Genomic DNA, 230,686 nt, shown 5'->3' with positions numbered 1-230,686 from the left:
CGACTGCCCTACTGCGACTTAGGGTGCTTCTTCTTATTGAGTGCCGACGGAGATACGCGAATACCGTCTCCTGTCTGACGCACATAGGCCTTATGAGCCGGCTTTGCGGTCCCAGAAGCCTTCTGAGCGTGCTTCTTGGGATCAACGGTAACAGCATTCGTGGGGTGCGGCTTAGTGGGCGCAGAGGGCGTCTGAGGCGTGCGGCCGAGCTTGCGCATCACGCGATCCCAGCGCGCATGGATGCTCTCGTTGTGGGCGCTCTTAAGTCCCAGCAGGGGCGCAGCCAAAATGGTAGGCGCAATAAACGTAATGAGACGCCACAGCAGATAGCCGGCGGTCGAAGCCGAACCGAAGAAATGACCCAAGAACAATGCAAAGCCGCCCTCAGCGCCACCAGTTCCACCGGGCAAGGGAACCGCAGAGCTTAACAGCTGGACAAAGGCGCTCGCGGCCATGACCGAGAAAAAGTCGACCTCGTGGTGGCCAAAGGCAAGCATCAGGAAATACGGAACCAGATAGAAAAACGCGAGTTGCAGCATGGTGATAAACACGGTGAGCAGCATGGAAGAAAAATGTCCGGCCGAAAGCTTGAACTTCTCGGAGAAGGAGTAGATCTCGCCATCGACAAACGTGCGCCATCCCTCGATCTTAGTGGCCGAGACACCTATGCGCTCCAGCCAATTGATGATGCAATGGGCGACGCGCGTGACGGTCTTAGGCATGAGCGCGACGGCGAAGATGCCAAGCAAGATGCAGCAGTGCCCACCAAAGCTAAAGACGCACAGCAGCGTCATGTCGCCATAGCGCTCGGCAAAAAACGGCATGCGAGCAAGCAGTAGGATAGCGCCCCAGGCAACGAGGCCAAACTGGTACACGATAAAACGCGTGAATTGCGTGGCGCCGGCCTCGCCCACGTTTTGGCCGGCCTTGGTCAGGCGATAGATTTGAGCCGGGGTGGAGCCCATCATCATGGGCGTCAGGTTACCAAAGAAGATGCCACTCGCCTCGACCGAGATCAGGTCGCGGATGCCGACGGGCGAATTGGGATCGAGCCAGACGGCGATCGCATAGGCCACAATGCCAAAGAACAGGTACATGAACATGCAAAGACACGCGACAACGAGCCATGACGCCTGGACGCTCGACATAGCGGCCCAGAACTGCCCCATCTGCCCGGTTACCACCAGATAGACGATATAACCTACCAGCACGACGCCGATAAAGATGGCGCCGCGGCGTGCGCTCTTATTGTCATCTCCGCCCGAGGCCTCAACCTCGACCTGGGGCTTAGACGTATGCTGAGAGGACTCCGTCATGAGACTCCTTCTAACAGTCAAAATATCTAGGATATTGTACCCGTAAGGGCCATAGGCAGAACGCAAAGCTCTGGTTCAAACGGGAATTGCAGACGGTTGTTTGAAAATAAAAAAACCCGGCCTTCCATAGGAAGACCGGGTATCAGATGCGTGGTAGCCCGTACCAGATTCGAACTGGTGATCTCCGCCTTGAGAGGGCGGCGTCCTAAACCGCTAGACGAACGGGCCATAAGCCTCAGCAGAAAAGAAGTGGTAGCCCGTACCAGATTCGAACTGGTGATCTCCGCCTTGAGAGGGCGGCGTCCTAAACCGCTAGACGAACGGGCCACATGACATCTGCACTGCCGTGCTGCGAGGAAATATATTACGGGACAAAAAACGTCAGCGCAAGAAGAAATTCCAAATTGCCGAAAAATTGTCGGCAGGTTATGGAATACGCAGGTAAACTTGGTAGCTAATTCAAGTTGAGATGAACCAAAAGAGCTTCGCGCTCGTTGGGAATATCGTCTTCGATCACGGCGTCGAGGGCGGAGTTGAGAAGCTGACCCAGTTCCGGCCCGGGCTTGACTCCGGCACGGATCAGGTCGCCGCCGTTGATGGCGAGCATCTTGAGCGTATAGGGCTCCCCTGCCTTCAGCAGCTCGTGCGCCAGCGCGCGCATCTCCTCAATCGTCTCAACATAATAGAAGCACGACGGGGCCTTGCCAAGTGTGTCGGCACGCTTAAGGTCCATGAGCTCGTCAATCAGGCGGGCCGTGTCGACGCCCTCACCCGAAAGCGCGCGCATCATATTGAGCAGGCAGGAGCGCTCGGGGCGCAGCGGCTTGTCGTGATATTTGATGAGCAGGCACACGTCGCGCACCAGGTCGTGCGAGAGCGCCAGGCGATCCATAATGACGCGCGCTTTCTTGGCGCCGAGCTCGGGATGACCGTAGAAGTGTCCGCTGCCGGCGTGATCGACCGTGAAACACTCGGGCTTGGACACATCGTGCAAAAACGCCGCCCACATAAGGCTCGACGAGGGCGCGACGCCGTCGCACAGCGCAAGCTCCCCTGCCACCGTCAGCACACGGGCGATATGCTCGTAAACGTTAAACGCATGATAGACACTTCGCTGATCAAAGCCGCGACCCGCTGCCAGCTCAGGCACAGAGGCACAGATGAGCTCGGGGTAGCGCAGCATCGCGTCTCCCCCATGACCGGTCGAAAGAATGCCCTCAAGCTCAATACCCACACGCTCGCGCGCCACGGCGTCGAGCAGCGGCGCGCACTCGGCAAGCGCGCGCTTAGTCTCGGGCTCAATCATAAAGTCCAGGCGGCAGGCAAAGCGCACCGCACGCAACATGCGCAGGGCGTCCTCGTTAAAGCGACGCTTGGGATCGCCGACAGCGCGAATCAGCTTGCGCTCCAAGTCACCCTGGCCGTCGTAGCGGTCGACAAGCCCGCGCTCGGGATGCCAGGCCATAGCGTTGACGGTAAAGTCGCGGCGCGCCAGATCGTCCTCAAGCGAGGCGGCACGTTCCACACTCTGGGGATGGCGACCATCGGTGTAAAAGCCATCCAGACGGTACGTGGTGACCTCGATACGCTCGCCATCGGAAATAGCCGTGATTCCGCCAAATTTAATGCCCGACTCCACGACCGCGATACCAGCGGCCTCGAGCGCCGCTTTGGACTCCTGCCACAGGCCGCTACAGCACATATCAACATCGTGGCTGGGGTACCCCATCAGGGCGTCGCGCACCCAACCGCCCACGTACCAAGCCTCAAGACCAGCCGCCTCAAGCGCACGCAGGACGCGCAGGGACGCATCGGACGGTTGAGTACCGTTGAGCGAAACATTGCACATGCCTATGGCCTCCTGCGACTATCAAATTGGCTATCGATTGCGTCTGCAAGAAGTCTAGCAAGAAACAGCCTCCACTGCACACGCAAGTCCGATAAACAAAAACGCATCCGTCCTAGTCTAAGACGGATGCGAAATAATCAAACTATTCAGACAAGGTGCCGGAACTAGCAGACCTGGCGAACCTCGATGTGCTTCTTATATTCGTCCACCTTGGCAAAATCACCCAGACCGGGGCACTCGACCACGTTGGCGCCAGTGGCCATCGAAAGGCGCAGGGCGTCCTCGACGCGCTCGGGGGCGTCGTGCCACACGGACAGGAAGGCAGCGAGCGAGGAATCGCCGGCGCACACAGTCGACAGCAGCTTGACGTCGAAGGTGCGGTTGGCAAACCAGATATGCTCGCCGTTGGAGAAGTACGCACCGGCGCCACCAAGGGTCAGCAGCACGTTCTTGGCGCCCTTGGCGTGCAGCTCGGCCATAGCGCCCTTGACGGACTCGTCGTCGCCACCGCTCACCTTGATGCCAAAGATGTCAAGCAGCTCGTCGTCATTGGGCTTGATCAGCAGTGGCTCCAGAGCAATGAGGTCTGCCAGCTGATGGCTCGAGATGTCGAGGACGAACTCGGCCCCCTTGGCCTTGACACGGCGCAGGACCTCGGCCAAGAAGCCCTCGGAAGTGTTGGGAGGCAGCGAGCCGCTGATGACCAGGCAGGTCATGTCATCGAGCGAATCGATAAGTTCAAACATCTCCTGCTCGTTGGCCTCATTGATGGCGGCACCGGCATTGACCATGTTGTACTCGGTGTCGGGACCGGCGTTGAGGAACACATTGACGCGCGTAATACCGTCGGTCCACACGGGCTTGACGGGCACGCCCAGGGCCTCGGCGCCCTTAACGATAAACTCACCCGAGAAGCCGGCGAAGAAACCCAGGATCGTGGTGTCGACACCATAGTGGTCAAGCGTAAACGAGACGTTGAGGCCTTTGCCGTTGGGCGTGTAGACGGCATTGCGGGTACGCGTGACGGTATTGGCAGTAAGGCCGTCGCAGGCGATGTTGTAATCAATGGCGGGATTAGCAGTGAGCGTGTAAATCATGAATGTTCCTTTCACGAAGCAACGTGTTAATGAAAGTATATTCCACGCATCGGTAAAAGGCTAGGACAACTCGGTGAACGGTGTGGAAGCGATGAAGTACGGCAGGACACCTCTCCCCCATGGCGGAACAAAAAAGGCGCCCCGGCCGAAACCGGGGCGCCGCATGCGCACGAATATGTCGCGTTTCGATTACTGACGATCGAGCTTGCGGACAGCAACGCGCTTGCTGTACTCGTCGACGTGACCGAAGTCACCAATGCCGACGGACTCGGCAACGTTGGCGCCGGTGGCCATAGCGAGCTTCATGGCCTCCTCGACGTTGTCGCGATCCCTGTACCACTTGTGCAGGAACGCAGCGAGGGTGCAGTCGCCGGCGCAGACGGAAGAGACCAGCTTGATGTTGAACTCACGCTTGGCGTACCAGATGTCCTCGCCGTTGGAGAAGTAAGCGTCGCCGCGGCTACCACGGGTGAGCAGCACGTTCTGAACGCCAGCGTCGTGAGCCATCTTCATGGCGACACGAACCTCGTCGTCGGTGTCGACCGGCACGCCGAAGATGGCCTTCATCTCGTGATGGTTCGGCTTGATGAGCAGCGGCTTCTTGTGAGCGAGCTCCTTGAGCTTGTCGGAGGACAGGTCCAGGACGACGTCAGCGCCACGAGCCTGAGCGTGCTCCATGACCTGAGCCAGGAAGTCGGGCGTAGCTTTGGGAGGCACGGAGCCGGAGACGATCAGGCACTCGAGATCGCCCGCGGTGTCCAGGATGTTGTAGAGCTCCTCCTGGTGCTGCGGCGTGATCGGGGCGCCGGGGTTCAGGATGCCGTACTCGTGCTGGCCATCGTTGACGTAGGTGTTAATGCGCGTGATACCGTCGGTCCAGACCGGGCGGCAGAGGCAACCCAGGTTCATGACCTCCTCGACGATGAACTTGCCCGTGAAGCCAGCGAAGAAGCCGAGCGCGACGGTGTCGACGCCCATCTTCTTAAAGGCGAAGGACACGTCGAGGCCCTTGCCGTTAGCCGTGTAGCTGGCCGAACCGGTGCGGACGTTCTCGTCGGGCTCGAGCGGAGAGCTCGAAACCGTCATGTCGACAGCCGGGTTAGCGGTTAGCGTGTAGAACATTTACAGTACCCCCTGTATATGTGAGGGCCGCGTGGCCGGCCCATTCCAACCACGCGGTTACCTCTGATACCAAATTAGCGAGCTGCGGACTCGAGCAGTGCCTTGACCTCGGCGGCGGTGTTGCAGGCGAGCGCCTTCTCGGTGAGCTCGTCGCACTCGGCCTTGGTCCACTGGCTGATGGTCTTACGGGCGCGCAGGATCGACGGAGCACTCATCGAGAACTCCTCCAGGCCCCAGCTGATCAGCAGCGGCTCGAGCAGCGGATCGGCAGCGGCCTCGCCGCACATACCGACCATGATGCCGGCCTTCACGCCGCTCTCGATGATGTTCTTGAGCGAGCGGAGCACGGCGGGATAGTAAACCTGGTACAGGTTGGAGATGGTGTCGTTGCCACGGTCGGCGCACATGGTGTAGCCGATCAGGTCGTTGGTGCCGATGGAGAAGAAGTCGGCGACCTCGGCAAGACGGTCTGCGAGCAGCGAAGCGGCGGGCGTCTCGACCATGATGCCGACCTCGATGTTCTCGTTGAACTTGCGCCCCTCTTCGGTCAGCTCGGCCTTGCACTGCTCGACGAGCTCCTTGACAGCCAAGACCTCCTCGACGCAGGTGACGAGCGGGATCATGATCTTGACGTCACCGAAGGCGCTAGCGCGCAGCAGAGCGCGGAGCTGGACCTTGTACTGGTCGGGATTGGCCAAGCAGTAACGCACGGCGCGGAAGCCCATGAAGGGGTTGTCTTCCTTGACCATATGCAGATACGGAATCTCCTTGTCGCCACCCACATCGAGCGTGCGGATGATGACCGGAGCACCCTTGAGCGCGCTGGCGACCTTACGGTAGGCGTTGAACTGCTCCTCCTCGGAAGGAAGCTCAGCAGAGTCCATGAACAGGAACTCGGAGCGGAACAGACCGATAGCCTCGGCGTCGTGATCGAGCGCGTTGGGCACGTCATCGGGGTTACCGATGTTGCAGGCGATGATCTTCTTGATGCCATCAGCAGTCACGGACGGCTTGCCACGGAAGGCCTCGAGGGCTGCCTTCTCGGCAGCGAAGGCCTCGGCCTTGGCGGTGTAGGCAGCGAGCGTCTCCTCGTCGGGATCGGCCTCGACGATACCCTTGCCGCCGTCGACGACAACGGTCATGCCGTTGCGCAGTGCGGTGCAGCTGTTGGAGACCGAAAGGACAGCCGGGATCTCGAGGGCGCGCGCAATGATCGCGGAGTGCGACGTGCGGCCACCGGTCTCGGTGACGATACCGGCAACGTGGGCCTTATCGATCGTGGCGGTCATGGACGGCGTGAGGTCGTGCACGACAACGACAGTGTTCTCGGGCAGGACGGAGAGGTCGACGACCTCCTTGCCCAGCAGCTCGGCCAGAATACCGGTGCGGATGTCGGCGATGTCAGCCGCGCGAAGACGGAACATCTCGTCGTCCATGGACAGGAACATGTTCTCGAACATGGTCGAGGTGTCCATGAGCGCCTGCTCGGCGCAGGTACCGCCGTCAATGGCGGCGTTGATGGCGTCGGTCATACCCGGATCCTGAGCCAGAACAATGTGTCCGCTCATGATCTCGGCCTCGGCCTCGCCCACCGTCTCCTTCATGTGGTCGGCCTGAGCCTGGGTCTTCTCGCAGAAGACCGAAAGAGCGGACTGATAGCGCTCCTTCTCTGCTGCCGAATCAGCAACCTCGTGCGGCTCAAACGTCAAGTCGGGATCGACGGCGACCATGACGGTGCCGATACCGATGCCCTCGGAAGCGTTGACTCCCTGATACATTCCCATTCCTCTCTCCGTGTCATGTGATAAAGCGTTTTGCCATATCCATGACAAAAGAGCGCAGTTACCTTACAACAGGTCACTGCGCCCCCAAATATGAACTTAGTTGTTCAACATGCGACCCGTTTGAGTTCTACTCGCCAAGACCGCTCTTGATGAGCTCGATGGCAGCAGCCAGAGCCTCGGCCTCGTCGGCGCCGTCGCACTTGACCTCGACCTCGGTACCGCAGGGGATACCAGCAGCCATGAGGGCCATCGGGGACTTGCCGTTGACCTCCTTCTCGGGGGTGACGACCGTCACGTCACAGGCGTACTTGCCCATGGTGGAGGCGAACAGACCAGCCGGACGCATGTGCAGACCCTGAGGATTAACGAGGGTAGCCTTCTCAGAAACCATAATTGACTCCTTTTTGTGTTTAACCCCTGTCATGCATGTGGCAGGAGTCAGATTCACGACGTTCTTTATATTAACTCACATCAAACGGTTTTTCATTATGTTTCAGACGAATTATTGGACAGATGTGTTTGTCGTCCGCTTGCTCGCCCACAGGGGCCCGTGCGCGGCCTGTGAGATTTCCTGCTCTACAGTCCTGCTCGCACGAAGAGCACATTAAGTGCTCTTCGGCTCGTGCGGAACTCGCGATAAATCTCACAGGCCGCGCACGGGCCCCTGTGGGCGAGCAAGCTGCGGAAACTCGGTCGGTCCAAAGTAATATCGTGCGAACGGAATTCTGGCTGATGAACTGTTCGCGATAAAGACTCGATAGGTAGCCCCCTCTATACCCTTTTATAAGTTGCGGTGAAATAGGGACTGAATTTGGGGTTGAATCGTTTAAACAGTCCCTATTTCACCGCAACTTATGGGAGGGATAGAAAAAGGGCGGAGGCCCTGGAGAGGGACTCCGCCTTTGTTACAGGGGCGATATTATTCGCTAACTGCTGGATTAGACCAGGCGGGCGTTGATCGTCTTGGCGATCTCGGCGGCGTCGGTGGAACCCTTGACGGTGGCACGGAAGTCCTCGTCCATGAGCGCCTCGGCGACCTTGGACAGGATCTTGAGGTGCGTGGTGCCAGCCTGGGCACCCGGGATGAGCAGGGCGATAGCCACGTTAACGGGAGCGCCGTCCATGGTGTCCCAACCGGTCACGCCGGACTCGTCCTTAACGACGATGACGGCAGCCTCGGTAATGGCGTCGGACTTGGCATGCGGGATGGCGAAGCCCTCCATCATGCCCGTGGTGCCCTCGGCCTCGCGAGCCAGGAAGGCGTTCATCACGGCGTCGGCGTCGCTGGCGATACCTGCCTTGACGGCCTGGTTGGAAACGAAGCTCAGAGCCTCGTCACGAGAAGCGAAGTCCTCGGCGACAAAGACATTCTCGACCTTCACGAAGTCGGCAGCCTCGGCCTTGGGGGCCTCGACGGCAGCGGCCTTGGGGGCCTCAACGGGCTTGGCTACAGGAGCGGCCTTCTGATTCTTCTCGAAGTCGTACTTCTTGAAGGCCACGAACAGGATGCCACCGACCACAGCGCCGATGAGGATCGCGAGGACCCACAGCGGACCGTTCTCGACAACAGGCAGGACCAGGAAGCCGCCGTGAGGCGCCGGATCGTGAACGTTGAAGAAGATGGTCAAGATGGAAGCGATGGAAGAACCGAGCATCATGATGGGCATGACGGGCCAGATGTTCTTGGTCATGAACGGAATGGCGCCCTCGGTGATGTGGGTGCAACCAAGGATGAGGTTGACGATACCGGCGTCATGATCCTCCTGGCTGAAGTACTTCTTACCGACAACGACGGCGAAGGTGGTGATCAGCGGCGGAACGATGCAAGCGGCGGAGACGGCAGCCATGAAGTTGGTGCCGAAGTTGTAGGTCTCGGTGCCGACGCCAGCTTCGAGAGCGGTACCGAGCAGGAAGGTGCCAGTAGCGTAAGCAGCCTTGTTGACCGGGCCGCCCATATCAAAGGCGCACATGCAGCCGATGGCCAGGCCAAGGATCACCGGACCGGAGTTACCGAGGCTCTGCAGGAAATCCATCATACCCTGGTTAATGGCAGCCATGGGGCCGGAAATACCGAGCATGACCAGGCCGACGATGGCGGTAGAGCACAGCGGATACAGGAAGATTGCCTTCAGGCCATTAAGGCTCGCGGGAATTTTAGAGAAAACCTTCTCGAGCAGCAGGATGACATAGCCAGCGAGGAAGCCGCCGACGATGCCGCCTAGGAAGCCAAAGCCCACACCTGCGCCACCGGCGTCGATCATGCCGGTATCGGCGTTAACAGGCAAGCCCTGGATGGCAATCATACCGGCAACAAAACCGGGGACGAGCGCTGGGCGCTTGCCGATGGACTCGGCGATGTAAGCGGAGAGCACCGGAACCATGAGGTTCATGGCGATACCGCCGATAATCTTGAGCATCGCGGCAAAGCTGTTGTAGTCGGCAGCCGTCGAATCAAAGGACGTGATGCCCCACAGGAACGAAATGGCGGTCAGAACACCACCGGCAACGACGAAGACCAGCATGTGGCTGACGCCGTTCATGAGGTGCTTGTAGATGACGTGACCGATGGACTCCTTCTCCTCGACCTCGTCCTCGACATCGGCGGCAGCGGCAACCGTGTCGTCGCCCTTGGCGGCGAGCGCGCGGTCGATCAGCTTACCAGCAGCCTCGACAGACAGGGCCTTGGAAACACCAACGGAAACCATGGGCTTACCGGCGAAACGCTCAGCCTGGACATCCTTATCGGCTGCGACGACGACGGCCTTGGCACCGGCGATCTCGCTCTTGGTGAGCTCGTTCTCGACGCCGACCTGGCCATGAGTCTCGACCTTAATGGTCAGACCTCGCTCGGCAGCAGCCTTCTCCAGCGCCTCCTTCGCCATGAAGGTGTGCGCAATGCCGGTCGGGCAACCGGTCGCGGCGATGATGTCAAACTTAGCCATGTGTCCCTCCTTCTTGAGTACAGCGCCCGCGGGCGCTCCCCTACACGCGCTTCGATGCGCGTTTTTCCACAACTGAAAGATACCAACCTACCGTCCGCGTGAGAAGAGCTAAGGTGCAAATCTCCGGTGAAAGGTTCTTTCATAACCGTAAACGGTAAGTGAAAGTTTACCATCAACACTTGAAACGGCAAGGTGTATCTTGTAATTGAAAATGCCCGTATACTATGGCATTGCAAATCAAGCTAGATTTTCATGCCAACCAGGAGCCATCCATGACCGATAGTAGCAAGAGCGCACTTTCCCTCATTAGCACCCATCAGGGATACAGCGAGTCCGAGCAGCGCATTGTCGACTATATATTGGAGCACCAGTCCGAGGCGCCGCGCCTCACGGCCGCTCAGCTCTCGCGCGCCGCTGCCACGTCCGAGGCGACCGTTTCGCGCTTCTGCCGCAAGCTTGGGTTTGGCAGCTTCCGCAGCTTTCAGTTTTCGTTGGCGAGGGATTTGGAAAGCCAGCGCAACGAGGGCCTGACCGACGAGGTCTCGCTCGACAATATGGAGCAGAGCCTCAAGAACATCCTGGCTGCCAAGGTGAGCGAGCTTAATGCGACCATCGACGGGATCGACCACGATACGCTGGCGGCTGTTGTGCATGCCCTTAAGCATGCAGGGGTTATTGAGTTTGCAGCTGTGGGCAATACGAACGCGGTCGCGCTCGATGCGACGTTTAAGTTTTCGCAGCTGGGCCTGCGCTGCATGGCGAGCACCATTAGCGAGACATCAATCGGCTTTGCGCTCACGTTACGCCCGGGTGACGTCATCGTGCTAATCTCAAACTCTGGCAAATCGCGCCGACTGAATCGCATGGCAAAAGCGGCTCGCAACTGCGGCGCAACCGTAGTCGTCATCAGCAGTGACAGCAAATCCCCACTTGCGCGCCTCGCCGACTACACCTTTAATACCGTCAATCACGAAGCGTTGCTGACAACGGGTGACTTCGCGTTCTCCAAGATCAGCGCCACGATGATCATCGAAGTCATCTACAACTTCCTGCTGCCCGAGATTAAAGACGCGCGTGAGCATATCAGCTACTACGAGGAGCTCATCCAGCCGGATAAGGTTGTGGAGTAAAACGCGTAGTGGGACAAAAATTTCAGTCTATTTTGTCCCACCAACACCGCTGATACGACCTAACCTCGAGCTTCTTCGAGCATCTGCTTTGCGTGGGCCAAGCTTGCCTCGGACTGATCGCCGCTCAACATGCGGGCGATCTCGGCGGTACGCGTTTCGCCGGTTACCTCGTCCAAATGCGTCTGGGGAACATCGCCCGGTTCCTTGCTGACGACATAATGCTTGTCAGCCATGACGGCGACCTGCGCCAAGTGGGTTACGACAATCACCTGATGCGTAGCGGCGAGATCTGCCAGCACGCCCGCGAGCGCACGCGCCGTGGAGCCACCGACACCAGCATCGACCTCGTCAAACACCAGCGTATCAACACCGTCCGCGTTACCGAGGACGACCTTGCTTGCCAGCATGACGCGGCTGAGCTCGCCGCCCGACGCAATGCGGCGCAGGGGACGTGGCGTCAAGCCGGCACCGCTGCGGTATAGCAGCTCGTAGCTCGAAGGACCAACGGGCGTCCACTCAGCACGGGGAAGATCGCGCGACTCCCAGACGAGCTCGGCACCGCCCATCTCCAAGCGAGCCATCTGGCGGCCGACCTCGTGGCAGAAGCGCGGGGCCGCCGTATTGCGAGCGCGCTTAAGTGCCCTGGCAGCAGCGAACAGCTCGCGCTCGGCGCTCCCGAGTGCCTCACGCGCCTTTTTGATCTGTTCATCGCCATCATCGACCAGGGACAGCAGTTCTTGCGAGCGATCGCGCGTGGCAAAAACATCGTCCATAGTGGGACCCCACTGACGCAATAGACCCTTGAGGTCGGAATACCGCTCACGCATGCGAGCGAGCTCGCGCGGGTCGAAGGCGACGCCATCGCGATAGGAACGAAGTTCGTTCGCGCAATCCTCAAGGGAGATACAGGCATCCGAAAGCGCATCGGCAATGTCGCCCAGCTTGCGATCGACGGCAGCCATACGGGAAAGCTCTGCCACGGCACTGTTCACGGCATCGAGCGCTCCCCCTTCGGCAGCAAGCGATGCATGGGCATCATTGGCCGTGGCAACCAGTACCTCGGCATGTTCGGAGCGCGGCAGCAGTTCCTCGAGTTCCTCATACTCGCCCGGTTTAGGGTCGACCTCGCCGATGCGCTCGAGCGCAAAGCGCGCCTCCTCGACGCGGCTCCCCTGCGCACGCGAGGCCTCTTCAACACGTCGAACCTCCTTGGCGGCAGCACGCGATGCCTTAAAGCAGGCGCGGTACGCATCCAGCGCCTCGAGCGCAGAGCGTCCCGCCCACGCATCGACCATCGCAACGTGATGTGCCGAATCGAGCAAGCGCTGGTGCTCGTGTTGGCCGCACAGATCCATCATCACACCAACGCGCTCCGAAAGCTCGCGCACACTGGCGATGCGCCCGTCAATCTTCACACGGCTGCGGCCCTCGGCGGAAAGGCTGCGCTGTACGGTGAACCCTTCCGTGTCGTGCGGCCCGTCGAAGAGTCGTGCCTCGACGCTCGCGAGCGCCTCGCCCTCGCGCACCGTCGACGAATCCGCGCGCTCGCCCAAAATAAGCTTAAGAGCCGAGAGCAGCGCGGTCTTGCCAGCGCCGGTCTCGCCGGTCAGGACAGTCAGGCCGGCACTCGGCACCAACGTCGCCTCGCGAATGAGTGCAATGTTAGAAACCTGCAGCTCATCGATCATGACGGACTCCGTAGAAAACGCGACTCACCGAGTTATAGAAGCTCTCGGGGCCGTAATCGAGGAGCAGCACATCTCCGGGCCCGCGGCGCACGGCCACGCTGTCAACAGTGCCATCGCAGGTAATAAACTGTCCGTCGATAGCGATCGCCGGAACACTCGGACGGTCATCAGACATAAAGATCTCGACGACATCACTCGGCGAAGTCAAGAAGGCACGGGCCTGAATGGTGTGCGGCGCAATGGGTACGCAGACCATGCCCGTATAGTCGGGGCTCACGATGGGGCCACCGGCACTGAGCGCGTAACCCGTAGAACCAGTCGCCGTGGACACGACCACGCCGTCGCCACGCAGTCGATCGATATGATGGCCGGACACCGTGATGTCGAACTCGACCATATCGGACAGCGGACCGCGGGTAAGCGCCATGTCGTTGAGTGCGAAGGTGCGCACGACATCCTTCGTACCGTCTTCGCGCACGGACACGATATCCGCGGCGATGGTGGCGCGACGGCTCACGTGCAGCTCGCCGGACAGGGCGTCGCTCACGACCTGCAGGATGTCGCGCTCCTCGGGGCTCGCAGCAGTTAAAAAGCCCAGGTGTCCATAGGAAAGACCGAGGATAGGAATCTCGCGATGGTTGAGGATGCGGGCAGCGCGCAGCAACGTACCGTCACCGCCGAGCGTAATGACCAGATCGGAGCCGTCAATATCAGGCGTGCTTTGAATCTTCGATCGCTGGTCGGCAGCCCATGCGACCTCATAGCCCTGGCGCGTCAGCCAAAGCTCGAGCATCAGACCGCTCTCGACCGCCTCTTGCTTGTAGTAATTGGGAACCAGAAAGACCTTCATAGCGCTGCAGCTTTCTCGCTCAAAACCGATACCTGGGATTGAAGCTCGTCGTCGGTGCGGTCGCCGGGGGCAAACCTCGTGCCGTACAGGAAAAACTCGACGTTGCCCTTGGCACCATGGATGGGTGAAACGCACACATCGACCGGGAACAGGCCCTTGGCTGCAAAGAGTTCAATCGCCGCCACAAGCGTATCACGGCGGACGGCGGGGTCGGTCACGATGCCGCCCTCGCCCACCAGCGCAGCAGGCGCCTCAAACTGGGGCTTTACGAGCGTGCAAAAAGAACCTGTAGGCGCCAGGCACGCCAGCACCGCATCGATAATGTTCGCGATGCTGGTAAACGAGACATCACACACAGCCAGGTCGATGGCACCGGCATAGCCAAGCTCGGGCAGCTGCGTCACGTTGGTGCGCTCATGCAGCGTCACGCGATCGTCCTGACGCAACGACCAATCGAATTGGGCGCGACCCACGTCCACCGAGACAACGGCCGCAGCTCCGCGCTTGAGCAGACAATCGGTAAAGCCGCCGGTAGAGCAGCCCACATCCAGACAGGCAAGGCCCGTCGGATTGATGCCAAAAGCATCAAGCGCACCTTCGAGCTTAAGACCGCCGCGGCCAACATAGGGAATGCGCCCCTTCACGTGCAGCGGCAGGCCTGGGATCACCTTAAGGCCCGGCGAAGTCAAGCGCTCGCCGCCACTCGAGACCAAGCCGGCCATAAGAGTGCGAAGGGCATCCGCGCGATCGGCGCAGATGCCCTGTGAAATCAGTTCGTCATCAAGACGCACGCGTTTCATGAATGCCATCAACCATTCGTATCCGGAAATGCGGCCTAGCTATCCTGGGATTCGTTTGCCGCATCCTCATCGTATTCCTGCTCGAGCTTGTCGGCCTCACGCGGCGTCAACTCAAACTTGTCGACCATATCGACCGCGCGGGAGCCCAGCTCAATCGCCTCGTCAAACAAATCGAGCGAACGCTCCAAGGAGGTATCCTTGGAGCGAACGGTAGCGATAATCTGGTCCAAGCGGTCCGAGATCTCGTCGAAGTTACGGACAGAACCCTCTGGCATGACTACTCCTCGACGGAGTCGATGTCAGCCCCGGCGGCATCCGCATCCTTGGCCAGCACGCCAGCCTCAGCCTGAGCAACCGCAACCTTTGCGGCAGCCTCGGCAGCCTGGGCCTCCTCGCGGGCGCGATCTTCGGCCAGCAGCTCCTGGTACAGGTCCTCACCCGGCAGCTCCTCGCTGCGAGCGATCTTGCCCAGCACGCCGTTGACGAACGACGCGGACTGGTCGGTGCCATAGGCCTTGGCAAGCTCGACAGCCTCGTTGATCACGATGGCGTCCGAGACCTCCTCGTCGGTGAGGAAACGCATCTCGTAAACGGCGATACGCAGCAGATTGCGGTCGGCGCCGGGCATGCGCATAAGATCCCAGTTCTTGGCAACGGAGCGCAGAGCGCAGTCGATGCGGTCGATATGCTCGTAGGCACCGCGGCAAAGCTCCAGCGCATAGGGGTCGAGGGGACCCTTCGAGATCAGGAAATCGCCCTCGAGGACGCGCTCGAGCGGACTGTCCGTGGCCTCGGCCTGGAACAGCAGCTGCAGCGCCTGACTGCGGGCAAGCGTGCGCCCGCGATAAACCTTAAGGCTCAAAGGTTACTCCTTGGGGAAAACGAGACCGTCGATGCAAACGTCAACGCGCTCGACCTCGACGCCCACCTGAGCATCGATGGCGGCGACCACGGCGGCGCGAACGGCCTCGGCGAGTTTCTTGAACGGATAGCCAAAGAACACCACGACACGCACGGTGAGTGCGAGCTTGTCGCCGACGACCTCGGCCTCGACCGCCGGCTCAGAAGCCGGGGCCTTGGACGAGAGCATCATGGAGACAAGGTTGGTGGCAAGGTCCTTGACGCCAACGGAGGCGATGCCCTCGACATCGGACACGGCGCGCGAGACGATGGCGGTCAGAACATCGGGCGAAATGCCGATGCCGTCAATCTTGATTTCCTGGGGCATGAGTCCTCCTAGAAGAGTTGGTTGCTAGACGCGGGAGACGAACTTGCCGTCGCGGGTGTCAACCTTGATGACCTCGCCCTCGTTGAGGTACATGGGGACCTGGATGACAGCGCCGGTGTCGATCGTGGCCGGCTTGGTGGAACCCTGGACGGTATCGCCCTTAAAGCCCGGGTCGGTCTGGACGATGGTGGTCTCGATGAACATCGGCGGAGTCACGCCCATGAGCTCATCGTCGGCGAAGAGCAGCTGGCAGATGTCGTTCTCGCGCAGCCACTTGGAGTTCTCGCCCACCATGTCCTCGGGAACGGGAACCTGCTCATAGGACTCGTTGTCCATGAAGATGTAGTCGGTGCCATCGTTGTAGAGGTACTGGAACTCACGGGTGGTGAGCATGACGCTCTCGAACTTGGTGCCGGCGTTGCAGGTGTTCTCGACGACGCGGCCGCTCTTGATGTCGCGGGTCTTGTAGCGCACAAACGCGCCGCCCTTGCCCGGCTTGACATGCTGGAACTCGACGATGGTGTAGACCTTGTCCTTAATGCGGAGACCGAGGCCGTTCTTGAAGTCGGCGGTAGAAATGGTAGGCATAGCGACCTTTCTTGTTATGGGCAGAACGCACAAGCGTCCAAATTACATACGACCGAAATTATACACTTGCAGACGGCTGCTGCAGCGAGCGCATAAAAAGAGAACGCGGGGCGTCCGAATCGATCCGGACGCCCCGCCCCAAAAATCTATCGAAATGGGCTAGCAATCGATGACGTGCAGGTCGTGCGGGGTCTTGGTGAAGGGCTCATATCCGTTCTCGGCGACGACGCCGTAGTCCTCAAGGCGCACGCCGCCCACACCGGGCAGGTAGACGCCGGGCTCCATGGTAATAACCGAGCCGACCTCAATGATGTTCTTGCTACGGTTGAAGTTGGGCAGCTCGTGGATGTCGATACCAACGCCGTGGCCCAGGCCATGGTTGTAGTAATCGCCATAACCGGCATCGCCGATGATCTTCTTGGAGAGCTTGAAGATGTCGTTGCCCTCGACGCCCGGATGGATGGCGGCGACGCATTCCTCGTGCGTGCGGCGCACGAGTGCGTACAGGTCGAGCTGCTCCTGCGTGGGCTCGCCCATCACGACAGTGCGCGTCATGTCGGAGCGGTAATCGCAATAGCCCGCGCCATAATCCATGAGAACGAAATCGCCCTTCTCGATCACGCGGTCGCTCGGCACGGCATGCGGGTTGGCGGTGTTGGGGCCGCTCGCCACAATGGAGCCGAAGGCAAGGCTATCGGCGCCGTTGGCGAACATAAAGTTCTCGAGCTCGTTGCGAACCTGCTTCTCGGTCATACCGGGCTTAATAAAGCCGAGCATATGCTGGAAGGCGGCGTCGGTGATCGACTGTGCGTGGCGCATAAGCTCGATCTCCTCGGCATCCTTGATGGCGCGCATCTTGCGGATGTCGTCGTGCATCAGCGGCAGCACGCAGGCGACGGAACGATCCTCCAGACCACGCTGAATACCCTGGTAGAAGTTGATCTGCATGTCGTCCTCGACAGCGCAGACGCGGCACTTGTTGGCCGAAATCTTACCGGCGACCCAACCGGGGATGGTGCCCTCGTCCATGTCGTAGACCCAGGGGCTGCCGGCGGGCGTGTTCTCCTCAAAGCTGTTGAGGTAGCGCGAGTCGGTATGGAACAGGCACTGGTCGGCCGTAATAAACGCCGCGTGCGGGAATTCAAAGGTGTAATCGAAAACGCCCTTCACGCCCGTAAGCCAACGAAGGTTGGCCTCGTCGCGCACCACGATGGCGTCGTAGCCACGCCCGGCCATCAGGGCACGGACACGCTCGATACGACCGGCAGGACCGGCAGCAAACTCAGACATGCAGATTCCTTTCTTGTTGTCTCTATAAAGACGGGACGGGTCTCAACCGAACGACGGAATCGCATGCGATCCGCAACCGATTGGAAACCCGTCCCTCAACATGATACGAAAGACGATGGATGTCAATAAAACTTAGAGAAGTTCTTTGCGAGAAGCCAAGTAGGCGTGAGCATGGCGCTCAAGAACCTCGTCCTCAACGCACGTTAGACGAATAGCGCCGAGTGCCGCGGGCAGCGGCAACATACTGCGGTTCGAGCGGACAAACTGCTGCCTGCGGAACTCCTCGATATATGCGGCAGGCTCCAGATCGAAGGCAAGCTCCTCGATACCAAAGTCCTCCAAGCAGTCATCGACCTCAAAGACGTAATCGATATCGAAGTCACAGGCATCATGTGCTAGGCGCGCCTCAAAGCGCATGCCCTCGGACAACAGCTGGTAGGCAGGGACCTGTGAAGCGGCATCGCCCAAGCAGGCGCGCAGGGTACGCCCCCCCGTCTTGCCAAAATCGAGCGCATGGCGAGCGCTCGGGTTCGTGGCCATCAGTACGTCCTTACGGGCAGTCTGAGACCATTGAACGGCATTGACGAGCGCAACCTCCTCGCCCGCGAGAATCTCGGGGACGGTCTCAGTAAACTGATTCCAGCGGGACTTACTGCTCGAAAGCATGGTGCCAACAAGTACCACAAAGCCGAGCTTGAGGTCCTCGGGGTCCGCCTCGCGAACAAGGTCGAGGTCACACACGACCAAGCCCGGTTCGGGACGGAACGCGATAGCGGGAAGTGCATTGGCCGACGAGGCGACGAGCGGCTTCATGGTCGTCGCGACCGTGAGCATGGCGTCGAAGGTCGTCGGCAACAGCGCGCACTCGGTTCGGCCGCACCACTGGTTTGCGCACCAGCTAACAACCGAGCAGGTTGCGGCATCGCCAACGGCGACAACCAGATCGTCGCAGGTAACGCCGTTGGCAGACAGGGCGCCAAAGATAGCATCAGCATCGGCCAGCGTGGCACCAGCAGGCGAAACCTCGAGGACAAACAGCGACACGGCAAAACCGGCGTCGACCAGCGCATGCCCGACGACCTCATCAAAACGCTCTGACGTGGCAGTGCTCCAAACGACCATCGCGCGCTTAGGCTTGCCCACAGCCGAGGCAAACATGCGCGACAGCTCATCGAACGCGCCCAATCCGACACGGACATCGACACTGCGGTTTTGGAAATTGATCAGTTGACGGCGAATCATAGCAGTCCACGCTCCAAAAGCATCTCGGCACAAAGGTAGGAAACGTCCTCGAAGGACTTGTTGCGAATATCAAGGGTAAGGTCGGCGGCCTGTCGATACAGCGGACGGCGATGCTCAAACAGGCGCGCGGCATGCTCGGGCGAGCGGAAATCGGGGCGCGTGTCGGACCGACGAATCTGGCGAATCGAATCCTCGAAGTCGCCCTCGAGGTACACGCACGTACCCATTTCGTGCATCAGCTCAATATTCACCGGCGTCTCGACGATACCGCCCCCGCACGAAACCAACAGGCTGCGCTCACTTTGGAGCGAACGGAGCGCCGAGGTCTCGAGCTCGCGAAAACGATCCTCGCCCTCGGTCTCAAAAATCTCGGTTACCGACTTGCCGCAACGGCGCACGACCAGGCGGTCGGTATCGATAAAACGCCGCTTGAACATGGTGCCGACGTTGCGCGCGAGCGTCGACTTGCCCGCGCCCAAAAAGCCGATAAAGAAGATATGGTCGCAGCCGTGTTTGGTGTGCTGGGACATAGCGAGACCTATTCCTCGCAGGGAAGGTCGCGCAGGGCCCGGCGCTCAAAGATACGGAAGATCTGCGTATACCACAGGTCCTGCGTCGCCTGCGGCTTTACCAGGATGGTATCGACGCCGGCGAAATTACCGCTCCACACGTCAGTGTAGAGCTGATCACCGATCAGCACCGCCTCTTCGGCCGTGGCGCCGAGGCGCTTAAGACCCGCCTTGAGGGCAAACGGCGCCGGCTTCATGGCGTGGCTGATGGCCTCGAGTCCCAGCTCACGTGCAGAGCTCATGACCTGGTCGCGATGCCAGTTGTTGGACACCATGCACAGCTTAAAGCCTTTGGCGCGGGCGGCGTCGAGCCAAGCGGAAACCCCGGCGGGAACCTGCTCGGTGTCGCGCGGCACCAAGGTGTTATCGCGATCGAGCAGAATGGCGCGCTTGCCGTCGGCCCACAGGGTATTAAGGTCGATGCGATCGACCGAGGCAACGTAACGTTTGGGGCTAAAAATCCTCATGCTAATTCCAAGACTGTTGATGCTCTTCGTAGGTTTGCGAGAAGTACTCCTCGTCCTGCGTAATGTAGAAATACAGGTCATCGGAGTCGGTCGGCTCAAGGGTGGCCTTGAGCGCCTCGAGCGACGGAGAGCAGATGGGCGTGGGCGGCAGGCCCTCATGCTTATAGGTGTTATACGGACTATCGCTCTGCAGGTCGTCGGCGGTAACCTCGCCACCGGTGACATACATCATAGTCGCATCGCTATTGAGATAGCGCAGGCCATCGAGCTTGCCGGCAAGGCGGTTGTAGAAAACCGAGGCCACATGCGCACGTTGATCGGCGTTGAGGCCCTCGCGCTCAACGATAGAGGCCAAGTTGACGATGTCGTAGTCGGACATCTCCACACCGTAGCGTTCCTTGATCTTGGCTTCGCAGCTCGCAAAGTCAAGCGACTTGTACTCGGTCTTAAACTGATCGAGCATAGCGCGAATCACGCCATCGGCCGTCGGCGAATCACCCAACGAATAGGTCTTGGGGAACAAGAAACCCTCGAGCGAGTCGTTAGCGGCGTCCTTAAGGAAGCTATAGTCGTCCACGTAGTTGGAGGCCTTGGCCTGGTTGAGGAAGTCTTCCTTAGAGATGCTGTCGTAGGCCTGGGCCACACGGTCGGCGACTTGATCGACCGTCAGGCCCTCAGGGATAGTCAGCGCATTGGAGCCCGCGTTGGGGCCTTCCATGAGCTGCTGAACAACCTTGGTCGCATCCATGAGTGTGGTGAACGAATAATCACCAGGCTTGAGCGACATATCGGCGTTGAGCTTTTTCACCGCCGCATAATAATCCTTGGGATTTTCGACGATATGGTTCTCGGAGAGAATCGAGGCGATAGTATCGCCCGAAGCACCATCGGGAATGGTCACCGTAACCTGCTGACCAGCCGTGACCTTCGTATCCTCACCGGCAAAGAAGCCCTTGACGGCCGGCACGACAAAGAAAGCGATCGCAGCAAGCGCGAGCACCGACACCACAACGCCGATGATCATGGGAACCGGAGAACTCTTCTTTTGAGCACCGCGACGAGCATGCGTGTTGTAGCTCGAGCGGGTCGCCGGAGCAACGCCATGCGAACCGCGAGCGTGATGCGAATGCGATTGAGGGGCCTGAGTTCGCTGGGTAGGTGCCTGCTGCTTAAAGCGGGTGCCGCCTGCAGTCTGGGCCGTACGAGCAGTGGGCTGTTGAGCCGCGTGAGAAGCCGAATGCTGAACCGAACGAGCGGAAGGCTGCTGACCCGTCCGTTGAACAGGTTGGGCCGAACTAGAGAAGGACTGCGCCGGGCGCGCGGCAGGCTGAGCTGCGCGCTGCGTCGGCTGTGCCGGACGCTGGCCAGGCTGGGCAGGGCGCGACGCCGGCTGCCGTGTACGATTCTGCTGGCGCGGATTGGAAGCGCTAGGCATGCGAAACCTCCTCGTTTTTACGATCGAGCCACGTCTGCAAAAACAGGCTGGCGGCAATCATGTCGATCTTGCCCCTCATCTGCTTTTCGTTGAGTCCCTGCTCGCGCAGGATACGCTTAGCCTCTTGCGAGGACAGACGCTCGTCCTCAAACTCCAACGGAAGATCGAGCTCGTCGGCAATCTTTTGCGCCACAGCGGCAACGCGCTCGGCCTGAGGGCCGGGCTCACCGGCCATGGTCAGGGGACGTCCGCTTACCAGGATGTCGGGCTCATAGTCCTCAACCAGGTAGCGGAACGTCTTGGCCATACCGGTGACCTCGGCAGCCGGAAGCACCTTGACAGGCATCGCCATCTTGCCATCACGGCTCGAGACGGCGATGCCAATCCTGGTCTCCCCTATGTCCAGCGCGAGCGCAACCACAGCGACTTCTTAGATTCTTAGGCGCCGAGCGCGGTCTTAGCGGCCGCGAGGGCATCGGCGATGCCGGCAGCATTCTTGCCACCGGCCTGGGCCATGTTGGGACGACCGCCACCGCGACCGTCGACCAGACCCGCGATCTGCTTGATCACGTTACCGGCGTGGAAACCGGCCTTGACGGCGTCATCGGAGCCGGCAGCGAGCAGGGCCGGAGTGCCCTTCTCAGTCACGCTGGCGACGACACAAGCGACAGGGCCGGCGACCTTCTGATGAACGGTATCCCATACGTTGCGCAGGTCGGCAGCCTCAAGGCCCTGGAGCTCAGCGACAACGAGCTTATAGCCGTCGAGCTCGACGGCGCCCTCGATGGCGCTGGAGATGGCGTCGGAGGAGCCACCGGTCAGAGCCTTCTTGAGCTTATTGGACGTCTCGCGCAGCTCGGCCTGCAGGTTCTCCATGCGAGCGGGAACCTCATCCACGCGGCACTTGAGCGCAGTAGCAGCGGCGTCAACGAGTGCCAGGCGGTCGGCCATATAGTCGAGGGCACCCTTAGAGGTCACGGCCTCGATACGGCGGACATTGGAGCCCGTGGAGGACTCGGAAATGATCTTGAACAGGCCGATCTCGGCGGTGTTGGCAGCGTGTGTGCCACCGCAGAGTTCGCGGGAGAACGGCTGGTCCTCAGCCCCCACGGAGACAACGCGGACGACGTCGCCATACTTCTCGCCAAACAGGGCGACAGCGCCGGCAGCCTTAGCCTCGTCGATGCCCATGACACGGGTCACGACCGGCTTGGAAGCGAAGATCTGCTGGTTGACCAGGTCCTCGACAGCCTTGAGCTGCTCGGAGGACAGGGCCTCGAAGTGCGTAAAGTCAAAGCGCAGGTGCTCGGGCGTCACCAGCGAGCCGGCCTGGGAGACGTGCTCGCCCAGGACCTGCTTAAGGGCGGCGTCGAGCAGGTGCGTGGCGGTGTGGTTGCGGCGCAGGAAGCCACGGCGCTCGGCGTCGAGCGCGGCGGTAACAGCGGCACCGACAGTCAGCGTGCCATCGGCAACGTGCGCGACGTGGGCATACAGGCCGTTGTGGTTCTTGGTGTCGGCAACGGTCAGAACAACGCCCTCGGCGGAAAGCTTGCCGGCATCGCCCTGCTGACCACCCATCTCGGCATAGAACGGGGTTCGGTCGAGCACAACCTCGACGTCCTCGCCGGCGGCAGCGGACTCGACGGACTCGCCGTTGCGCACGATGGCGACAACCTTGGCGCCCTCGATCACATCGTTGTCATAGCCGTCGAACTCGGACGCTGCGACCTTGTCGGAAAGCTCGACCCACACGTCGTTGAAGCTGCCCCAGGCGTCGCCCTTGGCATTGGCGCGGGCGCGGGCCTTCTGGTCCTCCATGCAGGCAGTGAAGCCGTCCATGTCGACGTCGTGACCAGCGGTGCCGGCGATCTCGACGGTTAGGTCGATGGGGAAACCAAAGGTGTCGTGCAGCTTAAAGGCAACATCGCCCGGAAGCGCAGCACCCTCGGCAAGCGCTGCCAGGGCCTCATCCAGGTAGACGCGACCGTTGTCGAGCGTCGTGGAGAAGCGCTCCTCCTCGGAGGCGACGATACCCTTGACGAGCGCGACGTTCTTGAGCAGCTCAGGATAGGCCTCGCCCATCTGAGCATTGACCTCGTCGATGAACTTGGTCAGGAAAGCACCCTCGATGCCCAGCAGGCGACCGTGGAACACGGCACGGCGGAGCAGACGGCGAAGGACGTACTCGCGACCCTCGTTACCGGGCAGGATGCCGTCCGAGATCATAAAGTCGACGGCACGGGAGTGATCGGCGATGATGCGCAGGGAGCGGCTGGCGCCGGAGTAATCGTCGGCGTCATAGGTCTTGCCGCTGATCTCCTCGCCCAGCTTGATGAGATGCTGCATCAAGTCGCCGTCGTAATTGGCGGTCTTGTGCTGCATGATGGCGGCCATGCGCTCAAGGCCCATACCCGTATCGAGGTTGCGGTGCGGCAGCTCCGGCATGGAGCCGTCCTCCTGGCGGTCATACTGGGTAAAGACGAGGTTCCAGAACTCCAGGAAGCGGTCGCAGTCGCAGCCGGGCTTGCAGTCGGGGCTGCCGCAGCCGACCTCCTCGCCCATGTCAAAGTAGATCTCTGAGCACGGACCGCAGGGACCGGTGGGGCCAGCAGCCCAGAAGTTGTCGTCCTCGCCCAGGCGGGAGATGTGGTCCTCAGCAACGCCCAGAGAACGCCACACGTCGTGGGTCTCATCGTCCTCGGTAAAGACGGTAAAGTACAGGCGGTCGAGCGGCAGCTTGAACTCCTTGGTGATGAGCTCAAAGGCCCAGGCGCAGGCCTGCTGCTTGGAGACGCCGCCAAAGGAGAAGTCGCCGAGCATCTCGAAGAAGGACAGGTGACGGCCATCCTCGCCGATGCAATCGATGTCGTTGGTGCGGACGCACTTCTGGCAGGAGATAGCGCCGATCTCCTTCATGGTCTTCTTGCCCTGGTAGTACTCCTTAAACTGGTTCATGCCAGCGTTGGCAAGCAGCAGCGAAGGATCGTCGGGGACGAGGGACGAAGAAGGATAGAGCTTAAGACCGCGCTCCTCAAAGAAGTTGAGGAACTTGGAGCGGATCTCGGCCGTAGTCATTGACGGGTAGTCAGCACTCATAGAGGGAATCTCCTCGGTTTCACATCGAAACAGTTCAAACGTAACGATATTACCATCCCACCGCGCAAGTGCAAAAAAGAGGGCCGGCACAATGCCGGCCCTTCAGCGAAATTGCATGTTAGCGCGTATGAATATTAATCCGAATTACCCCGCTAGTTGTCATCATCGTCCATGGAGCCGTCGATGCCGGTTTTGGTGTCGTCGTCTGAGTTGGAATCATCGTCTTTGGCGAAGGGGTTTTTGAAGAAACCCGTCGCATCGGGCTGCAGGCCCGAGAGCTTGATCCAGGGATTATCGAGCTCGGGCTTGGGCATGGCCTTGGCCTCGGGCGCAGTCTCGTTGCCGATGAGCTCGGACTCGTAGATGAAGGTATCGTCGCCGAGCGCATCGTAGGCGGCGACCGGGTTGCCATCGGCATCGCGGTACGGTGTGCCCTTAAACACGGCGCCGTCATAGGCCACAAGCTGGCGGCCGGTCTCATTCTCGAAGTAGTACACGAAGATACCTTTGAGGGCCGCACACAGCGGGATGGCAATAATCATGCCGATGGGGCCCATGAGTGCCGAGCCAATAACGAGCGCCGTGAGGCTCATGATGGGATGCACCTGCACCGAGCTCTGCATGACCTTAGGCGAAATCACATTGTCGGTGACGTTTTGCGCGATCATTGTCACGATGAGCGTCCATAACGCCAACATGGGACTGAACATGAAGCCGAGTACCGTGGCGATTGCTGCGCTCACCCAAGGACCGACGACCGGAACCAAATGCATGATACCGGTAAAGATAGCCATGAGCGCCGCATACGGATGACCGATAATCATAAAACCGATAAAGGCGAGGAAACCACCGCAGATGGACGTCACGACCATACCGCGCATGTAGCCGCCGACAGAGCGAGAAAGGATGGCGACCATAAAGCGGTACGAAGTCTCCTTCTCCTGACCGATGATGGTGCAAATCTCGTGATGCATGCGAGGGTAGTCGCAGGCCATCCAGTAGGCAAGCACCAGACCAAGGAAGATCACGAACAACTGCGAGGCCGTATTGGTGATGAGCGGGAACACACCGCGACCAAGCTCGGCAGCAATCTGAGACACATACTTCGATGCCACGGTAACCAGGGACGAAAGATTATCGTCCAAATACTCCTTGAGCGGCGTGTTGTTGAGCGTCTTGGCATGCGAGATCATCTCATTGAGATCGCCACCCGCAACACGAAGCTGCTCGGGAAGGCGGCTCAGGACTTCCATGATCTGACCAAAGAGAATCGGCGACAAGATGCAAACGACACCGACGAGCACGGCAACAACAACAATAAGCGCGACAAGCGAACCGATGCCGCGATTCACGCCATGGTGCTCGAGCCAGTTGGTGATCGGGGACATCACAAAAGCAATGATGGAACCGACGGCAAGAAACTCAATAACCGGTGCCAGGATGCCCATAAGGTTAAAGATGACAGCGGCGATGACAATGCAGCCGACAACAGCCCAAATGCGCAGCGTCAGAATGCGGGTGTCGCGCAGCACGCGATCGGTTTGTTGGGGGTGCTCACTCATGAACGAATCATCACTCCGTCGGGGTCGATCTTGTCCTGAATCTTCTTAAGCGTGCGGCGCAGCAGACGCGAAACCTGCACCTGAGAAATACCCAGCTTCTTGGCGATCTCGATCTGGGTCATGCCCTTCACAAAGCGCAGCTCGATCACCTCGCGCTCGCGCGGCGAGAAATCGCGGATGGCTTCCTCGATCACCAGGCGGTCATCGGTAAAGTCGAGCTCGTTGTCGTCGTCGGCGTAACGGTCAAGAATCGAAGGGGCATCGTCGGAATCGGACGCACCAGGAGCCTCGATGGGCACCGAGGTATAGGCCGAAGACGATTCCATAGCCTCGAGGACCTCATCGACAGTCACATCTAGATACTCAGCGATCTCCTCAACCTTGGGCGAACGCTGCAGCTCGTTGGTAAGTTTGTCGGTAGCTTGGTTGACCTTGGCCGAGAGCTCCTGCAGACGACGCGGTACGCGCACGCTCCAGCCCTTGTCGCGGAAATGGCGTTTGATCTCGCCCAGGATAGTGGGTGTTGCAAACGTTGTGAACTCGAGTCCGCGCTCGGGGTCAAAGCGGTCGATAGCCTTGAGCAAGCCCAGATAGCCGACCTGCATGAGGTCGTCGAGCGGCTCGCCGCGATTCTTAAATTTGTTGGCAAGAAACCTTACCAGGTTCATATGGGACATGACGAGCTGCTCACGGGCGTCCGGATCACCGGTCTCCTTGTAACGACGAAACAGCTCGCGGGTTTTCTCCTTGTCCCAAGCGGCCTTGCCGCTCCGGGAACGTTCGGTCATATTAGATATCCGCCTTGAGGTCGAGGGAAAGCGTCAGGGGCGCCGTAGTCTTTTCGTAGGAGTCGCACACGCTCGCGAGGATGAGCTCGGCATACACCGCAGCCTGGTCGTCTTCATCGACCGTAGCCTGGTCGCCAAAGGTAATAGTCATGCCAACGTGGGTCTCATCGACATCGAATTTGATGGTGATGTCATCGCAGTCGACCGCGGTGCAACCAAAGATGAAAGCCTCCTCAGCAGCCATGCGGATGTCCTCGATGCGATCGACAGACATAGAGCACAGGGCACCAACGTTGGCTGCCGTCATGCGCACAAGGCGAGCGAGACGCGGGTCACCGGCAACGGTCAGCGTGATAGGGCAGGTTGCTTCGCTACTCATCGCAGGACTCCTCAGAGGTCTCGGCGGGCGTATAGGTGTAATACTGAGCCGGCTTGGATACAGACTTCTGACCATCATCGTCGCCCGCGGCGGCCTCGTCCTCGCCAATTAGGACGCGCTCGGTAGGCTGCTCGGCCTCCGCAGCGGCAGCGGCGAGCTTGCGATCGGCATCGGCTGCAGGAGCCTTCACCTTATTGAAGAGCTTCTGCACAGCACCGGCAGCAGAGTCGGTCACGCTCGACACAGCATTGCTGGCCTCGGCCATGCTGCCCGTAACCTCGGAAATGTCGCGAACCACGGCTTCGACCTCTACGAGATTGGAGGTAAGGGCATCAACTGCCGTCTTGCTCGACTTAAGCAGCGGCTCCATCTGAGCAAGCGCCGGCGTAAGCTCATCGACAGCGCCATCGAGCTTTGCCACCACAGGCTGAGCCTCGGCGATGGTGTTGTTAAGGTCGTTGACGGTCTTATCGAGCGAGTCGACAACGGTGCGGGTCTTGCGCAGGGTAAGCGCGAGCTCAACGATGGCCCACACGCCGGCAACGGCGAGCAGCAGCAGGGCGATTTGAATGGGACTCATACAATCCTCCCAAAGGAATCGAAATACAGACGTTTTTCATGTTACCCCAAAGAAGGGGAAAGATACCCAAAGGGAATGTGCGAGGTGCCAATGACCTACTTGGGCGCGTTACCGCTGCGGTCGCGTTCGCTTTGCTCTACGCGCCACTCTTCCCAACCGCGGCCGGCAGGCTGCCAGAATGCGCCGCGCTCCAGTCCCTCGGGCAAATAGCGCTGATCGACCCAGCCTTCGGGATAATCATGTGGATACTTATACACACCGTATTCATCGCTGCCTGGGCGATGGCGATCGCGCAGATAACTCGGCACCTCGCGAAGCCCACTAGAATGGATGTCGGCCAGCGCCGCATCGATCGAAGCCTCGCACGCGTTGGATTTAGGCGCCAAGCACACATAGAGTGCAGCCTGAGCCAGGTTAATGCGGCACTCTGGATAGCCGATGACCTCGGCAGACTTAAACGCGGCATGTGCCACCAGAAGCGCCTGCGGATCGGCATTGCCAACATCCTCGGAAGCATGAATCATGATGCGGCGGGCGATAAACTTGGGATCCTCCCCCGCATCGATCATGCGCGCAAGCCAGTAGACCGTGGCATCGGGGTCGCTACCGCGCATGGACTTGATGAACGCACTGATGATGTCGTAGTGCATGTCGCCGTTTTTGTCATACGTAAAGCCGCGACGCGGGTTGGCAATCTTTACGTCATCCACGGTGATGGGATAGCGCTCCCCCGCCGCCGGCGCTGGCGTTCCCTCGGTATCGGGACGCGTGACGGCAATCTCGCTCGCCAGCTCAAGTGTCGTCAGGGCCGAGCGTGCATCACCCGCAGCCAGCGTACAAATGGTCTTGGCCGTATCCTCATCGGCCGAGAACTTACCGTTCAAGCCCTGCGGCGCCTCAAGCGCACGTTCAATAAGCGTGGCGATATCCTCATCCTTCAGATGCTCAAGCTCCACGACGCGACCACGTGAGAGCAGTGCCGAGTTGACCTCGAAGTACGGGTTCTCCGTCGTAGCGCCAATCATAATGACGGTACGGTTCTCAACTGCATGCAGCAGGGCATCCTGCTGCGACTTAGAGAAGCGGTGAATCTCATCGATGAATAGAATGGTGCGGCGGTCGTACGTATTCAGGCGCGTCTTGGCCTCATCAATCACGCGACGCAGGTCCTTCACGGTACCCGTGACGGCGCTGACCTCGACAAACTCGCTCTTGGTATGGTTGGCGATAATGTGGGCCAGCGTCGTCTTGCCCGTACCGGCAGGCCCGTACAGAATCACGCTCGAAAGCACGTCGTGCTCGATCGCGGCACGCAGCCATGAACCCTTACCGACGGCCTTTTGCTGGCCCACGTACTCGTCGAGCGAATTGGGTCGCATGCGCACCGCGAGCGGCGCATTTTTAAAGGAACGCTCGCGCGTCGAGGCAGAAAAAAGGTCGTCCATAGCCATCCCGTGCATCAATCAAAAACGTTTTCCACTAACAGTATACCGAATTAATACGAACTACCGTTCGTTAATATAGGTACGGTGCGGAAACTCCAGACCAGGGAACAGCCTGCTCGTCAGCTCGCAGAAATAACCGTCCGTCATGCTCGCGATATAATCCACTACGGCTTGATCCTTGTCGTCCCGCCAGGCATAGGTGCGGTCGTAGTAGGAAAGCTGCTGCTCAATGCGCGAAATATGGTGCTTAAAGATGTAAGAGGACTCGTCACCACTGTTTAGATCCCGCAGGCAACGGTCGTAGAGCTTTACGAACGCCTCGCGCAGCTCCGCCTCGGAATCGCCTTCGATACCGCCCTTGCTATAGATCTTCTCGTAGTTCTCGCGCTTGGCTCGGCGAATTTCCTCAAACAGGTCCTCGCTCATCTCGATGCGCGGCTTACCATAGCTGTGCTCAACGATATCGATGGAGGCATGCGTGAGGATCCAACTGTTGTAGGCACCGCCCCGGCCATCATCAAAAGCGTCGGGCGAAAGCAGGCCCGCCGCGATCGCATCCTGACGGTCACGACCGACGTAGGCAAGGATATCCGAGATGCGGACCACACAGCCTTCGAGCGTCATGGGACGCAGGTGCTCAATTGCGCTATAGCCCTTGGCAATACAGTCCTCAACCGTCTGATCGAACTGGTCAAAGGAACCCATGTCCGAAAGCTCAAACACGCGTTGCTCGTACTCGCCGTTATGGCACAGCACGCCATCAAGCGTCTGGAGCGACACGTTGCGGCCATACAGCGCATCGAGCACGCGGACAGACTGCACGTTATGGAAAAAGAAGCGCCCGGTGTGCTCGTGATAGATATCGTTGAGAAAGCGCTCACCGGCATGGCCGAAAGGCGTGTGTCCCAAGTCGTGGCCTAAGCCAATCGCCTCGATCAGATCGCAGTTGAGCCCCAGGGCGTGACCGATATCGCGCGCGATGCGCGAGACAAGCTGCACGTGCAGACCGCGGCGTGACAGGTCGTCGTTGCTGCGAAAACTGAAGACCTGCGTTTTGCCTGCATAGCGGGTGTATGCGGGCAGATGCAAAATCTTTTCGGTATCGCGCATAAAGGCCGGACGCATAAGCGTGCCTTTGTCGACAGCGCGATCAATACGACGAATGACCTGATCGTCGTTGCAACGATACGGGTTGACGGCACCCGAAGCACGATCGGCGGAAATGCGCTCGACCAGCTCGGGCGACAACGCCGAAGGAATACGGTCCATGCGCGCCTTAATGACGGCCGTTTCTTGATTAGTTGCCATGGCATGCTCCTTAAAAAGGATGCGCAATCAGTTACAATGTGCAGCCCACGACCTCGATTATGGCAAAAATCGGCACTAAAAACGGGAGCAATGGCAGGGAGCGCGATTTTGCGATGAGGCAAGCGACGGCAAGGGTCAGGAGCGCAACCGCAAACGCGACAACGCCGCCCAGGGGATCGAAGGTACAAAGGGCAAAGAGTGCCTTGACGTCCCCCATGCCAATGCCAGGAGCGTGGCGAACTCTACGCCAGAGCGACTCGGTAAGCACAAGGCCAAGGTAGACGATGACCGCAAGACCGGCGTGGTCAAGCGCTGTGTTCAAACCGAGGTCGAGCCAAACGCCCGCCAACGCCGTCACGGCACATGCGCCGGCAAGCCCATTGGGAAACCGTCGCTCTCGGGCATCAATTGCCACGCCGGCAAAGATGCAAATCCAAAACGGGATATAGACCATCGGACTCCTCCTCGAGCTGCATCGCAAAAGCAAAAACCACCACAAAGGTGCCTGTCCCCTTTGCGGTGGTTTTGGTGGTGGTTATTTGGCGCCTTGCATGACCTCGTCAAGGGTAACGTTGACGGCGTGCTGCGTCGGCACCCAGTCGACCTTCAGGAACAGCGCGGCCACCGTGATGGGGATATAGCTGAACATAAAGATCGGGAAGGTAAACAGGTTAGTCACCAGACGCCACTTTTGCGCGCAGTGAATGTGCTTGTACTCAAAGATAGTCGTGAGCAGCGCCAGGATAAAGAAGGTCTGATACATCATGGCGAAGGTCATAATGAGCGAAGCGGCGCACGCCTGCATCTCGACTTCGGTAGCCAAGAAACCATGCGAAAGGCCACCCACAATCAAGAACGTCGCATTAGCGAGCATCGAGATCAGCGATAGCAGCATACCCGGGGCGATCGTCATGAACATGTCGTAGGCGGCAAAGCGATGATAGCGGAACGTCGACTTGACCAGATGCTTACCGTAGGTAAAGAACACCTGGTAAAAGCCCTTGGTCCAGCGCATGCGCTGTTTCCAGGACGCCTTAAACGTCACGGGCTGTTCGTCAAAGAACTCCGCCGGCGCATAGCCAATGCGAATACCGTGAATAGCGCAGAACGTAGTGAACTGAATGTCCTCGGTCAGCGTGTGGAACTGCCAACCGTGCATGCCCTCGATAACGCTTGACGAGATAAGGTACCCCGAACCCGAAACAGCGCACGACGTCTTGCAGATATTACGCGCGTTGTTGAGGAAGCGCGCCTCGCGTAGATACCACGTGGCATTAGCTGCCGAGATCCACGAGCTGCCGAAGTTCTTGGAATTGCGATAGCTCGTGACCACATGGAAGCCCTGGTCAAAGGCATCATTCATCTTGGAAACGTAATCGCGGGAGATAACGTTATCGGCATCGAAGATAAAGTAGCCCTCAAACGTGTCGGGATACTCGTTGAGAATGCGGTCGAAGCCAAAGTCCATGACCCAGCTCTTGCCCTTGCGGGCCAGGTCATTGCGCTCGTAAACAATGGCACCGGCCTCGCGCGCGAGCTGCGCCGTGTTGTCGGTGCAGGCATCGGCGACCACGAAAACCTCGATGAGCTCGGACGGATAATCCTGGTCCTTGATGGAGCGAACGAGGTTGGCGATCACGGCCTCCTCATTATGCGCCGCAATAAAAAAGGCATAGCGATGGAGTTTTTTGGCCTTGGGAGGCGCGACCTCACCACGAAGAGCGCCAATGACAAAGAAGACCACCTGGTACAGAAAGCAGACCGTGAGCAGCGTGACGACAATCTGGTTGAAGATCACGATGGGTGTGTTGGTTTGTAAAAAGGCGAGCATGCAGGCTCCCAGCAACGCGTAACGTAAACAATCGTATATCTTACCGCAGGCTTACCGAGTTCAAGAAACCACCTAATACCGGCTAGGCTTCGAGCAGGCCGAGCTGCGGGACGATGTCGTCGCCGGCGGCAGTGCGACCGAGCGAGCGCGGAGCCAGATCGTCGAGAACCGCAGCGAGATCCCACGGCAACTCGTCGCGGCACTCAATGCGCTCCCCCGTCACGGGATGTTCGAACGCCACGCGCCAGGAATGCAGAAACTGCCTGGTCAGACCCTGGTCGGCGCGTGCATCGCACTTACCGTAAAGTGGATCGCCCACGCAGGCGTGGTTGATATGGCGCATATGCACGCGAATCTGATGTGTGCGGCCCGTAAACAGGTGGCACTCGACGAGCGTATAGCCGTCGTCAAAACGTGTGGAATCGAAGCGCTCGAGGACCTTAAAGGTCGTGATGGCTTGGCGCGCAAAGGGATCATCGGATACCGCCATCTTGACACGGTCACGCGTAGAACGGGCAATGCCGGTGTTAATGGTGCCCTCATCCATAGCGATATGACCGTGAACGAGCGTAATGTAACGACGGTCGAGCGTGCGTGTACGGATAAGATTTTGGAGCGCGCGCTGGGTGTCGTCGTCCTTTGCCGCAAGCATGAGACCCGAGGTATCGCGATCCAAACGATGCACAATCCCGGGGCGGTCCTCACCCTGCACGGTACCAAGATGGTCGATGCCACAGTGGTAGACCAGAGCGTTCGCAAGGGTGCCGCTCTCGTGGCCATGGGCGGGATGGCACACCAGGCCCCGCTGCTTGGAGAGCACGATAAGGTAGTCGTCCTCGTAGCGGATATCGAGGGGAATGGCCTCGGGAATCACGTCGGTCGGGTCGTGCGGCTCGGGCAAGTCGACCGAGATGCGGTCGCCGGCGCGTACGGCGTACTTTTTAGAGAGACAAGTCTCACCGTTGACGGCAACGGCGCCTCCCTCGATCAGATGCGCGCAGGCAGAGCGCGTGGGACAGCCATCGTTGGCGCCCAGATAGGCATCGAGACGCTGACCAGCGCAATCGTCGGCAACAAGAATATGGATGTCGGCCATTAGCGCTCATTCCTTTCGCGGATCTTGCGGGCACGCTCCCCACGCTGCTTGGCTTTGCGCTTGGCGCGTGCCTCATCACGGGCATTGAGCTCGGCAGTCGCATCAACTTCGCGGGCCGCAGGGCTCAAGAACATGTAGCCGATAAGGGCAAGCACGACGCCTACGGTGATGCCGATATCGGCCACGTTAAAGACGGGGAAGTCGATGAAGGTGGTGGCAATAAAATCGGTCACGAAGCCAAAGACAAGGCGATCGATCGCGTTGCCGATAGCGCCGCCAGCAACCATAGCCATGCCCACAACCTCAAGATGGGCGAGCTGGGATGCACGAACGAGGTACACGGCGATAGCGATAATGACCGCCAACGCCAGCACGGCAAACGCGATGCCATGCCCCTCGCCCATGCTAAAGGCAGCACCGATATTGCGGACAAATAAAAAGTCGATCACACCGGGGATAACAGTCACATGTAAAGCGTCGCCCACGGCACGAACCGCAAGCTTGGCCAGCTGGTCAACGAGCAGCACAACCAGTGCCACACCACCAGCAACACCCAGCCGCCAACCCAAAGGCGGCGTCATAACCCCAGTACGACCCAAAGAAATCCCCTACCCTCAAGAACATCGAATTCCGTTTAACACAAGTAAACATCTTATATTGCCACAAGCAGAGCGCACGACATATCCACCAACGCAAGCGAAATATCCAGCACAAAACAAAAGCGACATTCCGAATAACGGAATGTCGCTAAATAGCTTTCGACTAAGAGCACTGGTCGAAAGAGAAGGCTCTAGTTCCAACAATGGAAAAGCCGCGTTGCCGTCACCAACAGCGAAAACGTCCCTAAGCGAGCAAGGTGACGTGAAAGAGGAGGGAAGCGTACTTTGGTACGCGACCGACGATTGAACGTCAGATTGCCACTTAGGGGCGTTTGCAGCGTCGGTAGGTTATGGCGTTCTACGAACGCCATAACCTACAGCGCGTCAGCGCAGCGCTTACAGATATGTGCGTGGCCGTTGTACTCGCCGACGGTGGTGCGATAGTTCCAGCAACGGTCGCAGCACTCGCCCTCGGCAGCCTCAATGGCAACGGAGAGCTCCTCGCCCTGGGTCAGCTCAACATCGGAGACGATGTAGAACTCGGCCAGGTCGACGGCCTTATCACCGGTCAGCAGCGCGTACATCTCGGCGGGAACGACCGCCTTGACGCGGACCTGCTGGCTCTTAGTGAAGGTGCCGGCAGAACGGGCATCCTCAAGGGCCTTGGTCACGGCGCTACGGAGCTCGAGCGAAGCCTCGAGCACGCCCTCAAACTCATTGGCCTCGTCGACCGTGATGGGCGACTTGTACCAATCGAGCAGCGCGGCGTACTTCTGGTGATCGACGCAGCCGGCGGGCGCATATGCCATGGCCTCGTCGACGGTATAGGACAGGATCGGCTGCAGGTCGCGCATGAGCATCGAGAAGAGCTCGGCCAGCACGGTCTGGGCGCTGCGGCGCTCGAGCGAGCCGGGCTTGTCGCAGTACAGACGGTCCTTCAGGGCGTCGAGGTACACGTTGGAGAGCTCGGTAACCACGAAGTCATAAAGCGCACGGTAGGCGCGCGGGAACTCGTAGCTGGCGTAGGCGTCGTCGACCTCGGCCTGAACCTGAGTCAGGCGGGCAACCATGAGCTTGTCGAGCGGCAGCAGGTCGGCAAAGGCGACGCCGTCGGTCTCGGGCTCAAACTGACCCTCGAGCTCGGAGAGCAGGAAGCGCAGCGTGTTGCGGAAACGACGGTAGGCATCGGACGTACGAGCGAGAATCTCATGGTCGATGGAGACGTCGGAGCTGGTGTCGACGGAGGCAACCCACAGACGGATGATGTCAGCGCCCATCTCGTCGCAGACCTTATTGGGGTCAATAACATTGCCGAGCGACTTGGACATCTTGCGGCCCTGACCATCGAGTGTGAAGCCCTGCGAGACGACCGCCTTGTACGGAGCATGGCCGTTGGCACCCACCGAGGTGAGCAGCGAGCTCTGGAACCAACCGCGATGCTGGTCGGAGCCCTCGAGATACACGTCAGCCGGGTACTCAAGCTCGGGTCGATACTCGCAGACGGCCTTCCAGGACACGCCGGAGTCCCACCACACGTCGAGAATGTCCTTATCAGCCTTGAGGTGATGGCCGCCACACTTGGGGCAAACGCAAGCCTCGCCCAGGTAACTCTCGGGAGCGTCGGTGAACCAGGCGTCGGAGCCCTTCTCGTGGAAGAGCTTGATGACGGCGTCGAGCGTGGCGTCGTTCATGACCTTCTCGCCGCAGTCGGCGCAAGTGTAGCTGGGGATAGGCACGCCCCAGTTGCGCTGACGGCTGATGCACCAGTCGGGACGCTGCTCGACCATGGCGCCGATGCGGTTGGCGGCGTGAGCCGGATACCACTTGACGTTCTCGCGGACCTCTTTGCCAGCCTGCTCGCGCAGACCGGTCTTGTCCATCGAGACGAACCACTGGTCGGTAGCACGAAAGAGCACCGGGTGCTTGCAGCGCCAGCAGTGCGGATAGCTGTGCGTGATCTTCTTCTCGAGGACCAGGGTGCCGCGCTCGCGCAGGAACTCGATGATGTGCGGGTTGGCCTCGTCGGTATCCATGCCGCTGAAGGGGCCGCCGGTGCCAAACTCCTCGCCGGTGTAGAACTTGCCGTCGTCATCGACCGGCATGCAAATGTCGGTGATGCCCTCCTTGAGGCAGGCGAAGTAGTCGTCGACGCCGTGACCGGGCGAGTTGTGGACGATACCGGTACCGTCATCGACACCGACGTAATCGGCCAACAGTGCCGCGCCCTCAACACCGTCAAAGATCGGCTGCTTATAGTGAATGTGATGGAAGGTCTCGGCGGGAACCACATAGGGCTTGCCGTCGACCACAACCGGGGTGTACTCCCAGCCAAACTCCTCGCAGCACTTGGGAGCCAGGTCCTCGAGCATGACCTCGGCGCGGCCGTCGTGCTCAACGGCGACGTAGGCGGCACCGGGCTTGAGAGAAACTGCCTGGTCGGAGGGGATGGTCCACGGCGTGGTCGTCCAGATGATAAAGTCAACCGGGCCGTCGAAGTTCTCGAGGCCGACGGGCTTGGAGGTCATCTCAAAGCGCACGAAGATGGACGGGCTCGTCTCGTCGGAGTACTCAATCTCGGCCTCAGCAAGTGCGGTATGGCAGTGCTTGCACCAGTGGACGGGCTTGTGACCGCGATAGATCATGCCCTTATCGAACATGGCCTTGAAAACCTCGATGTCGGCGGCGTCATGCTGGTGATAGAGCGTCAGATAGGGGTTGTCCCAATCGCCGAGCACGCCCAGGCGACGGAAGCCGGCCTTCTGCAGCTCGATGTTCTCGACAGCGAACTTATTGCAAAGCTCACGGATCTTAGCCGTGGAGGTCTGGTTGAACTTCTCGGTGCCGAGCTTCTCCTCGACCTTATGCTCGATCGGCTGGCCATGGCAGTCCCAACCGGGAACATAGGGAACCTCATAGCCCTGCATCATCCAGTAACGGTTGATCATGTCCTTGGAGATCTTGTTCATGGCATGGCCGATGTGAATCGGGCCGTTGGCGTACGGAGGACCGTCGTGCAGCACGAACTTCTTGTGACCCTCGTTCTTCTTCAGAACCTGCTCGTAGACCTTGTTGTCCTGCCAGTCCTTGAGTCGCTTGGGCTCGGACTTGGAAAGACCGGCACGCATGGGAAAACCGGTCTTGGGCAGATTCATCGTCTGCTTGTACTCGTTTGCCACGGTACCCCTTTCATGTCATGGGCGCACACGCCCGTTGGGCACCAAAAAAGCGCCCGTCCCTACAAGCTGGGACGAAGCGCCACAAAACGGGCTGTACGCCCGCAAAAGCTCTTCGCTTAACCACCCAGCTTAGATGCCCTCGCCCGCGTATTCGCGCGCTCGCATCCGTTACTCGGCTGGCCTGTATCGACGACCATCTCGGCGATGTCTACTAAGACGTGCCTGTGCGGCATATCCGTTGGGACCGCAGCTCCGGGGTGATTTTCATCGGTCGCATGCACGGGTTCTCAGCACTCCCCGCTCTCTGTAGCATGCGGACGGCCGACTACTCGTCCCCATCAACGCTTATGCGGAGTATGCTAGCACGTTCCGCGCCGGCGAAAAACCCTCAACACTGGTTTTATACGTTCGAAATTTCTTGCGGCCGTGGATCTTCTCTTGGAGCAAAATACCTGTAAGCACTTTATCGAGCGAAAGAAGGTTGCTATGCGCACGATCGGAATGAGCGATTACACCGTCGGCGAGGATTGCTTTGCCGAGCTGCCCGCCGCACTGGCGGAGTACGGCGCGAAGAAGGTCGCCATCATCGGCGGCAAGCGAGCCCTGGCTGCAGCGCTGCCGGGCATCGAGGCGGCACTTGAAGGCACCGATGTCGAGGTTCTTGAGACGCGCGTCTACGGCACCAACAGCACACGCGCCAATATCGCCAAGGTCGTGAACTCCCCCGCTTGCCAACAGGCAGACGTGCTTATCGCCTGTGGCGGCGGCAAGGCACTCGACACCGTCAAGACGGCGGCCATCGAGCTCAAGAAGATCGTCTTTACCGTGCCGACGATTTGCTCTAACTGTTCCGCCGCGACCGCCATTGCCGTTGTCTACAACGACGATGGATCGCTCGAGGGCTATTCATACCCCAACCGACCGGCGCACATCTTCATCAATCCCAAGATCATCGCCGAGGCTCCGGCAGAGTACTTCTGGGCCGGCGTGGGCGACGCCCTGTCCAAGCAGCCCGAGGTCGAGTACGCCACGAGCGCCGGCGACCTGGAGCACACCGCCGGTCTTGGCCTGGCGCTCGCCCACACCTGTTCCGAGCCACTGTTTACCTATGGCGTCCAGGGTCTTGAGGACGTGCGCCAGAACCTGTCGAGCGAGGCCGTCAAGCAGATCGCGCTCGACATCGTGGTCAACACGGGCTACGTCTCCAACCTGACCAACCAGAACGATTACTACTACAACTCGAGCGTGGCGCACGCGTTCTACAACGCCACCTGCAGCATTCCGCGTGAGGGCACTTACCTGCACGGCGAGGTCGTGAGCCTGGGCGTGCTCGTGCTGTTTGCCTATACGGGCGACACCGAGAACCTTGAGCGCTATGCTGCCTTTAACAAGCAGATGGGGTTGCCCGTGACGCTTGAGCAGGTCGGGCTTTCCGAGTCCGATATCCCGGCCCTGTGCGGGTACGCGCACGCCACCAACGAGTGGAAGCAAGGCAACCCGGAGCCCTTCACCGACGAGAAGTTCGCCGCCGCCATCAAGGCCGCCAACGCCTACGGCAGCACGCTCTAGGCCTAACCCAAAACCACCACAAAGGGGACAAGCACCTTTGTGGTGGTTTTTTATTGCTCCAACATTCAGTTCGCACTCGAACCCGATTCTATACGAGAAAGGGTCCGGGTACGTTTTTTGTTTATCGGTAATTCTGCGGAAGGACCACTCGGAACGGTAAACAGAAACGAACAGAGGCAGAGTACCATCGTGGTGATGGTATCCTGCCTTTTGTTTTGCGGAACCAAGGTCGCTTTATGCGAACTTGATCGCCACTTATATGGCGCATTGATGGCAATTGCTGCGTACGTGCGTACCGGGAGCCTGTACACCTCTGGCAAGGCGTAACACGCTAGACTTTGTTCCAAAGTCCGTATGCTAAGGGGGCAGGGCCCTTAGAATTCCTGTGGAGTGTGTACGCACGTACGCAGGAAAACAGCAAATTACGCTATATCAGGGCGTTCTTTCATTGGTGAGTATGGTATACACGGCTTAGTTCAACAAATAAGAATTTATATACTAAGGAGAATATTGATGGAAATGTTTTTATGTTCGCACTTTTCAAGTGTAGGAAGTCTGATAAAGGAAGAAATTGAAAATAAAAAAGTCGCATTTATTCCAACAGCTTCGCTGCGTGAAGGCTACACCGGTTATGTCGGCTCGGCTCGAAAATTATTCAAAAAGTTGGGAGCAATCGTAACTGAAATTGATATTTCAACGGAGGCTTATTCAACGATACAGTCTCTTTTTGAAGATGCGGATGTGATCTATTTTACCGGCGGAAATTCTTTTTTCCTTATAGACCAGCTCCGTAAAACGGGAACGGATGAGCTGCTGAAGAAAGAATTGGCAAAGGGAAAACTGATGATTGGTGAATCGGCAGGTGCGATTGTATGCGCTCCAAGCATCCAATATATCGAGCAAATGGATGAAAAGCCGGAGGACTACTCACAAGAAGATGATGCAGGGCTTAATTTGATTGAATTCTATGTTCTTCCGCATTTTCTTACAGCACCATTTAAGAAAGTTACCGAGAAAATAATAACTGAGTTTTCGGATTTGAATCTATGCCCAATTAACAATCGTCAGGGAATTGTAATTGATGGTGAAGGTTCAAAGGTTATTTGCAAAGACTAATTTAAACTTCCAGTTTGCTGCACTCGCTCCTAGCAGGGTTTGGGGCAGGAGGGGCGCAAGAGACGGGAGGGCCGTGTACGCGTTCCTGCGCGAGGACCGCGGGGAGGGACTGCCTGGGTACGGCACCTGTCAACTCGGTCTACGTCTTTGATGACCGGGTCGTACTCAATATCAACTTCACGGATCATGCCAAAACGGTCACCCGTGAGGAAGTGTTGGATTCGAGTGCTGTGGACAATGTTCCAGCATGCTGGGATCGAACTCGCTAGCCGGAATCACACGGTATCCGTGGCGCAGGAGCAGGTCGACAAAAACGCCGTTACCCGGTGTGAGCGTACCGCTGAACGTTCCGTCGTAGATACGGCCTACACCACACGAGGGGCTACGGTCCTGCAAGACGCACGCAGCGATCTGGGACGGGCCGCCCGCCTGCTCGCACATGTCGAGCGCGCGCTCTGCACCCAGGCGAAACTCGCGATCGACCGAGATGCCCTCGCAGGTACGGACCTCGCCGTCCACGATCTCGGAGGGATTGCGCGGCGTGGGCAGACCGCCAAAAACCTCGGGGCACACCAACAGAACCTCGGTTCCCGTGCGTTCGCACGCTTCGACCAGCTCGCGATGGTAGTTATCGAGCCCGTTATACTTGCAGCTCTCGCCCATCAAACAGGCACTTACCACGATCTTCATATACAACTCTCCCCACGCAAAACGCCCCATTTGAGTTTGACACTCAAATGGGGCGATTGACACTGCGCAACTAGTATTACTGCTGCTTTGGCATCAGCGGATTCTCGCGCGTAAGGAGATTCATAAACTCCTCGCCCGTGATGGTCTCCTTCTTGTACAGATAACGAGCCAGCTCATGAAGCTTGAACTTGTTCTCCTTCAGGATCTGCAGGGCGCGGTCGTGCGCATCCTCGATCAGCTTGGCGACAATCGCGTCCACGCGCTCGGCCGTACCGGGGGCGCAGGTGAGCGACGTGTCCTGGTTGAGGTACGCATTCTGGACGGTACCGAGCGCCATCATGCCAAACTCATCGGACATACCAAAGCGCGTCACCATGTTACGGGCGAGCTTGGTGGCCTGCTCGATATCGTTGGCCGCGCCGGTCGTCATCTCACCAAAGATGAGCTCCTCGGCGGCACGTCCACCGCAGTAGACAGCGAGCTTGTCCAGGACCTCCTGGCGTGTGGTCAGGAAGCGCTCATCCTCCTCGACCTGCATGGTGTAGCCCAGAGCACCGCTCGTACGCGGCACGATGGTGATCTTCGTGACCGGCGCAGAGCCCTTCTGGCGAGCGGCAACGATGGCATGGCCGATCTCGTGGTAAGAAACGACCTGTTTCTCGTGGTCGGACAGCACCGTAGACTTACGCTGCTGACCGGCGATGACGACCTCCACCGACTCCTCAAAATCGTCCTGCGTGGCACGCTTGCGACCCTCACGGACGGCTCGCAGGGCGCCCTCGTTGATGATGTTGGCCAGGTCGGCGCCCGAGGCTCCGGGCGTGGCGCGGGCAATCGCGGTCAGGTCGATCGGCGGCTGCGTCTTCACGCTCTTGGCATGCAACTCAAGAATGTTCTTACGGCCGGTCAGGTCGGGCAGCTCAACGGGGATGCGGCGGTCAAAACGACCGGGGCGCAGCAAGGCCGGGTCAAGGCTGTCGGGACGGTTGGTGGCAGCGAGGACGACGATGCCCTTGTGGTTATCGAAGCCGTCCATCTCGGTCAGCAACTGGTTAAGCGTCTGCTCGCGCTCGTCGTTGCCGCTAAAGCCGCCGCCGTCACGCTTTTTGCCGATGGTATCGATCTCGTCGATAAACACGATGCACGGGGCCTTTTCCTTGGCCTGCTTAAACAGGTCGCGCACCTTGGCGGCGCCGCGGCCGACAAACATCTCGACGAACTCAGAACCCGAAATGCTAAAGAACGGAACGCCCGCCTCGCCGGCAACGGCCTTGGCGAGCAGGGTCTTACCGGTTCCCGGAGGGCCAACAAGGAGGGCACCTCGCGGCAGCTTGGCGCCGATCTCCTCGTAACGCTGCGGCTTCTCCAGAAAGTCGACGACCTCCTTAAGGGATTCCTTGGCCTCTTCCTGGCCTGCAACATCCTTAAAGGTCACGCCCACATCTTTGGAAGCGATAACGCGAGCGCCGGACTTACCCAGCCCGCCGCCGCCAAAGCCACCGCCGCCAAAGTTCATCGACGGACCGTCATCGCCCATGGCCTTCTTCATACGGCGGTTGAGCCACCAACCGATGAGGAAGAAAATCGCCATGGGAAGGATGAGCGTGAGCAGGTAGTAGGTCATCAGACCCGAGTTTTTATCGGGAACGACCGACTCCAGGGACGCACCGGATTCAAGCACGCGATCGGTAAAACCCGCATCATTCGGCACACCGGTCGTCTTGTAGGCGATGTTCTCGTCCTCGCCCTTCTTGGTGTAATAAATCGAGTAATCGTCCGTGTTGTACTCGACCTTGTCGACACTCTTCTTATCGAGCGCTTTGACAAACGTCGAGTAATCGGTCTTCGTAATCTGCTGCGTGTGACCGATGTTGGGGAACAAAACGGTCGAGAGCACGAGGTAGACGACGAAGGCGATGAGCACGTAGAGGATCATATTCCTTCTACGTTTGTTGTCATCCATCTCCATCTGCTTGAACTCCATCTACTGGGGTTGATAATGTTTTCTAGAATACCCAACCCGGACGGCGATAAACCGACGCCGGGCACGAAAGGACAGAGATGGCATCACTGGAAGTCGGCAAGGTTCAAATCTATACGGGCGACGGCAAGGGCAAGACGACGGCTGCGCTGGGGCTCGCGCTGCGCGCCACGGGCTATGGACTTAACGTGCTCATACTTCAGTTTGCCAAGAAGCTGCACTGCGCCGAGCACGACGCCGCGCCGCGCCTGGGACTGCGCATTGTACAGGCCGATCGCGACACACCCGAGGCCTGCGCCGAGCAGATCATGGAGCTCGCACGCGAGCAGATATCACAGGTCGACGTTCTCATTCTGGACGAACTCGGCGAAGCGATGCGCCGCGGATTCGTGACGCGCGAGGATGTGGAGGGACTGATCGCGCTGAAGCCTGCCACCACGGAGCTCGTGCTCACCGGCCGCGGGCTGCTGCCTCTCGCGGACCTCGCCGACCTAGTCACCGAAATGCGCCCCGTCAAACACTACTTTGACGAAGGCCTCCTAGCCCGTCAAGGCATCGAATACTAATTGATCCAAAGGGGACGGAGGAAAACGGATCATCGACATCACGACGGAGAGAAATGATCCGTTTTCCTCCGCCCCCAAGGGATCATTTGGCGGTGGCGCGGCCGAGCCAGTTGCCGCTGTGGTGGTAAATGGTGAACATCGTGGCCGTGATGAGCCAGGTTACGGGGTAAACCAGCAGCAGGTGCTCAAGCGACGGATCGAAAGGCATAATCGCAAACACCCAGATCACCCTGAGCACGACAGTGCCAAAAATCGTGAGCAGCATGGGCTGCAAGCTCACGCCGGCACCGCGAATGGAGCCCGACGCGTTTTCGATAATCGAGAAGATCGCGTAGAACGGCGCGATGAAATGAAGAATCGTCGTGGTGTACGCCGAAATCGAAGCATCGTCGACAAACAGACGCGACAACGGACCCGAGAACACCAGCAGCACGGCAGACAGGCCACCAATGAGCATAAACGACAGCACGAGCGACGTATGGTAGCCCTTGCGCATGCGCTCATAGTTGCGCGCGCCAAAGTTCTGTGCCGAGAACGTGGTGATCGACACGCCGAGCGCCTCGGTAACCATCCAGACAATGCCATCTAAGCGGCCCGAAAGACCCCACGCCGTGGTGACATCGGCACCAAACGAGTTGACCGACACCTGAATCAAAACGTTGGAAATCGAATACGCAGCAGACTGAAAGCCAAGCGGCAGACCACACGAGATCATGCTCTTACAAATGCCAGGATCAATGCCGAGTTTGGACAGCGAAAGCCGCCACGCACCCGGTGCGTGCATCATGCGAATCACGATCATCGTGGCGTTAGAGCAAATGGTCAGTGCCACCGCGATACCGCAGCCCAGAGCCTCCATATGAAGCACGGCAACGAAGATGACATCCAGCACCGCATTAACAAGGCAGCCGGAAGCGATAATCACAGCAGGCCCGCGCGTGTCGCCCACGGCGCGCAGCAGTGCGGTTCCCATATTTAGCAGCAGCGCCGCAACCATGGCGGCAAAATAGCAACGAGCATATGCCACGCCCTCGGCCAACAGTTCATGCGGCGTGTTCATAAGCACCAGCATGGGCTCAACGAACACTATGCCAAGAATCGAGAAAACGATACCGCCCACCAACGCGAGCGTCATGGCCGTATGGACCGAACGACTCAGCCGCTCATCATCGTGCTGGCCAAAATACTGACCGGTAATGACCGCGCAGCCGGCGCCAACGCCAACGCAAAAGCCAATGCAGAGCTCGGTAAGCACCATCGTGGCTTGAATGCCACCCAGTGCGAGTTTGCCGCCAAACTGGCCGACGATATACGTACCGATGAGCGTGTAGGCCTGCTGAAAAAACGAACTAAAAAAGATGGGAACGCACAGCGAAAGCAGCTGCTGCCAAATAACACCCTGCGTTACATCGATAGCCGTAGATTTCTTAGCCACACGCCCTCCCCAAAAGCGCACGTCAACCGACAAAACAGCAAATTAAGGCCAACGCCAATACCAGCTTAGCACCGACCGGCGTCGACCGAAACACCCCGAATAAGAGCCCGGTGCGAACTATCTGCCTAGTGATACAGCCCCGGCTGGTAGTGGTACTCATTACTCACGTGCGGGCACAGCTGCCAAAAGGCGACGGCACTCGCCGCTGCCACGTTAAGCGAATCGACCCCGTGCGCCATCGGAATGCGCACGGCCCGGTCGCAGCCCGCGATAGTCTTGGCACCCAGGCCGGCACCCTCGGTACCCATAAAGATTGCCAGGCGGTCAATCTCCTGCAGCACGGGATCGTCCAGCGATACGGAATCGTCCGTCAATGCCATGGCAGCACAGGAAAAACCGGCTTCGTGCAGTACCGCCAGGCCATCGTGCGGCCACACACGCGCCTCGCTGCCAATGCGCGTCCACGGCACCTGAAACACCGTGCCCATGCTCACGCGGGCCGAGCGACGGTACAGCGGGTCGCAGCACGTAGGGCTGACCAAAATACCGTCAACGTTCAATGCGGCCGCCGAACGGAAAATCGCGCCCACATTGGTATGGTCGACAATGCCCTCGAGCACGCACACACGCACCGGACGCTCCCCCGCCGCCTCGACGACGCCGTCGAGAAACTCATCAACCGGAATCTGCCGCGGGCGACGAAACGCCGCGAGCGCACCGCGCGTCACGTTAAAGCCCGTCAATTGCTCCATGAGCTCCATGGAGGCAACGAACACAGGAACCGGACCTGCGCCCTCGCGCACAACCAGGCGCTCAAACAGCGGCATCATCTGATCGAGCCAGCGTTCGCCCAAAAGAAAGCTCAACGGCTGGTATCCGGCACGCACCGCGCGCTCGATAACCTTGGCACTCTCAGCGATAAAGATACCCTTTTGGGGCTCCAGCACGCAGCGAAGCTCGCGCTCGGTCAGTCGCACGTAGGCGTCGAGCCGCTCATCCGTAAGCGAATCGATTCGCAGAACCTCAACGGCATCAGTCATAGCAGCCAGCCCGCACCCTTCTTAACAGCACATCTATACCAAACGAGGCGACGCTAAGCGCCGCCCCATGCATTCAATCAACCCGATGATACCGTTCACGCCAGACGATTTACGCCTCAACGCGATGATACGTCACGAACTCATAATCGACGCCCTCGTCACCCTCACCGGCAGCAATCGTCGCGACCCCGCTACGCTGCGCAATCTCCCACGCGGGATCGGCGTCCAAGTCGGGAAAGTACGTATCCACGACATGCACGCAATGGTTATGCGTAACCTCGGCCTCGACGCAATGCGGCAAAAATTGTCGATATACCTCGCCGCCGCCAATCACCCACGCAACGGGTTCATCGGCCACGGCGGCCAGGGCCTCGTCAATGCTATGCACCACGTCGACGCCCCCGGGCGCAAAATCATCATCGCGCGTGAGCACAATGTTGCGGCGGTTCTTAAGCGGACGTCCGCCGGGAAAACTCAGTAGCGTCTTGCGCCCCATAATGACCGGGCAACCCTTGGTGCAGGCCACAAAATGGCGCATGTCGGCGCGATTGGACACCACCATGTCGCCCTCGCACCCAATGCCCCAGTCGTCACACACGGCGACGATAGCAGATAGCTTACACGTCATGAGCGCCACCTACACTGCAATGGGAATGTTCTTGACCTGCGGGCCGTGCTCGTAGCCCTCGACGATCAGGTCGTCAGTCGTAAACGCGTAGAAATCGTGCACGTCGGGATTAAGCGTTACCTTGGGCGCAGCAAACTGCGGACGCTCGATAAGCTCGCGGACGATATCGACATGACGATCGTAAATGTGGGCATCGGCAATCACATGCAGCAGCTCGCCGGGAATCATATCGACCGACTGCGCGACCATCATCAGCAAGATGGCGTACTGGCACACGTTCCAGTTGTTCGCGGCCAAAATGTCCTGGCTGCGCTGGTTGAGAATCATGTTGAGTGTGGGCTTGTCGTCCTGCGGGCGCTGCGTGACGTTATAGGTCACGCTGTACGCGCACGGATACAGGTGCATCTCGGACAAGTCGCTAAACACGTACGTGTTGGTCATGATGCGGCGGCTGTACGGCGTGTGCTTAAGGTCGTACAGCACACGGTCCATCTGGTCAAAGTCGCCCTCGGCATAATGGCTCTTCTGGCCAATCTGGTACCCGTATGCCTTGCCGATGGAACCGGTCTCGTCGGCCCACTCATCCCAAATATGGCTGTTGAGGTCATGGACGTTATTGGACTTCTTTTGATAGATCCACAAGATCTCGTCCATGGCAGATTTAAGCGCCGTGCGACGCAGCGTGAGCGCGGGGAACTCCTCGCGCAGGTCGTAACGTGCCGTAACGCCAAAGTTTTTAATGGTATAGGCAGGGGTGCCATCCTCCCACACCGGTCGGACCTTTTGCCCCTCGGTGGTGGTGCCATGGTCCAAAATATCGCGGCACATGGCTACAAACTGTTGATCAGCCTTGCTCATTGACCCTCCTGTCAGTCGCCTATAAGCGAGATTCATTGTAGCCCAGGCGCACGCGGCCCCACAGCCCAAACATAAGCCCTCACTTTCTGACATATGCCAGAAATACCTTGTGCAAATCCGCACGTTCGCTATTCTATTGTTGACATATGTCAGATTTGGAGAGCGTATGGCAGGAAGACGCGAAAAATTGCGCCGCGTTGGGATCATTCCCGAATATCGCGGCTTTACCCCCGACGGCCTTGCCAGCGGAGACGCCATCGACATGACAATCGACGAGCTCGAAGTCCTGCGGTTATGCGACCTGGAAGGCCTCAATCAGGAGGCAGTCGCCCAGCACATGGGTATCGCTCGTGCCACCGTGGCGGCCATCTGCAGCCGCGCACATCGCAAGGTGGCAAACGCGCTGGTCAATGGACGGGCACTCAGCATCGAAGGCGGCAGCATCGCGTACTCCCCCATTACCACGACGACGGCCGCATGGCCAGCAAAGGAGGTCGACGCCATGAGGGTGGCAACGACGTACGACAACGGCAACATCTTTATGCACTTTGGCCGCAGCGAGCAGTTCAAGATCTACGACATCCAGGATGACAAGGTGCTCAACGAGCAGGTCGTAGGCACCGGCGGCACCGGTCACGGCGCCCTGGCGGGTCTGCTTGCCAACGGTGGCGTTGACACGCTCATCTGCGGCGGTATCGGCGGCGGCGCCATCAACGCGCTCACCCAGGCTGGCATCACGGTCTATGCGGGCGCCCAGGGCAACTGCGACGCCTGCGTCGAGGCACTCATTGCCGGCACGCTCGCGCAGACCGGCGAGGCCACCTGCGACTGCCACGGCCATGACCACGAGCACACCCACGAGCATGGCGAGTCCTGCGGCTGCCACGGCCATCACGGCCATGATGGGCACGAGGGCTGCGGCTGCCACTAGCGGCGCGGCACCGCAAGCTCGGGGCGCGACGCTAAACGCAACCCAACAATCAAAGCCAACAACAAAGGCCACCCGGTAGCTTCCGAGTGGCCTTTGCCATATCAAGCTGGAATTACAGCCCTATTTCTTATTGCGCATCTGCGCTTCCATCTGGCGCAGCAGATCCATATCAGACTTGGGGCCGCCCGTTCCCAAGCCGCCCATACCGCCCAGACCCATGGCGTCCAGACCGGGAATATTGGGCATGCGCATCTTCTTGCCCTTCTTACCCTTTTTGCCCTTCTTGCCGCCGGCCTGCGCCTGATTGGCCATCGTGCGCATGCGGCCCATCATCTTGTTCATCTCGCCCCACTGCTTCATAAGGCTGTTGACCTCGGTGGGGGTCACGCCGGCACCCTTGGCGATGCGGGCGCGACGCTGACCGTTGATGATGGAGGGGCGTAGGCGCTCCTCCTTGGTCATCGACATGATGATGGCCTCGTTCTTATCGAAGATGCCCTCGTCCAGATTGCCGCCCATCTGGTTGAGCGCACGCTGGCCACCGGGGAGCATGCCCAGGATGCCCTTCATACCGCCCATCTTCTTGACGGCCTTCATCTGGTCGAGCATGTCGTTCATGGTGAAGCCCTCGCGCAGCATGCGCTCGGCAGCCTCGAGCTGCTCGGCATCGGCGGCCTCCTGGGCCTTCTCGATGATGCCGACGACGTCGCCCATGCCCAGAATGCGCTTGGCCATACGATCGGGATAGAACGGCTCCAGCGAATCGGGTTTCTCGCCCATGCTCACGAACTTGATGGGCTTACCGGTCACCTGGCGCACGGAAAGCGCGCCGCCGCCACGGGCATCGCCGTCGAGCTTGGAGATGATCACGCCGTCAAAGTCGGTTCGCTCGGCAAAGGTCGAGACGACGTTGACGATATCCTGGCCGGTCATGGCATCGACGACCATCAGCACCTGATCGGGCTTGACGGCCTTCTTGATGTACACGGCTTCCTGCATCATCTGTTCGTCGATCTGCAGACGACCGGCGGTATCGACGATGACCACGTCGCGCAGGTGGTCGACGGCCTCCTGAATGGCGCCCTTGGCGATGTCGACCGGGTGTGCACCGTCGCCGCGGAAGACCGGTACGCCGATCTCTCCGCCAAGCGTGGCCAGCTGGTCGGCAGCGGCGGGACGGTAGACGTCGCACGCGACGAGCAGCGGCGAGCGGCCCTGCTTCTTGAGCAGGTAGGCAAGCTTTACGGCCGCTGTGGTCTTACCGGAGCCCTGCAGGCCCACGAGCATGATGACATTGGGAATGCGGTTGCTAAAGACGAGCTTGCTCTCGGTGGAGCCGAGCATCTCGGTGAGCTCGTCGAGCACGATCTTGACGACATTTTGTGCCGGCGACAGCGACTCCATGACCTCGGCGGTCATGCAGCGCTCCTTGGTCTTGGCGACAAACTCCTTGACGACCTTAAAGTTGACGTCGGCCTCGAGCAGCGCCATGCGGATGTCGCGCATGGCCGAGGTGATATCGGCCTCGGTCAGCTTGCCCTTGCCGCGCAGGCGGTCAAATGTGTCGTTGAGGCGATCGCTCAGGGAATCAAACACTAGTCACTCCTTAGTTGGACTCGCCCACCAGGGCGCGGCAGAAATCTTTGGCATTGAACTCCTGCAGGTCATCGACCTGCTCGCCCACGCCCACGCGCAGGATCGGGAGCTTGAGCTTCTCGGCCACGGCCATGGCGATACCGCCCTTTGCCGTGCCGTCGAGCTTCGTCATGATAATACCGTCCAGACCCAGTGCCTCGTTAAACTCGAGCGCCTGGTTCAGACCGTTCTGGCCGGTGGCGGCATCGATCACGAGCACGACCGAGACGGGCATGGGGCCGGCGGCCATATTGGCGGCGCGCTTACGCGTCACGTTGACCACCTTGGCGAGCTCGCGCATGAGCTCGGGGCTCGTGTGCAGGCGGCCGGCGGTGTCGATAAGCACCAGGTCGCTGCCGCGTTTATCGGCCTCGTCGAGCACGTCGTAGCAAACGCTTGCCGGATCGGAGCCGCGATCGCGCTTGATGACGGGGACGCCGGCACGCTGGCCCCACACATCGAGCTGCTCGATGGCGGCAGCGCGGAAGGTATCGGCCGAACCGATCACGACATTCTTGCCGCGGGCAGCCATGGCGCTCGCGATCTTACCGACCGTCGTGGTCTTGCCGGCACCGTTAATGCCTACAAACAGCACGCAGCTCGGCGTGTCGGAGAACGGATCGCGCTCGATGGGCACAAAGTGTTGCTCGAGCTGCTCGGCCAGGGCACGGCGAAGCTGCGGAGCGGTCTTGAGGTTCTTCTTGGCCGCGGCATCGCGCAGGTCATCGGAGACCTGAATGGCGACCTCAGCACCCATGTCACCCATAACGAGGGTGTCCTCAAGGTCCTCCCAAAAGTCCTCGTCGACCTCGCCGCCAAAGTAGAAGACCTCGTTGAGGGTCTCGCGGCTGCGCTCAAGTCCGCGCGAGAGAGCGTCAAAGAATCCCATTATGCATTCACGACCTTTCCGGTTTCGCGATCGAGTTTTTGCGAGACGACGCGGCTGACGCCGTCGGCTTGCATCGAGACGCCATAGAGAACGTCAGCGTCCTCCATAGTACGGCGCTGATGCGAAATGACCAAGAGCTGTGTATCGGAACGCAGCACATCGAGGGCTCCGATGAGCTTGGACAGGTTGGCATCATCAAGCGCCGCCTCGACCTCGTCCAGCACATAGAACGGCACCGTGCGCGTGCGGTACACGGCAAAGAGCAGGGCGAGCGCCGTCAGACTCTTCTCGCCACCCGACATGAGCATCATCTTGGTAATGCGCTTGCCGCGCGGCTGCGCCACAACCTCAATGCCCGTCTCGGCAGGATGCTCGGGATCGGTCATCTCAAGATGAGCCTGGCCACCCGGGAACAGCATGGCGAAGATCTCGCGGAAGTTCGCGTCGACCTTCTCAAACGTCACCAAAAACGCCTTGCGCATCTTGCGATCAATGGCCACCGTGATCTTGGTGAGCGCCTTGCGCGCGCTCTCCAGATCGGCTAGCTGTTCCTCGATGTAGTCGGCGCGGCGCTTGAGCTGCTCGTACTCCTCCATGGCAACCTGGTTCACGGGGCCCAGATTGTTGATCTGGCGCACAAGCTGGTTGAGTTCGCGCTCGGCGGCATCGCGGTCCATGGGCGCCGGAAGCATGAGCGCTTCCTCGAGCACCGTCGTGCCATCGGCGGTAATGGCCTTGATGGCAGCCTCGACCTGCACCTCGAGCTTGCCACGCGCGACCTTGAACTCGTTTTGCGTGGCGAAGGCGGTATCGACTCGCTCCTTAGCGCGGGCAACCTCTGCTTTGGCATCCTCGATGGTCTTCTTGAGCGAAGCGGAGTCCGCCTCTTCCAGAGAGGCCTGGTCACGCAGGCGCGCTGCCCAATCCGACGCGCGTTCCAACAGGGCAGAATAGCGTTCGTGCATGGGGTCGACGCGCAGGCGCAGCAGCTCGAGCGAACGCGAAGCCTGGCGTGTTCCGCGGATACGACGGTCGATACCCTCCAGACGATGCTCCAGATCGGGCACACGGCCCTTCAGCGAACGCAGGCGCTCACTCGTCTGGGCGAGACGCACCTTGGCATCGGCGAGCTTACCGGCGGCCTCGGAATCGTCACGGCGCACGCGATCGAGCTCGTCGTTGGCCTCGGCAATCTGGAGACCCAGGTCGCTTGCCTGAGCACGGGCCTCGTCGCGCGAACGGGTGAGCTCGTCAACGCGCGGGCGCGCAGCGCGAACGGCCTCGGCGGCCTGCTCGCGGCGCTTGGAGATGCGCACGCGCTCGACCTCGGCATTGTTGGTGCTTTGCTCCAAGCGGCCAATCTCGGAGAGCAGCGAGCGGCGCTCGCCCTCAAGACGGGCGATCTCGCCGGCGGCGTCACCCTCGGCGGCACGCGCCTCCTCGACGGCCGCATTGGCCTCGACGACCTGATCCGAAACATGCTCAAACACGGCAGCGAGATCGGGCTCCAGGCCTTCCAGCTCGCGGATACGACGCTTGCGCTCCAGAGCGCCCGAAGCCTCGCCGGCATCGAGTCCAACGCGCACCAGGCCGCCACAGCTCACGCGGGCGCCATCGGGAGTCACATAGGTCACGCCGTCAACGACAGGCGCAGCCAGCGCGGCAGCCAAGTCATCGACCACGTAATAGCCGCCGAGCAGGGCCTCGACAACCGGGCCATACCCGGAGCGCACGGACAGGCGGTCGACCAGACGCGAGCCGGCAGCGCCCTTGGGAGCAGCCCAGCCGCTCGCGCCGCGCGCCACCAGCAGCGCCTCGCCCGAGGCCTTCTTTTGGTCCAGAGCCGCACGACTGGCGCGCTCAAGCGTAGCGGCGTCATCAAATAGCAGGGCATCGATATCGCCGGCAAGCAGCTGCTCAACCAGACCCTCAAGCTCGCGAGGGGCCTCGAGCACGTCGCCCAGACGACCCGAGACATCATCGCCCAACGCGCCCATCAGACGGCTCACCAGCGGCGAACTGTCGGCCATGCGGGCATCGAGCTTCTTTTGGCTCGCGAGCTCAGAGCGAACCTCGGACAGTTTGTTGCGCGCCTCGCTCTCGCGATTACGCAAGTCCTTAAGGGCCGCACGAGCGACCTCAGTGGCCTCGCGCGCATCTATCTGGGCTTGGCGGGCCTGATCGAGTGCGCCTTCGAGCTCCTCAGCACGGTTGCGGCGGCTCTCAAGCGATGCCGTGACCTCCTCGAGCTGCTCATCGATCTGCTCCAGGCGCGAGGCATACATGTTGTCCTCGACCTCGGCGTTGCTCAGCGAGTCCTTCACCTTGGCGAGCTCAAGCGCAGCATTATCGGCAACGCGCTGCACATCGCGCTGCTCGCGCGTAAGCTGCGAAATCTGCACATCAAGCGCCACGCGGCGCTCGTGAAGCTCGGCGGCGGCAGGGCCGGCGGCGTCGACGTCGTCCTGGGCCTGCATGTGCGCACCGGTCACTTCCTCGAGCTGGGCACGCGCATCCTCGAGCTCCTCGACCACACGCCGGCGCTGATGCTCGGAGCTCGAGATCTGGCCGCGCATGTCTGACAGGCGCGACACCATGTTGTGGCCCTTTTCCTCGAGCAGGCGCATATCGGAGTTAATGCGACCGACCACGTCTTGCATATGGCGGCGCTGCTCGCCCAAGTCGCCCACAAACAGGCCCTTTTCCTCGAGCATGACCTGGAGCTTCTCGAGCTCGCGCTCTTTTTCACCCAAGCGGTATTGCGCGAGCTCAAGCTCGGCAGCGCCCTCCTTGGAGCGGCTCTCCAGGTCGTTCCACTGCGACTGCAGCGAACGAAGCTCGTCGACGGCCAGCATCTGTGTAAGCTCGTTCGCGCGCGAGGACAGCTCTTTGTACTTGCGCGCGCGATCGACCTGACGCTCCAGCGGCCGCAGCTGACGGGCGATCTCCTTGTTGATGTCGCGAGCACGAGTCAGGTGCTCGTCCATCGATTTAATCTTTTTAAGCGCACGCTCCTTGCGACGCTTGTGCTTGGAGATGCCGGCGGCCTCCTCAATGAGGGCACGGCGCTCCTCGGGGCGGCTCTGCAAAATGGCATCGAGCTTGCCCTGGCTGATGATGGAATGCGTATCCTTGCCCAGTCCCGAATCGTGCAGGATATCCTGGATGTCCATCAGGCGGCACGGGCTCGAATTGATGAGGTACTCACTCTCACCCGAACGATACATGCGGCGGGTGATAGCCACCTCGTCAAAGTCGACGGGAAGCATATGGTCCGAGTTATCGAGCACCAGCGTGACCTCGGCCACACCCACCGGCTTGCGCGCCGACGAGCCCGAGAAGATGACGTCTTCCATGGCCTGGCCGCGCAGCTGCTTGGCGCTCTGCTCGCCCAGGACCCACAGAATCGAGTCGGAGATGTTCGATTTTCCCGAGCCGTTGGGACCGACGATGACGGTTAGGCCCGGCTCAAACGTCATGTGGGCGCGGTCGGCAAACGACTTGAACCCCTTGAGCGTGAGGGACTTGAGATACACGGTTCCTCGCTTAAACAGGCTTCTTGTTCAGAATCACGCCGTTGGTGGTGTAACCCATGCGGTCGAGTGCCTCGAGTGCAGCGGCCCCCTCGGCTTCCTTCTTGGAGGAACCGGTGCCGCGGCCCTGGCGGATACCGTCGATGAGCACCACAGCGGTAAAGGTGGGCGCATGCGCGGGGCCCTCGGAGCCAACCAGCTTGTACGCCGGGGGCTCGTGACCGTCGGCTTGCACGCACTCCTGCAAAAACGACTTGGGGTTCGCAGGATGCTCGGCACGCTCAGAAGCCAAATGCGGCTTAAGCGTACGGTGAATGAACTCCGCCGCAACGTCCCAGCCGGCGTCCAGATACAGCGCGCCCACAAGCGACTCGTAGACGTTCTCGAGCGCCGAATGCAGGCCGCGCGCACCGGTACCGGTCTCAGAGGCACCAAAGATGATGATGTCGTCGATGCCCAGCTCATGAGAAACCTCGGACAGCGTAGCGCCCGAGACAAGCGACACCTTCAGGCGCGTGAGCTTGCCCTCGTCAAACTCCGGATAGGACTCAAACAGGGAGCGTGCGACCACAGCGCCCAAAATGGAATCGCCCAAGAACTCAAGGCGCTCATAGCTGGCAGAAACCGGCTGGCCCTCGACTGCCGAGGGATGCGTAAGCGCCGCGCGCAGCAGCACCTTATTGTTGAACTCGTGGCCCAAGATTTCCTGGGCGCGCGTAAGTCGGTCGGATAAAGCCAAGACTTAGGCCTCCTTGGCAGCTTCGATAGCGTCGACGGCGTCGGCGACAGAGTTGAGCGAGAGCAGGGTCTCGTCATCGATCTCGAGGTTGAACTCGTCCTCGATAGCCGTAACCAGCTGCAGGCGCTCGAGCGAGTTGGCATCGAGGTCGTCAAAGGTGGTCTCATCGCTAATTTCGGCAACATCGACGCCCAGAACGTCAGCAGCGACCTCGGCGATCTTGTCGAAGATTTCGGAGCGGTCCATAGCGCTTCCTCTCATAGTGCATGAATACCAAAAGAATGGTACCGCCCGGGCGGTACCAAGACACGGTTCTGATTCTACCCCACGACGTGCGCCGCGAAGCACATAACAGCGCTCTAACTCGCTCTTATAAAACGATACCGTCCATAGAGTTGGCGACATTCTCGACCAGCCCGGCGCGCACGGCTTCGGCCGCCGCGAGCGTACCGTTTTTGACAGCCTCGACCGAGGTGGCGCCATGGCCGATCAGGACCACGCCGCGCAGGCCCAAAAGAATCGCGCCGCCCTTGGCGTCGCCCGAAAGCTTGGCCTTTATCTCGCGCATCTGCTTTTTAATGAGCAGCGCGGCGATCTTGGTGCCGAGCGAAGACATAAAGACGCCCTTAAGCTCCTGCAGCAAAAACTTGGCAGCGCCCTCGGTGGCCTTGAGCGCAATATTGCCCGACATGCCATCGGCAACGACGACATCGAAGTTACCTGAGGTGATGTCCGTTCCCTCGCAGTTACCAACAAAGCCGGGAACGGCGGCTTTCATGGCCGGGAAGCAGGCCTTGGTAAAGTTGGAGCCCTTCTCATCCTCGGTGCCGTTGGCAAGCAGGCCCACGCGGGGATGCTCGATGCCCAGGACGACGCGCGCATAGGCACAACCCATCTGGGCAAAACGAACCATATCGTCGACCTCGACATCGGGGTTGGCGCCCATATCGCACAGCACCGTCAGGCCGCCGGCACGATTGGGCAGCGCATTGGTAAGGCACGGACGCACCGGCTGCTTCTTGCCCTCGGCCTGATACCTAAACGGCGTCACGTAGGCTGTGGCAGCGGCCGTCATGGCGCCGGTGGAGCCAGCAGAGAAGAACGCGTCCGCGTTGCCCTTCTTAATGGCACGGCAGGAAAGCACAATCGAAGACTTGCGCTTGGTCATCACGGCACGAATGGGATCGTCGTCCATGGCGATAACGTCGGGAGCCTCCAGGGCTTCGACGCGCGCATGGGAGGCGGCGAAGGGGTTGACGATTTCGGCGGGGCCGGCAGCCAGGACCTCGATATCGGGGTCGGCCGCAAGGGCGGCCTCGATACCATCGAGGACAACCTGGGGCTTCTCGTCTCCGCCCACAACGTCTACACAAACGCGAACGTTACTCATATACATGCTCCTTATACAAAAATGGCCGACTCATTGAGCCGGCCATTGTGGTTCCATTTGGAACGGCATCGTGTCCAGAGTATACCGTTACTCGGTAACGATAACCTCGCGGTCCTTGTAGAAACCGCAGCTGGGGCACACGTGGTGCGGGAGCTTGACAGCGCCGCAACGGGGGCACGTGGACTGAGCCGCAGCCGAGATCTTCATGTTGGCGGAACGACGGGTGTGAGTGCGGATACGACCCTGCTTTTGTTTAGGTACGGGCATAGTGACCTTCCTTATGAACTATCCAGTGTGGCGATTACGCGCAAGTAGCGATACTACCACAGTTTTACTCGTCAAGCTTGAGATTCTTTAATGCTGCAAATGGATTTTCCGTGGCTTCGGCCCATTCGGCCTCAGCCTGGGCAGCGCAATCGCATTGCTCGACGTTGAGATTACCACCGCAGACCGGGCAAAGACCACGGCAATCGGGCGTGCAGAGAACCACGAACGGCGTGTCCATGACGACCGCGTCGTTGATGGGCTCGCCCAGATCGACGATGCGATCCTCGCCCAGCAGCTCGTAGCCGTCCTCGTAGGACTCGGGATCCTCGGGCTCGTTAAAGAGGTAGAACTCCTCGATCTCGCCGGCAATGTCAAACGAAGCGGGCTCCAGGCAGCGATCGCACTCGCCGGTAGCGTGTGCGCGGACCATGCCCGTGAGCAAGACACCGGTGCCGGCATTGGTAAAGACCACGTCATAGTCAATACCATCCTGCAGCCGGTACTCCTTCTCGCCCACCGTGTAGGTGGCGACATCGACCTTACCGGTCAGCGGATACGAGTCTCCAGGAAACTCAAGCTGCTCGGAAAGGTCGACGGTAACGCCCGGGAACTCAGCCATTACCACTGACCATTCTGTTGAGCAGCACCCTCGTTGAGCTGCTGACGGCAACGGGTAACGGTGCCGGTCAGACTCTTGAGGTTTTCCTCCAGGTGCGTAAAGACCTGCTCGGCGTAGTCCTCTGCGGCATAGCGCGTCTCGCGCTCGTACTGCTGGGCACGGTCGCGGATATCGTCGGCCTGCTGCTGTGCCAAGCGAACGATCTCCTGCTCACCGGCGATGGTGAGGGCCTGCTGCTGAGCATCGGCGATGATGGAATCGGCCTGAGCGGCGGCGGAAGCCATAAGCTCCTCGCGCTCCTTGAGGATGCGGCGGGACTTCTGCCACTCCTCGGGATAGCTCATGCGGATCTCGTCGAGGATGTTGAAGAACACGTCGGCGTCGATGACCTTGAACTGAGCGTTCTTGCCGAAAGGCGGCTTGGCTTCCTCGATCAGCCCTTCGAGCTCATCGACCAAGCTGACGATCCTATCGCCAGGAAAATTCTCGCCCGGCATCCGGTCTCCTTTCATAGGTAACATATCATCGTGCTAGTTTACCACATGCCACCAGGCAATAAGAAACGTCACGAAAAGCGATGTTTGAGCGCTTCGACCACGTTGGGCGGCACAAACGTCGACACGTCGCTGCCGAGCGAAGCAATTTGGCGCACCACCGAGCTCGAAATATATCCGTACTGCGGCGCACTCATGACAAAGATGGACTCCAGCTCGTTGTCCAGGCGGTAATTGAGGTCGGCCTGCTGAAGCTCGTACTCAAAGTCGGTCATGGCGCGCAGGCCCTTAACGACGGCGCCAGCGCCCTGCTCGCGCGCAAAGTCGACCAACAGGCCGGTAAAGGGCAGAACCTCGACACCCTCAATACCACCGAGCGCCTCGCGGGCCAGCGCCACGCGCTCGTCGAGCATAAAGGTGGTGCCCACGCCGTTTTTACCCTGCGACTCGGCAACAGCGACGATAACGCTGGGGAAGATGCGGCGAGCGCGGCGGATGACATCGATATGGCCAAACGTGATGGGATCGAAGGTGCCCGGGACGATCACGCGGCTGATGGTGTCATTCATGGGCGTCCTCCTGAAACGTCGCGGCATCGTTGTTGTCGGCATCGGTGCCGGCGCTATCGCCCTCACCATCGTCATCGCCGACCCAACGAAGCAGGTCGACCGAGGTAATGCCGTAGCGCTTCTCGCGCACGGTTACAAAGCCGGCAGGATGTGCACCCGCGTCGGCGGCAGCATGCTCGAACAGAGCATAGGCGCCCGGGGCGAGCAGACCCTGCTGGGCCAGGTTCTGCAACAGCTCATCGACCGGCATAGCACCAAAAGCATAGGGCGGGTCGAGCAAGACAAGATCGAAGGGGCCGCCCGGCACGCGGCCACGCGAAGCGCTCGCAAGGACATCGCCCGTCACCACACGCCAACGCGCGCGATCGCGGCAGAGCGACTCGATATTCTTGGTAATGAGCCTCGCGGCATTGCGATCGATCTCAAACGTCGTGAGCGAACGGGCGCCCCGCGAGAGCATCTCGATGCCTAGGGCACCGGAGCCGCCAAAGGCATCTAGTACGCGAACCTCGTCCAAATCAAAGTCGAAGGCCGATAGGACCATGGATGCGCACGCCTCGCGCACGCGGTCGGTCGTCGGACGCGTAACATCGCGACCGCGCGGCTCTTCGATCTTGCGACCGCGCCATTCACCGCCGATGATTCTCATCCTCCGCTGACCTCCTTAAAAATATGTCGATAACGCGTGGCAACCGCATCGCGCAGGGGACGCGTCGCCACAGAGTCAAGATTACTAGCATACCGCAAGAGCTCGACTGCGTCCAAATGCGCCCACTCGATGAGCTCCTCGTCGGCATCAAGGTCGACAAAACGCAGGGTCACGCCACCATGCTGACGGTAACCCAAGATCTCGCCCTCGTGGCGAAGGCGTAGGTCCATCTGCGCGAGCGTAAAGCCATCTGCGGTCTTTTCGAGCGACTGCAGGCGATCTTGTGCCGCCGATGTGCCGCCGTTGCCCTTGGAGTGCGTCATGACCAGGCATGTGCCCGCCACGCCGCCACGGCCCACACGACCGCGAAGCTGATGCAGGGCGGCCAAACCAAAGCGCTCGCCGTTCTCGATGACCATGACGGTGGCATTGGGCACGTCGACGCCCACCTCGACCACGGTGGTCGAAACGAGCACGTCAATCTCACCGCGTTTAAAGGCGTCGATCACGCGATCCTTCTCCCCCGCCCGCATGCGGCCGTGGAGACGTTCGATCGTAAGGCCCGGCAGCGCCAGGCGCAGGCGGTCGAGCTCGGTCGCCGTATCGTGCAGCGGCACGGGGACGGTCACACGGCCCTCGTCGTCACGGGCTATACCGGGCACATCCTCGAGCTCGTCGGCCGAGTCACTCGGCTCCACAAGCGGACAGATCACGTAGGCCTGCTGACCCTTCTCGTGCGCCTCGCGGATGGCGCCATAGGCCAGGTCGCGGCTCGACTCGGTGAGGACGCGCGTCGTCACGCCGGCGCCCGGGACGGGACGATGGCGAATGATGCTCGTTTCCAGGTCGCCGTAGACCGACAGCGCCAGCGTGCGCGGGATGGGCGTCGCCGTCATGACGAGCAGGTCCGCGCCGGGACCCTTCGCGCGCAAGGCGTTGCGCTGGCCCACGCCAAAGCGGTGCTGTTCGTCGATGACCACGAGTGACAGGTGCTTAAAATTCACGTCTTCGGAAAGCACGGCATGCGTACCAAAGAGCACGTCAAGCTCGCCCGATTCCAGCTGCACATGGATGCGCTCACGCTCCGCCGCCGGCGTGGCGCCCGTCAGGAGTGCCCAGGATATGCCGGCCTGAGAGAGCAAAGGGCCGGTCTTATCGGCATACTGACGAGCCAGCACGCCCGTGGGCGCCATGACGCAGGCCTGGGTGCCGCTATCGACGGCTACGGCCAACGCACAGGCGGCAACGGCCGTCTTGCCGGTACCGACGTCGCCCAGCAGCAGACGGTTCATGACGCGCGCATCATCGCACATATCGTGCAAAATATCCTGGAATGCGGCCTCCTGCTCGTCGCTCAGCGAAAACGGCAGGGCCTGCTTGAGAGCAGCAAGGTGCTCGCCCGCGATGTGGGCGTAGGGAACCACCTCGACCAAGCCGCCGTCATTGCGCAGACGCAGCGCGAGCTGCAGGTACAGGCACTCCTCATAGGCCAAACGGCGGCGCGCAATGTCGCGCTCGGCCATACTCGAGGGAAAGTGGATTGAACGAAGCGCACGGGCAGTGCTCATGAGCTTGCGCTTTGCGCGCAGCGGTGCCGGGATGGGATCAAAGGGATTGCCGACGAGCTCAAGAGCACCGCTCACGATGCGGCGCATCCATGCCCGGCTCACCCCATCGCTCACATAATGGACCGGCAAAATGGTACCCGCGGCACGACCACCCTCAAGCTTTTCAAAGTGCGGCGAGGCCATCTGCTTAAAACCGTAGGCAAACTCAACCTTGCCCATCACGGCCAGGCGGTCGCCCTGCTTAAGCTGCTGGGCAATCCAGGGCTGGCGGAAAAAGGCGACCTGCAGCACGCCTGTCTCGTCAACGAGTGAGACCTCGGTAACCTGCATGCGCGGACGCGGCTGCTTTTGGACGATACGATCGACCGTGGCGATGATGGTGCACACGGTACCGATGGGCGCCATCTCGATGGACCAAGAGCGGGTGAAGTCCAGATATCGATGTGGGATATGGAGAAGGAGGTCCCCCACCGTCCGAATTCCCAGACGACGAAGGGCCTCCTCACGTTTACCCGAAACATATTTGAGTCGCGCGATATCCTCGCCGAGCGCATTGCTCTGGGCAAAGCGCTCCGAGACGCGCGGCACGGAGCATAGCTCGGACATGTTCAGATGCCTACTCGATCGAGAAGATCACGGGATAGAGCGGTTGCTCGCCACGGTGGGCATCAATCTCCAAGTCGGGCTGAGCTTCCTCGATGGCGTCGACAATCTCCTGGAAGGCCTCGTCGGACAGCTCCTCGCCGGCCAGAATCGTCAGCGCGTCGCCTTCCTCTTCCTCCTGCATACGGTTGATGCAGTCGAGGGTGACCTGTTTCACATCGGAGCCGACCACGTCGATGGAACCGGCGATGATGCCCATGACGTCACCGGAGTGAATCGGAGAGCCGTCCGAGGCGCTGGAATCGCGCACGGCGCGGGTGACCTCGCCATCACGGACCTCGCTGATGGCGTCGACCATAGCGGCGACGGCGTCCTCGAGCTCGGAATCGGGCAGGACGGCGAACAGCGCGGAGAACGCCTGGGGAACGGTCTTGGTGGGAACGACGGCGACCTTCTTATCGGTGCAGGCAGAGGCAGCAGCCTCGGCAGCCATGCGAATGTTGCCGTTATTGGGCAGGATGATGACCGAGGTCGCGTTGACCTGGTCCACCGCGCCCAGCAGGTCGGCGGTCGAGGGGTTCATGGTCTGGCCACCCGAGACGATCACGTCAACGCCGAGGGACTTGAGGATGTCGGCCTCACCGGAACCGGCGGCAACGGCGACAAAGCCCAGCGCCTTGGCGGGCTCGGCAGCCTTCTCCTGGTCCTCATGAATCTTGGCGGTACGGTCGTGGGCCTCCATCTCCATGTTGTGGATAAAGACCTCGTAGATCTGACCAAGCTGCAGCATGTGCTCGAGCACCAAGTTTGGGGTGTTGGAGTGTACGTGAATCTTGTAATCGGGGTAAGCGCCAACGAGCAGCTCGCAGTCGCCCATGGAGCCCAGGAACTTAAGGCACTCGTCCTCGTCAAACGGGGCGTCTGCCTTAAACAGGAACTCATTGCAGTAACGGAACTCCGAGCCCTCCCAGTCGTCATTGGCCTCGATCTCAACACGGCCAAGAGCGGCATCGCGGGCAGAGCCTGCGGAATCAAACGTAGCGGAGAAATCCTCGACAACGGTGCTGCGGCCAAGAGCGGCAGCCACAAAGTTCTCGAGGAAAATGGCAAATCCAAAGGCGCCGGAGTCGACCACGCCGTTCTCCTTCAGAACGGGCAGCAGGTCGGGCGTGCGGGCGACGGACTGGTACGCCTCGACGACGATGGCGTCGAGCGCATCCTCGGCCGAGAACTTCTTCTTCTCGCACTCATCGGCCTTGGTCGAAACATCGCGCAGGACCGTGAGAATCGTGCCCTCGATGGGCTTGCGGACAGCCTGGAAGGCGACCTTGACGGCGCGACGGAAGGCGAAGGCGATGTTGGCGGACGTAATGGGCTCGTCGGCAGAGACAAGGCCCTCGGCTACGCCGCGCAGAATCTGCGACGTGATGACGCCGGAGTTACCGCGGGCGCCCATGAGGGAGCCGTGGGTGATGGCGCCGGCAATGGCTTCCATGTCAGCGTCGGCAGGAAGAGCAGAAAGCTCCTTGGTCACCGAGGCGAGCGTGAGAGACATGTTGGTGCCGGTATCGCCATCGGGTACGGGGAAGACGTTGAGCTTGTTGATCTCCTCGGCCTTGTCGGAAACGGCAGCCGCAGCGATCGGAAAACAGGTGCGAATGGTCTTTGCAATCATGGGTGTTAGAATCTCCGTTTTCGGATGCTAGTTCAGACGGCTCTTGAGCGCGTCGATGTGAATGCCGATCTTAAGGCTGGCGGGATCGATCTGGGCGATCTCCTGCAGGGTGAAGGCAACGGAGCTCGAAAGATTGTGGCAGACGGACTTCATGTTGACGCCGTTCTCGAGCACGACGTGAAGGTCGACCGTGAGGCCGTTCTCATCGGCGGAGACAAGCACGCCCTTGCGGAGGCGCTGACCGGCAAGCAGGCGCACGCTCTCGGCACCCTGGAGCTGCTCGGCCATACCGACGACGCCGTAGCACGTCATCGCGGCATAACCGGCAATATCGGCAATAACGTCATTCGAGACGCTCAAGCTGCCGTTAATGGTCTCAGACACAAGAATCTCCTTTTCTGGTGCTCGCGGCACCATGTCGTGGGAGCAATCATTGCAATATTCTACAACGACCACGCCATGTTAGGGCGGCGGGGTTCACGATTACATCCTCGACACGAAATGTTGATAAGGTAACGTTCGTGACAGCCGATCGCGGCATGAAAAAACCCGCCGCATAAGCGACGGGTTTTACAACCTGGCTCCCCGGGTAGGACTCGAACCTACAACAGCGCGGTTAACAGCCGCGTGCTCTACCATTGAGCTACCGAGGAATTTAAAAGCCCAGCGGAATGGGCTGAGAAATTCTGGCTCCCCGGGTAGGACTCGAACCTACAACAGCGCGGTTAACAGCCGCGTGCTCTACCATTGAGCTACCGAGGAATAGGTGCGTGCTCTCAAGCAACGAAGTTTATTATACGGACGAATCAGCTCAGGGCAAGAACTTTTTTGAGATTTTTTCCGACCTAGTCATTGGGGACGTCCCCAATGACCACATGAAAGCGCCCCCAAGCGGATGTGCTTGAGGGCGCTTCTTGCTTGCGAGGTTATGACTCGATGTAGTCCTTCAGCTTGCTGCTGCGGCTCGGGTGACGAAGCTTGGCCAGGGTCTTGGACTCGATCTGGCGGATACGCTCGCGCGTGACACCAAACTCGCGACCGACCTCCTCGAGCGTGCGGGGATGCCCGTCGACAAGGCCAAAGCGCAGCTCGATAACCTTGCGCTCACGATCGGCAAGCGAGTCGAGCACCTGAGTGAGCTGCTCCTGTAGCATGGAGAAGCTGGCGGCATCGGGCGGAACGATTGCCTGGGAGTCCTCGATGAAGTCGCCCAGCTGGGAATCCTCTTCCTCGCCGATGGGGGTCTCAAGCGACACGGGCTCCTGCGAGATCTTCTGGATCTCGCGGACGCGGTCGGCGCTCATGTCCATCTCGGCACCGATCTCTTCGGGGGTCGGGTCGCGGCCCAGGTCCTGAAGGAGCTGACGCTGCACGCGGACGAGTTTGTTGATAGTCTCGACCATGTGCACGGGAATACGGATGGTACGGGCCTGGTCGGCGATAGCGCGCGTAATGGCCTGACGGATCCACCACGTGGCGTACGTGGAGAACTTAAAGCCCTTCTGGTAGTCGAACTTCTCGACGGCGCGGATCAGACCGAGGTTGCCCTCCTGAATCAGGTCCAGGAACAGCATGCCGCGACCGACATAGCGCTTGGCGATGGAGACGACCAGACGAAGGTTTGCGCTGATGAGCGCCTGCTTGGCTTCGAGGCCCACGTTCTCAATGCGCGTAAGACGACGTATCTCGGCACGCGTGAGTTCGAGCTCACCAGCATCGGCAGCCTCGAGCTTCTCGGTAGCCTCGAGACCGGCCTCGATCTTCATAGCCAGATCGACCTCTTCGGAGGCGGTCAACAGGTCGACCTTGCCGATCTCCTTGAGGTACATACGGACCGGGTCGCCGGTCAGCATCACCGTGGAGGCATCGATGCCACGCACGCGGGAGCGTGAACGGGACGTGCGCACGGTGCGCTTCTTCTTGTTCTTGGAAGAACCCATCTCAGCGTCGGCCTGACGGGCCATCTTAAGCTCGTGATCGTCAAGCGAGCCGGAATCGTGCTCGTCGTCGTCATCGAAATCGTCGGTATCGGTATCGGTATCGTCATCGTCGACACCCATGGGGGCGTCGTCGTTACCGCTCGCGGAGATAATCTGGATGCCGCTGTTGCGCAGCGCGGAATACACCGCGGTGAGCTGCTCGTCAGAAACATCGATATCCTTCAGGGCGACCTGAATCTCGTCCTCGGTTACCGAAGTCCTGTTTGAGCCGTTGCCCATGAGCTTTGCAACGTAGGATTCCAGCCCAGTACCCGTGCTCTCAGTCTTTTTTGGCACAGATTCTCCCTTCATAGTCCACAGGACTCAATACTTTAGCACACACATTGACGTCTATACCCAAAAAGAAGACTGGATATAGGCGAGAATACGCTGGTTGACCACAACATCTAGGCTTGTTCGGTGCCCGCGGCCTCCAGGCCGATCAAACGGAACGGGTCCGCCACGCCGCCGATCGACTTTTGCAGTTCGCGTTGACGTTGCGAATCCTGCGCGGCCTGCACGGTCAGCGCGCGACGGGCCTCATCATCGAGTGATCGGTCTTGGCGCAGTTTAGCCTGCGCGGCGCGCATGCGACGCTTGATGGTATAGAGCTCGAGCGTATCGAGCATAAAGACGATATTCGTCTCGGTGGGGTGCTTGCTCGTCGCCGAGATGCGCCCGGCGCTCACAAGCGTTGCCGCCTCGGGGCACACCGAACGCGCCGCATCCATGCAAGCGGCAGGGTCGGTACCCGGCGGCGTTGCCAGCACGGCCCACGCAATGGACTCGTGACGTGGGTCGACCCACTCGATGGAGCAGATGCGATCGGCATACGTGCGGAACAGGTCGGGGTAGCTAGTGAGCATCGTCAGCAGCTCGCGCTCCCCCGCCAGGGACTTGCGTTCAAGATCGGTAAGAACCATCGGCGCCGCCGCAGCCGGTGCGCCCAAACCGTCAGCCGCAGGCACAGCGCCCATACCATCAGGCACATCGATCGGCGGCAGGTCGTCGACGACCTCCACGGGCGCGGCACCGTAGGCATCGAGCGGGACGTAGTCGTACGGCTCTTCTTCGACCGGCGCGGACACCGGCGGCGTCACGCCCGATGCCCAAGCACCACGACCGGCATCACGAGAACCCGATGCCCGACCGCCCGCGCTACCGGACCGCTCAGCCTGTGCTCGCTGGCGCTCATAGTTTTGCTCGCGACGCCGCTCCGCATCTTCGCGCTTGGCGACATCGCGAAACACGCGACCCGAACTCGCGCGCACCGTCTCCAAATCTAAACCCAGCAGATCGGCAATCTGGATAAAGTACGTGTCAATCATATAGCTATCGCGCAGCGGATAGATAAGCGTCAGCGCATCCTCCAGCGCCTTGGCGCGACCGCCTGGCGTAGTGATGTCGCTCGACTCCTGCAGCGAACGGTAGACAAAGTCCATAAGCGGCTCGGCAGCGTCGATGCGCGCCTGCAGCTCCTCTCCGCCGTGCGCCGTGATGAACTCCATGGGATCGTTGCCGTCAGGCAGTACCACGCAGCGCAGGTCCATCGAATCCTGCTCGATAAACTGAATCGCGCGACGGGCGGCCTTTTGACCGGCGGCATCGCCGTCGAACATATACACGATGCGCTTGGCAAAGCGGGTGAGCGTCTTGACGTGATGCTCCGTGAGCGCGGTGCCCAGCGTGGCGACAACGTTTTTAATCCCCGCCTCCCAGCAGGCGATGCAGTCGGTATATCCCTCCACAACGATGGCGGTATCCTGCGCGACGATAAACTCCTTGGCCCAATTAAAGCCGTAGAGGTTTCGCTTTTTATGAAACACGCTCGTCTCGGCGGTGTTGAGGTACTTGGGTTGGCCGTCACCCATGATGCGCCCGCCAAAGGCAATGTTGTGACCCTGCTCGTCAAAGATGGGAAACATCACGCGGTCGTAGAAGCGGTCGGCAAGCTGCCCGCGCCCGCGGCTCACGGCAACATTGGCGTCGATCATCTCCTGCGGGGTAAAACCCGCCTGGGACAGGTGCGACACCAGCGCGTTGCGCCCCGGAGCAAAGCCCAGGCAGTAGCGGCGGCAGACGTCGCCACCCATGCCGCGGCTGGCAAAGTACTCACGCGGACGACCGTCCTTACCACGCATAAGCATGGTGTGGTAGAACTGAGCAGTCTCGGCGCACAGATCGTAGATTCTCGCACGTTTGGTACCGCGCTCGCGGCGATCTCCGGTGTCGTGCAGCTCAATACCCGCGCGATCGGCCAAATAACGGATTGACTCGGGAAAGCTCAGGTTCTCGCGCTTCATGATATAGGTGAAGACGTCGCCACCCTCGCCGCAGCCAAAGCAATGCCACACCTGCGTGGCGGGAATAATGTGGAAGGACGGCGTCTTTTCGCCATGAAAGGGACAGCATCCCCAAAACTCATGGCCGCGGGGCTTGAGCTCAACCGTTTCCTGCACGATGGCGACTAGGTCGGACGCAGCGCGTACCTGGTCTTTTTCCTCATCGCTAATCACGGATGCTCACCCCCTGCTCGCCCAAGTTGTGACGAATATCTTCGATATTACCCTCGACGGTCGCGATCAACTCATCCAGCGAATCGAACAGACGCGAGGGACGCAGCCAGCGCGTAAACGCCAGCGAAACGGAAGAGCCGTACAGGTCGCCCGTATAACCAATTAAATTAGCCTCGAGATGCGCAGATGCTGCATCGTCAGCATACGTTGGCGGCAGGCCGACGTTCACGGCAGCGGGCCACACGGTGTCATCGACCAGCACCAGACCCTCATACACGCCGTCCGCAGGCACCTGAATACCATCGGGAACTTGTAGGTTTGCCGTGGGAAAGCCCATGCCAGAACCCTCGTGACGGCCGCGAATAACACCGCCACGCACCATATACGGACGGCCGAGTAACTCAGCAGCCAGCTCCACATGGCCCTGTCCCAGCTCATGACGGATACGGGTGGCGCAAATGGCCTCGCCGCCCTCGCAAAGTAGGTCGTGACCATACACATCAACGCCATGCACGGCACCCCAGGCGCGCATCTCGGCAACACCAGATGCACCGCCGCGACCCAGCCTAAAGTCGCTGCCAACGCGAATCGAGCGAATGTCAACCACGCGCGACAGCAGCGCAAGAAAACCAACATGGTCGAGTACCGCAACCTCTGGCGTAAAGGGAACGGCCACCACCACATCGACCCCGGTCTGAGCCAAGGCATGCAGACGGTCGGCCGTCGTCATCAATTTTTGAGCGGGCGAAGAGCTCACCACAACGTCCGGGTCGGGATCGAAAGTGACCACGACTGCCTTGCAGCCATGGGCACGGGCATCACGGACAAGCGCCGCAATGAGCTCCTGGTGTCCACGGTGCACGCCATCGAACACGCCAATGGCGATTGATGCGGCACCCAGGTGCTCGCACTCATCAAACGCATCGGCAGCAACGATGCGAGCCTCGTCCGACTCGCCCGCGAAAAAGACACGCGCGAGCTCGCGAGCGGACAACATCATCGAACACCGCCGATTGCCTGCGGAAATACGTGCTCCATGACAAAGCGGCCACCCTCAATGCGGGCGAGCGCCTTGAGTCCCCCATCGAGCACCAACGCAAACGGCGCCTTCAAGGCATCGAAATCGGCAAGCGCACGCTCAACGGGAATGCGTCGGCCGCAGAGCAGGTCGTCGGCAAGATTGCCCGGCAAGTCAACACGCGTGGCGCCCAGAGCCGCAATGGGGTCCAGGGCAAAGCCAGCCGCGGACTCGGGAGAAAGCTCCTCGACCGCATGACAAGCGCCGATGGAAACAACACCGGAGGCCGTACGGCGCAGCGCGGAAATGTGCGCGGCGCTCTCGCAGGCGCGGCCCAGGTCGCGAGCGAGCGCTCGGATATAGGTTCCCTTGCTCACCGAGAACGCCACGGTCCACACGCACGTATCACCTTCGCCGCCCACGGCGATCAGGTCGGCGGCATAGACCTCGACGGGGCGCGGAGGTAGGTCCACCGCATTGCCCTCGCGAGCAGACTTATAAGCGCGAACGCCATTGACCGAGATAGCCGAAAACGCCGGCGGCACCTGCATCTGCGGACCCAGCATGGCGGCCAAGTGCTCACGGGCATAGGCAGGATCGCGGAGCTCGTTGGCAACAGCCACCGTGCGGACCGCCTCGCCCTCCGCATCATCGGTATTGGTCTCGGCGCCAAACGAGATGTCGGCGACATAGCTTTTGGTATCAAGGGTTAGCATGCCCAGCAGGCGAGTGGCCTGGCCCACGCCCACCACCATGACACCCGATGCCATGGGGTCGAGCGTGCCGGCATGGCCGACGCGCCGCTCATGGAGGGCGCGTCGGCATTGCGAGACCACATCGTGGGACGTGCAGCCCACCGGCTTATCGACGGCGAGCAGCATATTCAGTTGTGAAGGCATACGACGAGCCATGTACCATCCAAAAAGTTAAAGCTCGACGGTCACCGAAGCGGGATCCTCCCCTACCAGCTCGGCCAGCATGGGAAGTGCCACGGTGAGCGTCTCGAGAATCGTTCCGTTGTTGGAGAAACCGGCGGCAGCGGAATGTCCACCTCCGCCAAAGGCAGCAGCGATCTCAGACACATTGAGGTCGCCCTTGGAGCGCAGGTTGCCGCGCACCTTGGTATCGCCCTCAATGCCCTTCAGGAACAGGCAGACCTCCACGCCCATCACCGAGCGCACCACGTCAACCAGGCCGTCGCACTCATCCGAGGTGACACCGCAAGCCTCAAGGTCACTCTGGTACGCGTAGCTATACGCCACGCGCCCGTGGGCCACCGTCTTGATGCGGCCCATAACGATGGACTTGAGGTGCAAAAACTCAACGCGCATGCTCTGATATACCTCGAGTGCCACACGCGCCGGATCGGCACCGTGGGCAACCAGTCGCGAGGCCGCATGGAACGCAGCAGCATCGGCGTTTTGGTACTGAAAACGGCCGGTGTCGGTCACCAAGCCGCACAGCAAGCAAGTCGCGACGCCATCACGGGCGACAATGCCACAATTGTCCAAGAAACGGTCGATGATCATGGCGCAGGCTGCAGCTTCGACGCGCCTCAGGCTGAGCTCGGCAAACTCCTCGCGAGCCGGATGGTGATCGAAGCACACCACATGCTTGGAGCGACGAAGCACCTCGGCGGAATTGTTGAGGCGCTCGACGACCGGCACGTCCACCGAGATGAACAGGTCGGGATTGCCGGTGTACGCAGATGCCGGCACCAGGCGATCGGAGCCTTCCATAAAGCGGTAGATGCGAGGAACCGGGTCATCGTCTGCCAGCAGCAGCGCAATGTCCTTGTTGGGGAAAAACTTCATGAGCGAAAGGCCCAGACCCAATACGGAGCCCAAGGCATCGCCATCGGGAGAAGTATGTCCCGAAATCGCAATGGAGGACGCACCCTCGATGAGCTCGAGGATGCGTCGCTGAATATCTGCAGACTCGCACGAGGCGAGGTCGGCGGAATTAGTCATCTAAAGCTGCCTCCTGGGCGGCATCCGCTATCGGATAGCCGTCCTCGTCCTTTTCGATCGCAAGCGTGGCGGGAACGTTTTCCAGCGCACGCGTGATGCGCTCGGCCTCATCGGTCGAGCGATCGATGCGAAAATCGAGCTCGGGCGTGACACGCCAATCGAGCGAGCGAGCCAACAGGCTGCGAATACGGCCCTTGGCACTTGCGAGCGCCTCCATGACCTCGTCGTAGCGGCTCGCATCGCACGACACGTACACACGCGCGAACGAACGGTCCACCGCGACCTCGACCGCGGTCAAAGTAACTAGGTCGAGACGCGGATCGGAAACCTCAAAGAGCAGGATATAACCAAGCTTCTCGCGAAGCTGCTCGCCCAGACGGCGGGTTGCCTGCGTTTGCTTCATAGCGCTACCCCCTACTCGGTACGGGCAACCTGGTCGATGCGGTAACCCTCGATCTGGTCGCCGGGCTTGATGTCCTGGAAGTTCTCCAGGCCAATGCCGCCCTCGGAACCGCTCTTGAGGCTCTTGGCCTCGTCCTTGTAGTGGCGCATCGAGGCGATCTTGCCGTTGAAGACCACGATACCGTCGCGCACCAGGCGCACGGAATCGGTCGCGGCGATCTCGCCCTCTTCGACGCGGACACCGGCGGCGATACCGACTTTGGGCACCTTGAAAGTGTCCAGGACAGTCGCGGTACCCGTGGCGACCTCGACCTCGGTGGGCTTGAGCATGCCGATACGGGCGGCGTCGAGCTCCTCGAGGCACTTGTAGATGACGTCGTAGCAACGGATCTCGACGCCCTCGCGCTCGGCGGCGGAGCGGGCCTTACCGTCGGGACGGACGCCAAAGCCGATGATGATGGCGTTGGAGGCGTCGGCCAGGACAACGTCGGTCTCGTTAATGGCGCCGACGGCGGAGTGGATCGTGTTGATGCGAACCTCGGACTGATCCATCTTGTCGAGCGAGTCCTGAAGGGCCTCGATGGAACCCTGGACGTCGGCCTTGATGATCAGGTTGAGCTCCTTGACCTCGGCGTCGGCAATGGTCTCGAAGAGGTTCTCGAGCGTGACGTGCTTGACGCGGCTCTGCTCCTCGATACGAGCCTTGAGCGAACGCTCGTCGGCAAGGGCGCGAGCCTCGCGCTCGTCCTCAAACACGCGGAACTCGTCGCCGGCGTTGGGCACAGACTGCAGGCCCAGGATCTCGACGGCGTCGGAGGGACCGGCCTCGGTGACGGCGCGACCCTTGGGGTCGAGCATGGCGCGGACGCGACCGTAGGTAAGGCCGGCGACCAGCGTATCACCCACGTGCAGGGTACCGCGGGTCACGAGCACGGTAGCAACCGAACCGCGGCCCTTGTCGAGCTTGGCCTCGAGGACATTGCCGGAGGCAAAGGTGTCCGGGTTGGCCTTAAGCTCGAGCACGTCGGCCTGGAGCAGCACGGTCTCCAGAAGATCGTCGATACCGATCTTCTGCTTGGCCGAGATGTTGACGAACATGTTCTGCCCGCCCCACTCCTCGGGGATGACGCCGTACTCGGTGAGCTCCTGACGCACACGGTCGGGGTTGGCGCCCGGCTTATCGATCTTGTTGACGGCAACGACGATGGGAACGCCGGCGGCCTTGGCGTGGTTGATCGACTCGACCGTCTGGGGCATGACGCCGTCGTCGGCGGCGACGATCAGGATGACGATGTCGGTCACCTTGGCGCCACGGGCACGCATGGCCGTAAAGGTAGCGTGACCCGGGGTATCGATGAAGGTGATCTTGCGGTCGTTGATCATGACCTGCGAAGCGCCGATGGCCTGCGTAATGCCGCCCGCCTCGCCGGCAGCAACGCCGGTGTGACGGATGGCGTCGAGCAGCGACGTCTTGCCGTGGTCGACGTGACCCATGACGGTGACGACCGGGGCGCGCGGCTTAAGGTCGGCGGGATCGTCGTAGAACGAGAAGGTGTTCTCCTCCTCGGGGGTGATGATCTTGATCTGACGGCCCAGGTCGTCGGCGACGAGCTCGACGAGGTCGTCGGACATGGACTGCGTCATGGTAAGCGGCGTACCCAGCAGGAACAGGCGCTTGATGATGTCGTTGGCCGGAACGTCGAGCGCCTCGGCAAGCTCCTGGACGGTAACGCCCTGGGAGACCTTGATGGCGTCGAGGTCCTCAGGGTTCACGCCCTGGGCCAGCGCCTCCTCTATCTTGCGCTCCTCCTGAGCCTTGGCAGCCTCACGCTCGCGCTTCTCCTTGCGCTTCTTGCGGCGACCGGTGGACTCGCGAGAGGCCTCCTCGACGGCGGCACGAGCCTCCTCGAGCACCTTCTCGCGGCTGTACTCCTCGGCCTCGCGAGCCATGCGGCTGTAGTGGTCCTCTTCGTTGTTGTGACCGCCCTTGCGCTTCTTGCCCTTGCCCTGCTTATCGGGGTTGGGGAAGTCCATGCCGGCAGCGACGTTGTTGCTGGCGTTAGTGCGATGGCTGTGCGGACGGCTCTCGGAGGCGTTGCGCTCGGAGTTGTTGTCGGAAGCGTTACGATCGTTACGACGGCCACCGCGGCGGTCGTTGTTGCCGCCACGACGGTTACCGCGCTCTGCGGCGCGCTCGGCCTTGGCCTTGTCCTCGGCGTCCTTCTTCTCCTTGAGCACGGTCTCCTGTGCGGCGATCTGGTCGAGCAGCGAACGGAAGCGCGAACCGGAGTCGGAAGCGGGAACGGCGCGGCGCTGGGCCTCGCGGGCAGCCTCCTCCTTCTCGCGGGCAAGGCGCTCCTGTTCGGCCTTCTTCTTGGCCTCGGCCTCGGCGCGGGCGGCCTCCTCGGCAGCCTGGGCTGCGGCAAACTGGCGGCGTTCCTCCTCGCGGGCCTTCTCGGCGGCGATGCGCTCGCGCTCGGCCTCGGCGGCGCGTGCGGCCTCCTCGGCGGCAGCTGCCTGCTCCTCGGCCTGCTTGGCGGCCTCGACTTCCTGAGCGCGGGCCTCGATCACCGAGGCGAGCTGCTTGCGGACCATAGCGACATAGGCGTCCTCCAAGGTGGAGGAAGCGGACTTAGCGGGAATCTTCATATCGGCGAGATGACCCATCAGTTCCTTGGAGGTCATGCCGAACTCTTTGGCCAGGGTGGACACACGGACTTTTGCCATATGACTTCACCTACCCTTTCTGGCACCTTGGGTGCCTAGAGACTGAACGAGCGTAGGGCATGCGCTGGGACCTGCCCGGCGCGACCGCGCGCTAGATCAGGTCCTCCGCATCATCGAAGGCGTCGGTGTCGTGGACACCGCAGAAACGGGAGCCGGGACGAGCCTGGTTGCGGCACTGGATGCCGTCCTCGGACACATACTCGCAGCGGCGGACGTCCTCGTCCTCCTCGTCACCGATCAGGTCGGCGGCGGGCTCCTCGTGAACGGGAACGTTCTTGAGGATGTCGGCGGCAAGCGTCTCGGACTTGATGTCGATGTGCCAGCCGGTCAGGCGCGCGGCGAGGCGGGCATTCTGGCCCTCCTTGCCGATGGCGAGGGACAGCTGGTCGTCGGGAACGATGACGCCGGCGTAGGCCTTCTCCTCGTCGATGAGGACGCGGGTGACCTTAGCGGGCGACAGGGCGTTGGCGACGTAGACGGCAGGATCGGCATCCCACAGGATGACGTCGACGCGCTCGCCGCGGAGCTCGCCCACGACAGCGCGAACGCGGCTGCCCTTAGGGCCGACGCAGGCGCCCACGGGATCCAGACGGTCGTCGAGCGAGTGGACGGCGACTTTGGAGCGCTGGCCGGGCTCGCGGGCGATCGACTTGATCTGGACGGTGCCCTCATAGATCTCGGGCACCTCCTGCTCAAACAGACGACGCATGAGCTCGGGGTGGGTACGGGAGATGACAATCGGCGGACGGCTGTGCTCGCCGCGAACCGGCTGCAGGTTGGAGTTAGGGTCGCGAACGTCGATGATCACGGCCTTGATGTGCTGGTTGTGCAGGTAGCGCTCGCCCATCGGACGCTCGTTGCGCTCATTCTCGTAACGGCGCTGATCGAAGTGCGGAAGCTCGGCCTCGACGCCCTCGCGGATCTTGACGATCGTGAAGTCGGGCGTGGACTGCAGCACGGTACCGCTGATGAGGTCACCGATGCGGCCGGAGAACTCCTCGTAGATCTGCTCGCGGGCGGAGTTGCGCACAATGGCGTTAATCTCGGCCTTGGCGTGCTGGGCGGCGATGCGGCTCGTGTTCTTGGGGGTGACGTCGATCTCCTCGAACTCGGTGAAGTTGCCCTCCTCGTCCATGGAATCGTCGATCGGCTCCAAGCGGTAGACGTAGATCTTGCCGGTGGTGCGGTCGATGGTCACCTTGGCGCCCCACTCAAGATGCAGGATCTCGGCATAGCTCTTGGCGAGCGACTGCTCCAGGCGGTCGATCAGGTAGAGCTGGTCGATGTGCTTCTCCTGGCAAAGCTCCATCAGGGCGGACATCATGTCGGATGCTGCCATCTTACTTTCCTTCCTTCGCGGGCTTGAAGTCGTAGGTGGGCTTCAGCTTGCACTTTTTAACATCAGAGAAATCGAGGGTAACGGACTCGCCGTCCTCGAGCTCGAGGGTCACGCTCGTCTCGGTGGCGGAGGCAATCTTGCCGGCGTACTTGCGACGGCCCTCGGTGGCGGTGGAGGTGAGCTCGCAGTTCTCGCCCACAAAGCGGGCAAAGTCACTCGGACGGCGCAGCGGGCGCGCCATGCCCGGGCTCGACACCTCAAGCGTATAGCTCGAAGAGATGGGGTCGAGCTCCTCAATCACATCGCCGACCCACTTGGTGTTGGCCGTGACGTCGTTGAGCGACAGGCTCTGACCCTCGGCACCCTCGATACGCACGCGCACGCAGGGGGCCTTGGTGGCACCCACGAGCTCGACGTCGACGATGTCGATATCGTGCTGGGGAGCGACGGCCTCGAGCGCGTCGATGATCGCCTGCTCGGTCTTGGTCTTGACCATTGCGGCACCTCCATCCATACAAAAAAGAAGCGGGGCCGAAACCCCACTTCTTTCAATTACAACTTCATTTGCAAACAAACTATACCAATACCTGCGCAAACGTGCAACCACAACACAAACCCGCAGGTCAGCGTGAGCACAGGTTCTCCACAAGAAATGGATAATTGGGTGTTGTCGCAAGCATCCATAACCAAAAAGAGGGGTGACTCCCTGCGGAATCGCCCCTCGCTTTTACATGTCAGCTATGCACGCAGAGCTTACTTGACCACCAGGTTAACCAGCTTGCCGGGCACGCAGATGGCCTTGACGACCGTCTTGCCCTCAAGCCACTTGGCAACGGCTTCCTCGGCGGCAGCCTGCATCTCCTCGTTGGAGGCGTCGCGGGCGACGTCGATGCGGCCGCGAACCTTGCCGAGCACCTGCACGACGATCTGCACCGTGTCCTCGATGGACTCGGCCAAGTCGAACTCGGGCCAGGCGGCGGTGTAGGCGTTGCCCTCGCAGCCGAGTGCCTCGTGCCACAGCTCGTCGGCCCAGAACGGGCAGATGGGGGCAAGGACACTCACGATGTCCTTGGCCACGCCGTAGCACAGAGCCTTATCGCGGTCAGCACCCTCGGTGGCGTTGAGGTAGGCGCTCGCCGCGTTGACGAGCTCCATGACGGCCGAGATCGCGGTGTTGAACTGGCCGCGATCGAAGTCCTCGGTGCACTTGGCGATGGTGCGGTGACGCTCGCGATAGAGCTTCATCGCGACCTCGTCGAGCGCGGACTTGTCGAAGGCCACGTTGGCGTCGCTGGACTGGACGAGCTGCCAAACGATACGCCAGGCGCGCTTGATGAAGCGGTTGGCGCCCTCAACGGCCTTGGGATCCCAGTCGAAGTCCTTCTCGGGCGGGGCGATAAACAGGATCGCCAAACGCATGGTGTCGGCGCCGTAGGGTTCGATGACCGAGCTCGGGGGCACGACGTTGCCCTTGGACTTGGACATGGTGTCGCCGTTCTCGTCCTTGACCATGCCCTGGCACAGCAGGTTGGTGAAGGGCTCGTCCACGCTCAGCAGGCCCAGGTCGCGCAGCGCCTTGGTAAAGAAGCGGCTGTAGAGCAGGTGCAGAATGGCGTGCTCAATGCCGCCGATGTAGTTATCGACGGGCATCCAACGGTCGGCGGCCTCGCGGGAGAAGGGCAGCTCGGTGTTGTGCGGATCGGTATAGCGCAGGTAATACCAGCTGGAGCAGGTGAAGGTGTCCATGGTATCGGTCTCGCGTTTGGCCGGGCGACCGCAGACCGGGCAGGTGGTCTCGTAGAACTCCTTGCACTCGGCGAGGGTTTCGCCGGCGCCCAGGTCCAGGTTCTCGGGCAGCGTCACCGGCAGCTGATCCTCGGGCACGGGCACGATGCCGCAGTGCTCGCAGTGGATGGCCGGGATGGGGTTGCCCCAATAACGCTGACGGCTGATGAGCCAGTCGCGCAGGCGGAACTCGACCTTGCGACGACCGCAGCCCATGGCCTCGAGGTCGGCCACGATGGCAGCCTCGCCCTCGGAGTGCTTACCGCCGCGCATGCCGGTGTACTTGCCGGACTGGACCAACGTGCCCTCGGCAGCGTGGGCGCAATCCCAGTCGACGGTCTCGGCATGGAAGGTATCGATGGTCTCGCCGCTGGCCTCGACGGCAGCGCGATCGTCATCGTCCAGGATGATCGGCACGATCGGCAGGTCGTACTTGCGGGCAAACTCAAAGTCGCGCTGGTCGCCGCAGGGAACGGCCATGACGGCACCGGTGCCGTAGTCGGCAACGACATAATCGGCAACCCACACGGGGACTTTCTCGCCGTTGACGGGGTTTACCACATAGCGGCCCGTGAAGGCACCGTGCTTCTCGAGGGTGCCTTGGGCACGCTCGACGGCAGAGATATGCTTGGAGTCCTCGACGATCTTGGTGACGGCCTCCTCGTACTCCGTACCCTCGACGAGCTCGTGCAGGCCGGCGTACTCGGGAGCCAGGACAAAGAAGGAGACGCCAAAAAGGGTATCGGCACGCGTGGTGAAGACGGTGATCTTGCCCTCATCGCCCTCGATGGGCTCGCCATCCTGGTCGCACAGGGTAAAGTCGACCTCGGCGCCCTCGGAGCGACCGATCCAGTTGGCCTGCATCTGCTTGACGCGCTCGGGCCAGCCGGGGAGCTTCTCCAGGTCGTCGAGCAGCTCCTGGGAGTACTCGGTGATCTTGAAGTACCACTGCTCCAGGTCGCGCTTCTCGGGCTCGGTGCCGCAGCGCCAGCACTTACCCTCGGTGACCTGCTCGTTGGCCAGAACGGTCTTGCAGTTAGGACACCAGTTGACCGGGTTCTTCTTGCGGTAGACCAGGCCCTTTTCCCACAGCTTCTCAAAGATCCACTGACCCCAGCGGTAGTAGTCGGGGCTGCAGGTCTTGACCATGCGATCCAGATCGTAGGAGAAGCCCATGCGCTTCATCGTAGCGAGCGCCTGGTCCATGTTCTTATACGTCCAGGCAGCAGCCTGCGTGTTGTGCTTGATAGCGGCGTTCTCGGCAGGCAGGCCAAAGGCGTCAAAGCCGATGGGGTGCAGCACGTCGTAACCGCGCATGCGGGCCTGACGGGCCATGGCATCGCCGATGGTATAGTTGCGCGCGTGGCCCATATGCAGGTCGCCCGACGGATACGGGAACATCTCGAGCACGTACTTCTTGGGCTTACTGTCGTCGGTGTCGACAGCAAAGAGGTTGGAGTCCTCCCAGGCCTTCATCCACTTGGACTCAATGGCCTGCGCGTCGTAGGCAGGGATCTCATCCTTATGATCTGTGCAATCGCACATATCAGCTCCTTTGTTAGCTGGGTTGGGGCGGGGCGTTCTTACCTTTGCTCGCTGCTGCGGACAGTCCTGCTCGCACGAAGAGCACATTAAGTGCTCTTCGGCTCGTGCGGAACTTGCAGCGAGCAAAGGTAAGAACGCCCCGCCACATCGTTAACTCGCATGATGATAGCAAATACAACAAGCGAGATGCCTGCAACTTGCAGGCATCTCGCTTTATCTTAATAACGTGGTTGTGAATCAACCGCTAATTGTTACCAGCCCAAGCATGGTCGGGTTTTCCAAGTGCCGCAGATTGCCGTGAAAGAGGAGCGACGCGTACTTTGGTATGCGAGCGACGGTTTGAACGGCAAGGTGCGGTGCCTGGGAAAGCCGCTTAGCGGTAGCTGACGCTTTGCTGGGAGTCCTTGACGACTACGTCGTGGGCGCCGCCTTCGACGATGGAGGTGGAGCTTACCAGGGTCAGGCGTGCCTTTTCCTGGAGCTCGGGGATCGAGAGGGCACCGCAGTTGCACATCGTGGACTTGACCTTGTAAAGCGTGCCGCCCACGCCGTCCTTGAGGGAGCCGGCGTACGGGACGTAGGAGTCGACGCCCTCGACGAAGCTGAGCTTCGCGGCGCCGCCCAGGTCGTAGCGCTGCCAGTTGCGGGCACGCGCAGAACCCTCGCCCCAGTACTCCTTCATGTACTGACCGTTCACGTTGACGCGCTCGGTCGGGCTCTCGTCAAAGCGGGCGAAGTAACGACCCAGCATCATAAAGTCTGCACCCATGGCCAGGGCGAGCGTCATGTGGTAGTCGTAGACGATACCGCCGTCGGAGCACACGGGCACGTAGACGCCGGTCTCCTCGTAGTACTCGTCGCGAGCGCGGCAGACATCGATCAGCGCGGTGGCCTGGCCACGGCCGATGCCCTTGGTCTCGCGGGTGATGCAGATGGAACCGCCGCCGATACCGACCTTGATGAAGTCGGCACCGCAGTCGGCAAGGAAGCGGAAGCCCTCGGCGTCGACGACGTTGCCGGCACCGACCTTGACGTCCTCGCCGTAGTTGGCGCGGATCCACTCGATGGTGCGCTTCTGCCACTCGCTGAAGCCCTCGGAAGAGTCGATGCACAGGACATCGGCACCGGCCTCGATGAGCAGCGGCACGCGCTCGGCATAGTCGCGGGTGTTGATACCGGCACCAACCATGTAGCGCTTGTCGTTATCGAGCAGCTCGTTGGGGTTGGTCTTGTGGCTGTCGTAGTCCTTGCGGAAGACAATGCCCATGAGGTGATCGTTGTCGTCAACGATGGGCAGGGCGTTGAGCTTGTTGTCCCAGATGACGTCGTTGGCAACCTTGAGGCTGATGTTCTTGTCACCCACGATGAGCTGCTCACGCGGGGTCATGAACTCGGAGACCTTCGTCTGGTGGTCATCGCGACTGGGGCGATAGTCACGGCTGGTGACGATGCCCAGGAGCTTACCCTTGGGAGTGCCGTCGTCGGTGACCGGCATGGTGGAGTGACCGGTCTTCTCCTTGAGCTCGATGACCTGCTCCATGGTCATGTCGGGGGTCAGCGTGGAATCGGACTGAACGAAGCCGGCCTTGTGATCCTTGACGGCCTTGACCATAGCGGCCTCGGACTCGGCACTCTGAGAACCGTAAATGAAGGACAGGCCACCCTCGGTAGCGAGCGCGACACCCATATCGACGCCCGAGACGGACTGCATGATGGCGGAAACCATGGGGATGTTCAGGGTGATTGCCGGCTTCTCACCGCGCTTAAAGCGGGTTAGCGGCGTCTTAAGAGAGACGTTGTTGGGGATGCACTGCGAGGACGAGTAACCAGGGACCAGCAGATACTCCGAAAACGTGTGGGACTCACCGGGAAAGAACGTAGCCATGTTTCTCCTTTTTCCATGCGACCGGTCGGCTGCAGGCCTCGTAGGACCCAGCCCAACCTTGGGCGCCCAATACTGGGGAAGTATCTTAACGCACTTTGACTGCTACAATGCATGATTTAAGAAGAGCACACGAGGGTTTGACGCAGGCTTTGCGTTTACCCAGCAAACACTTTAGCGGAGAGACGTGGAGCGCATGGAGTACAAGACGACGGCAAAACTGGTCATTCAGTCGTGCGACAAAGATCTGCCGGGCGTGTTCGGCCACGGCTGCGTCTTGCTGCTGCAGGGTATCGCCCGCGAGCACTCGCTCAACCGCGCCGCCAAGAGCATGGGCATGGCGTATTCCAAGGCCTGGCGCATTGTGAACGAGGCAGAAGGACAGCTGGGCTGCAAGCTCATCGAGCGCGACGGCGCCCGCGGGTCCACCCTGACCCCCGCCGGCGAGCGAGCCATAGCGGTCTACGAGGAGCTGCAGGCCGACATCAACAACGTCATTGCCACCAAAGCAAACGACCTCATCGCAAGTATTAAAAAGTAGCTAATTTGGGACGGGGCCTTATAGCCACACAACCCCTTCTCATAAGTTGCGGTGAAATAGGGACTGTTTATGCGGTTAAAGCCGTAAATCAATCCCTATTTCACCGCAACTTATGGAGTCGAGGATGATTTAGCTACTTGCGGAGGGCATTATCTAGGGTGGCGGCCACGATCAAGGGGTCATCGCTTCCGGCGAAGAGGCGGATGGTGCTCCCCTGCTTGCCGTGTGGAGCCGAAAGGCGCGTCGTTGCGCCGCCGGCGGGCAATGTACGAAACTCCCCCGGCAAAGCATCGAAGAGATCACCCGCACTGCGCTCGATAAGATCAAACTCAACTGCCGGACCAAAGCCGTGCTCGAGGATTCCTGTCGCGATGGCATGGTCGGGATGCGAGCTCAGCCCGGGATAGCGCACGTCGCGCACCATCTCATTGGCGACCAAATACTCGGCCAGTGCACGGGCGCGGTCGAAGTGTGCCTGCATGCGGACATCGAGCGAGTCCAGCCCGCGCTCCAGCACACCGGCCTCGTCAGCAGGCAAATCAAGCTTGGCCAAGCCACGGCCATCAAGCAGGGCATGTGCGCACTCAGCCGCAGCATCCACGCGATGGCGCTTGAGCTGCGAGCGCGCGACCGATACGGCAACCAACTTGCGCGGAGCCTTGCCGGCGCACACGCGGTCGAGCGCCTCGAGCGACAGCACGGCACCCAAACGCAGCGGATCGCAGCCAAAAGCCGACGCCACCGTGTTATCCACCACAAACAGCGCATGGGCCTCACGAGCAGCGCGGCCCAGAGCGCGCAGATCGGGCACACGCAGACCAAACCCGCCGATGGAGTTGACGAACCACCACAGGTGCGGACCCTCGGCATCAAACAAAGCATCAATGCCCTCGGACGCAGCGGCAAACGCCTCGGCGGACGGCGAGCCCACCAGCGCGACATCGCAGCAATCAAAGCCGCTCGCAAACGCATCGGCAAAGTCGTCCGCAAAGGCCACCAGGCGGTCACCGGGACGCACAATCCCCAACAGAGACAGCGCCGCCGGAACATGCGAGGCCGCAAGCAACCGCGCCTCACGCGCGCCGGCCCTTGCAGCCCAGGCCTCTTCTAACTGCTGTACGCCCATACGGCACCTTCCCTCCAAAACAAAAACCCACGATGCGGATGTTACCCGCATCGTGGGCTACGGCTGCAGTATAGCGCCGATATGCGACGAATCGCCTAGATGTTGAGCGCGTGGTAGGTCACATTCGCGCCCAGAGCGTCAACGGTCACGCCATAGGCCTCAGGATAGATGCGCGTCGAGAACACGAGCGCGCCATCATTCACAAACACCTCGACCGACGAGACATCGCCAACAATGCGCACGTTACGAACCTCGTCGACGGGCTCCCAGCGCACGGTACGACCGCAGCCGGCAGAAGCGCGACCCTCATCGGTAAATCGCATCTCAAAGCGCGAGGGCAGTTCGCCCTCGGCGGGCACAAACGCCAGCTTCAGCTCGCCGTCAACGGTCGCGGTGAACGCGCCGTCGACACCGTCGACAACAACGTCAAAGCAGGCGTCGCCGGCGACCTCCAACGAGCCCGCCCCCACACGCACCGAGGCATAATGGCGCTCGATCTCGCGCGCCGGCTGTTGCAGCACCACGCCGCCAGCACCGGCTGTAAGCTCACGCGGCACCGTCATACAGTGCTGCCAGCCGCACGCCACGGTGGGCGCGTTGCCATAGGTCGGCTCATCGGGCATGCCCATCCAGCCGATCAGAATGTGGCGACCGTCCTCGGCCGTGAACTCCTGCGGAGCATAGAAGTCAAAGCCGGCGTCCCACAGGCGGAACTCGCCCAGCTCATAAGCGTCCTTGCCACCCGTAATGTTACCCGTAACGGGCATGTAGCCCGCTGCATACACATTGCCGCGGTCCCAACGGTCGCCCTCGAGCCCCTGGGGAGAGAAAGACAGAAACCTTGCCGGCACGCCGCCATCCGCCTCAAGCTCCAGATACCCCGGGCACTCCCACATAAAGCCAAAGCGCTCGGGGGTAGACACGCGGCTCTCGAGCTCCCAACTCAGCATATCGGCCGAGCCATACACCAGGATCTCGCCCACATCGCGCCCGGCACCCTCGCCGTGCATGGCGCAAAATCGACTATCGACATGCGGCCCATCCACGCGACGACGCGCGCCCAGCACCATGTGGTAACGCCCATTATCATCGCGCCACACCTTGGGATCGCGCACATGGCAGGTCAAATCCTCGGGATAATCCTCGGACGCCAGCACCACACGCTTTTGGCTGAACTCCCGACCGGCAAGGCCATCAACGCTCTCGACATAAACAGTATCGGCGCGGCGGCCGGTATTGACGTAGTCGTACGTGCCGTCTGCATCGGAGAGTTTAACGTTGCCTGTGTACAGTACGCGAATGCGGCCGTCCTCGGCAAGCGCGGAGCCCGAATACACGCCATGGCAATCAAACGGCTCGTCGGGCAACAGCGGGGCGCCAACATATTCCCAGTTCATAAGGTCGCGGCTTGTGGCATGACCCCAGGCCTTAACGCCGCCCTCGACATCAAACGGCGCATATTGAAAATAAGCGTGGAACACGCCGCCCGCTTGGCAAAGACCGTTGGGGTCGTTGAGCCAACCCGCCGGCGGCATAATATGGAAGCGCTGGCCATACGCGCCATGACCGCACTCAGTGGCGGCGGCGTCAACAGCGGCAACCAGCTTTGCAAGATCGCGACCAAGTGCATTAGACATATCAAAGTCCTAACAGATCGAAAGTTACAAGGCACCAGAGATCGGCGCCCGATGCTGGAAACGCCCGCGAGCATACAACCCGCGGGCGCCCCTCAATCAAAAGCTCTTAGGCCTGCTCGGAAGCCTTGGGCTCGTCCTTGTACAGGACAAACGAGACGGCAAAGGAAACCAGCGCGGCGACCGCAAACATGATCGCGTACTGCACGGGCTGGGCCAGGCACAGCAGGATACCGAAGATGCCGGTAACGCCGGTGCCGGAAGCAGCAAGCGAGGTGAGTGCGCAGACCAGGGCACCGCAACCGCCGCCGATGCAGCCGGCGATGAAGGGCTTAAAGAAGCGCAGGTTCACACCAAAGATGGCAGGCTCGGTAATACCCATGAAGGCGGACAGGGCCGAAGGAAGCGCCAGGCCCTTGATCTTGGCATCGCGGGTCTTAAAGGCAACGGCGAGTGCGGCGCCACCCTGGGCGATGTTGGCGGCACTGGCGATGGGCAGCCAATAGGTCACACCGTACTGGGCAAGCTGACCCAGGTCGATGGCGGTGTACATCTGGTGGATACCGGTAACGACCGTGGGGGCATAGAACAGGCCGACGATAAAGGAACCGATGCCGAAGGGCAGGGTCAGCAGGGCCTGGATCAGACCGAGGATGGCGTTCTCGGCCCAGACAAAGATGGGGCCGACGGCAACGAGCGTCACGAGCACGGTCACGAACACCGAGACGAGCGGAGTCACAAAGAGGTCGAACATCTCGGGAACGATCTTGTGCAGGCGCTTCTCGAGGAAGGCCAGAATGGCGCAGGCGATAACGATGGGGATCACATGGCCCTGATAGCCGACCCACTCAAAGCTGTACACACCGGGAATAACGGTAACCATGGTCTGAACGCCCTCGGAAGCAACCGTGTAGGCGCTCTGCAGCGAGGAGTTGATGAATGCACCACCGACGACAGCGCCCAGATACGGGTTGGCGCCAAAGGCCTTAGCGGCGGAGTAACCGATCAGGATCTGCAGAATGCCAAAGGACGTGCCCGAGACCAAGTCGGCGATCTTATAAATAAAGTTATTGGTGTCGAGCGCGATAAAGCCGTTGGAGGCCATGAAGTTGAGGGCGCTCATAATGCCCAGCAGCAGGCCCGAAGCCACGATGGCGGGGATGATGGGGACAAAGACGTCGCCGAGCACCTTAATGGCACGCATAAAGATGTTCTGCTGCTGCGCCGCGGCCTCCTTGACCTCGGCCTTGGTGGCAGCCTCGACGCCACTGAGCGCGATGAACTCCTCGTAGACCTTGTTGACGGTGCCGGTGCCAAAAATAATCTGCAGCTGGCCCTGGGCCTCAAAGACGCCCTTGGCGCCATCGACATTCTCGATGGCCTCCTTGTTAACCTTGGAATTATCGGCAATCACCAGGCGCAGACGCGTGGCGCAGTGTGCGGCCGAAACAACGTTGTCGGCGCCGCCAACATTGTCGAGCACCTCTTGGGCTGATTTGCGGTAGTCCATGACTTCCCTTTCCTCCAACGGGCGCATCAGCACCCGGCCATCTTTGACACTTACACTGTAATCGTTTTCAGTTTGATATGACTGTAATCGTTTTCAGTTTGATATGACTGTAATCGTTTTCATAGTAGGGTGAACGGTAGGAAAAAGCCGGCGAAAGGTAGTTTTGAAGCAAAAACAGGGGTCTCAGAGGCAGGCAGACGTGCCCAAGGCCTAGACATTCATAAGCTGATGGCCGAGCTTGAGCGTCTTGAGACCGCTCTCCCCCTCCTCGCCATCGAGCGCGTTGAGCAACATATTGGTCGCCTCAACGCCACTGGTCAGGTAGCCATAATGCACGGTGGGAATGCCGCCCGTCAGCGCGCGCAAAAACGCGTTGTCGCCAAAACCGCTCACGCGACGCACGCCCTCGCCCACGCCGCGCAGCTCGTCAAAAGCGCGCAGGGCGCCGGCCGCCATAGTGTCGGTCGCGCACGCGATAAACGAAACATCGGGATCGACGGAGAGCAGTTCGCGCGCAGCGCGATAGCCCGAGTCGAGCGTAAATGACCCCTGGCGAATCAGGCTCGGATCAAGCACCGCGCCCGCGGCGCGCAAGCCGGCCTCAAAACCGCGACGACGGTCGAAACCGGCCGCGCGGTCCTCTTCGGAAACTCCAATGTAGGCGATCTTGCCGTCCACGCGACCCGCAAGCGCACGGCCCAGCTCAAAGGCAGCCTCGTAATCGTCGTGATAGACACACGCCGCGCCCTCGACATGCTGACCGATCAGCACAATGGGCACGCGGCACGAGTCAATCGCCCGACGGTGCTCGTCGGTGATCATGGTTGCCACCAGCACAATGCCATCAACCGGATGGTTTTGGAATAAATCGAGGTATTCGAGCTCGCGATCGGGCGCATTGTCGGTGTTGGCAAGCAGCATCTGGTAGCCACGGCGACCGAGCACCTGGCCAATGCCAGCGGTAATGCGGCTCACGGATTCCGAGTTGATCTTAGGCACGATGACGCCGATGAGCTTGGTGGAACCGGTGCGCAGCGCGCGAGCCTGGCTGGATCGCACGTATCCGGTCAACTCGATTGCCTGCTTAATGCGCTCGGCCTTGTCCGCCGAGATATATCCACCGTTGAGGTAGCGCGAGACGGCGGCGCTCGAAACGCCCGCAAGCTCGGCCACATCTTTCATCTTTACCACGAGCACCCCTGTCATTGAAATCGCTTTCACCATAATACCCGCGAACGCGCTCAATGAATCAACTCGCCCATCCAGGTCGAGCAAACGTCAGCGAGCGGGCAGCTGCCGTGGCGAGGTGCCGCGAAAGAGGAGCGAAGCGTACTTTATGTACGCGAGCGACGGTTTGAGCGGCAGATCGCCTGGCAGATGCCCGCGCAGCGTCGACCGGTCCGGCGTTCGGCAGAACGCCGGAATATAAGAGCCCGGCAGATGCCCGCGCAGCGTCGAGCGGTCCGGCGTTTGTTAAAACGCCGGAACAAAGTTAGCCGTGGTACTCGCCGTTGTACTGGATGAGCGTCAGGTCCTCCACGCCATCGAGCGCGCGAATGGCGTCCGCATAGGGCATGTCAACGCCGTCCGAGAACACCTCGACGGTCATCTCGACCTTGTCGCCGCGCATGGTCTTGGACTTCACCGTAAACTTGGTGCGGCCAAACGCGCGCACGATATCGTCGCCCGTGGTCTGGCCCGTGTAGTGGATGACCATCATGTACACGCGCGCCTTGTCCTGATGACTCGCAAAGCCGGCGATCATCACCACGATGACCACGGCCGTTAGCCCCACGAGCGCATACATGCCGGCACCGGCCGTAATGCCCGTGGTAATGGCCCAAAACAGATACAGCAGGTCGAGCGGGTCCTTGACCGCTGTACGGTAGCGGACGATAGACAGAGCACCGACCATACCGAGCGAGATGACCACGTTCGTCGAGATCGCGAGCGTGACCATGCAGGTAAGCACGCACATGCCCACGAGTGTCACGGCAAAGCTGCGCGAATACACCACGCCGGTAAAAAAAGCGCTTGTACACGTAATAGATCAGGATGCCCATGCCGAGCGCCACGAGCAGCGACAGGCCAATCTTGGCAGGGTCGACCTGGCCAAACGCCTCCAAGACGGAGTTCTTAAAAAAGTCCCTGGTGCTCATGGTCTAAATATCCCCTCGGTTCTCAAAATCCGATTCCCAGTAATTAAATCCGCGCAGGTAGGCGGTCTTGTCATAACACAGGCAGTACTTAGAGACCGCCGTGAGTTCGGCCGCGCCCGGCGGCACCATATCGCGCACCAGCTGCGGACAAAACTCCGTAAACTTGACCTCCATCACCAGCTTGCCGGGCTCCAGGACCGGCAACGCGGGCAGCGTCGCGACAAAGATATCGAAGCTTCCCACCGCGGCACGCACGTTCATGTCAAACGTAATGCGCACGGTGCCCTCATCCATCACCCACGGCTCGCGCTCGTAGTCCACGATGGTCCGCGGGCGCATCATGTTGCAGATGCACTCGATGTAGAACTCGCGACAGAGCGGATAAGGACTCCTCAGCAAAAAGTCGTAGTCGCCAGCCAGAATCTGCTCAAACTCGCCGCGCGTAAGCGGCGCGTCCTCCTTGTAGATCCAGCTGCCGTACTTCTTTTTGCGCTCAAGCTTAATCACCTTGTCGCTGCCGTTATAGATGCGCACGCGATACTTTTTGCGCATGAGAATGCCGGCGTCTTTTTCCTCGTAGGCCGAGTTGCAGTAGTCGTCAAAATACAGGCTGCGAATGGTGTAACCACCCGCCCGCGCATGCTTGTCCAGTTTAAAAACCGGCGCCATGCGACAGGCAAGCGCGGAGTGCTCGCCCTCGTTAATGAGATATTTGAGCTCGTGGCGGTAACGCTCCTGCGTGGTACGTACAGGCGGAGCCGCCAAGCGCTCAAGCAGCGCGCTAGCCCTCCTCATACGTGTCCTCCACGACCTTACCGCCGTCTTGCACGTAAAAACACTTCATGCCGTAGTGCTTGCCGTCGTCAGTCACATAGTAGTCAAACGCATCTTGCCTATAACCGTCGGAGTTGGTGGCACGCACGCGCACAAAATACTGGCCGGCATCGGGCGCATCGCAGGTCACCTCGGGAAGCAGCACGTCCTCGGCCTTAAAGACCACGTCGCTTATGGCATAGTCGCGCGCAAGCTCTACGGTGTAGCGAATGTCGCGCGCCTCAAAGTCGTAGGACGCATCCCAGTTAATGCGCAGCTTACCGTTATCGATCTGCGGCACGCCGATGTAGAACGGCATGGGCTTTTTAAAACTCTCGCGAAAGCTCTTGTAGTTCTCCTCGATCTCGGAGGGAATCGCCACGGCGATCTGCTCGTATTGGTCCTTGGTGACAGGCAGATGGTCGATATCGGGCGAAGCAAAGACCAGGGATTCAGTCACCTCGCGGTAGTGCTTGATCATCTTGCTCAGGCGTGCCTCGGTCATATACGAGCGCAGGTCCTTGACGGCGCGGTCGAGCTCGCTGCGAAACGATTTGCTGCGCAGCGCACGATTGAACAGTACGTTGCCCCAGTAGTTGCTTGCGCCGCGCTCCCAGCTCGCATAGTCCGAGAACCCCGTAAGAGACAGCTCCAGCTTGCGCAGCATGCCGTCGTTGTCCCAATCTAAAAAGTACCAGGTATTTGAGTTGAGCGAGCTGTACAGATAGCAGTTACGGTTCTGCGTATCGCAGTTGCCCGTCAGAATCTGAAACGCCAGCCAATAGACCAGATTCTCAGTATCAAAGTAGGTGCCGAGCACGTCGTCGATCTTTTGCGATTCGTCGTTGAGCGCATCGAGCATCTCGATGAGCTTGGTGTGGTCCGAATCGCCCTTAATCTCGAGCATGCCCTCAAAGTTTGCCTGGTTGTAGTCGGGGTCGTCAGCAAGCTTAATGGTGTCCTCGCAGCGATGGAAATCGAAGCTGTTCACCTTGTACAGATGCCCGTTCTTATCCAGGCCATGTGCCTTAAGCGCCGTCTTGTTGAGCTGCTCCACCTGCGTAAACAAGCCATAGTCCTCAAAGGTGTCGTTGGACTTTTCGGTCTGGTCGCACACCCACAGATGCACAAACTGCGTGCGCAGGCCCATCATCTGGGGAATCCCGCGAATAAGGTCGTAGGCCATCTTGTTGCGAAAACGCATACCCTCGCCCATGTGCTTGTTGAGCGCAATCGCGCGCTGTTGGCGCCAGGTACCCTTGCCCTTTTTGAGCTCCACCTTGTAATTCTTTTGCGAGTTGTTGCTCGATGTCTGACCGCGCACCTGCACGGTGGCATTGGGCGCTTCCTCGCCATAGCCAACCTCGCCGGCCACCGGGCCGTCTTCGTCGCCCAGCTGCAGCAGGCCCATAACCTGATAGCGCGTCACGCCCATGTCGGCATAGTCATACACCGAGTACGTGTTGATCTCGGCCCAGCTGTGGTCGGTGTTCTCGGAGCTGTTGCCGCGTGAGACCGTCAGGTACATGGTCACAATACCCGAGTCGTCGTAGACCTCGTACAGCTCATCTTTATCGCGAAGATGCTTGGACTGATCGGAGGCCTCGGCCTTTTTAATCTTGTCCTGCTTTTTGACCTTTTTGGTCGAGGAGTCTTCCTGCACCGAGCAGCCCGAAAGCAACAGCGCACCGGCAGCCGCCTCAAACAGGCGACGGCGGGACATCATTCTATCGGTCATCAGAACCTCCCCAATGGTTGCGATACACGTGAACTACTGCGCGCTCAAACGCACCATGCGGCTCACCCTTATGGCGACCTTCCTCATAGCGCTGCTCGGCACGGTCGAGCAAGCGGCCCAGGTGTGTAAAGCAACCCGTTTTGTCGGTCGCCACAATGGGCTGCTGGCTCAGGATACGATACGGCAAGTTAGCGGTATAGGTATCGAGCCGCAGCAGCGCCACGATAAAAAACACCGCCGCACCCAACAAAAAGCCAAAGCCGTAAAACTGCTGCGGCAAAAGCAACGACACAGCAGTCGCCAGCCCGGCCACACCGGCAAACAGGCCCGAAGCCAGCACGGCCCCCTTATAGTCGGTAAAGTACAGCAAGATGAGCATCACCGTATTACCCACGGCATACAGGCCATAGCCCACGCACAGCGCGCGAAAATACCCGTGCATCAGGTTGTTAAAGCCCAACGGTAGGGCCGACAGCACCGTGGTCTCGAGCGAAATGACCGCCGCGGTCACAAACAGCTGCTTGAGCGCACAAAAGCGCAGTTCGCTGTTAAGCGTGGAGAGCATCTCCTCCTCGGCCACCACAATGTCGCCCACCACGCCGCCGTCGTTGAACAGGCTGTAGTAGTCGCGATAGCGCGGATAGAAGTTGACCTCGACCGAGACCACAAAGTTGACGGTCGTGACCAGGATGGTCAAAAACGCGATGAGCGCCGGCACATCGTAGTAGGGCGCACCATAAAAGAAGCCCTTGACCTGCACGCCAATGGGACCGGCCCAAATAATCACCAGGTGCGCAAAGAGCCCCAGATTGGTTAACAGGCCCGTGAGCGCCAGCGGCATAAACTGATCGAGCCACTGCAAAAAGAGCCAGGGGCTGCGGTCGCTCTGAGGAAAATACCGGTATAGCAGAACCACGTCCCAGGCAAGCATGACGCCGTAGCCCAGAGCAATTGATGCCAACAGGCCCTCGACCGGCGGCAGCCCCAGTGCCAGCGCGGCCAGGGCGCATAGGCACGCGACGCCAATGGCAGCCGCAAAGCTGCACAGGATACCGCGGTAATCCTTGATGGCGGTGAGGTAGCTCATGCCGTTCCAGTTGACGATCATAATGTTGAACAGCCACAGGCACAGCAGTCCCTGCAGCAGTGTGGCGCCCGAGAACAGCAAAAAGGCGCCGTAGAGCACGGTGCCAGCAACGAGCATGATGGCATTAGATCCCCAAAACGAAGGCAAGATCTCATCCTCGCGCTCGGCAAAGAGCATGTCAGCCAAAAAGCGTGTGACCGGCATGGAGAAAAAGCTCGTGAGCGTAAGCGACGCCAGCAGCGTGTAGGTCACCATGCACACCAGCAGATCCTGGTTGGCACGGCCCACGCCCCACAGACCACACAGCACCAAGATGCCCACCTGGAGCAGCACGCCCAACAGCATCGGGCCCGTGCACACAATGCCGGCGTAGCCGTAAGCGCGCATCGTGGCAAACAGGCCCTTGCGCCTAAACAGGCGCTTGAGCTCAAAACCGATTCCGGCCACCGGCTACTCCCCCTCTCTGGGCAGGTTAAACGCACACGCCGTCTCGTCGTACAGCGCGCGATAGTTGGCGAGCATCTGCTCGTGCAAATAGTACGTGGCAACGCGACGCTGCCCGCGCTCCCCCATCTCAATGCGACGGGCGCGGCTCACGCACATGCGCTCCATGGCATCGGCCAAGCCCTTGCGATACATGGGCGGCGTCACAAATCCCGCCACGCCAAAGTCGTCACCCGGAGCGCCTTCGAGCAGCTCACGGCAGCAGCCCACCTCGGTCGTCACGCAGGGACGGCGCGCGGCAAGCGACTCCAGCACGCTGAGCGGCTGGCCCTCGGAGATGCTCGTTAAAATAGTAAAGTCGAGCTTTTCCATGTACTCGACCACGTTGACGCGACCGGTAAAGATCAGGTCGCGCACGCCCAGGGTATCGACCAGCGCGTGGCACTCGGCGCCGTACTCTTCGTCGTCCACGCCGCCCATGATGTGCAGGCGCACCTTGGGCAGTCGCTCGTGCAGCTCAAAGAAGGCATAGATCATAGTCTTGACGTCCTTGATGGGCGCCAGGCGCACCACCGCGCCAATGTCCACCCAGCCGTCATCGGGCTTTAAGGGAATGTCCTTAAAGCGGTCGAACTGAATGCCGTTGGGGATGACCAGGCATTTGTCCGCATCGCAGCCCATATCAATCTGCGTCTTGCGGGCGTTATGGAACAAACTCGTCACGCGGAAGACGCGGCGGTAGATCTCCTCCGAAAGCAGGTAGAAAAAGCGAATCCAGCGGTCCTTAAACGACGGCACCACCCAATCGGCGCGAATGATCTCTTCCTCGCGCTCGCGGGTATAGATGCCATGCTCGGTCAGCAGCACCGGCGCATGGTGAACGCTTGAGCCCAGGCAGGCGAGCAGGCCACCGTAGCCGGTCGAGATGGCATGGTACACATCTGCCACCGGCACCTCGCTGCCCAACAGGTAGAGCACGGGCAGCAACATGGAGCGCATGGTGTGGAATGCATCGGCAAAGGGCGTGTAGGGATACTCGGCCAGGCACACGTCGCGAAAGATATCCATAAACGTGCGGCTCTGCAAAAACGAGAGCGGATGCACGCGACGGCGCTGGAAAATGTCGAACAGCACGTCCCAATCCGGATTGGAGAGCGACACCAGGCGGCGTAGCGCCTCGCGCTCACGGTCGTTAAAACTGGCTTCGTGCTGCTCGCCCGAAAGCCGCAGGGCATCGTCCAGGAACACCTCGTGCACCTCGACCACGTTGCCGGGCAGCTCGTAGACAAACTTGCCGCGGTCGGCAGCATGCGCGCCAATCACCCACAGCACGAACTCGTGCTCGGGCATGGCCGTAATGTAGCCGTGCATCCAGGTGGATACGCCGCCGTGTACATAGGGGTAGCAACCCTCGAGTACCAAGCAGATTCTCATTTGTCGCTACCCTCCTTGCGCGCAATGGTCACCGTCTTGTCCGTGGCCTTGATCAGGTACAGGTCGCCCGTCAGATGCGTAATCTCGCCACCCGTGACTGCGCCCGGCTCGCCGTCGTTGGCGCGGAACATGAGCCAAGCCTCGTCGTGGAAATTGCCCAGGCTGAGCGTCCAGGCATCCGCACTGGTATCCAAGCTCACCGTAACCGACGAAAAGCGCTGAATGGCGCCCGAGCAATCCGAGCCGGTCTGGCGGCGCAGGTCGGGCGCAGACTTGGTAAGCCAGTCCAGGTAGTCGGTCAGGCCGCCCTTGTAGACTTCCCAGCCATCCTTGGCGCCGCGATCGGGATCGAGCAGGTCGTCCGGGTGCATAAAGTGCGTGCTCACGTAGTGCATGTTGAGCTCGGACACGGCTGCCAGGCGCATATAGGAATCGTCGACCATGCCGCCCGAAACAATACGTGGCTGCTCCACAATGCCATCGCTCGCCACGCCAAACTCCTGCACGTACGGCAGGTCGGTGCCATCCTCAAAATACGTACTGGCAATGGTCTTAATGCGCGGAACGTCGGTGCCGATGAGCTTGCGCGCGCGGGCCGAAAGGATATTCGACGGCGGCACGTAAACCGAGCCATGAGCGTTGGGCAGGACCTCGTCCTGAAACGCGATAAGTTCGTTGAGCGAAGCGACGAGCGTCTCTTTGTTCTTCCACGTCTTGTAGTCGTACAAAGTGCCGTAGTCGATGTCCCAGAGCGCGAGCGGTTGATGGTTGTAGCCGTGAAAGCCCAGCTCTCCGCCCATCTGCAGCAGCATGCCGCCAAAATAGAGGAACTGCGTGGTATCGGGTTGGCGCGTGGGCTCGGTCTGGTTGACCGCGTCCTCGTAGTTTTCGATCATCACGCCGGTATAGCGAATGCCGTATTTTTGCGCGAGCTTTTGCAGATCGGGCCACCAGACCTTGGTGTAAAAATCCGCAATGGAAAGGCCGTAGTCACGCTTGATATAAGTACCATCGCCCGAGGGCACGGGGCTAGGAAAGTCGTCCAAATAGAACACGGCGCTGTTGATGACCGGATAGGCAGTGGCATCACCCAGCAAGCTTATGGCCGAAGCATAGAACCCACGCATGACCTTGTCGTAAATGCCAATGTTGCACACCACGGTGTGACCACTGCCGCAATCGTTAGACCAAATGAGCGGCGTGCCCGCGTCACCGGTCCTTGCCCAGACGTGCGCCGTTTCGCGCAATGAAACCGAAAGCGAAGAATCGAAGGGGTCTGAGAACTCGTAGCGCTCTCCCCCGCCCAGCATAAAGTCCTCGCTCGGAACGATACTTTCGGCTGTCGCATAGTCATATCCGGCCGATTCGATCCCAAGCTTGGAAGCAATAGCCTGCAGGCAGTTCGAGTTATCTGGCGTCATGCCCAGCATGAGTGAGCCGCCCGCACTCACCCAACTCATCAGATCGGTCAGATGCGTACCCAGTCCGTCAAGCGAGGGCATAAGCACAATCACGCGATCGAAGGAGGTCAGCGAGGGAATGGCATCCGCACCATCCAGGGCAAGGTCCACGTCGCGGTGCGCGATCTTCATGTCCAGCAAAATCTGGTCGAACTGTTCCTTTACGTCCTCGACGCCAGCTTGATCGGAATCGGTAATGACCAGGCATGTGGGCTTTTGGCCAAAGATTGCCGAGGAGGCAGGCACCGCATCGTTGGCGGCAAGCATTCCCAGCTTATGCTGGCCCGCACTGTACTGCACGCCGGCACGCTCCACCAGCAGCACGGCGGCCATGGCAATAAAGACCGCCCACACTACAAGCAGTCCCATCCAACGAAAGCGGCCCGCACGGTCGCGGATATGTTGCACCACGCTCATCTGGCTTCCTCCCCGTCGCGCCAAAACGCCAACTTTTCGCGGTTGTCGGCGCTCAAATACACATGTTGCTTGTGAATCGCATCGGTCACACGGTGAACCTCGTCACCGTCGCGGCGCATCACGGCCAGGCGCAGGCAAAGCATCCAAACCTCCTGCTCCTCGGGCACGTCGAACACCAGCTGGTCGATCACGGCCTGCGCCTCGTCGATCTGTCCGACATCGGCCAGCGCCGTCGCATATCGAATGCGCAGCTCAAAGGTGTCCTCGCGCTCGCAGCGACGCGCAAGCAGGCGCGCGTACTGTTGGCGCTGAATCTGAGCCACGCGCCCCTCAGCCAAACCCGAGCCCAAGTATTCACCAAGAAAATCGCAGTATTCGTTGAGGTTTTGCGCGCTCGGGTCCGTCTTGAAGGCACGCTCCAGCTGCTGCAGTTTAAGGTCGGACTCCTTGGAGATCTGCGCCACCGCCGTCGCGGCATAGTGCGCCACCTCAACGTCGTCGTTAAGCTTAGCCGCCTGTAGCTGCGCCAGGTACGCGTCGGGCTCCTCGGTGAGCATGGAAAGCATTAGACGGCGCCGGTATGCCGGGTCGTTGACGATGAGCGCCTCCTCGAGCGGGACCACGCCTGCATCGGCGTCACGGTCGTGCACCAAGATGCTGCGATGCAGGTCGTCGTTGAAGCGCAGCGACTCCAGCGCAGACTCTTTCAGCCCCTCGCAAAACACCGCGCTGCGGACCGATAGCAGAACCACCAGCAACGGGCCCCACAGCGGCACCAGCACTATCACAGCCAGCATGTGTCCGCGCACCGGCAGCAGGCCCAGCTTCATGAGCGTCCACAGCATCAGGCAAACCAGCGCATGAATCAGCAGCAAGACGGCAGCAACGACAAGCGAGATCAAGCGCCATCCCCCTCACCGTCACCGGTGTAAGAGATGTGCTGCAGCAGCGCCACGATGTCCTCGCCGTCGACGGGCTCCACCGCAATCCGCTTTGCGCTCAGGCGCTCGCGGATAATGGGCAGATCGCACGCCTTTGCCTGGCGCATAAGCAGATAGAGCACGTCGCCGTCGACCAAGCCCGCCGCGTCGCTCTCGCGGATTGCCGACCCAATTGCGCCTACCAGCTCGCCGACAGGCTCCACGCCCGGTACCACGCGCAGGAGCAAAAAACTCCCCATCTTGTTATCTGCCAGCGCTTGCTCCGCCGCGAGCTCTTGGCCAAAGGCAGCCTGCTTGAGCACGCAAGTGCCGCCAACGCAGCGTTTATCCTGCGCCACCGCCTCATAGTCAAAAGCACGGCCCAGCGCGCTTTCGACCAGCCCGCACAAGATGCGGAACAGATTTTGATAATAGAGGGTCATTTGGTTTTCGGCCGCACTACGCACAAAGATCAACACGGCGGGTGCCCCGTCGCGCTCGATCGTGTATCCAAACATGGGAAGTCCCGGCGTCAGCTCGCGGTTCACCCACAGGTTCGAACGACCCCCGTCGCCCAAAAGAGGTGCAAGCTGCTCAAGCGTGAGCGAGCGTGCGGCATCTTCGGCAATCGCGGGACTTGCTGCCACCAGGCGTGCAAATGCCCCGCCCGAAACATGGTAGATCGCCACCGAATCGTTCTCGAGGATCTCACCCAGAAGCTCGCAGCACTTGCGATAGATGTCGCGAGGGTTGAGCACATCGAGCTCCTGCGTCACGGCAAAGATCTTGCCAAAGCTGTCGTGGCGACCCACGATCTGGCGCCTGTACGCGCGCTTGTCCTCGATCGCGTCGTGGTAGAGCTGCGTAAGGAACGTATTGCGGTTGCGCACGAGCTCGTTTTGATCGCGCTCCGCCCTAATGGCTTCGCTGTTGCGCAGCTGGACATAGCCGCACACGGCACCCACAACAAAGTACGCAATAAACGGCAGCCAGTTGGACGGCTCGTAGAACAGGCCCTGGAAGGTATAGCCGTACTGAGTAAAGTAGCTCGCGGCCAAACCCACCGACGCCAGCAGCGCCGCAACCAGGCCAAAGTCCAAGCCATACAGCGTGCCGATCAACACCACGTAGAGCAGGCGATAATCGAGCACGTTGAGCTGGGCCGATTGTGAGAACAGATGCTCCAGCACCTCGAACAGAACCCAGGCAACCCCCGTCTCCAGGCATTTGATGGGCAGCGAGCGCATCTGGATGCGGTCGATGGCGGCACGCAAGGGGTTGACCTTCTTCGCGCGACCGGCATCCCAACGCGCCTGAATGGTCGAAAGATCGCGCATCAGGTCGTAGCGCTGAAACCAACCATAACGAACGCGAACGATGTCGCTGACGGGCATGGCGTAGCCGGCAGAATCGCCATAGGCAACCGAGAGCCCTAGGAACAGCGCCTTGAGAGCCTCGCCCACCTCACCCGCCGTGTGATGGAAGGTATCGGCAACGTCGAGCGTCTCGAAGTTACCATCCCAGCTATCGAAGATGCGGCGCACCAGCACCGCAAGCTCCTCGGCACACAGCAGGGGAAACGCCGCATCCTGCGCGCCCTGCAGAGCGACCGATCCAGTTGAGCACGCGTCGAACAGCGGCACCAAAAACGGGTCCTCCAGCGTGGCAGACGCGGTATACAGGAACGGCACGCGCAGGATCTTGGTCTGAACGCCCTCGCGAGCAGCGTAGTAGCGGCACAGGTCGTTGGCTGCGTGCGCGATAATGCCCTTGCCCGTTCGCCCCGCGGCATCGGCGGCACCCTCGGCACCCGCGGGCCCCGCTACATACAGCAGTTGGACCCGGCGACCCGCGCACGCACGAAAGACCGAGCGCAGCAGCTCGATATCGCCCACGATATCGGTATGCGGGGTAAGGTAATTAGACAGGTAGACCACGCGTTCGAACTCGTAGGCCTGATCCAGGTGTTGCAGAAGCTCTTTCCACGAGGCATGGGGTGATGACTCATCGCGGCGCGCTTCCGCGGCAGCGACGACCTGGACATGGTCCCCGGGGAACGCCTTGGCACAAAAGTCATCGTCAACATATGCGGTGTTGCCAACAACCAGCACCTCCATGGCGCACCCCTCCCCTAAAATCCACTTCGTTCATAGTCAAACATGCGTATTTTACGCTGTCAACGCGAGCTGGAACGCCTTTAAGGCTGTTTTAAGAACTTTTTTAGAGGATGTGGGGACATCAAGAGCTAGATAGTGAATCCAATCTGTGGCAGATAAAGTGAGCCCCATACTCCACCAGCGGCGACATTTTCAATAATGCCCCTTGCATAGGAATACAGGTCCTGCATTCCTGTGCTAAGTGCCTCCCTGTCAAAAGCGTCGTCATCTAAATCCGCAGGAGCGCGATATATGCCAGAAACGGATATTTCGGAACGGTAATAATGGCCCTCATCGCCAGGTAAAAGCTCAATAACTAAGTTGAGCTGACGAAACCTGACTCCGTTTTCGTCCGAAAATGCACTGGTAATAGCATTTCGGACGTTGCATTCAACGTCAGACTTATTGACGCCCTCTTTCGGAATCATCCCGCCATCAAATGATAAACTGTCCACTTTTCTGGTCACGCATGTAATCAACGGAGATTCAATGCGTTGCTTCTGAAGCGATTCCATTTACATCTCCAATCGAAAGGCATTCTCATCTGCCAAAGGAGCCGAGTCCCTATAAGCCGGGGCTTCTCCTCCCAGTATCACCGAAAATCGTGACGCATTAAGTCTTGAGGCCATCTCACCAGAAGAAAGTCCCAGATAAGTGCGCACCTCAGGAACATCTCGAATGAGCTTCATAAGGTTATTTGCGGTAATAGATTGCTGCGATGCCCCGTTCTCCCAACGAGACGCCGTGGGTTTTGAAACCCCTAATAGCGACTCAAACTCATGCTGAGTCAAACCAAGATCGGAGCGCAAATCCTTTATATCCGAGGGAGATAAAAGTTCATGAGCCTTAGCATATTGGGAAGCCAGTGCATGGGCAAGCTTAGTCGCCTCTGTAGTAGTCATTTCATCGTTACCGCACTCGCAAACATAATGCTCAATTCCTTTTACGGTAATTTTCTCGCCACGGTAAATTTCAGTCATTGGCGCCGTGGTAAATTGCATTTCTTTGCCGCATTCCATGCAACGCATGACTCCTCCTTTAATGAATGTATCCATCGATGTTCGCAGACAAAACGTTTAAATGCGCATTGCCTTCGGAATCAATTGAAAACTTAACGTACCAATCCTCGCATTCAAAATCTCGGCACACGTAGACATCTGCGTAAACATCATGCAGAGGTCCATCCATATCGAGCGCGATGGATTTTCTAAAATCATCAGGCTTCAGATAATCAAATAGGTCAGCAAGGAAATGATCGATGTCCAAATAACCAAACTGATTCATCAGGTGTCTGCGCACCCTACCATTTACAATCATCTTTCCCGAGCAAGCCAAAGACTTCGCTTCGTCAAGTGAATATGTCGGTCGGAGCTTGGTTCGATTCATAACCACCCCTTAGTTAGCATAATGCTAACTATATTCGACTTGTTGCCAATTGGCAACTCAATATGACATTCCAAGCCAGGCGCATTAACGCCTCCCCTTTACATACAATCACCCGAAGCCGCCCTACTAGATAAATTGCAGGCAGAATATGATGTTCTGTTTGTCGTTGCCGGCACAAACAATCACGATGGCTCAACAGACCGAATAGGGTCTCCAGCGGACTCCGTCAACGCTCTCGTAGTCAACTCGGTAAGGCGTGATAAAAGTCCCGCTTCATATACTCGGAGAGGTCCTGTGCTCCATTTTCAGCATAAGCCCGATGTTTCATACTATGGTGGAGACATAGACGAACCGCTCAACTGCTATGGAAGCGACAGGCCAAAAACGGATATGGGCACATCCCTCGCAGCGCCCCTTGTCGCAAGAAAAGCAGCTTATCTAATCTACAAAATGCACCTTAGCTGCGAGTCAGCGAAGGCGCTCTTGATCGATTCATCAATATCATGGAATCAGCATTCGGATATGAACACTCTTGGCTATGGTGTAGTACCGATTCATATTAACGATGTAATTAAAAGCAGAAACGATGAAATTAAGTTCCTCATTACGGGGACCGTCACCGATTACGAAACATACAACTACAAGATACCGATTCCAGCCGTCAGAAACACTCATCCTTCTGTCGCACGGGCAACCCTTTGCTACTTTCCAAAATGCAATCGCGATCAAGGGGTTGACTAGGTGACGCATAATTTCTTTCGCAAATTGACAACCGCATAGCGGAACACGGCCCGCGCCCCGTCATATGATTTCTAGCGACTAAACAACAAATCACCGACGAAGGGGGCACGGGCCGTGTCTGCGAACATCGTATCAGTCGACGAGGAGTCGCTGCGCAACGACATAAAGAATCTGGTGAGGAAGACCGTCGAGGAGACGCTCAACGCACTGCTCGACGAGGAGGCGTCCGAGCTCGTCGGGGCCGAGCGCTACGAGAGGACGGCGGGCCGGGAGGCCTACCGCAGCGGCCACTACACGAGGAGGCTCGTCACGGGCGCCGGGGAAGTCGAGCTCAGCGTGCCGAAGCTCCGCGGGGCGACCTTCCAGACGGCCGTCATCGAGCGCTACCGCAGGCGCGAGACCTCGGTCGAGGAGGCCATCGTCGAGATGTACCTGGCGGGCGTCTCCACCAGGAGGATCGAGGACGTCTCCGAGCTCCTGTGGGGAGCGCCGGTGTCCTCCGGCACCGTCTCCAACCTCAACGAGAGGGCCTTCGCGTCCATCGAGACATGGCGGCAGAGGCCGCTCGAGGGCGGCTACCCCTACGTCTTCGTCGACGGTATCTACCTCAAGCGCAGCTGGGGAGGGTCCTACGAGAACGTGGCCGTGCTGGTCGCCATCGGCGTCAACTCCGCCGGCGACCGGGAGGTCATCGGCTGCTCCGAGGGGTACACCGAGTCCGCGGAGTCCTGGCGCGAATTCTTCTCCTGGCTCAAGGGACGCGGGCTCTCCGGCGTACGGCTCGTCACCGGCGACAAGTGCGCGGGGATGCTCGGTGCGCTCGAGGAGGTGTTCCCCGGGGCCCGCTACCAGCGCTGCACGGTGCATTTCTACCGCAACGTGCTGGGAAGGGTTCCCGTGACCAGGCGGAAGGCCGCGGCGCGCATGCTGAAGGCGATCCACGCGCAGGAATCGCGCGAGGCATGCGCCAGAAAAGCCGAGGAGGTGGCGGAGGAGCTGGAATCGATGAGGCTCGGGGCGGCCGCGAGGACGGTGCGCGACGGGTTCGCCGAGACGCTTGCCTACACGGAATTCCCACCGGAGCACTGGCGCCGGATCAGGACGAACAACGGGATCGAGCGCATCAACCGCGAGATCAGGAGGAGGACGAGGGTCGTCGGGACCTTCCCAGACGGCAATTCGGCTCTGATGTTGGTGACGGCGAGGCTGAAGTACATAGTGGAGCACGAGTGGGGCAAGAGGAGGTACTTGGACATGTCGAAGCTGGAGGAGATGGACGAGCTGAGGGGAAAGGCGGAGGGCTAGAAGAGGACGGGGCCGGAGACGGCTAAATCAATTTGCGAAAGAATCTTGACGGTACCTTAGGACGAAGGCCGTTCTTCGTTGAACGGGCGCTGGGAAGCCATGTTAGCGTCGGAATAATTTAGCCAAATATAGTCGGCCGAGATTGACCAATCCCGGCCGACCCATTTTAGCCAACACGCCCGCATCTATGACTTTCCTATCGCATTCCTACATCCCCTCGGGCTGGATCCCCCTCACCTTCACCGCCTGGGGGACGGCCTCCACCGAGTAGGTGTCAAGCCCCCTGCCGCGGTAGCTCGGGCCCCGCATCACGAACACCGACGCCTTGTCGAACAGCCTGTCGAGGGCGCAGAGGAGCGTGTCGTCGCCCGTGAAGAACTCATCCCACCCGCTCGGGGCGATGTTGCTCGTGAGGACCATCGCGTTCGGCCCCTCCTTCTCGTAGCGCCTGTCGACGACATCGAAGAACAGGTCGGTGCACGGCCTGTCGTAGACGCATCTCCCCACCTCGTCAACGATGAGGCACGACGGCTTGACGAGCGAGGAGACGACCCGCGAGGTGTTTCCCCGCTGGACGGCCTTCTGGAACCTGTCCCTGAGCTCGGTCGCCTTTATGTAGTAGGTCTTGAGCCCCCGCATGCAGCACTCGCGCCCGTAGGCCTGCGCGAGGTGCGTCTTCCCTATGCCGCCGGGCCCGACGAAGGCGACGTTGCGGTGCGCGTAGAGGTCGGCCAGCGACGGGAGCTTGCCCAGCGCGGCCGCGTCCCGGCCCTGGATCCTGGAGAAGTCGAAGCCCTCGAAGGTCTTGGGCTCGCGCCTGGGCAGCCTGCTCAGCCTCAGCAGCGTCTCGATGGAGGCGAGCCTCCTCTTCTCCGCAAGGTAGGAGAAGGTGGCTGCCACGGCGGCCATCTCCCCGTCGCCGAGGTCGAGGTCCGAGGCGAGGGTCGCGAGCTCCTCCGCCCCGACGGCGATCCCGAGCCTCGACGCGGCGTCGCTCGCGAGCTCGTAGGGGCTCGCCCCCGCGCCCGCCATCATTCGGCCCTCCCGAAGTCGAACCTCTCGAAACCGGGTTTCGTCCTGGGCGGGGCGATTTGCTCGACCACGGTCCCCACCGGCTGGGTCGGCAGCTCCTCGGGCTGCGCCGGCGATGTCTCCCACTGCCCCTCGCACCAGCTGTCGGCGCCGGTGCCGACGGCGTGGGCGACGAGCTCGCGGGAGAGGTCGTCGCTGTATATGTGCACCACGCGCCCCTCCCGGTTCACCCTGCACTCGCGGCGGACGTACCAGTAGGGCACGCCGTAGCGGTGCCCCTCGAAGCTCACGAAGCCGTCGAAGGAGATCTTCCGGCGCGGGCACAGGTACCGCTCGACCTCGGCCGTGACCTCGAGCGGCCTGGTGTTCGCCGAGCACGCCGCCTCGTGCTCGCGCATCGGGACGCATGCCGCCGCGCGCCGCCAGCGGCCTCCCTGCTCGGCGCACCAGAGGGCGGCCTCCCGGTTGAGGGCGTCAAGGTCGGTAAAGGACCTTCCCGCGAGGAAGTTCCCCTTCACGAAGCGGACGAGCCTCTCCACCTTGCCCTTCGTATAGGGGTGGCGCGGCCTGCACAGCCTGGTGCGGAAGCCGACGACGCCCATGAACTCGGCGTAGTCGGCCTGCCAGACGGGCCGGCCGTCGGCATCGCGGCGGACGACCACGCTCTTCATGTTGTCGGTGAGCACGGTCGCGGGCACGCCCAGCGCCGAGAACGCGTGCAGCATCCCGATGAGGAGGTTCTCCTGGCGCGCGTTCGGGAAGAACTCGACGTGGGCGCCCCCGCAATGGTGGCAGACCATGGCGAAGCAGGCGATCCGCGCCCGCTCCCCGCCGGGGCGCTCGACCGCGACGAAGCCCCAGTCCATCTGGTAGGCCTCTCCGGGCGCCGTCCTGAAGCGCTGGCCGCGGCAGCCCTGCGGGGCCGCCTGCCGCCTCTTCGCGGGCACGAGGTCCCGGTGCGCGGCGATATAGGTCTTCACCGTGGTGAGGCCGCCGGCGTAGCCCTGGCCGAGCAGCCGCTCGAATATCACCTGCGAGTTGGTGACGCCCTTCCGCAGGAGGTCGTCCACCAGGCCGGTGTGGCCGGCGAGCACGCCCGGCGCGGCCCTCCTCCCGCTGTTCCCGTGGGGCAGGGCCCTGAACCCGTGTGCCCTGACCGTCCTCGCGCGGGAGCGGGTGAGCCCCGTCCTCCTGCAGAACTCCGCGAGGTTGCATGCCTGCGGGTCGAACCCGTCGCCCTCCTCCGCGGCCATCTCCCGGAGCGCCGCGTCTATAATCTCCTGTAGGTCATCGTGTCTCTCGTTCACCTCAATGGTCCTCCTAACGCCGGCGTGTTGGCACCACCAGCGTAGTGGCGGCGGGGAGGCACGGTGGCCATTATTCGGTGACCGGGATTGGTCAAAATAGTTTGACTATTAGCGGCTAAAATCGCCCGGCGCTAACAGCCATCCTTACACCAACTTTTTCGACGCGATCTGGTCAATCGGACACGTACTCTGTTCTGTCGATTAAATTCGTTGTTAAATTTAAACGACTGAAAAAAGGGGTATCAATCGCCACTGATACCCCTAATGTAAACGCGCAATTATTCCTATATACCTCGCTTTATTACTTTCATTACCCTCTTTTTAACAGGGGATAGAGTGCGTCTAATCCTCTCCCCAAATCCCATGGAAGCATATTTCTTTCGACAATAGTCGAGCCCATGCTGCTCCCAATCGGCCCTAAAGGAATCAAAATCATCTGGTTTAGGGGACGGAGCTTGAAGGTTGCGCTGCGTGCACTCATCCAAGCTAACTTCAAAATACTCAAAAGAAGTCAAAATTTCAGTAATCAGATCTTGCCCCTTTTCGGTATTAACTATGATTGAAGAAACGCCAAGCTTGTCTTCGAAATCCGGCTTCACGTTATTTATGTTCCAAAAATCGCCAATTGTGATATCTCCCGGGCGGTTCATACTGGCGAAGGGACACGAATAGCATGAATCTCTCAATAGGTAATTTCCAGTAAAGAGGCGATAGTATTCATCTTCCCAAATGGGATTATGGTAAATTTCACCATTATTGAACTTTATCCAAAGTTCTTGGTTTCTCCAGCCGTATTGTTTATTTCTAAAGCTAATCTTGGAAATCTTTGAGGAATATTTCTTCTCCAAAGCTCGAATATGGTCATCAAAAGAACCGGGGCTTGGAGTGCCATGGCAAATAATATCCACCGTCACGAGATTGTCGTAAGGAACTCCAAGAAAGCGCTTCAATCCAGCGACTTCGCAAGGTGTTCCCGTAAACAAAACTGTATTGCCGGCTTTCAAATCGCGCTTAATCTCTTGGAAGATACTCCCCTTATAACTCTGCACGTATTTTGAGCCCTGAAACTTCCTAGCAGACTCAATTGAGCTAGCTCTGTCGTGCATCGCACGGTGCACATCATCAAGCCTAACGCCATACACAACGCCGTCAGACCCAAGCACAGCTTTAGCAACTTCGATAAATACCGCACCAGAACTGCTTTGCGCACGTTCAGTATTGTCTTTATTTTTGACCGCGTAGGCAATTTTTGAAAACTTACCGCCCGCTAATCCATCAACCTTAAAAGGACAGACCTTTTGACATAGACCGCACTCTACACACTTTGAACCATCAATCTTGGGATAGAGGAAGCCTTTCTGGTCCTCCAGCATGGAGATCGCCTGCTTCGGACATATGTTTAGACATGCCGTACACCCACAGCACTGTTCAGCCTTTTCAAATAGTTCAACCATTACCTTATTTACCTCCCCAATAGCGAATTTAGCCTATCAATGATGATATGAAAGCTCTTGTGCTCAAATACGGCATGGAAACCGAGAACGATCGCTAGGCCCAAAACGAGATTGCAGGCTCCATACAAGAGCCATGTCAGAAGACTTCCCGGCCAGGTGCTAAAAATAAAATGCGACACGATAGCTATTGCCGCCACCATAAACAACATCTCTATCATATTTTTAAAAGTTGGTCCGAGCGAAAGATGCGTTACCGTTTTTGGAATGAAGAAAAGCAAATCGATACAACGGTAGAGGTTAGACAAACAAGAGGCCGCCATTACGCCGATTAAACCGAATTTGAACCCAAGAATTACACCTCCCACAAGTAAAATAGCCGCTTGAATGGTGCTTTGAATCCTTGTTTCTTTATATAGGCCCGCCGCAATAACCAGCATGCCCTGCGGAGTCTTGAGGTTGTAAAATACGCCGTTCAAAACAAACAACAAGGCGAAGTATAGATTCGTGTATTCAACATCCGTTACGCCATGAGTGTATACGTGAACAAACGGCAGGATTGTAGCAAGCGTTACGCCATAAACCACGCTTGCCATTACGTAGTAGAGATATTCAAAATCCCTATACGCCTTCGTAAAGGCCCGCCTGTCATCCTTGACCAGCAGCTCTCCGAAACCAGCAGACACACCCGTAGAGAAAACTGACATTATTCCGTTAATACCTGACATGACCATGTTATATACAGAATAAACGCTCACCATTTTAAGGGTCGAGAATAAGGTGATTAATACAGCGGGCGATGCATTTTGCACGGTCTGCACAATTTGGAGGTATAAAGCACTCCAACGCTTATCCATTGCTGCATAGTCCGGATCAGCGTCATAGCGAATGAATTTATAGTTTAACTTGATGTAAACGAACAAGATCATGCTACGCGCAAATATTGAAAGCAATGCAACGACGCGTAAAGTTAAAATATTAACCCTAAGCATCGACATTACGACAACGATTACAGTGTTTAGAATCGTATATACGATCGATGCAAAAGAAATTACGTAAGTTTTTTGGTCTGCGGTCAGCAAAGCTCTATATTTTGCAAGAGTAAAAAACTCCAAAGCTCCGTTTACGCCAAGAACCAACACAAGAAGAAAAATAGTCTGATGATCCAAGACCTCAGTATGGGTAATCCACGGATAGACTATTGCCAGAACAAAAACTAGGCCAACAAAAATGAAGCCTGATTTTATATAGAAATTACGAGCCGCGGTTACGATGCGATTTATCTTGCCATGATCATTTTCAGCGATTGGCTTATAAAGCGAATATACGGCCGCGCTCGAGAGCCCCGCTTCGACCAGATTAAAGTAAGTAATAAACTGGTTGATGGAGGAAATAAGACCGTTAACATCGGATCCGTATGCCATCAGTAAAAAGCGGGGAGTGATGAACCCGGCCACCATCGTCACTACTTGCAACAAAGCCGTCGAAGCGGAATTTAATACAAATTTACTCGTTCTTCCCATTCATCTCACTTCTTTAAAGATAAACCCATCGCCGTAGCGCATGCATACGCACAGTCCTTAAGCGAAGCAGCTTTTAACCGAATCAATCTAGCAAAACAATCACGCGCTTTAACAACGTCGCAATGCTGATTTGCTATTCGTAGATACAGCCGCGCAAAATGGACAGCAACCAACTTTTGATAGATTGCGTTATCGCCCTCGGAACAGATGGATGCAATCAAACGTTTCAATAAGCGCTCATGCTCCTCAAACCGTCTCAATTGCATATTTTCATTTTGGAGACCGTCGTTTGAATGACTAGAGGGATGCAGAACATATTTGTACAGAACTTTGTCAATGTATCCATATTGATATCCATAGGCCATAGGCAAGAGCAGTTGATAGTTCTGCCCAGCACGGCTTTCATCAATCGCCAGAGCGGGATAAGATTCAACAAATGCCGAAGTTTTCATTATGTAAATACCAGGGCAAAAATATACATTTTTACTAATCAACAAGTCCCGAAATAGATTATCGTTCTTATCAGGAACCCGCTTTAAGAGCCCAAGGCTATTCCCAGCTTCATCAATATATTCAGCCCACGAAATACCCAAAGCATAATCGGGATGGGCGGTCATGAACTTGACCTTTGCTGAGATGTTATCTGGGCAGAGAACATCATCGGAATCAGGCCAGATGAAATATTCGCCACGAATATGCGGAAATGCCAAGTTCAGCGCTTTCGCCTGTCCACCGTTTTCTTGATTCAAGTAAACGAATCGTATGCCCCGACGATCGAACAGTTTTTTATATGAGAGGATCTTATTCTCTGTATCATCAGTTGATCCATCATTAACGATAATCATCTCGTAATTATCGTAATCTTGCTCTAAGACAGATAGGAAGAAAGAATCCAGATAGCCCCCCGCGTTATAAGCAGGGGTAATTATGCTAACTAACGGATTCATTTAGAATAACCCTCCCTAGGACTTATATATTTCAAATAAATGTTGACTACTACAGCAAATACCATCAACTGACAGGCATAGTAAATTGTGTTGCCCGTCATGCTATATATCGCGATAAGAACAGCCCAGTAAAATGCCGTTAGATTGAATATATTTGGATCCTTCTTTGCAGAACGGCCAAAACCAAATATCAAAATGGCCAACATGCTGACAAACAACAAAAGCCCAACGATTCCAAGCTCAGCAAGCAGTTGCAAGTAAACGTTATGCGCCTGAAATTGCCAAGGTTCACCGTAGTATAAGAAGCCCCTGCTGTTCACATATGCATTGAATGACAGAAAACCCTCTCCCAATAACGGAGAACTTCTAAACATTTCCATTGCATATGTCCAAAAAACTTCTCTACCGCTTAATGGATCTCCGTTGTCAGCTAAAAAACGCTCAAACACAAGCGAAACTTGAGGAACAAACGTATACGTAACAGCCAGACACACAAACACCGCAAGTAGGACCGCCATAGCTTTTGCCACTCTATGACTTCGAGAGAAAAACAAAGCGAAGGCGACGATGCTGACTAAGGGAATCAGAAATAAGGTGCGTTTGCCGGTCATCATCAACGCGCCGAATACAATACCCAACTGAAAGAGTTGACTCAGGTTAAGTCCACGATTAAAAATTTTCGCAAAAAGAACTCCGAGCCCTAAGTTGCAGAGAAATGCCGCATCTGCCTTTTCGAATGCTAGTCCAGCAATTGCTACACCATCAGTCGATCTTACAACTAAATTTTTCCCCAAAGACAAAAATGAAAATACTGACCTGAACAAGCCTGGATTTAGTAACTCTAAATACATCGACGCAATAAAAATCCAGAAAAACAAATTAAATAATTTGTAGAAAATAGAATAAAAATAGTCATCGTATTCAAATAGAACAATGACAAGAGCGGCAAGTATATAAGGAATGTAATTCTTAAAAGCAGAACGATCTCCTGTATAAGTAAAACTGAATCCAATTAGAAACACAAACGCGCAGAACAGGTATTTCAAAGGTGCCCCCTTGCTAAACCTCCTTTTCGAAGCTAGCGAGAGAAATAGCGACACAGAGATCATGAGTAAAGCGACAGGTTTCATGATCAAGATAAGACGGTTGTTGGTAGAAAAAACTAATATCAGCAACAGAAACGGTATAAAGAAATCTTCAATTGGAACAGATGAGATTAATTGTCGTGCTCTATTCATTGGTGCAAATACCGTTCAGATAAGAAAGAGCACGAACCTTTTCCTCAGCAATTACCTTGCGGGCCGTACAAAAATCGCGGGATATATCTAATTCACAGTCATCCAAGGATTCAATAATGGAGTCAGTAAGACCAGTCAACTTCAACAGATTCTCAGCACGATCGTTCTTCTTGAAATCTTTTTGCTTAGTTTCTACGTAAAACTGACGCTCAAAGATAATGGAAAAAGCAGTTCCGTGGAAAGAATTAGTTACAACATAGTCAGCATTCTTGAACAGGCCAAGGAATTCCTGTACCGAAGTGTCCATTCCACCGTAAAAATCGCGGTTCTTCAACCTGTCAATATAATCTTGACCTATGTTTACAATCTTCTTACCGGTCTTTTTAGCTAACAACCTTGCAAAATCATTAATGACATTCGACTTGTTGAGGCGATAGATGAGGATATAGTTGTCGAAGTCAGGGTCTTTAGCGAGCCGCGACCACTCTGCCGCATCAAGCAAAAATACAGGATCGACGTGCAGTTCACTATCTTTGCCCGCAAGCTCGCGGACCATTTTTTTACCAGACTCCTCACGAACCGAAATATGATTAAACCGAGATAACAGTCGAGCATATTCCGCCCGATACTCAACCGGAATATCGCTAATACCGAACGATGCAGCATACGAATTAATCTTCTGTTTGTCATCGACAAATGATAGGAAGTAATTCTTATCAAAATCAGAACAGGCATAATTAAACACCTGGTCACTACCAGTAATGAACACGTCGTATCGCTCGTTCGACTGATTGATGGTTGTAGAGTCATACATGGGGCTTAACTTCATATTTTCATTTATCATCGAACGAAAGCTCTTCATTTTTCTCTTTGCGGGAAAATAATTCATGAAGCTACGAATGTTTTGTTTAACAGATTTCGTCGAAAAGCCGCCGACTAGTTTATACAACTCTTCCATATGATCGCAACGATAATCAATAACTTCGGAATCGAAACCCAGCCCTGCCAAGGCTTTTTGCAAAGCATAGGTCTGCAAAGCGGCTCCATAGTTAATGGCACGATGAAATGTAATGACTCCGACTTTCATAATTATCCTTTCAGGGCAATTAGATTGAATACAGCTGAAATTAATCGAGGTTTTCTTGTTAACAGCAATTTATAAATTGCTGCATTAATTAAGCTCGACGACTGATAGGCTGACAAACAGTTGTATAGCTTTTCATCATTTACAAGGGCATCGAAAAAAGCCGTACGACCAGCACCGCAAGGAACGCGCCTCAAAGAAAATCTAAGCGACGCAAAAGCCCTGCCTGCATTTCTCTTACGGAAATCGAATCTATCCAGTCTCCGATCAAACTCATCCGCAAGAACTTGGCTTAGAGCATTTATCCTTTTAAGAACATCGTCATTCACGCATTTTGAATAAGACTTGCCACTAACGTGGTATTCGTACAAACAATTGGGAACGACGCTGACACTCGAAGAAGAAGCGAGAGCTCTAAGCTTAAAAACTAGATCCTCTGAGTAGACATCTCTTTCTGACGGAAACTGAACCCCATTCTCTTCAATCAGCAGTCGACGGTAAACAGAGTCCCAAACAGCGATACAGCCCGCACTATCATCATGGCCTGGCGTGGATACCAAATCCGCCATGTACCTATCAATTTCGTCTTTACTGCGCAGTTCCATTGACCCAGCTGGATGACTCTCAACAACCGCGCCATTCAATAAATCACAGTAACCGCCAACGACGACATCGCTACCGGAATCTCTTGCCCTGCTCAGCAACGTTTCATACATTGCCTTCGTACAGGTATCGTCTGAATCGACAAAAGCAATGAATTCCCCAGTCGCTAAATCTAAACCATAATTACGCGCAATTCCCTGGCCCGCATTTTCTTTTGTGAAAACCCTGATGCGATTGTCCTTGGATGCAAGCTTTTTGCACTTCTCAAGACTATCGTCTGTAGACCCGTCATCGATGAGTAAAATCTCCAGGTCATTAATGGTTTGCGAAACAAGAGAAGCGACACATTCCTCAATCGTCTCGGATGAGTTGTAAATGGGAACCACTATGCTTAAAAGGGGATTAGCCACAATGCCCTCCTCACTAACCTAGCGACAGTCGCCACAAACCAGAGCGCCATAAAAAGATTCAATTCCATTGGATTGGCTCGGATAATCTTGCTTCCATGAAAGCTTGAACAACCTTGTGTCAGAGGTGAGTCCGTCCCAGACGTGCCGGTCAAAGGGTTCGTCCAGCAGCGAGATGAGATCGTCGCAACGGGGGTTGTTGGACCCAATCGACGTGAACGCCGCGGCGATCGAGGGGTCACGGCGCTGAGCCAGGACGATGAGATAGTCGGTGAGCAGATAATCCACAAGTTCATTACTCTGGGCCCAATACTCAAGGTAAAAGTCCCTAAGCGTTGCGAACACCCGACGGTTAGACGAATCGCAACCAAGCGAGTAGTTGGCAAACATGCCACAGGCAACGGATGCGTGGAGATAATCGGGTCGCTTGATGGACCAAATCGGAAGGTCCATGTACTCATCGAGCGAGCCGGTACAGAAGAACGTCGCGTCGAGCCACAGGCCGCCGTGCTCCGCGAGCAGGGACAGCCTTAAAAGGTCAGAAAGATGGGTGCGCGACATGACACCCGCGCGCACCTTGTCGAAAACCCAATCGGGGATATGAGCGTAGTCGGAGAGATTCTCTTCCGTTATGACGATGACCTCGTGCCCGCCGGCGTTGCGGCGCACGGAGTCGATGCACGCCCTCACGATCTCGGGCGCGTTCTCCTCGCCCTGCCACCAGCACATCCAGATCTTCCCCTCGAGGGCGGGATCGGACGGCGGCAGCGGCGCATCGTAGTCGTATGACTCGAAGAAATCGCCGAAGCGGTTCTCGAGATATTTGAGCACGGTCTCGTGCTTGCGCAGCAACCGCCCCCTTACCGCAGGCGGTTCCTTGTACCCGTTGCGGCTCATGACCTGGATGTCGAGCTTCGCCCGAAACGTGTTGATCGCCTCGGGCCACGACGTGGCCCTGGCGATTCGGAACGTGGCGCCGATCTCCTCGCAGGAGCGGTGCACGATCCTCTTGATGCTGTTATGGCCGTTAGCCATCGATTGACTCCTTATACAGGTTCACGAGGTCGTTCATGAACTTCTCGCGCGAGCAGTTTTCCATGACGTAGGAGCGGCAGTTGCGCTGAAGCATCGAGTAAGCGGACCGGTCCAAGAACGCACTCGTGCCGCGCAAGATGGCATCCGCCATCGACGGGACATCCCCGGGCTCGCAAATGAACCCCGTTTTCCCTTCGTCGACCAACTCAGGGATTCCGCCAATATTTGTGCCAACGACGGGCGTGCCGGCAGCGAAAGCCTCCACGATCGAGTACGGCATGTTCTCTCGCCATCTCGAACTCGCGATGGCGAGAGACGCTCTCTCCACATACGCTTGCAGTGCCCCACCGGTCTGATAACCGGCGAACTCGATGCGAGACGCACAGCCCAACGAAGACGCGAGCGTTTTGAATTCGGCGGCATCCGGGCCGTCGCCGACGACAACCAGGCGCATGCCCTGCGGAAGGTTCGGCAAGGCGGCATCGAAGGCCCTCAGCAGCGTGTCGACGCCCTTCTCGGCAGAGAGCCGCCCGAAGAACAGGAGGTAGGGGTTCTCCCTGTCGGTCGCATCCGCCCCGGCATTCGCCGCGCGGTCGAGGATCGCGTCGTCGGCGAAGTTCTGCAGGAAGACGACCTTGTCCTCGGGCCAACCGCCCTCGATGAGCTTGGAGCGCATGAACCTGGAGGGGGCGATTACCCTGTCGATCCTTCGGTTTGACTTATGGGCCCTGTTGAAGGACGCCTCCATCGCCGCCAGCGCGCTCTTCGCGCGCGAGCCCTTCACGCAGCGGCGCTCGATACAGTGGCGGTAGCGCCCGTCCTCGAGGCACGCGTCGCAGACGCGCCCGTCGCCGTCGAGCATGAGATAGCCGGGGCAGACGGTCACGTAATCGTGGGCCGTGTAGAAGACCGGAACCTTGTTCTCCCTCAGGTAGGGGGCGTCGAGAATGGATAGCGTGATCTGCCTGTGCACGTTGTTGAGGTGGACGACATCGGGGCGGAACTCCTCGCAGAGGGCCTGGAAGTTGCGCTTCGCCTCTGGCGAATAAATCAGCGCCATGCCGTCGCGCGCCGCCTTGAGCGGATTCTTGACGTTGTTGTACTCGCGCTGCGTCACGAAATACTTATCCCACCCGCAGGGCAGGTTGTCAGGGTGCCTCATCGAGAAATAGGCCACCTCATGCCCCATGCGCTCAAGCTCGGATCCGACGGTGAGGTAATAGGTCTCCGCACCGCCCTTGCGGTAGTGGAACTTGTTTACGAGAAGGATCCTCATAGGCCTTCACCCCCGTAGACGGCAAGGGTCCGCTCGATGACGGAATCCCAGTTGCAGGTTTTCTCGACATGCGCCTTGGCGGCCCCGCCAAGGACTCTCCCGCGGTCGCCTTCAGCAAGTAGGCCTTGCAGCGCGGCCTGCAGGGAATCGGCACTGCCCTTCTCGAACGTCACGCCGTTGCCGGCGAGGACGTCCGCGCACTCGGGGATGTCGCTCGTCACGCAGCAGCGGCCGTATGCCATGGCCTCCAGCAGGCTCATGGGCATGCCCTCCACGTCGGAGGGCAGCACGTAGGCGTAGCAGTTGGAGTACAGCTCCTCCAGGGGCTCGCCGTTGACGAACCCGGTGAAGAGGACGCGGGGGTCGCCCTGGGCGGCCTCGCGAAGGGACGCCTCGTACTCGGAGGTGTCCGATCCGCCGCCGGCGATGACGAGCCTCTTGTCCGTGTCGAACTTCTCGAAGGCCTCGATCAGGAGCTCGGGCCGCTTCTCGGGGACGAGCCTGCCCAGGTACAGCAGGTAGGAGCCCGCATCGAGCCCCCACTTCTCCTTTATCCGGTTGGCCGGCCTCGGCTGCTTCGGCTCGATACCGTTGGGGATGAACGTCGCCGTGCGGCCGTAGACGTCCTGAAAGTAGGACTGGACCGATTTGGACAAGACGATAAGGCCGTCGGCCTTGGTGGCGGCGGTCTTCTCCCCCATCTTGATGTAGGTGCTGGCGAGCCTGCCCCACTTGGCACGCTGCCAATCCAGGCCGTGGATGGTCGCCACGGTGCGAATGCCAGCGTGCTTGGCCAGCGCGAGCGGCACGCAAGGGCCCTCGGCGTGATAATGGATCACGTCGGGGCGGTCCTTGATAGCCGCCTTGGTAGCAAAATATGAGGACGAGAGGGCGGCGAGGCCCTTCCTGTCGATTGTCTTAACCGGCACGACGCGCACGCCGTCGACGACGCGCTCGCGGCAGTCCGCGGCGTCGCCGGTCATGACGTCCGCGCCGGAGCGGTCGTAGCAGGTGACCTCGTGGCCTAGCGCCGCCATGCGGCGGGCGAGCTCGGTCACGACGACCTCCACGCCTCCCTCGCGGGAGCCGTATCTCTTGTGTCCGATCATCGCGATGCGCATCTAGCACGCACCCTTGCCGGTGAAGACCTCGATCACCGTGAGGACGACGATCTTGAGGTCCGTTATGGGGCCGCGCTTGGCGATGTACTCCAGGTCCCGGCGGACCATGCCGTCGAGCCCGGTCAAGTTGCGCTCCGTGACCTGCCACCAGCCGGTGATCCCGGGCTTCACGGCCAGACGCTGCAGGTCGTACTCGGTGTACTGTGCCACCTCATTCGGCAGCGGCGGCCTGGGCCCAACCACGGACATCTGCCCCAGGAACACGTTCAGGAACTGCGGGAACTCGTCGATGGAATGCTTGCGGATGAACCTGCCGATCCTGGTGACGCGGGGATCCTCCTTCATCTTGAACATGGCGCCGGCGATCTCGTTCTGATCCTTGAGCTCGGCGAGGCGCTCGTCGGCGTCCTTGTACATGCTGCGGAACTTCCACATGCGGAAGGTGGTCAGGCTGCCGTCGGGGCGGGTCTGGCCCACGCGGATCTGGCTGTAGAAGGGGTTGCCCTCGCTCTCGATGCGGATGGCCGCTGCTAAAACCAGGCTGGGGATGGCGATGACGGCCAGCACGGCACCGCTGAAAACGATGTCGAACGTGCGCTTCACGGCCCTATAGGCCAGTCGCGAGCGGTCCCATTCCATGATGGATTGCATGGCCTTGTAGCGGCCGGCGCCTTCGCGCCGGTCCATGGCCTGAGCGATAAGCGCCGCCCCCGCAGGCACACAGCTCTCTGTTACTTCTTTAGCAGCCAAAATCCAACGTACGGCCCTGTCCTCCAGGACCCCCCCCCAATCGGTAAATTCAAAAATGCGAACGAACAGCCGGTGCAACGTCTCCCTTACGTCTTGATGGGAACGTCGAGCGGAAGCACTTCCCTAAAGCTGGAATCGCCTTCGCCTACGTCCACCAGGCACCAGCGCTTGCGACGGTCGATCTTGTGCACGCGGGCCTCTTGCCCCACAAGTGGGCCCTGTTCTATGTGCAGCACGCCGTCTTCGATGCGCGCAACGCTGTTGCGCACCACGCCGTCTTCGTCCAGCACGCTGCGGTACCAGTCCTGTGCATCGTCCGGCATGGGCATGTACGCCCGCTCCCTACTGCCGGCGATGCGGCATCCAAAGCTCAGCTGGGCCAAAGCCCTATCGAGCGCAGCGGCATCGTGCGTGGCGACGAAGAAGTATTCCTTGTACATGGGTTTGGTTTGGAGCGACCAGGCGCCGTCCCGCTTAAACCAGAACTCCTTTTGCATCACAAAAGCGTCCTGCATCAAATTGTGCGGGATAATGCAGCGGACCTTTTCGCAGGTCTCACGCTCTTTTCCATTGGGGGTGTGGACCAGATACCAGCGGACGCGACCGTGCTGGCTGTTGGTGGTGACGCCGTTAAATGCGCCCGGCAGCTGCTCTTGGCGCCGTGCCGTCTGTTCCATGTTCTCGCCCCCTCTTTTGGCTTTGCGATGCACGCAAATGCAGGGGCGTTTAGAACAGGCTTCTCGCTCGCAGCTAGGCGCAGTCGCAAAAGTACAGGTTTTTGTATCTTTCGACGAAGCTTATTATACGAATAAATCCAGACCGTTTTCCCAGATTGCGTAAATTGCGGCGCGAGCGGACACATCTCCATACCCCACTACAAAAACCTGTACATTTTTGCGCAACAAAAAAGCCGCTCTACCAGCGGCTTTTCTTATATATGGGCAATATTGGATTGTTACGGGGACATTTCTGCTTTACCAAACGGTTACGGGGGTTGTTGGCATCTTGTGAGCGTTGCGCAACTGCAACTAATCCTTCCCAGCCCCTTGCTCGGCATAAAAAAGCGACTGCCCCGTGCATGGGACAGCCGCGTATACATGCGGTTTATAAACCTTTGGCGTCACCTTAGGCGCGAGTCTTGATCTCCTCGAGCACCTTGGCCACAAACTCGTCAACGCTCATCTGAACGGTCTCGTTAGAGCGGTCGCGGACGGAGATGTTGCCGGCCTCGACCTCCTTCTCGCCCAGGATGAGCATGTAGGGCACGCGATCGATGCTGCGGGCCTCGCGGATCTTGTAGCCGATCTTCTCGTCGCGATCGTCGCAGACCACGCGGATGCCGGCCTCCTCCAGCTTGGCGCACACCTCGTGAGCGTAGTCGCGACTCTTCTCGGAGACGGGAAGCGCCTTGACCTGCACGGGAGCCAGCCAGGTGGGGAACTTGCCCGCAAAGTGCTCAATCAGAATACCGATGAAACGCTCGATGGAGCCAAAGCACACGCGATGCAGCATGATGGGGCGCTTCTTGGTGCCGTCGGCGTCCACGTACTCCAGATCAAAGTTGAGCGGCATCTGGAAGTCGAGCTGGACGGTGCCGCACTGCCAGGTACGACCGAGCGAGTCCTCCAGGTGGAAGTCGATCTTGGGGCCGTAGAAGGCGCCGTCGCCCTCGTTGACCTCGTAGTCCATGTGCAGCTGCTCCAGAGCGGTGCGCAGGCCCTCCTCGGCACGAGCCCAGTCCTCGTCCGAACCCATGGAGTCCTCGGGACGGGTAGAAAGCTCAACGTGGTACTTAAAGCCAAACTTTTGGTACACGGAGTCGATGAGGTTGACCACGCCCACGATCTCGTCGGTCAGCTGGTCGGGACGCACAAACAGGTGGGCGTCGTCCTGGTTAAAGCAGCGCACGCGGAACAGGCCGTGCAGGGCACCGCGCAGCTCGTGGCGGTGCACCAGGCCAATCTCGCCGGCGCGAATGGGCAGCTCGCGGTAGGAGTGCGGCTTGGAGGCGTACACCAGCACGCCGCCCGGGCAGTTCATGGGCTTAATGCAGTACTCTTCGTCGTCGATGACGGTGGAGTACATGTTGTCCTTGTAGTGGTCCCAGTGGCCCGAGGTCTTCCACAGCTGCTTGTTCATGATAAGCGGCGTGGAAATCTCCACGTAGCCGGCCTTGTGGTGAATCTCGCGCCAGTAGTCCAGCAGCGTGTTCTTAAGAATCATGCCGTTGGGCAGGAAGAACGGGAAGCCGGGGGCCTCGTCGCGCATCATAAAGAGGTCCATCTCGCGGCCGATCTTGCGGTGGTCGCGCTTCTTGGCCTCCTCCAGCATGTGCATGTGCTCGTCGAGCTCTTCCTTGGTGGCAAAGGCGACGCCGTTGATGCGGGTGAGCATCTTGTTGTCCTTGTCGCCCTTCCAGTAGGCGCCCGAAACGCCGGTGAGCTTAAAGGCCTTGAGGGCCTTGGTGTAGCAGATGTGGGGGCCGACGCACATGTCGATGTAGTCGCCCTGCTGATAGAAGGTGATGCGGGCGTCGTCGTCCAGGTCGCCGATGTGCTCGACCTTGTACTTCTCGCCGCGCTCCTCCATAAGGGCGATGGCCTCGGCGCGAGGCTTCTCATACACGGAGAACTTGAGGTTCTCCTTAACGATCTTCTTCATCTCGGCCTCGATCGCGGGGAAGTCGTCCTCGCTGATCTTAACGCCCTCGGGCAGGTCGACGTCGTAGTAGAAGCCGTTGTCGGTCGCGGGGCCGTAGGCAAAGTCGGCCTGGGGGTACAGGCGCTTGATGGCCTGCGCCATGATGTGCGCGGCAGAGTGACGGATGACGTGCGTGACCTCGTCCTGCGGGAGCTCGGCCACCGAACCGTCATTGTAGAGTGCCTTCATGGGTATGTTTTCTCCTCTCGGATGCCTGATGCAAGTGCGTGCGATGCGCTCGGCGTTTTTGACTTGCATCATTATAGGCAGGTTGCCTTGGTATACAAGCGCCCGCCGCACCTTAATGGCACGGCGGGCGATTTTCTACGCATGCTTCATCGTGTGGGGCGGGGCTGCGGGGCGCGCGTGGGCTGCACGTGCGGCTTGCGCGTGGCGCGCGGTGCCCGTGGCTTGCAGCCGGCCCGGCGATGGATGCGTTACTGGATGCGAGTTCGGCAGTAGGGGCAAACCTTCCAGTGCGCATCGAGCGGGCGATGGCAGCTGGGGCACACGTTGCGAACCTGGGTGTCGCACACGGGGCAGACGACAAAGTCCTTCTCGATGGGCGCGCCGCACTGCGGGCAGGTGCCGTACTGGGCAAGTTGGCGCTCGCGCAGGGCCATGTCCAGCTCCTGCTCCTCGCGGTCGGCCGCGTAGGAGTGCGGACGCAGGACCAGGTAGGCGATGAGGCCCACAAACGGGATGAGGGCGATGATGCCCCATGCCACGTAGGCGCTGGCGCCGCGGCGGCGAGCGTCGATAAACACATAGACGACCGACAGCACATACAGGGCGATGATAAAGCCAACGAAGGCATAGATGACGCCCATAAGCTGCGGCGACATGAGCTCGGAGATGTACTTGGACATTAGGGGTACCTTTCGGAATATTAACAGTCCGGTAAAGTTTACCACGGGGTTTGTTTATATGGGACCACGGCTAGGGGCGGGGCTGGCGCAGACACAAACATCTCAATCTGTAACAGGTGGGAGCGGAATCCGGGTCTAGATGTTACAGATCGAGACAAACGGAGGACCCGCATGGCAAATGTCTCAATCAGTAACAACTGGGACCCAAATCCTCGTCTAAATGTTACAGATCGAGACGAACGGTTGCCGTAGTTGTCTGCAGACGAGCTTGTCGACGTTGCCGGGTCTCCCCTCGCCTGCCGTTGGCGGGTGTTGCGGGGCTGTTCGCCGCATTGCCGCCGCGCTGGGGGTGCGCAGACCGTAGGATAGTCTTATTGACAGCCTGTCAACTCGTCTGGGAGGCATTGTGACAGAAACGTTTGATATCGCGATTGTGGGCGCGGGCATCACCGGATGCGCTATCGCGCGGCAGCTCGCGCGATACGACCTTTCCATTTGCGTGGTCGAGGCGGCCAACGATATTTCGCTGGGCGCGTCGAAGGCCAACGGCGGCTTGGTGCACGCCGGCTATGATCCGGCGCCGGGCACGGTAAAGGCGCAGGTCAATGCCCGTGGCTGCGAGTTGTACGGTACATGGGCGCAGGAGCTGGGCTTCTTGTTCCGCCGAACCGGATCGATGGTGCTGGGCTTTAACAGCGAGGACCGTGCGCACCTGGAGCAGTTGCGGTGCAACGGCCATGTCAACGGTGTGCCCGAGCTGTCGATCGTTGGACCCGATCGCATCCACGAATTAGAGCCGCGCGCCAGTGCCGATGCAACGTGCGCGTTGTGGTGCCCCTCGACTGGGTTTGTCGATCCGTTCGAGGTCGCCATCGCCGCGCTGGAGAACGCCGTCGCCAACGGGGTGACGTTTATGCGATCCGCGCCGGTGGAGGCGATTGAGGTTGCCAACCAAGGCGCTGAGGCCGTGCGCTTTACGCTGACGACGCCCGCCGGCGATGTGCGCTGCCGCTACCTCATTAACGCCGCGGGCAACGGCGCCGCAGACATCTCGCATATGGCGGGCGCCGAGGAGTTCCAGATGGTCTGGCGCCAGGGCAACATCGTGGTGCTGGACAAGGAGCCGCGCACACTCATGCCGCTCTACCCCGTGCCGACGCCGGTGTCGAAGGGCGTCATCGTCACGGGCACCGTGCACGGAAACACAGTGATCACCGCGACGGCCGCCATTCGCGAGCCGGGCGACACGCAGACCTACGCGGGCGATGTGAACGCACTGCTAACCGGCGCGCGCAAGCTGGTGCCCGATCTGGACACGCGCCGCGTGGTGCGCGCATTTGCCGGCGGGCGTCCGGTCATTAAGGGGACGAACGAGTTCTTTATTGGGCAGTCGACCGTAGTGCCGGGGCTGTTCCAAGCGGTAGGCATTCAGTCGCCGGGCGTGGCGAGTGCACCGGCCATTGCCGAGCACATGGAGCAGGTGATGCGCGAGGCTGGTGTGGAGCTGCGCGAACGGGCCGACTGGAATCCGATTCGCCGCGCACCGGACGACTTTGACCGTGCGCCGCTTGCGCGCAAGGAAGAACTAATCGAGTCCGACCCCGCGTGGGGACAAATCGTCTGCCGCTGCGAGACGGTGCCCGAGGCCGAGATTGTCGCCGCCATTCGACGCCACCCAGGCGCAGTTTCGGTCGAGGGCGTCAAACGCCGCTGCCGTGCGGGTATGGGTCGATGCCAGAGCGGTTTTTGCCAGAGCCGCGTGGTGGCGATTATGGCGCGCGAGCTGGACTGCGAGCCCAGCGAGGTATTGCTGGAGGATGCCGGTTCTTGGCTGGTCGAGGGACCTTTGAAGGGGGTGCGCTAGGATGGCGACGGATATCGAGATGGACGCTGAACGCGACGCCGAGATTGCTGCCGCGGGCGCCGTGCCGACGCAGGCCTTCGACGTGGTCGTTATCGGCGGCGGACCTGCCGGTATGGCAGCCGCGCTTGCCGCTCACAAGGCCGGCGCGCGGGTGGCCATTGTGGAGCGCGAGCGGCACATGGGCGGAATCCTCCGCCAGTGCATTCACCCGGGCTTTGGTCTGTCGCACTTTAAGCAGGAACTCACCGGCCCCGAATACGCGCAGCGGTTTATCGACCAGGTGCGCGAAGCCGACATTGCGCTGTTCTTGGACAGCATGGTGATTGGGGTTGACGGGGGTTCAGGCGCAGCGGACGCAGGCAACGCCGCGATCCACACCGTCATGCTCATGAGCGCCACCGGCATGTTGCAACTCACCGGGCGCGCGGTCGTCCTTGCCATGGGTTGCCGTGAGCGCACCCGCAGCGAGATCAAGATTCCCGGCAGCCGGCCCGCCGGCGTGTTTACGGCAGGCTTGGCGCAGCGATACATCAATATCGAAAACCTCAAACCCGGCTCGCGCGCCGTCATTTTGGGCTCGGGTGACATCGGGCTGATCATGGCACGCCGCTGCACGCTCGAGGGGATTTCGGTCGAAGGCGTGTACGAGCTCATGCCGTACGCCAACGGCCTGCGTCGCAACGTGAAGAACTGCCTGGACGATTTTGGCATTCCGCTGCATCTGTCGACCACCGTCACGCGCGTGATCGGGCACGACCGCGTGGAGGCCGTCGAGGTAAGCCAAGTCGACGAGCACCAGGCGCCCATTCCGGGGACCGAGCGCGTCGTCCCGTGTGACACGCTGCTGCTTTCGGTGGGGTTGATTCCCGAGAACGAGCTTTCGGTGGGCGCCGGCGTTGAGTTGGATCCCCGCACGCGCGGTGCCGTGGTGGACCAGAGCCTGCAGACGGGCGTGCCGGGCATCTTTGCCTGCGGCAACGTGCTGCACGTGCACGACCTGGCAGACAATGTGACGACCGAGTCCGAGCGCGCCGGCGCGGCTGCGGCGGCATGGGCGTTGAGTAGCGGCACGGGCGCTGGGACGGACGCCGTGAGCGCGAGCTGCGAGCTCGCGGTCTCCCCCGCCGGCATTGCCGGCTACGCACTGCCGGGACGCATCACGGCCGCGGCGCTCACCAAGGTCAACTTCCGCGTGCGCCGGCCAGTCGATGCCGCCCGAGTGCGCCTCCTGGTTAACGGCGAAGAATTATTTGCCGGCAAAGTCCGTCCGTTTAAGCCAAGCGTAATGGAAAGCTTCCCGCTGACGGCAAAGGTGATTCAACGCGCACTCGACCTGGGTGCCAGCGAGATTGTCCTGTCCGTCGATCCCATCGAGGAGGCATAGCTCATGAGCAATAACGCAATCGATACGCTGCAGTTCAACTGCACCACCTGCCCATCCGAGTGCCTCCTAACCGTGGAGGTCAAGCGTGATGCCAATGGCTCCGTGGTAGAGGTCCGCTCCGTGACCGGCAACAGCTGCCCGCGCAGTGATAAGTTCGCACACCAGGAACTCACCTGCCCCATGCGCGTGCTCACCACAACTGTGGCCGTATCCGGCGGCGACGAGGCGCTGCTGCCCGTGCGCACGGCCGAAGCCATCCCGCTGGCACTCCACGCCCAGGCCATAAACCTCATCCGAGGCCTAGTCGTCAACGCCCCCATCCGCATGGGCGACGTCGTGCTAGAGAACCTCCTAGACACCGACATCGACCTCATCGCCAGCATGGACATCGACCGAGTCTAAGTAGCTAATTAGGGACGGGGCTCTTTTAGCTACCCCGCCATCCACCCTGCCCTCCTCAGTTGCGGTGAAATAGTTCCTGATTTCCGCCAAAACCCCGGTATCCAGGAACTATTCCACCGCAACTTTTTTTGGAATCGTTATTTAGCTTGTGCCTACTTTAGTGCCATTTCAAAACTATGCCGGATTACGGGGCTGGCTCGGAGACCTCCATCCATACCGGCCATTTTCAAGTTTTGATAAGCCTTCTACCTGCGGTTTTAATTTCGCGATTTTTTCCCATGGTCAAGTAATACAGGTCCAGCCCCGTAATCCGCCATACTTTTGAAACCAGCCCATTTGGAACGGCCCTCTTATGACTACTTTTGCCCGATCATTCTGCATGTTGGACACAGCTAAAATAGCCCCGTCGCAAATTGACTACCCTGGCATTGGGGATACCATGGTGGCACCCTAGCGAAAGGATGTTTCATGGCACATGTCGATGACAAGCGTGTGGCGCGCGTGCTCGATGCGCTCGAGGCTCAGCACCCCGGCGCACAGCTGCTCGTAAACGACCCGTGGTCGATCTACTACCTGACCGGCTTTTATGCCGATATGTTCGAGCGTTTTTGCGGCGTGTTGCTCGCGCGTGGTGCCGAGCCGGTGATCTTGGTTAACGCGCTGCATCAGCTGCCCGAGTACGACAATGCCCGCGTTGCCTACCACACCGATACCGATATCGTGGCCGACGCCATCGCTCGCGAGGTCGATCCGACCAAGCCGCTCGGCATCGACACCGTCATGCGCTCAGGCTTTTTGATGCCGCTCATGGAACGTCATGCCGCCAGCGAGTTTTTCCTAGGCGATTTTGCCGTCACCGCCGCGCGCACCCACAAGGATGCCGCCGAGCAGGAGCTCATGCGCGCGTCCTCGGCCGCTAACGACGCCGTGATGGCCGACGCCATCAAGCTCGTCCACGAAGGCGTGACGGAGCGCGAGATTGCCGACCAGATGCTCGGCCTGTATCGCAAGCATGACTGCGAGGGATTTAGCTTTCCGCCCATCGTAAGCTTTGGCGCAAACGCCGGCGACCCGCACCACGAGCCCGACGATACGGTACTCAAGCGCGGCGACGTGGTGCTGTTCGACATTGGCGGGCGCCATCGCAACTACTGCTCGGACATGACACGCACGTTCTTTTGGGGCGAGCCGGACGAGGAGACCGCGCGCATCTACGACATCGTGCGCCGCGCCAACGAGGCCGCCGAAGCACTCATCGCCCCGGGCGTGCGCATGTGCGACCTGGACCGTGCCGCGCGCAACGTGATTGAGGATGCAGGCTATGGGCAGTACTTTACGCACCGCCTGGGGCACTCGATCGGCCTGCAAGACCACGAGCCGGGGGATGTCTCGCTCGTCAACGAGCAGGTCGTAGAGCCAGGCATGACCTTCTCCATCGAACCGGGCATCTACCTCCCCGGCCACACCGGCGTCCGCATCGAGGACCTAGCCCTGGTGAACGAGAACGGCGTCGAGATTCTCAACGCCTACCCCCACGATCCGCTCCGCCTAGACTAGCCTGGTACCGTCAAGATTCTTTCGCAAATTGATTTAGCCGTCTCCGGCCCCGTCCTCTTCTAGCCCTCCGCCTTTCCCCTCAGCTCGTCCATCTCCTCCAGCTTCGACATGTCCAAGTACCTCCTCTTGCCCCACTCGTGCTCCACTATGTACTTCAGCCTCGCCGTCACCAACATCAGAGCCGAATTGCCGTCTGGGAAGGTCCCGACGACCCTCGTCCTCCTCCTGATCTCGCGGTTGATGCGCTCGATCCCGTTGTTCGTCCTGATCCGGCGCCAGTGCTCCGGTGGGAATTCCGTGTAGGCAAGCGTCTCGGCGAACCCGTCGCGCACCGTCCTCGCGGCCGCCCCGAGCCTCATCGATTCCAGCTCCTCCGCCACCTCCTCGGCTTTTCTGGCGCATGCCTCGCGCGATTCCTGCGCGTGGATCGCCTTCAGCATGCGCGCCGCGGCCTTCCGCCTGGTCACGGGAACCCTTCCCAGCACGTTGCGGTAGAAATGCACCGTGCAGCGCTGGTAGCGGGCCCCGGGGAACACCTCCTCGAGCGCACCGAGCATCCCCGCGCACTTGTCGCCGGTGACGAGCCGTACGCCGGAGAGCCCGCGTCCCTTGAGCCAGGAGAAGAATTCGCGCCAGGACTCCGCGGACTCGGTGTACCCCTCGGAGCAGCCGATGACCTCCCGGTCGCCGGCGGAGTTGACGCCGATGGCGACCAGCACGGCCACGTTCTCGTAGGACCCTCCCCAGCTGCGCTTGAGGTAGATACCGTCGACGAAGACGTAGGGGTAGCCGCCCTCGAGCGGCCTCTGCCGCCATGTCTCGATGGACGCGAAGGCCCTCTCGTTGAGGTTGGAGACGGTGCCGGAGGACACCGGCGCTCCCCACAGGAGCTCGGAGACGTCCTCGATCCTCCTGGTGGAGACGCCCGCCAGGTACATCTCGACGATGGCCTCCTCGACCGAGGTCTCGCGCCTGCGGTAGCGCTCGATGACGGCCGTCTGGAAGGTCGCCCCGCGGAGCTTCGGCACGCTGAGCTCGACTTCCCCGGCGCCCGTGACGAGCCTCCTCGTGTAGTGGCCGCTGCGGTAGGCCTCCCGGCCCGCCGTCCTCTCGTAGCGCTCGGCCCCGACGAGCTCGGACGCCTCCTCGTCGAGCAGTGCGTTGAGCGTCTCCTCGACGGTCTTCCTCACCAGATTCTTTATGTCGTTGCGCAGCGACTCCTCGTCGACTGATACGATGTTCGCAGACACGGCCCGTGCCCCCTTCGTCGGTGATTTGTTGTTTAGTCGCTAGAAATCATATGACGGGGCGCGGGCCGTGTTCCGCTATGCGGTTGTCAATTTGCGAAAGAAATTATGCGTCACCACTAGCCTCGTCCCCAAGCCCCCAAACTAAGTTGCGGTGAGATACGGACTGTTTAAGGCTTCTAGCCCATAAAACAGTCCCTATTTCACCGCAACTGCCAAGGGGACCAGAGCAGCAAAAGAAAGGCCTCCCGGCTCTCGTGGTTCGCGAGTACCGGGAGGCCTTCCTATGTCCTAGAGCCCTAACGCTCTAAGCTCGTAGCCTTACTCCGCGCGATGACGCAGCTTTTCGATCGCTGCGGCGATAAGAGCCAGCAGGCCGGTTCCGCCAAGCGCCGCGACGGTCACAGCAGTATTGTCGCCCGTCTCGGCCAGGCTTCCCTTAGCGGCCTTCTTGCCATTCTTCTTGCCCGAAGGATCCTTAGCATCGGGCTTGGCACCGTTATCCTTGCCGCCCGTCGGCTTCTGCACGACAGCAGGCTCAACAACCTCGACGGTAACCGAAGCGGTGAGCTGTTGAGGCGCTGGCGTCTCCGTAGCGCCATCCTCGGCAAGCGTCGCAATCGCCGCGGCATCGCCGTCAACGGGCATCGTCGCGGTAATGACGACGGTTCCGTTCTTGAGGGCCTTGACCTTACCGTTCTCGACCGTAGCGATCGTCGGGTCGGACGAGGTCCACGTCACGGTTCCACGCAGCAGCGCGCCATCGGCAGCATTGCGCGCCGCGGCAGCAAGGTCAATCTCCTTGCCGCGCTCTACCTTGAGCATGGTCTCGGCAGTCGTAGCCTTGCCGTTTTGGTCAACGATAACAAGCCCGCTGGCTGCCGGGCGCGGCTTAACGCGTACCATACAGCTGACCGTAAGCTCCGTACCGCGAACCTTACCGCCCACGGTCACATCATCGGCACCCCAATCCAGTGCGGGAACATTCTCCCAATCGACGTCGTAGTCCTCCTGGCTGCCGTCCTTCATCATCACGGAGACCTTCTTGGGCAGCGCCTTGAGCACATCGTCGGCAGAGCTTGCCTCAAACACCTCAACGGGAGCGAACGTCGCAGGCCTCACGGGAATCTCGCTTGCCGGCGTCTCGACGACCAGCTTACAGGCCGCCTTGAGCGTCGTGCCCTCAACTGACCCCTCGATCGTGTGTTCGCCGACAGCGGCAAGCTGCTTGTCCAGGCCATCCGTATTCCATGTGACCGCCGCCTCATCCGTGTGGCCATCGGAGTACGTCACGGCAACCTTCTTGGGCAGCTGTCCCGTCACGGTGTCGGCCTTGGCATCGCGCTCGACCGTAATCTGCGGTACCTCGGCTACCTTATTGATCGTCGTCGTGGAGGTGACGACAACTTCGACAGACAGGTTGCCGTTCACCGTCACGCCCTTGGCGACGACGCTGTTGCCGTACGTGTCGGCCGCGGCAGGAACCTCAGTCCAAGTGATCTCGGACTCCGCCGTCGTCTTGCCGTCCTTCATGCGAACGGTCGCCTTCACGCCCTTGAGCGCATCTCGCACGGCATCGGCCGATGCGCCCTCGGGAACGCTAACGCCCTCGACAGGCTCAACGGACGCCGGAATCTCGGCATCGCTCTTAACAACCATCACCGTGCACTTGGCCTTGACCGAAGAGCCCTCGACCGCGCCTTCAAGTGCGATGTCACCCAGCTTGCCCAAGGCATCTGCCGTGAGCGGGGTCTTATCCCACGTGACGGCAGCGGCCTTCGTCGAGCCATCAGACATGTTAAGCGTCACCTGGGTGGGCAAGGCAATGTCGTCGGCGGCAGTGTTGCGAGCAACCGAAAGCTTGATGTCAGCGACGCTCTCAACGACCGGCACCAGGTTGACCGTAGCCTTTACCTCAAAGCCGCCAACTGAGGTTTTGCCCGTAACGACAAAGCTTGTACCGTCATTCTTAATGGTGACGGCGTCCTTGGGAGCAGTCCAATCGATCTTCGAATCGACCTCGGATCCGTCTTTCATGGCGACCTTCACGGTCTTGGGCAGGGCGGCCACAACAGCCTCGGGCTTCGCCCCGTCGTCGAGCGTCACAGCGTCAACCGTACCAGCCAGGTGATCAGGAATCTCACGAAGCGGTTTGACGACCTTGATGGTGCACTCCGCCTTCTGATCCGTGCCGGCAACCGTGCCCTTAACCGTAACTTCACCTTCCTTGGCAAAGTCCTTGTCGGAGAGACCCTTGGTATCCCACGCTACCTTGGCTTCGGAATCGGTATCGTCAGAGTAGAACGCCGTGACCGTGGCGGGCAGCTTGGCCAACGCATCAGCCGCCTTGGTATCGCGCTCGACCTCAATCTCGTCAACGGTATCAAAATCCACGATATGCGCCGTCACCTTGACCTGAGCCTTTACGGTCATGCCGTTGTCCGTTAGACCCGTGACCTCAAACTCGGTGCCGGCACGGCCCAGGCTGTCGACCTGAGACCACTTAACGGGCGTCTCTTTCTTGGTCTTGCCGTCCTTCATGACAACCGTCACCTTGGACGGCAGCTTATCCATAAGGTCGCTGACCTTGGCATTGTCCGCAATCTCAATAACATCGATCGGCTCAACGTAGTCGGGCGTCTGGGCCTCCTGATCCACCACGGTCACATTGCAGGTCACCTTAGCGCCGTTGAGCTTAACCGTGCCCGTGATCTCCACGGTGCCGGTTTCGTTGAGCAGCTTGTCCGTGACGTTAGAAAGATCCCAAACGTCAATGTCAAGCAGATCGGTCGAGCCATCGGAATAGGTCGCAACAACCTGCTTGGGCATCTGGGCGTACAGTTCCTGTTTGGACGTACCACTGGCAACGCTAAACGACTTGGCCTCGAGCTTGGTGATGGTTCGCGGCGCCTCGGAGACGTTGACGTACACGATAGCGTTGACATTGTCGACATCCTTGAGCTTGCCGACGAGTTTATACGTACCTTTCTTGGCGAGCGGCTTGGAGAGGTCGATGCCGTCGGTGTCGGTCCACTTTTCGATCTCGATGCCGCCCAAACTGCCCCGAGTATCCCGCGCTGAGCCATCCGAGAAATATACGGACACGGCATCTGGCAGCTCCAGCATCGATCCGACCGTGGTGTTGACCACGACTGCCTCGGGCTGCAACGCAACCTTCTTCGCCTTCTTGTCGGCAACCGTCACCTTGGCGGTCACGTTGCCGTTCTCATCCACGCCGACCTTTTGGCCGTCATCGTCAAGCAGCGCCATAACAGCAGCGGCATCAAAGCCGACCACATGGCCCGTCACATAGAACGTGCCAGGCCGCTCGTACTTCTCGGGCGCGATCGGATCCCAATCAATAGCCGCCGTCGAAACGGAGCCGTCGCTCATCTCGACCGCAATCTTGGACGGCATAGCAGGCGCAGTGCCCGCCTTGGTGGTCACTGCGGTCTCGCCGTTATCGATTGCCTTCTCAACGCCTTGGATAACGATCTTGGTCTGAACAGTGAGACCGGTGTTAGTGCCGTCACTGTATCCGTCGAGGCCGCTTGCAAACAGCGTGCCAGACACTGTCGTGACCTGACCCGGCTCTCCGGTATAAACCGAGGGACGAACGTAATCCCATTGAACCTGGGCATTATGAGTTTTGCCGTCACTCGTGGCAACCGAGACATTCCACGGCAGCTCGGGGAAAACACCGCTGGCCGTATTAATGCGCTCAGGAACGGCAACGGAGATGACGGAACAGACGTCAACAGTGATTGTCGCCTCGGCACCACCTTGGAGCTTGCCCTTCACCTTAAACGAACCGTCCTTGGCATAAGCGTCTTCGGCGACACGGTCCCATGTGACCTTTTCGCGCTGGGGCTCAGAAGACACATCGTTGTCGTATCGAACCTCAAGGTATTCCGGCAGCATCGGCTTGGTGCCGGGGACGGTCCATATGGTTCCGCCCTGAACCGAGGTTGCCTTACTCGCGATCTTAACGGTGGCAGTAATCGGAACGTCGACAGTCTGCATGCCGTACCCTGCATTAAAGCTAATTGTTGCAGTGCCGCGTACCACGCCGCCCTGGGTCCAATCGAAGCCCTTCGTGTTCCACTTGGTCTCGGCGTATTTGTGCGAATAGTCCGGATGTTCTGCCGCATCGGGGCTGATAAGTTCGACATAGCCGGGAAGCATGGCGGTGCCGTCGCTGCCCTTGAGCACTGTAATGGTTTGTGGCTGAGCCTCCCAGTTTTTAGTCACGATGACGTGCACTTTCACGGGGATATTCGTTCCGGCGACCGTTCCGGTAATCGTGCAGTCCTTCTGGGGGCACCTATCGTAGGTATCCCAGTTGACGCCGAGACTGTCAAAAGTCGTTCCATCCTGCAATACGCCGGACACGTAGAAGTAGTCCAGATTGACTTCCTCACCGGGGTAAATAACGCGCCAGTCCTCGTACGACTGCCCAAGCGTCACGCCATTCTCGCTATAGTTATTGACGCCCTTGACCTCACTGCACACCGCGATCGCGTTGACCTTCGCCAGCGAGCCAGTGATAGTACCGGTAATTTCGTACTCGCCAGGCTTGCCGTCCAGCAGTTCTTGAGGAAACTCATCCCAGCTATAAGGCTGCCCCGACGAATACTGGGGATAGAACGAGCTGCCATCCGACAAATACAGCGTGGATGTGTAGCGCGGAGCCAGAAGTCCGGCGCCGGGAACATAAGCAATCTTGCCGATGTTGCTGTCCTCGAGATCGCAGACGTTGACCGTCGCCGTAGCCGGAATGTTAGAGCCGGTAAAATATCCGCTAACCGTAATCTGGCCAAGGTTCTTTAGGGCGTCCTGACTAATCGTCGACCACTGAACGGGGAAATTGCCTCGCGAGCCATTCCACATCGTGGCCTCGATTGAACCCGGCATATTAGGCTGGCAACCGATAAGCGTGCTTGTCGATGTCGAGGAAGGCATCTGCAGGGCGCGGACGGAGATGGTCGCCGTGACTCGGTTGCTGTCACCCAGCTCCACCTGAGTAGACGATGAAGATGAGGTATTGGTCCAATACGACAGCGAACCGGAAAGCTTAAACGATCCCTCACTTGCCACCTGCGTGTCCAAAATAGGGTCCCACGCAATGTTGCACTGCTTCTTTGTACCGTCGGTGAATGCAACCTCAACGCTGTAGGGAAGACCGCCGCCCGTTGTAGGACGTACGCCGACGGGCGTGTTAACGGGAGCAAGAGCGTCGATAGAGGCAACTTCTTTGACCTCGACCTGAGCAGTTACCTTTAGGCCATTAGCGGCTGAAGATTCGTTATATGTCACAAGCGTGCCCGTGACCGTATAGGTGCCTGCCTTTTGGAATTGAGACACGTCGGCGTTGTCCCAGTTAACCTGATAACCTTGGGTGTATGTAGTGTTATTTGACTGCGTAAACGGGAAATAGACATACGTGCTAAGAGGAGAAATGTCGCCGACCACGCGCTCGAACCTCAGAGAATTAAGATCGAGTACGTCCTTAGGATCTTTGACGGTAACGGTGCAGGTAACCTCACGGTAATCAAAACCGTTTAGTTTACCTTTAACCGTAAACGAGCCCACCTTAGAGTAAAGCGACGCGTCGAAAGAATCCCAAGACACCGGGATCTGCTCGGTGGCCCCGCTATCAAAGACAACCGAAGCAGAATACGGCAGAGACGGGACCTCACCAGTTAGGGTCGTACACGTCAACTCGGTCTGGACGCTCTTAACAGAGCGGACTGCGACCGTGCACTGTGCGAGCATAGAGGGATAGCTCTTCAAATGTCCCTCGACAACAAAGGTTCCTTCCTTTTGGTACTGATCAGCCGAGATCTCATTCCACTCAACAGGGCATGTATAAGATTGACCATTTGAATAATTGACCGAAATGCTGGACGGAAGCGCGGGAGCAATACTAGCTGCAGTCCATACCCATGAGCCATTACTGGTTGAACGGGGAACGTACACCTTAAGTACACCGCTCACTTCGTACGGCTCCGCGAGCGTGATCCAGTTGTTGTTCACGCTAACGCCGGTAATCTGTCCGGTAATGGGGACTTCGGATTCCTCCGTCGCCGTATCAAATGCCGTCTGCGACTTTTCGTCCCAATCAACATACGCCGAGGTCTCGGTGCCATCCGACAGCTTTACCTTAACGCTCGAAGATTGGATCTGGCCGTAGTAATCGGCACCGACATATTTTTCCAGAATCGGGTTGGCGTCGATCGACTCGACCGTAATGCCACTTTCGTTGCTCGTCTCTGTGACATCAGGGGCGTTTACTGCCGCCGGATCTACCACTGCCGGGTCCGCCGTAACAGCTTCGACAACCACGCGCTGCTTGACCGTCTGCGTGGTGCCGTCGACGGTACCCTCAAACTCATACGAGCCGGCAGGCAGCTGCGCCAAGGTTGCCGGAGCATCGGCGCCGTTCAGCTTCCAGATGACGTTTTCCTGCTTGGTGGTACCGCTCTCGTAGGTTGCCGTTACAGTTTGGGTCAGCGTGGCGTCGGATCCCTCGGCAACATGTAGCTCGTTCAGGCTGGCAAAAGAGGCGATCTTGTCTTCACTCTGGTCTTGCGAGGTTGCCTGACCGGTGTCCGCAGACGTGGCAGCCGCACCCGTCGCATCGCTTTGCTCGGCAACGACTTGGGTAGTATCACCCTGCATCATCTCGGCGAACGCCTGCGGCGGCACCGAGCCGACCGTCATCGTCAGAGCCAAACCCGCGGTAATGGCCACGTTGACATGCCTTCTGTTCATGTTTCCTCCCGACACGCTCAACGGACCAAACAGCACTGGTCCGATTGGCAAGTTAAGTTGAGCGTATCCTTCGCCGATGGAGGTTTGCAATATGCTACAGGTTAAGCGGCATAAATGGCTTCGTAAACGGGAGAAATCAGGTGACGTATCTATGTGACAACGGGGCGGTCCCTTTGTCACATTGCTATTACGTCGCGCCACGAAAACGGGCTATCTACTACGTTTAACCCGCATGGGTCGACCATAACCGAGTTTTCGCAAAAAACGCAAGCCGTCTACCTGCGGTTTTAATTTCGCGATGTTCCGTATGGTCGGGGGTAACCGGTCAAACGTAGTAGATAGGCCCACTTCGTGGCAAGCGAGTCAACTCGGAGCACAGGGCAGCTAAAAAAGCCCCGTCCCAAATAGACTGCTTTTGAGTTGCGGTGATATACGGACTGTTTGAGGCTTCTGGCTTGTAAAACAGTCCGTATTTCACCGCAACTGCTGAGGGGATGGGTTAGCGGAGCAGGCCGGCTACTTCGCCGGCTAGGGTGATGGTGCCGGCTGCTACGAAGGGCTCGCCCGCAGCCTCGAAAGCTGCGAGGGCCTCGGAAACGCTGGGGTATACGCCCGCGAGCTTATCGGCATCAACGAGGGCGGCGAGCTCCTCTGCCGGCAGGGCGCGATCGGAATCGGTCTGCGTCACGACCACGCGCGGGAAAGCCGGGATCAGCACGTCAACGATACCCGCCACGTCCTTGTCTGCCAGCGCGGCGCACAGCAGCGTGGGGCGATTTTCAACACACGGATCGATCTCGTCCAGCGCGCTCACAAAGTTCTCGCAGCTCTGGGGGTTATGGCAGGCGTCGATCAGCTTAAGCGGATCGGTCCCCAGCACATCAAATCGGCCCGGCGTGGGGCAGCCCATAAGCGACGCATCGAGCTTGTCATGATCGAGTTCGCGACCCAGATACCCCTCGCAGAGCATAATCGCGCACGCAGCATTCTGCGGCTGATAGGCCGGCTTGACCATGCTCGACGTATAGATCGCACGTGGCGTGGTGCAGCTAAACTCAACCGTGTCGCCCACATGCACCGGCACCTTAGTCGTGGCATGACTCACCACGAGCGGCACAATGCCGCACTCTCGACAACGGGCATCCATCACGCGCTGAACGCTCGGCTCATGCGTGCCCTCGCCCAGCACAACCAAGCGTCCGGGCTTGATGACCGCGGCCTTCTCCCCCGCAATGGCCTCGAGCGTATCGCCCAAAATACGTGTGTGGTCGAGCCCAATGCCGGTAATGGCAACGGCGACGGGATCGGTCGCACTCGTAGCATCCCAGCGTCCGCCCATGCCAACCTCAAGCACGGCAACATCCACGCGAGCCTCGGCAAACACCACAAGTGCAGCAGCCGTCAACAGGTCAAACGGCGTAATGGTGTACGCGCGCTCCCCCGCCGCAATACGACGCGCATTCACTCGATGTCCCGCCTCAACAGCGGCAGAAACACCACGGGCAAAGGCCTCGTCGCTCACAACACGCCCGTCAACCTCCATGCGCTCGGGATAGCGCACCAGTTGCGGCGACGTATACAGCGCGGTCTTGAGCCCCTCGCCGCAAAGGACAGCAGCCGAAAAACGTGTGGTCGAAGTCTTGCCATTGGTACCGGCGACCTGAATGCAATCAAAGTACTCGTCCGGGCGCCCCAACTCATCGAGCATATCGACAACCGTCTCAAGCAGAGGCCCAGCATCCCCAGAAATCCGCCCCGTATCAGCAGCAAGCCCAACAGACTCACCAAACGAAAGCAACTCAAACGAGAAAGGAACGACATACGACCCCGAACGCTTAGCCATAACCCAAAGTCCCCCATAACAGAAAAAGAGGCCCATCAAAAATAATGAGCCCCTCGCGTTGACAAAATCAGCCAAACACCGCTTGCAGCAAGATCAAGGCCACAACCAAGTGGCCCTAACACGCCAGATGCAAACAACCACGTAAACGAACTAGGAGCGGCCCGACGCTTTGCTCGATACAAGTTCCGCACGCAAAGGACAGCACTTAATGTGCTGTCCGTCTTGCGCAGGACTGTCCGCAGTAGCGAGCAAAGCGTCGGGACGCGCCCCTCAGTAAGAACTACGAGAAGTCTGCAACCTGAGCAGTCAGCGCCGCCAAGATCTCCTTGAGCTCAGCTGCACGGTCCCTCTTCTTCTGGACCACCGCGGGCGCGGCCTTAGCCACAAAGCCCTCGTTGGCGAGTGTCTTCTCGCAGCCGGCGAGCTCCTTCTGGGCCGCGGCGATCTCCTTCTCCAGGCGCGCCTTCTCGGCCGAAAGGTCAACCTTGCCCTCGAGCACCACAAAGACCTCGACGCCGCTGTCGACCACGGCGATGCTCGCAGCCGGCTTCTCAACGTCGGTGCCCATGACCAGAGAAGCAGTGTTCGCCAGCGGCTCAATCGTCGAGCGCAGGCTCTCGAGCTTCTCGATGTCCTCGGCACCGGCGCGCACGACCACGTCGAGCTCGGCCTTGGGGCTCAAGCGGTAACGCGAACGCGTGGCGCGGGCGGCGGAAACGACGGCGCGGCACAGCTCAAACGCGCGCTCGGCGTCCTCGTCAACATACTTAGCGTAGTCGGCGGGCTCGGGCCACTTGGCGATCATGAGCGCCTCGGCGCGGTCCACGTTGCCCTCGGCATCCAGGTCGAGCACGCTCGCCGGCATGTTGTCCCAGATCTCCTCGGTGACAAACGGCATGAGCGGGTGCATCAGGCGAATGGAGGTGTCGAGCACAAAAATCAGGTTGCGCTGCGCCTGCAGACGGCCCTCGCCCTTCAAGCGGGCCTTGGTGACCTCGACGTACCAGTCGCAGACCTCGTTCCAGAAGAACTGCTGCACGCCGCGGGCCATGTCGCCAAAGGTGTAGTTCTCGATACCCTCGGTGACCATCTTCACGGCCTTGGCCAGGCGGCTGAACATCCAAGCGTCTGCCGGCGTCTCCACGACGGGCTCGCCGGGCGTGTAGCCCTCCATGTTCATGAGCAGGAAGCGGCTCGCGTTCCAGATCTTGGTCACAAACGACTTGGCCTGCTCGGTACGCGGACTGTCGATAAGCTTCTTAGTCTTCTTGTCGATGTTCGCGTCGAACTTGACGTCCTGATTGTTGGTGCACAGCGTGAGCAGGTTGTAGCGCATGGCGTCGGCGCCGTACATGCCAATGAGGTCCATGGGGTCAACGCCGTTGCCCTTGGACTTGGACATACGGCTTCCGTCCTTGGCAAGAATCGTCGGGTAGATGACGACGTCCTTAAACGGCACCTCGTCCAGGAAGTACAGCGAGCTCATGACCATGCGGGCGACCCACAGCGCGATGATGTCGCGGGCGGTGACGAGCGCCGTCGTGGGGTGATGTCCCTCGAGCAGCTCCGGCTTTTGCGGCCAGCCCTGCGTGGCGAAGGTCCACAGCTGCGAGCTGAACCAGGTGTCCAGCACGTTCTCGTCCTGATGCACATGATGGCCGCCGCACTTGGGGCACACATCGGTGTCCTCGGTAAGAGCGTCCTCCCAGCCGCAGTCCTCGCAGTAGAACACGGGGATGCGGTGGCCCCACCACAGCTGGCGGCTGATGCACCAGTCCTTAAGGTTCTCCATCCAGGTGGTGTAGGTCTGCGTCCAACGCGCGGGGTGGAAGGTGACCTTGCCAGAGTTGACGGCGTCGAGCGCCGGCCCTTTGAGCTTATCGACGGCGACGAACCACTGCTCGGACAGCCACGGCTCCAGTGCGGCGTCGCAACGGTAGCAGTGCATGACGGAGTGATCGAGGTCCTCGACGTGATCGAGCAGGTCGTGCTCCTCGAACCACTTGATGACGGCCTCGCGGCACTCCTCACGAGTCATACCGGTGAACTCGCCATAGCCCTCGACGACCACCGCGTGCTCGTCGAAGATATTGATCTGCGGCAGGTCGTGGGCCTGACCCATGGCGTAGTCGTTGGGGTCGTGGGCCGGGGTGACCTTGACGAAGCCGGAACCAAAGTTAGCGTCGACATGCCAATCCTCAAAGATGGGAATCTCGCGGTCGACGATGGGGAGCTTGACGGTCTTACCCACAAAGGCGGCCTTCTCGGGGTCCTTCGGGGAAACGGCGACGCCCGTGTCGCCGAGCATGGTCTCGGGACGCGTGGTGGCGACGACGATGTAGTCCTGGCCGTTGACCGGCTCGGTCAGCGGGTAGCGCAGGTGCCACAGGTGGCCCTTCTCGTCCTTGTACTCGGCCTCGTCGTCCGAGATGGCGGTGGTGCAGTTGGGGCACCAGTTGACGATGCGCTTGCCGCGATAGATCAAGCCGTCGTGGTACCAGTCGCAGAAGACCTTGCGCACGGCCTGGGCGTAATCCTCGTCCATGGTAAAGCGCTCGTTGTCGAAGTCGACGGAGCAGCCCATGCGCTTGATCTGCTCGACGATGATGCCGCCGTACTCGTGGGTCCAATCCCAGCAGGCGTCGACAAACTTGTCGCGGCCAATCTCCAGGCGGCTGATGCCCTCGCTCTTGAGCTTCTTGTCGACCTTGGTCTGCGTGGCGATACCGGCGTGGTCGGTGCCGAGCACCCAGCGCGTGGACTTGCCGCGCATGCGGGCCATGCGGATGATGGCGTCCTGGATGGAGTCATCGGTGGCGTGGCCCATGTGGAGCTTGCCGGTCACATTGGGAGGCGGAATGGTGACGGTGCAGTCGCCCACGCCCTCACGGCGCTTGTAGTAGCCGCCGTCGAGCCACTTCTGCAGGATCGCCGGCTCGTTGGTCGACGGATCGTAGTTCTTGGGCATCTCTTCCATATATCTCTCCCTGTCCCGCCGGGGAGGAATGTAGGCCCGATTTTCGCTCGGTCAAGTCCTGACTCGCTCGAAGACCACATTAAGTGGTCTTCGGCTCGTGCGGAATCTACGAAAATCGGGCCTACATTCCTCCCCTTAGGTATCGATTACTTCAGTCTGATATGACTTCGCTGAGGCTTAAACAAACACACAGAATAACACAGGTAGTTGGGGTTATTGCGTATATATAAAATAGCCTCCGACCGCATGTGATCGGAGGCTATCGACAAAAACGTTTTGACAGGTTTTAGCCGTAGATGCGCTGGGGCTGCTCTTCGCCCTTTACGGAGGCTTCGGTCACGATGACCTTGGAAACACCCTCCTCGCTGGGCAGGTCGAACATCGTCTGCTGCAGCACGTCCTCGCAGATGGAGCGCAGGCCGCGGGCGCCGGTCTTGCGGGCGAGCGCCATGCGGGCGATCTCGTGCAGGGCCGCGTCCTCAAACTCAAGCTCAACGTCCTCAAGCTGGAACATCTTACGGTACTGGCGCACCACGGCGTTCTTGGGCTCGGTCAGAATCGACACCAGGTCGTCCTCGTCGAGCGCCTGCGTCTGGGTTACGACAGGCGTGCGGCCAACGAACTCGGGAATCATGCCAAAGGCGTTGAGGTCCTGCGGGAGCACCTGGCGCAGCAGGTCGTTCTCGTCGACCGAGGTGGGGCCGGCGATCTCGGAGTTAAATCCCACGCCCTTGTTGCCCACGCGATCGGCGATGATCTTGTCCAGACCCACAAAGGCACCGCCGCAGATAAACAGAATGTTGGTCGTGTCGATCTGCAGCAGCTCCTGCTGGGGATGCTTGCGGCCGCCAGTGGGCGGAACGCTGGCCACCGTGCCCTCAAGAATCTTAAGCAGCGCCTGCTGAACGCCCTCACCCGAGACATCGCGGGTAATGGAGAGGTTCTCGGCCTTGCGGGCGATCTTGTCGATCTCGTCCACGTAGATAATGCCCACCTGAGCGCGCTCAATATCGCCATCGGCAGCATTGATGAGCTTGAGCAGGATGTTCTCCACGTCCTCGCCAACGTAGCCGGCCTCGGTAAGCGCAGTGGCGTCGGCGATGGCAAACGGCACCTCGAGGATGCGCGCGAGCGTCTGGGCCAGCAGGGTCTTACCGGTACCGGTGGGACCGAGCAGCAAGATGTTGGACTTGGCGAGCTCTACCTTGTCCATATCGTCGTCGAACTGCGAGCCCATGTCGTCGTCAAAGGCAGACACCGCGGCGCCGCCCTCGATCACGCGACGATAGTGGTTGTACACGGCCACCGACATGGCGCGCTTGGCGTCCTCCTGGCCCATAACATAGGCCGAAAGCTCGTCATAGATCTCGTGCGGCGTCGGCACATGCGTAATGACCTGGCGGGCATCGTCCTCGAGCTCAAAGCCCTCGGCCTCGGGATCCACGGCAGGCTGCCCGGCAGCCTGGCCGTGATCGTTGAGGAAGCCCGGCAGCTTGCCGTTGCGGGCGGCGTCCATAAAGTCCGAAGCCAGCGACTCCTCAAGGATCTCGGAGCAGGCGGCGACGCACTCGTCACAGATAAAGATGTTGGTCGGGCCCTTTACGAGACGACGGACCTGGCCCTGCTCTTTTCCGCAGAAGGAGCAGCGGATGGGGTTGCCGTTCTCGTCGAAGCCGTCCTGCATGTTACCGGCCATCCTAGGCGTCCTTCGCGGCGAGGTCGCGCGAGGTGACAATACGGTCGATTAGGCCGTAGTCGAGGGCCTCGACAGCCGTGAGGTAGTTGTCACGCTCGGTATCGGCCTGAACCTTCTCGATGGGCTGGCCCGAGGCGTCGGACAGGATCTGGTTGAGCTCACGGCGGGTCTTCTTGATCTCCTCGGCCACGATCTCGATCTCGGTCTGCTGGCCCTGCGCACCGCCGCTGGGCTGGTGAATCATGACCTTGGAGTGCGGCAGGCAGAAGCGCTTGCCCTTGGCGCCGGCCGAAAGCAGCACGGCGGCCATGGACGCGGCCATACCGACGCAGATGGTGGAGACCTGCGGCTTAATGAAGTTCATGGTGTCCAGAATCGCCAAGCCGGAGTAGACCTCGCCGCCGGGCGAATTGATGTAGAGCGAGATATCCTTCTCGGCATCCTGGCTTTCAAGATGCAGCAGCTGGGCAACGACCAGGTTGGCGCTGACGGAGTTGATCTCCTCGCCCAAGAAGATGATGCGGTCGTTGAGCAGGCGCGAATAGATATCGTAGCTGCGCTCGCCGCGCGGCGTCTGCTCGATAACGTATGGCACGAGGGCGGAATCGAACTTAGCGATCATACGCATCTCCATTTCTCTTACGGACCAATAGTGGTTCTAGATAAACGTACGGTGCCCGCATGCTATGCATTGGCTGGCACCGTACGAAGCAACCGGATAACCGGTGTATAACTTTACCCCATCACGGGCGCACGCATGCGCTCGCGGGCAAGGTGGCGAGAATTACTCGGCGTCCTTGGCGGTCTCGTCGACCTCGGTCACCTTGGCGTTCTCGACCAGGTGGTCGACGGCCTTGGAGCGACGGATGGACTCGCGGACGGCAGGCATGCGGCCATCGGCGATGAACTCGGCCTTGGAAGCCTCGACGTCCTTGACGCCGGCCTTCTCGAACTCGGCGTTGATGTCATCCTCGGTGACCTCGATCTTGAGCTCGCGGGCGAGGGCGTCCAGAGCCAGGGACTCACGGGCAACGTCGTTGGCCTGCTTGTGCAGGTCGCCGATGAACTGCTCCATGGTCAGACCGGAAGCGGGCAGCCAGGTGTCCAGCGTCATGCCACGGGCAGCGAGGTTGGACAGGAAGTTCTGGCCGAGCTCCTCAAAGACGGACTGCTCGTAGTCGGCGTCCATCTCGTCGAGCTGCAGACGCTCGGCGAGAGCGGAGACGCAACGGCTCTCCTTCTCGGCCGGCAGGCGAGAAGCCTTGTCCTGCTCGATCTCGATCTTGATGGCGTCGCGCATAGCGTCGATGCTGTCAAAGCCAAAGTCGGACTTGACGAGCTCGTCGGTGAGCTCGGGGGTGTTGCGGACCTTGATGCCCTTGACGGTGACCTCGACGGTGTGGGTCTCGGCCTCCTCGCCCTCCTCGGCCTCGTCGGTCCAGGTGACGGTCTTGACGTCGTCAACGTTGGCGCCGATCAGGGCCTCGTTGAACTCGGCGGGGTTGCTGTCGCTACCGGCGATGAGCATGCGGCCCTCGGCGGCAAAGTTGTCGGCGTTCTCGACGGCCTTGAGGTCGACGGTGACGTAGTCCTCGGCCTCGACGGCACGACCCTCGACGTCCTCGAAGGTGGCACGGTAGTTGAGGAGCATCTCGACCTGGTTGTTGATCTCGGACTCGGTGACCTCCGCAGGGGGCATCTCGATCTCGACAGCGTCGAAGGAAGAGAGCTCGGCAGCAGGACGCAGGGAGAACTCGACGGTGTAGGTGTAGTCCTCGTGATCCTTGGCGAGGTCGAGCTCCTTGTAGTCACCGTTCTTGGTGGGGACGATGTCCAGCTCGTTGAGGACGGCGGGCTCGTTGGCGGCGATCAGGTCGTTGGTGGCCTGAGCGAGGGTAGCCTCGGCGCCAAGAGCGGAGTCGATGACCGGACGGGGGGCCTTACCGGCGCGGAAGCCCGGGAAGCGGTACTTCTTGGCGGTGTCCTTGTAGGCCTTCTTGATCGCGGCGTCGACGTCGGCGGCCGGGATGGTGACCGTAGCGGTGAGCTTGGCGTCCTTGACGTCAGAAGCGGTGATGTTCAACACGTTCCTCCTCATACTGCCCAGCTTATCTGAGGTGCTGGTACCTTTATGCAACAAGCGTCGCGAGGGCATAAGCCGACGCGGGTGCGTTGGTGCGGGCGAAAGGACTCGAACCTTCACGGGAATCCCACCAGAACCTAAATCTGGCGCGTCTACCAATTCCGCCACGCCCGCATGAGCGCACAGACTAGGAATGATAGCAGATACGAGCGGCAAGCGCACGCACACCTTTTACAGGCTCACGACCTCACCACGAGTACAAAAGGCGGGGCGAATTACCCCGCCCCGCCAATTACGACTTGCTCGCTGATCCACTACTCCCCCAGCAGGGCCTTCTCGGGCGTGATCGGCAGCGATCGAACCTGGTGGCCGGTGGCGTGCGCCACGGCCGAGGCAACGGCGGCGAGCGGCGTATTGATGACGACCTCGCCGATCGACTTGGCGCCAAACGGACCCGTCGGCTCGTAACTCGGCTCAAAGGCCACGCGAATGCTGCCGATATCCAGGCGCGTGGGCAACTTATAGCTCATAAAGTTACCGGTGCGCAGGCGGCCGCGCTCATCGTGCTCGACGATCTCGTAGAGCGCGTGGCCGATACCCTGGGCAATGCCGCCCTCGGCCTGGACGCGCGCGAGCGCCTCGTTGATCACGGTGCCGCAGTCAACGGCAGCGACGTAATCCACCACGGTCACCTTGCCGGTGGCCTTGTCGACCTCGACCTCGGCAATGCCGGCCATAAACGGCGGAGGCGAAACGGGCAGGCAGGCAGAGGCATGCGAGGTGAGCGCGTCGCCGCCCGTGATGTTCTTGACGCACAGGTTGGCAAAGTCGCGCAGCGTGAGGTAGCGGTTCTGCTCGCGCGCGGCACGCTCGTCGGACAGGCGCACGTACTGACCATCAAAGACCACATCGGCGGCGTCCACGTCCCACATCTGGGCAGCCTTGGCACAAATCTTCTCGCGCAGCTCGGCCGCGGCGTTCTTGGCTGCCAGGCCCGTCACGTACGTGCCCGAGCTCGCGTACGAGCCGGCATCGAACGGCGACACGTCGGTGTCCACGCCGCGCACCACAATGAGCGAGCTCTCAACGCCCAGCTCCTCGGCGGCAATCTGCGCCAGGATCGTGTCGACGCCCATGCCGTTATCGGTGGCGCCGGTGCCGATGGTAATGAAGCCGTCCTCTTCCAGGCGCATGTCGATGCCGGCGATGTCCACGTTGGAGATGCCCGAGCCCTGCATGGTGAGCGCACAGCCCAGAGCACGCACACGGTCGCCCAGGTCGACGGCTAGCGGCTTGTCGCGCCAACCGATCATGTCCATCGCGCGCAGCAGGCAGCGGTCGAGCGCGCAGGCGTTGAGCTTCTCGTTGTAGTACTGCGGCATGATCTCGCCCTCGCGCACGATGTTCTTAAGGCGCAGGTCGGCGGGGTCCATGTGCAACATGTCGGCGAGCTCGTTGACGGCACTCTCCACGGCAAACTGGCCCTGGGTGGCACCGTAGCCGCGATACGCGCCGCCGCGGTTGGTATTGGTGTAGACGGCGTCCCAGCTAAAGCGGCTCGCCTTCACGTGGTTGTAGATGGGCAGGCTCTTGTGACCCGAAAGGCCGATCGTCGTGGTGGCGTGCTCGCCGTACGCGCCGGCGTTGGACAGCGTGTGCAAATCGATGGCCGTGATGGTGCCGTCGTTCATGGCGCCCAGCTTAACGGTCATCTGCATCTGGTGGCGCGAGTTGCCCGCGGTGATGGTCTCCTCACGGGTGTAGCAGCAGTAACTCGGACGGCCGGTCTGCTGGGTCACAAACGCAACAAAGATCTCGCAGCAGCCCGTCTGCTTGGAGCCAAAGCCGCCGCCGATACGCGGCTTAATGACCTGCACCTGCGACTGCGGGATATCGAGCGACTGCGCGACCATGCGGCGCACGTGGAAGGGCACCTGCGTAGAGGTGGTCACCGAGATACGCCCGAACGCGTCGGTTGTCGCGAAGGCGCAGAAGGTTTCCATGGGTGCGGTCTGCGTGGCCTGGCTGGTGTAGGTGCGCTCAAAGACGATGTCGCTCTGGGCGAAGGCCTCGTCAAGGTCGCCAAAGTCGCTCGTGCCGCTGCACACCAGGTTGCGCGGAACGTCGCCGCCCTGCGGGAACATAAAGGTCACGTCGCCCTCGGGGTGAACCACGATGTCGTTATCGAGTGCCTTGGTAAAGTCGAGCAGCGGCTCAAGCACCTCATAGTCGACCTTAATGAGTTTGAGCGCCTTGTCGGCAGCCTCCTCAGTCTCGGCGGCGACGATCGCCACCTCCTCGTTTTGGTAACGGACGAGGTTCTCGAGAATCAGGCGGTCGTAGGGACTCGGCTGCGGATAGCTCTGGCCGGCGATGGTAAAGCGGCGCTTGGGCACGTCCTCGTAGGTGTAGACGCCCACGACGCCGGGCACCTTCAGCGCGCGCGACGTATCGATGGAGCGGATCTTGGCGCGGGCATAGGGGCTGCGCTTGAGTTTGACGATGAGCGCACCGGCGGGCACCATATCGCCCGTGTAGACGGGACGCCCCTCGAGCAGGGCCTTCGAGTCCTTCTTGGGCTGCTTGTGAGTGATCTGCTTATACGAGACGCCATCGCAGCTGGTGTTATTGACCGGCAGCTCGGGCATCTCAAAGCCCACCTGCACGCCAGACTCGTTGAGGAAGCGAACGATGGCGCGCAGCTGGCTCTCGTAGCCGCTGCAACGGCAGAGGTTACCGGCGAGCTGGCGCGAGAGCTCCTCGCGCGTGGCGACGAGGCTCGGGTCCTCCTTGGCAGCGCGGGCGAGCGCCAGCACGTTCATGATAAGGCCGGGGGCGCAAAAACCGCACTGCTCGGCGCCTTCGGCAGCCATCGCACGGGCGAGCGCCTCAGACTCGGCCTTGAGGCCCTCGAGCGTAGTGATGGAGCGACCCTCGACGCGCGCGGCGGGAACCGAGCAGCTCAGCACCGGGTCGCCGTCGAGCCACACCGTGCACAGGCCGCAGTTGGTGGTTTCGCAGGCACAGCGCACCGACGCGCAACCCTGCTCGCGCAAAAGCGCAAAGAGCATGGTGTCGGGGGCAATCTGGACCTTGACCTTGCGGCCGTTGAGCGTAAAGGAAAGATCGATGAGTTTGGCAGCCATTAGCGCACCTCACTAGAATCGACGCCGGGCACGCGGCGGCAGGAATACTCGTCCGTGGCGAACTTAGGCACTTGCACGGTCTCGAGCTCGCGGGCAAGCGCGGCCGAAAGCTCGATGCCGGCGGCGCGACGCACAGCCTGGATGGCGAGCGGGGCCGAGATGCGGCGGCGGTAGTCGGCCGAGCCCCACAGGTTGGTGCCATAGCTCAGCGCGCGTACGGACGCGGCCAGGGCGCGTAGCTCGTCCTCGGAAGGCTGCTCGGCGGTAAGGCCGCATGCCTCACCCTGCAGCAGGGTCGCGCGCAGCGGGCGGGCGCCCACGGTGACATGCCAGCTGTTGTCCCACCAGGCGGCGGTGACGTTGAGCGAGGGGAAGTCGGTCGCGGCCTTGCGCACAGCCTCGTAGCTTGCACGATAGTCGTGCTTAACGACCACGATGTGCTCGATCACGTCGCGCACGTAACCCATGTCGACGAACTCGGCGAGCGGCACGCGGCCGGCGCCCGTCAGCTCAACATACGAATCGAGCGCCAAAAAGGCCGAGAGCACGTCCGAAAAACCAAAGCGGCCGTAGATGCTGCCGCCCACCGTGGCGGTATTGCGCAGCTGCACGCCCACGATGTCGTGGACGGCGAACTCAAAGACATTGTTGACAAGCGCGTTGAGCCCAGCATGACGCTCGAGCTGGCGCAGGGTGCACATGGCACCGATGCGAAACTCGGTCTCGGTCTCCTCGATCTGATCGAGTCCGCAGGCCGAAAGGTCAATCGCCGTCGCCACGCGACGCGAACCCAGGCGCATCCAGATGCCGCCGCCCACAATCTTGTTGTTGCGGTTCTTCTGTAAGAGCTCATAGGCTTCGGCCGCGTTTCCAACACGGACGTAGGTACCGAACTTGAGCACGTTCTCCCCCATCTCTTCACTTGTCCAGTACTTTTAAGTGTACCAAACGAGGGGCCGCACACCGTTTTAGGACAAAATCCTCCCACCCATCCATAACTTGCGGTGATATACGGACTGATTAGTCGTTCTGGAACGCAAAACAGTCCGTATATCACCGCAAGTTATGAGGAGTCCTCCGGGATAGAAAAGGCTCCCAGCCAAGATGACTGGAAGCCTTCCTCGATGCTATGTCGAGCGAAGAATTAGCAGACGCCCTGAGCGAGCATGGCGTCGGCGACCTTCAGGAAGCCGGCGATGTTGGCGCCCATGACAAAGTTGCCCTCCTGGCCGTACTCCTTGGCAGTGTCGTCCACGTTGTGGAACATGCCGCGCATGAGCTGCTCGAGCTTGCCGTCGACCTCCTCGAAGGTCCAGGACAGGTGCTCGGCGTTCTGGCTCATCTCCAAGCCGGACACGAGCACGCCGCCGGCGTTGGCAGCCTTACCGGGCATAAAGGCGACGCCGTGCTCCTGGAAGTAGGTCGTGGCCTCGATGGTCGTGGGCATGTTCGCGCCCTCGCCGACCACCTTGCAGCCGTTGGCGACGAGCGCCTGGGCGTCCTCGAGCAGCAGCGTGTTCTCGCGAGCGCAGGGCAGCGCGATGTCGCAGGGCAGCTGCCACACGCCGCGGCCGTCACCCTCGTGCCACGTGGCATTGGGCTTCTCGTCGACGTACATGGCGAGCGTAACGCCCTTGTCGTGGCCGGAGCGCTTCTTGTTGTAGACATGCTCGAGCACGGTGTAGTCGATGCCGTCGGGATCCTCGACCCAGCCATGGGTGTCGGAGCAGGCCAGCACCTTGCCGCCGAGCTGGGAGACCTTCTGGACCGCGTAGATGGCGACGTTACCGGAGCCGTGAACGACGACGTTCTTGCCCTCGAAGGAGTCGCCGCGGCTCTTGAGGTACTCGTCCACAAAGTAGGCCAGGCCGTAGCCGGTGGCCTCGGTACGGGCGAGCGAGCCGCCAAAAGAGAGGCCCTTGCCGGTAAGGACGCCGGTCCACTCATTGGTCAGGCGCTTGTACTGACCGAACAGGTAGGCAACCTCGCGGCCGCCAACGCCCAGGTCGCCGGCGGGAACGTCGGTGTTGGGGCCGATGTGGCGATAGAGCTCGGTCATGAAGGACTGGCAGAAGTGCATGATCTCGTTGTTGGACTTGCCCTTGGGGTCAAAGTCGGAACCGCCCTTGCCGCCGCCCATGGGAAGGGTGGTCAGGCTGTTCTTGAGGATCTGCTCCAGGCCCAGGAACTTGAGCATGCCCAGGGTGACCGTCGGGTTAAAGCGCAGGCCGCCCTTGTAGGGTCCAATGGCAGAGTTGAACTCGACGCGGTAGCCGCGGTTGACCTGAACCTTGCCCTGGTCGTCGACCCAGGGAACACGGAACATGACGATGCGCTCGGGCTCGACGAGGCGCTCAAGCAGGGCGGCCTCCTCGTACTCGGGATGGGCGTCGAGCGCCGGCTGGATGGTGCCGAGAATCTCGGTCGCGGCCTGGATGAACTCAGGCTGCTCGGGATAGCGGGCCTTGAGCTCGTCGAGAACTTTCTGCGTGTAGCTCATGCTTCCTCCAATTGATGGAAAAGAAAAGTGTCGTTCGAGGCGCCCCATGCGCCGCGAGCTTTATCGAGTATGGATAATATCGCACTGTTGCAGCAAAGTTTCGCATAAGCCGACGAGCAGATGTTTCGTTTTGATTACGATGCAGGTAGAAGCGTTTTTGAGTGCCCAACGCGCAAATCGCGTGTTTCGAAGCTGTTTCGTCCACATGTTCCAAACCACCACATTGGGGACAGGCACCTTTGTGGTGGTGTGGTGGCTAGAGGACGAGCTGATGGTAGTCGGCAGGGGCTATGCGGCCCTCGGTGGCGGCTCGGAAGGCGGCGAGCGCATCGCCCGAGAATGGCATGGCCCAGCACAGCCCGCAGCCTGCGGTAATGGAGCCGGGCAGTGGCATGATGCGCCCGGGCACACCGGCGGCAAGACACAGCTGTTCGCATTCCATCACATCGAAGGTGCTATCGAACGACACGATAATCTTGCGCTCGTGGTCGAGGGCATCACCGGATGGGCCTTCGCGGTGTGCCTCACGATACGCCGCGGCGGCCGCTTCCTCTTCCGCAGTATGTCCACAGCCACCGCAGCCGCAGGTACAGGGCTCGGAACCATCGCAAGTGCAAGGCTCTCCCGTGTCGGGACAAATATCGTGAGACATGGCAACTCCAATCGTCTAGGCGAGTAACTCGGCCGCCGCAAACTCCTCGGGCGTATTGACGTTTTCGAAGCAGAGCGTCGAGCCCGCGGCCTTAACAATCTGCGGCTCATCCATATAACCGGCCTGAACGCGATTGATCAGGCAGCGAATGCGCTGGCGGTCGCAGGCAAGCAGCTCTTGGGCAACCGGCGCACAAGCGTCACGGCGCCAGACGGCGCAAAGCGGCTCAATCCCTTGCTCCTCGCGTGGCACGCACACGTCGATCGCCTCGGCCTCAAAACGATCGGCAAGCGCGCCGATGAGTTCCGGCGAGACAAACGGCATATCGCAGGCGACGATCGCCACGAGCGGCAATCGGGCCGCAGCCAACGAGCTCGCGATGCCGCGCATGGCACCCGCCGACCCCTCAAGGTCCGGCACTATTCGCGGCACCAGGCCGCCAAACGCGTGCTCCTCAAGATAGGCAAGCTCGCTGGGACGCGAAGTCGTCACGACTAACTCGCCGGCAACTGGAGCCAGCCGACCCAGCACGCGCTCGATGAGCGGCTCGCCGCAAAACGACATCCGTGCCTTATCGCAGCCCATGCGCGACGACAACCCGCCCGCCTGGACGACACAAGAAAGATCGGACCGTCTTACGGTAGTCATACGGCAAACCACCCCCATCGGCATGCTCAAAACCCAGCACACGAAGCCAAATACCGTCGCCGATAAAGCGGGCGGCACGGCAAACCCATGCAAAAACAAAACAGCGCCTTTGCGGCACGCAGCAAGACCGCGAGCACAAAAGCGCTGGTAGCGTATGGCGGGAACGTATGTGAATCGAACACATCCAAGACGTTTTGCACGCCTCGCAACGGTTTTGAGGACCGCGGAGCCCACCGGAGCCCATCCGTTCCCAAGTGCGGCGGTATTTTACCAAACCGAGCAGCCAATCTAGCGCAGGGACCTCAGGCCGCCGGCTTCTTTGTCGAGTACCGTAAAGCGCACGGCATCCAGGTGCTCAAGGATGCTGATGGCGCGTTTGCGCGACACACCAAGGGCCTCGCGCAGAGCGCTCGTGGTGGCAGCACCGCCGGCTGCCTCAATGGCGGCGGCGACGAGCTCACGCGCATGGGCCTCGGCAGCAGCAGACAGGGCAACGTCGCGCTCGACCTTAACGATCGCGCGGTTGAGCGAAAGCTCGCGCAGGGCTCGCGTCATGGTGCCGCGATCGAGCTGCAGTTGCTCGCCTACCTCTGGCAGCGTCGGCGCATCGAGGCCAGCTTCGTCCAGCAAGGCAACGATGCGCTCGCAAGCCTCGTGCACCACGCGCGCCGCGGCGGCAGCGGAGTGCGGGTCGAACACCTCGGCCCCCTCGGCGGCGCACACGCCGCGCGAGCAGCCCTCGGAAATCAGGGCTGCGGCAACTGCATCGTCAGCGGCAGGCCACGCAGCATGGGCAACGGCGCCGGGCGTAAAGCCCGTCTCCTTGGGGGCAGCCGCGTGCATAGCGGTCAGGGTCGCCGCCAGCACGTCCATGGCGGCATCGAGCGCGGCGGCATTCACATACAGCGCATCGCCCGAGCCGGCAAGCTCGCAAACAGCACCTCGCGCCACCAACTCTTTCAGCGCGGCATCGGCCTCACCGGAAAGAAGATCTAGCGCCGCGGCAACGTCGGCTACCACGACTGGCAACATCTGCAGCGCCAGCCACGCGTCCACACCAGCGACGGCATCGCCGGCCTCAAGCGCTGCAAGCAGCGCGCGCTCCCCCTCAGTAAGTTCGCGCGAACGACGGCAGCGCGAAAGCAGCACGCGCCCGCCGCCGATGAGCATAACGGGCGAATACGACAGCACCACGGCATGGTCTCCGGCGCGCAGTGGCAGCGATTCCTCCAAGCGTACCTGCACCACTCGCGTCTCTCCCACCGCCATGGGGGCCTCGCCCTCCATGAGCATGATACGGCCGACGACCTCGGCTGTGCCGGCCATCACATGCACGCGCGCACCCGACTCGAGCACACGCGGCTTGGCGCCCTCGCGGCCCAGGTAGGTGAACGTCATCATAAAGCGCAACGTCTGGCCAAAGCGGTCCGCCACGCCCAGCATCTCGCCACGGTCAAGCGCCGCGACACCGTCACCAACTAGGTTGAGCGCCACACGCTGACCAGGCAGCGCGCGCGGCGTATCGCCATGCACCTGAATCCCGCGCACGCGACAGACCGTACGCGACGGCAAAGCCATCAGCTCGTCGCCCACCGCAACCGGCGCATCGTGCAGCGTTCCCGTTACGACAGTGCCGACGCCCTTAATCGTAAAGCAGCGGTCAATCGGCAGGCGCGGCGCGGCATCGGTGCGCTCGGCACGGTCGCGGCAGGCATCCCAGCAGGCGCTTACCTGCTCGTCGAGCACCGCAAGCAGCCCGTCGATCCCCTCGCCCGTCTTAGACGACACGGGCACAATCGGCGCGCCCGCAAACACGGTACCCGACAAAAAATCATCGACATCGAGCTCGGCAAGCTCGGTCATCTCGGCATCGGCCAGGTCACACATCGTCAGCGCCACCACCATATGCGTGACGCCCAGCAGCTCCAGCACGTGCACGTGCTCGCGCGTCTGCGGCATTACACCCTCAACGGCAGAGACCACCAGCACGGCCACGTCGATGCCCGTGGCGCCCTGCACCATGGCGCGCAGGTAATGCGAGTGGCCCGGCACGTCGACCAGGCCGACGATCTTGCCACTCGGCAGCGCCAGCTCGCCAAAGCCCAGCTCCACGGTCATACCGCGACGGCGCTCAACCTCCAGACGATCGGGATTCTTGCCAGTCAGTGCCTCGATCAGTGCCGACTTACCATGGTCAACGTGACCCGCCGTGCCAACGATAACGGGGCACTCCACCAGCGCCTGAACCTCACTCATCGAGCAATCGCCTTCTCAACGCACGCGACGAGCGTCGACGCCGCCGTCTCGATATCGCGGTCGCCCACGAGCGTACGGACGTCAAACAAAATGCGATCGTGCGAGGTTCGCGTGACGACCGGCGTGTCGAAGTCCTGGACAAGCGAGCGCTTGAGCGCATCGACCGTCAAGCGCGCGTCAACAAGACGCACGGCAACGCACATCGTGGGCAGCTCCACGGTAGGCAGCGAGCCGCCACCGGGGGTCGACGACTCCTCGACGATCTCCACCTGAACGGCGCACGGGCAACCGGCCTTATCGAGCCCGGCGACCATCCGATCGCGCAGCTTGCGGGCACGACGCTCCAGATGAGCCTGCGGGAGCGTGAGCATGTTGAGCACCGGCACCTCGCGATGGGCCACATCCGCCCCATCCAAGTAGATGCGCAGTGTAGCCTCGAGCGCCGCCAGTGCGAGCTTACCCGGACGCAAGGCGCGCATAAGCGGATGTGACCCACAGGCCTGGACCAGATCGCGACGACCCATGATAATGCCCGCCTGCGCGGCACCCAGCAGCTTATCGCCCGAGCACGACACGATATCGAGCCCCGCCGAAACCGAAGCCGGCGTGGTTTCTTCGCCGCCGCGCACCAAGATGTCGTCGGGCAACAGCGCGCCCGAGCCCTGGTCCTCGTAGAACAGCAGGCCATGCTTGTGGGCCAGGGCGGCAAGCTCCCGAGAGCCCACCTCTTCGTGAAAACCCTCGATGCGATAGTTGGAAGGATGGACCTTGAGGATCATTGCCGTATCGAGCGTAATGGCGCGCTCGTAGTCGCTCAAATGCGTGCGGTTGGTGGCCCCGACCTCAACGAGCTTGGCACCCGAGGCCTCCATAACATCGGGGATACGGAAGCTGCCGCCGATCTCGACAAGCTCGCCGCGGCTGACGATGACCTCCTTGCCTGCGGCATGGGTCGCCAGCACCAGCAGTACCGCGGCGGCGTTGTTGTTGACCACGAGCGCGTCCTCGGCACCGGTGAGCGAGCGGATCAGCTGCGCGGCGTGCTCCTTGCGCGACCCGCGCGAACAAGTGTCCACACTGTACTCGAGCGTGCTGTACCCGCGCGCAACCTCGGCCACGGCCTTGGCGACCGACTCCGCGAGCGGGGCGCGGCCCAAGTTGGTATGGATGACCACACCCGTGGCATTAACTGCTGGGCGCAGGCTCGGCAGCGCGGAGCGGTGCGCACGCCACTCGATGGCCGAAGCCAGATCGCGTTTAGAGCGCGGGGCGGCGCCGGCGCGAATGGCGGCGCGCTCCTCGTCGAGCTCTGCCGTCACGGCGGCATGCACCACCGCGTCGCAGGTCTCCCCCACAGCCTTCACAACTGGCCACTCTGCGAGCAGCTCGTTGACGGAGGGAATGGCGCGCAGTCGGGCGCGTACCTCATCGGACATGTTCTGGCTATCGCTCATGTGCGGCCTTTCAAAAGAAACGTGGATCAGTCAAATACATTAGCTGAGTCAATTACTCGTTATTATCCTCGCGCGCCGCGATCTTTTCCACGCGAACGGCGTTTTCCTGGGTGAGCGCGGCGCCCGTCAACGGGTCCCAACGCAACGGCGTATGGTCGAGCGGGCCCACGCCCAAGCCTTGAGCGCCACCGGCATCGGAGCCAAGCGAACGCCCACCGGGAGCAGCCGACGTAAAGATGCACGCCGGATGCAGATAGGGCGTCGTCTCCACGCGTACGCGATCGCGGCCCATATCGCTCACGAGTTCGACGATCTCGCCGTCGGCAATGCCCATGTGCGCAGCAGCATCGACATTCATCTGCACGGCATCCAGGTCCGATCCAGCCTCGGCGGCACCTTGGGCCGCAAGCCTTCGCGAGGTATGCGACTCAAAGGGACGGTTGCCGCTAATGAGGCGAAACATCCCCGGACCGGGCTCCACCATGGGAGCGATCCAGTTGGGTACACGACCCAGACCGGCTCGTTCCCATACGTCGCTTGCCAGCGCAATTTTGCCGCCATCCAAGGGAATCGCCGGCTCGCCCGTACGCGACGGCAACGCAACACCCGTGTCGGCCCAGCCGCGCTCCTTGAGCTCGTCCAGATTGATCCCAAAAGGCGCCACCTGGGCAGCCGCCAGATCGTCAGACGTAAACTGGAAGTACTCGCCCACGCCACACGCCTGCGCCAGACCGGCAAAAATCTCCCGACCGGGACGTGTGTCGTCATGCTGCACGGGCAGCACGGCGTTGCGGTAGAACACGCGCGCATCGTTGGCGCCCACGACCGTACCCACACCGCGGTCGGCCTCCAGATACGTCACGTCGGGCAGCACGAAGTCAGAAACACGCGCCGTCTCGGACCAGAGAATATCAATCGTCACGAGCAAGTCGAGCTGCTGCAAAATACTCAACCAAGCCTGTACATTGCCATAGCCCGCACCGGGGTTACTGGCATAGACGATGAGTCCACGCAAATCACCGGCAAGAATCGACTGACCGATGGTCGTGCACAGACCGCGCACCGGATCGACCAGTGGATAGCGCTCGGACCCCAGCTTGGGCCCGCGCGGCACCGGCGGCGTCGCAAAGCGTGCGGGATCGAGGTCGCCCAACGCAAGCGGCGTGGGCGGGTTGAGGGCACCGCCCGCGTGTCCGATGCAGCCCAGCAGCACATCGACCAGACAAATCGCGCGCGCGGTCTGGGTACTGTTGGCATACGCGATACCGATGCCGCCATGAAAGCCCGCATCCACCACAGCGGCAGGCGCGGCGGCAGCGAGATCGCGCGCCGTGGCGACAATCTCTGCGGCCGGCACGTCGCACATCGATTCGGCCCACTCGGGTGTCCAAGCACTGGCCGCCTGCGCCAGCTCGTCAAAACCCGTGGTATAGCGGGTCACGAACTCGTGGTCATACAGATCCTCGGCAATCAAGACATGGGCAATACCCAACAGCAGCGCCAAGTCGCAGCCCGGGCGCACGCGCAACCAGCGGTCGGCAAGCGCAGCCGAGCCGCTGCGCCGGGGGTCGACCACGATGATCTTCGCCCCGCGCCGGCGCGCATCGTTGAGTGCATCAACGGCCCCCATCGTCGACGAATCGACAATGGAACGCCCCAGATACATAATGCAATCGGTATGCGCCAGGTCGGAGGCGGGGCTATAGCCCAAGCTATGCTCCCAACCAGTGAGACGGCTTACCTCGCAGGCGCCATCGGCACCGTACACGTTGGGCGAACCCAGCGCATGCATAAGACGATAGCCCCAGTAGCGGTCGAACGAGGGCACGCCGAGCGTCATACCCAGCGCACGAGCGCCATGTTCGTCAACAATCCCCCCAAGGCGCGCCGCGATCTCCGAAAACGCCTCGTCCCACGAAATCGCATCGAACCCCGAGCCATCAGCTCGGCGACGCATGGGGTGCACGATGCGGTCGCGCTCGTCAAACGGCATTGCCAGGCGATGCCGTCCGCGGGCGCACAGGGCACGCGTCACGCACGGATGTCCCACAACCGGCAACTCAGCCACCACGCGACCGTCCTCAACGCGTGCCGCAAAGGCGCAATCGGCATAGCATCCCCCGCATGTGGTCACCACGGCGCGACCGTCACGCTTCACAGCAGATGCCATCTCGATTACCCCTTTCATCAGCCAAACACAGCAGGCCAAAGGCCCGGCAACGGGCCCCAGACCCAAAAAGCCTCCCGCACGGCAACGCCCCGCGGGAGGCCAAAGTCAAACAGACGATACCTTACGCCTCGGACTTCTTGGCGTAGATAAACCAGTAGCCGAGCGCGACCAGAACCGCGCCGCCCACGATGTTGCCCAGCGTGGCGGCGGACAAGTTAAACGCAATGCCCGCGGCGTTGAGCGCATCGGCGCCGGCGACCTTGGCACCGTAGCCGCATGCATGCATCACGGCGCCCATGGGCAAAAAGTACATGTTGGCGACGCAGTGCTCAAAACCGCAGGCCACAAAGGCGGCGATGGGCAGCAGAATGCCCACAACCTTATCGACCACAGTCTTGCCGGCGGTACCGATCCACACGGCCAGGCACACAAAGATGTTGCACAGGATGCCGCGGAAGAAGATCGTCACCCAGTCGATCGTCACCTTGCCGGCGGCGACGCTCACCATGGAATTGGCGACCGCCTCGCCGTTGAGCTTGTAAATGCCGGCCATGTACACCAAAAAGACGATGAACAAGGCACCGACAAAATTGCCGACCCACACGACGACCCAGGCCTTAAGCATCTGGACAAGGGTGATCTTTTTGCTCTTGAGTGCGCAGACCATAAGCGAATTGCCGGTAAACAGCTCGGCGCCGCACACCAGCACCAACACCAGGCCCAGGCAAAAGCACAGGCCGCCCACGACGCGCTGGGCACCCCAGCCCAGCGTGCTGTCGCTCAAAAACACCGTAAAGAACAGGCCGCCGAAGGCGATAAACGCGCCGGCGAACATTGCCAACAGAAAGGCCTTAGCGACCGGCAGGTTAGCCTTGGTCACGCCGGCGGCCTCGGTCTTAGCCTCGATCGCGGCGGGCGCCAGGCAATCGGGAGCGGGGTACTCCACCTTGGAATCTGCCATGTCAATCACTTCTTTCCTATTCAGCAGAGGCAAGCGCCGCTATAGCTCCTGCCCCAAGCGGACAAAGTGGGAAAAGTCGTTGGCGGCCACGGCGTCGTACACGGCGTCGACGGCCTCAAAGACCTCCGGGGACATGGGGTTGTAGAACTCCGTATCGCCCGGCTGAATCCCTATGAAGACGATATCTTCGCACGATTGCTCAATCTCTTCGATCAGAATCGACAAGGGAAGCGAATGCGTGGTGAACATCGACTTGCGGGCCACGTCACGTTTGTCGAGCAAGCGGATGGAGCCGACGGGCAGCGCCATGTCGGCGGCATCGACCAAAACCAAACGCGGCGGACGCTCGCGCTTGACTTCGATGATGTCGTCTTCAGGCGTCTGGCCGCCGTCGATGGTGTACCAACCGGCGAGCGGCGCGTCCTCCATCTTTTTGGAGAGCACGGGGCCGGCGGCATCGTCGGCACGCAGCACGCTTCCCGCCGTGAGCACGATACCCGCAAACGGGGCGCCGTTCACGTGACCATCCACAACGCGACCCATTACTGCAACCTCCCCGTCAGATACACGCCCGACACATCGCGCACGCGCTCAACCAGATCGCGAAACTTCATTAAGAACGCAACCTGCTGGGCATGCAGGCCAAAGTCGTCATCGAACACAGAGATGCCGGCCTTGGCCGACCCGCGAAAACCGCGCTCGTCGAGCAGCGCATCGCAGACCTCGAGCAGCGACGGCACCGCCGCCTTGTCGAGCTGGCACTCGCCAAAGGAACGGATGGCCTCGAACTTGGTCTTGGCCTCCCCCTCCGGCAACGCGTCGACGAGCGAATAGAACACATCCACCGGCACCGACAGGCGCGGTTCAAAGCAATCGAGAACGCCGGTGTGGTGGCCCACGGCGAGCGTGTAGTACAGCACGTCGCAGGCCTCCTGGGGAACGTCTTCCTCGGTCTCCACAAACTTACGCGTGAGCTCGTAAAAGACCACCTGGTCGGGCGCATGGCCCAGACAGGGGTCGGCGACGCCCTCGGCGGCCTCGTCGCTTGCGCGCGAGGCATCGCCAAAGGAGCCGCCGAGCATACCGGGGCCCGCAAAGTAACCAGAGCGGTCCGTGAGCTCCATCTAGCGACCTCCGGCCAGCACCAGATCCTGCAGCGCCGAGTAGACCTCAACGCGGCGCGGATCGTCCTGCTTGTCAATGAGCAGCGCCATGGCACCGCGGATATCGCCCTTGGGCGCACCCTCGAGCGTGTCCATAAACTCGTTGGCCAGGTCGCGGCCGTAACGGTAGCCGCTCATGGCGCGAGCCTCGCGCTCGATGGCAACGCGCAGTTTGTACGGCACGCCGGGGTGCAGGATATCGGCCTGCTCGCCGGCGGCCTCCACCGTGGTCTCGGCATGGAGCTTTTGGTCCAGCAGACCGAGCGCCATGGCAAAGCCGTAGACGGTCTGCGCGGGGCTGGGCGGGCAGCCGGGGATGTAGACATCGACCGGCAGAATCTTATCCGTGCCGCCCCAGACGCAGTAGTTGTCGTAGAAGATGCCGCCGGTGCAGCCGCACGCGCCATAGGACACCACGATCTTTGGATCGGGTGCGGCCTCAAACGCGCGCAGGGCCGGCATGCGCATGGCACGCGTCACGGCGCCGGTGTACAGCAGTACGTCGGCGTGACGGGGCGAGGGCACGACCTTGATGCCAAAGCGCTCGACGTCAAAGACGGGCGTGATGGAACCGAAGATCTCGATCTCGCAGCCGTTGCAGCCGCCGCAGTCGACACGGTAGACGTACACCGAGCGCTTGATCTTCTTAAGAAGGGTCGCCTTGGCCTTCTCGATGCTCTCGTCGAGCTCGATCTTGGTCGGGCGGTACTGAAGCCGCTCGGGCAAAAGCGTGGGTTCGGCCATGGTTACTCCTCCTTCGTTTCAAAATCCATGATGATGCCCTCGACCGGCGCCGGACCGGCGGGAATCTCGGGCGCATCGGGATTGAGCTCGCGGTCGATATACTCCGGGTTCACGCCGTGGCCGCCCAGATACTCCATGCCGGGGCCCTGGGGCTCACCGGACGCGAGCGTCTCGTTGGCAGCCATGCCGGCAGCGTTGCCGGTCTTTACGGCCGAGGCGGCGCGCAGGGCATCGAGCTCGCGCTTGCACTCCTGGCACATACCGACGGTACGGGCGGCCTGGATGGCCTCCATGCCGCCGGTCTTTTGCAGCAGGAGCTTGGCGTAGTCGATCTCCTTGTGCGGGGCAAACGGCTTGCCGCAGCGCGAGCAGTGCTCGAGCGTGTAGACGCTCTTGCTGGTGAGGTCATCCTTGCTCATGACGGCCAGCTCAAACTCCTCGGTGAGCTTGATGGCCTCCATGGGGCAGGCTTCCTCGCAGCGGCCGCAGAAGATGCAGCGACCGTAGTCGATCGACCAGGTGATGGTATCGGCCGCAAGGTCGGTGTCCATGCGAATGGCATCGGCCGGGCACGCCACGCCGCAGGCACCACAGGCGATGCAGAGCTCGGCATTGTGCTCGGGCTTGCCGCGCATGTCCTTGTTAGTGGGGAACGGCGCAAACGGGTACTTGACCGTCGCGTCGCCGGCCTTGGCGTTAACCTTCCAAAGCTTCAGCATATTAGAGCGCCTCCTCATCGAGCGGAGCGGCTATGGTTCCCTCGCCCGCAAGCGGCGACTTGTCGCGCCAGACGTTCTCGAACTGCTCCTTGTCGAGCACGTGGTCGCGCTTGGCGGCGACATCGGTCACCGTCACGCGATCGGTGCAGGAGTAGCACGGGTCGAGCGAACCGACGATCAGCGCCGCGTCGCCCACGGTGTTGCCGCGGAACATGTAGCGCAGGACCGGCCAGTTGCTGTACGTGGCGGCCTTGGCGCGCCAGCGGTAGCACTTCTGGTTATTGCCGAGCATGGCCCAGTGCACGTCCTCGCCGCGCGGCGCCTCGGTGGCGCCGATGGCGTACTTGTGCGGGGTGTACTCCCAATCCGTGGTGAGGATGGGGCCCGACGGGCAGTTCTCGAGCATGGTCTCGATCATGTCGATCGAATCGTAGACCTCCTGGATGCGAACGGCGGTGCGGCCGAAGGCATCGCAGGTGTCGGCCGTGGCGGCGTGCATCTTTTGGACGTCCGGATCGGCGTAGCCGTCGAAGGGATGGTCAAAGCGCACGTCGCGGGCATAGCCCGAGCCACGCATGAGCGGGCCGACCGGCGAGAAGTCACGTGCGATCTTGCGGTCCAAGATGCCGATGCCGCTCGTACGCTCAATGAAGTTGGGCGTGGAGAGCAGCACGTCGACGAGCTCTTGAACCTCGGAGCGCAGCTGGTGGATGGTCGTGAGCGTGGAGAGCTTCTGCTCGGCCAAAATGTCGCGACGCACGCCGCCGATCACGTTGAGGCCGTAGGTCTTGCGGTGACCGGAGAGCTTCTCGGCCAGGTCCATGGACTTCTCGCGGACGCGGAAGAACTGTTGGAAGCCGGAGTCGAAGCCCGTGTAGTGCGACGCCAGGCCAATGTTGAGCAGATGCGAGTGCAGGCGCTCGACCTCGAGCATGATGGCACGGATGTACTGGGCGCGCGGCGGGACATGAATGCCCTGGGCGCGCTCGACGGCCTCGGCATAGGCCACCGAGTGAGCGCAGCCGCAGATGCCGCAGATACGGTCGGCGAGGAACGTCACGGCGTCATAGTTCAGGCGCGTCTCGGCGACCTTCTCCATGCCGCGGTGCACGTAGAACAGACGGTAGTCGGCATCGACGATCGTCTCGCCCTCGACGAACAGGCGGAAGTGGCCAGGCTCGTCGGAGGTAATGTGCAGCGGGCCCATGGGGACGAGCGTGGTCTCCTTGCCCTTGGTGTCGGCCAAGAACTCGTAGTTTTCCATGTCGCTCGCGGGAGCGGGACGGAAGCGGTAGTCCATGGAGTCCTTGCGCAGCGGGTACAGGCCGCTGGGCCAGTCATCGGGCAGTACCAGGCGGCGACGGTCGGGCAGACCCTCGGGGATCAGGCCGAACATGTCGCGCAGCTCGCGCTCGCCCCACACGCAGGCGGGGACGAACGGCGTCACGGACGGGAACGTCATCTTGGCGGGATCGACCTCGGTGCGCACGGTCACCCAGCCGGGGTCCTCCCCCTCCATGGAGATGACGTAATACACGGCGTAGCGGCCGCACAGGCTGCGCTCATCGTTGCCGATGATCACGGGAATCCAGCCGTAGCGCTCGTAGTACAGGTAGTGGACGGCCTCGGGCAGCTTGTCCTGCTTGACGGTAATCGTCAGCTGGTCCTCGCACTGCCACTCGACCTTCTCGATAGCGCCCGGCACTGCAGCGCGCAGGGCCTCGACGTGGCTTTCGCAGCGACGAGCGTAGTCCTTCTTTTCAGGTTCTGCCATGGTGCTAATTCACCTCACTTGTCTTGGTCTGGGAACTGAACACCATGCGGTAGAGAGGGGCCTCGTGGAGCTCTTCGACGCTCTGGTTCAAAACGACGGACGTTGCATCCTCGACGCCGCTCGTGATGGCGACCGGGGTGGCGATACCGAACCACATGACCACGATCGCGAGGGCGATCTCGGGGATGATCATGAGGGCGGGCACCTCGTGGCGCTTCATGCCCTCGGGCGCCTTGCCGAAGATGGACTTGAGCGCGATGCCGGTAAGGGCAAAGTACACGCCGGTGAGGCCAATGGCCACGAGCACGACCACCCAGATGGGACCGGACTGGATGCCGGCCACGAAGGTGAGGAACTCGGAGATGAACAGGGCGAACGGCGGGAAGGCGGCGAGCGCGAGCAGGGCGATGATGGTGAGCGCTGCCGTGACGGGAGCGATCTCGACGACGCCCTTGATCTTGTTCAGGTCGCGGGTGTGGTAGATGTGCTGGATGTTACCGGCCATGCAGAAGGCGAGCGCCTTCGTGAAACCGTGGAAGATGCAGTGCAGCAGGCAGGCGGCGATACCGAGCGGACCACCGATACCCAGGCACAGCGCGACCACGCCGACGTTGTCGACGGAGGAGTACGCGAAGCGGCGCTTGATATCGTCCTGCTTGAAGATGCACAGGGCGGCCACCAGGATGGACAGCGTGCCCAGGATGAGCAGGAGCGTACGCGGATAGGTGTCGCCCACCGTGATGATGGACAGGGAGTAGAAGCGGATGATCACCAGCATGGCGCACTTGAGCAGCACGCCCGAGAGCAGCGCGGAGACCGGGCTCGGAGCCTGGGAGTGCGCGTCGGGCAGCCAAGTGTGCATGGGGAACAGGCCCGCCTTGGTGCCGAAGCCGATGACGATGAACGCGAACGCGAGGCGCACGAGCATCGGGTCGAACTGGTCGGCGTAGGGCATGATGGAGGTGAGGAAGGCTGCCTCATGCGCGTTGGGCATGATATCGGCGGCGTTCGCGTAGATGAGCAGCGTGCCGAACAGGCCGAAGGCCACGCCGGCGGTGCAGACCATCGCGTACTTCCAAGACGCCTCGAGCGCCTGCTTGTTCTTGTAGATGCCCACGAGGAACACGGTCGACAGCGTGGTGGCCTCGACCGCCGCCCAGGTGAGGATGATGTTGTTGGACAGGCAGGCGAGCAGCATCGTGAAAACGAACAGGCTAAACAGCGCGTAGTACTGCTTGGTGCGCTCGGCCGGCATGGTCTTCTCCTTGATATCGATCTTGATATAGGAGATGGAGTACACGCCGGTGATGAACCCGATGATGCCTACCAGAAGGACGAAGATCGACGAGAGCGAATCGAGATGGAGCCACAGGCCCAAAGCGTCGATATTCTGCCCGCTCGAGAGCATGGTTCCCGCGGTGACGACCGAAAGGACGAGGGTCGCCGCGACGGAGATGGTGTTGAGCCCCGCAAAGACGCTGTAGGACGTCGTCTTGGGGAGCGCAGCCATAATCAGGGAGAACACGAGGGGACAAGCGAGCAGGGCGACCGTCAGCATTGAAACATCCATGGCCTACCCCTTCAATTCGGTCAGGTCGTGGGAGTCGAGCGACTTGGTGTCGTTCCAGATCCTCACGACGACGGCGGACATGATGATGACGGCGAAAATGGCGTCGGTGGCGATGCCGATCTCGATGATCTCGGGGGCCGTGGGCGCGAGCAGGGCGAGCGTCACGTGGCTACCGTTCTCCATAAGGCAGTACCCGAAGATTTGCTTGAGGATGTTGCGCTGGGAGATGATGCACGTGAGGCCGACGAAGAAGTGCGCGAAGCTGATGGCGAGGGCCGGAGTAGCCACCTCAGCGGTGGGCAGGCTCAGGCGCGTGACCACCGCGAAGCAGATGGCCACCTCCAGACCGGTGAGGATGATGGTCCAGGCCGGCTTGACGGAGGAGGTCAACGTGCTATCGGCAGGCGAACCCATCTTTTTGTAGGCACGGTTGAGAATGAACGGAACGAGGATCACCTTGGTGACGAAGGCCGACGCGGCCCACATGAGAAGCTCGGTGGCACCGGTGGTGAGGCCCAGGGTGAGCAGCACGCCCACCAGGACAACCGACTGGATCGCGTACCACTTGATGGCGGACGGGATGGTCTTCGAGACGACCACCATGGTGGAGGTCACGATCAGAAGACCGCCCAGGATATTGACTAACGAATAACCCATGTCCTACCTCCTAACCCATCCAACTAGAGGACAGAGGACCGGCGACGACGACCATGATCATGAGGACGACGAACACGAACGCCATGGCGCGCGGAAGGGGCTGGCCGGCGGCCACGGTCTCGCTCGGCTCACCGGGCAGGACCTTACCCATCCAACGCAGGAACCATGCGAAGGTGGCGACGGTCTCGACGACCATGACGCACACGAGGACAAAGATGACCGTGTTGGTAGCACCAACCGCGAAGCCACCGGAAATGATCTGGAACTTGGAAAAGAACGTGCTCATGGGGGGCACGCCGGCGATAGCGGTCGCGGCGACCGCAAAGCCCACGCCCGTGACCGGGTACTTCTTCATGAGGCCCTGGATCTTGGGCAGCATACGGGTTCCCAGCGTGAAGCTGAGAGAGCCAGCGATGAGGAAGAACAGGGTCTTGGTGAACGCGTGGTTGAAGATGTGCTCGACGGCGCCGTTAAACGCCATCTGGCTTCCGAACACGGAGAGGCCCAGGCCAAAGAACACGTAGGCGAGCTGCGCGATCGTCGAGAAGGCGAGCAGGCGCTTCATATCCTTCTGGGGCAGGTACATGAGGAAGCCGAAGAGCATGGTCACGACGGCGTCGATGATGGCGACCCAACCGACGATCTCGGGGATATCGCCGGCGCTCGCAAGAGCGCGGGCGAACACGCACACGCCGACCTTAACCATGGACGCGCCATGAAGGTAGGCGGAAACGGGCGTGGGGGCCTCCATTGCGGAGGGCAGCCACATGTAGAGCGGGAACTGGGCGGACTTGGCCCAAGCAGCGAACAGGATGAGCAGCAGCACGACGGTCTTCATACCGGAATCGAGCTGGGAGATCGCGCTCAGCGCGAACGTGCCGGTTCCGGCGAACAGGAAGGCCGCGCCGATGTAGAGTCCCAGAGCGCCGATATGGGTGATGATGAGCGCCTTCATACCGGCCTTCTTGGCCGTGGGCGTCATGTAGTAGCTGATGAGGCCCCAGGAGCACACACCGGTGATCTCGAAGAAAACGAGCTGGCCGACGATGGTGGAGCTGTAGGCGAGACCGGCCATGGCGCCGATGAACGTGGAGAAGTACACGTAGAAGCGACGACGGGGCGCGTCGGGATGCTCCTTATTCTTATCGCTCATGTACGGGAACGAATAGATGACGACGAGCAGGCCGATAGCGACGAACGCGGGTGCGAGCAGCGTGCTCATCCGGTCGAATATGAAGCCCATGACCAAGGTCTGGCCCATACTCGCCCAGGTTACATCGACCGCGTTCATGCCGTTTCCGGCAAACGTCGCGGCCAAGCCAACGGAAGCGACCGTGGCGATGCCGCCGGCAAAGGCGCAGATCCATTTAGCGTAGGGACGCGGCAGCATGACGATGAGCAGGGAGCCCAGCATGGGGACGGCGATCGCCACCATGGCAAAGAGGGACAAGCTCGATTCGATTGACATAGTTTCTCCCTTCTCCCTACACGCCTACGACGACGAAGACGAACGCGAGGACCGCGATGCCGACGACGGCCCAGGTCTGGTTACCGAGCACCTTGAAGCGCGAACGGGAAACGGAGTTCTCGAGCACGCCGCAGACGACGAAATCGACCAGGCACTTGACGAGGAAGACGACGGCGCCCACGAGAGCGGTGACGCCGATGGTCGCGGGCTCTCCCCAGGGGATGAAGATGGAGGTGAACCAAGCGACGACCACGACCTGCTTCATGCCCATGGCGAGCTTCATCATGGCCAGGGACGGGCCGGAGAGCTCGGCGAGCGGGCCCTCCTGGAGCTCCTGCTCGGCTTCGGCCTGATCGAACGGAAGCTTGCCGAGCTCCATGTAACAGGCGGCCGCGAAGGCGACGCCGGCGAGGATAACGGCGACGACGCTCGAGACGTTGCCCGTAACGATGTGCTGACCCATGGTCGCAATGTCCGTGGAGCCGCACACGATGGCGACGGTGAACAGCGCGATGAGCATGGACGGCTCGATGAGCACGCTCATGAGGAGCTCGCGGATACCGCCGAAGCCCGCGTAGGCGTTGGAGGAATCCACGCCGGACAGCGCGAAGAAGAAGCGGGACAGCGCGAGCGCGTACATGATGGTGATGGCGTCACCAAAGACGGGCATGGGGCTCTGGAGCGTGAACATGGGCAGGCCCATGGCGAGCATAAACGACACCGCGAGGAACAGCGGCGGCATGATGCGCAGCACGAAGCTCGAGTCGGAACTCACGGACTCGGGACGCGCCATGAGCTTCGCGAGGTCCCGGTAATCCTGAAGGATGGACGGACCGCGGCGATTGTGCATCTTCGCGCGAATCACACGGGCGAGGCCGGAGAAGAAGGGCGCGACCAGCATGACCACGAGGCCCTGCGCCATCGCAAGAACGATGTTCATAATATCCTCTCCCCTCTCTAGACCATGACCACGGCGAGCACGAGGAAGACCACGAGCGCCGCGACGATGTAGCAGATGTATACGGAGTAGTTGCCGCCCTCGATCTTGGAGGCGAGGCCGGCCAGCTTGTCGGCACCCTCGCTCGGTGCATCGACCAGGAAACGGTCGGGCAGGGGCTCGACGCCCTGGGCGACACCGGTGAGCTTCTGGAACACGTGCGCGATGGACCAGCAGATCTTGGTGCATACCTCGCGCAGGGTGTAGAGCGGGCCCATGAAGAGTTCGACGTCGGACGCGAAGCTCGTGGCGACGACGGGCATGTGCTCGTTGGGCTCGTAGCCGCACGCCCAAGGGTCGGTCTTCTTAGCGGGGGCCTTGGCGCCGAGGCAGGACCTCAACGCGAACGCGAGGCCGGTGAGGACCACGAGCGCGATGGCGATCGCGGGGGTGGAGGTGGCGGCACCGGAAATCTCGTTCACCAGAGACACGCCCGAGGTGGCCGTGACGGCGGAGCCGGCAAGCACGCTCTGGGCGACGTCGCCCAGAACCGGGGCGATGACGGGAGAGCCGATTCCCAGCACCACGCAGATGGCCGCGAGGAGCATCTGCGAGAACAACATCGGAGCCGGGGACTCCTTGGCGTTCGCAGCCTCCTGGGAACGCGGGCTGCTCGCGAACGAGACGCCGTAGGCCTTCACGAAGCACGTAACGGCCAGGGCACCGGTGATGGCGAGCGCGGCCGCGGAGGCGACGGCGAACACCATGACGACCGGGTCGGAGAGCGTCGAGATGTTGAACAGGGACTGGTAGGTGAACCACTCGGAAACGAAGCCGTTGAGCGGCGGGATGGCCGAGATGGCAAGAGCGCCGATGAGGAAGCAGACGGCCGTGACCGGCATGCGGCGGAACAGACCGCCCATCTTCTCCATGTTGCGCGTACCCGTGGCATAGAGCAGGGAGCCCGCGCCGAGGAACAGCTCGCCCTTGAACATGGCGTGGTTGAGCGTGTGGTAGAGGGCGGCCATGAGCGCGATCGTCGCGATGACGTCGTTGCCCAGGGCGTGCGCCGTCATGGACGCGCCGACACCGAGCAAGATGATGCCAATGTTCTCGACGGAGTGATAGGCCAGCAGGCGCTTGATGTCGTGCTCGTGGAGGGCGTAGACGACGCCCAGGACCGAGGAGATGGATCCAAAGACCAGGACCATGAGGCCCCACCAGAGCTGGACGCCCGAACCCGCGAGCAGGTCGAGACCGACCTTGAGGATTCCCAGGATGCCGATCTTGATCATGCCGCCGGACATGAGGGCGGACACGTTGGACGGCGCCTCGGGGTGCGCCTGGGGCAGCCAGGAGTGCAGCGGGATGATACCGGCCTTTGCGCCAAATCCGAAGAACGCGAGGACGAAGCACACGGAGGAGATGGCGGGTCCAAAGTCATGCGTACGGAAATCACTGAAGCTGAAGGAACCGCCCACGCCGTTGGTCATGAGCAGGAAGCTCGCCATGATGAGGACGAAGCCCACGTGCGCGATGACGAAGTAGAGCCAACCGCCCTTGATGGAGTTCTTGTTTTCCTCAATGACGACAAGGAAGTAGCTCGTAAGGGACATGAGCTCAAAGGCGACCAGGAACCAGAACACGTTGTCGGCGGTGATGACGAGCATCATCGAGGCGACGAAGGTGTTCATGAAGAAGCCGGCGCGCCCGACCTTGCCCGGGTACTCGTCGAAGTAGGACAGACCGTAGATGAAGCCCGCAAAGGCGAGGATCGAGATGAGGACCACGATCAGGCCCGCAAGGCCGTTAAGCAAGAGCTCGAGACGGGCGAACGGGAAGAAGAAGACCGTGTTGAGGGACGAAACGTCGCCAAGCACGGCCTCGAGGCCCGCGATGAACGACAGCACGGCCGCGACGGCGCCGATAAGGCAGCCGGCGGTCTTGGCGGCGTTATCGGCCTTGATCAGCAGAACCGAGGCGAGCGCACCGATGCACGAGACGGCAAGCGATGCGATAAACAGCGTCATGCTATCCATTGTTTACGCTCCCTTCTGCTTTCTCGGACAGGCCCTGGGCCACAGCGGTAGCGTCGACGACCGGACCGTTTTCGATCGAGCGCAGGCGCTTGGCCTCGTCGAGCTCGCGATCGGCCGCGCCGCCCATGACGGTAAGCGCCTTGGTGGGGCACGCCGCCACACAATGCGGGCCGTCCGGATCGAATGCGCACAGGTCGCACTTGACAGCGCAGGTGTACTGGCCAGGAGCCCACGTAAGCAGGCTGCTCAGGGACTTAGGATACGAAGGCGTCGGGTCGCACATGCCTGCGACACCGGCGATAGACGTGCCATCGGGATGGATGGCTCCGAAGGGGCACGCGATGGCGCACAGCCTGCACCCGATGCACTCCTGCTCCTTGACGTGGATGCGGTCGCCATCGTGCTCGATGGCATTCACCGGGCAAACCTCGGCGCAGGGGGCACCCTCGCAATGGTGGCAGGCAAGGGCGGCCGAAATACCGCCGGTCTTCACGAGCGCCAGGCGCGGCGTATCCTGAAGACCCTGCATCCGGTGGGCGTCGGCACAGGCGGACTGGCATGTTCCGCAGCCGATGCACCTCTCCGGGTTGATGTCGATGAAGCGGTTCATCCCCACTTCCTTTCAAAATAACGGGCCGGGCTCCCGAACGTACGGGACGCCCGGCCCAAAAAGCCAACGAGAACGGGACTACACGATTTGATTCACGTGCGTCTCGTCGTCGAACTTGGCGGCGCCGGGCTCAACATCCTGGGGAGCGGCGGCGTCCACCAGAGCCTGCTTGAGCTCGGTGTACTGACGCTCGACCTCGCCCTCTGCCCAGACCTGGTCGGCAATGGCGTCGACCTGGCAGGCGGAGAACTTGTCCTCGGGCGTATGCGAGACCGGGTCGACCTTGTGCATGGTCAGCTCGTTGCACTTGCCGATCCACCACTGGTAGGTCATGTAGACCGTGCCCTTGTTGATACGGTCGCTCACGTCGGCGCGGCTGTATACCTGGCCACGGCGGCTGTGAATCGAGACGATGTCGCCGTTCTTGATGCCGCGCGCCTGGGCGTCCGCGGGATTCATGCGGACAAAGCCGGGCTCGTCGGCAAGCAGCGCCAGCGTCTTGCAGTTGCCGGTCATCGAACGACAGCTGTAGTGGCCGACCTCGCGGACGGTGCACAGGATGAGCGGGTACTCATCGTCGGGAAGCTCGGAGGGCGCCTCCCAGTCGTGCGCCATCAGGTTGGCGCGACCGTCCTTGGTGGTGAACTTACCACCAGCGAACATGTCGGGCGTACCGTGGTCGTTCACATCGGTGCTCTTGACCGGCCACTGGGCGTAGCCGCCCTCGGGAGCCATCTTCTCGTAGGTCGCGCCCACAAAGTTGGGGCACAGGCTAATGCACTCGTTCCAGATCTGCTCGGTGTTGTCGTAGTGCATGGGATAGCCCATGCGCGTGGACAGGTCCGCGAAGATCTCCCAGTCGTGACGGCACTCGCCCTTGGGCGGAACGGCCGCGTCAAAGTGCTGGAAGCTACGGTCGGATGCGGTAAAGACACCCTCGTGCTCGCCCCAAGAGGTGGCAGGCAGGATGACGTCGGCGAGCATGGTCGTCTGCGTCATAAAGATGTCCTGGCAAATGAACAGATCCAGCTCGGAGAGCGTCTTGCGCATGCCGGCCGAATCGGGCTCGGTCTGCACCGGGTCCTCGCCGTAGTTGTAGAAGCAGTGCACCTTGCCCTCGTCGACCAGGTGACCCAGGTCGGTGAGCTTGTAGCCCTCCTCGAGCGGGAGCTTTTCCTCGGGCACGCCCCAAGCCTTGGCAAACTTGGCACGCACTGCGGGGTCGGTGACCTTTTGGTAGCCAGGGTACAGGTTGGGCAGCATGCCCATATCGCAGGAGCCCTGGACGTTGTTCTGACCGCGCACGGGCGCGAGGCCGGAATTGGGTTTGCCGATCTGGCCGGCAACGCAGGCGATGGAGGCGATGGTGTGCACCGTCTTCAGGTTCTGCTTCTGCTGGCATACGCCCATGCCCCAGCCAATGATGGCAGAGGGCTTCGCCGTGGCGTACATCTCGGCAGCTTGGTGGATCAGCGCGGGCTCGACACCCGTGATGTCCTGTACGGATTCGGGAGTGTAGTTCTTGATGGTCTCCCACCACTCGTCAAAGCCGTTCGTGTGCTCGGCGACGAATTCCTTGTCGTAGAGGCCATCGTTGACCAGACAGTTGGCAAAGGCGTTGAGGAACGCAACATTGCAACCGTTCTTGATCGGAAGGTAGAGATCGGCGATACGCGCGGTTTCGATATGGCGCGGATCGGCGACGATGATCTTGCAACCCTTTTCTTTGGCTCGCACGATACGCCTTGCGACGATGGGGTGCGAATCGGCAGGGTTATAGCCGAAGAGGAAAATGCAGCCCGCATCCTCCATACCGGGGATGGAGCATGACATGCAACCTGAACCAACCGTGTCCATCAGACCGAGGACAGTAGGGCCGTGTCAAGTACGGGCGCAGTTGTCCACGCTGTGGGTGCCGATGCACGCACGCGTAAACTTCTGCATGACGTAGTTCGCCTCATTGCCGCCGCCTCGCGAAGAGCCGGTGGTCATGACAGCGTTAGGACCATATTCGTCAATTATGGCCTGCATCTTAGATGCGGTGAAATCCAGTGCCTCGTCCCAGCTTACGCGCTCAAGATCCGCGCCCTTAGTGCGGCGAATCATCGGGTGCAGTACGCGAGGAGTCAAGATCTTGGTGTCGTTGATGAAGTCGTAGCCACTCATGCCCTTAAGGCACAGCTCGCTCTGGTTGGTGATGCCGTTGAGCGGTTCGGTACCCACGACCTGGCCGTTTTGGACCAAGAGGTTAAACTGGCAACCGGCGCCGCAGTACGGGCAAATCACTTTATGCTTCTCCATGACACCCTCCTTCCTTTCTCTGCTACCGAATACTCGGTACTTATTTGACAATCATTGGGCCTGTCGCCCGACGTTTACGCCTCGTTTTCGATGGTGGCGCGGGCACGCTCGGCAGTCAGTTCTGCCAGACGCTCCTCGTCTACCAGGGTGAGGCCCTTGGTCGGGCACGCCTCGGCACACGCCGGACCGCCGGGACGGTCCACGCACAGGTCGCACTTGAGCACGAAGCTCTTAGTCTGCGAACCCACGCGAACGTCACCCATCAAGACGGGGACCTGCGTGGTCGCCACGCTCACGGCGCCAAAGGGGCATGCCATGACGCAGCTCTTGCAGCCGATGCAGTTGTCCTCGTTGACGCCGATACGATGGTTCTTTGGATCAAAGAACAAGGCGCCCGTAGGACAGGCCTTCGCGCACGGAGCGTCCTCGCAGTGGTGACATGCCACCGGCGCGGAGATCTCGTAGGTGCGCGTTACGCGCAAGCGAGGTGCGGCGATGTTGCCGGGAATATCGTGTGCCTCGATGCACGCCGCCATACAGGTTTGGCACCCAATGCAGCGTGAAGAATCAGCCACGACTCGTTTATTGCCCATGTTGTTCACTCCCTCCTGAATCCCATGCCGGAGAGACCCTGCCGACGTTGCCCCGGACCGCCCGTGGTCCGGCATCGGCGTATCGAGCGCATGCGGCGAAACAGGCACTTCGATAGAATTCCTCCAACGATATACATGTTAAATATACGCAGTTGCAGGGGGCAAACTTGAGCATAGGCCCTGCAATACGGGTGTATTGCAGGGGTTTTGGCAGGTTGGAACTATTCTCGGATAGCTATAAAGGTGAGTGTATTACATGCGTAAATCCAGGGGAGATTTCACGCTCGTTTATAAAGGATGTAATACGTTTGATATATATTTCGCGCTCATTAACTTGAGTGCAATAAAGCAGTGGTTATAAGATTGGCTATTATTAGCCAATGTTGTATTTGACCATTCATATTGCACGCTCATTAAGGGGGCCAGTGATGTCATCGACGCAAAAACGAGCCATCCTGCAGGTGCGCATTCGCGAAGAGGACAAACAGCATGCCGAGCGCCTCTACGACGCCATGGGCACATCGCTTGCCGAGGCCGTTCGCCTTTTTGTCGCGCAGAGCATTTTGATGCGCAAGCTTCCCTTTCAGCCGGTCGCCGTGCGCTCAAAGGACGGCACCGCCGCCTATGGATCGCTCAAAGCATATGGGGACCCCAATCGCCGCTCCGAGGAGCGCAATGCCTGGATTGAGTACCTTGCTACAGAATGCGACGATTCGATTTTGGGTCCCGAGGAAGTAGATATCCATGAGTAGCACCATCATCGACGAGACCGTCATCCTACGCTACCTGCTTGACGACGACGAAGTTCTGTCACCGCGCGCCGCCAAGGTCATCGCCACGCGCACTGCTCGTGTTTACCCCGAAATCATCACGCGCGTCGTGGTCACGCTGCGCGACGTCTATAAGGTTCCCCGCGTTGAGATTGCTGCGGCCATGAAGAGGCTGCTCGATGACGTCATGGTCGACGAGCCCACCGTTGTCGCCCTTGCCGTCAAACTCTTTGGCAAGACCCATATGGACTTTTCCGACTGCCTCCTCGCAGCCCGAACCGCCATCTACAACGATGATGTCGTGAGCTTTGGAAAGCCCATCATCCAAGGCATGATCGATTACCGCCGCAAGCGCCAAACCGCTGCCGACGCTCGCGACCTCGCCGCCGAAGCCCGCAGCCGAAGCACCGACTCCACCATCGACAAACTCCGCCACCGCCCCCGCAGCTAACCCCATCCCCTCCTAAGTTGCGGTGAAATAGTTCCTGGATTTAGGCTTATTCGAGCCTTTCAGGAACTATTTCACCGCAACTTTCTGTAAGGGTGGTTTTTAGTGCCGCCGAGGGGCACTAATCAACCGTTTGCCGATATGTTTGGCTCCGACTCATGACTCTGACCTGCCCCGTCAAGCTTTTGGTCAGTTCATGGCAAGGTCTGGCGGACCAAATATGGGATAGCGTAGTGCCATTCACTCCCCCTCGAGACCATGGGGTCGAAAATGAGTCATGATAAACGCTGTTCCAAATCGCAAGCAGAGCTATTCTTCCGGTTATTCGAGGCCCATCATGGCGGGCATCTGTTTGTAGCTACCAAAAAATGGGATGAACGCTGTGCCTACGCGCTCATGCAAAAAGAGATGATTATTCGACTCTACAACCATGTCTACGCTGATCCCGCGTATTGGAATGGCCTCGGCGTCGAAGATCGCATCTTTCAATTGGCATCCGCTATTGCAGTCGTTGAACCGGATGCCGTGTTTTGTGGAGCAACGGCGGCACTGCTCTATGGCATCGGTTCTGCATATTCGCTTCTCGACAGGGTGCAAGTGCTGCTACCGCGTTCCACCAGACGCGATATGTACGAATTCGTTGAATACCGACGCTGGCGGCCGGGCGACGTATGGCAGCTCGGCCCGTTTACGTTAACGGATCCATATCGCACGGTGGTCGACATCGCCCGAACGAGCGCTTTTCGATATGCACTAGGCTATGTCGACGGGTTGGCTCGTGAGTACGGTGTCGAGCGTGAAGAATTGCGTGCATATGCACAAGCGAACTGTCGCGGACTGCACGGCATTGCGCGCGCATTTGACGTTTTTGAACACATGGATGGCAGATCGGATAACGGTGGAGAATCCGAGGCACGGGCGGCAATGATTCTGGCGGGAGTTGCCGCTCCCGAACTTCAGGTTGAAATCACTCGACCGGGAAACGCCGGCTATTATTTGGCAGATTACGGCTGGCAGATGCCAGACGGCTCTTGGATGCTGGCTGAGCTGCATGGACTAGGCAAGTTTGAGGACGATGCCCAAAATGATCCGGAACATACTGCGGCAAAAACCTATCGAGCTGCCCTCGTGCGCGACGCGAACCTGCGTGCCATGGGCCACAACGTCATTCATTTCAAGCTCTCAGACACCTACGATGTCAAAGCGTTCGGCTCCATGATGCGCGGCTACGGCATACCAACCACAAAGCCCTACGCAGACTCCTGACCGGCTGCCCTCATCTTCTCGACAACAGAACCCATCATCGACCCAGCCCGCTCGGTCTCAATAAGTTGCGGTGAAATAGTTCCTGAATAACAGCTTTTGCGGCTAATCCAGGAACTATTTCACCGCAACTTAGGAGGGGATGTGGGGTCCCGGCATGTATATGAAAATGGCTCTGGTCCCAAAAGGAATCAGAGCCATTCATCTATCTTATGGAGCGGGCGACGGGAATCGAACCCGCGTCATCAGCTTGGAAGGCTGGGGTTCTACCATTGAACTACGCCCGCAAGATATGGTCGGGACGACAGGATTTGAACCTGCGACATCCTGCTCCCAAAGCAGGCGCGCTACCAAACTGCGCCACGTCCCGAAGGTGTTGAGCAGCTAAGGTCTAAACCTTGCGTGTCCCAAAGCGAAGGAAATTATAGGGGAGACTCCCCGCCTGTGCAAGCATTGATGCCTTAGCTCCTCGAATGTGCGACAAAACGACTATGGAGCAGGCCGATCACAAATGCCACCACGGCAACCGGCGCCCACGCGGCACCGATATCCGCCAACGGCAGCGCATCAAACGGCAGCCACGTGCCCCCAAAGAACGCATCGCGGACCGAGGTGATCACGCTCTGCACGGCAACCACACCGCCAACCCAGACCCACACCTGCGGATGAGCGTCGCAAAAGCCGTGTACCAAACCCATGAGAACCAGCACGATGGAGACGGGATACAAGGCGTTAAGCATGGGCACCGAGAACATAAGGATCACGTCGAGGCCCACGTTGGAGAGCACGCACGAAAACGCCGCGAACACAAAGGCAAGGATCGCGAAGGGGCGGCGCATGGCCTCCTCGGAGGCCTCCGCTCCCCCTTCAACTACGTACGTCTCACAGAAATAGCGCGAGCAGCAGCTAATAAGACCGATGCACACGTTCATGCAGGCGAGGAAAAAGATCGCGAAGACCACGACCGTGCCGGCAAGGCCAAAGTGCATGGAGGCAGAGCGGGCAAGGATGGCGGCGCCGTTGGTAGCGTCGGGCATCACGGTGCCGAGCTGCATACCGGCAAGGGCCAAACCGCAGTAGATGACGGCCATGAGCACGCCTGCAATCACACCAGAACGCGAAATCTCGAAGGCCACGCGCTTGTCATCGGTAACGCCCAACTCATGGATGGTCTCGGCGATGATGATGCCAAAGGCGAGCGACGCGAGCAGGTCCATGGTCTGATAGCCAGTCAGAAAGCCCTGCACGGCGGCGCCCGCATCGTAGGGAGCCTGAGGCGCGGCAGCCGGCCCCAGCGGCGAGATCACGGCAGCACCCACGACCAGCACGATGAGCGCAATAAGCGCGGGGCCCGTTATGCGACCGAGCACGCGCGTGATGACACCCGGACGCAGCGTGAGCGCAAACGCGACGATAAAGAAACCAACGGCAAACACCAGGCGAGCCGTGCCGAGCGAAACACCCTCGGGCAGCAGCGGCACCAGCATTTCGAACGCCGTAGAGCTTGTGCGAGGAATGGCCAGGCACGGACCGATGGCCAGATAGACCGCCGCAACGAAGAATTCACCAAACTTGGGATGCACGCGGCCGGCCAGCTCGCGGGCCGTGCCGGCGAGCGCGACGGCGATAAATCCCATGACGGGCAAACCGATAGCGGCAATCAGAAAGCCGAACATGGCGACCGGCGTGGCTGAACCTGCTTGCAGCGCCAGCAGCGGCGGAATGATAAGGTTGCCGGCGCCAAAGAGCATCGAGAACAGGGCGATGCCGACGGTAACGACATGGTCGGAGCGCAGACCGCGCGGGGCGGATGAGGCCATAGGCACACCTTTCGGGTCGAAACAAAAACGGGACGGGCAAAAGACCCGTCCCGCAAGTATATACGCTCTAGCAGGCTAAATCGCGCAAAGCGTCAATCGCGGTGTCGACTTCCTCGTCCGTGTTGAAATACCCAAACGAGAAACGGACAATACCCTGGCGCTCGGTCCCGAGCGCGCGGTGCATGAGCGGAGCGCAATGGGCGCCAGGGCGCGTCGCAATCCCCCACCCCTGCATGAGCGCGTCCGAGATCTCGGCGGAGTCGATATCGCCCACGTTGAGTGAGACGATCGCCGAGCGCACGGGCTGGTCAAACGCGCCGTAGAGCTTAACCCCCGGAATCTCGCGCACACCGGCAAGGAAGCGATCAGCGAGCGAGCGCTCATGCGCCGCAATCGCCTCAACCCCGCCTTGGGCCTCGATAAAGTCAAGGCCGGCGGAAAGGCCCGCGATGCCATGGCCGTTGAGCGTGCCCGCCTCAAGGCGCGTGGGCCACTCGAGCGGCTGCAGCGCATCGAAGCTGTGCACGCCGGTGCCGCCCATGGCCCACGGAGCCACGTCAATGCCCTCCGCCACGGCCAGACCACCGGTGCCCTGTGGACCCATGAGCCCCTTATGGCCGGTAAAGCACACAACATCGAGCCCCATGGCATCCATGTCAATCTTCGCCGTGCCGGCAGACTGCGAGGCATCGACAATCACGAGCGCACCGGCCGCATGGGCCATGGCAGCTACGCGTGCAATGTCGACCGCGTTGCCGGTCACATTGGAGGCGTGCGTCACCACCACGGCACGCGTACCGGGCGTGACTAGCCGCTCGAGCTCGTCGTAGTCGAGCACGCCGTTGGTATCACAGCCCGCATGCTCAACAGTCACGCCCCGCTCGGCCGCCAGGCGGTTGAGCGGACGCAGCACGGAGTTGTGCTCAAGCACCGTCGTGACCACGCGGTCGCTGGGGCGCACCACGCCACAGATGGCGGTGTTGAGCGCCGCGGTAGAGTTGGGCGTAAAGCACACATGGTCCGCCCTCGGGCAACCTAAAAGGCGCGCGAGCTTGGCACGGCAACCGTGAATCGTACGAGCGGCATCGAGGGCACCCGACGTGGCGCCGCGCCCGGCATTGCCGAGCGAGCACATCGCCTGCGTCACGGCATCGATGACCGTCTGCGGCTTGTGCATGGTCGTCGCCGCGTTATCCAGGTAGATCATCGCACGACCTCCCACATATCAATCACGGTATAGCCCTCGGTGGGAACGCCCGCCGCGGCGAGTTCGCCGCGCAGCAGCTCCCCATCGGCAGGCAGCGCCTTCCACGCCAAGCCGCAGCCGGCGGCAACCTCCCCGGGCACGGGAATCGTGCGCCCGGGAAGGCCGCGCTCGATGCACAGGGACTCGCACCCCATGGCGGCCGCCGTGGTGGGAAACGTGATGACAAGCGCCGGGCGCTTCTCCCTCATGGCAACTCCAACCAATACGCTACGGGCGCACGACGCGCACGGCCTGCTCCATCTTCTCCACGATCACGTACATATTCGTGACCTCGCCCACCGCAAGCTGGTCTTTAATGCCATAGTGGTCGAGGCAGGTACCGCAGGTGAGAATCTCGACACCCTGCTCGGCCAGGCCCTTCAGGTCATCGAGCACCGGCGAGCCCTCGACGGTGAGCTTGGCACCGCCGTTGTAGAACAGCATGGTCGCGGGCAGTTCCTCCTGCTGCGTCACGGCAAAGACAAACGCCTTCATAAGCTTGTGGCCCAGCTCGTCGTCGCCACGGCCCATGCAATCGGTGTAGACGGAAATGACGAGTTTGCCCTTGCCGGCGCTGGCGTCGCAGAAGGCAGCGCCATCCTGCTCAGGATCGGCCACGGCAACGGCGCCAGAGGTCGCCACGGTCACGTGCCACTCGGCGTCAGAAACCTTCTCGACCGAGGCCGTGCAGCCCTTCTCCTGCGCCATCTTGGAGATGTTCTTGACGGCAGTCTCGTTATCGACCGAGGTCACCACGGCGCCCTCGCCATCGAGCTGCTTCAGGGCTTTGAGCGTCTTGACGACGGGCAGCGGGCAGGCATCGCCCATGGCATTGACTTCAATTTTGGTAGACATAGTTTTTCCTTTCGAAAGAACCGTTCTAGAGAACGGCAAACAGTTACATAAACGTGCGGGCTAGCGAACAACGCGGACGGCAGGACCGCCCGGCTCCGCCTCGCACACGCGACCAACGACAGCGGCGATGCGCCCCTCGGCATCCAGGCGACGCGCAAGCTCATCCACATCCCTCGCGGGCGCCGCAATAAGCAAACCACCAGACGTCTGCGGATCGTACAGCGCATCCAGCATGCCCGGCTCCAGGTCTTCGTCGGCAGCCACGCGCGGGCCAAAGAAGTCCTGGTTGCGGTAGGAGCCCGCGGGGATAATGCCCAGACGCGCCATGTCGAGCACCTGGTCAAAGAGCGGCACCGCCCCCGACGCAAGCTCAACCTGCACGCCCGAGCCCTCGGCCATCTCGCACGCATGCCCGATCAGACCAAAGCCCGTAATGTCAGTACAGCCGTGAAGCTCGAGTCCCTCGGCCAGACGAATCGGGGCCTCGTTGAGGGTACGCATCGAGTCAAACACGGCTGCGGCCTCGTCCTGCTCGATGAGCTCGCCCTTAATGGCCGTGGTGATGATGCCCGAGCCAACCGCCTTGGTCAGCAGCAACGCATCGCCCACGCGCGCGCCGCTGTTGGCGAGCATACGGTCAAGCGCGACAAACCCGCTCACGGACAGGCCGTACTTGGGCTCGTCGTCGTTGATGGTGTGGCCGCCCGCGATGGAGCAGCCGGCCTCGACGCACTTGTCGGCGCCGCCCGCCAGAATCTGACCGGCAACCTCGATGCCCAGACAACTGGGTATGCAGAGTAGGTTCATGGCATGGCTCGGCCGCCCGCCCATGGCGTAGATGTCCGACAGCGAATTTGCCGCGGCAATCTGGCCAAACAGGAACGGATCGTCGACCATCGGTGGAAAGAAGTCGATGGACTGCACAAGCCCCAGGTTCTCCCCTACGCGGAAGACGCTCGCATCGTCGGAGGTATCGAACCCCACGAGCAAGTTGTCGTTATGCACATTTGGCAAGTCGCCCAGGACCTGGGCGAGGGCTCCAGGAGCCAACTTAGCGGCTCAACCGCTCGCGGCCGTCATAGACGTGAGCTTAATCTGATCGTCAGCCATCGATACCTCCTCTCATCGGTCAATCATTTTCTCCCAGTATACGCATGAATGCGAGCCTGCGGCGGATGCATTAATTGAGCGCCTGTGCGCGAATCGCCGCACCGATCGCTCCGGCAAAGCGAGCCTGGGGCGAGGTGGTCACCGGCGACCTCAGTAGCTCGCCCAACCGCTCCACCACGAAGGCGTTCTCGCACAGGCCTCCCGTCAGGTAGTACGGGGCGCCCGCGGCCTGCCCGGCCATGGTCGCCACGCGCGAGACCACGCTGTCGATCACGCCACGCGCAATGTTCTCGCGCGGCTCACCGCGGCCGATCAGGCTGATAACCTCGCTTTCGGCAAACACCGTGCACATGCTGCTGATCTTGGTGGGCTCACCGGAACGCGCAAGGTCGGCCATCTGCTGTTGGGAAATACCCAGACGGTCGGCCATGATCTCCAAAAAGCGCCCCGTACCGGCAGCGCACTTGTCGTTCATGGCGAACTTGGCCACGCGGCCACTTTTAAGCTGAATGACCTTGGTGTCCTGGCCGCCCACGTCAATCACCGTGCCGTGATCGCCAAACAGGCGCACGGCACCGGTGCCGTGGCAGGTGATCTCGGTCACGACCTTGTGCGCATAGAGCACGGCAACACGGCCGTAGCCAGTCGCGACCACGCGCACGTCGTCGGCAGCCACGTCATAACCCGCCGCTGCCAGTGCCTCGCGCAGCCGCTCGGAAGCATCGACCGAGGAGAACCCGGTTGGCTGCACGCACGTCCACGCCACCGAACCCCCTCCATCGACCACAGCAGCCTTAGCCGCCGTAGACCCGATATCGATCCCGATCCCTATCATGGCTCTCTCCCAATCTAAACATCAAAGGTAGCGGCGCGTTCAGGCGCCTTAGCTCTAGGTTTCTCAGGTGCCGGAGATTGCCCCGAAAGAGGAGCGCAGCGTACATTGGGTACGCAAGCGACGGTTTGAGGAGCAAGATCCGGTGCCTGAGGAAGCTAGAGGGTTTCGATGAAGGCGGCGATGCGGGTCTCGATCTGGCCCATGTCACCGTTGCTGTAGTCGGTCTCGATCTTCATATACGGAATACCCGCACCCTCGACAGCCTCCTGCATGCGCGCACTCTCCACGTTAAAGGTGTGGCACGCCTGGAGCACGCTCTCCACTACGCCATCGACGTGATACTTCTCGCACATGGCCAGCGTGTTTTCCATACGACCGTCGTTGGGCGTCATGACCGAGCAGTTGATATCCAGGTAACGGTCGGCGATGGCGCGAAGGATGTCGGGAGCCTCCGGGTCGATCATCATGGCCGCCGTGCGCTCGCCCGAGCAGTCGTCCATGCACACGACCACACCACCGTTGGACTCGATGGTGCGACCGATCTTGTTGATCACGCCGCCCACCGGGCAGCCGGTGATCAGAATGCGCTTGGCATCCGCCGCAACCGGGCGCTCGCTCGCGTCGTAGGCCTCGCGCAGCTTGACAACCTTTTGCTCCAGCTGCTGCGTATAGGCCTCGATATCAAAGCTAAACGTACCGGCAAACATGGTGCTCATCAGGTCGACGCCGCTCATGGCCGCCGGCTGGTTGGCCTGCAGCGCAAACATCTCGAGCTGGGCCGCACGCAAGCGGTTGCGACGACGGACGGCAGCGCGCAGATCATCGTCGGTAATCGCGATGCCGTAGAAGTTCTCGAGCTCCTCCTTGAGCAGGCGGCACTCCTCGTACCAGCCCTCACGCTCGTAGGCGCGATCGCGACCCTGCGGAAGATGCAGAATGTGCGTGCGCTTGAGTTCGTTGAGCAGCTCGTACATCTTCTTCTTGCCGTCGCAGGTGGTCTCGCCGATGATCATGTCGCTAAAGTACGTAAACGGGCACTTTTGCGAATAGGCAAAACCGTACGTCGACTTGATGAGCGGGCAGAGGTTTGCCGGCAGCACCTTCTCGGCCTCAGGAATCACCTCGTCAGACGTACCACACAGAGCGACACTTGCGGCCCCCGCAGCATCGATAATCTCGAGCGGCGTATAGCTGCACAAAAAGCCGACCAGGCGATTACCCGCCTGCTTATAATCCTTGACGCGAATAAACGCCGCCTTGCGTTGCTCGTTGAACTCCTCAAACGTGGACGGCAACGGCTGCTCAATATTTTCCGACATATAACTCCTTAACAAACCTTTTAACCAACCAAGGAAACGGCTTTCCCAGGTGCCCGAGGTTGCCGTGAAAGAGGAGCGCCGCGTACTTTGGTATGCAAGCGATGGTTTGAACGGCAAGATCGGGTGCTTGGGGAAGCCGCTGGACCGGATAGCCCTAAATGGTTTCCAAGAAAGCCTCAATCCTGGTTTGCAGTTGGCCTGCATCCTCGCCGGCGTAGTCGGTCGTGATGTGCATAAACGGGATGCCGGCCTCTTCGGCGGCCTTCTCCACGGCAAACGACTCCATCTCGTAGAGCGTGCAGAACTGCAAGGCCACGTCGACGATGCCGTCGGCATGCAGGTCCTTGGCCATCTGGACAATGTCCTTCATACGCTGGTGGTTGGGCGTAAAGACGGCGCAGTTGATCTTAAAGTAGCGCTCGGCGATGGCGTCGAGCATCTCGTCAACCGTCTCACCGGACTCGTCGACCAGGTCCTTGTAGTAGCGCGAGCCCGTGCAGGACTCCTCGCCCACCACGACGCCGCCGGCCTTCTCGATGAGGTTGAACAGCTTCCAGTTGGGCACGGCCATGGGCGTACCGGTGTACAGGATGCGCTTGGTGCCCTTGGGCGCCACACCCTCGCCGGCCTCAACGCGCTGCTCGCACTCAGCCGCCATTTCGTTGATGGCGCCGGTCAGACGCGGCGTGTCATCCATAAAGGCGGCCTGAACGGTCAGCAGGCTGTCGAGACCGCTGATGGGCGCCGGATCGGCAGCGCGGGTCGCAGCCAGACGCTGCAGGGCGCGACGCTTCCCGTTGACGGCGTGGATGGCAGCCTTCAGGCGCTCAGGCGTAATCGTGACGCCGCACTCTTCCTCGATCTTGGCGGCAAGCTTTTTAACCTCGGCCTTCCAGGTCACGAGCGTCGACTCGTCGTGCACGTTGGGAATATCCATGACGTACATGTTCTTTTGCGTGGCAAAGAACTCGTAGGCCTTCTTCTTGCCATCGCAGGTGTTCTCGCCTACCACCAGGTCACTCGACTCAATGTAGGGGCAGACCTCGCCCAGCTTAAAGCCGGCAAAGCTCTTGATAAGCGGACAGGTGTTGCGCGGCAGGTGCTCCTCGACCTTATCGGTTGCCCAATCGGCACCCGAGCACAGGCCAACAGGAATGCCGTCGCAGGCGAGCACAATCTCCTCGGGCACGTAGACGCAGAACGAACCGACGATTTTGGTAGCCTCGCCGGCCTCCTTCTTGTCGAGCATCTCCTTAATGCGACCGCTATGGATGTTGGTGGCCACAAAGTCCAGGTAGGACGTGGACTTGGGGCGATTGTTCTGCGTCAGGAACATATCGCCGTACATCTGGCCCACGGCGCCCAGCAGCATATCGTGGTCGGCAAGATTCATGCCGAGGCTCTCCCACATCGGATGGAAATCAAATTCTTCAGCCATGACGGTTCCCCTCTCGAACCAAATACGGATAGCTACGGTATTGCTGCACGACGGACGGCGATTGCCCGGCCGTGCTCAAACCCGGAATTTTAGGGAACCTGCTTTGCGGTCGATTATTTAGTTGTGCGTCGTCTCTCCCGGAGCCGTGAACATACCTGCTCATATGCGACTCCGAGCCATATACAGGGCGCGCGCGGCAACGCGGCGAATGTATGTCGTCTGCGGCATGTGCGCACCCTCCTTAACCAGTCAAGGTCCACTATATCAGCGGTCATCGTCCAGACGAACACCGTTGACATTCGTACGACAGCCTCGCGTGCCGTCGTTTAATAAATAATTATCTTGATTGATAAGAGTCTGTCATCCCTCATTCGGCAAGCGGCAAGACAAAGCCGCCGAGGCTTATATCCCCGACAGCATTACCCGGCGCTATCGACAAACCAGGTGGATCCTACTCGCATCGAAGTGCATGCGCAGCGTCTCGCCTGCTTGCGGCAGCCCGTCGGCAGCAACGTTCACTTTGTTGACCTTCCACTGCAGACGCGTGGGCGCATCAGCGCGCGGCACGTCCAGCAATACCAGCCGCTCAAAGCGCGAATCGCTCACACGGGCCACGTGCAAATCATAGCTGTTGCGCCCCCGCTCAGCGCGATTGTCAACATGGAAGTAGCTTGCGCGAATGCCCAGGAACGCCACAGTATCGGGAACCTCACGACCCACGTTAAAGCTCATGCCCCAGTCGAGAGCCTCGACTTCCTCGTCGCCGACCTTGCGCGCCCGGCTTGTGTTCTTGCACCCCGTCAGGCGCAGTGCCGCCAGCGTCTGCGGACGGCGGACCACGTCCTCGACGGAGCCGATCTCCTCAACATGCCCATCGTGCATCACGCAGATACGCTGGCACAGGCGACATGCCTCGTCGATATCGTGGCTCACGTAGAGCACGGTGCGGTTGCACACATCGAACAGGTCGAGCATGTTCTGTTCGAGGGCGCTCTTAAGATAGGAATCGAGTGCGCTCATGGGCTCGTCGAACATAAAGATGCCCGGATGCGCCGCCACCATGCGCGCAAGCGCCACACGTTGCTGCTGACCGCCCGAAAGTCGTGCGGGATAGCGGTCGGCAAAATCGGCTAGACCGAAAATGCTCAGATAGCGCTCGGCGAGCTTTTTGCGCGCGGCGGCATCGCCCGCGCCCTTTACACCGGCACATACGTTATCGGCCACCGTCATGTTGGGAAACAGCTGATAGTTTTGGAACAGCAGGGCGCATTTGCGCGCCTGGGGCGACAGGTTGATGCCCGCCGCCGAGTCAAAAAAGGTCACGCCGTTGACGACGATCTTGCCCTCGTCAGGCGTCTCCACACCGGCAATGCAGCGCAGTGTGCAGCTCTTGCCGCAACCCGAGGCGCCCAGCAGCGCCACGCGCTCCTCGCCGGCCTCGAGCTGCATGTCGAGCATAAACCCGGGATAGCGCTTTTTGATATCCAAAACGAGCGACATAGCTTATCGACCTCCCTGCGGCGCCGCATCATCGCGCATGAGCTCGGCCAGTGCCTCGCGATCAATACGCAAGGCATCGCCGCCCGCCGGGTCGAGCGAATCGCCCTGTCCGGCGAGATCTTTGGCCTGTTTGCGCTCCGCGCGGGAAAGGCCCCGCTCGCGATACTTTTGCGAATGCGCGGTGTACATGTTGATGAACAGAATGACCAGGAAACTGAACACGATCACGACGGCGACCCAAAAGAGGGCCACCGATGTGTTGCCGCCCATCCACTCAAAGTAGATGGCGATGGGGATGGTCTGCGTAATACCGGCGTAGTTGCCCGCAAAGAACAGCGTGCAGCCAAACTCGCCCATCGCGCGGGCAAAGGCGAGCACCGTGCCGGCGGCGATGGAGGGCCAGCCGAGCGGCATCATGAGCTTGGCAAAGATGCGACGTTCGGACCATCCCAAGGTTCGCGCGGCGTCGAGCATCTGCGTATCGAGGCTCTCGAAGGCACCGAGCGCCGTACGGTAGACCAGGGGGAACGACACCACCACAGCAGATATCACCGCCGCGGGCCACGTAAAGACGATCGAGACGCCGTGCGCGATAAGCCACTGGCCCACCCCGGTCGAGCGGCCAAACAGCATAAGCAGCAAAAAGCCGCACACCGTAGGCGGCAGCACCATAGGAATCGTAAAGACCGAATCGAGCAGGCCCTTGATGCGGCTCGTAGTACCCATGGTCTTCCATGCGGCAAACAGGCCCAGTGCAAAGGCAATCACCAGGGCAAGGCCGCTCGATTTTATGGACACCCAAAACGGGCGATAGTCGATGTCGCCCAATAAGGAGGCCAGAGAGGTCAAGGGCCCCTGCTCATCCCGCAACACGACAGACGATGCTTCTACCATTTGAGCGCTATCAAGCCAACGCGCGCCGCCCTTGGCATCACCCGAGGCTGATGCAATCACCACATAGCGGTCCCCATCCGCACCGCGCTCGTCAAAGCCATAGGTATAACCGCCGGCATCAAACGTTGTTTCCGCCGTGACATACCAAGGAAGATCCACGTCCCCTAGCTGCGCACCACCCATGCAGTTTGCGCTGTCGAGCTTACAGACGAGGGCCTTGAGACCCGATACGCACTCGTTGTCCTGCGGATCCAATCCATACTTCTCGACCGCCTTAGGCGATATCCACACCACAACGCGATCGGCAGCAGGCGCCACTACAAGGTCCACGTCCTCGTCAACAGGAAACCGGTAGCCCTCAGGCTGACCCTCCATGGCACGAGCAGTCCCCTTGGCCAACCGCTCAAAACCCTCGATCCCATAGGAAAGCCCATGAGCGGTCGCAGCAATCTGGGCCCCGTCCTCAGCGTCCCCAGCAAACGCAAATCCCGGCACCCAGCAAAGCGCGAAGGTCAAAGCACAGGCGACAAGCATGCGGAATCTATTAAGCACGAAAAGCTCCAAGCGAATACAAGGACGGAGTGAAACACAAAACGATGGAATTATCGCGCCAAGCCGCACTACTCGGAAAGCTCAAAGCCGTATTTGGCCCAAATCTTCTGGGCCTTCTTGTTGGTCAGGCAAAAGTCGATAAACGCCTTGGCCTCGTCGGCGTGCTCGGAGCTATCGGCCACTGCGCCCGGGTACACGATGGGCTTGTGCGAGTCCTCGGGGCACACGAAGGCCTCCTCGATGCCGTCATAGCGGAAGATGTCGGAACTGTAGACAAAGCCAGCCACGCAGTCGCCCGTAGAAACGTAGGCGGCAGCGGTGCCGACCTTGTCGGCCAGGGCCACCTTGTCGACAAGCTCGGGTGCATACTCGCCGTCGTCGCCCTCGGTGCCGGTATAGAGGCCTACGGAAGCCAGCGCCTGGTTGGCGTACTTGCCGGCGGGAACGGTCTTGGCGTCGCCGATGGCGATCTTGCCGTCCAGGTTCGCGACGTCCGCGATGGCCTCAACCTTGGTGTCGGAGCCCTCGGCACGAACGATCACAAGGTCGTTGACGAACATGTCCTCACGTGTGTCGACGTCGACGAGCTCGGCGACCTCGGCATCGTCCATGGTGCCCTTGGAGGCCGTGATGAGCACGTCGACGGCGGCACCGGCGCGCATCTGCTCGACCAAATCGCCGGAAGCCTTAAACTGCGTATCGGCAAACGTGGTGCCAGTCTGGTCGGTGTAGAGCTCCTGAACCTCGGGTAGGGCCTTCTCGAGTGAGTTGGCGGCGAAAATCTGTAGCTCGACGGTTTCCTTCTTGGAAGAGGCCTTGGCGGAGCCGGCATCGGAACCAGCGGGCTCGGACGTCTTGTTGCCCGAGCAGCCGGCAAGGCCAAGGCCGGCGGCAGCGGCAGCAGAAAGCGAGACAAAACCGCGGCGTGAAACCATATCGAACATATTCAACCCTTTCGAACGCTATGCCCGGGCACCCCGCCGCAGGCTTTATTCTGTTACTAGATTATACTTCCGCGCGAATAATGATAGTGAGAAATTATTCTCGCTAGAGAATATAGATTCGAGTTGCCGTGCATCTCGGTGCCGCTTCGGCGGAAAACAAAGGCGGAGCAGCCGTTCAGGTCGCCCCGCCGCAGGTAAACCGCTTAGTTGGTATGTCCGCCGCCCGCTGTCATCTGAGCCGCATGCTCCAGCTGGTCTGCTATGGCCTCCCAGCTTTCGCGGGCGGCCTTCGTAGAACCGGGAAAGTTTACGACAAGCGTATGACCTCGTTGCATGCAAATAGCGCGCGAGAGCATAGCGCGGCGCGTCTTGGTCATGGAGTACGCACGGATTGCCTCTGCAATACCCGGCACATCGCGGTCGCAGACGGCACGCGTCGCCTCGGGCGTTACATCTCGCATCGAAAGCCCTGTGCCGCCGCAGGTGAGTACGACATTGGCGTGGCACTCATCGGCAGCTTCCACAATGGCATCACCGATCTCGCTGGCGTCGTCGCGCACGACCACATGTGAGACGACCGTCCAGCCCTGCGCCTCGATAAGTTCCTCGAGTGCGGCTCCAGCCTCGTCCTGAGCAAGATCGCGCGTATCCGAGCACGTCACGATCGAAATCTTCAACTCCATAGTCTTCCTCTTACAACACCGTGCCCTCGGGCAGGTCGACACGCACGACATCCACGACGTCGCCCGCCTTGAGCTCGCACGGTCCTTCGTCAATACGCAGCAGGCAGTTGGACCGCTGCATCGTGCCGAGCAGCGCCGAATTCTGCGTCTTGGCCTCGGTCACCAACAGCTCACCGGTCTCGGGGTCGCGCAAAACCGTGGCGCGATCGAAGAAGCGTCGGTCCTGGCGCTTCTTCACGCAGTGCGTCAATATCGCCTGCTGCACGGGACGCGCACCCTCGGCAAAGCCGCGCATCTTGCGGATCGCCGGACGGGCGAGCATCTCAAAGCCCACATACGCAGCAGCGGGATTGCCCGAAAGCCCGAGGTAGGGCTTACCCCCGAGCAAACCAAACGTGATGGCCTTGCCCGGACGCATCGAGATGCGGTCGAACAGCACCTCGCCCTCGCGCCGGACGAGCGCCGTCACGTAGTCGTAATCGCCCGCCGAGGCGCCGCCGCTCGTAATGACAAAATCGCACTCTCGCGTGGCGCGATGCACCAGCTCGCCAATCGCCTGCTCATCGTCGGGCGCAATACCGTAGAACACGGGCTCGGCGCCGGCATCGAGCGCCTCGGCCATCAGCGCCGAGGAGTTGGAATCGCGAATCTGACCGCACGCCGGTACCTTACTCGGTGCGACCAGTTCCGTGCCCAGCGAGATGATGCCCACACGTGGGGCAGCGTGCACCTTCACGCTCGCGTATCCGGCGCTTGCCAGCAAGCCGGCGCCCGCCGGAGCCACGACCTCGCCGGCATGCATCACAACATCGCCGGCATGGGCCTCCTCGGCGGCAGAGCGAACGTTCTCCCCTACCTTGGCAGGTGCCGAGAAGCGAACGTGCGAGCCCTCGTTGCCGTCGCCATCGAGTACGTCGACGATCTCGTACTTCACCACGGCATCGGCACCTTCGGGCACCGGCGCGCCCGTCATGATGCGGACGGTCTCGCCCGCGCCGATTGTGCCCTCAAAGACATGGCCCGCGGCCTCGTGTCCGATAACGTCGAGCGTCACCGGCGCCTCGCCAGATGCCTGTGCCAAGTCCGCCGAGCGCACGGCATACCCGTCCATGGCGCTGTTGGCAAACGGCGAGATGTCGATGTCGGCCACCGCGTCCTCGGCCAAGGGAAGACCGGTGGCCTGCCACACGGGAATCTCGACGAGATCGGTCGGAGCAACATGCGACAGGATAATCGACTGTGCGTCCTCCAGCGGAATGAGTTTCTCTGCCATATGCACCTCTTAATGCCACGGCGCACAACACGGGCGCCGATTCTTTATGCTTGTCTCAGTATAATCCCCCGACGCACGACCGCGACTCGGCCTATATCCGCAAATACACCTGTCGGTTGCAGGCCGCGAAACAGAATGGAAACCAACCCACCGGCTCGTCGCGTTTACCGCGTTTTATAATGCTTGCGTTGCAACCTAAAAGAGGAACGTATGGCTCATAACGACAAACCCGAAAGCGCAAACGAAGCGCGGGATCATTCCCAGCCGCTCGACGAAGGCGGTTTTTTCTCCCTGAACGACGTTATCACGGCAGGCAGGCATCAGCTCACCCGCTCCGAGCACCTCTTGGCTGCCGACACGCGCCGCAACGCCCGCAACCTACTCGCGAGCGCCAAGTTGCTCGCACTCGTCATCATTGTCTCGCTCGCCATGGGCGTTGCCGCCTGGGCGTTTTTGGCCTCGCTGAATATCGCGACCGACTATCGCGAGCGCCATGCGTGGATTTACGCGCTGCTTCCCGTTGTGGGCATGGCCACCGCATGGGTGTACAAAAACCACGGTCTTGCCGCCAAGCGCGGCAACAACCTGGTCATCGACTCCGCTCTGGGCACGCGCCTCATCCATATGCGCATGGCCGTCCTCACCTTCGTCTGCTCCACGCTCACGCACCTAACGGGCGGATCGGCCGGTCGCGAGGGAGCCGCGGTGCAGATTGGCGGCACCATCGCCAGCAACATCTCGAGCCTCGCCCACCTCAAAAAGCATGACCACCACGACCTCATGCTCGCCGGCATCTCATCGGCCTTTGGCGCCGTATTCGGTTCGCCCCTTGCCGGAGCTTTCTTTGGCATGGAGATGTGCTTTATCGGCAAGATCGACTACACCGCGGGCATCTACTGCCTGGTCGCCTCGTTTACCGGCTACTTTACATCACTCGCCCTGGGTACCGAGTACGAGGCGAATGTCATCGCCAGCGTTCCCGGCATGACGCCCAAAACGGTCGTCATCGTTGTTATCAGCGCCATCATCTTCGGTCTGACGGCACGCCTCTTTGCCTGGTCGGTTCGAACCGTCAAGAGCCTGTACGGTCGCATTATCACCAATTACCTCGTTCGCGCACTCGTGGGCGCGCTCGTGGTGCTCGCGGCCTACGCGATGCTCGGCGCCTGGAAGTATGCCGGCCTTGCCACCTGGCTCTCAGGCGCCGGGTTCGCCGGCAACACCACCCTGGTGGACGCAGCCATCAAGTTGGTCGTCACAGCGCTGACCCTGGGCGCCGGCTTCCAAGGCGGCGAGGTCACGCCCCTGTTTGGCATCGGTGCGGCGCTCGGCGGCTGGATCGGTTGCCTCGTCGGAATCGACCCCAGCTTTCTGGCGGCGCTGGGCATGCTCGGTGTATTCTGCGCCGGCCTCAACGTGCCCATCACCACCTGCATGATGGCCATCGACCTGTTCCACGGCACGGCCGCCGGGTTCTTTGTCATCGTGGCCTTTATCAGCTACCTAACCGGCGGGCACCGCGGCGTGTACCCCGCCCAGCGCATCATCTCACCCAAGCGCCGTTCGCTTATTGTGGATGAGGGCGGTACGGTAGCGGATGCTATCGAGCGCCACAACGACCTGATAGAGTAGACGTAAGTATTCGCCGTGCAGCCACAATCGGGGGCAATTCGACCTGAGCGCGACCGCACCGTCACGTCATACGCCGGGAGTCGCCACATGCACGCAACTGATTTTGGTCGCACGCTCATCATCGCCAACCCAGCCGCCCAGTCGGGTGCGGCGCATGAAGTTGCCGAGCGCCTGCAGCGCTTTTTGGACATGACTGCACGCGCATCCCAGTTTGACCTGGTGCTAACCGAGCGCATGGGGCACGCCAAGGAGCTGGCCGCCCAGGCTCAGGGCTATCGCACCGTTATCGCCCTTGGCGGCGACGGCGTGATCCACGAGGTCGTCAATGGACTCATGACGCAGGATGAATCGGGCCGTCCTGCCCTTGCCGTCCTACCCGTTGGCTCCGGCAACGATTTTGCCCAAACGCTCGGTATCGAAGATTTCTCCGGTAAGGATTTTGGCGCGCTGCTCACCTGTGAGCTGCAGCGTCAAGACATCGGGCGTATTCGCTCATGGAACCCAGCAAGCGGTAGCGGCGAGGCTACCGTTGAGTACTACGACCAGACGCTTTCGGTCGGCATCGATGCCGCCATCGGCCTTGGCACCACCGAGCTGCGCAAAAAGACCGGCTTGACGGGCGCGCCGCTCTACACTCTCTCGGGACTTGAGCAGTTTGGCCTACGCTATCGCAACTACCCCATGTCAGTCAGCTTTGACGGGGCGCCCGCCGAACGCGTGAGGGCGATCATCATGGCGATTCAGCTGGGTCCTACGTATGGCTCGGGCTATCGCATCTGCCCCGATGCCGACCCCTGTGACGACACACTCGACGTCTGCTACGCCTGCGGCCCCGTCCCTCGCGCGGTTGCCCTGCCTATGTTCCTTTCGGCCAAGGACGGCCACCATACCAAGTTGCCGCCGGTTCGCATGCGCCGCTGCCGCCATGTTGAGCTCACCTTTGAGGAGCCCGACTACCCCATCCAGGCCGACGGCGAGCCCGTTGTCGCCTCGCGCATCGAGGTCGACATCCTCGCCGGCGCCCTCCACGTCTGGCGCCCCACCCACTAGCCACCCCTATTTCACCGCAACTTATGAAGAGATCATTCGTCGCTGCCCGGTTTGCGACGGTTGGCCTTTTTAATGGCGTTGAAGTGTTTGTCGTTGAGTCTGCGCTGGCGAGAGCGCTGGGGAACCTTGGTCTTTACGCGTCGGCGCGGTGGACGGCCACGACGCTCAAGCTCTGCCCTCAGCTTACGCAAACAGCAGCTGCGATTCTGAAACTGGCTACGGCTCTCGCGCGCCGTCACGACAATCCCCGTGGGCCCATGCTTCATGCGCACCGCCGAGTCCGTCGTGTTCACACCCTGGCCGCCCGGACCCGTCGCGCGAAACACCTGCACCTCGCAATCGCGCGCCAACTCCTCGACCGACATCTCGGCATAGTGCGCATACTCACGCCATCCCATCTTGTTCTCATCCATATCAACACCTCCCCTCATACAAAAAATGTGACAAAGGGACGGTCCCTTTGTCACATCGCATACCAATCGCTTGTGTTGCGCGCTTAGGCGAAGGTAATCTCGCCGGTCTCGCAGTCCATATCGGCGATACGGGCCAGGCTCTCAACGCGGAAGCCGCGCTCGCGGAGCTTATCGCCACCGCCCTGGAAGCCCTTCTCAACGGCGATGCCAATGCCGGCAACCTCGGCACCCGCAGCCTCGCAGATCTTGATAAGACCCTCGAGCGCGCACCCGTTGGCCAAAAAGTCGTCGATGATCAGGACCTTGTCGCCCTCGGACAGGAAGCGCTTGCCAACGATGACCGGGTACTCCTTCTGCTTGGTAAAGGAGTAGATGGTCGTGGCATACTGCTCGCCGTCAAGGTTGATGGACTGGGCCTTCTTGGCAAAGACCACCGGCACGCCGCCAAAATGCTGGGCTGCAATGCAAGCCATGCCAATGCCCGAAGCCTCGATCGTCAGGATCTTGTTGATCTCGACGCCCTCGAACAGACGGGCCCACTCGGCACCCATGTGGTCGAACAGCTCAACATCGCATTGGTGGTTGAGGAAGGCATCAACCTTAAGGACGTTACCGGCCTTTACGATGCCGTCATGGCGAATACGATCCTCAAGCTCCTGCATGGCGCAACCCCTTCTCGCGGCAAGATACCGCGCGATTAATAAACGTTGTTCGATAGTCTACCACGGACCGACCCTCGCCCGCCCCACAAGCCGCATCGCACCATAAAGCCGCAAGACCAGTAGATAGGCCCGATTCGTGGCAGACAGCCTCCCAACGCATTAATGGCGGGCACGCATCCTCACCAAACGCACCACGGCGAGCGCAAAGCCCACAGCGGCCACAACCATCAACACATAGAACACCGAACGGAAACCAAACAAGAACACATCCGGACGGCCTGCAACAAAACTGGTCACGGCCTCGCCCATCGCCACGCTCATCTGCCCATACAGGATATTCGACGCCACCGTAATGCCGAGTGCCATGCCGGCATAGCGCGCCAAACTGCCCAAGCTGCCCGCAAAACCGAGTGCCTCGCGCGGAGCCGAGCCCATATACAGCGAGTTATTGGGGCTCTGGAAAATCGACGTGCCGCACGACATAAACGCGGCACAGCACACGATCACAGGGATGGAAGAGCACTCGTCGAGCGTGCTTACCGCAAAAAGACCGCACACGTACACGCCCAGGCCGACTGCCGTGGGGCCCTCGCAGCCAACACGGTCCGAAACCGTACCCGAAAGCGGGCCGATAAAGGCATTCACCATCGGCAGCGCCAAAAAGAGTAGTCCCGAGATGTCGGAACCAAAGCCGTGGGCGTCCTGAAAATAGAACGGCAGGATAAACTCGGATGCGCCAATGCCAACGAACACGATGAGCATGCAGACAAGGTTGATGGTGAAGGCCGAATTTGCAAAGCAGCGACGAGCGGCCTCGATCAGGGACATGGAGCGCTCGCCGGCCTCCGGCTTAACATGTGGCAGTGTATAGAGCCCCACGATAAACGAGATGACACCAATGGGCAGGTTGATGAGGAAGATACTCTCCCAGGGAAAGCTTGCCACCAGCATGCCGCCCAGCACGGGGCCACACATCATGCCGAGGGCCACGAAGGTCGCGAGAATACCCATGGCACGGCCTCGTTCGCACGCCGGAAACGACTCGGTGATGATACCCATATTGTTAGCCATGGCCGCCGCGCAACCGACGCCCTGAACAATGCGTGCCAGAATAAGGACCTCGAGCGAGGCCGAAAGGCCGCACAGCAGCGAACCGACCGTAAAGACGATGACGCCCAGCTGGAACACGCCGACCTTGCCGCGCACGTCGCCCAGACGGCCAAACGGCAGCATGGCCACGCACGTCGCAAGCAGATACACCGAGCTCACCAGCTGAATGCGATCGAGGCCCACGCCCAGCTCCTTTTGCATCACGGGCAGCGCCACGGTCACGACGGTCGAATCCAGACATACCATAAACGTCATGATGAGCACGGTAAACAGAATCGCCCATTTGTTCTTGCCATGCGTGTCGCCCTCTAGGGCAATGCGCTCGCGGCGCAGTTGCTCTGCAGTTTTCTCCATATCTATCCTTTCGAGTGGTGCAACGCAAAAACGGGGCCCCAATCGCCTGCGAACAGTCGCGATTGGGGTCCCGCCTACGGAATCGGAACGAAAGGTCGCCGAAGCTTTCTGCCAGCATCGGCACCTTGAACGGAGCTAGCCTAGCACTGCTCGAGCGCCTGCTCAAGGTCGGCAATCAGATCGGCCGTGTCCTCAAGGCCGCACGACAGGCGCACCATGTCGGCGGAGATGCCACAGGCGATGAGCTCCTCATCGTTCATCTGGCGATGCGTGGCGTTAGCGGGATGCAGGCAGCAAGTGCGGGCGTCGGCCACATGCGTGGCAATCTGGGCGAGCTTAAGGCTCTTCATAAAGGTCTCGGCCGCCGCGCGACCACCGTTAAAGCCAAAGCTCACAACGCCGCAGGTACCGTTGGGCATGTACTTCTGAGCGATGTCATAGTACTTATCGCCCTCCAGGCCCGGATAGCTCACAAAGCGTACCTTGGGATGGCTCTGCAGGAACTTGGCAACGGCCAGGCCGTTCTCACAATGACGCGGCATGCGTACATGCAGGCTCTCGAGCGAGCTGTTCAGGAAGAAGGCCGCCTGCGGGTTCTGCATGGGGCCGAGGTCGCGCATGAGCTGCGCGGTGGCCTTAGTAATGAAGGCACCCTCGCGACCGAACTTCTCGGCATACGTCACGCCGTGGTAGCTCTCGTCGGGCGTGGTGAGACCCGGGAACTTATCCGCGTGGGCCATCCAGTCAAACTGGCCGTGGTCAACAATCACACCGCCCAGGTAGGCAGCATGTCCATCCATGTACTTGGTGGTGGAGTGCGTAACGATGTCGGCGCCCCACTCGAAGGGACGGCACATCACGGGCGTCGGGAAGGTGTTGTCGACCATCAGCGGCACGCCGTGGTCATGTGCGGCCTTGGCAAAGCGCTCAATATCGAGCACAGCAAGGGCGGGGTTGGCGATCGTCTCGCCAAAGACGAGCTTGGTATTGGGCTCAAAGGCTGCCTCGAGCTCCTCATCGGTGCAGTCGGGGGCGACGAACGTGCAGGTAACGCCCATGCGGCCCATGGTGTGGGCGAGCAGGTTATAGGTACCGCCGTAAATGGCAGAGCTCGCGACCACATGATCGCCGGCACCGGCCACGTTAAAGATCGCGAGGAAGTTCGCAGCCATGCCCGAGCTCGTGAGCATCGCGGCGGTGCCTCCCTCCATCTCGCAGATCTTGGCGGCAACCAGATCGCACGTGGGGTTCTGCAGGCGGCTGTAGAAGTAGCCCGACTCCTCCAGGTCAAACAGCTTGCCCATGTGCTCGGACGTGTCGTACTTCCACGTGGTGGACTGGTAGATGGGCACCTGGCGCGGCTCGGCATCTCCCGGGTGATAGCCGCCCTGAACACATGTGGTACCGATGGTCTGCTCGCTCATATCTAGCTCCCTTGCCTGGGTTTTAGTTTTATTCGGTTCACGATACCGCTACCCCGCACCCCTCTCAACCCATCCACAAGGTAGGTTAGTGGACAAATTGATCAGGGGTATTTATCTCAAGCCTTGGGCATTTGCTCGATAGATAAAAATGAGGCATACATGAAGCTCTCGATGATTACATGCCCCGTCACGAGTACCATAGGCGGGTACACCGTGACCAAGGAGACAACGATGAAGCAAATCGATACGGCCCAGCTCGACATCACCGCCTGTCAGGCTCAAGCTGCCGAATACCACGCCCGTGGCTTTAACTGCGCCCAGGCCGTCGCCTGCACGCTCGCACCCGCCGTCGGGCTCGACCCCCAAGTCGCCTTTACCCTCACCGAGGGCTTTGGCGCCGGCATGGGCGGCATGACCGAAACCTGCGGCGCCATCTCGGGCGCCGTGGCCATCATGGGCTTTGTAATGAGCGACGGCATGGAAAACCCCAAGACCAAGGGCCAGACCTACAAGCTGTCGCGCGAAATCGCCAAGCGTTTTGGCGAGAAGAACACGACGACCGTCTGCGGCACGCTCAAGGGCATCGGATCGGACAAGGGTCCGCTCCGCAGCTGCCCCGGCTGCATCGACGATGCCGTCGAGATCGCCTGCGATATGCTAAAGCAGCTCGCCGAGTAAACGGCAGCAACAGAAAAACGACGGCCGGCGCGCTTGGGATCCATCCAAAAGTACGCCGGCCGTCGCCGTTAGAACTCGGCAAATTTGGGAGCGCCGACCTCAATCTCCTCGCGCCCCGCCATAAGCTCGCGCATCTTTGCGCAAAACGGCTCCTGCTCCCCCGCTTTAAACACCAAATGAATCGTCACGGTATCCGCGTAATCGGTATCCGAAACCTTGGCACCCGAATCCTGCGCCAAACGAAGCACCTGCTCATACTGCGGATAGGCCACATGCACGTCAACGGGCACGACGCTCGTCATCTCGACGATCTGCCCAGCCTCCCGAGCAGCTGCCACCGCCGCCTGCGTCGCCGCGGTATATGCGCGCACCAAGCCACCAGGACCTAACAGCGTGCCACCAAAATAGCGCGTCACTACGCAGCAAACATTTTTGAGCCCCGCGCCGCGCAGCACCTCGAGCGTCGGCATACCGCTCGTGCGGCTCGGCTCACCATCATCGCTCTGGCGCTCGCGCCCATCGACCAAAATCCACGCGGGAACATTGTGTCGAGCATCGTAATGACGCTTGCGAACCATCTCGATAAAGGCATTCGCCTCATCCTCGGACTCAATATGGACCAGCTGGGCAATAAACCGGCTCTTGCGGTCCACAAACTCGCCCGAAGCCTCAATATTCGATTGCAGAGTAAAATAGCTGTCCAACAAAGCCCCTCAACAACAAGCAAAGCAACAAACAGCCTCAATAATACGGCAAAGACCGTACCGTTAATCCCAGTAAATAGAACGGCAACACCGATGATTCCGTAAACGAAAGCGAGAACCCGTCAGCGCGAGCAAGGTGCCTTGAAAGACGAGGGCATTGACCTTATGGTCATGCCCGAAGGCTTGAAAGGCAGATTGCCGCGCTGACGGGTTCGCAGCGTCAACAAAGTGCTGAGTGGGCCTATAAGCCGGGTTCTGTCGTGAACGGTCATTTATCTTGTCTGCACGTTACCGTGCAGCTCCACGCACGCTACCCGAACGCGGACCGGGCCGGCCCATAGCGTTCCTATTCGCGCTTGCTCCGGATGGGGCTTGCCAAGCCGCCGTGTTGCCACGACGCTGGTGGTCTCTTACACCACCGTTTCAGCTTTTCCCTTTACGCCTTGCGGCGCAGGTGGGAGTCTTCTTTTCTGCGGCGCTTTCCGTCGGATCACTCCGCCCGGCCGTTAGCCGGCATCCCGCCCTCTGGAGCCCGGACTTTCCTCACGCGTACTGCAAACAGCACATCGCGCGACCGTCTGGTCCACTCAGCAGTGCAAGAGTGTAGCACACCGTTGCCGCAGGCAATGGCACAACACAAGCGTTCGACACGATAAACCAAGAACCACGCCATGCAGTACAATAGGGTTGTCGATGGGCAATGTCGTCAGTCGAGACGCGACCGCGCTCCGCACCCCTCCGTCTACTCGGTGCGTTCCCGCCTCCTCCCCGAGGCGGGATGTCGGCATTTTTTCATTCACCGACAACCCAATAGCCTGTGGACAGCCCGGGTAGCATCGCGTGCATCAGCAGCGAAAGCAAAAAGGGACCCGTCCATTGCGGACGGATCCCTTAAAACAAGTGATCGTCAAACCGATTTACTCGGCGTCGGTCTCCTCGTCCTTCTTCTCGGAAGGAAGCGGGGTAACCTCGATCTCGACGCCCAGAGTCTCAGCAGCGGACTTCATGGACAGAGAGATACGACGACGGTCGAGGTCGATCTCCATGACCTTGACCTGAACCTTGTCGCCCACGTGGGTGACCTGAGAAGGCTGGTCGACGTGCTTGTTGGCCATCTCGGAGATGTGCACCAGGCCCTCGATGCCCTCGCCCAGGTCGACGAAAGCGCCAAACGGGACAAGCTTGGTCACAGTGCCCTCGACGATAGCGCCGACGGGGTACTTCTTGACCAGTGCGCGCCACGGATCCTCGGTGGTCTGCTTGAGACCCAGGGAGATGCGCTCGCGGTTGAGATCGACGTCGAGAACCTCGACCTCGACCTCCTGGCCGACCTTGACAACCTCGGAAGGATGGTTGACGTGGTTCCAGGAGAGCTCGGAGATGTGGATGAGGCCGTCGATACCGCCGAGGTCGACGAAGGCGCCGAAGTCGACGATGGAGGAAACGGTGCCCTGGAGACGCATACCAGACTTGAGCTTGGACAGGATCTCGGAGCGCTCGGCCTTACGGGACTCCTCGAGCACGACGCGACGGGAGAGGACGACGTTGTTGCGGTTACGGTCCATCTCGATGACGCGGGCCTCGATGCGGGTGCCCATGTAAGAGGTGAGGTCCTTGACGCGACGGAGGTCGACGAGGGAAGCAGGCAGGAAGCCACGCAGGCCGATGTCGAGGATCAGGCCGCCCTTGACAACCTCGATAACCTCGCCCTCGACGTTCTCGCCGGAGTTGAACTTCTCCTCGATGCGGTTCCAAGCACGCTCGTACTCGGCACGCTTCTTGGACAGGACCAGACGACCGTCCTTGTCCTCCTTCTGGAGAACCAGAGCCTCGATGGGATCACCGAGTGCAACGATGTCTGCAGGGTTAGCGTCCTTGCGGATGGACAGCTCGCGGACCGGGATAACGCCCTCGGACTTGAATCCGATGTCAACGAGCACCTCGTCATGCTCGATCTTAACGACAGTGCCGTTAACGAGATCGCCCTCATCAAAGTCGGTAATCGTACCGTCGATGAGGTTGTTCATCTCCTCCTCGTTGACATCGTCAAGAGAGAAAATGGACGAGTTCTGAATCTCACTCAAAGGTGGACCCCTTTCGAACTACGGGGCCCCGATTGCTAGGACCTACAGAAGGGTGCGACAAGCACACAACGTTTAGGAACACTCGGGAGCCGACAGATACTAATGTGACGCTTATGCAATCACGTTCGTATAGGTTACGGGGAAATGAGTTCGATTTCAAGCGTGAACTGCGATTTTTTACTCGTGTGGAGACTTTTTCGTAATCTTATGAACACACGTCTCCGCAACTTGACGATAACCAGCCAGGCATTCGGCTTTGGGGTAAAGTATCCGGAGCCAACGATTCTAGATCGATTTTTCGAGAAAGGTGCCCGCGTGCTCAAAGCAGTCGTTTTCGATATGGACGAGACGCTTCTCAGCATCAACCTCAACGCGTTCATCCTTCGCTATTTTAAGGATGTCTCTTCGATGCTCGCGGATATCGGGCGCCGCAGCCGCGGTGGCACGATGGCACGCCTCGGCACCATCCTAGTCGACCTCAACGCCAATCGCCGCAGCGGCACGGACAACCGCACCAATCTTGAGTTTTACCAAGAAGAGGTCGAGCGCCGATGCGGGATCCGCCTCTCCGATCCCCTCATCTACGAGGCGTTTACCTACTATGACCGCGAAGTTCTTCCGTACAAGAACGACGATGTCATTAACGCCCACGCCATGCCGGGCGCACACGCCGCGCTCCAGGCCGTACAGGACGCAGGGCTGCGTTGCGCGCTCTTTACCAACCCCAGCTTTCCCCAAGGGGCCATCGAGTGCCGCATGGGCTGGGGCGACCTGGCCGACGCCCCCTTTGAGCTCGTCACGCACATGGGAAACACCACCCGCTGCAAGCCCGATGCCACCTACTATCTAGAGCAGCTTCAGGTGATGGGACTCGAGCCACACGAGGTCCTTATGGTGGGCAACGATCCCAAACGCGACTTCCCGTCCCCCGATTGCGGCATCCAAACCGCCTTTGTGGGCCAAGGCAAGCCCAGCCAAGCCACCTGGCGCGGAACCATGGAAGACTTCGCCCGCGAATTCAACGCCGTAGTAGAAGCCTTCTACGAACACCAAGTAGCCGACGAACTGTCGTAGGACCCCTCGCTCCAAACCAAATATCGCCGCAGGTTGAGCACAAGTCAGCGAAAATGCCCCTAAGCGAGCAATGTGCCTTGAAAGAGGAGGGCATAGGCCTTCTGGCCATGCCCGACGATTGAAAGGCAGATTGCCGCTTGGGGGCGTTTGCAGCGTCGACTGGTTACGCGGTTTGGTAAAACCGCGTAACTAGCACACCTGGGTTTTGCCGATCATGATGTTGAGGATCTCGACGTCGGTGTCCTTCATGCCTACGCGGCCTACGTAGCCCATACTGGCGATTGTCTGCTCAACGGTATCTTGGATCAGGCCCTCGCCGGCGCGGAAGCCGCGACCCTGCATGGCCATATCATGGCCCAGAATCGCCGCATCGACGGCAGCCGAGATCTTGGCGGCACAGCTCGCTTTGGCGCCGTCGCACACGATGCCGCCCACGTTACCGAGCGTGTTCGAGACCGTCGCGCCAATCTGCTCGCGCGTGCCACCGCACAGCCAGGTAATCGCGGCGCCGGCGCCGCACGCGGCGCAAATAGCACCGCAAAACGCCGAGAGCGCACCAATATAGCTCTTGATATGCACGGCGATAAGATCGGACAGCATCACGGCGCGCACCAGGCGCTCGTGGTCGCAACGCAGGTACTCGGCATACTCCATGACGGGCAATGCGCAGGTAATGCCCTGATTGCCCGAGCCGCACACAATGGCGACCGGCAGCGCGCAGCCGTTCATGCGGGCGTCGGACCCGGCGGCCGCACGGGCACGGGCACGGCAGGCGACGTCATCGGCACGAGCACCCAGCAGCGTACGACCCACCTCGGCGCCCCAAGCGTGCGCAAGGCCCTCGGCACTGATTGCGCCATTCAGCTCAATCTGACGCTCAACGGCAGCACGGGCGTCCTCAATGTCACCGTCCTCGATAAAGTCGATGATGGTCTCGATCGACATGGGCGTGTCGGCGTTATCTGCCGCCCGCTCGGCCACGACGCGCTCGGCGCAGGCGGCACACTCCCCCGCCGACTTGCCGCACACCGGAATACCGTCGAGGGTATGGCACGTGACATTGGTGTGGTGGTCGGTAATCTCGACGACCGCGGTATGGCCCCCGGCCGTGGCAGTCACCTTGATGTAGAGGTTGGGCACACCCTCGACAAGCGATACATCGCAGTAGTCGGCGTCGGCGAGGAGCTCGGCCACGCGAGCACGGTCTTCATCGTTAACGCTCTCGAGCACCTCGAGCGCGCTTTTGGCGTCGCCGCCCACGGCACCCAGCACGGCCGCGGCTTCAATACCGTGCATACCGCCCGAGTTGGGCACGGTCACGCTCTTAACGTTCTTGATGATGTTGCCCGAGCAGGCAACATCCATATGATCGGGCTCGTAACCGAGCGTCTGGCTCGCCAGCGCTGCTGCATAGGCAACGGCAATGGGCTCGGTGCAGCCGAGTGCACAGACAAGCTCGCGGTTCAAAACATCGCAAAACGCGGCATCACGAAGGGAATCGGTAGGCATAGGTATCTCCTGCTTGCATAACGGGCTGGGCTCTCAAAAATAGTTAGCTCCTTTATTTGATAACAATGCATCAAAAACTGCAACCATGGTTCCGGCGGACGGCGCTCAAGCACAAACTGACAGCATTCATTCATGAGAAGCCGGTCTTGTTGCATGCTAAAGCGTTTGACCAAAAAACGCCCGAGCGTTTACGCAAAAGTCGCGCTATCATGCAGTCGAACGCGGTAAAACCTTTAGCATTTGCGCCGCACAGACCAGAGAGGAACCACTCATGAAGATTGGTATCGGCAACGACCACGCCGCCGTCGAGCTCAAGAACATCATCTCCGAGCACCTGAAGGAGCGCGGCTGCGAGGTCGTGAACTTTGGCACCGACACCTCCGAGAGCTTTGACTACCCCATCGCCGGCTACAAGGTGGGTAAGGCCGTTGCCAACGGCGACGTCGACCTGGGCATCCTCATCTGTGGCACCGGTGTCGGGATTAGCCTGGCTGCCAACAAGGTCGAGGGCGTACGCGCCGTCGTGTGCTCCGAGCCCTTCAGCGCCAAGCTCTCCCGCATGCACAACAACACCAACGTGCTCGCCTTTGGTGCCCGTGTCGTGGGCTCCGAGCTCGCTAAGATGATCGTCGACGAGTGGCTCGACGCCGAGTTTGAGGGCGGCCGTCACGAGCGTCGCGTTAACCTCCTCAACGAGATCGATCACACGCGCGGCCTCAAGGTCGTCGACGAGGCCTAAACCACTCAGTGCCACAAGCTAACAGCAGGGGCCCGCTCGGAACTCATGACCGAGCGGGCCCCTTCATAGATTTTGGAATAAAAGGGCGCCGCGGATGGAGTTCCGCGGCGCCCAAGCCACACGCTAACAGCTTTAAGGAGTCAAAGCTGGTTTAGCCAAAGAAGCGCTTGATCTCAATCTCGGCGTTCTCCAGGCAGTCGGAGCCGTGGATCACGTTGGCGTTGACATCGACGGCAAAGTCGCCGCGGATGGTACCAGGAGCAGCGTCAAGCGGATTAGTAGCGCCCATGAGGGTGCGCATCTTAGCAACAGCGGAGAGACCGGAAACGACCATCTTGACGACCGGACCGCTCGTCATAAAGTCGCAGAGACCGCCAAAGAAGGGCTTGTCGGCCAGATGGGCGTAGTGCTCCTCGACGGTAGCGCGCTCGAGCGTGGTCATCTCCATGCGCTCGATGACAAGGCCGCTGCGCTCAATGCGAGCAACGATCTCGCCGATCTTGCGGTCGCGCACGGCGTCGGGCTTAATCATGATGAAGGTCTTCTCGATAGCCATAAAAGTAGCCTTTCAAGTAGGTTCGCGCGTGCCCAAGTCCCATTCCGGCACCCGCCTGGACTGCATCGTAACAGAGTTTTAGCTGCAGTTAAACAAAAAGCTGTTTATTGAAACGTTGCAATTTATTAAAGCGCTCCATATGTGTCACTTCTGTTTCGAAGCCCGATTAGAGTACCATCCGACCGCCCATCAACCGCGCCGAACAGAGCAGGCGGTCGGTTGCCGCCCGCGAACGTATCCCCTTCACAACCTGCCCAAAGGTCCTACAGAAGTTCTCGACAAGCCCCTCCCCCATAGCAACAAAATACGGGCTCCCACATCAGCAGGCGCCCGTAAAGCGAAAACGATTTATCAATAAATGGACAATACGTCTTCAGCCAAACCTCTACTTTGCCCCGTGACCCATCTCGACGACCTTGGTTAGCGATCCAAACACACCTTCGTCGACCACGAGCTGCGCCTCGGCACGCTGCAGCTGCACGGCAACGGCGGCAGGGGCGGTGCCGCCCTCGGTCGTGCGCGCGGCGACAATCGACGGGATGTCGAGCGCCTCGGTAATGTCGTGCTCAAAGAGCGGGCTTGCCTCCTGGAACACCTCAAACGGCAGGTCCTCAAGATTGCAGCCGCGCTTCTCACACATCAGAACCAGATGCCCCACCACGGCATGTGCCTCGCGGAACGGCAGGCCACGCTTGGCCAGGTAATCGGCAACATCGGTAGCGGCAAGGTGCCCCACGCCGCACTCGCGCGCCATGGCATCCTCGTTGACGGTCCAAGTCGAAATCATTCCGGCCATAACCGACAGGCACTGCATGAGCGTATGGGCGGTATCGAGCGCGCCCTCCTTGTCCTCCTGCAAGTCCTTGTTATAAGCAAGCGGCAGGCCCTTCATGGTCACGAGCAGCTGCACCAGGTTGCCATAGACACGGCCGCTCTTGCCGCGAATAAGCTCGGCAAAGTCGGGATTCTTCTTCTGCGGCATGATGGACGAGCCGGTGGAGTAGGAGTCTGAAAGCGTGATAAAGCCAAATTCGGAGCTCGACCACAGCACGATCTCCTCGGAAAGACGCGACAGGTGCATGGCCATGACGGAGCCAGCGTAATGCAGATCGAGCAGGAAATCACGGTCGGAAACAGCATCGAGTGAGTTAGGAATCACGCCCGCAAAGCCAAGTTCGGCAGCCGTCATCTGGCGATCGAGCGGATAGCTCGTACCGGCAAGCGCGGCAGCACCCAGCGGGCAGTTGTCGGCGGCATCAAAGGCGGCCTTCAAGCGTGTAAAGTCGCGCGCGAACATCCAGGAATACGCCAGCAGATGATGCGAGAGCAGCACGGGCTGAGCGTGCTGCATATGCGTGTAACCCGGCAGAATCACCTTGTCGTACTTCTTAGCCGCATCCACCAGCACATGGCGCAGCTCAAGATTGGCCTCCATGAGCTCCTTGGCCAGCGCCTTGACGCCCAGGCGCGTGTCGGTCGCCACCTGGTCGTTGCGCGAACGTCCGGTATGCAAGCGCTTACCGGCCTCGCCGATGCGACGCGTCAGCTCGCTCTCGATGGACATATGAATGTCTTCGTCGTTGATGTCGAAGGTGAAGTTGCCGGCATCGATATCCTGTTCGATTCCGGTCAGGCCCTTGGCAATCGCCTGCTCGTCCTCGGCACTGATGATGCCCTGGGCCGCCAGCATCTTGGCATGTGCCTTAGAGCCTGCGATATCCTGCTTATAGAGATGTTTGTCGACCGGCAGCGACGCGCCAAACTCCTGCGTGACCTCGGCCACGCCTGCCTCAAAACGACCGCCCCAAAGAGCCATGGAACCGTCCCCTTTCTCCAAATACCAAAACAAGCGCCCAAAGCAATGCGCCATATCGCTAAAGCGATTTTTCAACCGCTAGTTTTACACATTCCCCACCGTGTGCGGAGCCATGTAGCTAATTTGCAAAGAAGTGACGCGCCATGCACTTGGCGCCCAACGTCTCCCTCCGGATGTTGCCCTGCGAACCATCGATCCAGGCCTTCAGGCTCACAGGGACGTCCTCGACCCTTGCAGCATCGAACTCGGGCGCGAGGGCAAGTAAAGCATGCGCGATAGCATTGAACATAATGGATACTCCTCATATATATAGGCGCAGAGCCGCCAAATTGATAGAAGGAGCCCCGCCGGACAACCCCGGCGGGGCTCGGACTCAGCCACAGTCGCGGCATCATATATGCGGGCGGAACGTAGGGGCCACCGATGTTAAGAAGTGTCAGCAAGCATAACGAAAGGTAGGGACCCCGTGCGCCCGTTATGTATCACGCGGATGGGCCGCGCGGATACCAAGGGAAGGAGGCGCTAGGCCTGGGCGGCAGCAGAGCTGGGGCCCTGGACCTTTGCCCACGTCTTGAGTGACAGCGTATCGATCTCGATAAAGCCGGCACTGGCCTTCTCGTCAAACGTAGTGTCGCGGTCGTAGGTAGCCAGACCGTAGTCATACAGGCTAAACGGGCTCTTGCGGCCGACGACATGGCAGTTGCCCTTAAAGAACTTCAGACGGACGGTGCCGGTCACGAACTTCTGGGTGTCGGCCATAAAGGCGTCGAGCGCGTTTTTGAGCGGGCTGTACCACTGGCCGTTGTACACGGCGGTGGCCCAATCCTGCTCGAGCTTGATCTTGGTCTTGAGCAGGTCGCCCTCGACGCAGATGTCCTCGAGCGCCTTGTGGGCGGTGATGAGCGTCAGGGCGCCGGGAACCTCATAGCACTCGCGGCTCTTGAGGCCCACCAGACGATCCTCGACCAGGTCAAGACGGCCAAAGCCGTTGTCGCCCGAAATCTTGTTGAGGGCGATGACGATCTCGGAGAGCTTCATCTTCTTGCCGTCGACGGCGACAGGCTTGCCGGCCTCAAACTCGATCTCGGTATAGGTCGGGGCGTCAGGCGTGTCCTCGGGGTTCTTGGTCATAACCCAAGCGTCATCGAGCGGCTCGTTCCAAGGGTCCTCCAGGTGACCGCACTCGATGGCGCGACCCCACAGGTTGTCGTCGATGGAGTAGGGGTTATCGTTGGCACCCTCGGGAACCGGCACGTTGTGGGCGTGGGCATAGGCGACCTCGTCGGGACGGCACTTCAGATCCCACTCGCGCACCGGGGCGATAACCTTGAGCTCAGGGTCGAGGGCCTTGACGGCAGCCTCAAAACGAACCTGGTCGTTACCCTTGCCGGTGCAGCCGTGGGCGACGTAGGTCGCGCCAAACTCGTGGGCGACCTCGACGAGCTTCTTGGCAAGCAGCGGGCGAGACAGGGCGGAGAGCAGCGGATACTTGTTCTCGTACATGGAGTTTGCTGCGATGGCCTTGGTCAGGAACTCATCGGAGAACTCGTCGCGCAGGTCGAGCACCTGGCAATCGAGAACGCCCAGGTCGAGCGCCTTCTGCTTCTTGGCATCCAGTCCGATCTCTTCCTGGCCCACGTTGCCGCAGACGCAAACGACATCGAGATTCTTCTCGTCCTGGAGCCACTTGACACATACGGATGTATCAAGACCACCGGAATATGCGAGAACGACTTTTTCCTTGCTCATGGCTGTTTCCTTTCGCCCTTGGTAGCTAGTTAGAACATCGGTCAGTTGCAAGTCATTTCAAGGTCATATACCGTGCAATATCAGGTTAAATAGCAAAAATCAGCACATACATGCCCTAGAAACATGCAGCAATGTCGTGCTAAAACCCAACGACCTCAAAATGACTCTGTTGAGGCAATTCGCCCCATGCGGACAGAGACGATTGTTATCGTCGTCGGGAAATTGCGCGCTGGCGTCGGATGGCATTGTCTGCAGTGGTGATGATCTTTACGAACTGCATCTGCCTCTCCTTTCACGTATCGCCGGGCGCAATTCAAATATCGTAAACGGTACCTTTTACTCGGTAAGCGGTTGTTTTTCCGTCTCCGTTTTCGATGGTCGCTATATTACGCTAAAGTGCCCGCAGCACAAGCGACAAATTCAAATTTCTGAAAAGTTTTTTCATTACTTTGTGAAGCGTGGTGCAAATACGCACCATTCCTGCGAAAATACGCTCGACTACTAGTTGATGGTTATAACGTCTGAAACAATCTCGAAACGAAAGGCGCATTTTTATGCAAACTTACGAATCGGACGCCAACATCGGCAACATTAAGATTCTCGCCGTCGATATGGACAAGACGCTGCTGACCGACGAGCGTGTGCTACCCCAGGGTCTTGATGAGCGCCTGGACAAGCTCGCCGACGCCGGCATCGTATTCTGCCCCGCCAGCGGACGTCCCGCCCCCAAGCTCGAGGAGATGTTCGAGGGCATCAAGAACCGCCTCGCCTTTTGTCCCGACAACGGAGCTTGCGTGATCTATCGCGGCAGCTATATCTATAAGAGCAATATTGACGTGGAGCTGTATCAGCAGGTCTTGAACCGTGCCTCGGAGGATCCTCGCGCTGTCCCCGTCCTGTGCTGCTTCGACGAGTTCTACGTGCTTGCCCGCGACCATCAATACCACGACGAGATCAGCGTCTACTACAACACAATCAACTACGTCGACAGCTTTGAGGGCATTGATTTCGAGTCCAACAAGATTTCGGTCTTCTTCCCCGGCTACGACGCCGAGCCCGCATTCCGCGAGACTTATAGCCCCGAGTTCTCGGACAAGCTTTACGTCACCAACGCCGGGCGCGAGTGGATCGACTTTATGAACCTGGGCGTCGACAAGGGCGCCGGCGTCGCGCACCTGTGCGAGCACCTGGGCATCGATATTGCCGATGCTGCCGCCGTGGGCGATACGTACAACGACATCCCCATGCTGGAGCGCGTCGGTCACAGCTTTATCGTGGACAATGCCGAAGAGCACATGAACGTGCACGCCAAGTGGCGCATTCCGAGCAACAACGACGGGGGCGTACTGACGCTCATCGACGCCATCTTGGCGGCTCGTTAATCTATCCCGTCGCCATGCCCGGGGCCGACCGCTTGATTTTTGCTCGGTCAAGTCCTGGGCTCGCACGAAGAGCACATTTAGTGCTCTTCGGCTCGTGCGGAATCTACAAAAATCAAGCGGTCGGCCCCGGGCATGGCCATGTTGACTTTGCTTGCCGCCAAGATGGCCTCTTGAGTGTCTAGATACTTGGCTGAATTTATTTGAACAGAGGGGAGCCCCTTTTTGGAAGGGGCTCCCCTCTGTTTTGGTTACTTTGGGGTTGTGGGCACTTCCCTATTTGGCGTCGGCCCAGGTTATGCCGGTGCTGGCTTCGGCGATTAGGGGGACGCGGAGGTCTACTACGTGTTCCATGACGTCGCGGACCATGGCGGTGAGGCGCTCGACTTCGTCGACGGGGCACTCAAAGTCCAGTTCGTCGTGTACCTGCAAGATCATGTGGGCGGCAAAGCCTTCTTCTTCCAGGCGACGACTTACGCGGGCCATGGCGATCTTGATGATGTCTGCTGCGGTGCCCTGCATGGGATGGTTCATGGCCGTGCGCTCGCCAAAGCCGCGGAGTTGCGGGTTTTTGGCCTTGAGCTCCGGAATATGACGACGGCGGCCGTACATGGTCTCGGCGTAGCCCGTCTGCTTGGCGCGTGCCACCACGTTGTCGAGGAACGTGCGCACGCCCGGGTAGGCCTCGTAGTAGCGGTCGATCATGTCGCGTGCCTCGGCCATCGAGATATGCAGCGACTGCGACAGGCCGTAGGCCTGCTGGCCATACACGATGCCAAAGTTCACGGCCTTGGCGCGACTGCGCAGGTCGGGCGTTACCTCGGACACCGGCACACCGAACACGCGCGCCGCCGTCTCGGCATGGAAGTCCTCGCCCTCGTTAAAGGCGCGCACCAAGTGCTCGTCACCCGAGAGATGCGCCAGCAGACGCAGCTCGATCTGCGAGTAGTCCACCGCCAAAAAGACGCTTCCCTCGCCTGCCGAAAACGCCGTCTTAACGGTACGACCCAGCTCCGAGCGCGTCGGGATGTTCTGCAGGTTCGGGTCGCTCGAGGACAGACGCCCCGTTGCCGTGATGGTCTGGTTGTACGTAGTGTGTACGCGACCGTCACCACGGCGTAGCGGGCCCAGGGTGTCCAGATAGGTGGACTTGATCTTAGACTTCTCACGCCAGTCCAAGATCAGACGCACGATTTCGTGGTCACGCGCAAGGTCGCTCAGCACCTTGGCGTTGGTCGAATAATAGCCGCGCTTAGTCTTCTTGAGGCCCTTGGTCGGAAGCCCCATCACATCAAAGAGCACATGCGACAGCTGCATGGGACTGCCAATATTAAAGGTCTCGTCACCCGCCAGGTCGCGAATACTGCGCTCAACCTCGGTAATCTGGGTCGCCAGACCCTCGGACAGACTGTGCAGACGGTCGGGGTCCACGAGCATGCCCGCGCGCTCCATCTTGGCAAGTACCGGAACGAGCGGCATCTCGATGCCATCGAACACGTTGGCGGCATTCTCACGGGCCATGCACTCGCGCAACGGTGCCACGAGCGCCAGCGTCAGAGCCGCAGTACGGGCGGCAGGCGCCGGAGCGTCCTCACCAGCACCCTCTGCGCCGCACGCCGCAGGCAGCGCCATCTGCAGATACGTATCGGCAAGATATGCCTCATCGAACTCGGAGCGATCGGAATCCAGCAGATAGGCAGCGACCACGGTATCGAAGATACGCGTGGAATCGGTAGCGAGCGGATCCATGAGCTCGAGTTCAGAAGAATCGATGGGCGAAAGCTCGTGCAACAACGCCTTCATATCCGGGCTCGCCACGCGGCCCTCCACAAACAGGCGCGCAAGCACGCCGGCAATCACGCCGTGGGCGAAGTTGAAGCCATCGACTACGGCAGTGGTACCGCCGTCGCCCTCCTCGAGCGCGAACAGGCCCTTGGACGTCGCCAACCACAGCGTGCGCGTCAGTCCAAAGAGCGCGCCCTCTTCCTTGTCGTCGTCCACCACGGCGGCGACCCACTCGCCGGCATCAATCGCGCGGGAGACCTCAGCCGCAACGGCACCAAGCGCGTCGGCATCGCCGGCGGCTGCGCGAACCATCGCAGGTATCTCAAACACACTGGAGGCAGCAGCAGCCCCGCCCTCGCCGCCGATCAGCGCCAAGAAACGGTTCTGCATGGCGGTGATACCAAGCGTGCCCAGCGCCGCGGACACTTCGTCGGCAGAAAACGCCGGGAAGGACGTTTCGTCAAAGTCGAGCTCGACGGGCGCATCGGTGCGAATGGTTGCGACCTTGCGGCTCAGCAGCGCATCGTCGATGTGCGCACGCAGGTTCTCGCCCATCTTGCCCTTGACCTCGTCGGCATGCGCGATGACCTCGTCCAAGCTGCCGTACTGTGCGATGAGCGCGCTCGCCTTTTTGGGCCCAATGCCCGGTACGCCGGGAATGTTGTCCGACGTATCGCCCTTTAGACCGTAAAAATCGGGCACGAGCGCCGGCGTAATGCCGTGATACAGGTCGTCCACGCTCTCGGGCGTCATAATCGCCACGTCGGACAGGCCCTTGCGGGTCGAGACCACGTTGACGTGCTCGGTCACGAGTTGATACATGTCGCGGTCGCCGGTCACCAGTAGCATGTCGCAGCCGGCCTCTTCACCCAGGCGCGCCATGGTTCCCAGGATGTCATCGCCTTCCCAGCCCTCGGACTGCAGAATCGGCACGTTGAGCGCGGCGAGCAGCTCCTTAATCATAGGGAACTGCGCATGCAGATCGGGGTCCATGGGCGGGCGTTGCGCCTTATACTGCGGCAGCATCTCCATGCGCACGCGCGGTTTGCCCTTGTCAAACGCCACGACGACGCCGTCGGGGTTAAAGGCATCAATCATCTTGAGAAACATGTTCAGAAAGCCAAAGATCGCGTTGGTGGGGCGACCGTCCGGCGCGTTCATGGTCGGCGGCACGGCGTGGAAGGCGCGATGCATGAGCGAGTTGCCGTCGATAACGGCAAAGGTGCGGCGCTTGTCAGACATATTGAATACCTCGCTTTGGGCTGGGCACGGTTTGCTCACTCCAGTTTACACGCTCCCCGCCCCGCGGCCACCTCACATCAAGCTCCCCCGCCACCGTGAGCCCGCGCGTGATACGATGGCTCACGGTACATCAACCAGCACGATCGATCCGAAAGGAGCCTGCGTCATGGAGCGTCCCTGCGCATGGAAAAAGTACACGCCACAGCAAGTCGAGGAGCTCGAGGAGCTTTGCCGCGGCTATAAGCAGTTTTTGAGCGAGAACAAGACCGAGCGCCTGTGCGTCAAGACCGGCATCAAGATGGCCGAGGAGGCGGGATACGTCGACCTGGAGACCGTGATCGCCGAAGGCCGCGAGCTCAAGGCAGGCGACAAGGTGTACGCCGCCAATCACGGCAAGGACCTCATGCTCGTCAACCTGGGCACCGCCCCGCTCGGGCAGGGCTTTAACATCCTGGGCGCCCACGTGGACTCGCCGCGCCTAGACCTTAAGCAGAACCCCGCCTTCGAGGCCGGCGACATGGCCTACCTCGACACGCACTACTACGGTGGCGTCAAGAGCTACCACTGGGTGGCCTCCCCGCTCGCACTCGTGGGCGTCATCTGCAAAAAGGACGGTACCACCGTCGACATCAATATCGGCGACAAGGCGGACGACCCGGTCTTTACCATCTCCGACCTGCTGATCCACCTCTCGAGCGAGCAGATGTCCAAGCCTGCCAAGGACGCCGTCGATGCCGAGATTCTCGACGTGATCGTGGGCGGCCGCCCCGTCAAGTTTGACGAGGACGACAAGGACGCCCCCAAGGAGCCCGTCAAGCAGATGTTCCTGGATATCCTCAAGGAGCAGTACGACGTCGAGGAGGAGGACTTCCTCTCCGCCGAGATCGAGGTCGTGCCCGCCGGCCCCGCCCGCGACATGGGCCTCGACCGCTCCATGATTCTGGGCTATGGCCATGACGACCGCGTCTGTGCCTACCCCTCCATGCTCGCCCAGATCAACGTCACCAACGTGGAGCGCACGAGCATCACGCTCATCGTCGACAAGGAGGAGATCGGTTCCGTGGGTGCCACCGGCATGACGAGTCGCTTCTTCGAGAACACCGTCGCCGAGATCATGATGCTCGCCGGCGAGGACAGCCCGCTGGCTCTGCGCCGCGCGCTCGCCCGCAGCCGTATGCTCTCCTCCGACGTGTCCGCCGGCTTCGACCCGGGCTATGCCGGCAAGTTCGAGACCAAGAACGCCGCCTTCATGGGTCGCGGCCTGTGCTTTAACAAGTACACGGGCAGCCGCGGCAAGGGCGGCTCTAACGACGCCGACGCCGAGTATGTGGCCCTCGTCCGCGACATCATGGACGAGGCCGGCGTGGACTTCCAGACCTGCGAGCTCGGCCGCGTCAACGCTGGTGGCGGCGGCACCATCGCCTACATCATGGCCAAGTACGGCATGAACGTCATCGACTCCGGCGTTGCCGTCCTGTCCATGCACGCCCTGTGGGAGGTCGCCAACAAGGCCGACATCTACGAGGCATATCGCGGTTACAAGGCCTTCATCGAGCGAGCCTAACCAACCCTTCATCAGTTGCGGTGAAATACGGACTAAACTGGCCCATAAACGGCCAAAACAGACCGTATTCCACCGCAACTTTTTTGGCAGAGGAGAGTCCATGCTGCAGGTCATCATTTCGCCCGCCAAGCAGATGCGCGCGGCCCAAGATGCTTTTGAAGTCCTGGGCATCCCACCCTTTGTGCGCGAGACGGCTCGCCTCCACCGCGCACTGCTAGATATCGAGCGGAATGAAGGCAGCGGCGGCCTGCAGGCGCTGTGGAACGTGAGTGACAAACTGCTGGGACCTTGCCTCAACACACTGCATGAGTTCGGGCCCATCCTGAAAAGCGGCGATCTCGACAATCCCGCACTCGCCCGTCACCTCTCCCCTGCCGTCATGTCCTATCACGGCATTCAATACCAGAGCATGGCACCCGAGGTGATGGATTCCACGCAGCTCGCATGGCTGCAAGACCATCTGTGGATCCTCTCCGGCCTCTACGGGTGCGTTCGTCCCTTTCATGCCGTCGAACCGTATCGGCTGGAGATGGGCGCGAAGCTCGCCGTTGACGATGCCCGAGACCTCTACGCGTTTTGGAGCGACAAGCTCGCGCGGGCTATCGCCCCGGCAGGCTCAAACACCACGATCGTCAACCTCGCCAGCGTAGAGTATGCCAAAGCCGTTCTGCCCCACCTCGCGAACGACGCCACGGTCGTCACATGCCTCTTTGGCGAGGGTATCCGCAACGGGAAGCCCATCCAACGGTCGACCGCCAGCAAAAAGGCGCGCGGCTCCATGGTGCGGTGGATGGCAGAAAACAAGCTCGAGGATGCAAGCGAACTTACCGCATTCAACATCGGCTATCGGCACATCCCCGAGCTCTCATACCTAGGCACCCTCATGTTCATCAACGAACAGATGCTCTAGAGCCGGCACCCAACACTGACCCGCTCAGCCTTCTCTATATAACTTGCGGTGGAATAATTCCTATTTGAGCCTTTTTCGCACAATCAGGAACTATTCCACCGCAACTTTTATGAATTGGCTGCTAGGCTCGACACCTATTCTGCTAGACCGTCGGCCTTTGCAATCCCGTTTGTCGAACCGTCCTGATAGACAATCTTGACGTGCTCGACCTCGGACACCGCAACACCCGACGGGGGCTCCAGGCGCCATTCCGTCAGCGCGATATCCATCGTCGTGGGCACATCCCCTTGATCTTTGAGCTTCACCGTCAACGTTTTGAACGTCGCATCATACGTCACGCGTTCGATTTCCTCACCAGGAATAGACCCACCACTCAGCTGCAACTGCACAAACTCATCGCACGGGTACCAATAATCGCCCGGAACGGCGAGCGTATTGGCATTACCGCCAGTACTCCTCACCGTCATAATCGGTAGGCTATCATCAGCCTCGAACTCCCATGCAGCGCCGCCGCGACCACCAAACGTCCAGATACAAAAGGCAATCACCAGCACGGCAAGCACCGCAAAACCGATCGCGACAAGGCCATGGTGCGCACGGCTTTCCTCGGCCGATACGTCCCATTGCGTCTCTCGATATAGATGCTTGTCTTCCATGTTCGCCTCCCCACAGGCACGCTCGTTGGCCCAATCGTACCCATTCAGGCTATACTTGAGCCCATTACATAAACGGGGAGCTTGCAGGACAAGACGGCAGGCTGAGACTGGGCGCGCCCGCCCTGACCCGCAAACCTGATATGGGTAATGCCAACGAAGGGAGCCGTGCCAATGAGCACACAGACCGAGCCCAAGCTCGTCACGCAAATCGACTTCGCCCGTGCCGGGCAGATCACGCCGCAGATGAAGGAAGTCGCCGAGCGCGAGCATCGCGACCCCGAGTACATCCGCGAGCGCGTGGCCGACGGCCGCATCGCCATTCCCGCCAATATTGTGCACATCAAAAAGGGCATGCGCGCCTTTGGCGTCGGTGAGGGCCTGTCCACCAAGGTCAACGTAAACTTGGGCATCTCGGGCGACAAGGCCGATGCCGCCGAGGAATGGAAGAAGGTCAAGATCGCCGAGGACTTTGGCGCCGACGCCATCATGGACCTCTCCAACTCGGGCAAGACGCGCCAGTTCCGCCAGCAGCTCATCGACGAGACGCCGCTCATGGTAGGCACCGTCCCCATGTACGACGCCATCGGCTACATGGAAAAGCCGCTGGTCAAGCTCACCAAGGACGACCTGTTCGAAGTCGTGCGCGCGCATGCCGAGGACGGCGTGGACTTTATGACCATTCACTGCGGCATCAACAAGTCGGTCACCAAGACCTTTAAGGAGACCGGCCGCCTGATGAACATCGTGAGCCGCGGCGGCTCACTGCTGTTTGGCTGGATGGAGGTCACCGGTAACGAGAACCCGTTCTATGAGTTCTACGACGAGTTGCTCGAGATTTGCCACGAGTACGACGTGACGATTTCGCTCGGCGACTCCTGCCGCCCGGGCTGCCTCTACGACTCCAACGACGCCACCGAGACCGCTGAGATGATCGAGCTGGGCAAGCTGTGCAAGCGCGCTTGGGCCGCCGGCGTCCAGGTCATGGTCGAGGGCCCGGGTCACATGGCGCTCGACGAGATCGCCGCCAACATGAAACTGCAGAAGCGCCTGTGCCACAATGCTCCGTTCTATGTGCTCGGGCCGCTGGTGACCGATATCGGCGTGGGTTACGACCACATCACCGCTGCCATCGGCGGCGCCATCTCCGCCAGCTCCGGTGCCGACTTCCTGTGCTACGTGACACCGGCAGAGCACCTATGCCTGCCCAACGCCCAGGATGTGCTCGACGGCCTCATGGCCACCAAGATCGCCGCACACGCCGCCGACATCGCCAAAAAGGTGCCCCACGCCCGCGACATGGACGACAAGATGGGCCAGGCACGCCGCAAGCTTGACTGGGACGCCATGTGGGAGTGCGCGCTCGACCCGGTTACGGGCAAGAAGCGCTACGAGGAGTCCCCCGCCGCCACCGAGGGCACTTGCACCATGTGTGGCAAGATGTGCGCCGTCCGCACCGTCAACAAAATCTTCGAGGGCACCACGATCGACCTCGGCATGGAGGACTAGCCTGTCGCCGCGGCCGCTTCTGGCGGCGAGCTGGTGCCTGTCAATTGTTGACGTGTGAACATTTGCTTGCATTTGCGTAAAGATTGCATCGCCCGCCCGGGTTCGACATAGGGTCGGCCCGGGCATCTTTATAATGCTGGCTTAAAGACCCATTTGATTCCGACCGAACAAGGGAGCGAACATGGATCGTAGTAAGGTACCCGCCGTCCTGTCCATCGCGGGATCCGATTCCAGCGGCGGCGCCGGCATTCAGGCCGACATCAAGACCATCACGGCGCACCGCCTGTATGCCGAGACGGCCATCACCGCCATCACAGCGCAAAACACACTGGGCGTCACCGCCGTGCAGGATATCTCACCAGATATCGTAGCCGCGCAAATTGACGCCGTTTTTGACGATATCCGCCCCAGCGCCGTCAAGATCGGCATGGTTTCTTCTGTCGAGATTATCGATGTTATCGCCGACCGCCTGAGCGCCTGGAACGCAACAAACGTGGTAGTCGACCCCGTCATGGTAGCCACCTCGGGCGCGCGGCTGATTGCCGAAGATGCCGCCGAGGCGCTCACCCGCCGCCTGTTCCCGCTAGCGACGGTTATCACGCCCAATATTCCCGAGGCCATGGCCCTGCTCGACTACGAGGTCGACTCCGAGCGCACGCAGCAAAATGCTGCCATGCTCCTCACCCGCCGCTTTGGTTGTGCATCCCTCGTTAAGGGTGGGCATCTTGTCAACGAGGCCAACGATGTACTGGCCGAACCCGCGCCACTCGATGACGAGGGCAACCATCTGGGAGATCCACTCACCACGTGGTTCCGCCACAAGCGCATCGAGACCGACAACACGCACGGCACCGGATGCACGCTCTCGTCCGCCATCGCCTGCGCGCTGGCCCAGGGCATGGATCTTGCCGATGCCGTCAACGCCGGCAAGGCCTACCTGACAGGCGCTCTGGCCGCCGGCTTTGACATGGGCAAAGGCTCCGGCCCCGTCAACCACATGTGGCAGTACTGAGACAGTTTGCCGCAGCTCGCTATTGATGCTGACCAACAGGCAAAACACGCTGAACGTACCGCAACACACTGACCGTACTTAGGGTTTTACGCCCACTTGGGATATTCGAGGGATACGAGAAAGGGGCCGTGGCGACGAACCGCCACGGCCCCTTTTGCTGTTATCGCCCGCGGTCGCTCCCGCCCCAGATCAGGGCGAGCGCGACAACCGTGACGAAGCTGCCCAAAATCGCGCCGAGCGCCGCGCCCATGACGAAAGCCATTACCACGGCACCCCGTCGGTGACGCAGACCTGCAGACGGTCGAGCGGCTCGCCGTAGATACCGGCGTAGTCGTCGCCGCTATAGGTAGAGCCGTCGTCGCACACGGTGTTCAGCCATCCGGCGCGCGCAGTGGTCTGGGAGCGGTACCACGCCTGCTTGCACTCCTCGCCGCTCGGCGTCACGTAGTACATGCGCACGCCGTCGATGGTATGACCGGCGATACCGGCGCAGCCGTTTACGGTGTCGTTGCGGTCGCCCTTGGCAACCCAGTCGAGCCAGCCGTCCTCGACGGTGTGGACCTGATACTTGAGCGTACCGCGATCAACTCGGGCGCAAAGGAGGTCATGCTGTCGGCACGGGTAGCCCGCGAAGCCGTCGTCGCCGGCACCGAAGTCAGTCACCTCGTCCAGCCAGCCGCCACCCTTAAGGTGCAGCGAGTAGTGTACGGGAACACGGGCGCCAGTGGAGCGAGGGAAACCGCCCGGCGCGCCCTGCGACGCCGAAGGCGCAGCGGGGGTCGCCGCGGGCTGCACAGTCGGCGCGGACGGCTGCGCGCCGCCGACCATCGCGTCGTACCACTCGACGGCGCGCTGCATGTAGTGGTCGCGCTGCGAGCCAGCCAGCTCGCCGGGGCAGGCCGTGGACGACCAGTGCTTGTGCGGGAACACGTTCACCATCCATGCCGGGCGGCCCAGCCCGTAGTACAGGCACAGCGCCGCCACGAGGTGCGCACCGCTCTCGATAGCGGCCTCGTGAACCGTCCACGGGCCGCGCGCGCTGTTGGCGTGTTCGATGCTGATGGTCGTGTCGTTGCCGCCGCCCGTGCCGATGCCGTCGCCGCAAGCGTAGGCGCGGTCGGTGTCGTTGACGTGCTGCACGATGTAGCCGTTGCGGTCGACCGAGTAGTGGGCAGAGCAGCCGTTGGCGGCCCAGATGCTGTTGCACTGGGCCGCATTGAGGTCACCCGCCATATGGTGGATCGTGACGCCCTTGATGCCGAAGGGTCGTCCCGCCGAGAAGTTGCAGCCGAGGAGCTTGTACTCGTCCGGTTGGACGTTCGCGAAATCTGCCATGTTAGTCCTCCTTGATGTCGCCGAGCGCGAGCAGCGCGTCGAGCCATTTGTCCGTGATACCGACGGATTTGAAGGCGGCATAGGCCACCTGCACGCCGCCGACACACGCGAAGATGGACGTCACCCACGCCGAGGGGTCGGTGGGCACGCCTCCTGCCATGGCCGTGAGAGCACCGCACCCCGCCGAGACGGCGATGGCCGTCCAGCGGGCGACGCCGCCCGTCATGGCCTTAGTCTTGATGGCCTGCACGATGTACGGCACCACGAGCACCGTGGCGACGGTGAGGCTGGCCTGAATCTCAGTCATTTGATTGCTCCTATCTGCTTGTCTCCTTGTTGTACATGAGGTCGACGCGGTCGTAGATGTGGTCGACCTTCTCGGCCATCCCCTGGCTGCGCGCCTGGCTGTGGACCAGATCGGCGTGCAACACGTCATTTGACGCGACGACCGACTCCATGAGGGTCTTCATCCCCTCAATCAAGGTGTTACTGCGCTCCATCTGCGCCGCGATGCGCCCCTCCATCTGCGAGCGTTCCCGGTCTCGCTGCGCGCGCTCGTCCACCTCGGCCTGCTTACGCTCCTCGCGCTTGAGGTCGAGCTCGCCCTTCCGTTGGTTTTGTCGCTTGTACTCGTCCAAAAATTGCCTACCAAAATAAGCGGCGATGAGCACTAGCGCCGCGCCACCGAGCCATCCCGGCCCATAGGGCACGAACAGCTTTAGTACCTCCATCCGGCCTCCCTTCCGTTCTGCAGTGTGGCTGGGCCAACTCCCCGCCACACTGCAGGTTCGGACCCCCGTAACGCCGGTCTACACCGCCGCCATCGTGCCGACGCACACGGCCAGCGGGCCCTGCGACAGGATCACGGCGCGGTCGGTGATGACGCACCCCGTGCAGGAGCGCACCATCGGGACCGTCACCACCGCGCCGTGCAGCATCACGTCGAGCGCCGTGTCGTGGACGCCCACGACCGTGCCGAACTCCATCGTCAGCCGCTTGCCGCCCGACGGCATCGCCGCCGCCAGCCGCGCCGCCGCGCCCTTGATCTCGACCGCCGAATCGCTCATCGCTCGTACCTCCTCGCCGTGTGCTTTATGACGCAGCCGGCGTCGAGCGTCAGCGTCTGCTTCTGGATTGCCAGCTTGCCGACAACCCCGCCGGTCCTGTAGTTCATCGCCACCGCCATGCACGGCTCGACGGGCTTGTAGACGCTCCTGAACTCGTCTGTGCGCGTCACGGCGCGCTCGGTGGCGAGCAGCTCCGCCGCCTTGCGGTCCGCCGCCGCCTGCATGGCGTCCTGGGGCCAAGGCGTGGCGTTGCCTCCCTCCTCGACCTTGTCGGCGACGAAGATGGCCTCGCCGCCGTCGATGTAGCAGTAGCCCCAGCTGACCTTGCTGTGGTTCTCCGTGGCGTGGTAGGTGTAGCTGACCTTCTGCCACTCGCCAGTCATGGTGAACCCCTTGGTCACCGGGCCAAGCGCCCTCTCCTGATCCCAGAAAGACTGTATGATGCCCGTCGCGCCCTTGGTGCCCTTGACCCACACACTCTGCGTGTAGTCCGTATCCTTCTTGACGCTCGGCCCCTCGTCCTGGCAGAAGCCGACGCGCCCGCCACTCGAGACGACCTTGATGCCGAAAAGCACGCCCACCTGCGGCGAGTCGGAGACGTAGACGGTCTGGATGCTGCCGTGCGAATCGCTCTGTCTGAAGCTCTTATCCAACTTCTTGCCGGTGCCGATGAGGGCGTTGGCGGCGCCCTCGACAAGGTTGGCGTCCTCGGTATCCACGCCCGGCAGGCTGTCGTAGCTGTAGCTCTTGACGATTCGACGACCGACCGAGACGGTCGAGAGGTCTGAATCGGGCGAGTTGTCCACCGCCGTGCCTCGCACCGATGCGTCCTGCGTGCTGAAGTCCACGTGCACGACGTTGCAGACCTCGGCGCGGTTAGTCGATTCGGTCATGTCCGACATGAAGCGCGCATCCCTGCCCTCGGTGAACTCCGCCGAGATGGGCATGTCGGCAGGCTCGACGTAGCGCCTGTAGATCACGTTGCCCATCCGGTCGGTTGCCGGCGAGCGGAACCCGGCCGCCTTGAGGAGCAGGTCCACCGCGTCCAGCTTGTTCTTAGCGTCGTTGTCCCTGCCCACGCCGAAAACCAAGGTGCTGCCCAGAAGGAGGCTGCTAGGGTCGGCGTAGACGGTAAGGCCGACCGATTCGGCTATCTTGACGGCCTCATCAACCAGATTGCTGCCCGCAACAATCACGTACGGCCCGTCGAAGTCGTCGTCTTTGAGCCGCTTCAGGAGGCCGTAGGCGTTGATCTGGCCCTCGCGGTAGGCGCCGTCGATGTTCACCGAGTCCACCTGCGGCATGAATGTTCCGAGGCACTCGCGCCTCTTACTGCCGTCCGTGAAGGTGGCGTTGAGGTACACACGCAGAAAGTCGTTGCCAACGTCGAACTTGTCGGCGAAGTCCAGGGATGCAGTCTCGTAGAGCGCCGTGTTTGCGTTGCGCTCGATGGAGCCGCCGTTCTCGATGTCGCGAACGAAGTCGAGTTCGAGCCCCGTCTCACGTGATACGCGCACGAAGTCGTAGGAGGCGTCGAACGGCCTTATCCAGCTATCAGCCATTGGCGGGCTCCTCCCACGTCTCCCACGTCGGGTCGCACGAAGCCACCCACGCACCGTCGGAACGTTTCACGCTGCAGCTGAGGCGGGCGCGGAATCGCTCGCCGTAGAGATCGCGCACCCAGAAGCGCCCCGCCATGTTCATGACCTCGAGGAATGACTTGTAGTCCTCCTCGTCGAGCAGCAGAAAGTCCATGCTGTCCTTGACGTCCCGTTCGTTGATGCCGTACGAGACGGGCAGCCCTTCCCCGCCGTCGGCGAAGTGCAGCATCTTGTATCCGTGCGTCACCTTACGGCTCGAGCCCTTCTTGAGATAGTGCCCGAGCCATGACCTCTCAGCGCCGGCTCCCCAGTTGAGAGCCACCGCGCGGCTCGCCACGGTCGTTTTGACCCTCGTCGCTGTGCTCACGCCTGTCGCGGCGTAGGCAACCGCGACGTACTCGAACTCGCTGTTGAGCGGAGGCAGCGGGTCGCTCGCGCCCTCGCCTGCCGCAAGGTGCGAGCCGAGCTGCAGGGTCGAGCCGTCAGGCAGGACGCGCGACACGGTGAAGTGGGACGTCTCGGGCGTGTCGTCACTGTCGGCCTTGCCTGGGAATACCGACAGCTGGCATCCCAACCTCTCGTCGACGAAGATGTTGAGCGACGGTTTGGCTGGCGGTGCCCAGTCGGTCCGGAAAGTTCTCGAGACGGTGACCGATAGCGACGAGCCGGCCGTGACCGTGAGCATGACCCTGTACGGCGTGAAGTTGACGAAGGCGTGCTGTGCGTAGCCGAGGCCAAAGGAGCGCGCGTCCTTGTCCACAGTCCCGCTCCACAGGAGGTTGCCCCTGATGTCGCACAAAGACAGGTACTGTCGGCTGACGCCCGTCTCGTCGGCCACCTTCCACGTGAAGGCATGCGGCACCGCGCGCAGGGTCGCCCCGTCCGCAGCCGGGTCGGTGAAGAATGCCTGGGGCGCATCCGCCACGGTATATGCCGCCGCGCTCGACCATGCGCCCCAGTCCTCGTCGAGGCCCTTGGTGCGCACGCGCACGGAGTAGAGGCCCTTGGTGCCGGTCGGCAGCTTCAGGCTCGTACCCGGGCCATCGACCGTCGTGGTGGTGGGACCCGTCGGCGTCGTGACCTGCACCTCGGCTGAGGTCTGCGCCGAGCCGTCCGGATGGTTGGGCACCCATTCGAGTGTCGCGGTCGAACCTGTGGCGTAAGCCGCCCTGACGCCCCTGATGAACGGTGCGAGCGGCGGGCATATTGTCGTGACCTCGTTTGACTCGGTCCACGGTCCCTTGAGGCCGCTCTTGACCGCGCGGGCGCGGTAGCGCACCGTACCCGCCGGTGCCTCCTCGTCCTCCCATGAGGCGTCCACGTCCGCATCGACCCACGTCTTTCTACCGTCGGTCGTGAGCTGGAACTCCCAGCTGTCGACGAAGGCCGGTGCGTCGTGCCCCTTGAGCACGACCTTCGCCGCCTCCGCCTTGACGGCCTCGAGCATGCCGAGCGCCGTCGGCGTGGTGTAGATCGCCGGCGCGCTCACGCCGTAGTCCGACGTGCCGCCGGGGCCCGTCGCCTTGGCAGAGAAGATATACATGCAGCCCGGCTCGAGGCCGTTGTAGGTGTGGCTCGTGGTATCCCAACTGACGGTGCCGACGTCGGTGAACTTCCCCGGGCCGTTCTTCACCACGCCGACGGTCACGGTCGACCAGGGGTAGTCGCCGTTCATGCCCGTGTAGTCGACGTCCCAGCTGACCTTCGCGCTGGTGTCGCTCAGGCGCTCCGCCCTGATGTTCTTCGGCGGGTGAGGCGTGTGGTAGGCGCGGCACGGCACCGTGACGGTGTTGGAGGCGTTCGAGGTTCCGTTGCCGAAGCTGCCCGTGACGTTGATCTGGCCCGTGAAGGTGTGGTTGTAGGCGCCGCCGTTGCCGCGCGCGAGCACGACGTCGCGCGAAGTGCACTGGACCCATACCCAGCCGGAATTGTTCGTCGAGTAGACCGAGCCGTTCCACGAGCCGCCCGCCGACGAGCTGCCGTTCGCGTAGCAGTCGATGGCGTAGCGCGTGCCGTAGCCGTGCGTGACGCGGTAGGTCACCGTGGTATCGGTACGCCCGACCTCAGCAACGTCCACGTACGCGCACCAGCAGTACTTGCGATAGCCGCTTCCGCCTTGAACCCAGTTTCCCTGCGCCATCCTACGCGACCCCCATCGCCATGCTCTGCTCCACCGCCGCGACGAAGCTCCTGAAGGCGGAGGCCACGCGCCCGTCGACGCCCAGCAGGTCGCTGTCGAGGTAGAGGTTGTAAACGTTGCCGCCGCCCGCGATGCCCGCGGCTCCGCTGGCGGTCGCCCCGTATGCTCCGCCGCCGGTAACGCTCACACCGAACACGGCGGCCTTCTCGACGTTGCGCACCGCCGACCTCATGGACTTCACCGGCTCGTCCGCAGTGTCGTCGATGCCGAGGGCCGCGCCCTCCATGACGTAGCCGAAAATCTTGCGGAACACGCGCGAGGGCGAGTGGATGCCGAGCAGGTTCTTGGCCGCGTCGATGGCGCCGCCGACCACGCCGGTGATCTTGCTCACGACCACGCCCGCCGCGCCGCTGATTCCGTTTGCGATTCCCTGCACGATTTGCGAGCCGATGGATGCCATGCGGCCTTGGATGGAGGACAGGGCGCCCATGATGGAGCTGCCGATGCTCGAGGCCGCCGAGGTCACGAAGCCGACCGCGCCGCGGATGGCGGAGCCCAGGCTGCTGATTCCGTTGCGGCCGATGCTCGCCAGGGTGGACGGCAGGTTCTGGATTGCGCCGCGGATAGCGGACACGATATTGGTGCCGCACGAGCGCACGAAGCCGGCCATGTTCGCGATTCCGTTGCCCAAGAACGTGATGGCGTTGCGGCCGAGGCTAAGCCAGTCGAGCGCCGACCACGCCGAGACGAAGGCCGAGAAGATGGCCGGGATGTTGGCGATGAGCGTCGGTATCGCCTGCACGATGCCAAGCGCCAGCGTCACGATTGCCTGGATGCCGGCACCGAGCAGTATCGGCGCGTTGTCGTTGATCGCGCTGGCGAGGTTCTGCACGATAACCGGGGCCTGCTCGATGAGCGTCGGCAGGCTGCCGGCGATACCCTGCGCCAAGCCGACGATGAGGTTCGCCGCGCCCTCTGCCAGAACGCCCGCGTTCTCGGCTATGGACTCGGAGAGGCCGGTGAGAATCTGCAGGCCGCTCTCCGTGATGGAGGGCAGGTTCTCGGACAGGTAGCCGCCGAGCGACGTCATGAGCGACGCCGCCGTCTCGGAGAGGAACGACAGCCCCATCTCGATCCCCTCGGCGAGCCTGGGAACGACCTCGCCGCCCACGTCGGCGAAGCCCTCGGCGATGCCGGGCAGCGATGAGGTGATGTTCTCCTGCAGCGTGGAAAGGTCGCCCTCGAGCAGCGTCAGGCCGTAGACCATGGCGAGGTGCAAAGACTCGAGCGGGTTGTCACCAGCCGACCAGATCTCGCCAAGGCCCTTGAAGCGCTCGCCGATCTCGTCCACGCCGTCAGACACGGCGGAGAGGATGTCGCCCATGGGCCCGGGCACGGCCTCAGCCGCGCTGTCGAGCGCCTGCGTGAAGATGCTGACGAACGCCTGGCCGAGCACGGGACCGACCGACGTGACAAGGCTCGGCAGCTGCGACAACGCCGTGCCGACGATGGTCGCAACGCGCGGGACGACGTTCGAGGCCGCCGTCTCGACCGACTGCAACAGCTCCTCGGTGAGCTTGCCCATGTCGGCGTCGTCCTTGCCCAGCTCCGTCACCCAGTTCTCCCAGGCGGCCTTGGCCATGTTGCAGGAGCCCTCGATGGTCGTCGCGGCCTCGCGCGAGGTCGTGCCGGCGATCTGCATCTGCTCCTGCATCGTGTGGATGGCGAGCACGATGTTGTCGAAGGACAGGCTCGACTCATCCACGGCGGAGTTGACGGCGTGCGCATCCTTGACGAGGCGCTGCATCTCCTCCTTGGTGCCGCCGTAGCCGAGCTTCAAGTTATCCAACATCGTGTAGTTTTGTTTCGCGAAGCCCTGGTAGGCGTTCTGGAGGTCCTCCATCGCCGTGCCGAAGGTATTCGCGTTGTCGCTCATGTCGACCATTGCCGTGTTGGCGTACTCGGCGGCCTTGACCGTGTCGCCGCCCAGCGACTTGACGAGCGAGGCAGAGAAGCCCGTCACCTGCTCCATGTACCGGTTGGCGCTCAGGCCGGCCGTTATGTAGGCGCGGTCGGCGTTGGCCAGCACCGTCGTCTGGGCCTGCTCGAGCTGCTCCCACTTACCGGAGCACTGCTCGACGGTCTGGCCAGTCATGGCGGCGTAGTCCTCGAGGGACTTGCCCATGTTGCCGAATATCTTCTGGATGCCGCCGACGTTCTGCTCGTATGCGGCGTATGCGCTCATGCTCATGCCCGTGACGGCAGCGACGCCAGCCCCCACGGCGGCGACGCCCACGCCTACCGCCTTGGCAACGGTCGCTCCGGCCTTGCCGAGCGTGCCCACGACCTTCGAGGCCACGCCCTCGGCCTTGCCGCTGGCCTCGTCCTTGAGGCCGACCTTAATCATCAGGTCGAGAAGGTTCACCTAGACCACCTTCAATCCCATCCGCTCGATGATGTCTGCGGCGATCTCGTCGCCGCCGCGCGTGTCATCCGCCTCGGACCCATCGCCCGCATCGCCGTTGACGATGCTCAGGAAGGGTTCCTTGAGCCACTTCCCCTGCGCCATGAGGCGCACCGACTCGCTCAGGTACACACGGAACGCCTCCCGCTCGTCCCGCTCGCGCCACCGCGCGACCATGTACCTACAGAAAGGGCGAGCACGCCGTGGCCCGACGTACTCGCCCAGACAGAGCCATATGTGAGATGGGTCCTCGGCGGCTATCCAAAAAAAGGAGCCAAAATGTCCTTGATGCCGTCGATGCCGTCGATGGCATCCTTGATGTCGTTCACCCACTTCTTGACGGTGAAGTCGGCCTTGTACTCCTCGAGCGTCTGGCCGTCGAGTGCGGCGAGCAGCTTGTAGCTGATCTCGCCGCACTGGCGCAGCACGTCGGGCAGAAGACCCGCCGCCATGTCCACGGCGAGGCCGTTGACCTCGGCGGTGGCGGCTGCTTTCGCGGCCTCGGGGTCGCCCTTCGCCTTGGCCTTGGCCTTGGCCTTGGCGGAGTCGGAGCGGAACTTGGCGTAGGAGGCCTTTGCCTTTGCGCCGAGTTCGCCGTTCATGACGTCCTCCGCCACGTCCGCCAACAGGCACATGGCGTTCTGGAACTCGTCGGCGTTAAGGTTGTCCAGCTTCATGGTTAGGCTCCAATCTCCTGTTTGATATACAGCTCGTAGGGCACGATCTCAGGGTTCTTGATTGAGTAGTGGCCCGTGAACTCGAACGCGAACTGGCCCTTAGCCTTGTTCTGCGTCGTGATTTGCAGACCGCCCGTGTTGAGCGCGTTGATGAGGCGGATGGCGATATAGCCGTTGCCGTTCTCGCCCGAGTAATCGCCGATGAGCCAGATATCGGCGAAGTCCTCCTCCGAGAGCGCGGAGCGCGGGACGATCTTCCCCTCGGTCTCGTCGGCTGCGGCTGCGAGCTTCTTGCCGAGCGCGGTGTTCAGCGACACGAAGGTGCCGCTCAGCTTGGCCTCGATGCTGTCGATGCGCTTGAGCTCCATCGTGTTGGCGGGGCAGTTGTCGATGTCCTCGCCGTAGTCGATGAAGCTGGGCGTGGCGGCGAAGCTGGTTCCGCCGCTCGTCGCGCCCATCAGCTCGGACTCCGCGACCTCTGCGGTCTTGGGGTTGAAATTCGTGGCGAGCAGGCCCGCGTTGATGACGATCTCCTTGAACGTGTTCTCGGGGATGCGCGTGAACTTAGACATATGACCTCCTAGTAGCTGGTCATGTACTCAATGGTCAGGTTGATGATTCGGCGCTTCACGGCGTTGTCCTCGTCGGCCATGGCGTTGCAGAACGGCTCGCCCTGCATCACCCACATGCCGCCGCCGTCGCACGGCAGCAGCACGCCCGACAGCCCCAGCGCCCGGGCGACCTCCTCGGCCTTGGAGTTGGGCGCGGCCTCGGACGATGTACGGAACCAGAGGTTCACCTCGGAGTTGCACTGCGTGCCGAATGCCGCGGTCGGCAGGTCGTAGGTGATGTAGGGCATCTTCGCCTCGCCCGGCACCGCCGAGTCGCGGTACACGGGAAGGCCGAAGCCCTCGAGCCAAGCCTGCAGCGCTGCCGCCTTAGTCGCCATCCGGCACCCCCCACTCCTCCGCGCTGCACTGGCCGAAGCCGAACGACGCGCAGCACGGCGCGGCGCCGTCGTCCGCGTTCGACGTGCAGCGGAATACCTGCCCGTCGAACGCACGCTGGAAGAGGTCGCCGTAGCGCAGCGGCTCGGCGGTCGTCACGGTGTAGACGTTCCTCACGCCGTCGTGCTCCGCGATGCGCGAGGCCGTGGAGCTGTCGCGCACGATCGCCGCCGTGAAGCCGTCGCCGACGGTGAGGACGGTCTTGAAGCCGCCCTCGCCGTCAGGCTCGGTCTTTGCGACGAGCCTCGTGCACGCTACCGCCATGCGCTCGTACAGGCGGCTCACAGCTTTCTCCAAGGGTCGAGACGCGCCTTGAACTGCTGCCGCCACGTGATGGGCGAGCCGTCGCCGCCGACGCGCGTGTAGCTGTAGCCGCCGAAGCTCTCGGATGCATACGGGCTGTCCAGCTCCTTGGCGTGCTCTGTCTGCCACGCCGCGATCTCGTCAGCGAGGTCGACCACGGCCTGCGGGATGGCGAGCGCCCAGACGGTGCCGACGAACTCCTCGTCCGTGAGTCCGTCGTAGGGCCACGCATGCAGCCCGTCGTTGAACGTCGAGCCCGTGATGCGGACGTACTGGCCCTCCTTGAGGCCGAGGGCCGCGGGCGGCACGAGGCGGCCGTCCTCGATACGGACGCGCCCCGTGCGCTTGTCGGCGACGAACCAGTTGCGCAACGACAGAAGCACCTGCTCGAGCATCTCTGCGCCTATCGCTTATCGGTGATGACTGCGGCGAGCTCGGGGCTGAGGGTCTTGACGCCGCAAAGCATGTCGATGGAGACGGTGTCGGTCTTGGTCTTCTGGTCGTAGCCCTGCACGACGCGCAGGCCGAAGCCGTCGTAGGAGGTGGAGTACGCCTTGGGGGCGCCAAGCGGCATCTCGAGCTGACGGGTCACGAGCGCGAAGGCGTTCTTGTGGAAAGCGATGGACGGCGTGTAGTTGGCCGTCTCCGCCGTGGTCTTCTGCACGTTCTGGTCGCAGTAGAAGTCGAGGCCGTACTTGCGGCCAAGCGATGCCTCCTTGAGGGCGGTGCCGTTGTCGCCGACGGCGGACGCGTTGGTGAACGCCTCGGTGTTGAGCAGGTCGGCCTCGGCCTGGGAGCCGTAGACGAAGCGGCGCTCCGTGGAGGGCGCCTTGGCGTCCACGAGGAACTTGCGGGCGGCGATGATGTCCGCCACGGCGATGGCGCCCTTGGCGTGGTCGACGCGGTTCGTGACGTCCTTCTCGAGCGCGAGCAGGTAGCCGTCGATCTTGTCGGCGAAGGCCTGCATCGCCGGGACGAGGAACTGCGCGGAGAAGTCGACGATGCCCATCGTCAGCTCCTTGGACGTGACGGCGAACGTCACGTCGAGCAGCTTGTCCATCTTGACGGGGACCTTGCCCTCCGTGGCGTCCTGCACCTCGACCTCGGTGGTGAACTCCTTGGCCTCGAAGGTGGCGGGCTTGCGGACGGTGATGGTGTCGCCCACGCCCGCGACGAACTCGGAGGAGTAGTCGCGGTGGACGAGGTTGGCCATGACGGCGTTGGTGCGCAGAACGTCCAGCGCCTCGTTGGCGATGATGTTGGGTGTAAGGATGGTGTTCGACATAGATACCCCTTAGCCTCTCTGCTCCGCCTTGTACTTCATGTACTCGGCGGTGCTCATTTCGTTGATGTCCTTGCCGCCCTCGCCCTTGGGGGCGTGGGCCACGTCGGCACCCTTGACGGTCGTGGTTGCGATGAAGTCGGCCCAGTCGGCCTTGATGCCCTCGGTGAGCTTGTCCGCGTCCTCGATAGCGCCGTCCTTGACGGTCACGTTCTCGAGGTCGGAGACCTTGAGAACGGTCTCGATGCGCTTGGGGTCGACGCCCGCCGACTCGAGCAGCTGTCGGTACAGGCCGCGCTTCTCGGCTGCTGCCTTTTCCCCAGCGACCTCGGCCTTGTAGTCGTCGAGTTCCTTGCACTTGGCCTTGTACTTTTCCTCGTACTCGCCCGCGCCTTCGCCCTTGGCCTTGAGTGCGTCCAGCTCCTTCTTGTAGCCGTCCGCCTTGCCAGCGGCCTCCTTGAACTCGTCGCGCTGCGCCTTGAGCGCGTTCACGCTCTCGGCATGCTCGTCGATGATCTGGTCGATCTTCTCGTCCTCGATGCCCATTGCCTTGAGCATCTTTCGCGTAAGTGCCAACAGAATCTCCCTTGCTTCGGAATGGGCGGGTTCCCACCTGTTGCCTCGGCGGGGCCCGCGCCGCAATACCTCGCGGCAAGGGTGAGTATCCAAACGGAGTAACGCGGCCCTATGCGCCGCCCCTCAGGTGCTTCTCGAGAATCGCCCGGTACGTGTCGCCGTGGCCAGTCGCCGCCTTGCGCAGGAAGTGTTTGCCCTTCATGCGGGAGGTCCCCTCCTCGACGTACGGCGCATACTCGACGTTGGTACCGATGAAGCAGTCGTAGCCTTTGAGGAGGTGCGTGACGGAGTTGCGCAACCTGCCCGTGTCGACCGGGCACGTCGCCTTGGCGTAGCCCTCCGCGACGAGGCCTATCTCCTCCAGGCCCGTCTTGTAGGCGCGCAGGAGGGCCTTCTCGACCTGCTCGATGTTGTTCTGCCGTATCTCAATGCACTCGGCGGTATCCAGCTTCGCGGCGTTTACGATCTCCTCGGTGATGAGGGTGCCGTGCCGGCCGTGGTCGCCGACGCCGCCGACGAGTCCGTAAGCCATCAGTCGGGCACCTCGCAGCCGTAGCCAACGCGCCCGTCGACGTCCGCCTCGATGGCCTCGATGGCTTGCACCGGAACGCCCTCGCACCCGAGCGTGCAGCCGTCGTCGGGCTCGACCTCGTCGCCGCGCTGCGTGCAGATGTAGGTATCCGGGAACGTGAAGCCGAAGCCCAGCTTTACGGCGCAGTCGCCGCAGTTCGCACAAGTGAATAGCTCTTTCATGCCTGCCCCAATCTCTCTGCGGGCAGTGTCACGGCACGGTCACGCGGCATGAAAAAAGCCCCGCCGTGGCGGGGCCCGCTGTGATCTATTGGATTTTTACCTCGTGGGCCTTTTCCATCTCAAGCTCGATAGCAGACGGGCTCTCGCCTCTGAGGAAAAATGGAATCGGGAAGAAGTCAATCTTCCCCGTTTCCTTGTCGATGGCATACGGAGTGTCGCCCGGGGCCATCTTTCCATCGAAACCGAAACCGACGAACCAATGGTATTTGCCCTCGTATGCGCACACCGGGCCGTATCCGTCTACGGCCTCCTCTTCCAGAATCGGCTTTATGGCCTCTTCCAATGTGAGCATGTCAACCTCTTGTCGTCAGGCACTCGTCGATAAGATCGCCAAACTCGGCGTCGTCAACTCGCGCGAACTCCGTCTCCTCGGCCTTGATTATACCAAAATACCAGCTCACGTCCTCATCGCCGCTCTGTGGGTCTATGAACTTGATAGCGTTTCCCGTCTTTTCCGCAACGAAAACGTGTCGTCCGCTCTTGCCGCAAAGCGCGTGGTCCCAGGAAACGGAGACCTCGGCCCTCGCGTCCCCGTTTACCGCAAGGAGGAATGACGTTATTTCTTTCTCCGGCTTATCGCCACCACGTTTCCAAGTGGCCCCCGGAAACACCTTTTTGTACGACTCGGCGCGCGCGAAGGGGTCATATGCCGATATTTTCCCCCACTTGTTCATCTTAACCGGCTTCGCAACGACGTCGAGCCCGCGCCGTCTCGCCTCATACGCCGGAACGCACCTTTGGCAGTTGTACGAGTACCTGCCGTCTTTGTCCTTCTTTGTCTTAAAGTTCGGGTTGACCTTGGCAAGGTCGGAGCCTGCGGAATGCTCGCCCTTGATCTCCTTGAAAACGCGCCGACCGTTGACAATGGGCGTCGAACCGGGCGCAAGCGCCGTGTCCAACACCTTCTGCTGGTCGCCGGCACTCATCTTGCGGAACGAGCCGGACGGTATGCCGTAGTCCTCGAGCTGCCGCGAAAGCCGCTTTCGCGCCTCGGTCTTGGACACGCCTGCCGCATCCAGCTTGCGTTTGGTTCCTGGCATTTCCATAAACTCGGAGATGGTGCGGTTCGCGGGCTTGGTGCCGTTTACGGCGGGCTTGCCCGCCTTCCATTCCTCGTAGGTCATGCCCTCGGGCAGGCGGCTGAAACGCTCGCCGTCGAGCACGTCGAGTCCGTCACAGCACGCCACCAGCGTGCAGCGGCAGTTGCACGTCTCGGCATACGGCGCCTCCGGGTCGCCGGGATAGCGGCACCCGTTGCTGAACTTCTCGCCGACCTCGACCTTCTCGCGGTCAATCTTCCTGTGGCTCGAGCGCGTGCGCAGGTCGAGCGTCGCCACCCATTCCTGCTGCACCTTGATACCGAGCCCCTTGGCCCTCTTGTAGCTGTCGACGCGCCCGGCGTTCTCCGCCGCAGTCGTCGAGGTGCGCGCCAGACGCACCGCCGCCGCGCGGTTCGCCCCCGTCACGTCCTGCATGCGCTTGGCTATCTTTGGTATCGACTCGCCGAGCAGCACGCCCTGCGTGATCTGGTTGGCGATGAGCCGGCGGTTCCACGCCACGTCCTTGACGACGTTGACGGACGGCTTGGGCAGGCAGCTGTCGTGGTCGGTGAGCAGCCTCTGCACGGTCGACGCGTCCTGCAGTGCGTAGGCCGTGTCAACGCCCACTGCGCTCTCGACCTGCCACGTGCCGTAGTTGTAGTTCTCGGCGTAGACCTCGGGCAGCCTGCCTTCGATGGCGGCGGCAGCGACGACGTTCGCATGCGTCATGGCCTCGGCGCACTGCTTGAGGACGATTCGGTAGCGCCTGCCCGCCGCTATCTTCCCGCTTCGCCAAGACCTGTATTGCGCCTTGGTGATCTCGCCGGCCTCAAGCCGCTCGCGCATCTTCTCGTCGTCGGCCTCGAACTGCGCCAGATAGCGCTTGAGGTTGGCGTAGGCCGTCTTGCTCGCCTCGCCGTACACTCCCGCCACCTCGCGCTCGAACGCCCGAATCTCGGCGTCTGAGAACTCGTGAGCGCTATCCTTCGCCATGCGCCGCCTCCAATCGTCGGCACGAATGGTCGCCCGCGCATAACGGAAAAGGGCCCCGACCGAAGCCGGGGCCCTTCCCTACTCGCCGTCTGCCTCTAGCATCTGGCGTACCTCGTCGCGCCAGCGCTCGGGAACGCTCTCGAGCGTGCGCTTGCCGCTTTTCACGGCGCGGTAGTAGATCTTCGCCAAGTTACTCACCTCCAACGATGTCGCCGAGCTCGAGAAGGGCCGCTTGCGAGTCGGCGACCTGCTGCTGGAGCGATGCGATCTGCTCCTCCATGCTCATGCCGTCCGCCTCGTGTGCCGTCCAGACGGTGTCAAAGTCGGCCTTTGCGCCCTCGACCGTCAGCTCGCCAGTCGGGTCGGTGAAGTGCAGCTCCTCATAGGTGAACACCTTCACCTTGACGGAACCGCCCTCGCCGCCCCGCTCCTCGCGCTCGCCCTCGGAGATGCCGCGGCGCAGCCAGACGTCGGCTCCCGCGATCTCGACCGTCTCGGGCCTCTCGCCCGTTCGCTCCGACTTCACAACCATATTTTTCCTCCTAACCCACGGCCCTCGCCGCGTTGAATATGCACCGCTTACTGTTCATCTGGTGCTCCATGACGGCCGTTTTCAGCCAGCCCCAGTAAGAGCACACGCGCCTCGCCAAGCGCTCGGTGCGCCTGCGCCTGTAGCGCGCGAACGCGCGTCGCAGTCGTTTCCAGAGCCTCTTTCGCAAGTCGACCCGTCGCCCGCGAGCGCACCAGATGCGATAGCCCGCGAAATCGATGGGCTCGGCGCCGTTGCGCCTCACCTTCCACGGTTTCAGCGACAATCCTAGCCGCCCCAAAACGCGCGCGGCGATGGCAGCGGCCTTCCTGAGCGAGCGCTTTGAGTTGCCGAGAAAATAGCCGTCGTCGGCGTACCACACCTGGCATCCCGCGAGCCTCACGCGCTTGCCGCGCCGCTCCTTCGCCGCCTCCTCGACCGCGTGGTACGCGAACGAGATCACGAACGCCGCCAACCGAAGCGACAGGTAGCTGCCGAGGATAAGGACGCCGTTCATCGTCGACAGCAGCGAATGGAGCAGGTAGAGGACCTGGCTGTTCTTGACGTAGCGCGCCACCAGACCCTCCACCACCGCTGTCTGCATCGAGCCGTAGCAGTTGCGGATGTCGACGTGTACGTGGTAGGCGAAGCGGTGAACCTCACGCCTGAGCTTGCGCATCCCCAGCGCCGCGCCCTTGCCCTTGACGCCGCTCGACACCTGCCAGAAGCCGACCTTGGCGGCAAGGAGCGGCTCGAGTGCCCCAACGCACAGGTAGTTGCACACCTGCCGCTTGATGCTCTCGACGCTTATCTCGCGCAGCTTGCCGTTGTTCGGGTCGTGCTTCAGGTAGGTTCGAATCGGCTCGAACGTAAGCGTCTCGGTCGAGAGCTCTAGCCAGATTCGGTCGACGAACGCCGTCTCGGCGCCGTATTCGTCGGCGACGCGCCAGCCGTTCTCCTTGCCTGAGTCGCTTTTCTTCCATCGGTGCAGGGCCTCGACGACGCTCTTGCGCGTGAACTCGAGGCCCTTGCAGTAGGTTTTCATAGATCAAAGCTCTTTCTGTCTGTCATACGAGCGTTCGCCTTGCGGCTACCAGCCCGTGAGCCTTGCGGACAAATTTCACTCAAAGGAGTCAGGCTGAGCCGCGTCCCGCCAGAAAGCGGCGGGCGCGGTAGACACGGTGCGAGTAGAGATTTATAGACAGATTGCCGGGAGACGAAGTTCCAAGTGGCCCTACCGGACCTGTTCCTCGAGTTCGCGTAACGAAGACCGGCATTCGAGCCGTTCCTCAGGTTGCCGAGGAACTGAACCAGAAACCAGCGCCGCCCTCACCGTGAATCCCTGTTTGGGGTTAGGAGGGGGCCAGCCCCCTCTCAGGGCTACGCCCTGATTCACCCCCGGCTACGGCCCGTAGCAGAAAGCCGGGAGACGAAGTACCAAGCGGCCCAACCGGACCCGTACCTCGAGTACGCGTAACGAAGACCGGCAAGCGAGCCGAGCCACAGGCTGCCGAGGAACAGAACCAGACGGATTGTGCCTTTGACCTTACCGCCAGATGTGTCGAAGTAGAAGTAGTCGCCGACACCAGTCGTCGCCGAGCCGCCGAGCCCCTTTCCCAAGATAAGGCCGTTGACGAACTGAATGTCGAGCATGTAGCCATCTGCCGTCGGCATACACGCCGCCGTCGGGCTCACCCCGTCCGCCACGGCATTCTTCTTCTCATTGCGAGTGTCGGGGTTGACCGCGATGCCGAAGCCCGTGCCGTCGGAGACGAAGAGCGTATCGCCCATGAACTCCCACAGGCCCAGCCCCGTCTCGACGCCGCCGATCTTGAACGGATGCTTGCCGTCCTTCGCCACCTGGCCGTCGCCCACGAGGGCATCGGTGTTGCCCGTGTTCCACGGCGCACTCTGGAGCCATGTGTTCACGGTCGTGTCGAACGCCTTGGCGACGTCCATGAGAAGCGCCACGTTGCCGTCTGCGAGCGTCTCCTTGCCGCCGACGACCGCGCCGTCGAACACGTCGTATGCGGC

At 60.6% G+C, this 230,686-nt stretch carries 195 protein-coding genes, 8 tRNA genes, 1 other RNA gene and 2 pseudogenes (1 of these 206 running past the window's edge); 25 read left to right on the top strand and 181 right to left on the bottom strand.

Translation table 11 applies throughout. The annotated features are described in order from the left end of the window. Nucleotides 1–8 precede the first annotated feature (8 nt). The 9 genes from GXM19_RS02385 to GXM19_RS02345 all read right to left on the bottom strand — a co-directional run bounded on the left by GXM19_RS02385 (nt 9) and on the right by GXM19_RS02345 (nt 10,110). Nucleotides 9–1,316 (bottom strand): lysylphosphatidylglycerol synthase transmembrane domain-containing protein, encoded by a 1,308-nt coding sequence (locus GXM19_RS02385; RefSeq protein ID WP_006233965.1) that lies wholly within the window; start codon nt 1,314–1,316, stop codon nt 9–11. 151 nt (nt 1,317–1,467) lie between these two features. Then, nucleotides 1,468–1,544: transfer RNA gene (locus tag GXM19_RS02380), tRNA-Glu, on the bottom strand. A 22-nt stretch (nt 1,545–1,566) separates the two neighbouring features. Next, a tRNA-Glu gene (locus GXM19_RS02375) sits at nt 1,567–1,643 on the bottom strand. A 127-nt stretch (nt 1,644–1,770) separates the two neighbouring features. After that, entirely contained in the window at nt 1,771–3,165 is a 1,395-nt protein-coding gene (locus tag GXM19_RS02370) for a CCA tRNA nucleotidyltransferase (RefSeq protein ID WP_006233967.1), read from the bottom strand. 164 nt (nt 3,166–3,329) lie between these two features. Further along, nucleotides 3,330–4,262 (bottom strand): 1-phosphofructokinase family hexose kinase, encoded by a 933-nt coding sequence (locus GXM19_RS02365; RefSeq protein WP_006233968.1) that lies wholly within the window; start codon nt 4,260–4,262, stop codon nt 3,330–3,332. 189 nt (nt 4,263–4,451) lie between these two features. Continuing rightward, nucleotides 4,452–5,384, bottom strand: coding sequence for a 1-phosphofructokinase family hexose kinase (locus GXM19_RS02360; RefSeq protein ID WP_006233969.1), 933 nt, complete (start codon nt 5,382–5,384; stop codon nt 4,452–4,454). A 74-nt stretch (nt 5,385–5,458) separates the two neighbouring features. Beyond that, nucleotides 5,459–7,162, bottom strand: a complete 1,704-nt coding sequence (gene ptsP, locus GXM19_RS02355; protein WP_040358133.1) for a phosphoenolpyruvate--protein phosphotransferase — start codon at nt 7,160–7,162, stop codon at nt 5,459–5,461. Between the two features lie 133 nt (nt 7,163–7,295). After that, the gene (locus GXM19_RS02350; protein ID WP_022094575.1) at nt 7,296–7,559 is read right to left on the bottom strand and encodes an HPr family phosphocarrier protein; all 264 of its coding nucleotides are present in this window, start codon (nt 7,557–7,559) and stop codon (nt 7,296–7,298) included. Between the two features lie 547 nt (nt 7,560–8,106). Further along, nucleotides 8,107–10,110, bottom strand: coding sequence for a fructose-specific PTS transporter subunit EIIC (locus tag GXM19_RS02345; protein WP_006233972.1), 2,004 nt, complete (start codon nt 10,108–10,110; stop codon nt 8,107–8,109). A gap of 272 nt (nt 10,111–10,382) precedes the next feature. On the opposite strand from GXM19_RS02345, the gene GXM19_RS02340 reads away from it, so the two are divergent. Continuing rightward, complete coding sequence (locus GXM19_RS02340) at nt 10,383–11,240, top strand: MurR/RpiR family transcriptional regulator (RefSeq protein ID WP_040358138.1); 858 nt, start codon at nt 10,383–10,385, stop codon at nt 11,238–11,240. Nucleotides 11,241–11,299: 59 nt separating this feature from the next. Here the strand turns inward: GXM19_RS02340 and GXM19_RS02335 are convergent, their stop codons facing one another. The 25 genes from GXM19_RS02335 to ileS all read right to left on the bottom strand — a co-directional run bounded on the left by GXM19_RS02335 (nt 11,300) and on the right by ileS (nt 37,233). Next, complete coding sequence (locus GXM19_RS02335) at nt 11,300–12,928, bottom strand: DNA repair protein RecN (RefSeq protein WP_006233975.1); 1,629 nt, start codon at nt 12,926–12,928, stop codon at nt 11,300–11,302. Next, nucleotides 12,918–13,778 (bottom strand): NAD(+)/NADH kinase, encoded by an 861-nt coding sequence (locus tag GXM19_RS02330; RefSeq protein ID WP_006233976.1) that lies wholly within the window; start codon nt 13,776–13,778, stop codon nt 12,918–12,920. Before GXM19_RS02330 ends, GXM19_RS02335 begins: the two co-directional genes overlap by 11 nt. Next, the gene (locus tag GXM19_RS02325) at nt 13,775–14,578 is read right to left on the bottom strand and encodes a TlyA family RNA methyltransferase (protein WP_040358460.1); all 804 of its coding nucleotides are present in this window, start codon (nt 14,576–14,578) and stop codon (nt 13,775–13,777) included. The genes GXM19_RS02330 and GXM19_RS02325 overlap by 4 nt, the downstream gene beginning before the upstream one ends. A gap of 35 nt (nt 14,579–14,613) precedes the next feature. Beyond that, nucleotides 14,614–14,853, bottom strand: coding sequence for an exodeoxyribonuclease VII small subunit (locus GXM19_RS02320; RefSeq protein WP_006233978.1), 240 nt, complete (start codon nt 14,851–14,853; stop codon nt 14,614–14,616). A 2-nt stretch (nt 14,854–14,855) separates the two neighbouring features. After that, on the bottom strand, nt 14,856–15,440 hold the full coding sequence (gene nusB, locus GXM19_RS02315; RefSeq protein WP_040358141.1) for a transcription antitermination factor NusB: 585 nt from the start codon (nt 15,438–15,440) through the stop codon (nt 14,856–14,858). Between the two features lie 3 nt (nt 15,441–15,443). Beyond that, entirely contained in the window at nt 15,444–15,806 is a 363-nt protein-coding gene (locus GXM19_RS02310) for an Asp23/Gls24 family envelope stress response protein (protein WP_006233982.1), read from the bottom strand. Nucleotides 15,807–15,830: 24 nt separating this feature from the next. Continuing rightward, the gene (gene efp, locus GXM19_RS02305; RefSeq protein WP_006233983.1) at nt 15,831–16,394 is read right to left on the bottom strand and encodes an elongation factor P; all 564 of its coding nucleotides are present in this window, start codon (nt 16,392–16,394) and stop codon (nt 15,831–15,833) included. Nucleotides 16,395–16,553: 159 nt separating this feature from the next. Continuing rightward, nucleotides 16,554–17,684, bottom strand: a complete 1,131-nt coding sequence (locus GXM19_RS02300; RefSeq protein ID WP_006233984.1) for a M24 family metallopeptidase — start codon at nt 17,682–17,684, stop codon at nt 16,554–16,556. A 132-nt stretch (nt 17,685–17,816) separates the two neighbouring features. Further along, nucleotides 17,817–18,926: a hypothetical protein gene (locus GXM19_RS02295; RefSeq protein ID WP_006233985.1), complete on the bottom strand. Its 1,110-nt coding sequence runs from the start codon at nt 18,924–18,926 to the stop codon at nt 17,817–17,819. Then, on the bottom strand, nt 18,923–19,456 hold the full coding sequence (locus GXM19_RS02290; protein WP_006233986.1) for a shikimate kinase: 534 nt from the start codon (nt 19,454–19,456) through the stop codon (nt 18,923–18,925). The genes GXM19_RS02295 and GXM19_RS02290 overlap by 4 nt, the downstream gene beginning before the upstream one ends. Nucleotides 19,457–19,464: 8 nt before the next feature. Next, nucleotides 19,465–19,962: a YqeG family HAD IIIA-type phosphatase gene (locus GXM19_RS02285; RefSeq protein WP_006233987.1), complete on the bottom strand. Its 498-nt coding sequence runs from the start codon at nt 19,960–19,962 to the stop codon at nt 19,465–19,467. A 1-nt stretch (nt 19,963) separates the two neighbouring features. Further along, entirely contained in the window at nt 19,964–21,397 is a 1,434-nt protein-coding gene (mltG, locus tag GXM19_RS02280; protein ID WP_239057635.1) for an endolytic transglycosylase MltG, read from the bottom strand. Continuing rightward, nucleotides 21,390–21,818, bottom strand: a complete 429-nt coding sequence (gene ruvX / locus GXM19_RS02275) for a Holliday junction resolvase RuvX (RefSeq protein ID WP_035138185.1) — start codon at nt 21,816–21,818, stop codon at nt 21,390–21,392. The genes mltG and ruvX overlap by 8 nt, the downstream gene beginning before the upstream one ends. A gap of 17 nt (nt 21,819–21,835) precedes the next feature. Next, nucleotides 21,836–24,493 (bottom strand): alanine--tRNA ligase, encoded by a 2,658-nt coding sequence (gene alaS, locus GXM19_RS02270; protein WP_040358145.1) that lies wholly within the window; start codon nt 24,491–24,493, stop codon nt 21,836–21,838. Nucleotides 24,494–24,645: 152 nt separating this feature from the next. Beyond that, nucleotides 24,646–26,055: an AI-2E family transporter gene (locus GXM19_RS02265; RefSeq protein ID WP_006233991.1), complete on the bottom strand. Its 1,410-nt coding sequence runs from the start codon at nt 26,053–26,055 to the stop codon at nt 24,646–24,648. Next, on the bottom strand, nt 26,052–26,843 hold the full coding sequence (locus GXM19_RS02260) for an RNA polymerase sigma factor SigF (RefSeq protein ID WP_006233992.1): 792 nt from the start codon (nt 26,841–26,843) through the stop codon (nt 26,052–26,054). The genes GXM19_RS02265 and GXM19_RS02260 overlap by 4 nt, the downstream gene beginning before the upstream one ends. A gap of 1 nt (nt 26,844) precedes the next feature. Then, a complete protein-coding gene (locus GXM19_RS02255; RefSeq protein WP_006233993.1) occupies nt 26,845–27,222 on the bottom strand; it encodes an ATP-binding protein in 378 nt (125 codons plus the stop codon). Continuing rightward, a complete protein-coding gene (locus tag GXM19_RS02250) occupies nt 27,215–27,802 on the bottom strand; it encodes a hypothetical protein (protein WP_006233995.1) in 588 nt (195 codons plus the stop codon). Before GXM19_RS02250 ends, GXM19_RS02255 begins: the two co-directional genes overlap by 8 nt. 95 nt (nt 27,803–27,897) lie before the next feature. After that, nucleotides 27,898–29,247, bottom strand: a complete 1,350-nt coding sequence (locus GXM19_RS02245) for a replication-associated recombination protein A (RefSeq protein ID WP_082222881.1) — start codon at nt 29,245–29,247, stop codon at nt 27,898–27,900. Between the two features lie 60 nt (nt 29,248–29,307). Continuing rightward, on the bottom strand, nt 29,308–30,555 hold the full coding sequence (locus GXM19_RS02240; protein ID WP_006233997.1) for a deoxyguanosinetriphosphate triphosphohydrolase family protein: 1,248 nt from the start codon (nt 30,553–30,555) through the stop codon (nt 29,308–29,310). Nucleotides 30,556–30,586: 31 nt separating this feature from the next. Continuing rightward, a complete protein-coding gene (locus tag GXM19_RS02235; protein ID WP_006233998.1) occupies nt 30,587–31,009 on the bottom strand; it encodes a prepilin peptidase in 423 nt (140 codons plus the stop codon). An 81-nt stretch (nt 31,010–31,090) separates the two neighbouring features. Further along, nucleotides 31,091–32,386, bottom strand: coding sequence for a glycosyltransferase family 2 protein (locus GXM19_RS02230; RefSeq protein WP_006233999.1), 1,296 nt, complete (start codon nt 32,384–32,386; stop codon nt 31,091–31,093). An 82-nt stretch (nt 32,387–32,468) separates the two neighbouring features. Continuing rightward, the gene (locus GXM19_RS02225; protein ID WP_040358151.1) at nt 32,469–33,482 is read right to left on the bottom strand and encodes an RluA family pseudouridine synthase; all 1,014 of its coding nucleotides are present in this window, start codon (nt 33,480–33,482) and stop codon (nt 32,469–32,471) included. Next, complete coding sequence (gene lspA / locus GXM19_RS02220) at nt 33,482–34,081, bottom strand: signal peptidase II (protein ID WP_239057634.1); 600 nt, start codon at nt 34,079–34,081, stop codon at nt 33,482–33,484. Before lspA ends, GXM19_RS02225 begins: the two co-directional genes overlap by 1 nt. A gap of 374 nt (nt 34,082–34,455) precedes the next feature. Continuing rightward, nucleotides 34,456–37,233 (bottom strand): isoleucine--tRNA ligase, encoded by a 2,778-nt coding sequence (ileS, locus tag GXM19_RS02215; protein ID WP_006234004.1) that lies wholly within the window; start codon nt 37,231–37,233, stop codon nt 34,456–34,458. 510 nt (nt 37,234–37,743) lie between these two features. Here ileS and GXM19_RS02210 point away from each other — a divergent pair. Both GXM19_RS02210 and GXM19_RS02205 read left to right on the top strand, forming a co-directional pair. Further along, on the top strand, nt 37,744–38,826 hold the full coding sequence (locus tag GXM19_RS02210) for an iron-containing alcohol dehydrogenase family protein (protein ID WP_006234006.1): 1,083 nt from the start codon (nt 37,744–37,746) through the stop codon (nt 38,824–38,826). Between the two features lie 513 nt (nt 38,827–39,339). After that, on the top strand, nt 39,340–39,942 hold the full coding sequence (locus GXM19_RS02205) for a Type 1 glutamine amidotransferase-like domain-containing protein (protein WP_006234007.1): 603 nt from the start codon (nt 39,340–39,342) through the stop codon (nt 39,940–39,942). Nucleotides 39,943–40,140: 198 nt separating this feature from the next. On the opposite strand, the gene GXM19_RS02200 is transcribed toward GXM19_RS02205, so the two are convergent. Beyond that, nucleotides 40,141–40,632 carry a 2-thiouracil desulfurase family protein gene (locus GXM19_RS02200; RefSeq protein WP_050766074.1) on the bottom strand — a complete coding sequence of 164 codons (492 nt, stop codon included), beginning with the start codon at nt 40,630–40,632 and terminating at the stop codon, nt 40,141–40,143. A 76-nt stretch (nt 40,633–40,708) separates the two neighbouring features. After that, nucleotides 40,709–42,601 carry an ATP-dependent zinc metalloprotease FtsH gene (gene ftsH / locus GXM19_RS02195; RefSeq protein ID WP_172544932.1) on the bottom strand — a complete coding sequence of 631 codons (1,893 nt, stop codon included), beginning with the start codon at nt 42,599–42,601 and terminating at the stop codon, nt 40,709–40,711. A gap of 92 nt (nt 42,602–42,693) precedes the next feature. Between ftsH and GXM19_RS02190 the strand changes: the two genes are divergently transcribed. Next, nucleotides 42,694–43,179: a cob(I)yrinic acid a,c-diamide adenosyltransferase gene (locus tag GXM19_RS02190; RefSeq protein ID WP_006234012.1), complete on the top strand. Its 486-nt coding sequence runs from the start codon at nt 42,694–42,696 to the stop codon at nt 43,177–43,179. An 82-nt stretch (nt 43,180–43,261) separates the two neighbouring features. Here GXM19_RS02190 and GXM19_RS02185 read toward each other — a convergent pair whose 3' ends face one another. From GXM19_RS02185 to thyA, 4 genes are all read right to left on the bottom strand, one after another. Beyond that, nucleotides 43,262–44,614: an MATE family efflux transporter gene (locus GXM19_RS02185; protein ID WP_040358157.1), complete on the bottom strand. Its 1,353-nt coding sequence runs from the start codon at nt 44,612–44,614 to the stop codon at nt 43,262–43,264. A gap of 125 nt (nt 44,615–44,739) precedes the next feature. Then, nucleotides 44,740–45,654 carry a TrmH family RNA methyltransferase gene (locus GXM19_RS02180; protein WP_006234015.1) on the bottom strand — a complete coding sequence of 305 codons (915 nt, stop codon included), beginning with the start codon at nt 45,652–45,654 and terminating at the stop codon, nt 44,740–44,742. Nucleotides 45,655–45,763: 109 nt separating this feature from the next. Then, nucleotides 45,764–46,282, bottom strand: a complete 519-nt coding sequence (locus tag GXM19_RS02175; RefSeq protein ID WP_006234016.1) for a dihydrofolate reductase — start codon at nt 46,280–46,282, stop codon at nt 45,764–45,766. A 9-nt stretch (nt 46,283–46,291) separates the two neighbouring features. Further along, complete coding sequence (thyA, locus tag GXM19_RS02170) at nt 46,292–47,140, bottom strand: thymidylate synthase (protein ID WP_006234017.1); 849 nt, start codon at nt 47,138–47,140, stop codon at nt 46,292–46,294. 166 nt (nt 47,141–47,306) lie between these two features. Between thyA and GXM19_RS02165 the strand changes: the two genes are divergently transcribed. Continuing rightward, on the top strand, nt 47,307–48,071 hold the full coding sequence (locus GXM19_RS02165; RefSeq protein WP_006234018.1) for a NifB/NifX family molybdenum-iron cluster-binding protein: 765 nt from the start codon (nt 47,307–47,309) through the stop codon (nt 48,069–48,071). Between the two features lie 120 nt (nt 48,072–48,191). Here GXM19_RS02165 and ffh read toward each other — a convergent pair whose 3' ends face one another. From ffh to GXM19_RS02030, 27 genes are all read right to left on the bottom strand, one after another. Continuing rightward, the gene (ffh, locus tag GXM19_RS02160) at nt 48,192–49,667 is read right to left on the bottom strand and encodes a signal recognition particle protein (RefSeq protein ID WP_040358161.1); all 1,476 of its coding nucleotides are present in this window, start codon (nt 49,665–49,667) and stop codon (nt 48,192–48,194) included. 10 nt (nt 49,668–49,677) lie between these two features. Next, complete coding sequence (gene ftsY, locus GXM19_RS02155; RefSeq protein WP_006234020.1) at nt 49,678–50,595, bottom strand: signal recognition particle-docking protein FtsY; 918 nt, start codon at nt 50,593–50,595, stop codon at nt 49,678–49,680. Beyond that, nucleotides 50,595–54,131 carry a chromosome segregation protein SMC gene (gene smc, locus GXM19_RS02150; RefSeq protein WP_040358163.1) on the bottom strand — a complete coding sequence of 1,179 codons (3,537 nt, stop codon included), beginning with the start codon at nt 54,129–54,131 and terminating at the stop codon, nt 50,595–50,597. The genes ftsY and smc overlap by 1 nt, the downstream gene beginning before the upstream one ends. 10 nt (nt 54,132–54,141) lie before the next feature. Then, on the bottom strand, nt 54,142–54,867 hold the full coding sequence (gene rnc, locus GXM19_RS02145; protein ID WP_006234022.1) for a ribonuclease III: 726 nt from the start codon (nt 54,865–54,867) through the stop codon (nt 54,142–54,144). A gap of 3 nt (nt 54,868–54,870) precedes the next feature. Beyond that, nucleotides 54,871–55,113: an acyl carrier protein gene (locus tag GXM19_RS02140; RefSeq protein ID WP_006234023.1), complete on the bottom strand. Its 243-nt coding sequence runs from the start codon at nt 55,111–55,113 to the stop codon at nt 54,871–54,873. 124 nt (nt 55,114–55,237) lie between these two features. Next, a complete protein-coding gene (plsX, locus tag GXM19_RS02135) occupies nt 55,238–56,257 on the bottom strand; it encodes a phosphate acyltransferase PlsX (protein ID WP_040358166.1) in 1,020 nt (339 codons plus the stop codon). Nucleotides 56,258–56,344: 87 nt separating this feature from the next. Beyond that, nucleotides 56,345–56,524: a 50S ribosomal protein L32 gene (gene rpmF, locus GXM19_RS02130; RefSeq protein WP_022094017.1), complete on the bottom strand. Its 180-nt coding sequence runs from the start codon at nt 56,522–56,524 to the stop codon at nt 56,345–56,347. 64 nt (nt 56,525–56,588) lie between these two features. Beyond that, nucleotides 56,589–57,143, bottom strand: coding sequence for a YceD family protein (locus GXM19_RS02125; protein ID WP_006234025.1), 555 nt, complete (start codon nt 57,141–57,143; stop codon nt 56,589–56,591). Next, nucleotides 57,143–57,640, bottom strand: a complete 498-nt coding sequence (locus GXM19_RS02120) for an ATP synthase subunit B family protein (RefSeq protein ID WP_040358176.1) — start codon at nt 57,638–57,640, stop codon at nt 57,143–57,145. Before GXM19_RS02120 ends, GXM19_RS02125 begins: the two co-directional genes overlap by 1 nt. A 68-nt stretch (nt 57,641–57,708) precedes the next feature. After that, nucleotides 57,709–58,206, bottom strand: coding sequence for a pantetheine-phosphate adenylyltransferase (gene coaD, locus GXM19_RS02115; RefSeq protein WP_006234027.1), 498 nt, complete (start codon nt 58,204–58,206; stop codon nt 57,709–57,711). Beyond that, on the bottom strand, nt 58,199–58,855 hold the full coding sequence (gene rsmD, locus GXM19_RS02110; protein ID WP_006234028.1) for a 16S rRNA (guanine(966)-N(2))-methyltransferase RsmD: 657 nt from the start codon (nt 58,853–58,855) through the stop codon (nt 58,199–58,201). Before rsmD ends, coaD begins: the two co-directional genes overlap by 8 nt. Beyond that, nucleotides 58,852–61,029 carry an ATP-dependent DNA helicase RecG gene (gene recG / locus GXM19_RS02105; protein ID WP_006234029.1) on the bottom strand — a complete coding sequence of 726 codons (2,178 nt, stop codon included), beginning with the start codon at nt 61,027–61,029 and terminating at the stop codon, nt 58,852–58,854. Before recG ends, rsmD begins: the two co-directional genes overlap by 4 nt. Nucleotides 61,030–61,039: 10 nt before the next feature. Continuing rightward, nucleotides 61,040–62,701, bottom strand: coding sequence for a DAK2 domain-containing protein (locus GXM19_RS02100; protein ID WP_006234030.1), 1,662 nt, complete (start codon nt 62,699–62,701; stop codon nt 61,040–61,042). Between the two features lie 27 nt (nt 62,702–62,728). Beyond that, a complete protein-coding gene (locus GXM19_RS02095) occupies nt 62,729–63,118 on the bottom strand; it encodes an Asp23/Gls24 family envelope stress response protein (RefSeq protein ID WP_006234031.1) in 390 nt (129 codons plus the stop codon). Between the two features lie 161 nt (nt 63,119–63,279). Further along, a tRNA-Asn gene (locus GXM19_RS02090) sits at nt 63,280–63,354 on the bottom strand. A 34-nt stretch (nt 63,355–63,388) separates the two neighbouring features. Next, a tRNA-Asn gene (locus GXM19_RS02085) sits at nt 63,389–63,463 on the bottom strand. 164 nt (nt 63,464–63,627) lie between these two features. After that, nucleotides 63,628–64,977, bottom strand: coding sequence for an RNA polymerase sigma factor RpoD (rpoD, locus tag GXM19_RS02080; RefSeq protein ID WP_040358181.1), 1,350 nt, complete (start codon nt 64,975–64,977; stop codon nt 63,628–63,630). A gap of 110 nt (nt 64,978–65,087) precedes the next feature. Then, on the bottom strand, nt 65,088–67,196 hold the full coding sequence (gene dnaG, locus GXM19_RS02075) for a DNA primase (RefSeq protein ID WP_040358183.1): 2,109 nt from the start codon (nt 67,194–67,196) through the stop codon (nt 65,088–65,090). Beyond that, entirely contained in the window at nt 67,189–68,196 is a 1,008-nt protein-coding gene (gene ribF / locus GXM19_RS02070; protein ID WP_006234035.1) for a riboflavin biosynthesis protein RibF, read from the bottom strand. The genes dnaG and ribF overlap by 8 nt, the downstream gene beginning before the upstream one ends. Beyond that, nucleotides 68,193–69,113, bottom strand: coding sequence for a tRNA pseudouridine(55) synthase TruB (gene truB, locus GXM19_RS02065; RefSeq protein WP_239057633.1), 921 nt, complete (start codon nt 69,111–69,113; stop codon nt 68,193–68,195). The genes ribF and truB overlap by 4 nt, the downstream gene beginning before the upstream one ends. A 27-nt stretch (nt 69,114–69,140) precedes the next feature. Continuing rightward, a complete protein-coding gene (locus GXM19_RS02060) occupies nt 69,141–70,184 on the bottom strand; it encodes a DHH family phosphoesterase (protein WP_006234037.1) in 1,044 nt (347 codons plus the stop codon). Next, nucleotides 70,177–70,587 (bottom strand): 30S ribosome-binding factor RbfA, encoded by a 411-nt coding sequence (gene rbfA, locus GXM19_RS02055; RefSeq protein ID WP_006234038.1) that lies wholly within the window; start codon nt 70,585–70,587, stop codon nt 70,177–70,179. Before rbfA ends, GXM19_RS02060 begins: the two co-directional genes overlap by 8 nt. An 11-nt stretch (nt 70,588–70,598) precedes the next feature. Beyond that, on the bottom strand, nt 70,599–73,313 hold the full coding sequence (gene infB / locus GXM19_RS02050; protein WP_006234040.1) for a translation initiation factor IF-2: 2,715 nt from the start codon (nt 73,311–73,313) through the stop codon (nt 70,599–70,601). Between the two features lie 91 nt (nt 73,314–73,404). Next, a complete protein-coding gene (gene nusA / locus GXM19_RS02045) occupies nt 73,405–74,652 on the bottom strand; it encodes a transcription termination factor NusA (RefSeq protein ID WP_006234042.1) in 1,248 nt (415 codons plus the stop codon). 1 nt (nt 74,653) lies between these two features. After that, on the bottom strand, nt 74,654–75,148 hold the full coding sequence (locus tag GXM19_RS02040) for a ribosome maturation factor RimP (protein ID WP_040358189.1): 495 nt from the start codon (nt 75,146–75,148) through the stop codon (nt 74,654–74,656). A 257-nt stretch (nt 75,149–75,405) separates the two neighbouring features. After that, nucleotides 75,406–77,982, bottom strand: a complete 2,577-nt coding sequence (leuS, locus tag GXM19_RS02035) for a leucine--tRNA ligase (protein WP_006234045.1) — start codon at nt 77,980–77,982, stop codon at nt 75,406–75,408. A 373-nt stretch (nt 77,983–78,355) separates the two neighbouring features. Continuing rightward, nucleotides 78,356–79,867 carry an IMP dehydrogenase gene (locus GXM19_RS02030; protein WP_006234046.1) on the bottom strand — a complete coding sequence of 504 codons (1,512 nt, stop codon included), beginning with the start codon at nt 79,865–79,867 and terminating at the stop codon, nt 78,356–78,358. 193 nt (nt 79,868–80,060) lie between these two features. Between GXM19_RS02030 and GXM19_RS02025 the strand changes: the two genes are divergently transcribed. After that, nucleotides 80,061–80,405 carry a winged helix-turn-helix domain-containing protein gene (locus GXM19_RS02025; RefSeq protein ID WP_006234047.1) on the top strand — a complete coding sequence of 115 codons (345 nt, stop codon included), beginning with the start codon at nt 80,061–80,063 and terminating at the stop codon, nt 80,403–80,405. Between the two features lie 133 nt (nt 80,406–80,538). Here GXM19_RS02025 and GXM19_RS02020 read toward each other — a convergent pair whose 3' ends face one another. The 15 genes from GXM19_RS02020 to GXM19_RS01950 all read right to left on the bottom strand — a co-directional run bounded on the left by GXM19_RS02020 (nt 80,539) and on the right by GXM19_RS01950 (nt 98,689). Beyond that, nucleotides 80,539–81,531, bottom strand: coding sequence for a PLP-dependent transferase (locus GXM19_RS02020; protein WP_006234048.1), 993 nt, complete (start codon nt 81,529–81,531; stop codon nt 80,539–80,541). A gap of 95 nt (nt 81,532–81,626) precedes the next feature. After that, on the bottom strand, nt 81,627–83,168 hold the full coding sequence (locus tag GXM19_RS02015) for a glycoside hydrolase family 32 protein (RefSeq protein ID WP_006234049.1): 1,542 nt from the start codon (nt 83,166–83,168) through the stop codon (nt 81,627–81,629). 106 nt (nt 83,169–83,274) lie between these two features. Further along, entirely contained in the window at nt 83,275–84,675 is a 1,401-nt protein-coding gene (locus GXM19_RS02010) for a PTS transporter subunit EIIC (protein WP_040358191.1), read from the bottom strand. 210 nt (nt 84,676–84,885) lie between these two features. Next, a complete protein-coding gene (locus GXM19_RS02005; protein ID WP_239057666.1) occupies nt 84,886–85,857 on the bottom strand; it encodes a LacI family DNA-binding transcriptional regulator in 972 nt (323 codons plus the stop codon). A gap of 310 nt (nt 85,858–86,167) precedes the next feature. Then, nucleotides 86,168–86,692: a DUF4956 domain-containing protein gene (locus tag GXM19_RS02000; RefSeq protein ID WP_203572372.1), complete on the bottom strand. Its 525-nt coding sequence runs from the start codon at nt 86,690–86,692 to the stop codon at nt 86,168–86,170. Between the two features lie 145 nt (nt 86,693–86,837). Beyond that, a complete protein-coding gene (locus tag GXM19_RS01995) occupies nt 86,838–87,629 on the bottom strand; it encodes a polyphosphate polymerase domain-containing protein (RefSeq protein ID WP_006234054.1) in 792 nt (263 codons plus the stop codon). Next, nucleotides 87,616–89,385 carry a CotH kinase family protein gene (locus GXM19_RS01990; protein ID WP_006234055.1) on the bottom strand — a complete coding sequence of 590 codons (1,770 nt, stop codon included), beginning with the start codon at nt 89,383–89,385 and terminating at the stop codon, nt 87,616–87,618. Before GXM19_RS01990 ends, GXM19_RS01995 begins: the two co-directional genes overlap by 14 nt. After that, nucleotides 89,375–90,919 (bottom strand): exopolysaccharide Pel transporter PelG, encoded by a 1,545-nt coding sequence (gene pelG / locus GXM19_RS01985; RefSeq protein WP_050766075.1) that lies wholly within the window; start codon nt 90,917–90,919, stop codon nt 89,375–89,377. The genes GXM19_RS01990 and pelG overlap by 11 nt, the downstream gene beginning before the upstream one ends. A gap of 3 nt (nt 90,920–90,922) precedes the next feature. Further along, nucleotides 90,923–92,350: a GT4 family glycosyltransferase PelF gene (pelF, locus tag GXM19_RS01980; protein WP_006234057.1), complete on the bottom strand. Its 1,428-nt coding sequence runs from the start codon at nt 92,348–92,350 to the stop codon at nt 90,923–90,925. Then, nucleotides 92,347–94,227: a DUF2194 domain-containing protein gene (locus tag GXM19_RS01975; protein WP_006234058.1), complete on the bottom strand. Its 1,881-nt coding sequence runs from the start codon at nt 94,225–94,227 to the stop codon at nt 92,347–92,349. The genes pelF and GXM19_RS01975 overlap by 4 nt, the downstream gene beginning before the upstream one ends. Next, nucleotides 94,224–95,129 carry a hypothetical protein gene (locus GXM19_RS01970; protein WP_040358195.1) on the bottom strand — a complete coding sequence of 302 codons (906 nt, stop codon included), beginning with the start codon at nt 95,127–95,129 and terminating at the stop codon, nt 94,224–94,226. Before GXM19_RS01970 ends, GXM19_RS01975 begins: the two co-directional genes overlap by 4 nt. Then, on the bottom strand, nt 95,126–97,264 hold the full coding sequence (locus GXM19_RS01965; RefSeq protein WP_006234061.1) for a DUF4118 domain-containing protein: 2,139 nt from the start codon (nt 97,262–97,264) through the stop codon (nt 95,126–95,128). The genes GXM19_RS01970 and GXM19_RS01965 overlap by 4 nt, the downstream gene beginning before the upstream one ends. Nucleotides 97,265–97,392: 128 nt before the next feature. Beyond that, the gene (locus GXM19_RS01960) at nt 97,393–97,818 is read right to left on the bottom strand and encodes a hypothetical protein (protein WP_006234063.1); all 426 of its coding nucleotides are present in this window, start codon (nt 97,816–97,818) and stop codon (nt 97,393–97,395) included. Beyond that, nucleotides 97,819–98,331 carry a type II TA system antitoxin MqsA family protein gene (locus tag GXM19_RS01955; RefSeq protein WP_040358197.1) on the bottom strand — a complete coding sequence of 171 codons (513 nt, stop codon included), beginning with the start codon at nt 98,329–98,331 and terminating at the stop codon, nt 97,819–97,821. A 10-nt stretch (nt 98,332–98,341) separates the two neighbouring features. Continuing rightward, a complete protein-coding gene (locus GXM19_RS01950) occupies nt 98,342–98,689 on the bottom strand; it encodes a type II toxin-antitoxin system MqsR family toxin (protein ID WP_040358199.1) in 348 nt (115 codons plus the stop codon). 135 nt (nt 98,690–98,824) lie between these two features. Between GXM19_RS01950 and GXM19_RS01945 the strand changes: the two genes are divergently transcribed. Next, nucleotides 98,825–99,430, top strand: a complete 606-nt coding sequence (locus GXM19_RS01945; RefSeq protein ID WP_006234066.1) for a S8 family serine peptidase — start codon at nt 98,825–98,827, stop codon at nt 99,428–99,430. Between the two features lie 114 nt (nt 99,431–99,544). Next, nucleotides 99,545–100,735, top strand: a complete 1,191-nt coding sequence (locus GXM19_RS01940; RefSeq protein WP_040358202.1) for an IS256 family transposase — start codon at nt 99,545–99,547, stop codon at nt 100,733–100,735. A gap of 207 nt (nt 100,736–100,942) precedes the next feature. Here the strand turns inward: GXM19_RS01940 and GXM19_RS01935 are convergent, their stop codons facing one another. From GXM19_RS01935 to GXM19_RS01865, 15 genes are all read right to left on the bottom strand, one after another. After that, a complete protein-coding gene (locus tag GXM19_RS01935; protein ID WP_006234068.1) occupies nt 100,943–101,770 on the bottom strand; it encodes an ATP-binding protein in 828 nt (275 codons plus the stop codon). Further along, the gene (istA, locus tag GXM19_RS01930; RefSeq protein WP_006235233.1) at nt 101,767–103,020 is read right to left on the bottom strand and encodes an IS21 family transposase; all 1,254 of its coding nucleotides are present in this window, start codon (nt 103,018–103,020) and stop codon (nt 101,767–101,769) included. Before istA ends, GXM19_RS01935 begins: the two co-directional genes overlap by 4 nt. Nucleotides 103,021–103,358: 338 nt before the next feature. Then, complete coding sequence (locus GXM19_RS01925; RefSeq protein ID WP_040358208.1) at nt 103,359–104,528, bottom strand: Coenzyme F420 hydrogenase/dehydrogenase, beta subunit C-terminal domain; 1,170 nt, start codon at nt 104,526–104,528, stop codon at nt 103,359–103,361. 8 nt (nt 104,529–104,536) lie between these two features. Beyond that, nucleotides 104,537–106,048, bottom strand: coding sequence for a lipopolysaccharide biosynthesis protein (locus tag GXM19_RS01920; protein WP_040358209.1), 1,512 nt, complete (start codon nt 106,046–106,048; stop codon nt 104,537–104,539). A gap of 5 nt (nt 106,049–106,053) precedes the next feature. Continuing rightward, nucleotides 106,054–106,995: a glycosyltransferase family A protein gene (locus GXM19_RS01915; protein WP_006234072.1), complete on the bottom strand. Its 942-nt coding sequence runs from the start codon at nt 106,993–106,995 to the stop codon at nt 106,054–106,056. Then, entirely contained in the window at nt 106,992–108,041 is a 1,050-nt protein-coding gene (locus GXM19_RS01910; RefSeq protein WP_203572371.1) for an O-antigen ligase family protein, read from the bottom strand. The genes GXM19_RS01915 and GXM19_RS01910 overlap by 4 nt, the downstream gene beginning before the upstream one ends. Nucleotides 108,042–108,225: 184 nt before the next feature. Further along, nucleotides 108,226–109,320, bottom strand: coding sequence for a polysaccharide pyruvyl transferase family protein (locus tag GXM19_RS01905; RefSeq protein ID WP_006234076.1), 1,095 nt, complete (start codon nt 109,318–109,320; stop codon nt 108,226–108,228). Between the two features lie 2 nt (nt 109,321–109,322). Continuing rightward, on the bottom strand, nt 109,323–110,330 hold the full coding sequence (locus GXM19_RS01900; RefSeq protein WP_006234077.1) for a glycosyltransferase family 2 protein: 1,008 nt from the start codon (nt 110,328–110,330) through the stop codon (nt 109,323–109,325). Between the two features lie 18 nt (nt 110,331–110,348). After that, nucleotides 110,349–111,362: a capsular polysaccharide synthesis protein gene (locus tag GXM19_RS01895; protein WP_006234078.1), complete on the bottom strand. Its 1,014-nt coding sequence runs from the start codon at nt 111,360–111,362 to the stop codon at nt 110,349–110,351. Next, on the bottom strand, nt 111,355–112,638 hold the full coding sequence (locus tag GXM19_RS01890; protein WP_006234079.1) for a glycosyltransferase family 4 protein: 1,284 nt from the start codon (nt 112,636–112,638) through the stop codon (nt 111,355–111,357). The genes GXM19_RS01895 and GXM19_RS01890 overlap by 8 nt, the downstream gene beginning before the upstream one ends. Further along, entirely contained in the window at nt 112,635–113,759 is a 1,125-nt protein-coding gene (locus tag GXM19_RS01885; RefSeq protein ID WP_006234080.1) for a glycosyltransferase family 4 protein, read from the bottom strand. Before GXM19_RS01885 ends, GXM19_RS01890 begins: the two co-directional genes overlap by 4 nt. After that, on the bottom strand, nt 113,760–114,479 hold the full coding sequence (locus GXM19_RS01880; protein WP_239057632.1) for a sugar transferase: 720 nt from the start codon (nt 114,477–114,479) through the stop codon (nt 113,760–113,762). It lies immediately after the preceding gene. 116 nt (nt 114,480–114,595) lie between these two features. Continuing rightward, a complete protein-coding gene (locus GXM19_RS01875) occupies nt 114,596–115,186 on the bottom strand; it encodes a hypothetical protein (RefSeq protein ID WP_006234082.1) in 591 nt (196 codons plus the stop codon). A 448-nt stretch (nt 115,187–115,634) separates the two neighbouring features. Continuing rightward, nucleotides 115,635–117,398, bottom strand: a complete 1,764-nt coding sequence (gene thrS, locus GXM19_RS01870; RefSeq protein ID WP_040358213.1) for a threonine--tRNA ligase — start codon at nt 117,396–117,398, stop codon at nt 115,635–115,637. A gap of 248 nt (nt 117,399–117,646) precedes the next feature. Then, a complete protein-coding gene (locus GXM19_RS01865) occupies nt 117,647–118,078 on the bottom strand; it encodes a double zinc ribbon domain-containing protein (protein WP_006234085.1) in 432 nt (143 codons plus the stop codon). A gap of 406 nt (nt 118,079–118,484) precedes the next feature. On the opposite strand from GXM19_RS01865, the gene GXM19_RS01860 reads away from it, so the two are divergent. The 4 genes from GXM19_RS01860 (at nt 118,485) to GXM19_RS01845 (ending at nt 123,285) form a co-directional block, all read left to right on the top strand. Next, entirely contained in the window at nt 118,485–119,942 is a 1,458-nt protein-coding gene (locus tag GXM19_RS01860; protein WP_040358219.1) for an NAD(P)/FAD-dependent oxidoreductase, read from the top strand. Nucleotide 119,943: 1 nt separating this feature from the next. Then, nucleotides 119,944–121,326, top strand: a complete 1,383-nt coding sequence (locus tag GXM19_RS01855; RefSeq protein ID WP_006234087.1) for an NAD(P)/FAD-dependent oxidoreductase — start codon at nt 119,944–119,946, stop codon at nt 121,324–121,326. Nucleotides 121,327–121,329: 3 nt separating this feature from the next. Beyond that, entirely contained in the window at nt 121,330–121,728 is a 399-nt protein-coding gene (locus GXM19_RS01850) for a DUF1667 domain-containing protein (RefSeq protein WP_006234088.1), read from the top strand. 468 nt (nt 121,729–122,196) lie between these two features. Next, nucleotides 122,197–123,285, top strand: a complete 1,089-nt coding sequence (locus GXM19_RS01845; protein WP_006234089.1) for a M24 family metallopeptidase — start codon at nt 122,197–122,199, stop codon at nt 123,283–123,285. Between the two features lie 59 nt (nt 123,286–123,344). On the opposite strand, the gene GXM19_RS01840 is transcribed toward GXM19_RS01845, so the two are convergent. The 32 genes and pseudogenes from GXM19_RS01840 to GXM19_RS01690 all read right to left on the bottom strand — a co-directional run bounded on the left by GXM19_RS01840 (nt 123,345) and on the right by GXM19_RS01690 (nt 168,267). Beyond that, nucleotides 123,345–124,535, bottom strand: coding sequence for an IS256 family transposase (locus tag GXM19_RS01840; RefSeq protein WP_040358202.1), 1,191 nt, complete (start codon nt 124,533–124,535; stop codon nt 123,345–123,347). 318 nt (nt 124,536–124,853) lie between these two features. Then, the gene (locus tag GXM19_RS01835) at nt 124,854–131,306 is read right to left on the bottom strand and encodes an Ig-like domain-containing protein (protein ID WP_006234090.1); all 6,453 of its coding nucleotides are present in this window, start codon (nt 131,304–131,306) and stop codon (nt 124,854–124,856) included. 499 nt (nt 131,307–131,805) lie between these two features. Next, complete coding sequence (locus tag GXM19_RS01830) at nt 131,806–133,149, bottom strand: bifunctional folylpolyglutamate synthase/dihydrofolate synthase (protein ID WP_040358225.1); 1,344 nt, start codon at nt 133,147–133,149, stop codon at nt 131,806–131,808. A gap of 280 nt (nt 133,150–133,429) precedes the next feature. Further along, nucleotides 133,430–136,126 (bottom strand): valine--tRNA ligase, encoded by a 2,697-nt coding sequence (locus GXM19_RS01825; RefSeq protein ID WP_006234092.1) that lies wholly within the window; start codon nt 136,124–136,126, stop codon nt 133,430–133,432. A 286-nt stretch (nt 136,127–136,412) separates the two neighbouring features. Further along, on the bottom strand, nt 136,413–137,822 hold the full coding sequence (gene clpX / locus GXM19_RS01820) for an ATP-dependent Clp protease ATP-binding subunit ClpX (RefSeq protein WP_006234093.1): 1,410 nt from the start codon (nt 137,820–137,822) through the stop codon (nt 136,413–136,415). Nucleotide 137,823: 1 nt separating this feature from the next. Then, on the bottom strand, nt 137,824–138,444 hold the full coding sequence (locus GXM19_RS01815) for an ATP-dependent Clp protease proteolytic subunit (RefSeq protein ID WP_040358228.1): 621 nt from the start codon (nt 138,442–138,444) through the stop codon (nt 137,824–137,826). Between the two features lie 162 nt (nt 138,445–138,606). Beyond that, a complete protein-coding gene (tig, locus tag GXM19_RS01810; RefSeq protein WP_162010692.1) occupies nt 138,607–139,908 on the bottom strand; it encodes a trigger factor in 1,302 nt (433 codons plus the stop codon). Nucleotides 139,909–139,995: 87 nt separating this feature from the next. Continuing rightward, nucleotides 139,996–140,079, bottom strand: a tRNA-Leu gene (locus GXM19_RS01805). Nucleotides 140,080–140,219: 140 nt separating this feature from the next. Next, nucleotides 140,220–143,051, bottom strand: a complete 2,832-nt coding sequence (locus GXM19_RS01800) for a molybdopterin-dependent oxidoreductase (RefSeq protein ID WP_006234096.1) — start codon at nt 143,049–143,051, stop codon at nt 140,220–140,222. Continuing rightward, nucleotides 143,051–143,953, bottom strand: a complete 903-nt coding sequence (locus tag GXM19_RS01795; RefSeq protein ID WP_203572370.1) for an FAD binding domain-containing protein — start codon at nt 143,951–143,953, stop codon at nt 143,051–143,053. Before GXM19_RS01795 ends, GXM19_RS01800 begins: the two co-directional genes overlap by 1 nt. A 242-nt stretch (nt 143,954–144,195) precedes the next feature. Then, complete coding sequence (gene gdhA / locus GXM19_RS01790; RefSeq protein ID WP_006234098.1) at nt 144,196–145,551, bottom strand: NADP-specific glutamate dehydrogenase; 1,356 nt, start codon at nt 145,549–145,551, stop codon at nt 144,196–144,198. A 256-nt stretch (nt 145,552–145,807) separates the two neighbouring features. Beyond that, nucleotides 145,808–146,203 carry a putative Se/S carrier protein gene (locus tag GXM19_RS01785; RefSeq protein ID WP_040358236.1) on the bottom strand — a complete coding sequence of 132 codons (396 nt, stop codon included), beginning with the start codon at nt 146,201–146,203 and terminating at the stop codon, nt 145,808–145,810. 15 nt (nt 146,204–146,218) lie between these two features. Next, nucleotides 146,219–146,851 carry a molybdenum cofactor guanylyltransferase gene (gene mobA / locus GXM19_RS01780; RefSeq protein WP_162010693.1) on the bottom strand — a complete coding sequence of 211 codons (633 nt, stop codon included), beginning with the start codon at nt 146,849–146,851 and terminating at the stop codon, nt 146,219–146,221. Between the two features lie 155 nt (nt 146,852–147,006). Continuing rightward, nucleotides 147,007–147,103: transfer RNA gene (locus GXM19_RS01775), tRNA-Sec, on the bottom strand. Nucleotides 147,104–147,139: 36 nt separating this feature from the next. After that, nucleotides 147,140–149,107: a selenocysteine-specific translation elongation factor gene (selB, locus tag GXM19_RS01770; protein WP_006234101.1), complete on the bottom strand. Its 1,968-nt coding sequence runs from the start codon at nt 149,105–149,107 to the stop codon at nt 147,140–147,142. After that, nucleotides 149,104–150,561, bottom strand: a complete 1,458-nt coding sequence (selA, locus tag GXM19_RS01765) for an L-seryl-tRNA(Sec) selenium transferase (RefSeq protein WP_006234102.1) — start codon at nt 150,559–150,561, stop codon at nt 149,104–149,106. Before selA ends, selB begins: the two co-directional genes overlap by 4 nt. 52 nt (nt 150,562–150,613) lie before the next feature. Beyond that, entirely contained in the window at nt 150,614–152,731 is a 2,118-nt protein-coding gene (locus GXM19_RS01760) for a molybdopterin-containing oxidoreductase family protein (RefSeq protein ID WP_050766078.1), read from the bottom strand. A 121-nt stretch (nt 152,732–152,852) separates the two neighbouring features. Continuing rightward, nucleotides 152,853–153,692, bottom strand: a complete 840-nt coding sequence (locus GXM19_RS01755; RefSeq protein ID WP_006234104.1) for a formate/nitrite transporter family protein — start codon at nt 153,690–153,692, stop codon at nt 152,853–152,855. A gap of 39 nt (nt 153,693–153,731) precedes the next feature. Beyond that, nucleotides 153,732–154,235: a hydrogenase maturation peptidase HycI gene (gene hycI, locus GXM19_RS01750; RefSeq protein WP_006234105.1), complete on the bottom strand. Its 504-nt coding sequence runs from the start codon at nt 154,233–154,235 to the stop codon at nt 153,732–153,734. Further along, the gene (locus GXM19_RS01745) at nt 154,235–154,816 is read right to left on the bottom strand and encodes a formate hydrogenlyase maturation HycH family protein (RefSeq protein ID WP_006234106.1); all 582 of its coding nucleotides are present in this window, start codon (nt 154,814–154,816) and stop codon (nt 154,235–154,237) included. The genes hycI and GXM19_RS01745 overlap by 1 nt, the downstream gene beginning before the upstream one ends. Continuing rightward, nucleotides 154,817–155,599, bottom strand: coding sequence for an NADH-quinone oxidoreductase subunit B family protein (locus GXM19_RS01740; RefSeq protein WP_006234107.1), 783 nt, complete (start codon nt 155,597–155,599; stop codon nt 154,817–154,819). Nucleotides 155,600–155,601: 2 nt separating this feature from the next. Beyond that, complete coding sequence (locus GXM19_RS01735) at nt 155,602–156,318, bottom strand: formate hydrogenlyase complex iron-sulfur subunit (protein ID WP_006234108.1); 717 nt, start codon at nt 156,316–156,318, stop codon at nt 155,602–155,604. Nucleotide 156,319: 1 nt separating this feature from the next. Further along, nucleotides 156,320–158,092, bottom strand: a complete 1,773-nt coding sequence (locus tag GXM19_RS01730) for a hydrogenase large subunit (protein WP_006234109.1) — start codon at nt 158,090–158,092, stop codon at nt 156,320–156,322. 4 nt (nt 158,093–158,096) lie between these two features. Next, on the bottom strand, nt 158,097–159,662 hold the full coding sequence (locus GXM19_RS01725; protein WP_006234110.1) for a hydrogenase 4 subunit F: 1,566 nt from the start codon (nt 159,660–159,662) through the stop codon (nt 158,097–158,099). A 3-nt stretch (nt 159,663–159,665) separates the two neighbouring features. Next, entirely contained in the window at nt 159,666–160,319 is a 654-nt protein-coding gene (gene hyfE, locus GXM19_RS01720) for a hydrogenase 4 membrane subunit (RefSeq protein WP_006234111.1), read from the bottom strand. Nucleotides 160,320–160,329: 10 nt separating this feature from the next. Beyond that, entirely contained in the window at nt 160,330–161,787 is a 1,458-nt protein-coding gene (locus GXM19_RS01715; protein ID WP_006234112.1) for a hydrogenase 4 subunit D, read from the bottom strand. 16 nt (nt 161,788–161,803) lie between these two features. Continuing rightward, the gene (locus GXM19_RS01710; RefSeq protein ID WP_006234113.1) at nt 161,804–162,727 is read right to left on the bottom strand and encodes a respiratory chain complex I subunit 1 family protein; all 924 of its coding nucleotides are present in this window, start codon (nt 162,725–162,727) and stop codon (nt 161,804–161,806) included. Between the two features lie 17 nt (nt 162,728–162,744). Continuing rightward, on the bottom strand, nt 162,745–164,763 hold the full coding sequence (gene hyfB, locus GXM19_RS01705; protein ID WP_006234114.1) for a hydrogenase 4 subunit B: 2,019 nt from the start codon (nt 164,761–164,763) through the stop codon (nt 162,745–162,747). Further along, a complete protein-coding gene (locus tag GXM19_RS01700) occupies nt 164,756–165,373 on the bottom strand; it encodes a 4Fe-4S dicluster domain-containing protein (RefSeq protein ID WP_006234115.1) in 618 nt (205 codons plus the stop codon). Before GXM19_RS01700 ends, hyfB begins: the two co-directional genes overlap by 8 nt. A 78-nt stretch (nt 165,374–165,451) precedes the next feature. Continuing rightward, the gene (gene fdhF / locus GXM19_RS11200; protein WP_483076037.1) at nt 165,452–167,539 is read right to left on the bottom strand and encodes a formate dehydrogenase subunit alpha; all 2,088 of its coding nucleotides are present in this window, start codon (nt 167,537–167,539) and stop codon (nt 165,452–165,454) included. Then, nucleotides 167,525–167,674 (bottom strand): annotated as a pseudogene (locus GXM19_RS11320) (hypothetical protein); the annotation flags it as partial. The gene fdhF and the pseudogene GXM19_RS11320, both read right to left, overlap by 15 nt. A gap of 74 nt (nt 167,675–167,748) precedes the next feature. After that, a complete protein-coding gene (locus GXM19_RS01690) occupies nt 167,749–168,267 on the bottom strand; it encodes a 4Fe-4S dicluster domain-containing protein (protein WP_022095206.1) in 519 nt (172 codons plus the stop codon). Between the two features lie 428 nt (nt 168,268–168,695). Between GXM19_RS01690 and GXM19_RS01685 the strand changes: the two genes are divergently transcribed. The 3 genes from GXM19_RS01685 (at nt 168,696) to GXM19_RS01675 (ending at nt 170,751) form a co-directional block, all read left to right on the top strand. After that, nucleotides 168,696–169,019 carry a type II toxin-antitoxin system RelB/DinJ family antitoxin gene (locus GXM19_RS01685; protein ID WP_006234119.1) on the top strand — a complete coding sequence of 108 codons (324 nt, stop codon included), beginning with the start codon at nt 168,696–168,698 and terminating at the stop codon, nt 169,017–169,019. Next, nucleotides 169,012–169,488 carry a type II toxin-antitoxin system VapC family toxin gene (locus GXM19_RS01680; RefSeq protein WP_006234120.1) on the top strand — a complete coding sequence of 159 codons (477 nt, stop codon included), beginning with the start codon at nt 169,012–169,014 and terminating at the stop codon, nt 169,486–169,488. Before GXM19_RS01685 ends, GXM19_RS01680 begins: the two co-directional genes overlap by 8 nt. Nucleotides 169,489–169,755: 267 nt before the next feature. Continuing rightward, complete coding sequence (locus GXM19_RS01675; protein ID WP_040358243.1) at nt 169,756–170,751, top strand: hypothetical protein; 996 nt, start codon at nt 169,756–169,758, stop codon at nt 170,749–170,751. A 210-nt stretch (nt 170,752–170,961) separates the two neighbouring features. Here GXM19_RS01675 and GXM19_RS01670 read toward each other — a convergent pair. The 15 genes from GXM19_RS01670 to GXM19_RS01600 all read right to left on the bottom strand — a co-directional run bounded on the left by GXM19_RS01670 (nt 170,962) and on the right by GXM19_RS01600 (nt 185,217). Continuing rightward, a tRNA-Gly gene (locus tag GXM19_RS01670) sits at nt 170,962–171,035 on the bottom strand. Nucleotides 171,036–171,041: 6 nt separating this feature from the next. After that, nucleotides 171,042–171,118, bottom strand: a tRNA-Pro gene (locus tag GXM19_RS01665). 91 nt (nt 171,119–171,209) lie between these two features. Beyond that, nucleotides 171,210–172,568: a branched-chain amino acid transport system II carrier protein gene (gene brnQ / locus GXM19_RS01660; RefSeq protein WP_006234122.1), complete on the bottom strand. Its 1,359-nt coding sequence runs from the start codon at nt 172,566–172,568 to the stop codon at nt 171,210–171,212. 67 nt (nt 172,569–172,635) lie between these two features. Continuing rightward, a complete protein-coding gene (locus GXM19_RS01655; RefSeq protein WP_006234123.1) occupies nt 172,636–173,775 on the bottom strand; it encodes an aminotransferase class V-fold PLP-dependent enzyme in 1,140 nt (379 codons plus the stop codon). Beyond that, nucleotides 173,772–174,023 (bottom strand): putative Se/S carrier protein, encoded by a 252-nt coding sequence (locus GXM19_RS01650; protein ID WP_006234124.1) that lies wholly within the window; start codon nt 174,021–174,023, stop codon nt 173,772–173,774. Before GXM19_RS01650 ends, GXM19_RS01655 begins: the two co-directional genes overlap by 4 nt. A 19-nt stretch (nt 174,024–174,042) precedes the next feature. Beyond that, entirely contained in the window at nt 174,043–174,669 is a 627-nt protein-coding gene (gene yedF / locus GXM19_RS01645) for a sulfurtransferase-like selenium metabolism protein YedF (RefSeq protein ID WP_006234125.1), read from the bottom strand. Between the two features lie 60 nt (nt 174,670–174,729). Continuing rightward, on the bottom strand, nt 174,730–175,779 hold the full coding sequence (gene selD, locus GXM19_RS01640) for a selenide, water dikinase SelD (RefSeq protein ID WP_082222891.1): 1,050 nt from the start codon (nt 175,777–175,779) through the stop codon (nt 174,730–174,732). 70 nt (nt 175,780–175,849) lie between these two features. After that, nucleotides 175,850–176,614: an acyl-CoA dehydratase activase gene (locus GXM19_RS01635; RefSeq protein ID WP_006234127.1), complete on the bottom strand. Its 765-nt coding sequence runs from the start codon at nt 176,612–176,614 to the stop codon at nt 175,850–175,852. A gap of 155 nt (nt 176,615–176,769) precedes the next feature. Next, nucleotides 176,770–177,933 (bottom strand): double-cubane-cluster-containing anaerobic reductase, encoded by a 1,164-nt coding sequence (locus tag GXM19_RS01630; RefSeq protein WP_006234128.1) that lies wholly within the window; start codon nt 177,931–177,933, stop codon nt 176,770–176,772. A 154-nt stretch (nt 177,934–178,087) separates the two neighbouring features. Then, nucleotides 178,088–179,371: a double-cubane-cluster-containing anaerobic reductase gene (locus tag GXM19_RS01625; RefSeq protein WP_006234129.1), complete on the bottom strand. Its 1,284-nt coding sequence runs from the start codon at nt 179,369–179,371 to the stop codon at nt 178,088–178,090. 429 nt (nt 179,372–179,800) lie between these two features. Then, a complete protein-coding gene (locus tag GXM19_RS01620) occupies nt 179,801–180,871 on the bottom strand; it encodes a sulfate/molybdate ABC transporter ATP-binding protein (protein ID WP_006234130.1) in 1,071 nt (356 codons plus the stop codon). A gap of 3 nt (nt 180,872–180,874) precedes the next feature. Then, complete coding sequence (gene modB / locus GXM19_RS01615) at nt 180,875–182,317, bottom strand: molybdate ABC transporter permease subunit (protein WP_239057630.1); 1,443 nt, start codon at nt 182,315–182,317, stop codon at nt 180,875–180,877. A gap of 68 nt (nt 182,318–182,385) precedes the next feature. Then, nucleotides 182,386–183,261, bottom strand: a complete 876-nt coding sequence (modA, locus tag GXM19_RS01610; protein WP_006234133.1) for a molybdate ABC transporter substrate-binding protein — start codon at nt 183,259–183,261, stop codon at nt 182,386–182,388. Between the two features lie 203 nt (nt 183,262–183,464). Continuing rightward, nucleotides 183,465–183,944: a MogA/MoaB family molybdenum cofactor biosynthesis protein gene (locus tag GXM19_RS01605; protein ID WP_006234134.1), complete on the bottom strand. Its 480-nt coding sequence runs from the start codon at nt 183,942–183,944 to the stop codon at nt 183,465–183,467. Between the two features lie 10 nt (nt 183,945–183,954). Continuing rightward, entirely contained in the window at nt 183,955–185,217 is a 1,263-nt protein-coding gene (locus GXM19_RS01600; RefSeq protein ID WP_006234135.1) for a molybdopterin molybdotransferase MoeA, read from the bottom strand. Between the two features lie 210 nt (nt 185,218–185,427). On the opposite strand from GXM19_RS01600, the gene GXM19_RS01595 reads away from it, so the two are divergent. Both GXM19_RS01595 and GXM19_RS01590 read left to right on the top strand, forming a co-directional pair. Further along, a complete protein-coding gene (locus GXM19_RS01595; protein WP_006234136.1) occupies nt 185,428–186,849 on the top strand; it encodes a chloride channel protein in 1,422 nt (473 codons plus the stop codon). A gap of 87 nt (nt 186,850–186,936) precedes the next feature. Continuing rightward, a complete protein-coding gene (locus GXM19_RS01590) occupies nt 186,937–187,899 on the top strand; it encodes a diacylglycerol/lipid kinase family protein (protein ID WP_006234137.1) in 963 nt (320 codons plus the stop codon). Between the two features lie 32 nt (nt 187,900–187,931). On the opposite strand, the pseudogene GXM19_RS01585 reads toward GXM19_RS01590, so the two are convergent. The 4 genes and pseudogenes from GXM19_RS01585 to GXM19_RS01570 form a co-directional block, all read right to left on the bottom strand. Continuing rightward, nucleotides 187,932–188,243: pseudogene (locus GXM19_RS01585) on the bottom strand (peptide chain release factor-like protein); the annotation flags it as partial. A gap of 152 nt (nt 188,244–188,395) precedes the next feature. After that, nucleotides 188,396–188,974, bottom strand: coding sequence for a xanthine phosphoribosyltransferase (locus tag GXM19_RS01580; RefSeq protein ID WP_006234139.1), 579 nt, complete (start codon nt 188,972–188,974; stop codon nt 188,396–188,398). Nucleotides 188,975–189,133: 159 nt separating this feature from the next. Then, nucleotides 189,134–190,438 carry an MFS transporter gene (locus GXM19_RS01575; protein ID WP_006234140.1) on the bottom strand — a complete coding sequence of 435 codons (1,305 nt, stop codon included), beginning with the start codon at nt 190,436–190,438 and terminating at the stop codon, nt 189,134–189,136. Between the two features lie 140 nt (nt 190,439–190,578). Continuing rightward, complete coding sequence (locus GXM19_RS01570) at nt 190,579–191,862, bottom strand: O-acetylhomoserine aminocarboxypropyltransferase/cysteine synthase family protein (RefSeq protein ID WP_006234141.1); 1,284 nt, start codon at nt 191,860–191,862, stop codon at nt 190,579–190,581. Between the two features lie 231 nt (nt 191,863–192,093). Here GXM19_RS01570 and GXM19_RS01565 point away from each other — a divergent pair, with 231 nt between their 5' ends. Beyond that, the gene (locus GXM19_RS01565; RefSeq protein WP_115596185.1) at nt 192,094–192,540 is read left to right on the top strand and encodes a C-GCAxxG-C-C family protein; all 447 of its coding nucleotides are present in this window, start codon (nt 192,094–192,096) and stop codon (nt 192,538–192,540) included. Nucleotides 192,541–192,608: 68 nt separating this feature from the next. On the opposite strand, the gene GXM19_RS01560 is transcribed toward GXM19_RS01565, so the two are convergent. The 3 genes from GXM19_RS01560 to rpsA form a co-directional block, all read right to left on the bottom strand. Then, on the bottom strand, nt 192,609–193,247 hold the full coding sequence (locus GXM19_RS01560) for a YigZ family protein (RefSeq protein WP_172544918.1): 639 nt from the start codon (nt 193,245–193,247) through the stop codon (nt 192,609–192,611). 225 nt (nt 193,248–193,472) lie between these two features. Further along, nucleotides 193,473–193,834, bottom strand: an RNA gene (rnpB, locus tag GXM19_RS01555) — RNase P RNA component class A. 327 nt (nt 193,835–194,161) lie between these two features. Beyond that, entirely contained in the window at nt 194,162–195,328 is a 1,167-nt protein-coding gene (rpsA, locus tag GXM19_RS01550) for a 30S ribosomal protein S1 (RefSeq protein WP_022095232.1), read from the bottom strand. Between the two features lie 315 nt (nt 195,329–195,643). Between rpsA and GXM19_RS01545 the strand changes: the two genes are divergently transcribed. After that, entirely contained in the window at nt 195,644–196,402 is a 759-nt protein-coding gene (locus GXM19_RS01545; protein WP_040358251.1) for an HAD family hydrolase, read from the top strand. A 189-nt stretch (nt 196,403–196,591) separates the two neighbouring features. Here the strand turns inward: GXM19_RS01545 and GXM19_RS01540 are convergent, their stop codons facing one another. Continuing rightward, nucleotides 196,592–197,911, bottom strand: coding sequence for an L-cysteine desulfidase family protein (locus GXM19_RS01540; protein WP_006234150.1), 1,320 nt, complete (start codon nt 197,909–197,911; stop codon nt 196,592–196,594). Between the two features lie 271 nt (nt 197,912–198,182). Here GXM19_RS01540 and rpiB point away from each other — a divergent pair, with 271 nt between their 5' ends. Further along, nucleotides 198,183–198,650, top strand: a complete 468-nt coding sequence (rpiB, locus tag GXM19_RS01535) for a ribose 5-phosphate isomerase B (protein ID WP_006234151.1) — start codon at nt 198,183–198,185, stop codon at nt 198,648–198,650. A 151-nt stretch (nt 198,651–198,801) separates the two neighbouring features. Here rpiB and ndk read toward each other — a convergent pair whose 3' ends face one another. From ndk to GXM19_RS01515, 4 genes are all read right to left on the bottom strand, one after another. Further along, nucleotides 198,802–199,206 carry a nucleoside-diphosphate kinase gene (gene ndk, locus GXM19_RS01530; protein ID WP_006234152.1) on the bottom strand — a complete coding sequence of 135 codons (405 nt, stop codon included), beginning with the start codon at nt 199,204–199,206 and terminating at the stop codon, nt 198,802–198,804. 385 nt (nt 199,207–199,591) lie between these two features. Then, a complete protein-coding gene (gene argH, locus GXM19_RS01525) occupies nt 199,592–201,022 on the bottom strand; it encodes an argininosuccinate lyase (RefSeq protein ID WP_040358254.1) in 1,431 nt (476 codons plus the stop codon). A gap of 118 nt (nt 201,023–201,140) precedes the next feature. Next, a complete protein-coding gene (locus GXM19_RS01520; protein WP_006234155.1) occupies nt 201,141–201,311 on the bottom strand; it encodes a hypothetical protein in 171 nt (56 codons plus the stop codon). A 233-nt stretch (nt 201,312–201,544) separates the two neighbouring features. Continuing rightward, the gene (locus tag GXM19_RS01515; protein WP_006234157.1) at nt 201,545–202,771 is read right to left on the bottom strand and encodes an argininosuccinate synthase; all 1,227 of its coding nucleotides are present in this window, start codon (nt 202,769–202,771) and stop codon (nt 201,545–201,547) included. A 554-nt stretch (nt 202,772–203,325) separates the two neighbouring features. Here GXM19_RS01515 and GXM19_RS01510 point away from each other — a divergent pair. Further along, nucleotides 203,326–204,153, top strand: a complete 828-nt coding sequence (locus GXM19_RS01510) for a Cof-type HAD-IIB family hydrolase (protein WP_006234158.1) — start codon at nt 203,326–203,328, stop codon at nt 204,151–204,153. Nucleotides 204,154–204,426: 273 nt separating this feature from the next. Here GXM19_RS01510 and polA read toward each other — a convergent pair whose 3' ends face one another. Next, a complete protein-coding gene (gene polA / locus GXM19_RS01505) occupies nt 204,427–207,177 on the bottom strand; it encodes a DNA polymerase I (RefSeq protein WP_006234159.1) in 2,751 nt (916 codons plus the stop codon). 166 nt (nt 207,178–207,343) lie between these two features. Between polA and GXM19_RS01500 the strand changes: the two genes are divergently transcribed. Both GXM19_RS01500 and GXM19_RS01495 read left to right on the top strand, forming a co-directional pair. Further along, entirely contained in the window at nt 207,344–208,741 is a 1,398-nt protein-coding gene (locus tag GXM19_RS01500) for an aminopeptidase (protein WP_006234161.1), read from the top strand. A gap of 100 nt (nt 208,742–208,841) precedes the next feature. Continuing rightward, complete coding sequence (locus GXM19_RS01495) at nt 208,842–209,651, top strand: YaaA family protein (protein WP_006234162.1); 810 nt, start codon at nt 208,842–208,844, stop codon at nt 209,649–209,651. Nucleotides 209,652–209,785: 134 nt separating this feature from the next. Here GXM19_RS01495 and GXM19_RS01490 read toward each other — a convergent pair whose 3' ends face one another. Then, nucleotides 209,786–210,307: a hypothetical protein gene (locus tag GXM19_RS01490; protein ID WP_006234163.1), complete on the bottom strand. Its 522-nt coding sequence runs from the start codon at nt 210,305–210,307 to the stop codon at nt 209,786–209,788. 171 nt (nt 210,308–210,478) lie between these two features. Here GXM19_RS01490 and thiC point away from each other — a divergent pair, with 171 nt between their 5' ends. Continuing rightward, nucleotides 210,479–211,813, top strand: a complete 1,335-nt coding sequence (gene thiC / locus GXM19_RS01485) for a phosphomethylpyrimidine synthase ThiC (protein WP_006234165.1) — start codon at nt 210,479–210,481, stop codon at nt 211,811–211,813. 181 nt (nt 211,814–211,994) lie between these two features. Further along, a complete protein-coding gene (gene thiD / locus GXM19_RS01480) occupies nt 211,995–212,825 on the top strand; it encodes a bifunctional hydroxymethylpyrimidine kinase/phosphomethylpyrimidine kinase (RefSeq protein ID WP_006234166.1) in 831 nt (276 codons plus the stop codon). A gap of 261 nt (nt 212,826–213,086) precedes the next feature. On the opposite strand, the gene GXM19_RS01475 is transcribed toward thiD, so the two are convergent. The 23 genes from GXM19_RS01475 to GXM19_RS01370 all read right to left on the bottom strand — a co-directional run. Then, nucleotides 213,087–214,160, bottom strand: coding sequence for a peptidoglycan recognition protein family protein (locus GXM19_RS01475; RefSeq protein ID WP_006234168.1), 1,074 nt, complete (start codon nt 214,158–214,160; stop codon nt 213,087–213,089). 1 nt (nt 214,161) lies between these two features. Further along, nucleotides 214,162–214,467 (bottom strand): hypothetical protein, encoded by a 306-nt coding sequence (locus GXM19_RS01470; protein ID WP_006234169.1) that lies wholly within the window; start codon nt 214,465–214,467, stop codon nt 214,162–214,164. 10 nt (nt 214,468–214,477) lie between these two features. Further along, the gene (locus GXM19_RS01465) at nt 214,478–214,891 is read right to left on the bottom strand and encodes a hypothetical protein (protein ID WP_006234170.1); all 414 of its coding nucleotides are present in this window, start codon (nt 214,889–214,891) and stop codon (nt 214,478–214,480) included. A gap of 78 nt (nt 214,892–214,969) precedes the next feature. Next, nucleotides 214,970–215,227: a hypothetical protein gene (locus GXM19_RS01460; protein WP_006234171.1), complete on the bottom strand. Its 258-nt coding sequence runs from the start codon at nt 215,225–215,227 to the stop codon at nt 214,970–214,972. Next, nucleotides 215,224–216,789, bottom strand: coding sequence for a carbohydrate binding domain-containing protein (locus GXM19_RS01455; RefSeq protein WP_006234172.1), 1,566 nt, complete (start codon nt 216,787–216,789; stop codon nt 215,224–215,226). The genes GXM19_RS01460 and GXM19_RS01455 overlap by 4 nt, the downstream gene beginning before the upstream one ends. Then, entirely contained in the window at nt 216,782–218,968 is a 2,187-nt protein-coding gene (locus GXM19_RS01450; RefSeq protein WP_006234173.1) for a fibronectin type III domain-containing protein, read from the bottom strand. The genes GXM19_RS01455 and GXM19_RS01450 overlap by 8 nt, the downstream gene beginning before the upstream one ends. A gap of 1 nt (nt 218,969) precedes the next feature. Further along, nucleotides 218,970–221,393 carry a phage tail protein gene (locus GXM19_RS01445; RefSeq protein ID WP_040358259.1) on the bottom strand — a complete coding sequence of 808 codons (2,424 nt, stop codon included), beginning with the start codon at nt 221,391–221,393 and terminating at the stop codon, nt 218,970–218,972. After that, nucleotides 221,394–221,564 (bottom strand): hypothetical protein, encoded by a 171-nt coding sequence (locus GXM19_RS01440; protein WP_155813819.1) that lies wholly within the window; start codon nt 221,562–221,564, stop codon nt 221,394–221,396. A gap of 125 nt (nt 221,565–221,689) precedes the next feature. Next, on the bottom strand, nt 221,690–222,109 hold the full coding sequence (locus tag GXM19_RS01435; protein WP_006234176.1) for a hypothetical protein: 420 nt from the start codon (nt 222,107–222,109) through the stop codon (nt 221,690–221,692). Nucleotides 222,110–222,111: 2 nt separating this feature from the next. Beyond that, entirely contained in the window at nt 222,112–222,681 is a 570-nt protein-coding gene (locus GXM19_RS01430) for a hypothetical protein (protein ID WP_006234177.1), read from the bottom strand. Between the two features lie 8 nt (nt 222,682–222,689). Further along, nucleotides 222,690–223,058: a hypothetical protein gene (locus GXM19_RS01425; protein WP_006234178.1), complete on the bottom strand. Its 369-nt coding sequence runs from the start codon at nt 223,056–223,058 to the stop codon at nt 222,690–222,692. Continuing rightward, the gene (locus GXM19_RS01420) at nt 223,048–223,401 is read right to left on the bottom strand and encodes a hypothetical protein (protein ID WP_040358262.1); all 354 of its coding nucleotides are present in this window, start codon (nt 223,399–223,401) and stop codon (nt 223,048–223,050) included. Before GXM19_RS01420 ends, GXM19_RS01425 begins: the two co-directional genes overlap by 11 nt. Next, nucleotides 223,398–223,802, bottom strand: coding sequence for a hypothetical protein (locus GXM19_RS01415; RefSeq protein WP_193684737.1), 405 nt, complete (start codon nt 223,800–223,802; stop codon nt 223,398–223,400). Before GXM19_RS01415 ends, GXM19_RS01420 begins: the two co-directional genes overlap by 4 nt. Before the next feature lie 20 nt (nt 223,803–223,822). After that, nucleotides 223,823–224,704 (bottom strand): major capsid protein, encoded by an 882-nt coding sequence (locus GXM19_RS01410; RefSeq protein ID WP_006234181.1) that lies wholly within the window; start codon nt 224,702–224,704, stop codon nt 223,823–223,825. Between the two features lie 9 nt (nt 224,705–224,713). Next, nucleotides 224,714–225,277, bottom strand: a complete 564-nt coding sequence (locus GXM19_RS01405; RefSeq protein ID WP_040358264.1) for a phage scaffolding protein — start codon at nt 225,275–225,277, stop codon at nt 224,714–224,716. A gap of 109 nt (nt 225,278–225,386) precedes the next feature. Then, the gene (locus GXM19_RS01400) at nt 225,387–225,809 is read right to left on the bottom strand and encodes an HK97 gp10 family phage protein (protein WP_006234184.1); all 423 of its coding nucleotides are present in this window, start codon (nt 225,807–225,809) and stop codon (nt 225,387–225,389) included. Further along, nucleotides 225,809–226,030 (bottom strand): hypothetical protein, encoded by a 222-nt coding sequence (locus GXM19_RS01395; RefSeq protein ID WP_006234185.1) that lies wholly within the window; start codon nt 226,028–226,030, stop codon nt 225,809–225,811. The genes GXM19_RS01400 and GXM19_RS01395 overlap by 1 nt, the downstream gene beginning before the upstream one ends. 85 nt (nt 226,031–226,115) lie before the next feature. Then, nucleotides 226,116–226,382 (bottom strand): hypothetical protein, encoded by a 267-nt coding sequence (locus tag GXM19_RS01390; protein WP_006234186.1) that lies wholly within the window; start codon nt 226,380–226,382, stop codon nt 226,116–226,118. Between the two features lies 1 nt (nt 226,383). Beyond that, on the bottom strand, nt 226,384–228,123 hold the full coding sequence (locus GXM19_RS01385) for a phage minor head protein (protein WP_006234188.1): 1,740 nt from the start codon (nt 228,121–228,123) through the stop codon (nt 226,384–226,386). 78 nt (nt 228,124–228,201) lie between these two features. Beyond that, nucleotides 228,202–228,312 carry a CD1375 family protein gene (locus GXM19_RS11195; RefSeq protein ID WP_253279184.1) on the bottom strand — a complete coding sequence of 37 codons (111 nt, stop codon included), beginning with the start codon at nt 228,310–228,312 and terminating at the stop codon, nt 228,202–228,204. Between the two features lies 1 nt (nt 228,313). Beyond that, nucleotides 228,314–228,655 (bottom strand): hypothetical protein, encoded by a 342-nt coding sequence (locus GXM19_RS01380; protein ID WP_006234190.1) that lies wholly within the window; start codon nt 228,653–228,655, stop codon nt 228,314–228,316. 10 nt (nt 228,656–228,665) lie between these two features. Continuing rightward, nucleotides 228,666–229,697, bottom strand: a complete 1,032-nt coding sequence (locus GXM19_RS01375) for an RNA-dependent RNA polymerase family protein (RefSeq protein ID WP_006234191.1) — start codon at nt 229,695–229,697, stop codon at nt 228,666–228,668. Nucleotides 229,698–230,044: 347 nt separating this feature from the next. Beyond that, nucleotides 230,045–230,686 carry the 3' portion of a hypothetical protein gene (locus tag GXM19_RS01370; protein ID WP_193684736.1) on the bottom strand. It continues 984 nt past the right edge of the window, so 642 of the gene's 1,626 nt are visible here — the last part of the coding sequence; its start codon lies off the right edge, out of view; it ends in the stop codon at nt 230,045–230,047.

Source organism: Collinsella aerofaciens ATCC 25986, assembly GCF_010509075.1.
In the GTDB taxonomy this organism is placed as follows: domain Bacteria; phylum Actinomycetota; class Coriobacteriia; order Coriobacteriales; family Coriobacteriaceae; genus Collinsella; species Collinsella aerofaciens.
Note: the sequence above shows the minus strand (reverse complement) of the source record. Positions and strands in the feature narration are given on the sequence as shown.

Coding starts and splice junctions, on each gene's coding strand:
- rbfA (WP_006234038.1), bottom strand. CDS start 70,587: ATGAAGCAAACGCAGGCAACCCGCCGTCTGGGCGAGCAGCTTCGCGAG.
- GXM19_RS02310 (WP_006233982.1), bottom strand. CDS start 15,806: ATGCCCCAGGAAATCAAGATTGACGGCATCGGCATTTCGCCCGATGTT.
- GXM19_RS01935 (WP_006234068.1), bottom strand. CDS start 101,770: ATGATGGCGGGCGCGGGGGCGAGCCCCTACGAGCTCGCGAGCGACGCC.
- GXM19_RS01375 (WP_006234191.1), bottom strand. CDS start 229,697: ATGAAAACCTACTGCAAGGGCCTCGAGTTCACGCGCAAGAGCGTCGTC.
- GXM19_RS01625 (WP_006234129.1), bottom strand. CDS start 179,371: ATGGCTGAAGAATTTGATTTCCATCCGATGTGGGAGAGCCTCGGCATG.
- GXM19_RS01715 (WP_006234112.1), bottom strand. CDS start 161,787: ATGTCAATCGAATCGAGCTTGTCCCTCTTTGCCATGGTGGCGATCGCC.
- GXM19_RS01845 (WP_006234089.1), top strand. CDS start 122,197: ATGGCACATGTCGATGACAAGCGTGTGGCGCGCGTGCTCGATGCGCTC.
- GXM19_RS02255 (WP_006233993.1), bottom strand. CDS start 27,222: ATGAGTAGCGAAGCAACCTGCCCTATCACGCTGACCGTTGCCGGTGAC.
- GXM19_RS02370 (WP_006233967.1), bottom strand. CDS start 3,165: ATGTGCAATGTTTCGCTCAACGGTACTCAACCGTCCGATGCGTCCCTG.
- GXM19_RS01595 (WP_006234136.1), top strand. CDS start 185,428: ATGGCTCATAACGACAAACCCGAAAGCGCAAACGAAGCGCGGGATCAT.
- GXM19_RS02210 (WP_006234006.1), top strand. CDS start 37,744: ATGCGCACGATCGGAATGAGCGATTACACCGTCGGCGAGGATTGCTTT.
- ftsH (WP_172544932.1), bottom strand. CDS start 42,601: ATGGAGATGGATGACAACAAACGTAGAAGGAATATGATCCTCTACGTG.
- GXM19_RS01575 (WP_006234140.1), bottom strand. CDS start 190,438: ATGGAGAAAACTGCAGAGCAACTGCGCCGCGAGCGCATTGCCCTAGAG.
- hyfE (WP_006234111.1), bottom strand. CDS start 160,319: ATGGGTTATTCGTTAGTCAATATCCTGGGCGGTCTTCTGATCGTGACC.
- modA (WP_006234133.1), bottom strand. CDS start 183,261: ATGTTCGATATGGTTTCACGCCGCGGTTTTGTCTCGCTTTCTGCTGCC.
- GXM19_RS02095 (WP_006234031.1), bottom strand. CDS start 63,118: ATGGTGCCGCGAGCACCAGAAAAGGAGATTCTTGTGTCTGAGACCATT.
- GXM19_RS02260 (WP_006233992.1), bottom strand. CDS start 26,843: ATGACCGAACGTTCCCGGAGCGGCAAGGCCGCTTGGGACAAGGAGAAA.
- GXM19_RS01875 (WP_006234082.1), bottom strand. CDS start 115,186: ATGGAACAGACGGCACGGCGCCAAGAGCAGCTGCCGGGCGCATTTAAC.
- GXM19_RS01965 (WP_006234061.1), bottom strand. CDS start 97,264: ATGGAGGTGCTGGTTGTTGGCAACACCGCATATGTTGACGATGACTTT.
- GXM19_RS02205 (WP_006234007.1), top strand. CDS start 39,340: ATGGAAATGTTTTTATGTTCGCACTTTTCAAGTGTAGGAAGTCTGATA.
- GXM19_RS02385 (WP_006233965.1), bottom strand. CDS start 1,316: ATGACGGAGTCCTCTCAGCATACGTCTAAGCCCCAGGTCGAGGTTGAG.
- GXM19_RS01850 (WP_006234088.1), top strand. CDS start 121,330: ATGAGCAATAACGCAATCGATACGCTGCAGTTCAACTGCACCACCTGC.
- GXM19_RS01905 (WP_006234076.1), bottom strand. CDS start 109,320: ATGAAAGTCGGAGTCATTACATTTCATCGTGCCATTAACTATGGAGCC.
- GXM19_RS02030 (WP_006234046.1), bottom strand. CDS start 79,867: ATGGCTACGTTCTTTCCCGGTGAGTCCCACACGTTTTCGGAGTATCTG.
- GXM19_RS01425 (WP_006234178.1), bottom strand. CDS start 223,058: ATGGCGACTAAGGCGGCAGCGCTGCAGGCTTGGCTCGAGGGCTTCGGC.
- GXM19_RS01760 (WP_050766078.1), bottom strand. CDS start 152,731: ATGGCATCTGCTGTGAAGCGTGACGGTCGCGCCGTGGTGACCACATGC.
- thiC (WP_006234165.1), top strand. CDS start 210,479: ATGAGCACACAGACCGAGCCCAAGCTCGTCACGCAAATCGACTTCGCC.
- GXM19_RS02190 (WP_006234012.1), top strand. CDS start 42,694: ATGGCATCACTGGAAGTCGGCAAGGTTCAAATCTATACGGGCGACGGC.
- GXM19_RS01540 (WP_006234150.1), bottom strand. CDS start 197,911: ATGCCTACCGATTCCCTTCGTGATGCCGCGTTTTGCGATGTTTTGAAC.
- ftsY (WP_006234020.1), bottom strand. CDS start 50,595: ATGGGATTCTTTGACGCTCTCTCGCGCGGACTTGAGCGCAGCCGCGAG.
- GXM19_RS01785 (WP_040358236.1), bottom strand. CDS start 146,203: ATGTCTCACGATATTTGTCCCGACACGGGAGAGCCTTGCACTTGCGAT.
- GXM19_RS01490 (WP_006234163.1), bottom strand. CDS start 210,307: ATGGAAGACAAGCATCTATATCGAGAGACGCAATGGGACGTATCGGCC.
- GXM19_RS02340 (WP_040358138.1), top strand. CDS start 10,383: ATGACCGATAGTAGCAAGAGCGCACTTTCCCTCATTAGCACCCATCAG.
- GXM19_RS01470 (WP_006234169.1), bottom strand. CDS start 214,467: ATGACTGAGATTCAGGCCAGCCTCACCGTCGCCACGGTGCTCGTGGTG.
- rpmF (WP_022094017.1), bottom strand. CDS start 56,524: ATGCCCGTACCTAAACAAAAGCAGGGTCGTATCCGCACTCACACCCGT.
- selB (WP_006234101.1), bottom strand. CDS start 149,107: ATGAGTGAGGTTCAGGCGCTGGTGGAGTGCCCCGTTATCGTTGGCACG.
- GXM19_RS01700 (WP_006234115.1), bottom strand. CDS start 165,373: ATGAACCGCTTCATCGACATCAACCCGGAGAGGTGCATCGGCTGCGGA.
- GXM19_RS01395 (WP_006234185.1), bottom strand. CDS start 226,030: ATGAAAGAGCTATTCACTTGTGCGAACTGCGGCGACTGCGCCGTAAAG.
- GXM19_RS02120 (WP_040358176.1), bottom strand. CDS start 57,640: ATGCCGGGCGAGAATTTTCCTGGCGATAGGATCGTCAGCTTGGTCGAT.
- GXM19_RS01710 (WP_006234113.1), bottom strand. CDS start 162,727: ATGAACATCGTTCTTGCGATGGCGCAGGGCCTCGTGGTCATGCTGGTC.
- GXM19_RS01565 (WP_115596185.1), top strand. CDS start 192,094: ATGAAGCAAATCGATACGGCCCAGCTCGACATCACCGCCTGTCAGGCT.
- alaS (WP_040358145.1), bottom strand. CDS start 24,493: ATGAGTGCTGACTACCCGTCAATGACTACGGCCGAGATCCGCTCCAAG.
- yedF (WP_006234125.1), bottom strand. CDS start 174,669: ATGTCTACCAAAATTGAAGTCAATGCCATGGGCGATGCCTGCCCGCTG.
- GXM19_RS01385 (WP_006234188.1), bottom strand. CDS start 228,123: ATGGCGAAGGATAGCGCTCACGAGTTCTCAGACGCCGAGATTCGGGCG.
- mltG (WP_239057635.1), bottom strand. CDS start 21,397: ATGCCTAGCGCTTCCAATCCGCGCCAGCAGAATCGTACACGGCAGCCG.
- ptsP (WP_040358133.1), bottom strand. CDS start 7,162: ATGTATCAGGGAGTCAACGCTTCCGAGGGCATCGGTATCGGCACCGTC.
- plsX (WP_040358166.1), bottom strand. CDS start 56,257: ATGAGTAACGTTCGCGTTTGTGTAGACGTTGTGGGCGGAGACGAGAAG.
- GXM19_RS01410 (WP_006234181.1), bottom strand. CDS start 224,704: ATGTCGAACACCATCCTTACACCCAACATCATCGCCAACGAGGCGCTG.
- GXM19_RS02040 (WP_040358189.1), bottom strand. CDS start 75,148: ATGGTCAAGACCAAGACCGAGCAGGCGATCATCGACGCGCTCGAGGCC.
- GXM19_RS02225 (WP_040358151.1), bottom strand. CDS start 33,482: ATGGCCGACATCCATATTCTTGTTGCCGACGATTGCGCTGGTCAGCGT.
- GXM19_RS02180 (WP_006234015.1), bottom strand. CDS start 45,654: ATGACTGATGCCGTTGAGGTTCTGCGAATCGATTCGCTTACGGATGAG.
- GXM19_RS02175 (WP_006234016.1), bottom strand. CDS start 46,282: ATGACGTGTAAGCTATCTGCTATCGTCGCCGTGTGTGACGACTGGGGC.
- thiD (WP_006234166.1), top strand. CDS start 211,995: ATGGATCGTAGTAAGGTACCCGCCGTCCTGTCCATCGCGGGATCCGAT.
- GXM19_RS02365 (WP_006233968.1), bottom strand. CDS start 4,262: ATGATTTACACGCTCACTGCTAATCCCGCCATTGATTACAACATCGCC.
- GXM19_RS02345 (WP_006233972.1), bottom strand. CDS start 10,110: ATGGCTAAGTTTGACATCATCGCCGCGACCGGTTGCCCGACCGGCATT.
- GXM19_RS01925 (WP_040358208.1), bottom strand. CDS start 104,528: ATGGTTGAACTATTTGAAAAGGCTGAACAGTGCTGTGGGTGTACGGCA.
- GXM19_RS01380 (WP_006234190.1), bottom strand. CDS start 228,655: ATGGTTGTGAAGTCGGAGCGAACGGGCGAGAGGCCCGAGACGGTCGAG.
- GXM19_RS02025 (WP_006234047.1), top strand. CDS start 80,061: ATGGAGTACAAGACGACGGCAAAACTGGTCATTCAGTCGTGCGACAAA.
- GXM19_RS02005 (WP_239057666.1), bottom strand. CDS start 85,857: ATGAAAGATGTGGCCGAGCTTGCGGGCGTTTCGAGCGCCGCCGTCTCG.
- GXM19_RS01960 (WP_006234063.1), bottom strand. CDS start 97,818: ATGGAATCGCTTCAGAAGCAACGCATTGAATCTCCGTTGATTACATGC.
- GXM19_RS01475 (WP_006234168.1), bottom strand. CDS start 214,160: ATGGCAGATTTCGCGAACGTCCAACCGGACGAGTACAAGCTCCTCGGC.
- leuS (WP_006234045.1), bottom strand. CDS start 77,982: ATGTGCGATTGCACAGATCATAAGGATGAGATCCCTGCCTACGACGCG.
- clpX (WP_006234093.1), bottom strand. CDS start 137,822: ATGGCCGGTAACATGCAGGACGGCTTCGACGAGAACGGCAACCCCATC.
- GXM19_RS01580 (WP_006234139.1), bottom strand. CDS start 188,974: ATGCAGGAGCTTGAGGATCGTATTCGCCATGACGGCATCGTAAAGGCC.
- thyA (WP_006234017.1), bottom strand. CDS start 47,140: ATGAGCAAGGCTGATCAACAGTTTGTAGCCATGTGCCGCGATATTTTG.
- GXM19_RS01455 (WP_006234172.1), bottom strand. CDS start 216,789: ATGGCTGATAGCTGGATAAGGCCGTTCGACGCCTCCTACGACTTCGTG.
- GXM19_RS01950 (WP_040358199.1), bottom strand. CDS start 98,689: ATGAATCGAACCAAGCTCCGACCGACATATTCACTTGACGAAGCGAAG.
- GXM19_RS02350 (WP_022094575.1), bottom strand. CDS start 7,559: ATGGTTTCTGAGAAGGCTACCCTCGTTAATCCTCAGGGTCTGCACATG.
- GXM19_RS02200 (WP_050766074.1), bottom strand. CDS start 40,632: ATGAAGATCGTGGTAAGTGCCTGTTTGATGGGCGAGAGCTGCAAGTAT.
- selA (WP_006234102.1), bottom strand. CDS start 150,561: ATGAGCGATAGCCAGAACATGTCCGATGAGGTACGCGCCCGACTGCGC.
- GXM19_RS01620 (WP_006234130.1), bottom strand. CDS start 180,871: ATGTCGCTCGTTTTGGATATCAAAAAGCGCTATCCCGGGTTTATGCTC.
- GXM19_RS01605 (WP_006234134.1), bottom strand. CDS start 183,944: ATGGAGTTGAAGATTTCGATCGTGACGTGCTCGGATACGCGCGATCTT.
- GXM19_RS01825 (WP_006234092.1), bottom strand. CDS start 136,126: ATGGAAGAGATGCCCAAGAACTACGATCCGTCGACCAACGAGCCGGCG.
- GXM19_RS02140 (WP_006234023.1), bottom strand. CDS start 55,113: ATGGACCGCTCCGAAATCTTCGACAAGATCGCCGAGGTCGCTGCTGAC.
- GXM19_RS02335 (WP_006233975.1), bottom strand. CDS start 12,928: ATGATCGATGAGCTGCAGGTTTCTAACATTGCACTCATTCGCGAGGCG.
- mobA (WP_162010693.1), bottom strand. CDS start 146,851: ATGACTACCGTAAGACGGTCCGATCTTTCTTGTGTCGTCCAGGCGGGC.
- coaD (WP_006234027.1), bottom strand. CDS start 58,206: ATGAATGACACCATCAGCCGCGTGATCGTCCCGGGCACCTTCGATCCC.
- nusA (WP_006234042.1), bottom strand. CDS start 74,652: ATGGCAGCATCCGACATGATGTCCGCCCTGATGGAGCTTTGCCAGGAG.
- efp (WP_006233983.1), bottom strand. CDS start 16,394: ATGCCTACCATTTCTACCGCCGACTTCAAGAACGGCCTCGGTCTCCGC.
- argH (WP_040358254.1), bottom strand. CDS start 201,022: ATGGCTCTTTGGGGCGGTCGTTTTGAGGCAGGCGTGGCCGAGGTCACG.
- istA (WP_006235233.1), bottom strand. CDS start 103,020: ATGGCCGCGGAGGAGGGCGACGGGTTCGACCCGCAGGCATGCAACCTC.
- GXM19_RS02290 (WP_006233986.1), bottom strand. CDS start 19,456: ATGTCCCAGCACACCAAACACGGCTGCGACCATATCTTCTTTATCGGC.
- GXM19_RS02320 (WP_006233978.1), bottom strand. CDS start 14,853: ATGCCAGAGGGTTCTGTCCGTAACTTCGACGAGATCTCGGACCGCTTG.
- GXM19_RS01600 (WP_006234135.1), bottom strand. CDS start 185,217: ATGGCAGAGAAACTCATTCCGCTGGAGGACGCACAGTCGATTATCCTG.
- GXM19_RS01915 (WP_006234072.1), bottom strand. CDS start 106,995: ATGAATCCGTTAGTTAGCATAATTACCCCTGCTTATAACGCGGGGGGC.
- GXM19_RS01990 (WP_006234055.1), bottom strand. CDS start 89,385: ATGACCGATAGAATGATGTCCCGCCGTCGCCTGTTTGAGGCGGCTGCC.
- GXM19_RS01430 (WP_006234177.1), bottom strand. CDS start 222,681: ATGTCTAAGTTCACGCGCATCCCCGAGAACACGTTCAAGGAGATCGTC.
- GXM19_RS02325 (WP_040358460.1), bottom strand. CDS start 14,578: ATGAAACGCGTGCGTCTTGATGACGAACTGATTTCACAGGGCATCTGC.
- pelF (WP_006234057.1), bottom strand. CDS start 92,350: ATGAGAATCTGCTTGGTACTCGAGGGTTGCTACCCCTATGTACACGGC.
- GXM19_RS02360 (WP_006233969.1), bottom strand. CDS start 5,384: ATGTTCTACACGCTAACCGCTAACCCGGCTGTCGACATGACGGTTTCG.
- GXM19_RS01590 (WP_006234137.1), top strand. CDS start 186,937: ATGCACGCAACTGATTTTGGTCGCACGCTCATCATCGCCAACCCAGCC.
- GXM19_RS01520 (WP_006234155.1), bottom strand. CDS start 201,311: ATGTTCAATGCTATCGCGCATGCTTTACTTGCCCTCGCGCCCGAGTTC.
- infB (WP_006234040.1), bottom strand. CDS start 73,313: ATGGCAAAAGTCCGTGTGTCCACCCTGGCCAAAGAGTTCGGCATGACC.
- truB (WP_239057633.1), bottom strand. CDS start 69,113: ATGCCTTCACAACTGAATATGCTGCTCGCCGTCGATAAGCCGGTGGGC.
- GXM19_RS01390 (WP_006234186.1), bottom strand. CDS start 226,382: ATGCTCACATTGGAAGAGGCCATAAAGCCGATTCTGGAAGAGGAGGCC.
- GXM19_RS01680 (WP_006234120.1), top strand. CDS start 169,012: ATGAGTAGCACCATCATCGACGAGACCGTCATCCTACGCTACCTGCTT.
- GXM19_RS01655 (WP_006234123.1), bottom strand. CDS start 173,775: ATGATCTACCTGGATAACGCGGCGACGACCATGCACAAGCCGCAGACG.
- GXM19_RS02250 (WP_006233995.1), bottom strand. CDS start 27,802: ATGAGTCCCATTCAAATCGCCCTGCTGCTGCTCGCCGTTGCCGGCGTG.
- GXM19_RS01735 (WP_006234108.1), bottom strand. CDS start 156,318: ATGCTGAAGCTTTGGAAGGTTAACGCCAAGGCCGGCGACGCGACGGTC.
- ileS (WP_006234004.1), bottom strand. CDS start 37,233: ATGAATCTGCCCAAGACCGGTTTTCCCATGCGTGCCGGTCTTTCCAAG.
- rpiB (WP_006234151.1), top strand. CDS start 198,183: ATGAAGATTGGTATCGGCAACGACCACGCCGCCGTCGAGCTCAAGAAC.
- brnQ (WP_006234122.1), bottom strand. CDS start 172,568: ATGGCCTCATCCGCCCCGCGCGGTCTGCGCTCCGACCATGTCGTTACC.
- GXM19_RS02100 (WP_006234030.1), bottom strand. CDS start 62,701: ATGATTGCAAAGACCATTCGCACCTGTTTTCCGATCGCTGCGGCTGCC.
- GXM19_RS01515 (WP_006234157.1), bottom strand. CDS start 202,771: ATGAGCAAGGAAAAAGTCGTTCTCGCATATTCCGGTGGTCTTGATACA.
- GXM19_RS01675 (WP_040358243.1), top strand. CDS start 169,756: ATGAGTCATGATAAACGCTGTTCCAAATCGCAAGCAGAGCTATTCTTC.
- GXM19_RS02165 (WP_006234018.1), top strand. CDS start 47,307: ATGGCAGGAAGACGCGAAAAATTGCGCCGCGTTGGGATCATTCCCGAA.
- GXM19_RS01890 (WP_006234079.1), bottom strand. CDS start 112,638: ATGAGGATCCTTCTCGTAAACAAGTTCCACTACCGCAAGGGCGGTGCG.
- GXM19_RS02125 (WP_006234025.1), bottom strand. CDS start 57,143: ATGGCTGAGTTCCCGGGCGTTACCGTCGACCTTTCCGAGCAGCTTGAG.
- GXM19_RS01855 (WP_006234087.1), top strand. CDS start 119,944: ATGGCGACGGATATCGAGATGGACGCTGAACGCGACGCCGAGATTGCT.
- GXM19_RS01920 (WP_040358209.1), bottom strand. CDS start 106,048: ATGGGAAGAACGAGTAAATTTGTATTAAATTCCGCTTCGACGGCTTTG.
- GXM19_RS02060 (WP_006234037.1), bottom strand. CDS start 70,184: ATGACTAATTCCGCCGACCTCGCCTCGTGCGAGTCTGCAGATATTCAG.
- ndk (WP_006234152.1), bottom strand. CDS start 199,206: ATGGCTATCGAGAAGACCTTCATCATGATTAAGCCCGACGCCGTGCGC.
- GXM19_RS01895 (WP_006234078.1), bottom strand. CDS start 111,362: ATGGCTAACGGCCATAACAGCATCAAGAGGATCGTGCACCGCTCCTGC.
- GXM19_RS01865 (WP_006234085.1), bottom strand. CDS start 118,078: ATGTCCAAGTACATCTCCGAGCTCATGTCGCCGCAGCTTATGGGCGTC.
- GXM19_RS01800 (WP_006234096.1), bottom strand. CDS start 143,051: ATGGCTGCCAAACTCATCGATCTTTCCTTTACGCTCAACGGCCGCAAG.
- GXM19_RS01995 (WP_006234054.1), bottom strand. CDS start 87,629: ATGAGGAGGGCTAGCGCGCTGCTTGAGCGCTTGGCGGCTCCGCCTGTA.
- GXM19_RS01975 (WP_006234058.1), bottom strand. CDS start 94,227: ATGAGCGTGGTGCAACATATCCGCGACCGTGCGGGCCGCTTTCGTTGG.
- thrS (WP_040358213.1), bottom strand. CDS start 117,398: ATGAAGGCACTCTACAATGACGGTTCGGTGGCCGAGCTCCCGCAGGAC.
- GXM19_RS01460 (WP_006234171.1), bottom strand. CDS start 215,227: ATGAGCGATTCGGCGGTCGAGATCAAGGGCGCGGCGGCGCGGCTGGCG.
- GXM19_RS01725 (WP_006234110.1), bottom strand. CDS start 159,662: ATGGATGTTTCAATGCTGACGGTCGCCCTGCTCGCTTGTCCCCTCGTG.
- GXM19_RS02295 (WP_006233985.1), bottom strand. CDS start 18,926: ATGATTCGCCGTCAACTGATCAATTTCCAAAACCGCAGTGTCGATGTC.
- GXM19_RS02285 (WP_006233987.1), bottom strand. CDS start 19,962: ATGAGGATTTTTAGCCCCAAACGTTACGTTGCCTCGGTCGATCGCATC.
- GXM19_RS01630 (WP_006234128.1), bottom strand. CDS start 177,933: ATGTCGGAAAATATTGAGCAGCCGTTGCCGTCCACGTTTGAGGAGTTC.
- GXM19_RS01730 (WP_006234109.1), bottom strand. CDS start 158,092: ATGGCAGAACCTGAAAAGAAGGACTACGCTCGTCGCTGCGAAAGCCAC.
- GXM19_RS02300 (WP_006233984.1), bottom strand. CDS start 17,684: ATGTCTGAGTTTGCTGCCGGTCCTGCCGGTCGTATCGAGCGTGTCCGT.
- GXM19_RS01835 (WP_006234090.1), bottom strand. CDS start 131,306: ATGAACAGAAGGCATGTCAACGTGGCCATTACCGCGGGTTTGGCTCTG.
- GXM19_RS01815 (WP_040358228.1), bottom strand. CDS start 138,444: ATGATCGCTAAGTTCGATTCCGCCCTCGTGCCATACGTTATCGAGCAG.
- GXM19_RS01450 (WP_006234173.1), bottom strand. CDS start 218,968: ATGGCGCAGGGAAACTGGGTTCAAGGCGGAAGCGGCTATCGCAAGTAC.
- recG (WP_006234029.1), bottom strand. CDS start 61,029: ATGTCCGAGCTATGCTCCGTGCCGCGCGTCTCGGAGCGCTTTGCCCAG.
- GXM19_RS01510 (WP_006234158.1), top strand. CDS start 203,326: ATGCAAACTTACGAATCGGACGCCAACATCGGCAACATTAAGATTCTC.
- hycI (WP_006234105.1), bottom strand. CDS start 154,235: ATGGGTCGCGTTGTGGATGGTCACGTGAACGGCGCCCCGTTTGCGGGT.
- GXM19_RS01650 (WP_006234124.1), bottom strand. CDS start 174,023: ATGAGGGAGAAGCGCCCGGCGCTTGTCATCACGTTTCCCACCACGGCG.
- GXM19_RS01465 (WP_006234170.1), bottom strand. CDS start 214,891: ATGGAGGTACTAAAGCTGTTCGTGCCCTATGGGCCGGGATGGCTCGGT.
- polA (WP_006234159.1), bottom strand. CDS start 207,177: ATGTCTGACAAGCGCCGCACCTTTGCCGTTATCGACGGCAACTCGCTC.
- GXM19_RS02010 (WP_040358191.1), bottom strand. CDS start 84,675: ATGGACTACCGCAAATCAGCCCAAGAGGTGCTCGACAATGTTGGCGGC.
- GXM19_RS01955 (WP_040358197.1), bottom strand. CDS start 98,331: ATGCGTTGCATGGAATGCGGCAAAGAAATGCAATTTACCACGGCGCCA.
- GXM19_RS02015 (WP_006234049.1), bottom strand. CDS start 83,168: ATGTCTAATGCACTTGGTCGCGATCTTGCAAAGCTGGTTGCCGCTGTT.
- GXM19_RS01495 (WP_006234162.1), top strand. CDS start 208,842: ATGCTGCAGGTCATCATTTCGCCCGCCAAGCAGATGCGCGCGGCCCAA.
- GXM19_RS02245 (WP_082222881.1), bottom strand. CDS start 29,247: ATGGACGACCTTTTTTCTGCCTCGACGCGCGAGCGTTCCTTTAAAAAT.
- GXM19_RS01755 (WP_006234104.1), bottom strand. CDS start 153,692: ATGGCAGATTCCAAGGTGGAGTACCCCGCTCCCGATTGCCTGGCGCCC.
- GXM19_RS01685 (WP_006234119.1), top strand. CDS start 168,696: ATGTCATCGACGCAAAAACGAGCCATCCTGCAGGTGCGCATTCGCGAA.
- hyfB (WP_006234114.1), bottom strand. CDS start 164,763: ATGGATAGCATGACGCTGTTTATCGCATCGCTTGCCGTCTCGTGCATC.
- ribF (WP_006234035.1), bottom strand. CDS start 68,196: ATGATGTTGTCCGCTCGCGAGCTCGCGCGTGTCTTTTTCGCGGGCGAG.
- GXM19_RS01830 (WP_040358225.1), bottom strand. CDS start 133,149: ATGGCTAAGCGTTCGGGGTCGTATGTCGTTCCTTTCTCGTTTGAGTTG.
- rsmD (WP_006234028.1), bottom strand. CDS start 58,855: ATGAGAATCATCGGCGGTGAATGGCGCGGTCGCAAGATCGAAGAGCCG.
- GXM19_RS01635 (WP_006234127.1), bottom strand. CDS start 176,614: ATGATAGGGATCGGGATCGATATCGGGTCTACGGCGGCTAAGGCTGCT.
- GXM19_RS01740 (WP_006234107.1), bottom strand. CDS start 155,599: ATGGCCGAACCCACGCTTTTGCCCGAGCGGCTTCAGTACCGCCCGACC.
- GXM19_RS01745 (WP_006234106.1), bottom strand. CDS start 154,816: ATGGAGCTCACGGACCGCTCTGGTTACTTTGCGGGCCCCGGTATGCTC.
- gdhA (WP_006234098.1), bottom strand. CDS start 145,551: ATGAGCTACACGCAGAAAGTTCTCGACGAGCTCAAGGCCCGCTATCCC.
- GXM19_RS01435 (WP_006234176.1), bottom strand. CDS start 222,109: ATGAAGCTGGACAACCTTAACGCCGACGAGTTCCAGAACGCCATGTGC.
- GXM19_RS02235 (WP_006233998.1), bottom strand. CDS start 31,009: ATGGTCTATATCCCGTTTTGGATTTGCATCTTTGCCGGCGTGGCAATT.
- GXM19_RS01500 (WP_006234161.1), top strand. CDS start 207,344: ATGGAGCGTCCCTGCGCATGGAAAAAGTACACGCCACAGCAAGTCGAG.
- GXM19_RS01885 (WP_006234080.1), bottom strand. CDS start 113,759: ATGCGCATCGCGATGATCGGACACAAGAGATACGGCTCCCGCGAGGGA.
- GXM19_RS02230 (WP_006233999.1), bottom strand. CDS start 32,386: ATGCTCGCCTTTTTACAAACCAACACACCCATCGTGATCTTCAACCAG.
- GXM19_RS01570 (WP_006234141.1), bottom strand. CDS start 191,862: ATGAGCGAGCAGACCATCGGTACCACATGTGTTCAGGGCGGCTATCAC.
- GXM19_RS02020 (WP_006234048.1), bottom strand. CDS start 81,531: ATGGGCGTACAGCAGTTAGAAGAGGCCTGGGCTGCAAGGGCCGGCGCG.
- GXM19_RS02240 (WP_006233997.1), bottom strand. CDS start 30,555: ATGGCAACTAATCAAGAAACGGCCGTCATTAAGGCGCGCATGGACCGT.
- GXM19_RS02265 (WP_006233991.1), bottom strand. CDS start 26,055: ATGAGTGAGCACCCCCAACAAACCGATCGCGTGCTGCGCGACACCCGC.
- GXM19_RS01690 (WP_022095206.1), bottom strand. CDS start 168,267: ATGGGCAATAAACGAGTCGTGGCTGATTCTTCACGCTGCATTGGGTGC.
- GXM19_RS01400 (WP_006234184.1), bottom strand. CDS start 225,809: ATGGCTTACGGACTCGTCGGCGGCGTCGGCGACCACGGCCGGCACGGC.
- GXM19_RS02330 (WP_006233976.1), bottom strand. CDS start 13,778: ATGAAGGTCTTTCTGGTTCCCAATTACTACAAGCAAGAGGCGGTCGAG.